Origin of the sequence: Amycolatopsis sp. FBCC-B4732 (assembly GCF_023008405.1) — a bacterium.
Lineage (GTDB): Bacteria > Actinomycetota > Actinomycetes > Mycobacteriales > Pseudonocardiaceae > Amycolatopsis > Amycolatopsis pretoriensis_A.
Genome location: NZ_CP095376.1, coordinates 3,830,003 through 4,053,134 on the forward strand (window position 1 = coordinate 3,830,003; position 223,132 = coordinate 4,053,134).

The 223,132-nt window shown below is 72.3% G+C and carries 224 protein-coding genes, 6 tRNA genes, 10 pseudogenes and 1 riboswitch (1 of these 241 only partly in view); of the genes and pseudogenes, 102 read left to right on the forward strand and 138 right to left on the reverse strand.

The window, feature by feature from the left end; genetic code table 11:
* The first annotated feature begins 153 nt into the window (after positions 1-153).
* Positions 154-2,367, forward strand: coding sequence for a discoidin domain-containing protein (locus tag MUY14_RS16395; protein ID WP_247023877.1), 2,214 nt, complete (start codon positions 154-156; stop codon positions 2,365-2,367).
* Here the strand turns inward: MUY14_RS16395 and MUY14_RS16400 are convergent.
* Complete coding sequence (locus MUY14_RS16400) at positions 2,269-3,804, reverse strand: FAD-dependent monooxygenase (RefSeq protein ID WP_247023878.1); 1,536 nt, start codon at positions 3,802-3,804, stop codon at positions 2,269-2,271. The two genes, MUY14_RS16395 and MUY14_RS16400, sit on opposite strands and share 99 nt — an antisense overlap.
* A complete protein-coding gene (locus MUY14_RS16405) occupies positions 3,801-4,763 on the reverse strand; it encodes an MBL fold metallo-hydrolase (RefSeq protein WP_247023879.1) in 963 nt (320 codons plus the stop codon). Before MUY14_RS16405 ends, MUY14_RS16400 begins: the two co-directional genes overlap by 4 nt.
* A 99-nt stretch (positions 4,764-4,862) precedes the next feature.
* Between MUY14_RS16405 and MUY14_RS16410 the strand changes: the two genes are divergently transcribed.
* Positions 4,863-5,393, forward strand: coding sequence for a MarR family winged helix-turn-helix transcriptional regulator (locus MUY14_RS16410; protein ID WP_247023880.1), 531 nt, complete (start codon positions 4,863-4,865; stop codon positions 5,391-5,393).
* Positions 5,394-5,965: 572 nt separating this feature from the next.
* Here the strand turns inward: MUY14_RS16410 and MUY14_RS16415 are convergent.
* The gene (locus MUY14_RS16415) at positions 5,966-7,189 is read right to left on the reverse strand and encodes an HNH endonuclease signature motif containing protein (protein ID WP_247023881.1); all 1,224 of its coding nucleotides are present in this window, start codon (positions 7,187-7,189) and stop codon (positions 5,966-5,968) included.
* Between the two features lie 165 nt (positions 7,190-7,354).
* Complete coding sequence (ribA, locus tag MUY14_RS16420; protein WP_247025150.1) at positions 7,355-7,966, reverse strand: GTP cyclohydrolase II; 612 nt, start codon at positions 7,964-7,966, stop codon at positions 7,355-7,357.
* 104 nt (positions 7,967-8,070) lie between these two features.
* Between ribA and MUY14_RS16425 the strand changes: the two genes are divergently transcribed.
* Positions 8,071-8,703, forward strand: a complete 633-nt coding sequence (locus tag MUY14_RS16425) for a LysE family translocator (RefSeq protein ID WP_247023882.1) — start codon at positions 8,071-8,073, stop codon at positions 8,701-8,703.
* Between the two features lie 2 nt (positions 8,704-8,705).
* Here the strand turns inward: MUY14_RS16425 and MUY14_RS16430 are convergent, their stop codons facing one another.
* Positions 8,706-9,767, reverse strand: coding sequence for a cobalamin-independent methionine synthase II family protein (locus tag MUY14_RS16430; protein WP_247023883.1), 1,062 nt, complete (start codon positions 9,765-9,767; stop codon positions 8,706-8,708).
* 248 nt (positions 9,768-10,015) lie between these two features.
* Between MUY14_RS16430 and MUY14_RS16435 the strand changes: the two genes are divergently transcribed.
* From MUY14_RS16435 to MUY14_RS16445, 3 genes and pseudogenes are all read left to right on the forward strand, one after another.
* Positions 10,016-10,279, forward strand: a complete 264-nt coding sequence (locus tag MUY14_RS16435; RefSeq protein ID WP_247023884.1) for a DUF3040 domain-containing protein — start codon at positions 10,016-10,018, stop codon at positions 10,277-10,279.
* A gap of 15 nt (positions 10,280-10,294) precedes the next feature.
* A complete protein-coding gene (locus MUY14_RS16440) occupies positions 10,295-11,332 on the forward strand; it encodes a DNA polymerase IV (RefSeq protein WP_247023885.1) in 1,038 nt (345 codons plus the stop codon).
* A 60-nt stretch (positions 11,333-11,392) separates the two neighbouring features.
* Positions 11,393-11,786 (forward strand): annotated as a pseudogene (locus MUY14_RS16445) (helix-turn-helix domain-containing protein); the annotation flags it as partial.
* A gap of 60 nt (positions 11,787-11,846) precedes the next feature.
* Here the strand turns inward: MUY14_RS16445 and MUY14_RS16450 are convergent.
* On the reverse strand, positions 11,847-12,494 hold the full coding sequence (locus MUY14_RS16450) for a TetR/AcrR family transcriptional regulator (protein WP_247023886.1): 648 nt from the start codon (positions 12,492-12,494) through the stop codon (positions 11,847-11,849).
* Between the two features lie 88 nt (positions 12,495-12,582).
* On the opposite strand from MUY14_RS16450, the gene MUY14_RS16455 reads away from it, so the two are divergent.
* From MUY14_RS16455 to MUY14_RS16475, 5 genes are all read left to right on the forward strand, one after another.
* Positions 12,583-13,473: a diiron oxygenase gene (locus tag MUY14_RS16455; RefSeq protein ID WP_247023887.1), complete on the forward strand. Its 891-nt coding sequence runs from the start codon at positions 12,583-12,585 to the stop codon at positions 13,471-13,473.
* 57 nt (positions 13,474-13,530) lie between these two features.
* A complete protein-coding gene (locus MUY14_RS16460; protein ID WP_247023888.1) occupies positions 13,531-14,184 on the forward strand; it encodes a hypothetical protein in 654 nt (217 codons plus the stop codon).
* Positions 14,181-14,666, forward strand: a complete 486-nt coding sequence (locus MUY14_RS16465) for a GNAT family N-acetyltransferase (protein ID WP_247023889.1) — start codon at positions 14,181-14,183, stop codon at positions 14,664-14,666. The genes MUY14_RS16460 and MUY14_RS16465 overlap by 4 nt, the downstream gene beginning before the upstream one ends.
* A gap of 32 nt (positions 14,667-14,698) precedes the next feature.
* Positions 14,699-14,775, forward strand: a riboswitch (S-adenosyl-L-homocysteine riboswitch).
* 94 nt (positions 14,776-14,869) lie between these two features.
* Complete coding sequence (gene ahcY, locus MUY14_RS16470) at positions 14,870-16,330, forward strand: adenosylhomocysteinase (protein ID WP_247023890.1); 1,461 nt, start codon at positions 14,870-14,872, stop codon at positions 16,328-16,330.
* A gap of 120 nt (positions 16,331-16,450) precedes the next feature.
* Positions 16,451-16,606 carry a hypothetical protein gene (locus MUY14_RS16475; protein ID WP_086678182.1) on the forward strand — a complete coding sequence of 52 codons (156 nt, stop codon included), beginning with the start codon at positions 16,451-16,453 and terminating at the stop codon, positions 16,604-16,606.
* A gap of 27 nt (positions 16,607-16,633) precedes the next feature.
* Here MUY14_RS16475 and MUY14_RS16480 read toward each other — a convergent pair.
* The 9 genes and pseudogenes from MUY14_RS16480 to MUY14_RS16520 form a co-directional block, all read right to left on the reverse strand.
* Positions 16,634-17,066 (reverse strand): annotated as a pseudogene (locus MUY14_RS16480) (cation transporter); the annotation flags it as partial.
* Between the two features lie 18 nt (positions 17,067-17,084).
* Positions 17,085-17,340, reverse strand: a pseudogene (locus MUY14_RS16485) (ArsR/SmtB family transcription factor).
* A gap of 221 nt (positions 17,341-17,561) precedes the next feature.
* Positions 17,562-17,768: a hypothetical protein gene (locus MUY14_RS16490; protein ID WP_247023891.1), complete on the reverse strand. Its 207-nt coding sequence runs from the start codon at positions 17,766-17,768 to the stop codon at positions 17,562-17,564.
* 75 nt (positions 17,769-17,843) lie between these two features.
* On the reverse strand, positions 17,844-18,743 hold the full coding sequence (locus MUY14_RS16495; protein WP_247025151.1) for a Ku protein: 900 nt from the start codon (positions 18,741-18,743) through the stop codon (positions 17,844-17,846).
* A gap of 74 nt (positions 18,744-18,817) precedes the next feature.
* Positions 18,818-20,044 carry a styrene monooxygenase/indole monooxygenase family protein gene (locus MUY14_RS16500; RefSeq protein ID WP_247023892.1) on the reverse strand — a complete coding sequence of 409 codons (1,227 nt, stop codon included), beginning with the start codon at positions 20,042-20,044 and terminating at the stop codon, positions 18,818-18,820.
* A 19-nt stretch (positions 20,045-20,063) separates the two neighbouring features.
* The gene (locus MUY14_RS16505; RefSeq protein WP_247023893.1) at positions 20,064-20,684 is read right to left on the reverse strand and encodes an ATP/GTP-binding protein; all 621 of its coding nucleotides are present in this window, start codon (positions 20,682-20,684) and stop codon (positions 20,064-20,066) included.
* Entirely contained in the window at positions 20,659-21,054 is a 396-nt protein-coding gene (locus MUY14_RS16510; protein ID WP_396126812.1) for a DUF742 domain-containing protein, read from the reverse strand. The genes MUY14_RS16505 and MUY14_RS16510 overlap by 26 nt, the downstream gene beginning before the upstream one ends.
* A complete protein-coding gene (locus tag MUY14_RS16515) occupies positions 21,054-21,491 on the reverse strand; it encodes a roadblock/LC7 domain-containing protein (protein ID WP_247023894.1) in 438 nt (145 codons plus the stop codon). Before MUY14_RS16515 ends, MUY14_RS16510 begins: the two co-directional genes overlap by 1 nt.
* Positions 21,488-22,723: a sensor histidine kinase KdpD gene (locus tag MUY14_RS16520; RefSeq protein ID WP_247023895.1), complete on the reverse strand. Its 1,236-nt coding sequence runs from the start codon at positions 22,721-22,723 to the stop codon at positions 21,488-21,490. The genes MUY14_RS16515 and MUY14_RS16520 overlap by 4 nt, the downstream gene beginning before the upstream one ends.
* Positions 22,724-23,073: 350 nt before the next feature.
* Here MUY14_RS16520 and MUY14_RS16525 point away from each other — a divergent pair, with 350 nt between their 5' ends.
* From MUY14_RS16525 to MUY14_RS16540, 4 genes are all read left to right on the forward strand, one after another.
* Positions 23,074-23,739 carry a TetR/AcrR family transcriptional regulator gene (locus MUY14_RS16525; protein WP_247023896.1) on the forward strand — a complete coding sequence of 222 codons (666 nt, stop codon included), beginning with the start codon at positions 23,074-23,076 and terminating at the stop codon, positions 23,737-23,739.
* On the forward strand, positions 23,733-25,466 hold the full coding sequence (locus MUY14_RS16530; protein ID WP_247023897.1) for an ABC transporter ATP-binding protein: 1,734 nt from the start codon (positions 23,733-23,735) through the stop codon (positions 25,464-25,466). Before MUY14_RS16525 ends, MUY14_RS16530 begins: the two co-directional genes overlap by 7 nt.
* The gene (locus tag MUY14_RS16535; RefSeq protein WP_281506303.1) at positions 25,463-27,472 is read left to right on the forward strand and encodes an ABC transporter ATP-binding protein; all 2,010 of its coding nucleotides are present in this window, start codon (positions 25,463-25,465) and stop codon (positions 27,470-27,472) included. Before MUY14_RS16530 ends, MUY14_RS16535 begins: the two co-directional genes overlap by 4 nt.
* A gap of 153 nt (positions 27,473-27,625) precedes the next feature.
* Positions 27,626-28,693: a DNA polymerase ligase N-terminal domain-containing protein gene (locus MUY14_RS16540; RefSeq protein WP_247023898.1), complete on the forward strand. Its 1,068-nt coding sequence runs from the start codon at positions 27,626-27,628 to the stop codon at positions 28,691-28,693.
* Here MUY14_RS16540 and MUY14_RS16545 read toward each other — a convergent pair.
* The 4 genes from MUY14_RS16545 to MUY14_RS16560 all read right to left on the reverse strand — a co-directional run bounded on the left by MUY14_RS16545 (position 28,683) and on the right by MUY14_RS16560 (position 33,531).
* Complete coding sequence (locus MUY14_RS16545) at positions 28,683-29,063, reverse strand: SPW repeat protein (RefSeq protein ID WP_247023899.1); 381 nt, start codon at positions 29,061-29,063, stop codon at positions 28,683-28,685. The two genes, MUY14_RS16540 and MUY14_RS16545, sit on opposite strands and share 11 nt — an antisense overlap.
* A 90-nt stretch (positions 29,064-29,153) precedes the next feature.
* On the reverse strand, positions 29,154-29,663 hold the full coding sequence (locus tag MUY14_RS16550; RefSeq protein WP_247023900.1) for a hypothetical protein: 510 nt from the start codon (positions 29,661-29,663) through the stop codon (positions 29,154-29,156).
* A 99-nt stretch (positions 29,664-29,762) separates the two neighbouring features.
* Positions 29,763-32,723: a BTAD domain-containing putative transcriptional regulator gene (locus tag MUY14_RS16555; protein ID WP_281506304.1), complete on the reverse strand. Its 2,961-nt coding sequence runs from the start codon at positions 32,721-32,723 to the stop codon at positions 29,763-29,765.
* 103 nt (positions 32,724-32,826) lie between these two features.
* Entirely contained in the window at positions 32,827-33,531 is a 705-nt protein-coding gene (locus MUY14_RS16560; protein WP_247023901.1) for a DJ-1/PfpI family protein, read from the reverse strand.
* Between the two features lie 99 nt (positions 33,532-33,630).
* Between MUY14_RS16560 and MUY14_RS16565 the strand changes: the two genes are divergently transcribed.
* The gene (locus MUY14_RS16565) at positions 33,631-34,608 is read left to right on the forward strand and encodes a GlxA family transcriptional regulator (RefSeq protein ID WP_247023902.1); all 978 of its coding nucleotides are present in this window, start codon (positions 33,631-33,633) and stop codon (positions 34,606-34,608) included.
* 71 nt (positions 34,609-34,679) lie between these two features.
* Positions 34,680-36,599 (forward strand): YibE/F family protein, encoded by a 1,920-nt coding sequence (locus tag MUY14_RS16570; RefSeq protein ID WP_247023903.1) that lies wholly within the window; start codon positions 34,680-34,682, stop codon positions 36,597-36,599.
* A gap of 28 nt (positions 36,600-36,627) precedes the next feature.
* On the opposite strand, the gene MUY14_RS16575 is transcribed toward MUY14_RS16570, so the two are convergent.
* Both MUY14_RS16575 and MUY14_RS16580 read right to left on the reverse strand, forming a co-directional pair.
* Entirely contained in the window at positions 36,628-37,269 is a 642-nt protein-coding gene (locus MUY14_RS16575; RefSeq protein WP_247025153.1) for a hypothetical protein, read from the reverse strand.
* 2 nt (positions 37,270-37,271) lie between these two features.
* Positions 37,272-37,838, reverse strand: a complete 567-nt coding sequence (locus MUY14_RS16580) for an MBL fold metallo-hydrolase (RefSeq protein ID WP_247025154.1) — start codon at positions 37,836-37,838, stop codon at positions 37,272-37,274.
* A 147-nt stretch (positions 37,839-37,985) separates the two neighbouring features.
* Here MUY14_RS16580 and MUY14_RS16585 point away from each other — a divergent pair, with 147 nt between their 5' ends.
* The 5 genes from MUY14_RS16585 to MUY14_RS16605 all read left to right on the forward strand — a co-directional run bounded on the left by MUY14_RS16585 (position 37,986) and on the right by MUY14_RS16605 (position 41,119).
* Positions 37,986-38,864 (forward strand): peptidylprolyl isomerase, encoded by an 879-nt coding sequence (locus MUY14_RS16585; RefSeq protein WP_247023904.1) that lies wholly within the window; start codon positions 37,986-37,988, stop codon positions 38,862-38,864.
* Positions 38,864-39,286 (forward strand): aminotransferase class IV, encoded by a 423-nt coding sequence (locus MUY14_RS16590; RefSeq protein WP_247023905.1) that lies wholly within the window; start codon positions 38,864-38,866, stop codon positions 39,284-39,286. Before MUY14_RS16585 ends, MUY14_RS16590 begins: the two co-directional genes overlap by 1 nt.
* A 63-nt stretch (positions 39,287-39,349) precedes the next feature.
* On the forward strand, positions 39,350-39,607 hold the full coding sequence (locus MUY14_RS16595) for an aminotransferase class IV (protein ID WP_247023906.1): 258 nt from the start codon (positions 39,350-39,352) through the stop codon (positions 39,605-39,607).
* A 73-nt stretch (positions 39,608-39,680) separates the two neighbouring features.
* Entirely contained in the window at positions 39,681-40,481 is an 801-nt protein-coding gene (locus MUY14_RS16600) for a LysM peptidoglycan-binding domain-containing protein (protein ID WP_247023907.1), read from the forward strand.
* A gap of 74 nt (positions 40,482-40,555) precedes the next feature.
* Complete coding sequence (locus MUY14_RS16605; protein WP_247023908.1) at positions 40,556-41,119, forward strand: AAA family ATPase; 564 nt, start codon at positions 40,556-40,558, stop codon at positions 41,117-41,119.
* Between the two features lie 22 nt (positions 41,120-41,141).
* Here the strand turns inward: MUY14_RS16605 and MUY14_RS16610 are convergent, their stop codons facing one another.
* Positions 41,142-41,921 (reverse strand): enoyl-CoA hydratase/isomerase family protein, encoded by a 780-nt coding sequence (locus tag MUY14_RS16610; RefSeq protein WP_247023909.1) that lies wholly within the window; start codon positions 41,919-41,921, stop codon positions 41,142-41,144.
* Positions 41,922-41,994: 73 nt separating this feature from the next.
* On the opposite strand from MUY14_RS16610, the gene MUY14_RS16615 reads away from it, so the two are divergent.
* The gene (locus MUY14_RS16615) at positions 41,995-42,846 is read left to right on the forward strand and encodes an alpha/beta fold hydrolase (RefSeq protein ID WP_247023910.1); all 852 of its coding nucleotides are present in this window, start codon (positions 41,995-41,997) and stop codon (positions 42,844-42,846) included.
* Here MUY14_RS16615 and MUY14_RS16620 read toward each other — a convergent pair.
* The 3 genes from MUY14_RS16620 to MUY14_RS16630 all read right to left on the reverse strand — a co-directional run bounded on the left by MUY14_RS16620 (position 42,839) and on the right by MUY14_RS16630 (position 45,433).
* Entirely contained in the window at positions 42,839-43,180 is a 342-nt protein-coding gene (locus MUY14_RS16620) for a hypothetical protein (RefSeq protein ID WP_247023911.1), read from the reverse strand. The two genes, MUY14_RS16615 and MUY14_RS16620, sit on opposite strands and share 8 nt — an antisense overlap.
* Positions 43,180-44,838, reverse strand: a complete 1,659-nt coding sequence (locus tag MUY14_RS16625; protein ID WP_247023912.1) for a hypothetical protein — start codon at positions 44,836-44,838, stop codon at positions 43,180-43,182. The genes MUY14_RS16620 and MUY14_RS16625 overlap by 1 nt, the downstream gene beginning before the upstream one ends.
* 157 nt (positions 44,839-44,995) lie before the next feature.
* Positions 44,996-45,433 carry a MarR family winged helix-turn-helix transcriptional regulator gene (locus tag MUY14_RS16630; protein WP_247023913.1) on the reverse strand — a complete coding sequence of 146 codons (438 nt, stop codon included), beginning with the start codon at positions 45,431-45,433 and terminating at the stop codon, positions 44,996-44,998.
* Between the two features lie 51 nt (positions 45,434-45,484).
* Between MUY14_RS16630 and MUY14_RS16635 the strand changes: the two genes are divergently transcribed.
* Together MUY14_RS16635 and MUY14_RS47295 are read left to right on the forward strand one after the other, a co-directional pair.
* Positions 45,485-46,753 (forward strand): amidohydrolase family protein, encoded by a 1,269-nt coding sequence (locus MUY14_RS16635; RefSeq protein ID WP_247023914.1) that lies wholly within the window; start codon positions 45,485-45,487, stop codon positions 46,751-46,753.
* A 24-nt stretch (positions 46,754-46,777) separates the two neighbouring features.
* Positions 46,778-47,135: pseudogene (locus MUY14_RS47295) on the forward strand (hypothetical protein); the annotation flags it as partial.
* A gap of 40 nt (positions 47,136-47,175) precedes the next feature.
* Here MUY14_RS47295 and MUY14_RS16645 read toward each other — a convergent pair.
* The 8 genes from MUY14_RS16645 to ruvC all read right to left on the reverse strand — a co-directional run bounded on the left by MUY14_RS16645 (position 47,176) and on the right by ruvC (position 56,240).
* Positions 47,176-49,530, reverse strand: coding sequence for a bifunctional (p)ppGpp synthetase/guanosine-3',5'-bis(diphosphate) 3'-pyrophosphohydrolase (locus MUY14_RS16645; RefSeq protein WP_247023915.1), 2,355 nt, complete (start codon positions 49,528-49,530; stop codon positions 47,176-47,178).
* Between the two features lie 174 nt (positions 49,531-49,704).
* Positions 49,705-50,223, reverse strand: coding sequence for an adenine phosphoribosyltransferase (locus MUY14_RS16650; protein WP_247023916.1), 519 nt, complete (start codon positions 50,221-50,223; stop codon positions 49,705-49,707).
* Between the two features lies 1 nt (position 50,224).
* Positions 50,225-51,442 (reverse strand): protein translocase subunit SecF, encoded by a 1,218-nt coding sequence (secF, locus tag MUY14_RS16655; protein WP_247023917.1) that lies wholly within the window; start codon positions 51,440-51,442, stop codon positions 50,225-50,227.
* A 1-nt stretch (position 51,443) separates the two neighbouring features.
* Positions 51,444-53,246, reverse strand: coding sequence for a protein translocase subunit SecD (secD, locus tag MUY14_RS16660; RefSeq protein WP_247023918.1), 1,803 nt, complete (start codon positions 53,244-53,246; stop codon positions 51,444-51,446).
* Between the two features lie 217 nt (positions 53,247-53,463).
* On the reverse strand, positions 53,464-53,868 hold the full coding sequence (gene yajC, locus MUY14_RS16665; RefSeq protein WP_247023919.1) for a preprotein translocase subunit YajC: 405 nt from the start codon (positions 53,866-53,868) through the stop codon (positions 53,464-53,466).
* Positions 53,869-53,989: 121 nt separating this feature from the next.
* A complete protein-coding gene (gene ruvB, locus MUY14_RS16670) occupies positions 53,990-55,057 on the reverse strand; it encodes a Holliday junction branch migration DNA helicase RuvB (protein WP_247023920.1) in 1,068 nt (355 codons plus the stop codon).
* A gap of 8 nt (positions 55,058-55,065) precedes the next feature.
* Positions 55,066-55,659, reverse strand: coding sequence for a Holliday junction branch migration protein RuvA (ruvA, locus tag MUY14_RS16675; protein ID WP_247023921.1), 594 nt, complete (start codon positions 55,657-55,659; stop codon positions 55,066-55,068).
* Positions 55,656-56,240, reverse strand: a complete 585-nt coding sequence (gene ruvC, locus MUY14_RS16680) for a crossover junction endodeoxyribonuclease RuvC (RefSeq protein WP_247023922.1) — start codon at positions 56,238-56,240, stop codon at positions 55,656-55,658. Before ruvC ends, ruvA begins: the two co-directional genes overlap by 4 nt.
* A 75-nt stretch (positions 56,241-56,315) precedes the next feature.
* Between ruvC and MUY14_RS16685 the strand changes: the two genes are divergently transcribed.
* Entirely contained in the window at positions 56,316-56,756 is a 441-nt protein-coding gene (locus MUY14_RS16685) for a cupin domain-containing protein (RefSeq protein WP_247023923.1), read from the forward strand.
* On the opposite strand, the gene MUY14_RS16690 is transcribed toward MUY14_RS16685, so the two are convergent.
* The 5 genes from MUY14_RS16690 to MUY14_RS16710 form a co-directional block, all read right to left on the reverse strand.
* The gene (locus tag MUY14_RS16690) at positions 56,753-57,304 is read right to left on the reverse strand and encodes a DUF4262 domain-containing protein (RefSeq protein ID WP_247023924.1); all 552 of its coding nucleotides are present in this window, start codon (positions 57,302-57,304) and stop codon (positions 56,753-56,755) included. The two genes, MUY14_RS16685 and MUY14_RS16690, sit on opposite strands and share 4 nt — an antisense overlap.
* 86 nt (positions 57,305-57,390) lie before the next feature.
* Positions 57,391-58,146: a YebC/PmpR family DNA-binding transcriptional regulator gene (locus MUY14_RS16695; RefSeq protein WP_155549612.1), complete on the reverse strand. Its 756-nt coding sequence runs from the start codon at positions 58,144-58,146 to the stop codon at positions 57,391-57,393.
* Between the two features lie 41 nt (positions 58,147-58,187).
* Positions 58,188-58,802, reverse strand: a complete 615-nt coding sequence (pdxT, locus tag MUY14_RS16700) for a pyridoxal 5'-phosphate synthase glutaminase subunit PdxT (protein ID WP_281506305.1) — start codon at positions 58,800-58,802, stop codon at positions 58,188-58,190.
* 147 nt (positions 58,803-58,949) lie between these two features.
* Positions 58,950-59,270 (reverse strand): AzlD domain-containing protein, encoded by a 321-nt coding sequence (locus MUY14_RS16705; protein WP_247023925.1) that lies wholly within the window; start codon positions 59,268-59,270, stop codon positions 58,950-58,952.
* Positions 59,270-59,962 (reverse strand): AzlC family ABC transporter permease, encoded by a 693-nt coding sequence (locus MUY14_RS16710; protein WP_247023926.1) that lies wholly within the window; start codon positions 59,960-59,962, stop codon positions 59,270-59,272. The genes MUY14_RS16705 and MUY14_RS16710 overlap by 1 nt, the downstream gene beginning before the upstream one ends.
* Positions 59,963-60,030: 68 nt before the next feature.
* On the opposite strand from MUY14_RS16710, the gene MUY14_RS16715 reads away from it, so the two are divergent.
* The 3 genes and pseudogenes from MUY14_RS16715 (at position 60,031) to MUY14_RS16720 (ending at position 61,459) form a co-directional block, all read left to right on the forward strand.
* Positions 60,031-60,594, forward strand: a complete 564-nt coding sequence (locus tag MUY14_RS16715) for a helix-turn-helix domain-containing protein (RefSeq protein WP_247023927.1) — start codon at positions 60,031-60,033, stop codon at positions 60,592-60,594.
* Positions 60,591-60,824 (forward strand): annotated as a pseudogene (locus MUY14_RS47300) (toll/interleukin-1 receptor domain-containing protein); the annotation flags it as partial. The gene MUY14_RS16715 and the pseudogene MUY14_RS47300, both read left to right, overlap by 4 nt.
* A 77-nt stretch (positions 60,825-60,901) precedes the next feature.
* Positions 60,902-61,459 (forward strand): hypothetical protein, encoded by a 558-nt coding sequence (locus MUY14_RS16720; RefSeq protein ID WP_247023928.1) that lies wholly within the window; start codon positions 60,902-60,904, stop codon positions 61,457-61,459.
* Between the two features lie 63 nt (positions 61,460-61,522).
* Here MUY14_RS16720 and pdxS read toward each other — a convergent pair whose 3' ends face one another.
* The 3 genes from pdxS to MUY14_RS16735 all read right to left on the reverse strand — a co-directional run bounded on the left by pdxS (position 61,523) and on the right by MUY14_RS16735 (position 64,979).
* Positions 61,523-62,431, reverse strand: coding sequence for a pyridoxal 5'-phosphate synthase lyase subunit PdxS (gene pdxS, locus MUY14_RS16725; protein ID WP_281506306.1), 909 nt, complete (start codon positions 62,429-62,431; stop codon positions 61,523-61,525).
* Positions 62,432-62,521: 90 nt separating this feature from the next.
* Positions 62,522-63,505 carry a DUF5937 family protein gene (locus MUY14_RS16730; RefSeq protein ID WP_247023929.1) on the reverse strand — a complete coding sequence of 328 codons (984 nt, stop codon included), beginning with the start codon at positions 63,503-63,505 and terminating at the stop codon, positions 62,522-62,524.
* Positions 63,506-63,536: 31 nt separating this feature from the next.
* On the reverse strand, positions 63,537-64,979 hold the full coding sequence (locus MUY14_RS16735; RefSeq protein ID WP_247023930.1) for an FAD-binding oxidoreductase: 1,443 nt from the start codon (positions 64,977-64,979) through the stop codon (positions 63,537-63,539).
* Between the two features lie 130 nt (positions 64,980-65,109).
* Between MUY14_RS16735 and MUY14_RS16740 the strand changes: the two genes are divergently transcribed.
* Entirely contained in the window at positions 65,110-67,218 is a 2,109-nt protein-coding gene (locus tag MUY14_RS16740; protein ID WP_247023931.1) for an elongation factor G-like protein EF-G2, read from the forward strand.
* Positions 67,219-67,290: 72 nt separating this feature from the next.
* Here MUY14_RS16740 and MUY14_RS16745 read toward each other — a convergent pair whose 3' ends face one another.
* The 14 genes from MUY14_RS16745 to MUY14_RS16810 all read right to left on the reverse strand — a co-directional run bounded on the left by MUY14_RS16745 (position 67,291) and on the right by MUY14_RS16810 (position 78,369).
* On the reverse strand, positions 67,291-67,794 hold the full coding sequence (locus MUY14_RS16745) for an XdhC family protein (protein WP_247023932.1): 504 nt from the start codon (positions 67,792-67,794) through the stop codon (positions 67,291-67,293).
* 12 nt (positions 67,795-67,806) lie between these two features.
* Positions 67,807-68,076: a hypothetical protein gene (locus MUY14_RS16750; protein ID WP_247023933.1), complete on the reverse strand. Its 270-nt coding sequence runs from the start codon at positions 68,074-68,076 to the stop codon at positions 67,807-67,809.
* Between the two features lie 32 nt (positions 68,077-68,108).
* The gene (locus tag MUY14_RS16755; RefSeq protein ID WP_247023934.1) at positions 68,109-68,366 is read right to left on the reverse strand and encodes a hypothetical protein; all 258 of its coding nucleotides are present in this window, start codon (positions 68,364-68,366) and stop codon (positions 68,109-68,111) included.
* The gene (locus MUY14_RS16760; RefSeq protein WP_247023935.1) at positions 68,363-68,623 is read right to left on the reverse strand and encodes a hypothetical protein; all 261 of its coding nucleotides are present in this window, start codon (positions 68,621-68,623) and stop codon (positions 68,363-68,365) included. Before MUY14_RS16760 ends, MUY14_RS16755 begins: the two co-directional genes overlap by 4 nt.
* A gap of 10 nt (positions 68,624-68,633) precedes the next feature.
* Positions 68,634-69,116 carry an NUDIX hydrolase gene (locus tag MUY14_RS16765; RefSeq protein ID WP_247023936.1) on the reverse strand — a complete coding sequence of 161 codons (483 nt, stop codon included), beginning with the start codon at positions 69,114-69,116 and terminating at the stop codon, positions 68,634-68,636.
* Entirely contained in the window at positions 69,113-70,258 is a 1,146-nt protein-coding gene (locus MUY14_RS16770) for a glycosyltransferase family 4 protein (protein ID WP_247025157.1), read from the reverse strand. The genes MUY14_RS16765 and MUY14_RS16770 overlap by 4 nt, the downstream gene beginning before the upstream one ends.
* 17 nt (positions 70,259-70,275) lie before the next feature.
* Entirely contained in the window at positions 70,276-71,193 is a 918-nt protein-coding gene (locus MUY14_RS16775) for a phosphatidylinositol mannoside acyltransferase (RefSeq protein ID WP_247023937.1), read from the reverse strand.
* Positions 71,190-71,816 carry a phosphatidylinositol phosphate synthase gene (gene pgsA, locus MUY14_RS16780; protein ID WP_247023938.1) on the reverse strand — a complete coding sequence of 209 codons (627 nt, stop codon included), beginning with the start codon at positions 71,814-71,816 and terminating at the stop codon, positions 71,190-71,192. Before pgsA ends, MUY14_RS16775 begins: the two co-directional genes overlap by 4 nt.
* Before the next feature lie 89 nt (positions 71,817-71,905).
* Positions 71,906-72,427: a MarR family winged helix-turn-helix transcriptional regulator gene (locus MUY14_RS16785; protein WP_247023939.1), complete on the reverse strand. Its 522-nt coding sequence runs from the start codon at positions 72,425-72,427 to the stop codon at positions 71,906-71,908.
* Positions 72,428-72,501: 74 nt separating this feature from the next.
* Entirely contained in the window at positions 72,502-73,044 is a 543-nt protein-coding gene (locus MUY14_RS16790; RefSeq protein WP_247023940.1) for an HIT domain-containing protein, read from the reverse strand.
* Positions 73,041-75,068: a threonine--tRNA ligase gene (gene thrS / locus MUY14_RS16795; protein ID WP_247023941.1), complete on the reverse strand. Its 2,028-nt coding sequence runs from the start codon at positions 75,066-75,068 to the stop codon at positions 73,041-73,043. Before thrS ends, MUY14_RS16790 begins: the two co-directional genes overlap by 4 nt.
* Positions 75,069-75,200: 132 nt before the next feature.
* Positions 75,201-75,815: a malonic semialdehyde reductase gene (locus MUY14_RS16800; RefSeq protein WP_247023942.1), complete on the reverse strand. Its 615-nt coding sequence runs from the start codon at positions 75,813-75,815 to the stop codon at positions 75,201-75,203.
* 210 nt (positions 75,816-76,025) lie between these two features.
* Positions 76,026-77,543: a sugar transferase gene (locus tag MUY14_RS16805; RefSeq protein WP_247023943.1), complete on the reverse strand. Its 1,518-nt coding sequence runs from the start codon at positions 77,541-77,543 to the stop codon at positions 76,026-76,028.
* 754 nt (positions 77,544-78,297) lie between these two features.
* Positions 78,298-78,369 (reverse strand) — tRNA-Val (locus tag MUY14_RS16810).
* A 392-nt stretch (positions 78,370-78,761) separates the two neighbouring features.
* Here MUY14_RS16810 and MUY14_RS16815 point away from each other — a divergent pair.
* From MUY14_RS16815 to MUY14_RS16835, 5 genes are all read left to right on the forward strand, one after another.
* Complete coding sequence (locus MUY14_RS16815) at positions 78,762-79,187, forward strand: SsgA family sporulation/cell division regulator (protein ID WP_033293569.1); 426 nt, start codon at positions 78,762-78,764, stop codon at positions 79,185-79,187.
* A gap of 112 nt (positions 79,188-79,299) precedes the next feature.
* Positions 79,300-79,372: transfer RNA gene (locus MUY14_RS16820), tRNA-Gly, on the forward strand.
* Positions 79,373-79,395: 23 nt separating this feature from the next.
* A tRNA-Cys gene (locus tag MUY14_RS16825) sits at positions 79,396-79,466 on the forward strand.
* A gap of 1 nt (position 79,467) precedes the next feature.
* Positions 79,468-79,542 (forward strand) — tRNA-Val (locus tag MUY14_RS16830).
* Between the two features lie 888 nt (positions 79,543-80,430).
* A complete protein-coding gene (locus tag MUY14_RS16835; protein WP_247023944.1) occupies positions 80,431-81,465 on the forward strand; it encodes a LuxR family transcriptional regulator in 1,035 nt (344 codons plus the stop codon).
* Here MUY14_RS16835 and MUY14_RS16840 read toward each other — a convergent pair.
* Positions 81,452-85,159 (reverse strand): S8 family serine peptidase, encoded by a 3,708-nt coding sequence (locus MUY14_RS16840; protein ID WP_247023945.1) that lies wholly within the window; start codon positions 85,157-85,159, stop codon positions 81,452-81,454. The two genes, MUY14_RS16835 and MUY14_RS16840, sit on opposite strands and share 14 nt — an antisense overlap.
* 349 nt (positions 85,160-85,508) lie before the next feature.
* On the opposite strand from MUY14_RS16840, the gene MUY14_RS16845 reads away from it, so the two are divergent.
* Positions 85,509-86,339, forward strand: a complete 831-nt coding sequence (locus MUY14_RS16845) for a LuxR C-terminal-related transcriptional regulator (RefSeq protein ID WP_247023946.1) — start codon at positions 85,509-85,511, stop codon at positions 86,337-86,339.
* Between the two features lie 20 nt (positions 86,340-86,359).
* Here the strand turns inward: MUY14_RS16845 and MUY14_RS16850 are convergent, their stop codons facing one another.
* From MUY14_RS16850 to MUY14_RS16860, 3 genes are all read right to left on the reverse strand, one after another.
* Positions 86,360-87,253 carry an IS982 family transposase gene (locus MUY14_RS16850; RefSeq protein ID WP_247023947.1) on the reverse strand — a complete coding sequence of 298 codons (894 nt, stop codon included), beginning with the start codon at positions 87,251-87,253 and terminating at the stop codon, positions 86,360-86,362.
* A gap of 67 nt (positions 87,254-87,320) precedes the next feature.
* On the reverse strand, positions 87,321-89,015 hold the full coding sequence (locus MUY14_RS16855) for an AMP-binding protein (protein WP_247023948.1): 1,695 nt from the start codon (positions 89,013-89,015) through the stop codon (positions 87,321-87,323).
* 73 nt (positions 89,016-89,088) lie between these two features.
* Positions 89,089-89,436, reverse strand: coding sequence for a hypothetical protein (locus MUY14_RS16860; protein WP_247023949.1), 348 nt, complete (start codon positions 89,434-89,436; stop codon positions 89,089-89,091).
* 50 nt (positions 89,437-89,486) lie between these two features.
* Here MUY14_RS16860 and MUY14_RS16865 point away from each other — a divergent pair, with 50 nt between their 5' ends.
* Entirely contained in the window at positions 89,487-89,642 is a 156-nt protein-coding gene (locus MUY14_RS16865) for a hypothetical protein (RefSeq protein ID WP_247023950.1), read from the forward strand.
* Here MUY14_RS16865 and MUY14_RS16870 read toward each other — a convergent pair.
* On the reverse strand, positions 89,614-90,522 hold the full coding sequence (locus MUY14_RS16870; protein WP_247023951.1) for a LysR family transcriptional regulator: 909 nt from the start codon (positions 90,520-90,522) through the stop codon (positions 89,614-89,616). The two genes, MUY14_RS16865 and MUY14_RS16870, sit on opposite strands and share 29 nt — an antisense overlap.
* A gap of 101 nt (positions 90,523-90,623) precedes the next feature.
* Here MUY14_RS16870 and MUY14_RS16875 point away from each other — a divergent pair, with 101 nt between their 5' ends.
* From MUY14_RS16875 to MUY14_RS16895, 5 genes are read left to right on the forward strand one after another with little or no spacing between them, the layout of a single operon-like run.
* Complete coding sequence (locus MUY14_RS16875) at positions 90,624-91,733, forward strand: FAD-dependent monooxygenase (RefSeq protein WP_247023952.1); 1,110 nt, start codon at positions 90,624-90,626, stop codon at positions 91,731-91,733.
* Positions 91,730-93,499 (forward strand): CocE/NonD family hydrolase, encoded by a 1,770-nt coding sequence (locus MUY14_RS16880; RefSeq protein ID WP_247023953.1) that lies wholly within the window; start codon positions 91,730-91,732, stop codon positions 93,497-93,499. Before MUY14_RS16875 ends, MUY14_RS16880 begins: the two co-directional genes overlap by 4 nt.
* Positions 93,496-93,972, forward strand: a complete 477-nt coding sequence (locus MUY14_RS16885; protein ID WP_247023954.1) for a nuclear transport factor 2 family protein — start codon at positions 93,496-93,498, stop codon at positions 93,970-93,972. Before MUY14_RS16880 ends, MUY14_RS16885 begins: the two co-directional genes overlap by 4 nt.
* A gap of 21 nt (positions 93,973-93,993) precedes the next feature.
* On the forward strand, positions 93,994-94,308 hold the full coding sequence (locus tag MUY14_RS16890) for an NIPSNAP family protein (protein WP_247023955.1): 315 nt from the start codon (positions 93,994-93,996) through the stop codon (positions 94,306-94,308).
* 24 nt (positions 94,309-94,332) lie between these two features.
* Positions 94,333-95,238, forward strand: a complete 906-nt coding sequence (locus MUY14_RS16895; protein ID WP_247023956.1) for an acetamidase/formamidase family protein — start codon at positions 94,333-94,335, stop codon at positions 95,236-95,238.
* A 55-nt stretch (positions 95,239-95,293) separates the two neighbouring features.
* Here MUY14_RS16895 and MUY14_RS16900 read toward each other — a convergent pair whose 3' ends face one another.
* Positions 95,294-96,088: a MerR family transcriptional regulator gene (locus tag MUY14_RS16900; RefSeq protein ID WP_247023957.1), complete on the reverse strand. Its 795-nt coding sequence runs from the start codon at positions 96,086-96,088 to the stop codon at positions 95,294-95,296.
* A 78-nt stretch (positions 96,089-96,166) separates the two neighbouring features.
* On the opposite strand from MUY14_RS16900, the gene MUY14_RS16905 reads away from it, so the two are divergent.
* From MUY14_RS16905 to MUY14_RS16915, 3 genes are all read left to right on the forward strand, one after another.
* On the forward strand, positions 96,167-96,529 hold the full coding sequence (locus MUY14_RS16905) for a nuclear transport factor 2 family protein (protein ID WP_247023958.1): 363 nt from the start codon (positions 96,167-96,169) through the stop codon (positions 96,527-96,529).
* 36 nt (positions 96,530-96,565) lie between these two features.
* The gene (locus tag MUY14_RS16910; RefSeq protein WP_247023959.1) at positions 96,566-97,354 is read left to right on the forward strand and encodes an SDR family oxidoreductase; all 789 of its coding nucleotides are present in this window, start codon (positions 96,566-96,568) and stop codon (positions 97,352-97,354) included.
* Positions 97,355-97,448: 94 nt separating this feature from the next.
* Positions 97,449-98,471: an alpha/beta hydrolase gene (locus tag MUY14_RS16915; RefSeq protein ID WP_247023960.1), complete on the forward strand. Its 1,023-nt coding sequence runs from the start codon at positions 97,449-97,451 to the stop codon at positions 98,469-98,471.
* A 549-nt stretch (positions 98,472-99,020) separates the two neighbouring features.
* Here MUY14_RS16915 and MUY14_RS16920 read toward each other — a convergent pair.
* The 4 genes from MUY14_RS16920 to MUY14_RS16930 all read right to left on the reverse strand — a co-directional run bounded on the left by MUY14_RS16920 (position 99,021) and on the right by MUY14_RS16930 (position 101,948).
* Positions 99,021-100,553, reverse strand: a complete 1,533-nt coding sequence (locus tag MUY14_RS16920; RefSeq protein ID WP_247023961.1) for a nucleobase:cation symporter-2 family protein — start codon at positions 100,551-100,553, stop codon at positions 99,021-99,023.
* 115 nt (positions 100,554-100,668) lie between these two features.
* The gene (locus tag MUY14_RS46905; RefSeq protein WP_281506307.1) at positions 100,669-100,800 is read right to left on the reverse strand and encodes a hypothetical protein; all 132 of its coding nucleotides are present in this window, start codon (positions 100,798-100,800) and stop codon (positions 100,669-100,671) included.
* A complete protein-coding gene (locus MUY14_RS16925; RefSeq protein ID WP_247023962.1) occupies positions 100,776-101,354 on the reverse strand; it encodes a hypothetical protein in 579 nt (192 codons plus the stop codon). Before MUY14_RS16925 ends, MUY14_RS46905 begins: the two co-directional genes overlap by 25 nt.
* Before the next feature lie 225 nt (positions 101,355-101,579).
* Entirely contained in the window at positions 101,580-101,948 is a 369-nt protein-coding gene (locus MUY14_RS16930) for a hypothetical protein (protein WP_247023963.1), read from the reverse strand.
* A 422-nt stretch (positions 101,949-102,370) separates the two neighbouring features.
* Here MUY14_RS16930 and MUY14_RS16935 point away from each other — a divergent pair, with 422 nt between their 5' ends.
* Complete coding sequence (locus tag MUY14_RS16935) at positions 102,371-102,763, forward strand: hypothetical protein (protein WP_247023964.1); 393 nt, start codon at positions 102,371-102,373, stop codon at positions 102,761-102,763.
* A gap of 22 nt (positions 102,764-102,785) precedes the next feature.
* On the opposite strand, the gene MUY14_RS16940 is transcribed toward MUY14_RS16935, so the two are convergent.
* The gene (locus tag MUY14_RS16940; RefSeq protein WP_247023965.1) at positions 102,786-103,373 is read right to left on the reverse strand and encodes a TetR/AcrR family transcriptional regulator; all 588 of its coding nucleotides are present in this window, start codon (positions 103,371-103,373) and stop codon (positions 102,786-102,788) included.
* Positions 103,374-103,480: 107 nt separating this feature from the next.
* Here MUY14_RS16940 and MUY14_RS16945 point away from each other — a divergent pair, with 107 nt between their 5' ends.
* Positions 103,481-104,374 carry an SDR family oxidoreductase gene (locus tag MUY14_RS16945; RefSeq protein WP_247023966.1) on the forward strand — a complete coding sequence of 298 codons (894 nt, stop codon included), beginning with the start codon at positions 103,481-103,483 and terminating at the stop codon, positions 104,372-104,374.
* Between the two features lie 159 nt (positions 104,375-104,533).
* Here MUY14_RS16945 and MUY14_RS47305 read toward each other — a convergent pair.
* Positions 104,534-105,040 (reverse strand): annotated as a pseudogene (locus MUY14_RS47305) (alpha/beta hydrolase fold domain-containing protein); the annotation flags it as partial.
* A 128-nt stretch (positions 105,041-105,168) separates the two neighbouring features.
* On the opposite strand from MUY14_RS47305, the pseudogene MUY14_RS16950 reads away from it, so the two are divergent.
* Positions 105,169-105,441 (forward strand): annotated as a pseudogene (locus tag MUY14_RS16950) (glutamate synthase-related protein); the annotation flags it as partial.
* An 83-nt stretch (positions 105,442-105,524) separates the two neighbouring features.
* Positions 105,525-105,761: a hypothetical protein gene (locus MUY14_RS16955; protein ID WP_247025560.1), complete on the forward strand. Its 237-nt coding sequence runs from the start codon at positions 105,525-105,527 to the stop codon at positions 105,759-105,761.
* 65 nt (positions 105,762-105,826) lie between these two features.
* Here the strand turns inward: MUY14_RS16955 and MUY14_RS16960 are convergent, their stop codons facing one another.
* The 7 genes from MUY14_RS16960 to MUY14_RS16990 form a co-directional block, all read right to left on the reverse strand.
* Positions 105,827-107,524, reverse strand: coding sequence for an alpha/beta fold hydrolase (locus MUY14_RS16960; RefSeq protein ID WP_247023967.1), 1,698 nt, complete (start codon positions 107,522-107,524; stop codon positions 105,827-105,829).
* Positions 107,525-107,586: 62 nt separating this feature from the next.
* The gene (locus MUY14_RS16965) at positions 107,587-108,054 is read right to left on the reverse strand and encodes an RDD family protein (protein ID WP_247023968.1); all 468 of its coding nucleotides are present in this window, start codon (positions 108,052-108,054) and stop codon (positions 107,587-107,589) included.
* A gap of 94 nt (positions 108,055-108,148) precedes the next feature.
* Entirely contained in the window at positions 108,149-108,799 is a 651-nt protein-coding gene (locus MUY14_RS16970; RefSeq protein ID WP_247023969.1) for a response regulator transcription factor, read from the reverse strand.
* Positions 108,799-109,989: a sensor histidine kinase gene (locus MUY14_RS16975; RefSeq protein ID WP_247023970.1), complete on the reverse strand. Its 1,191-nt coding sequence runs from the start codon at positions 109,987-109,989 to the stop codon at positions 108,799-108,801. Before MUY14_RS16975 ends, MUY14_RS16970 begins: the two co-directional genes overlap by 1 nt.
* A gap of 25 nt (positions 109,990-110,014) precedes the next feature.
* Complete coding sequence (locus MUY14_RS16980; protein WP_247023971.1) at positions 110,015-110,461, reverse strand: hypothetical protein; 447 nt, start codon at positions 110,459-110,461, stop codon at positions 110,015-110,017.
* A 76-nt stretch (positions 110,462-110,537) separates the two neighbouring features.
* A complete protein-coding gene (locus MUY14_RS16985) occupies positions 110,538-111,413 on the reverse strand; it encodes a LysR family transcriptional regulator (RefSeq protein ID WP_247023972.1) in 876 nt (291 codons plus the stop codon).
* A gap of 231 nt (positions 111,414-111,644) precedes the next feature.
* On the reverse strand, positions 111,645-112,178 hold the full coding sequence (locus tag MUY14_RS16990) for a DinB family protein (protein ID WP_247023973.1): 534 nt from the start codon (positions 112,176-112,178) through the stop codon (positions 111,645-111,647).
* Positions 112,179-112,698: 520 nt separating this feature from the next.
* Here MUY14_RS16990 and MUY14_RS16995 point away from each other — a divergent pair.
* Entirely contained in the window at positions 112,699-113,670 is a 972-nt protein-coding gene (locus MUY14_RS16995; RefSeq protein WP_247023974.1) for an oligogalacturonate lyase family protein, read from the forward strand.
* A gap of 69 nt (positions 113,671-113,739) precedes the next feature.
* Here the strand turns inward: MUY14_RS16995 and MUY14_RS17000 are convergent, their stop codons facing one another.
* Positions 113,740-114,519: a hypothetical protein gene (locus MUY14_RS17000; protein ID WP_247023975.1), complete on the reverse strand. Its 780-nt coding sequence runs from the start codon at positions 114,517-114,519 to the stop codon at positions 113,740-113,742.
* A 93-nt stretch (positions 114,520-114,612) separates the two neighbouring features.
* On the opposite strand from MUY14_RS17000, the gene MUY14_RS17005 reads away from it, so the two are divergent.
* The 3 genes from MUY14_RS17005 (at position 114,613) to MUY14_RS17015 (ending at position 117,052) form a co-directional block, all read left to right on the forward strand.
* Positions 114,613-114,783: a hypothetical protein gene (locus MUY14_RS17005; RefSeq protein WP_247023976.1), complete on the forward strand. Its 171-nt coding sequence runs from the start codon at positions 114,613-114,615 to the stop codon at positions 114,781-114,783.
* A 50-nt stretch (positions 114,784-114,833) separates the two neighbouring features.
* Positions 114,834-116,000 (forward strand): hypothetical protein, encoded by a 1,167-nt coding sequence (locus MUY14_RS17010; protein WP_247023977.1) that lies wholly within the window; start codon positions 114,834-114,836, stop codon positions 115,998-116,000.
* Positions 116,001-116,548: 548 nt separating this feature from the next.
* Complete coding sequence (locus MUY14_RS17015; protein WP_247023978.1) at positions 116,549-117,052, forward strand: hypothetical protein; 504 nt, start codon at positions 116,549-116,551, stop codon at positions 117,050-117,052.
* A gap of 30 nt (positions 117,053-117,082) precedes the next feature.
* Here MUY14_RS17015 and MUY14_RS46910 read toward each other — a convergent pair whose 3' ends face one another.
* Entirely contained in the window at positions 117,083-117,211 is a 129-nt protein-coding gene (locus MUY14_RS46910; protein ID WP_281506308.1) for a hypothetical protein, read from the reverse strand.
* Here MUY14_RS46910 and MUY14_RS47310 point away from each other — a divergent pair.
* The 6 genes from MUY14_RS47310 to MUY14_RS17035 all read left to right on the forward strand — a co-directional run bounded on the left by MUY14_RS47310 (position 117,210) and on the right by MUY14_RS17035 (position 120,349).
* Complete coding sequence (locus tag MUY14_RS47310; protein WP_396126854.1) at positions 117,210-117,428, forward strand: hypothetical protein; 219 nt, start codon at positions 117,210-117,212, stop codon at positions 117,426-117,428. The two genes, MUY14_RS46910 and MUY14_RS47310, sit on opposite strands and share 2 nt — an antisense overlap.
* The gene (locus MUY14_RS17020) at positions 117,367-117,513 is read left to right on the forward strand and encodes a hypothetical protein (protein WP_247023979.1); all 147 of its coding nucleotides are present in this window, start codon (positions 117,367-117,369) and stop codon (positions 117,511-117,513) included. Before MUY14_RS47310 ends, MUY14_RS17020 begins: the two co-directional genes overlap by 62 nt.
* Before the next feature lie 44 nt (positions 117,514-117,557).
* Entirely contained in the window at positions 117,558-117,653 is a 96-nt protein-coding gene (locus MUY14_RS47315; RefSeq protein ID WP_396126855.1) for a hypothetical protein, read from the forward strand.
* A gap of 305 nt (positions 117,654-117,958) precedes the next feature.
* Positions 117,959-118,180, forward strand: coding sequence for a hypothetical protein (locus MUY14_RS17025; RefSeq protein ID WP_247023980.1), 222 nt, complete (start codon positions 117,959-117,961; stop codon positions 118,178-118,180).
* Positions 118,167-119,450, forward strand: a complete 1,284-nt coding sequence (locus MUY14_RS17030) for a cupin domain-containing protein (protein ID WP_247023981.1) — start codon at positions 118,167-118,169, stop codon at positions 119,448-119,450. Before MUY14_RS17025 ends, MUY14_RS17030 begins: the two co-directional genes overlap by 14 nt.
* Positions 119,447-120,349: a sucrase ferredoxin gene (locus MUY14_RS17035; protein WP_247023982.1), complete on the forward strand. Its 903-nt coding sequence runs from the start codon at positions 119,447-119,449 to the stop codon at positions 120,347-120,349. The genes MUY14_RS17030 and MUY14_RS17035 overlap by 4 nt, the downstream gene beginning before the upstream one ends.
* Here the strand turns inward: MUY14_RS17035 and MUY14_RS17040 are convergent.
* Both MUY14_RS17040 and MUY14_RS17045 read right to left on the reverse strand, forming a co-directional pair.
* Complete coding sequence (locus tag MUY14_RS17040) at positions 120,321-121,058, reverse strand: hypothetical protein (RefSeq protein ID WP_247023983.1); 738 nt, start codon at positions 121,056-121,058, stop codon at positions 120,321-120,323. The genes MUY14_RS17035 and MUY14_RS17040 overlap by 29 nt on opposite strands.
* Positions 121,051-124,059 (reverse strand): DEAD/DEAH box helicase, encoded by a 3,009-nt coding sequence (locus MUY14_RS17045; protein WP_247023984.1) that lies wholly within the window; start codon positions 124,057-124,059, stop codon positions 121,051-121,053. Before MUY14_RS17045 ends, MUY14_RS17040 begins: the two co-directional genes overlap by 8 nt.
* Before the next feature lie 115 nt (positions 124,060-124,174).
* Between MUY14_RS17045 and MUY14_RS17050 the strand changes: the two genes are divergently transcribed.
* The 3 genes from MUY14_RS17050 to MUY14_RS17060 are packed head-to-tail and all read left to right on the forward strand — an operon-like array spanning position 124,175 to position 125,435.
* Positions 124,175-124,510, forward strand: a complete 336-nt coding sequence (locus tag MUY14_RS17050) for a helix-turn-helix transcriptional regulator (RefSeq protein WP_247023985.1) — start codon at positions 124,175-124,177, stop codon at positions 124,508-124,510.
* Complete coding sequence (locus tag MUY14_RS17055) at positions 124,507-124,983, forward strand: SRPBCC family protein (protein ID WP_247023986.1); 477 nt, start codon at positions 124,507-124,509, stop codon at positions 124,981-124,983. The genes MUY14_RS17050 and MUY14_RS17055 overlap by 4 nt, the downstream gene beginning before the upstream one ends.
* An 8-nt stretch (positions 124,984-124,991) precedes the next feature.
* On the forward strand, positions 124,992-125,435 hold the full coding sequence (locus tag MUY14_RS17060; protein ID WP_247023987.1) for a VOC family protein: 444 nt from the start codon (positions 124,992-124,994) through the stop codon (positions 125,433-125,435).
* A 7-nt stretch (positions 125,436-125,442) separates the two neighbouring features.
* On the opposite strand, the gene MUY14_RS17065 is transcribed toward MUY14_RS17060, so the two are convergent.
* Positions 125,443-126,291: a helix-turn-helix domain-containing protein gene (locus MUY14_RS17065; RefSeq protein WP_247023988.1), complete on the reverse strand. Its 849-nt coding sequence runs from the start codon at positions 126,289-126,291 to the stop codon at positions 125,443-125,445.
* Positions 126,292-126,424: 133 nt separating this feature from the next.
* Here MUY14_RS17065 and MUY14_RS17070 point away from each other — a divergent pair, with 133 nt between their 5' ends.
* On the forward strand, positions 126,425-126,922 hold the full coding sequence (locus MUY14_RS17070) for an SRPBCC family protein (RefSeq protein ID WP_247023989.1): 498 nt from the start codon (positions 126,425-126,427) through the stop codon (positions 126,920-126,922).
* A 280-nt stretch (positions 126,923-127,202) separates the two neighbouring features.
* On the opposite strand, the gene MUY14_RS17075 is transcribed toward MUY14_RS17070, so the two are convergent.
* From MUY14_RS17075 to MUY14_RS17090, 4 genes are all read right to left on the reverse strand, one after another.
* On the reverse strand, positions 127,203-128,621 hold the full coding sequence (locus MUY14_RS17075) for a carboxylesterase/lipase family protein (RefSeq protein ID WP_247023990.1): 1,419 nt from the start codon (positions 128,619-128,621) through the stop codon (positions 127,203-127,205).
* Positions 128,618-129,526, reverse strand: a complete 909-nt coding sequence (locus MUY14_RS17080) for an MBL fold metallo-hydrolase (protein ID WP_247023991.1) — start codon at positions 129,524-129,526, stop codon at positions 128,618-128,620. Before MUY14_RS17080 ends, MUY14_RS17075 begins: the two co-directional genes overlap by 4 nt.
* 82 nt (positions 129,527-129,608) lie before the next feature.
* The gene (locus tag MUY14_RS17085; RefSeq protein WP_247023992.1) at positions 129,609-130,787 is read right to left on the reverse strand and encodes an MFS transporter; all 1,179 of its coding nucleotides are present in this window, start codon (positions 130,785-130,787) and stop codon (positions 129,609-129,611) included.
* A gap of 263 nt (positions 130,788-131,050) precedes the next feature.
* Positions 131,051-132,520: a helix-turn-helix domain-containing protein gene (locus tag MUY14_RS17090; RefSeq protein WP_247023993.1), complete on the reverse strand. Its 1,470-nt coding sequence runs from the start codon at positions 132,518-132,520 to the stop codon at positions 131,051-131,053.
* An 84-nt stretch (positions 132,521-132,604) separates the two neighbouring features.
* On the opposite strand from MUY14_RS17090, the gene MUY14_RS17095 reads away from it, so the two are divergent.
* The 3 genes from MUY14_RS17095 to MUY14_RS17105 all read left to right on the forward strand — a co-directional run bounded on the left by MUY14_RS17095 (position 132,605) and on the right by MUY14_RS17105 (position 135,035).
* The gene (locus MUY14_RS17095; RefSeq protein WP_247023994.1) at positions 132,605-133,255 is read left to right on the forward strand and encodes an MFS transporter; all 651 of its coding nucleotides are present in this window, start codon (positions 132,605-132,607) and stop codon (positions 133,253-133,255) included.
* A 128-nt stretch (positions 133,256-133,383) separates the two neighbouring features.
* Complete coding sequence (locus MUY14_RS17100) at positions 133,384-134,535, forward strand: glycoside hydrolase family 71/99-like protein (RefSeq protein ID WP_247023995.1); 1,152 nt, start codon at positions 133,384-133,386, stop codon at positions 134,533-134,535.
* Positions 134,463-135,035, forward strand: a complete 573-nt coding sequence (locus MUY14_RS17105; protein ID WP_247023996.1) for a discoidin domain-containing protein — start codon at positions 134,463-134,465, stop codon at positions 135,033-135,035. The genes MUY14_RS17100 and MUY14_RS17105 overlap by 73 nt, the downstream gene beginning before the upstream one ends.
* 3 nt (positions 135,036-135,038) lie before the next feature.
* On the opposite strand, the gene MUY14_RS17110 is transcribed toward MUY14_RS17105, so the two are convergent.
* Both MUY14_RS17110 and MUY14_RS17115 read right to left on the reverse strand, forming a co-directional pair.
* The gene (locus tag MUY14_RS17110; RefSeq protein WP_247023997.1) at positions 135,039-135,479 is read right to left on the reverse strand and encodes a hypothetical protein; all 441 of its coding nucleotides are present in this window, start codon (positions 135,477-135,479) and stop codon (positions 135,039-135,041) included.
* A 53-nt stretch (positions 135,480-135,532) separates the two neighbouring features.
* Positions 135,533-136,084 (reverse strand): hypothetical protein, encoded by a 552-nt coding sequence (locus MUY14_RS17115; RefSeq protein ID WP_247023998.1) that lies wholly within the window; start codon positions 136,082-136,084, stop codon positions 135,533-135,535.
* Positions 136,085-136,212: 128 nt separating this feature from the next.
* Here MUY14_RS17115 and MUY14_RS17120 point away from each other — a divergent pair, with 128 nt between their 5' ends.
* The gene (locus MUY14_RS17120; protein WP_247023999.1) at positions 136,213-136,779 is read left to right on the forward strand and encodes a TetR/AcrR family transcriptional regulator; all 567 of its coding nucleotides are present in this window, start codon (positions 136,213-136,215) and stop codon (positions 136,777-136,779) included.
* A gap of 191 nt (positions 136,780-136,970) precedes the next feature.
* Here the strand turns inward: MUY14_RS17120 and MUY14_RS17125 are convergent, their stop codons facing one another.
* Positions 136,971-137,483 (reverse strand): lytic polysaccharide monooxygenase auxiliary activity family 9 protein, encoded by a 513-nt coding sequence (locus tag MUY14_RS17125; RefSeq protein WP_247024000.1) that lies wholly within the window; start codon positions 137,481-137,483, stop codon positions 136,971-136,973.
* Positions 137,484-137,758: 275 nt separating this feature from the next.
* On the opposite strand from MUY14_RS17125, the gene lexA reads away from it, so the two are divergent.
* Positions 137,759-138,412 (forward strand): transcriptional repressor LexA, encoded by a 654-nt coding sequence (gene lexA, locus MUY14_RS17130; protein ID WP_247024001.1) that lies wholly within the window; start codon positions 137,759-137,761, stop codon positions 138,410-138,412.
* A gap of 6 nt (positions 138,413-138,418) precedes the next feature.
* Here the strand turns inward: lexA and MUY14_RS17135 are convergent, their stop codons facing one another.
* Positions 138,419-139,624, reverse strand: coding sequence for a cytochrome P450 (locus MUY14_RS17135; protein ID WP_247024002.1), 1,206 nt, complete (start codon positions 139,622-139,624; stop codon positions 138,419-138,421).
* 99 nt (positions 139,625-139,723) lie between these two features.
* Here MUY14_RS17135 and MUY14_RS17140 point away from each other — a divergent pair, with 99 nt between their 5' ends.
* Together MUY14_RS17140 and MUY14_RS17145 are read left to right on the forward strand one after the other, a co-directional pair.
* Positions 139,724-141,178, forward strand: a complete 1,455-nt coding sequence (locus MUY14_RS17140; protein WP_281506309.1) for an MFS transporter — start codon at positions 139,724-139,726, stop codon at positions 141,176-141,178.
* 112 nt (positions 141,179-141,290) lie between these two features.
* Complete coding sequence (locus MUY14_RS17145) at positions 141,291-142,037, forward strand: SDR family oxidoreductase (protein WP_247024003.1); 747 nt, start codon at positions 141,291-141,293, stop codon at positions 142,035-142,037.
* Positions 142,038-142,058: 21 nt separating this feature from the next.
* Here the strand turns inward: MUY14_RS17145 and MUY14_RS17150 are convergent, their stop codons facing one another.
* The gene (locus tag MUY14_RS17150; protein ID WP_247024004.1) at positions 142,059-142,310 is read right to left on the reverse strand and encodes a DUF4287 domain-containing protein; all 252 of its coding nucleotides are present in this window, start codon (positions 142,308-142,310) and stop codon (positions 142,059-142,061) included.
* 67 nt (positions 142,311-142,377) lie between these two features.
* Positions 142,378-143,121: a class I SAM-dependent methyltransferase gene (locus MUY14_RS17155; protein ID WP_247025159.1), complete on the reverse strand. Its 744-nt coding sequence runs from the start codon at positions 143,119-143,121 to the stop codon at positions 142,378-142,380.
* A 102-nt stretch (positions 143,122-143,223) separates the two neighbouring features.
* Here MUY14_RS17155 and MUY14_RS17160 point away from each other — a divergent pair, with 102 nt between their 5' ends.
* Positions 143,224-143,820 carry a TetR/AcrR family transcriptional regulator gene (locus MUY14_RS17160; RefSeq protein ID WP_247024005.1) on the forward strand — a complete coding sequence of 199 codons (597 nt, stop codon included), beginning with the start codon at positions 143,224-143,226 and terminating at the stop codon, positions 143,818-143,820.
* A 171-nt stretch (positions 143,821-143,991) separates the two neighbouring features.
* Here MUY14_RS17160 and MUY14_RS17165 read toward each other — a convergent pair.
* Both MUY14_RS17165 and MUY14_RS17170 read right to left on the reverse strand, forming a co-directional pair.
* Positions 143,992-144,063: transfer RNA gene (locus MUY14_RS17165), tRNA-Val, on the reverse strand.
* Between the two features lie 39 nt (positions 144,064-144,102).
* A tRNA-Val gene (locus MUY14_RS17170) sits at positions 144,103-144,177 on the reverse strand.
* A gap of 228 nt (positions 144,178-144,405) precedes the next feature.
* Between MUY14_RS17170 and MUY14_RS17175 the strand changes: the two genes are divergently transcribed.
* Positions 144,406-145,860 (forward strand): DHA2 family efflux MFS transporter permease subunit, encoded by a 1,455-nt coding sequence (locus MUY14_RS17175; RefSeq protein WP_247024006.1) that lies wholly within the window; start codon positions 144,406-144,408, stop codon positions 145,858-145,860.
* 1,009 nt (positions 145,861-146,869) lie between these two features.
* Here the strand turns inward: MUY14_RS17175 and MUY14_RS17180 are convergent.
* The 13 genes from MUY14_RS17180 to MUY14_RS17240 all read right to left on the reverse strand — a co-directional run bounded on the left by MUY14_RS17180 (position 146,870) and on the right by MUY14_RS17240 (position 164,194).
* Entirely contained in the window at positions 146,870-150,205 is a 3,336-nt protein-coding gene (locus tag MUY14_RS17180; protein ID WP_247024007.1) for a serine hydrolase, read from the reverse strand.
* A 26-nt stretch (positions 150,206-150,231) separates the two neighbouring features.
* On the reverse strand, positions 150,232-151,149 hold the full coding sequence (locus MUY14_RS17185) for an ABC transporter ATP-binding protein (protein ID WP_247024008.1): 918 nt from the start codon (positions 151,147-151,149) through the stop codon (positions 150,232-150,234).
* The gene (locus MUY14_RS17190; protein ID WP_247024009.1) at positions 151,146-153,032 is read right to left on the reverse strand and encodes a dipeptide/oligopeptide/nickel ABC transporter permease/ATP-binding protein; all 1,887 of its coding nucleotides are present in this window, start codon (positions 153,030-153,032) and stop codon (positions 151,146-151,148) included. Before MUY14_RS17190 ends, MUY14_RS17185 begins: the two co-directional genes overlap by 4 nt.
* 1 nt (position 153,033) lies before the next feature.
* The gene (locus tag MUY14_RS17195) at positions 153,034-154,014 is read right to left on the reverse strand and encodes an ABC transporter permease (protein ID WP_247024010.1); all 981 of its coding nucleotides are present in this window, start codon (positions 154,012-154,014) and stop codon (positions 153,034-153,036) included.
* The gene (locus MUY14_RS17200; RefSeq protein ID WP_247024011.1) at positions 154,011-155,600 is read right to left on the reverse strand and encodes an ABC transporter substrate-binding protein; all 1,590 of its coding nucleotides are present in this window, start codon (positions 155,598-155,600) and stop codon (positions 154,011-154,013) included. Before MUY14_RS17200 ends, MUY14_RS17195 begins: the two co-directional genes overlap by 4 nt.
* Entirely contained in the window at positions 155,597-156,487 is an 891-nt protein-coding gene (locus MUY14_RS17205) for a serine hydrolase (protein WP_247024012.1), read from the reverse strand. The genes MUY14_RS17200 and MUY14_RS17205 overlap by 4 nt, the downstream gene beginning before the upstream one ends.
* The gene (locus tag MUY14_RS17210; RefSeq protein WP_247024013.1) at positions 156,484-157,869 is read right to left on the reverse strand and encodes a serine hydrolase; all 1,386 of its coding nucleotides are present in this window, start codon (positions 157,867-157,869) and stop codon (positions 156,484-156,486) included. Before MUY14_RS17210 ends, MUY14_RS17205 begins: the two co-directional genes overlap by 4 nt.
* 102 nt (positions 157,870-157,971) lie before the next feature.
* Positions 157,972-158,151, reverse strand: coding sequence for a hypothetical protein (locus MUY14_RS17215; protein WP_247024014.1), 180 nt, complete (start codon positions 158,149-158,151; stop codon positions 157,972-157,974).
* 45 nt (positions 158,152-158,196) lie between these two features.
* Positions 158,197-159,300: an o-succinylbenzoate synthase gene (menC, locus tag MUY14_RS17220; protein WP_247024015.1), complete on the reverse strand. Its 1,104-nt coding sequence runs from the start codon at positions 159,298-159,300 to the stop codon at positions 158,197-158,199.
* A complete protein-coding gene (locus MUY14_RS17225; protein WP_247024016.1) occupies positions 159,297-160,181 on the reverse strand; it encodes a GNAT family N-acetyltransferase in 885 nt (294 codons plus the stop codon). Before MUY14_RS17225 ends, menC begins: the two co-directional genes overlap by 4 nt.
* Before the next feature lie 32 nt (positions 160,182-160,213).
* Positions 160,214-161,341 carry a M20 family metallopeptidase gene (locus MUY14_RS17230; protein WP_247024017.1) on the reverse strand — a complete coding sequence of 376 codons (1,128 nt, stop codon included), beginning with the start codon at positions 161,339-161,341 and terminating at the stop codon, positions 160,214-160,216.
* On the reverse strand, positions 161,338-162,810 hold the full coding sequence (locus MUY14_RS17235; RefSeq protein ID WP_247024018.1) for an amidohydrolase family protein: 1,473 nt from the start codon (positions 162,808-162,810) through the stop codon (positions 161,338-161,340). The genes MUY14_RS17230 and MUY14_RS17235 overlap by 4 nt, the downstream gene beginning before the upstream one ends.
* 124 nt (positions 162,811-162,934) lie before the next feature.
* Positions 162,935-164,194 carry a YncE family protein gene (locus MUY14_RS17240; protein WP_247024019.1) on the reverse strand — a complete coding sequence of 420 codons (1,260 nt, stop codon included), beginning with the start codon at positions 164,192-164,194 and terminating at the stop codon, positions 162,935-162,937.
* Between the two features lie 180 nt (positions 164,195-164,374).
* On the opposite strand from MUY14_RS17240, the gene MUY14_RS17245 reads away from it, so the two are divergent.
* Both MUY14_RS17245 and MUY14_RS17250 read left to right on the forward strand, forming a co-directional pair.
* Complete coding sequence (locus MUY14_RS17245) at positions 164,375-165,490, forward strand: helix-turn-helix domain-containing protein (RefSeq protein ID WP_247024020.1); 1,116 nt, start codon at positions 164,375-164,377, stop codon at positions 165,488-165,490.
* Between the two features lie 10 nt (positions 165,491-165,500).
* Positions 165,501-165,950: an HIT family protein gene (locus tag MUY14_RS17250; RefSeq protein ID WP_247024021.1), complete on the forward strand. Its 450-nt coding sequence runs from the start codon at positions 165,501-165,503 to the stop codon at positions 165,948-165,950.
* Here the strand turns inward: MUY14_RS17250 and MUY14_RS17255 are convergent.
* Positions 165,947-166,156: a DUF2945 domain-containing protein gene (locus tag MUY14_RS17255; RefSeq protein WP_247024022.1), complete on the reverse strand. Its 210-nt coding sequence runs from the start codon at positions 166,154-166,156 to the stop codon at positions 165,947-165,949. The genes MUY14_RS17250 and MUY14_RS17255 overlap by 4 nt on opposite strands.
* Here MUY14_RS17255 and MUY14_RS47130 point away from each other — a divergent pair.
* A pseudogene (locus MUY14_RS47130) lies at positions 166,071-166,268 on the forward strand (hypothetical protein); the annotation flags it as partial. The gene MUY14_RS17255 and the pseudogene MUY14_RS47130 sit on opposite strands and share 86 nt — an antisense overlap.
* Positions 166,269-166,324: 56 nt before the next feature.
* Here the strand turns inward: MUY14_RS47130 and MUY14_RS17265 are convergent.
* Genes MUY14_RS17265 through MUY14_RS17275 form a run of 3 tightly spaced genes read right to left on the reverse strand, consistent with a single transcriptional unit; the run spans position 166,325 to position 171,747 of the window.
* Positions 166,325-167,551, reverse strand: coding sequence for an FAD-dependent monooxygenase (locus tag MUY14_RS17265; protein ID WP_247024023.1), 1,227 nt, complete (start codon positions 167,549-167,551; stop codon positions 166,325-166,327).
* Between the two features lie 31 nt (positions 167,552-167,582).
* Entirely contained in the window at positions 167,583-170,573 is a 2,991-nt protein-coding gene (locus MUY14_RS17270) for a BTAD domain-containing putative transcriptional regulator (protein WP_247024024.1), read from the reverse strand.
* Positions 170,574-170,625: 52 nt separating this feature from the next.
* Positions 170,626-171,747, reverse strand: a complete 1,122-nt coding sequence (locus tag MUY14_RS17275) for an epoxide hydrolase family protein (protein ID WP_247024025.1) — start codon at positions 171,745-171,747, stop codon at positions 170,626-170,628.
* Positions 171,748-171,809: 62 nt separating this feature from the next.
* On the opposite strand from MUY14_RS17275, the gene MUY14_RS17280 reads away from it, so the two are divergent.
* Positions 171,810-172,778 carry a YafY family protein gene (locus MUY14_RS17280; RefSeq protein ID WP_247024026.1) on the forward strand — a complete coding sequence of 323 codons (969 nt, stop codon included), beginning with the start codon at positions 171,810-171,812 and terminating at the stop codon, positions 172,776-172,778.
* Here MUY14_RS17280 and MUY14_RS17285 read toward each other — a convergent pair.
* The 3 genes from MUY14_RS17285 to MUY14_RS17295 form a co-directional block, all read right to left on the reverse strand.
* Positions 172,747-173,226 carry an SRPBCC family protein gene (locus MUY14_RS17285; RefSeq protein WP_247024027.1) on the reverse strand — a complete coding sequence of 160 codons (480 nt, stop codon included), beginning with the start codon at positions 173,224-173,226 and terminating at the stop codon, positions 172,747-172,749. The genes MUY14_RS17280 and MUY14_RS17285 overlap by 32 nt on opposite strands.
* A 1-nt stretch (position 173,227) precedes the next feature.
* Entirely contained in the window at positions 173,228-173,563 is a 336-nt protein-coding gene (locus MUY14_RS17290; protein ID WP_247024028.1) for a helix-turn-helix transcriptional regulator, read from the reverse strand.
* Positions 173,564-173,644: 81 nt separating this feature from the next.
* The gene (locus MUY14_RS17295; protein ID WP_247024029.1) at positions 173,645-174,832 is read right to left on the reverse strand and encodes a M20 family metallopeptidase; all 1,188 of its coding nucleotides are present in this window, start codon (positions 174,830-174,832) and stop codon (positions 173,645-173,647) included.
* Between the two features lie 78 nt (positions 174,833-174,910).
* Between MUY14_RS17295 and MUY14_RS17300 the strand changes: the two genes are divergently transcribed.
* A complete protein-coding gene (locus tag MUY14_RS17300) occupies positions 174,911-175,258 on the forward strand; it encodes a hypothetical protein (RefSeq protein ID WP_396126814.1) in 348 nt (115 codons plus the stop codon).
* Between the two features lie 257 nt (positions 175,259-175,515).
* Here the strand turns inward: MUY14_RS17300 and MUY14_RS17305 are convergent, their stop codons facing one another.
* Positions 175,516-175,995, reverse strand: coding sequence for a hemerythrin domain-containing protein (locus MUY14_RS17305; protein WP_247024030.1), 480 nt, complete (start codon positions 175,993-175,995; stop codon positions 175,516-175,518).
* Between the two features lie 8 nt (positions 175,996-176,003).
* Entirely contained in the window at positions 176,004-176,369 is a 366-nt protein-coding gene (locus MUY14_RS17310; protein WP_247024031.1) for a hypothetical protein, read from the reverse strand.
* A 98-nt stretch (positions 176,370-176,467) separates the two neighbouring features.
* On the opposite strand from MUY14_RS17310, the gene MUY14_RS17315 reads away from it, so the two are divergent.
* Positions 176,468-177,568: a glutamate--cysteine ligase gene (locus MUY14_RS17315; protein ID WP_247024032.1), complete on the forward strand. Its 1,101-nt coding sequence runs from the start codon at positions 176,468-176,470 to the stop codon at positions 177,566-177,568.
* Between the two features lie 358 nt (positions 177,569-177,926).
* Here the strand turns inward: MUY14_RS17315 and MUY14_RS17320 are convergent, their stop codons facing one another.
* Positions 177,927-178,295, reverse strand: a complete 369-nt coding sequence (locus MUY14_RS17320; RefSeq protein ID WP_247024033.1) for an STAS domain-containing protein — start codon at positions 178,293-178,295, stop codon at positions 177,927-177,929.
* 110 nt (positions 178,296-178,405) lie between these two features.
* On the opposite strand from MUY14_RS17320, the gene MUY14_RS17325 reads away from it, so the two are divergent.
* Positions 178,406-179,542, forward strand: a complete 1,137-nt coding sequence (locus tag MUY14_RS17325) for a glutamate--cysteine ligase (protein WP_247024034.1) — start codon at positions 178,406-178,408, stop codon at positions 179,540-179,542.
* A gap of 9 nt (positions 179,543-179,551) precedes the next feature.
* Positions 179,552-180,556: an iron-containing redox enzyme family protein gene (locus MUY14_RS17330; RefSeq protein WP_247024035.1), complete on the forward strand. Its 1,005-nt coding sequence runs from the start codon at positions 179,552-179,554 to the stop codon at positions 180,554-180,556.
* 6 nt (positions 180,557-180,562) lie between these two features.
* On the opposite strand, the gene MUY14_RS17335 is transcribed toward MUY14_RS17330, so the two are convergent.
* Positions 180,563-180,766 (reverse strand): CDGSH iron-sulfur domain-containing protein, encoded by a 204-nt coding sequence (locus tag MUY14_RS17335; protein ID WP_247024036.1) that lies wholly within the window; start codon positions 180,764-180,766, stop codon positions 180,563-180,565.
* Positions 180,753-181,457, reverse strand: coding sequence for a methyltransferase (locus MUY14_RS17340; RefSeq protein WP_247024037.1), 705 nt, complete (start codon positions 181,455-181,457; stop codon positions 180,753-180,755). Before MUY14_RS17340 ends, MUY14_RS17335 begins: the two co-directional genes overlap by 14 nt.
* Before the next feature lie 164 nt (positions 181,458-181,621).
* Here MUY14_RS17340 and MUY14_RS17345 point away from each other — a divergent pair, with 164 nt between their 5' ends.
* Complete coding sequence (locus MUY14_RS17345) at positions 181,622-181,786, forward strand: hypothetical protein (protein ID WP_247024038.1); 165 nt, start codon at positions 181,622-181,624, stop codon at positions 181,784-181,786.
* Between the two features lie 56 nt (positions 181,787-181,842).
* Here MUY14_RS17345 and MUY14_RS17350 read toward each other — a convergent pair whose 3' ends face one another.
* Positions 181,843-183,111, reverse strand: a complete 1,269-nt coding sequence (locus MUY14_RS17350) for an acetyl-CoA carboxylase biotin carboxylase subunit family protein (protein ID WP_247024039.1) — start codon at positions 183,109-183,111, stop codon at positions 181,843-181,845.
* Positions 183,112-183,194: 83 nt separating this feature from the next.
* Between MUY14_RS17350 and MUY14_RS17355 the strand changes: the two genes are divergently transcribed.
* Positions 183,195-184,697, forward strand: a complete 1,503-nt coding sequence (locus tag MUY14_RS17355) for an FAD-dependent oxidoreductase (RefSeq protein ID WP_247024040.1) — start codon at positions 183,195-183,197, stop codon at positions 184,695-184,697.
* Positions 184,698-184,751: 54 nt separating this feature from the next.
* On the opposite strand, the pseudogene MUY14_RS17360 reads toward MUY14_RS17355, so the two are convergent.
* Together MUY14_RS17360 and MUY14_RS17365 are read right to left on the reverse strand one after the other, a co-directional pair.
* Positions 184,752-185,165 (reverse strand): annotated as a pseudogene (locus MUY14_RS17360) (DUF1360 domain-containing protein); the annotation flags it as partial.
* Positions 185,162-185,704, reverse strand: a complete 543-nt coding sequence (locus MUY14_RS17365) for an SDR family NAD(P)-dependent oxidoreductase (RefSeq protein WP_247024041.1) — start codon at positions 185,702-185,704, stop codon at positions 185,162-185,164. The pseudogene MUY14_RS17360 and the gene MUY14_RS17365, both read right to left, overlap by 4 nt.
* 91 nt (positions 185,705-185,795) lie before the next feature.
* Here MUY14_RS17365 and MUY14_RS17370 point away from each other — a divergent pair, with 91 nt between their 5' ends.
* Both MUY14_RS17370 and MUY14_RS17375 read left to right on the forward strand, forming a co-directional pair.
* Positions 185,796-186,809: a DNA topoisomerase IB gene (locus MUY14_RS17370; RefSeq protein ID WP_247024042.1), complete on the forward strand. Its 1,014-nt coding sequence runs from the start codon at positions 185,796-185,798 to the stop codon at positions 186,807-186,809.
* A 136-nt stretch (positions 186,810-186,945) separates the two neighbouring features.
* Positions 186,946-187,284, forward strand: a complete 339-nt coding sequence (locus tag MUY14_RS17375) for a hypothetical protein (protein ID WP_247024043.1) — start codon at positions 186,946-186,948, stop codon at positions 187,282-187,284.
* Positions 187,285-187,556: 272 nt separating this feature from the next.
* On the opposite strand, the gene MUY14_RS17385 is transcribed toward MUY14_RS17375, so the two are convergent.
* Positions 187,557-187,937, reverse strand: coding sequence for a VOC family protein (locus tag MUY14_RS17385; protein WP_247024044.1), 381 nt, complete (start codon positions 187,935-187,937; stop codon positions 187,557-187,559).
* Between the two features lie 4 nt (positions 187,938-187,941).
* The gene (locus MUY14_RS17390; RefSeq protein ID WP_247024045.1) at positions 187,942-188,958 is read right to left on the reverse strand and encodes a YihY/virulence factor BrkB family protein; all 1,017 of its coding nucleotides are present in this window, start codon (positions 188,956-188,958) and stop codon (positions 187,942-187,944) included.
* Positions 188,959-189,010: 52 nt separating this feature from the next.
* On the opposite strand from MUY14_RS17390, the gene MUY14_RS17395 reads away from it, so the two are divergent.
* Entirely contained in the window at positions 189,011-189,478 is a 468-nt protein-coding gene (locus tag MUY14_RS17395; protein WP_247024046.1) for an SRPBCC family protein, read from the forward strand.
* A 9-nt stretch (positions 189,479-189,487) separates the two neighbouring features.
* Here the strand turns inward: MUY14_RS17395 and MUY14_RS17400 are convergent, their stop codons facing one another.
* The 6 genes from MUY14_RS17400 to MUY14_RS17425 form a co-directional block, all read right to left on the reverse strand.
* The gene (locus MUY14_RS17400) at positions 189,488-191,080 is read right to left on the reverse strand and encodes an NAD(P)/FAD-dependent oxidoreductase (RefSeq protein ID WP_247024047.1); all 1,593 of its coding nucleotides are present in this window, start codon (positions 191,078-191,080) and stop codon (positions 189,488-189,490) included.
* Between the two features lie 15 nt (positions 191,081-191,095).
* Complete coding sequence (locus MUY14_RS17405) at positions 191,096-192,169, reverse strand: NAD-dependent epimerase/dehydratase family protein (RefSeq protein ID WP_247024048.1); 1,074 nt, start codon at positions 192,167-192,169, stop codon at positions 191,096-191,098.
* Positions 192,170-192,203: 34 nt separating this feature from the next.
* Positions 192,204-194,195, reverse strand: a complete 1,992-nt coding sequence (locus tag MUY14_RS17410; protein ID WP_247024049.1) for a CocE/NonD family hydrolase — start codon at positions 194,193-194,195, stop codon at positions 192,204-192,206.
* A 20-nt stretch (positions 194,196-194,215) separates the two neighbouring features.
* Complete coding sequence (locus MUY14_RS17415; RefSeq protein ID WP_247024050.1) at positions 194,216-195,406, reverse strand: zinc-dependent alcohol dehydrogenase; 1,191 nt, start codon at positions 195,404-195,406, stop codon at positions 194,216-194,218.
* Positions 195,407-195,473: 67 nt separating this feature from the next.
* On the reverse strand, positions 195,474-196,469 hold the full coding sequence (locus MUY14_RS17420; RefSeq protein WP_247024051.1) for an inorganic phosphate transporter: 996 nt from the start codon (positions 196,467-196,469) through the stop codon (positions 195,474-195,476).
* Positions 196,470-197,084, reverse strand: a complete 615-nt coding sequence (locus MUY14_RS17425) for a DUF47 domain-containing protein (RefSeq protein ID WP_247024052.1) — start codon at positions 197,082-197,084, stop codon at positions 196,470-196,472.
* An 84-nt stretch (positions 197,085-197,168) separates the two neighbouring features.
* On the opposite strand from MUY14_RS17425, the gene MUY14_RS17430 reads away from it, so the two are divergent.
* From MUY14_RS17430 to MUY14_RS17440, 3 genes are read left to right on the forward strand one after another with little or no spacing between them, the layout of a single operon-like run.
* Complete coding sequence (locus tag MUY14_RS17430; protein ID WP_247024053.1) at positions 197,169-198,110, forward strand: glycosyltransferase; 942 nt, start codon at positions 197,169-197,171, stop codon at positions 198,108-198,110.
* Positions 198,111-198,133: 23 nt separating this feature from the next.
* The gene (locus MUY14_RS17435; RefSeq protein WP_247024054.1) at positions 198,134-199,342 is read left to right on the forward strand and encodes a glycosyltransferase family 1 protein; all 1,209 of its coding nucleotides are present in this window, start codon (positions 198,134-198,136) and stop codon (positions 199,340-199,342) included.
* Positions 199,343-199,386: 44 nt separating this feature from the next.
* The gene (locus MUY14_RS17440; protein WP_396126815.1) at positions 199,387-199,803 is read left to right on the forward strand and encodes a glycosyltransferase family 9 protein; all 417 of its coding nucleotides are present in this window, start codon (positions 199,387-199,389) and stop codon (positions 199,801-199,803) included.
* Between the two features lie 54 nt (positions 199,804-199,857).
* Here the strand turns inward: MUY14_RS17440 and MUY14_RS17445 are convergent, their stop codons facing one another.
* Positions 199,858-200,046, reverse strand: a complete 189-nt coding sequence (locus MUY14_RS17445) for a DUF2795 domain-containing protein (protein WP_247024055.1) — start codon at positions 200,044-200,046, stop codon at positions 199,858-199,860.
* Between the two features lie 173 nt (positions 200,047-200,219).
* Here MUY14_RS17445 and MUY14_RS17450 point away from each other — a divergent pair, with 173 nt between their 5' ends.
* From MUY14_RS17450 to MUY14_RS17465, 4 genes are all read left to right on the forward strand, one after another.
* The gene (locus tag MUY14_RS17450; RefSeq protein WP_247024056.1) at positions 200,220-200,924 is read left to right on the forward strand and encodes an SDR family oxidoreductase; all 705 of its coding nucleotides are present in this window, start codon (positions 200,220-200,222) and stop codon (positions 200,922-200,924) included.
* 149 nt (positions 200,925-201,073) lie between these two features.
* Positions 201,074-201,511: a DUF4383 domain-containing protein gene (locus MUY14_RS17455; RefSeq protein WP_247024057.1), complete on the forward strand. Its 438-nt coding sequence runs from the start codon at positions 201,074-201,076 to the stop codon at positions 201,509-201,511.
* A gap of 79 nt (positions 201,512-201,590) precedes the next feature.
* The gene (locus MUY14_RS17460; protein ID WP_247024058.1) at positions 201,591-202,022 is read left to right on the forward strand and encodes a hypothetical protein; all 432 of its coding nucleotides are present in this window, start codon (positions 201,591-201,593) and stop codon (positions 202,020-202,022) included.
* Positions 202,019-202,381: a VOC family protein gene (locus MUY14_RS17465; RefSeq protein WP_247024059.1), complete on the forward strand. Its 363-nt coding sequence runs from the start codon at positions 202,019-202,021 to the stop codon at positions 202,379-202,381. Before MUY14_RS17460 ends, MUY14_RS17465 begins: the two co-directional genes overlap by 4 nt.
* 141 nt (positions 202,382-202,522) lie before the next feature.
* On the opposite strand, the gene MUY14_RS17470 is transcribed toward MUY14_RS17465, so the two are convergent.
* From MUY14_RS17470 to MUY14_RS17480, 3 genes and pseudogenes are all read right to left on the reverse strand, one after another.
* The gene (locus MUY14_RS17470) at positions 202,523-202,945 is read right to left on the reverse strand and encodes a DUF6292 family protein (protein WP_247024060.1); all 423 of its coding nucleotides are present in this window, start codon (positions 202,943-202,945) and stop codon (positions 202,523-202,525) included.
* An 89-nt stretch (positions 202,946-203,034) separates the two neighbouring features.
* Entirely contained in the window at positions 203,035-203,667 is a 633-nt protein-coding gene (locus MUY14_RS17475) for a phosphoribosyltransferase (RefSeq protein ID WP_247024061.1), read from the reverse strand.
* 16 nt (positions 203,668-203,683) lie between these two features.
* A pseudogene (locus tag MUY14_RS17480) lies at positions 203,684-204,454 on the reverse strand (erythromycin esterase family protein).
* Here MUY14_RS17480 and MUY14_RS17485 point away from each other — a divergent pair.
* Together MUY14_RS17485 and MUY14_RS17490 are read left to right on the forward strand one after the other, a co-directional pair.
* Entirely contained in the window at positions 204,422-204,577 is a 156-nt protein-coding gene (locus tag MUY14_RS17485) for a hypothetical protein (protein ID WP_247024062.1), read from the forward strand. The pseudogene MUY14_RS17480 and the gene MUY14_RS17485 overlap by 33 nt on opposite strands.
* A gap of 97 nt (positions 204,578-204,674) precedes the next feature.
* Entirely contained in the window at positions 204,675-206,114 is a 1,440-nt protein-coding gene (locus MUY14_RS17490) for a glycoside hydrolase family 76 protein (protein WP_247024063.1), read from the forward strand.
* Positions 206,115-206,181: 67 nt separating this feature from the next.
* Here MUY14_RS17490 and htpG read toward each other — a convergent pair whose 3' ends face one another.
* A complete protein-coding gene (gene htpG, locus MUY14_RS17495; RefSeq protein WP_247024064.1) occupies positions 206,182-208,086 on the reverse strand; it encodes a molecular chaperone HtpG in 1,905 nt (634 codons plus the stop codon).
* A gap of 153 nt (positions 208,087-208,239) precedes the next feature.
* Between htpG and MUY14_RS17500 the strand changes: the two genes are divergently transcribed.
* From MUY14_RS17500 to MUY14_RS17520, 5 genes are all read left to right on the forward strand, one after another.
* Positions 208,240-209,178, forward strand: a complete 939-nt coding sequence (locus MUY14_RS17500; protein ID WP_247024065.1) for a PHB depolymerase family esterase — start codon at positions 208,240-208,242, stop codon at positions 209,176-209,178.
* 63 nt (positions 209,179-209,241) lie between these two features.
* Positions 209,242-209,700 (forward strand): HNH endonuclease, encoded by a 459-nt coding sequence (locus MUY14_RS17505; RefSeq protein WP_247024066.1) that lies wholly within the window; start codon positions 209,242-209,244, stop codon positions 209,698-209,700.
* A gap of 218 nt (positions 209,701-209,918) precedes the next feature.
* Entirely contained in the window at positions 209,919-211,268 is a 1,350-nt protein-coding gene (locus tag MUY14_RS17510) for a protein kinase domain-containing protein (protein WP_247024067.1), read from the forward strand.
* 138 nt (positions 211,269-211,406) lie between these two features.
* Positions 211,407-213,524: a hypothetical protein gene (locus tag MUY14_RS17515; protein WP_247024068.1), complete on the forward strand. Its 2,118-nt coding sequence runs from the start codon at positions 211,407-211,409 to the stop codon at positions 213,522-213,524.
* Between the two features lie 11 nt (positions 213,525-213,535).
* A complete protein-coding gene (locus tag MUY14_RS17520) occupies positions 213,536-214,678 on the forward strand; it encodes a S8 family serine peptidase (RefSeq protein ID WP_247024069.1) in 1,143 nt (380 codons plus the stop codon).
* Positions 214,679-215,279: 601 nt separating this feature from the next.
* Here MUY14_RS17520 and MUY14_RS17525 read toward each other — a convergent pair.
* The 5 genes from MUY14_RS17525 to MUY14_RS17545 form a co-directional block, all read right to left on the reverse strand.
* Positions 215,280-215,918 carry a response regulator transcription factor gene (locus MUY14_RS17525; RefSeq protein ID WP_247024070.1) on the reverse strand — a complete coding sequence of 213 codons (639 nt, stop codon included), beginning with the start codon at positions 215,916-215,918 and terminating at the stop codon, positions 215,280-215,282.
* Between the two features lie 2 nt (positions 215,919-215,920).
* Positions 215,921-216,310 carry a hypothetical protein gene (locus MUY14_RS17530; RefSeq protein WP_247024071.1) on the reverse strand — a complete coding sequence of 130 codons (390 nt, stop codon included), beginning with the start codon at positions 216,308-216,310 and terminating at the stop codon, positions 215,921-215,923.
* Positions 216,311-216,340: 30 nt separating this feature from the next.
* Positions 216,341-217,549: a cytochrome P450 gene (locus tag MUY14_RS17535; protein ID WP_247024072.1), complete on the reverse strand. Its 1,209-nt coding sequence runs from the start codon at positions 217,547-217,549 to the stop codon at positions 216,341-216,343.
* Positions 217,550-218,531: 982 nt separating this feature from the next.
* The gene (locus MUY14_RS17540) at positions 218,532-219,899 is read right to left on the reverse strand and encodes an aspartate aminotransferase family protein (protein WP_247024073.1); all 1,368 of its coding nucleotides are present in this window, start codon (positions 219,897-219,899) and stop codon (positions 218,532-218,534) included.
* Between the two features lie 110 nt (positions 219,900-220,009).
* Positions 220,010-220,510 carry an Lrp/AsnC family transcriptional regulator gene (locus MUY14_RS17545; RefSeq protein WP_247024074.1) on the reverse strand — a complete coding sequence of 167 codons (501 nt, stop codon included), beginning with the start codon at positions 220,508-220,510 and terminating at the stop codon, positions 220,010-220,012.
* Positions 220,511-220,678: 168 nt separating this feature from the next.
* Here MUY14_RS17545 and MUY14_RS46915 point away from each other — a divergent pair, with 168 nt between their 5' ends.
* Both MUY14_RS46915 and MUY14_RS17550 read left to right on the forward strand, forming a co-directional pair.
* Positions 220,679-221,125: an amino acid permease gene (locus MUY14_RS46915; RefSeq protein ID WP_281506310.1), complete on the forward strand. Its 447-nt coding sequence runs from the start codon at positions 220,679-220,681 to the stop codon at positions 221,123-221,125.
* Entirely contained in the window at positions 221,107-222,045 is a 939-nt protein-coding gene (locus tag MUY14_RS17550) for an APC family permease (protein ID WP_281506311.1), read from the forward strand. The genes MUY14_RS46915 and MUY14_RS17550 overlap by 19 nt, the downstream gene beginning before the upstream one ends.
* Here MUY14_RS17550 and MUY14_RS17555 read toward each other — a convergent pair.
* On the reverse strand, positions 222,042-222,581 hold the full coding sequence (locus MUY14_RS17555) for a copper resistance CopC family protein (protein WP_247024075.1): 540 nt from the start codon (positions 222,579-222,581) through the stop codon (positions 222,042-222,044). The genes MUY14_RS17550 and MUY14_RS17555 overlap by 4 nt on opposite strands.
* 125 nt (positions 222,582-222,706) lie before the next feature.
* Here MUY14_RS17555 and MUY14_RS17560 point away from each other — a divergent pair, with 125 nt between their 5' ends.
* On the forward strand, positions 222,707-223,132 hold the 5' portion of the coding sequence (locus MUY14_RS17560) for a hypothetical protein (RefSeq protein ID WP_247024076.1). Its footprint extends 39 nt past the window's final position; the window shows 426 of its 465 coding nt (coding positions 1-426); it begins with the start codon at positions 222,707-222,709; its stop codon lies off the right edge, out of view.

The window sequence follows — 223,132 nt, forward strand, 5'->3', positions numbered from 1 at the left end:
TCGCGCCGTCGCACCCACCCTGGTACCGCTCCTCCGGCTCACGGTGCCGGCGGGTGCCGGGGCGCGAACCCGCCGCACCACCCGACGCCGGCGCGAGCTGTGGGGCTCGCCCGGTCCCTTTCGCACGTCCTCCCCCGATCAGCAGGCAGGCCGATGAGATCAACGACGTTCTCCCCCGTACACCGCCTCCTCGTCATCGCCACCACCTTCGTCACCGCGGTCACCACCGCGGCGGTGGTCGGCGCCGCGCCGGCCCAGGCCGCCGCGTGCGGGACGACCAACCTCGCCCAAGGCCGCACCACGACCGCGTCGTCCGCCGAAAACGGCGGCACCCCCGCGTCCGCCGCGGTCGACGGCAACGCCGGCACGCGCTGGTCCAGCGCGTTCAGCGACCCGCAGTGGCTCCAGGTCGACCTGGGCTCCGCCCAGCAGCTCTGCGACGTGGCGCTCACCTGGGAAGCCGCGTACGCGAAAGCGTTCAGCGTGCAGCTCTCGAGCAACGGCACGAGCTGGACCGACGCGTACACGACGACCACCGGCACCGGCGGCACGCAGACCGTGCCCGTCACCGGCACCGCCCGCTACCTGCGGGTCTACGGCACCCAGCGGGCGACCGGCTACGGCTACTCCCTGTGGGAAGTGGCCGTGCACGGCACCGGCGGCGGCACCACGATCCCGCCGACCGACCCGCGCAACCCCGACCTCGGGCCGAACGTCTCGGTATTCGACCCGTCGACGCCGGCCGCGACGATCCAGAACCGGCTGACGCAGCTGGCGAACCAGCAGCACACCAACCAGTTCGGCAACGAGCGCTACGCCGTGCTGTTCAAGCCCGGCAGCTACAACGCCGACGTCAACCTCGGCTTCTACGAACAGGTGGCGGGCCTCGGCCTCTCCCCCGACGACGTCAACCTCAACGGCCACGTCCGCGTCGAGGCGGATTGGCTGCAGCAGGGCGACAACCCGAACAACAAGGGCAACGCGACCCAGAACTTCTGGCGCTCCGCCGAGAACCTCTCGGTGACGCTGCCCGCCGGGCAGGTCGAGCGCTGGGCCGTCGCGCAGGCGGCACCGTACCGCCGGATGCACCTCAAGGGCAGCCAGATCCAGCTGTGGAACGGCGGCGACGGCTGGGCCAGCGGCGGCCTGATCGCCGACAGCAAGATCGACGGCGTCGCCGTTTCCGGGTCGCAGCAGCAGTTCCTCACCCGCAACAGCGAGCTCGGCGGCTGGCAGGGTGGCGTCTGGAACATGGTGTTCGTCGGTTCCACCGGCACCCCGCCGGCGTCGTTCCCGAACCCGCCCGAAACGGTCGTCGGCCAGACGCCGGTGATCCGCGAGAAGCCGTTCCTCTACGTCGACGGCTCGGGCAGCTACAACGTGTTCGTCCCGGCGCTGCGGCAGAACTCGCAGGGCACGAGCTGGGGCCACGGCGCGCCGGCCGGGCAGTCGATCTCGCTGAGCGAGTTCTACGTCGCACACCCGTCGGACTCGGCGGCGACCATCAACGCCGCCCTCGCCGCGGGCAAGAACCTGCTCGTGACGCCCGGTGTGTACCACCTCGACCAGGCGCTGAACGTCACCCGCCCGGACACCGTGGTGCTCGGCCTCGGCCTGGCGACGTTGCTGCCCACCAACGGGAACGCGGCCATCACGACGTCCGATGTGGACGGTGTGAAGATCGCGGGCCTGCTCGTCGACGCGGGCGCGGTGAACTCGCCGGTGCTCGTGCAGGTCGGCCAGCCGGGGTCGAACGCCAACCACGCGGCCGACCCGACGTCGCTGCACGACGTGTTCTTCCGGATCGGCGGCGCGGCCGTCGGCAAGGCCACGCAGACGCTGGTGGTGAACTCGAACAACGTCATCGGCGACCACATGTGGCTGTGGCGCGGCGACCACTCGAACGGCGTCGGCTGGAACGTCAACACCGCGGCCAACGGCCTGGTCGTCAACGGCGCGAACGTGACGATGTACGGCCTGTTCGTCGAGCACTACCAGCAGTACGAGGTGCTCTGGAACGGCAACGGCGGGCGGACGTACTTCTTCCAGAACGAAATGCCGTACGACCCGCCGGACCAGGCGTCCTGGACCAGCGGCGGCGGCCGGCAGGGCTGGGCGGCGTACAAGGTGGCCGATTCGGTGACCAGCCACGAAGGCTGGGGCCTGGGCAGCTACTGCTTCTTCAACACCAATCCGTCCATCGTGGCCAGTCACTCCTTCGAGGTGCCGAACACCAGCGGGGTCAGGTTCCACAACCTCGTTTCGGTCTCACTCGGCGGCGTCGGCACGATCGCGCACGTCATCAACGATTCGGGTGACGCCGCGAACACCGGGCACCAGGTGAGCCCGCTGGTCAGCTACCCGTAGGACGGCGGCGACGTACGCGTCCGGGCGGACCAGCCAGGCTTCGCCCGGACGCGCACCCAGCGCCCCGCCCACCGGGATCTCCACCGCCCGCGTCCCTTCGGCTCGCACGCCGGGGGTCGTCAGGACGAGGAAACCCCGGCGGGCCAGGTCACGCAACCGTCCATTCTCGACGGTGACGTCCGGCAGCAGCACCCCCGGCCCCGGCGGCGGCAGCGTCCCCCGCCGGGGCCGTCCGGCGTGCGGGCGCGCCGGATCGGGCGTGGTCAACGGCGAATCCGCGTACCAGAACGGTTCGGCGAGCCGGCCCGAGTCGACTTGCTCGTGCACCGCCGGGTCGGTGGCGGCGCGGGTGAGGACGTCCAGGCGGCGCGCGCGCTGCCCGTCGTCCTGCGGCACCAGGAAGTCCATGGTCGCGGTCGTGACCGCCGCGTTCTCGGCGGCCGCCGCGTGGCGCTCGGTGTGGTAGCTCTCCAGCAGCTCCTCTTCGGCGTGGCCGCGCAGGACCCAGGCGAGCTTCCAGGCCGCGTTCTCCGCGTCGGCGACGCCGGAGTTGAGCCCGCGCGCCCCGAACGGCGCGACCAGGTGCGCGCAGTCGCCGGCCAGCAGCACGCGACCGACGCGCATCCGGTCGACGAGCCGCGTGTGGAAGCGGTACACCGAGCGCCAGACGACCTCGTACGGCCGGTCGCCGATGATCGCCCGGATCCGGTGGTCGAGGGCGCCACCGGTCTCCTCGGCCGCGAGGTCGTAGTCGTCGGGGACCTGCCAGTCGATGCGGAACTGCGAACCCGGGCACGGGTGGATGAGCACCTGGCGGCCCGGGTTCCACGGCGGGTCGAAGTGGAACCGGCGCTCGGCCGCCCAGCCCGGCAGGTCGGCACGGATGTCGCAGATCAGGAACAGGTCGCCGAAGGAGAACCCGGCGAGCTGCTGTCCGAGGGCCCGCCGCACGGTGTCTCCCCGCGAGCCCGCGCACGCGATCGCGTAGTCGGCTTCGATCCGGCGCGGCCCGTCCCGGGTTTCGCACTGGATTTCGACGCACCCGGGCTGCATGACGCCGGTGACGCGGTGCCCGCGCCGGACGTCGATCAGCGGCTGCTCGGCGATCAGCGCGTCGAGGACTTCCTCGACGCGCGCCTGCGAGATGTTGACGAACGGCGGGAGCGCGGACCCGCCGTCGGGCAGCTTCAGCGAGAACAGCTCGGTCTCGCGGTGGAACGTCCGGGCGGTCGTCCAGGTGAGCCCTTCCTCGGCGAGGCACCCCGCGCCGAGCGACGCCCAGACGTCCAACGTGTCCCGTTGCTGGCAAATCGCCTTGGACCCCACGGGGTCGCGCACCTCGTGCTCGTCGACGAGCACCACCGGCACACCCCAGCGCGCGAGCAGCAGCGCGGCCGTCTGACCGACCGGGCCGCCGCCGAGGATCGCGACCGTCATCCTTGGAGCTGGTCCCAGACTTCACGGTCGCGTTCGGCGGTCCACACCACCGGCCGTTCGATGCCGCCGAGCTCGTCCCAGAGCCGCGAGACGTCGAAGGGCAGGCAGTGCTCGAAGATCGGCCAGTGCCCGTACTGGTCGTTCAGGGCCGCGTGGGTGCGCTCGAAGGCGTCCTTGAGCGTGCCGCCGGCGTCGCGGACCGCGCCGACCTCACGGATCATGGTGCGCAGGAAGTGCCGGGTCTGCGCGACGGCGGCATCGACGGCGTCCCGGCCCCGGCTCACCCCACCGCGCCCGCCGATCAGCGTCTCCGCGCCGAACTCGCCGACGCGGTCCAAAGTGGATGAAGCCCAGTCCCGGTGGAAAGCGTCCCCGGTGTACAGCGCGGCTTCGGCCTCGACGAGGTCACCGGCGTAAAGGATCTTCTGCCGCGGCAGCCAGGCGACGATGTCGCCTTCGGTGTGCCCACGCCCGCAGTACTGGAGGACGAGATCGCCGCGCTCGCCACCGAGGTCGATGGTGAGCCGGTCGGAGAAGGTCAGCGTCGGCCAGGTAAGGCCGGGGACGGAGTCCGCGCCTTTGGCCAGCCGCGGCATCCGCCCGAATTCACTGGCCCAGTCCTCCTTCCCGCGCTCGGCGACCAGCGCCCGGGTGTTCTCGTGCGCGACGATGACTTCGGCGTCGAACGCGGAGGCGCCGAGCACGCGCACGGCGTGGTAGTGGCTCAGCACCAGGTAGCGCACGGGTTTGCCGGTGTGCTCCCGCAGCTTGGCGAGCCACTCACGGGCCGCGACGGGAGTGGCCAGCGCCTCGAAGCAGACGAGGAAGTCCTCGCCCTCGATGGCACCGATGTTGGGGTCGCCCTCGGCGGTCAGCGCGTAGACCCCGTCGTCCAGGACTTCCAGGGTCTGCGCCTTCTCCGCCAGGTCGGCCGAAGAGGCGAAAGCTTTCTTCGTCACGGCTCGGGCTCCTTGATCGTCAAAGGATTGACTATCTTTCGGCCAGGCTAGCCCGCCGGCCCGCCGCACGGAACCCCCGCGTCGCCTAACCTTGGCCGCATGACCGACCGACCGGCCGACCTCGACTACCTCTCGTTCGTCGACTACGCGATCGGGAAGACGCAGGCCGAGCTCCCCGCAACCGACCCGGTGGCCATGCGCCTCGGCCTGACCCTCCACCGCCTCGCCGGAGCCCTGGTCTACGACTGGGAGTCGACGGTCCACCGCCCCCGGGGCTGGAGCTGGGGAGGGTTCCGGGTGCTGTTCGTGCTGTGGCTGGCCGGCCCCCTGGAGTCCCGCCACGTGGCGCGCCTGGCGGGCATGAGCCGAGCGGCGGTGTCGGCACTGGTCAAGACCCTGGAGCGCGACGGCTTGGTGACGCGCGCGGCGGTCCCCCGCGACCGCCGCGCGGTCGAGCTGGACCTGACGAAGGAGGGCCGCGCATCGGTGGCGGAGGCGTACCAGGAGCACAACGCCCGCGAGCAGGCGTGGTCGGCTTCGCTCACGCCGGAGGAGCGAACGGTGCTGATCGGCCTGCTCGAGAAGCTGACAACCGGCCCGGCAGCGGCGACAGCCCAGCGACTGACCTAGCCGGCGAGGCCTTTATTCGGACGAGCAGCAGCGGCGGCCCGGACGGCTGAGCCGTGAACGAACGCCTGACTGCCCCTTCGTCCAGCTGACGAGGGCGCGGACCGTGGCGATGATGACCAGCTGCGGCGGGCACCTCACGGCACGGAGCGGTGCACCATGGCACGCAATCACTACGGCGACCCACCGCCCAGCTCACGACCCGACGATGCTTTGGCCCGGATAGCCAATGAAAGACGGCGACAAGCAGCTGCGGAGACGGGCTCAGCACCTGACTTCGTCCGGGCGATTAGTGCGCATGACGAGCGGACACTGCGGCGGATGGGCGCCCGCCTGCAGTCCGAGCGATCAAGCGTGAAGCGGTGAACGAGCTGCGGTCGATGCCTTGGCCTGGATGATCCCGTAGACGAGGACGGGCTGCCACCACAGCAGCCGATCGACCAGACGACGAGCAGACGCTGTGGCACGGTGTCGGTGGATGGATCCGCTGGAGCATCGGCGAATGGGCTTGCCGGCGCGAAGCGGGGCAGCGCATGGGTGTAGGCCCGGAGCCTGGTGGCTACGGGCCGATCCCATCAAGCCGCGAAGGGCAGTGGCTGATGCAGGTTGTTGCGCCGGGGTTTTCGGTGCTTGTCCAGGAACACCGGGGGTAGGAACTCGGGGTGGCCGTCGGGGGCGAGGCGGACCTGCCAACCCGAGCGGTGCATCAGCCGGTGGTGATGCGCGCACAACAAAACCAGGTTCGCGAGATCCGTGGGGCCGCCGTCGGCCCAGTGACGGATGTGGTGACCTTGACAGTGCCGCGGTGGGCGATGGCAGCCCGGGAACGCGCAACCTCGGTCACGCAGGAACAGGGCTCGGCGGAGGCCGGGTGAGATCAGGCGACGGGCTCTACCCAAGTCCAGAGGTTCGCTGCTGGCGCCGAGGACGGTGGGGATCAGCTTGCAGTCGCAGGCGTGGATGCGGGCCTCGACTGCCGAGATCAAGCCGGTGTCGCCCAATGTCGCGTGGCCGAGCCCGGATCTCAGGTCGTCCAGGGACACCGCGACCATCACGTGGGCGCGTTCACCGGCCTGCGCGGGCAGCTCTGGGGAGTTCAAGGCCAGGTCGATGGCGTCGGAGAAGGCGTCGCCGTAGCGTTCCTGCGGGGAACGGAAGTCTCCGCCGTCGTCGGCGGTGCGGCGTTCGGCCAGGGCGTCGAGCAGGGCGCTCGCGCGGGTGCCGGTCTCGTCGTCGAACCGGCCTGTGAGTTCCCAGGTTCCGGTTCTTTTGCGGCGCAGCGACAGTTCGCGGGCCGGGGCGGCGGGTTCGGTGTCCTCGGGCTCGGCGCCGTCGGGGTCGAGGTGGGCCAGGATCCGGGCGCCGAGGGCGGCGACTTGTTTGTGGCCTGCGTCGGCGGCGAAGGCGAGCAGGTCCTGTTCGGCGGAGTCGCGGTGCTCGACGGGGATCCGAGACACAGCCTCGATGATGGTATCGATCATCGGGGTACTCAAGGCACCCGTCAGAGCGGCAGCGCCGGTGGCGGGGGCGACAGCGGCCGGGGAGTCAAGGGTGTGCGCAGAGGTGAGAGCCTGGGCTCGGGCCACGGTGCGCTGGGCGGCCGCGTGGGGAATTTCCGCGAGGTGCTCCAGCAACCGGGCAACCGAGCGATAGCCGAACAGTTCCATAACCCCGCGGGATTCGATTTCCACCAGCAGAGTACCGATTTCCGCCTCGGCAGACCGCACCACGGTGAGCAGCCCACGGAGACGGTCGGCCAAAGCCTCCGCGTCCGCTTGCCACACCGCTTCTCTGTCCACACAACAAGATTACCCGGCCATCGACCACATGTTCATCACTCGATCAGGTGGCGATGATCGTTGCGTGGGGAATCGGCACTGCCGACCACCACAAAAACGCAACCACCACGAGCGCCGATTTCCCACGCCCCGGCGAAGCCGTATCAGTAAAGCCGAAAAAGGCTTTTAACTGGCAATCCCAGGCAAGCGCAGAGTGTGCCCAGTCTGCTCAGCCTTCGCCCGCAGGTACCGAACGTTGTTGTCAGTGGCGAAAACCCCAGTAGGCACCTGATCCCGCACCCCAATCCCAGCAGCCCGCAACTGAGCAGCCTTGTCAGGGTTGTTGGAGAGCAGATCGACCTCCCCGGCCCCCAGCGCCTTGAGCATCTGCGCGGCAACGGCGTAGTCCCGAGCATCCTCAGGCAACCCGAGCGCGGCATTGGCGGCATAGGTGTCAAGACCGTCATCCTGCAGCGCATAGGCGTCGAGCTTGTTGTAGAGCCCGATCCCCCGCCCCTCCTGCCGCAGGTAGAGCAGGTAACCACCCGCAGCGGAAATCCGTTCGACAGCCTCAGCCAACTGCGGCCCGCAGTCACACCGAGCGGACCCGAACACGTCCCCGGTCAGACACTCGGAGTGCGGCCGGACGAGCGGAACCTCCCCCGGCGTACCGAGCACGAAGGCCAAGTGCTCCCCGCCGTCCGAGAGCCCCCGGAAGGTGACGGCTTCGGCGTCGACCTCGACGCCGCCGTGCAGGCGCAGCGGGATCCGCACCCGGGTCCGCACCTCGGCCGTCACGTCGTCGCCCCTGGATTCGCCCACAAGATCGACCCTACACGAAGTTCAAATTCGAACACCGGCATGCGGGAAAACCGGTGGCGGGGCGGTCGTAAGCTCGGGCCATGATCCCCGGCGCCACCGCGGCTTCCTTCCTCCTCGTCGTCATCCTGGGCGCGATGTCCCCCGGTCCGGACTTCATCGTGGTCACCCGGTCGTCCCTCACCGGGGGACGGCGGGCCGGGATCGCCGCCGGGTTCGGGATCGCGCTCGGGGTCTTCGCCTGGGTCGTGGCGATCGCGCTCGGGGTCGCCGCCGTGCTCACCGCCTCCGCGGTCGCCTTCACCGTCGTGAAGCTGGTCGGGGCCGGTTACCTCGTCTTCCTCGGGGTCAAAGCCTGGCTGGCCGTCCGGCGCGGGGAGTACCGGGACCTCGGGGCGGACGCGGACGAAGAGCCGCTCAAGGCGGCCGCCGCCTTCCGGCAGGGGTTGTTCACCAACCTGCTCAACCCCAAGGTCGCCGTCTACTTCCTCGCCCTGCTCCCCCAGTTCCTCCCCGCCGACGGCTCGACCCTGCAGACCCTCGAACTCGCCGCCATCGCGACCGCCGGCACCGTCTTGTGGTTCGTCACGCTCGCCGTGGTCGTCGGGGCGCTCAAGAAGGTCTTCCGCAACGGCCGGGTCCGGCGCGGGCTCGACGCCGTCCTCGGCAGCCTGCTCGTCGGGCTCGGCCTCAAGGTCGCCGCCACGACGGCGTGAGCTCAGCCGAGCTTCTCGGCCGCCAGGCGGGTGCCTTCGACCCGGGCCTTGATCTTCGCGAACGCGAGGTCGCGCGAAGTCGACGTGTCGTCCGCGAACGGCGAGAACCCGCAGTCGTCGCACGTCCCCAGCCGGTCGACCGGTACGTACCGGGCCGCCCGCAGCACCCGGTCGCGGACCTCCTCCGGGGTCTCCACGCGCGGGTCGATCGGGTCGATGACGCCGACGAACACCCGCTGGTCCGCCTTCAGGTTCTCGGCGATGATCCCGAGCGCGCGGTCCGGGTCGGGCTCGCTGGCCAGCTGGACGAAGAAGCGCCCGGCCTTGAGGTCGAACAGCGCCGGCAGCAGGCCCGCGTAGTCGACGTCGAGGCTGTGCACCGAGTCCAGGTCACCGCCCGGGCAGGTGTGGACGCCGATCTTCGCGCGCTCCTCCGCCGTGAAGCGGTCGAGGACCGCGTTGTTCAGGTCGACGAACTGGCGCAGCAGGCCACCGGACGGGTCCAGCTTCAGCGAAAGCCGGCCCTCGGTGAAGTCGATCTGGACGCTGTCCGCGCCCGCGTCGAGGCTGCGCCGGATGTCCGCCTCGGCCTCGTTCACCAGGTCGGCGACGAACTGCTCCTGCGAGTACCCCTCGATGCCGTCGGCCGGGTAGATCAGCGAAAGCGCGGAGGCGGCGATCACCGCCTGCTTGACCGGCTTGGCCGTGACCGCCTTCGCGCGCGTCAGGTACTCGTCCGCGTGGGTCGCGTAGCGGAACGGGCCCGCGGTCAGCCGCGGCAGCCGGCGGGTGTGGCCGTCGGCGAACGGGATGACGACGCCGTCCGGGGCCAGCGCCGTGAGTCCGGCCAGCGGGTACGTCGCGAAGCTCGGCTTCCCCTGCTCGCCGTCGGTCAGCACCGGGGACCCGGTCTCCTCGAACCGGCTGATCGTGTCGGCCAGCGCCCGGCTCTCCAGCTCGGCGAGCGCGGCGGCGTCGATCCGCCCGGCGGCGAACTCCCCGAGGCCTTCGACGAGGTACGCCGGGCGGGGGATGCTGCCGATCGGTTCGGTGGGCAGGGTCATCGAGGTCCTCCAGCTGCTTGAAGGTGCAGGCGCGCGAAGAGGACACAACGGCCCCCATCCGTCACCCGGGCCGTCACCGGCCATGTTCGAAAGGCAACTTAACGTGCTCGCGGGCGGTCACGGAGCGCGGATCACCCGGTCGGAGCAGCAAAAAGCACGAAATCAGAAGACGTTCGGCGGTTCGTTCGGAGGACGATTGGGTATTCGCTCTGGCGACACGGCGGGTTCGGCGCCGAAGGAGTACCCCGATGCTCAGTCACCACGATCGCACCGAGCTCGAGAAGATCGAGCGCAGTCTCGAGCTCAGCGACCCCGATCTGGCCACCGCGCTGCGCGACGGCAAGCGGCCGAAGTCGCGCGCGCTCCGGAGCACCCTCCTGATCTTCCTCGACGTCGTCGCCGTGACGCTGCTGGTCGTGGGACTGGTCCTGCCCGACCCCGGGGTGACGCTGTGCGGGATCATCGCGCTCACCGGCACCGTCTGGACCCACGTGGCGCGGCACCGGGTCTGAGGCGAGACTGGGCCCGTGAAGTGGGTCCTGCACGTCGACCTCGACCAGTTCATCGCCGCGGTCGAGGTCGCCCGCCACCCGGAGCTCGCGGGCAAGCCCGTCGTCGTCGGGGGCAACGGCGACCCCACCGAACGCGCCGTCGTCGCGACCGCTTCGTACGAAGCCCGCGAGTTCGGCATCCAGTCCGGCATGCCGCTGCGGCTCGCGGCGAAGCGCTGCCCGGACGCCGTCTTCCTGCCCAGTGACCCGGACGCCTACCTCGAGGTGTCGGCGCGGGTGATGGCGGTGCTGCGGGAGTTCCCGGTCGTCGTGCAGGTGCTGGGCTGGGACGAGGCGTTCCTCGGCGCGGAAGCCGACGACCCCGAGGCGCTCGCGGCCGAGCTGAAGGCCGCCGTGGCCCGCGAGACCGGCCTGTCGTGCGCGGTCGGGATCGGCGACAACAAGCTGCGGGCCAAGCTCGCCACCGGTTTCGGCAAACCGGGCGGGATCTACCGGCTGACGCAGGAGAACTGGTGGGCCGTGATGGCCGGGCGCCCGACCGACGCGCTGTGGGGCATCGGCGGCAAGACGGCGAAGAAGCTGGCCGAGCTGGGCATCGAGACCGTCCTCGACCTGGCGGGCGCGGACGCGGCGGCGCTGGCCGCGCGGTTCGGCCCGAAGACCGGGCCGTGGCTGCGGCTGCTCGGCGGCGGCATCAGCGACGCGGACGTCAGCGCGACCCCGTACGTCGCGCGCTCCCGCAGCCGCGAGACGACGTTCCAGCGCGACCTCACCGACCCGGCCCAGATGGCGGCGGAGGTCTCGGCGCTGGCGAAGCGGGTCACCCAGGACGTCCTGGAGGAGGGCCGCCCGGCGGCGCGGATCGCGGTCAAGGTGCGGTTCGTGCCGTTCCTGACCCACACGCACAGCATCACGTTGCCGGAGCCGACCTCGGACGCGGCGGAGATCGACCGGGCGGCGCGCGAGGTGCTGGGGATGTTCGAGCTGACCCGCGCGGTACGGCTGCTGGGGGTGCGGGCCGAGTTCGTCCGGGAGGACGAGGACCAGTTGTGAAGGCCTTCGGAGGCGAAGTGGAGCTGTTGAGGAACCGCTTCACCCACCGGAGGCCTTCGTGTCGTCGAGCAGGGCTGGACCTGCACAGCGGCGGCGAAGATGTTCATGGTCACCAACGAAACCGCCCGCAAATGGGCCGACCGCTACCGCACCGAAGGCGTGACCGGGATGACCGACCGCGGCAACCGCCTGTCCCGCATCGACGTCACCAAGTTCGGCACCATCCCCGACGAGAAAGCCGACACCGCCGTCGGTGTCCTCCACCGCGCGCTCACCTGATTCGCCGACCACACCGTCACCGTCGAACGCGTGTCATCGGACAACAGCGCCTGGTCCCCGGCCTGGCGCGAGGCCTGCACCGAGCTGGGCACCACCCCGAAACGAACCCGGCCCCACCAGCCACAGACCAACAGCAAGATCGAGCGCTTCCACCAGACCCTGGCGAGGGCTGGGCCCACGCCCGCTTCCCGCAAGCCACCCATCACCCGGCTGACCAACCTCCCGGACAGAAAACCTAGAACTCCTCCGGCAGCGGCAACGGCCGGTCCGGGTCCACTTCCACCCCGCCGGCCCTCAGCGTGTGGTCCAGCATCGCCCAGATCGTGCCCGTGAGCTGGTCCGTCAGCTGCGCCAAGCTCAACGTGCCCGGGTGGTCGAGCCACCGTGTCGTCGCCGACTCGACGTAGCCGACCAGGCCGAACGCGATCGTGTCCGCCGGGGCCGGGTCGAGGCCGAACGCCGTCAGGTAGCCCGAGAACAGGCCGCTGAGGTGGCGGGCGATCGTGCCGCGGACGTCCGTCGTGCCCGGGCCGGTGCGCAGCAGGTAGCGGTGCAGGTGGACGTGTTCGGTGAGCCAGCGCAGGTGGGTCGAGATGACCGCCGAGATCATCTCGTTCGGCGAGCCCGACGGGTGCCACAGCGGGGCGAGCTCGGCCGTCACCAGCTCGGCCGCGCGCTCGGCGATGGCGCGCTGGAGGTCGGCCGCGTCGGCGAAGTGGCGGTAGAGCCGGGTGCGGGCCACGCCGGCGCGCTCGGCGATCTGCTCCGTCGAGACCTCCGGGCCGTGCTCGGCGATGGCCGCCAGCGCCGCGTCGACGAACTCCGCGCGCCGCCGTTCCTGCTGGCCCGCCCAGCGCGCCGCCCGTCCGTCGACCTTGGTCACCCGGGAAGCCTACTCAAGTCCCGCGCGCCGGTGTACGCTCGCCGAAGTAACTAGTACATCGCGTACCCCCTACTTTCCGGAGGCCGCCATGGGCGTCGAGGCCCAGGACCGGGACGTCACCGCGGCTCGTCTGCTCAAGAGCTCCGCGAAGAACTCCTACGACCCCTACGTCGACATCGACTGGGCCGCGCCGCTCGCCGAGGGCAAGGCCTACATGCCGCTCGAGCGCGTCTCCCTCTACGGCACCGAGCTGTGGGCGAGGCTGACGCCGGAGCAGCGGATCGAGCTGTCCAAGCACGAGATCGCCAGCATCATGAGCGTCGGCCTGTGGTTCGAGATCGTCCTCATGCAGCTGCTCGCCCGGTACGTCTTCGACCTGGACGCGCGCAGCGAGCACGCGCAGTACGCGATGACCGAGATCGGCGACGAGACCCGGCACTCGGTGATGTTCGCCCGCACCGCCGAGCGGCTCGGCGTCCCGCGCTACGGCGTCCCGAAGGTGGTGCACCGCGCCGCCAAGGTGTTCGGCGCGACGGCGGCCGGCCCGTCGATGTTCGCCAGCGTGCTCGTCGCCGAAGAGACCACCGACCGGCTGCAGCGCTCGATGATGGACGACGACGGCATCCAGCCGCTGATCCGCTCGGTCAACCGCATCCACGTCGTCGAGGAGGCGCGGCACGTCCGCTTCGCCAAGGAAGAGGTGCTGCGGGAGACGCCGAAGCTGTCGAAGGCGAGCCTGCGGCGGCACCGGGTGCGGACCGCGCTCGTCGCGTTCGGCGTCATCGACAGCATGGTCGACCCGCGGATCTACCGCAGCGTCGGGATCGACCCGCGCGAGGGCCGGGCCGCGGCGCTCGCGAACCCGCACTTCCACGAAACGCGCCGCTGGATGGCCGAGAAGATCGTGCCGTTCCTGCGCGACGCGGGGCTGATCGGCGGCCGGTCGGAGGGCATCTGGCGGCGCGCCCATCTCGTTTGAGGCACTGACGGCGGAATTCCCTTCGCACCGATTGCCCGGTTCCGCCACGATGCCCGGGTGACCGCTGAGATCCCCGCCGCCCCGGCGCCGCCGCGGCGCTCGCCGTTCGCCCACCCCGTGTTCGCCGGCCTGATCGGGGTCATCGTCGGCGCGGTGCTGGTCGGCGTGCCGTGGCTGGCGCTGACCCTGCTCGGCGGGCCGAGCGGGCGCGCGCTGAGCGTGCCCTCGAGCCTCGGCGGGCTCGGCCGCACCCAGGACACGCTCGCGAAGTTCGACGTGGAGAAGAGCAAGGTCCAGGTCGCCCGCGTCGACAAAGCCGACCGGGAAACGGCCGCCCGGACGTCGGCGGCCTACGGCGGCGCGGGCGCGGTGGTGCAGCAGTACCAGGACGACCGGCTGGAACGCAGCTTCCAGCTGATCGCGGTGCGCGCGGGGTCACCGGAGCTGGTGGCGCCGTACGAGGACGCCGAGGAACTCGGCCTGGCCGCCCCGAGCACCGAACTGGTGCGCGTCGGCGCCGTGCAGTGCCTGGTCCACAACGACGCCGCGGCCGCGGGCTCGACGCCGGACCCCGACCGGTCGTTCGTCACCCACTGCCAGCGCAGCGGCCCGGACCTGACCGTCACGCTGCGCAGCATCTCGGCCGAGGGCAACCGCGACCCCCGCGAGCTGGCCGGGATCGTCGAAGAAGCCTGGAAGGAACTTTCGTGACGACCACCGTCCGGCCGGCCCGAGCCGGCGACGAAGCCGCGCTCGCCAAGATCGACGAGCGCACGTGGGACTCCACGGTGTCCCCCGCTCCCCCGCCGCCGCCCGGCACGCCGTTCTTCGACGAGGGCGCGCGGCCGGAGAACTTCCTCGTCGCCGAGCACGACGACGTCGTCGCCGGGTACGTCCGGCTCGCCGAGGGGTTCGGCATCCCGGCCCACGCGCACGTGCTGGTGGTCGGCGGGCTCGCCGTCGACCCGGACCGCCAGGGCCTCGGCATCGCGGGACGGCTGGTGGACGCGGCCGCGGCGGAGGCGCGCCGGCGCGGGGCCCGCAAGCTGACGCTGCGCGTGCTGGGTCACAACGCCGCCGCCCGCCGGGTCTACGAGCGGTCGGGGTTCGTCGTGGAAGGCGTGCTGCGCGGGGAATTCCGCATCGACGGCACCGATGTCGACGACGTTCTCATGGCCCTTTCGCTCGCTTGACAGCTTCCCGGCGGCTTTGCCATCCTGGGTCCCGGGCCGAGAGGCGCTGCGACGGAACTCTTTCCGCCACGCTCGGCCCGCGACACGCATCCAAGGGCGCCTCCCGCGAGGGAGGTGCCTTTTTTGGTGTCACAGCCGTCCGCCGTCACCCCGGTGAGTCCTCCCGCGCGCTCCGCAACCAGCCTCAGGAAAGAGCTCGAGGAATGAGTGACAAACTCGCACGCCGCAACGGTCTCGACTTCGCCGTCGCCGACCTCTCCCTCGCCGAAGCCGGCCGCACGCAGCTGCGGCTGGCCGAGCACGAGATGCCCGGCTTGACGGCGATCCGCCGCGAGTACGCCGCCAGCCAGCCGCTCAAGGGCGCGCGCGTCGCCGGGTCGCTGCACATGACGGTGCAGACCGCCGTGCTGATCGAGACACTGGTCGCGCTCGGCGCCGAGGTGCGCTGGGTGTCCTGCAACATCTTCTCCACCCAGGACGAGGCCGCCGCGGCCGTCGTCGTCGGTCCCGAGGGCACGGTCGACGCGCCGTCGGGCACCCCGGTGTTCGCGTGGAAGGGCGAGACGCTCGAAGAGTACTGGTGGTGCACCGACCAGCTCTTCGCCTTCGCCGGCGGGAAGGCCCCGAACATGATCCTCGACGACGGCGGCGACGCCACCCTGCTCGTGCACAAGGGCGTCGAGTTCGAAGCCGCGGGCGCCGTCCCGCAACCGTCCGAAGAGGACCCGGAGGAGTACCGGATCGTCCTGGAAACCCTCCGCACGAGCCTGGCCGCCGACGGCGACCGCTTCACCCGGATGGCCAAGGAGATCCGCGGCGTCACCGAGGAGACGACCAACGGCGTCAAGCGGCTCTACAAGCTCGCCAAGGACGGCGAGCTGCTCTTCCCCGCGATGAACGTCAACGACTCCGTGACCAAGTCCAAGTTCGACAACAAGTACGGCATCCGGCACTCCCTTGTGGACGGTCTGAACCGGGCCACCGACGTGATGATCGGCGGCAAGCGCGTCGTCGTCTGCGGCTACGGCGACGTCGGCAAGGGCGCGGTCGAGGCGCTGCGCGGCCAGGGCGCCCGGGTCTCGGTCACCGAGATCGACCCGATCTGCGCGCTCCAGGCGTCGATGGACGGGCTCGACGTCGTCGAGCTCGACGACGTGGTCGCCACCGGGGACATCTTCATCACCACCACCGGCAACTTCGGCATCATCTCCGCGGACCAGATGAGCCGGATGAAGCACAACGCGATCGTCGCCAACGTCGGGCACTTCGACAACGAGATCGACATGGCCGGGCTGGCGAAGCTGCCGGGCATCGTCAAGAACGAGATCAAGCCGCAGGTGCACGAGTGGACCTTCGCGGACGGCCACGCGATCATCGTGCTCTCCGAAGGCCGCCTGATGAACCTCGGCAACGCGACCGGCCACCCGTCGTTCGTGATGTCGAACTCGTTCACCAACCAGGCGATCGCGCAGATCGAGCTGTTCGCCAAGCCCGGCGAGTACACCACCGACGTCCACCGGCTGCCGAAGCACCTCGACGAGAAGGTGGCCCGCCTGCACCTCGACGCACTCGGTGTGAAACTCACCAAGCTCACGAAGGAGCAGGCGGAATACATCGGGGTCGACGTCGAAGGTCCGTACAAGCTCGATCACTACCGGTACTGATCCGAGATTGCTCCGTTTGACGCAGTTTGCCGAAGCGCGAAAGTGGCCATCCTCCCCGTGACAGCGCATCCGCCCGGCCGGCATGCCGGACGGAACCCATGCGAAGGAGTGTGTGTCAAAGTGATCGTTCTCGGTGTAATTCTCCTGATCATCGGGTTCATCGTGGGTATCCCGGTGCTTTACACCATCGGCATCATCCTCGCGGTGGCCGGCGTGGCACTGGCCATCCTGGGCGGCACCGGCCGCCGGATCGGTGGACGTGCGCACTGGTACTGATGAATGAACGGCCCGCGGCCTGGCGCGTCAGCAGCAATGCTGACCGCGCCAGGCCGTTCGGCCTTCTCGCACCACCACGGCGATCGCGAGCGCGACCGCCGGATCGGCCCACCACCAGCCGAACAGGGCGTTGAGCGGTAACCCCGCCAGCAGCACCGCGGAAAGGTAAGCGCAGAGCAAAGTCTGCCGCGAATCCGCGACCGCGCCGGCCGACCCCAGCTCCCGCCCGGCGCTGCGCCGCGGCCAGGATGGGCATCACGGCGAGCGAAACCGCCGCGAGCACGATTCCCGTGCGTGAGGTTTCCGGCGCGGCACCGCCGAAGAATGTGCCTGCGGCCTCGACCGTGACGTAACCCGCGAGCGCGAAAAACGACAGGGCGATCATTTTCAGTGCCCGCCGTTCGCGCTTTTCCGGGTCCTCACCGGAAAACTGCCAGGAGACCGCGGCCACGGAGGCGACTTAGATCAAGGAATCGAGTCATGCCGGCTCGCCTTCGTCCCGCGGTTCGACCGCCGGCACGACGTGGACGAGCTCCCGCAGCGCGCGGGCCAGGCGCGCGTCCGCGATCTCGTACCGCACCTGACGCCCCTCGTAGCCGGCCACGACGAGCCCGCAGCCGCGCAGGCACGACAGGTGGTTCGAGACGTTCGGCCGCCAGCCGGCCCGGGTAGGCAGGACCGTCGAGCGCCCTCAGGATCCGGCAGCGGGTCGGGTCGGACAGCGCGCGCCCGATCCGGGCGAGTGCCGCTTCCCACGTCGCAAAATAAGGGGTCCTCCGGCTCCGAGGGGGAGGGAGAGCCGAAGGACCTCGTTAGTGTTAGCACATCGCCAAGCCCGTGTACACAGCTGCATACACGATCGTGTTACCGCTTTGACTGTCCTAACGCCACGAAGGCCTCCCCGGCCGGCGCGTGGCACCCGGCGGGAAGGCCTTCGCGGATCCTGGCGGGAGGCTCAGGAAGCTCGGCGCAGCAACGATTTCTCCGGTGCGGCGGTGCAGGCGCAGCCGCCGGGGGCCGGGCAGTCGACGATCAGCGCGTGCCGCACCCGATCGGGGTCCGCGCACGCGGTGTCGGTGCACTCGGCGAACCCGCGTTCCGGGTGCACCACCAGCGTGCCGTGGCAGTGGTCGATCCGGGCCTCACACGAAGCACACTCCATGAGTCCTTGGTACCACCGGGAAGCGGGCGGGCCCGGGACCGGGACGGCGTGTCGGCGCGACCACCCGTCCGGGGCTCACGCGGACTTCGGCGCCCGCTTCCGCGCGGCCGGCTTCTTCTTCGCCGCCGGCTTCGCGTCCTCATCGGACCCGTCCTCCTCGGACGCCTCCGAAGTGGACGCGTCCGAAGCGGACTCGCGCGACTTCTTCGCCGCGTCGACGCTGGCCTGCAGTGCCGCCATCAGGTCGACGACGTCCGCCTTCGCGGTGACCGCGGCGGGCTTGGTCGTCTCCTCCCCCGCGACCTTGGCCTCGATCATCTCCTCGAGGGCCTCGCGGTAGTGGTCGTGGTACTTCTCCGGCTCGAACACCGGCTCGGCCAGCGAGTCGATCAGCGAGCCGGCCATGGACAGCTCCTGCGGGCGGATCTGCGGCGGGTCGTCGCGCAGGAACGGGAAGTCGGGTTCGCGGACCTCGTCCGGCCACAGCATCGTCGTCATCACCAGCACGTCGGCGTGCACCCGCAGCACCGCCATGCTCTCCCGCTGCCGGACCGCGACCTTCGCGACGGCCACCTGGCTCGACTTGTGCAGCGCGTCCCGCAGCACGACGTACGGCTTCACCGCGTTCTTCTGCGGCTCCAGGTAGTAGGTCCGGTCGTACTGGATCGGGTCGATCGACTCCAGCGGCACGAACTCCAGGACGTCGATCGTGCGCTGCGAGGACAGCGGCAGCTCGGCCATCTCGGCGTCGGTGATCACGACCATCTCGCCGTCGGGCAGCTCGTAGCCCTTGGCGATCTCCGGGTACGGGACCTCGGCGCCGTCGATCGTGCAGAACCGCTTGTACTGGATGCGGCCGCCGTCGGCCTCGTGCACCTGGCGGAGCGAGACGTTCTTGTTCTCGGTGGCCGCGTACAGCTGGATCGGGATGCTGACCAGCCCGAACGACACCGAGCCCTTCCACATCGCCCGCATGCCACGCACCTCCGAGATCGTCTTCACGCTCGGTAGTTACCGTAGCCCGAATCGTCCCCCGGCGACAGTCCGATCTAGACCTCTGCCAGGTACTTCTCCCACTTGGCGGGGTCGAGGAACCAGTGCTGGAAGTCGGTCGGGTCGGTGAACCCGTTGGCGAACCTGCGGGCCACGGCCGGGTTCTGCCCCGCGACGCCGAGGATCTGGAGCACGTGCGGAGGCGGCGGCAGGAGCAGCGCGTTGGTCCATTCGGTGACGTGCCGGGCGTACTCCCAGTAGCGCTCGAACGTGGCGTCCATCCACTCCGCGTCGAACGGCCGGTCGCCGTGCTCGAGGATCGCGGTCAGGTAGGTCGCCGCGCAGTGGCTCGCGTTGTTCGAGCCCTGCCCGGTGATCGGGTCGTTCGCCACGACGACGTCGGCCATGCCCAGCACCCGCGCCCCGCCCGGCAGGATGCCGACCGGGTTGCGCACGACGGGCGTGTACCCGCCGGCCAGCGCCGCCTTGCCGTCGGTGAGCTCGGCGTCGCGGCAGCGCTCGTACTCCCACGGCACGAACTGCCGCATCAGGTCGAGCAGCCGCGTGAAGTGCTCGGCCGGTGCCGGGTGGTCGCCGAAGCAGTCCAACGGCCCGCCCGGGACGCCCTCGAAGAAGAGGATGTCGCAGTTCCCGCTCAGCGTGTACGCCGGGATCATGAACAGCTCGCCGACGCCGGGCACGATGGTGAACCGCACGGCCTGCTTGTCCGGGTGCTCCGGCCGCGGCCGCACGCCGTGGGCGTAGACCAGCGAGAGCGCGCGCATCGGCTTCGTGTACGGCGACCGCTCGGGCACGCGGTCGAACAGCTGGACCAGCTCGCCCTTGCCGGCCGAGACGATCACCAGGTCGTAGAGCCGGGACAGCGCGTCCAGTTCGGACGTCATCACGCCGTGGATGACGAGCTTGCCGCCGCGGTCCTCGAACAGCTCCAGCCAGCCCGCCATCTTCACGCGCTGGTCGACCGACTGCGCGTAGTGGTCGAGCTCGGCGAACCAGTCGAGCGCGCGGCCGCCGTCCGGCGCCGCCACCGACACGCCGAGGCCCTCGACCCGGACGGTCTCGTCCTCCCACTGGTTCAGCCCGAGGTCCCGCTCGTGCTGCAGCGCGTCGTTGAACATGCACTGCGTCGACATCACCCGCCCGGCCCGGATCTCCTCCGGCGTCCGCGCGGACATCACCGTGACGTCGTAGTCCTTCGCCAGCAGCCCGAGGGCCAGCTGCAGCCCGGACTGGCCGGCGCCCACGATCAGGACTCTGCGCATGAAGCTCTTCTCTCCTCGTTCAGGCCTGCGGGACGCTGCCGGCCAGCTCGCGCGGGCCGGACAGCACGGCGAGGGACAGCGTGTGGCCGACCAGCTCGGTCAGGGTGGCGATGGTCGAAGCCCGGTCGCGGGCGTCGCAGGTGACCAGCGGGACGCTCGGGTCGAGGGCGAGCGCGTCCCGCACCTCGTCGAGGTCGTGCACCGGCATGCCCTCGAACTGGTTGACCGCGACCACGAACGGCAGCTCCGAGTCGTTCTCGAAGTAGTTGATCGCCGCGAACGACTCGTCGATCCGGCTGGTGTCGACGAGCACGACCGCGCCGAGCGCGCCGCGGCTCAGGTCGTCCCAGAGGAACCAGAACCGCGCCTGCCCCGGCGTGCCGAACAGGTACAGCAGCAGGTCCGGGCGCAGCGTGATCCGCCCGAAGTCCATCGCCACGGTCGTGGTCGACTTGCCGCCGGGCGGGATGTCGTCGACGCCTTCGCCGGCCTCGGTCATCCACGCCTCGTTGCTCATCGGCGGCACTTCCGACACCGCGCCGACGAACGTGGTCTTGCCGACACCGAAGCCCCCGGCGACGACGATCTTCGCGGAGATCGTCAGCAGATCGCCCTCAGGCGGGGAGCCGCTTGAGCCCATCAAGGATCCTCTCGAGCACGTTGGTGTCGTGGTGGTAGGCGTGCGCGGTGGGGTGGACGAACACCGCGCCCTGGGAGGCGAGGTCGCCGATCAGCACCCGCACCACGCCCAGCGGCAGGTCCAGCCCGACCGACAGCTCGGCGATCGAGGACCGCACGCGGGCGCGTTCGTAGAGCGAGCGCGACTCGGGCATCAGCGTGTCGCTCAGCGCCGGGTCGTACTGCGGGACCGAAACCAGCGTCTCCACCAGCAATTGGTGGCGGGTGCTGGTGCGGCCGCCGGTGAGCGCGTACGCCCGGATCCGGCGGCTGCGCCGCGGCAAGGCGGTGTCCTTCTCGGACACGGGGATCACCTCCTCGGGCACGCCCATCACACCCGCGGCCGGCGCGCGGTGAGCACCTGGCGCAGTTCGGCGCGCACCTCGGGGGTGAGCGCGTGGCCGGCGTTGGTGATGAACTGGGTCATCTCGTAGGCGACCACCTTCATGTCCGCGTCGCCCGTGGTCAGCACCGCGAGCCCGGCACCGGAGCCGATGCCCATGAAGAGGAAGTAGCCGTGGGTGAGCCGGATGATGATCTGCTCGCAGGCGCCCTTCCCGAACAACGCGGCGCTGTTGCCGGCCAGCGAGAGCAGGCCGCTGGCGATCGCGGCCAGCTGCTCGGCCTCCGCATCGCCGACCGAGTCCGACGCGGTGAGCGGGAAGCCGTCGACGCTCATGATCAGCGCGTGGCTGACGCCGTGCACCTTGCGGACGAAGTCGTCGAGCAGCCAGGCGAAGTTCGCCGGTGCCGGGTGGTGGGCGCTCACGAGCCGGTTCCTCCGGGCGTTTCGTCCTGCTGGTGGTTTTCGGCGCGCGCGGCCCGCTCGCCGTCGGCGAAGGCGCCGAGGTCGGCGAGCAGCTGCTCGTGCCCGTTCGCCGCCGGTTCCGCGGCCGGGGGCGGCGGTGGCGGTTCGGGCGCGGCACCGCGGATGCTGCCGGGCACGCGCCGCGGCAGGCCGTTGGCGGTGGTGCCGCCGGTGGCCCGCTCGACCGGCCGCGGCCGGGGCGTGGGCTTGCGCGGCACCGGCGCGGGCTCCTCCCGCGGGAAGGCACCCGGGCGGCGGCGCGGCAGCCCGCCGGCCGCGACCGGCTCGCCGCCGGTCTTCGCCGGTTCGATCGTGACGGTCCGGGCGCCCGACCAGGCGTTGTCGGCGAGCTCGGTGACCACGCCGGTGGGCAGCAGCACGGTCGCGACCGTGCCGTGCGGGCTGCGCCGGTCCAGGCGCACGCTGACGTCGTGCCGCGCGGCGAGGCGGGCGACGACGGCGAGGCCCATGTGCCGCGCCGAGGCGTCGTCGAGGTCGCCGCCCGCGGCCAGCCGCCGGTTGAGGCCGTCGACGCGGTCGGCGGGGATGCCGATGCCCTCGTCCTCGATCCGGACGAGCACGCTGCCCTGCTCGGTCAAGTGCGCGCTGACGTGCACCGGCGAGCTGGGCGAGGACTGGTTGGCGGCGTTGTCGAGCAGCTCGGCGAGCACCCGGCCCAGGTCTTCGGCGGCGAAGCCGACGACCCCGAGGTTCACCACGCGGCCGATGGTGATCCGGGCGTAGTGGTCGATCGAGGACATCGCGGCGCGCACGAGGTCGAGCACCGAGGTCGCGCGGGCGGCGTCGTCGGCGGTGTCCTGCCCGGCCAGCACGCGCAGGTTCTCGGCGTTGCGCCGCAACCGCGTGGCGAGGTGGTCGAGCTGGTAGAGCTCGGCGAGGCGGTGGTGGTCCTCCTCCCCCGCTTCGAGTTCTTCGAGCCGCGCGAGGAGCTGGTCGAGCAGGTTGAGGTCACGCAGCGCGACACTGGCGCAGATCTCGGCCAGCACGCCCTCGTTCCGCGTGTCCTCGGGGGTGATCACCTCGGGCCGCGACAGCTCCGCGATGGCCGGCCCGGCCGTGGGCTCGTACCCGGGGTGCTTCGGCGGCGCGGTGAGGTACTGCGCGGCAGCGACCCGCGAGCGGTCCAGCAGGACGCGTGATCGATCCAGGAGTTCCCGGGCCCGGCTCGCCATGTGGTCCCACTTCTTCCTTGCTCAGATTCGGCAACGACAGCATCGCGCCGACCCCCGGGCGGCGATGCCGGACATGCAAGCAGAAAGGTTCGTCGGATGTCCACAGCGGGTCCCCGTCCGATCGCGCGGGGTGATCGGTTTTCGGCGCCGTCGCTGCTGGTGAGCGCAGCGGACTAGGCCATTCGGTTCATTTTTGCATCTTGCACCTGGCAACAGAGCGCACACGACGCCCGATACCGCAGGCAACCGGGCCCCGTACCGCGAAATCCCAGGTCGCGCCCGATTCGTCCGAAAATTGCGGGCCACGCACTTTTTTGCGGGCCACGCAACTTTTTCGCTAAACTCCGTTCATGCCGTCGGACCCACCACCCCAGCTGACCCTGCGCGAGCGCAAGAAGCGCGAAGCACGCAAGGCGCTCGCCCAAGCCGCGCTGCGGCTGACGCTGGACCGCGGCTTGGAGAACGTGAAGGTCGAGGACATCGCCACCGAAGTCGGCGTGTCACCCCGCACATTCAACAACTACTTCTCCAGCAAGGAGCAGGCGGTCTGCTCGGTCGTCGTCGACCGGCACGAGGGGATGCGCGAGGCCCTGCTCGCGCGGCCGGACGGCGAGCCGCTCTGGGATTCGGTCAAGTACGCGGTGCTCGAGCAATATTCGCGTGAGGGCGAGCCCGATCGCGCGTATGTTGCGCGTATCCGTGAGCTGATGGGACGGCTCATGCTGCGTGGCGAGTTCCTCAACGCCCACGCGGCCGTCGAGCGCGTCCTGGCCGAAACGATCGCGAAACGGGTGGGCGGTGTGGACCACCTGTTGTGCCGGCTGATGGCGGCCTCGGTGGAAAGCGCTGTCCGCGTCGCCTTCACCAACTGGTTCACCACCGAAGGCGAACCGTTCCTGCCGATCCTGGAACGGCTGCTCGACGAGCTTTCCGCGGGGATGCCCACCCTGACCGCCGGCACCGCTGCTCCGCAACCCGAACCGACCACCACCGCACTGGGGGAATCGTTGTGCTAGTCAAGCTCCTGCGCAGTCACCTGCGCCCGTACCGGAGCACCTTGTGGGTGATCGTCCTGCTGCAGCTCGTGCAGACGATCGCCATGCTCTACCTGCCGACGCTGAACGCCGACATCGTCGACAACGGCCTCATCAAGGGCGACATGGACTACATCCTGCGCGTCGGCGCGATGATGCTCGTCATCACGCTCGCGCAGATCGCCGGCTCGATCGGGGCGGTGTACTTCGGCGCCCGCACCGCGATGGCGGTCGGCCGCGACATCCGCTCCGGCGTCTTCCACCGGGTGCAGGACTTCTCGGCCCGCGAGGTCGGCCAGTTCGGCACGCCGTCGCTGATCACCCGCACCACCAACGACGTCCAGCAGATCCAGATGCTGGTGCTGATGACGCTCACTCTCATGGTGTCGGCGCCGATCATGTGCGTCGGCGGGATCATCCTCGCGCTGAACCTCGACGTCCCGCTCTCGTCGCTGCTGCTGGTCATCGTGCCGGTGCTGGCCGTCGCGGTCGGCACGATCATCGCCAAGATGCGCCCGGCGTTCCGGCTGATGCAGGAGCGCATCGACCGGATCAACCAGATCCTGCGCGAGCAGATCATGGGCATCCGCGTGATCCGCGCGTTCGTCCGGGACAAGCACGAGCGGGAGCGCTTCGACGTCGCCAACGACCAGCTGCTCACCGTGTCGCTGCGGGTCGGCAAGCTGATGGCGCTGATGTTCCCGATCGTCATGCTGGTGATGAACGCCTCCAGCGTCGCCGTGCTGTGGTTCGGCGGGCAGCGGATCGACTCCGGCAGCATGCAGATCGGCGCGATGACCGCGTTCCTCTCCTACCTGCTGCAGATCCTGATGGCCGTCATGATGGCCACGTTCATGTTCATGATGGTGCCGCGCGCCGAGGTCAGCGCCGAGCGGATCAGCGAGGTGCTCGACACCGAGTCGAGCGTCCGCCCGCCGGTGTCGCCGATCCGGCCCGGCGCGGTGCACGGGCACCTCGAGCTCGCGAACGTCGAATTCCGCTACCCCGGCGCGGAAAAGCCGGTGCTGTGCGACATCTCGCTGATCGGGCGGCCGGGTGAGACCACCGCGGTGATCGGCTCGACGGGGACCGGCAAGACCACGCTGCTCAACCTGATCCCGCGCCTGATGGACGCCACCCGCGGCACGGTGAAGGTGGACGGCGTCGACGTCCGCGACCTCGACCCGGCGGTGCTCGCCCGCGCGGTCGGGCTGGTGCCGCAGAAGCCGTACCTGTTCGCCGGCACGGTGGCGAGCAACCTGCGCTACGGCAATCCGGACGCGACCGACGAAGAGCTGTGGCACGCGCTGGAAGTGGCGCAGGGCAAGGACTTCGTCGAAGCGATGGCGGAGGGGCTCGAGGCGCCGATCGCCCAGGGCGGCACGAACGTCTCGGGCGGTCAGCGCCAGCGGCTCGCGATCGCGCGGATGCTGGTGCACAAGCCGGAGATCTACCTGTTCGACGACTCGTTCTCCGCGCTCGACTACGCGACCGACGCGGCCCTGCGCCGCGCGCTGGTGTCGGAAACGGCCGAGGCGACGGTGGTCATCGTGGCGCAGCGGGTCAGCACGATCCGCAACGCCGACCGGATCATCGTCCTCGACGAGGGCCGCGTCGTCGGCACCGGCACCCACCACGAACTCATGGACGGCAACGAAACCTACCGGGAGATCGTGCTGTCCCAGCTCACCGAACAGGAGGCGGCGTGAGTACCACGGAATCGCCCAAAGCCGCCGTCACCGAGGCCGGGGAACGGCCGACCGCCGAGCGGCACAAGAACACCGGTGCCGCGACGGTCGGGCCCGGCCGCTGGATGGCCGGCGGCGCGCCGCCGGAGAAGGCGCTCGACTTCAAGGGTTCGCTGAAGCGGCTGCTGCGGCTGCTGCGCCCGCAGCGGGCCGCGCTCATCGGGGTGCTCGTGCTCGGCGCGGCCAGCGTCACGCTCACCGTGATCGGGCCGAAGATCCTCGGCCAGGCCACCGACGCGATCCTGGCCGGCGTGCTCGGCAAGCAGGTGCCGCCGGGCGTCACCAAGGAGCAGGTCGTCGCCGGGCTGCGCGCCCGCGGCGACGGCACGCTCGCCGACATCTACAGCCGCGTCGACCTGGTGCCCGGCGTCGGCATCGACTTCGACAAGGTCGGGCAGATCCTGCTCACCGTGCTGGCGCTGTTCGTGATCTCGTCGTTCTTCGGGCTGATCCAGGCCCGGCTGACCACGACCCTGGTGCAGCAGGCGGTGTACCGGCTGCGCGAAGAGGTCGAGGCCAAGTTCTCGCGGCTGCCGCTGAAGTACTTCGACCGCCAGCCGCGCGGCGAGGTGCTTTCCCGCGTCACCAACGACATCGACAACCTGGCGATGTCGCTGCAGCAGACGCTGTCGCAGATCGTCTCGTCGCTGCTGACGGTGGTCGGCGTGCTGATCATGATGTTCCTGATCTCGCCGCTGCTGGCGCTGATCGCGTTGCTCACGGTGCCGCTTTCGGCGGTCGTGGCGGCGAAGATCGGGAAGCGGGCGCAGCCGAACTTCATCAAGCAGTGGTCGACGACCGGGAAGCTCAACGCGCACGTCGAGGAGATGTACACCGGGCACTCGCTGGTCAAGGTGTTCGGCCGCCGCGACGAGGCCGCCGCGGTCTTCGACAAGCAGAACGAAACGCTGTACGAGGCGAGCTTCCGGGCGCAGTTCATCTCCGGCATGATCCAGCCGGCGATGATGTTCATCGGCAACCTGAGCTACGTGCTGGTGGCGGTGATCGGCGCGCTGCGCGTCGCGTCGGGCAGCTTGACGCTCGGCGAGGTGCAGGCGTTCATCCAGTACTCGCGCCAGTTCAGCCAGCCGGTGACGCAGATCGCGAGCATGGCGAACCTGCTGCAGTCCGGCGTGGCCTCGGCCGAGCGGGTGTTCGCGCTGCTCGACGCCGAGGAGCAGGCCCCGGAGCCCGCTTCGCCGGAGCGGCCCGCCGAGATCCGCGGGCGCGTCGAGTTCCAGGACGTCTCGTTCCGCTACCTGCCGGAGAAGCCGCTGATCGACGGCCTGTCGCTGACGGTCGAACCCGGCCAGACGGTCGCGATCGTCGGCCCGACCGGCGCAGGCAAGACGACGCTGGTCAACCTGCTCATGCGCTTCTACGAGCTGGACGGCGGGCGGATCACGCTCGACGGCGTCGACATCGCGAAGATGAACCGCGAGGAGCTGCGCGACCAGACCGGCATGGTGCTGCAGGACGCGTGGCTGTTCGGCGGCACGATCGCGGAGAACATCGCCTACGGCGCGGACGACCCAAGCCGGGAGGAGATCGTCGAGGCGGCTCAAGCGACGTACGTGGACCGCTTCGTCCGCACGCTGCCGGACGGCTACGACACGGTGCTCGACGACGAAGGCGGCACGGTCAGCGCGGGCGAGAAGCAGCTGATCACGGTCGCACGGGCATTCCTGGCCAAGCCGGTGATCCTGATCCTCGACGAGGCGACCAGCTCGGTCGACACCCGCACCGAGGTGCTGATCCAGCGGGCGATGAACTCGTTGCGGAGCGGCCGGACGAGTTTCGTGATCGCGCACCGGTTGTCGACGATCCGCGACGCCGACGTGATCCTGGTGATGGAGCACGGCCGGATCGTGGAGCAGGGCGACCACGAGACGCTGCTGCACAGTGGTGGCGCGTACGCGAGGTTGTACGCGGCCCAGTTCGCGGAGGCGATGGCCGAGACGGACTGAGCTCCGGCAGTCGGCGACGCCTGAGCAACGTCATGAACGGGTCTTTCACCTCGCCGGACGCGGTGAAAGACCCGTTCATGACGTCCGGGCCGCGCCACCCGCCCGGCCCGGTACCCTGGAAGCTCTTGCGGCGGAAGGGGTACCGGGGCGGCCATGGCCGACAGACTCGAGGAATACCGCGGCAAACGCGGCAAGGACCGCACCCCCGAACCCTGGCCGGACGGGCCGCCGGAGCCCGGGGGCGACGACCTCTTCGTCATCCAGGAGCACCACGCCACCCGGCTGCACTGGGACTTCCGGCTGGAGCGCGACGGCGTGCTCGTCTCCTGGGCCGTTCCGAAGGGCCTGCCGCTCTCCCCCGGCGTCTCGCGGCTCGCCGTGCACACCGAAGACCACCCCATGGAGTACCTCACCTTCGCGGGCGAGATCCCCGCCGGCGAGTACGGCGGCGGCCGGATGACCGTGTGGGACACCGGGAAGTATGAAACCCTGCACTGGAACGACCACAAGGTCGAGGTCGTCTTCCACGGCGCACGCGCGCGCGGCAAGTACCTGTTCCTCAACCGGCACGACGAGGACGACCGCGACTGGACGCTGCGGCGCCTCGACCCCGCCGAGCCCGGCCACGAAGACGCGCCCGAGTTCCTCGAGCCGATGACGGCGGTCCCCGGCGACCTGCCCGCGGACGACGACGAGTGGGCGTACGAATTCGCCTGGGGCGGCTTGCGGACGATGCTGCTGGTCAGCGGCGGCCGCGTCACCGCGCACGACGAAACCGGCGCCGACGTGACCGGGCGGTACCCCGAGCTGCACAAGCTCGGCGAGGAGTTCGGGTCGACGGAAGTGCTGCTGGACGGCGAAGTCGTCGTGGTCAAGGACGGCAAGCCGCACCCGGACGGGCTCGAAGAACGGCGCAAGGCCGACGGCGCCGCCGCCAAGCGGCTCAAGGCCCACTGCCCCGTCTTCTACTTCGCTGCCGACGTCCTGCACCTCGACGGCAAGCCGACCCTGGACCTGCCCTACACGAAACGCCGGGAACTCCTCGACGGGTTCGCCGTCGAGGACCGGCACTGGCAGGTGCCCCGCTACTTCGCCGGCGGCGGCGAGGCCGTGACCGGCGCGAGCCGGCAGCACGGCCTCCCCGGCGTCGTCGCGAAACGGGCCGACAGCCCCTACCGCCCCGGTGCCGGCTCGGGCGACTGGCTGCTGATCAAGAACTGACGCGGCGGGCCAGCGCCAGTCCCGCGACGACGACCACGGCGCCGGCCACGACGTTGCCCACCAGGGCACCGGTCGACGGCGGGGTTTCGCCGCCGTGGCGGAGCAGCCACGGCGAGACGGCGGCCCACGCGCCGAGGACCGGCACGACCCAGCCGATCAGGGCGAGCCGCCGGGTGGCCGTGCGGGCGATCGCCAGCGCGATCAGGACCAAGCCGACCAGGGTGTCGCTCAGCGCGAGCACGCCCGCGCCGCCGAAGCCGGCGATCCACGGGGCCAGCACCAGGTAGAGCCCGGCCAGCAGGACGAAACCCGCCGCCGCGCCGACCAGCGCCGTGCGCGGGCGGGGAGCCGGGGTGCTGTGCGAAGTCATCTCCTCACCTCCACCCGCTCGGGTACCCGGCCGTCGCAGCCGGTAACCGGGGCCTGCCCGCCGCCCTCGGAACGGACAGGCCCCCGGACGTCAGCAGCCGCAGGTGTAGTACGTGATGTCCCAGTGGTTTCCTTCGTCGCAGTAGAGGTTGCCGGAGCCGGCCTTCCACTGCGGGTAGCCATCGCCGCGCAGCCCGATGTAGCCGAAGCTGTTCTTGATGTAGGCGTCGATGCAGCTGTTGTGCGCGATGTCGACCTTGTAGCCGTTGTAGTGGCTGTAGGTGCCCGACGCGTGGCCGACCTCGGTGCCGCCGGTGATGTTGATCGCGCAGCCGCTCGCCCGCTTCAGCGTGATCACGCCGCTGACCGTGCTCTGGTTGATCTGCTCGTACGACGTGCAGGTCGAGTTCGACCGCGTCGTGCAGCCCCCGCTGGACGAGTGCGTCACCCCGGCCGCGGACAGCTGCGACGCGGCCGCCGACTGGCTGAGCTTGGTCACCTCGACGCTCGCGGACGCGGTGCCGATGGTCGCGAACACGACCGTCGCCGCCGAAGCGACCAGCCCCAGTGCCGCCCGCGCCAGAATCCGTTGTCCCGGCATGCCGTTGCCTCCTCGATCCGACGATCCGTCGGCGGCAGCCAAATCGGGAGGCCCATAACTTCGCCAAACACCCGGCCGCGGGCGAGGCTGGTGCGGGCGTCAGGTCCTGATCTTCGTCAAGAGTTCACGGCTGCGGTCGCGGGCCGGGGATTCACCGCTCACGCTGGTCAGCTCCCCCAGTGCACGCAGCTCCCAGAGCGGGAACCCCAGCTCGCGGAACAGCCCGGCCGAGCCGCGCAGGCACCGCGCCGCCTCGGCCGCGGCGTCTTCGGCCGCGTGCGTCCGGCCCAGGCTGAGCAGGGCGTACCCGGCGCCGCGGCGGTCACGCAGCTCCCGGAAGACGGCCATGGCGGCCAGCAGGTGCCGCCGCGCCCCCACCGGATCCCCCGCCCGGCGGTGGGCCTCGCCCAGGCTGCGGTGGGTGTAGGCGGCGGCGTGCCGGTGCCCGATCTGGTCGAACAGCGCCAGCGACCGCGTGAGGCACCGCTGCCCGTCGGCGAACTCCCCGGCGTCGGTGTGCAGGTCGCCGAGGCTGCGCAGGACGTGCGCCTCCCAGTGCCGCTCCCGCGTCCGGACGGCGCCGCCGAGCGCCCCGGTGAGCAGGTCGGCCGCCTGGTCGTGCCCACCGTGGCGGCGCAGGACGTCGGCGTAGCGCTTCGCGGCCTGGTCGTGCCAGCGGCCGTCGTCGCACTGGCGGGCCAGCAGCATGCTCACTTCGAAGCTCTCGACCGCGCCCCGCACGTCCCCGACGTCTTCGGCGAGCGACCCGAGCTGTGCCGCGGCGGCCGCCTGCCCGCGCCGGTCCCCGCAGTCCCGGAGCAGGTCGAGGGCTTCCCGCAACTCCGCTTCGGCGGCCCGCGGATCACCCCCGTCGAGGTGGACGTCGGCGAGCGCGGCCAGTGCGGTGCCGGTGCCGCGAGGGTCCTCCAGGTCCCGGTAGCGGTGCTCGGCCATGGCGAAGTAGTTCCGCGCCTGGCGGGCGTGGCCGTGCTGCCAGTGCACGGCCCCGAGGTTGTAGAGCTTCTCGGCTTCGGCCCGCGGATCCCGCCGCCGCCGGGCGGCGGCGAGCCCGAGCACGGTGACGGCCCGGGCGGCTCGGCCGAGCCACGGGCTGCCGGCGAGGGCGGTGCAGGCGTCGGCGAGCCGCTCGGTCAGGTCGTGCCAGCCGTGAGCGCCGGCGAGCCGGACGGCGGCCGCGAGGTGACTGGTTTCGGCGGCCGCCCAGGCCGCGGGATCGGCGGCGATCCGGCGCAGGACCGCGGGATCCGGCTTCGCCCCCGCTGCCGATGGCCGACGCGCCGGACGGCCCAGCGCGCGCTCCGCCAGCGCCAGCGCGGCCTCGCACGCGCGACGCAGGGCGGCCGGGTCGACCTCACCCGGCGGGCCCTCCGCCAGCACCAGCCGCACGAACGGCGGGATCGTCCCGGCCGCGTCCAGCAGGTGCGCCGCGGTCAGCTCGTCGAGGCGGTCGCGGGCTTCCGGTGTCGGGCGGTCGAGCAGGGCCGCCGCGGACCAATCCGGGACGGCGCCCTCGAACGCGGCCAGCAGCCTCAGCAAAGCGACGTCAGCGGCGGGCCGCTCGTGCAGCGCCGATGTCACCGCGGCCCGGACGCTCAGGTCGCCCGCGGTCAGCTCGTCGAGGCGGCGCCGGTCGTCGGCGAGGCGGGCCGCGAGTTCGGCGATCGGCAGGTTCGGCCGGGCCGCCAGGCGCACCCCGGCGATCCGGACCGCCAGGGAAAGACCGCCGCACCGGGCGAGAAGTCGTTGCGCCGCTTCTGGTTCCGCCCGCAGCCGGGAATCCCCCGCGACCGCGGCCAGCAGCGCGTGAGCGTCCTCAGTGGACAGATCAGGCACCGGAACCGCGTGCGCGCCGCACAGGCCGGGCAGCTCGCGGCGGGTCGTGACCAGCGTGGCGCAGCCCGGGCCGCTCGGCAGCAGGGCTCGCACCTGGGCCTCGGACGCGGCGTCTTCCAGCAGCACCAGCAGCCGCCGGTCGGCGGTGTAGCCGCGCCAGAGTCCCGGTAATCCCGTGCGGTCGGCCAGTTCCGACGGGGTCGCGCCGAGCAGGCGCAGGAAGCCGGAAAGCACCGCCGCGGGTTCGGCGGGGGTGCCGTCGGACCCGCGCAGCGATGCGGTCAGCTGGCCGTCGGGGAACCGGCGGCGGACCCGCCACGCGGCTTGGACCGCGAGCGCGGACTTGCCGGCCCCGGCGGCGCCGTGCAGCACGACCGGCGCCGGACCCCGCAGCGCGCGCGTGACGTCGGCGAGTTCGGCCGCGAGGCCGGTGAAGTCGGGCACCGCGGGCGGGAGCTGCGCGGGCGGGCCCGGCGTCGTCCACTCGGTGCCGGCGATCCGGCGGTACACCGCGACGAGGTCCGCGCCCGGCCACACGCCCGCCTCTTCCCAGAGCGCCCGGCGCGTGCGGCGGAGCACCTCCAGGGCCGATTCGCGGCGCCCGACCGTGCCGAGCGCGGACGCGAGCCGGGCGGCGAAGCGCTCGTCGGCGGGCCGGGCCGCGACCACCGGGCCGAGCCGCTCGACGACGGACCGGCCGTCGCCGTCGGCGAGTTCCAGCTCGACCAGCTGCAGCAACGCCGCCGAGCGCCGGTCCTCCAGCCACAGCTTGTGCGCCTCCAGCAGCGGTCCGCCGGCGACGTCGGCGAACGCGTCGCCGCGCCAGCAGGCCAGTGCCCGCTCGAGGCCGCGGCGGCGCTGGGCGCGGTCGTCGGCACCCGCCGACAGCCACGTCAGGAACTCGTCCGCGTCCAGCTCCCCCGGCTCGACGCTCAGCGCGTACCCGCGCGGGCCGGACCGCAGCCGCTGCCCGGCCTCGGCGGCGCCGAGGCCGGGTGAGAGCGTCTTGCGCAGCTTGGACACGGTGACCTGCACGATCGCCGCGGCGCTCGACGGCGCGCCGTCCGGCCACAGCTCGTCGACCAGCGTGTCGCGGCCGACGAACTGGCCGGCGCGCGCGAGCAGCACGGCGAGCAGCCGCCGCGGCTGGGCCGCCGAGGGCAGCGGGACGGAGGCCGTCATCGGGCCGAGCACCTGGAACCGCACGGCTACAACACCCCACCCGCGAGATCACCTGATCGAGCGAACTGAATCTAGCCGCCGCGCGCGCGGCGCGTCCCCCGATCACCCGGATGGCCGACGACGTCGGTCAGGTGTGCGCGAGCAGTTTCTCGAGCAGTTCCGGGTGGTCGGCGAGCCCCTCCCGCAGGGTGTGCTCGCGCAGCGGCTTGAGGTCGCCGAAGGGCGGGTTCGCCCAGTCCAGCGCGCCCTGCGGCGGCTCCGGGTCGTACTCGATGCCGAACTGGACGTTCGTCGCCAGCTGCCGCCCGGCCAGCCGTTCCACCAGGTGCAGCGCGAGGTCGATGCCCGCCGACACCCCGGCCGCGGTGATCACGGAGCCGTCCTCGACCCACCGCTGCGCGACCGGCGTGGCGCCGAGCCCGGCGAGGACGTCGCGGAACATCCAGTGCGTGGTCGCCTTCTTCCCCTCCAGCAGGCCCGCCGCGCCGAGGATGAGCGAGCCGGTGCAGACCGACGTCATCAGCTCGGCGCCGGCGGCCGCGGCGCGCAGCCACGCGAGGAGGCGCTCGTCGGCCATCGCGCGCAGCGTCGGCACGGTGCCACCGGGCACGAGCACCGCGTACGGCGCCGGGACTTCGTCGAAGGTGTGGCTCGGGGCGACGCGCAACGGCGTGTCCGTGCCGACGGTGCCGGTGCTCGCGCCGACGACGACGGTCCGGTAGCCGGCGTCCATCCGCGCGAGCGCGCCGAGCACCTGCAGCGGGCCGACCAGGTCGAGCGGCGTGAGGCCGGGGTACACGACGAAGGCGAGGGTCTTCTGCTCATCGGTCATGTCCCGACCATGGCGGGCCGGGACGCCGGGCGGGGCGCCGGTGTCCGGATTCCTGCGAACCGCGTCCGAGCGCCCGGTCCGGCTGCTAGCGTGCCGATCATGTCAGGGTCACCCAGACGGGTCGTGATCGTCGGGTACGCCGACGCCGAGCTGCTGGACATCGCCTGCCCCGCCGATGTGTTCGACGCCGCGAACCGGCTCGGCGCGCGGCCGCCGTACGAGCTCCAGCTCGCTTCGGTCGACGGCCACGGCATCCGCACCTGCGCCGGGCTGGTGCTGCAGCCGCACCTGCGGCTCGACCAGGTCGCCGGCGACCTCGACACGCTGGTCGTCGCGGGCGGCTGGGGCAGCCCCGCCGCGGCGGCCGACGAGCGCGTCCTCGCCCACGTCCGGCGGCTGGCCCGCACCAGCCGCCGGGTCGCGTCGGTCTGCACGGGCGCCGAGGTGCTCGCCGCGGCCGGCCTGCTCAACGGCCGCCGCGCGACCACGCACTGGCGCTACGCGGCGAAGCTCGCGCGGGACTACCCGGCGGTGACGGTGGACCCGGTGCCGCTCTACGTCCGCCACGGCAACGTCTACACGGCGGCGGGCGTGACGAGCGGGCTCGACCTGACGCTGTCGCTGGTGGAGGCCGACCACGGCCCGTCACTGGCCCGCGAGGCGGCCCGCGCGCTGGTCACCTACCTGCAGCGGCCCGGGAACCAGGCCCAGGTGAGCCTGTTCCTGTCCGGGCCGCCGCCGGAGCACCGCGAGGTCCGCGACCTGACCGCGTACATCGCCGAGCACCTCGAGGAAGACCTGGGCACGCCGGCGCTCGCGGCCCGCGCGGGCATCAGCACGCGCCAGCTCACCCGGCTGTTCGACGCGCACCTGGGCACCACGCCCGGCCGGTACGTCCGGACGATCCGCACCGAGCAGGCGGCCCGCCTGCTCTCCGGCACCGACCTCCCGCTGGCCACGATCGCCCGCCGCTGCGGCTTCGGCTCGACGGAAACCCTCCGGCAGGCGTTCCTCGACCACTTCGACACGCCGCCGTCGGCGTACCGGCGGGTGCACGTCCGCCAGGCGTACGGCTGAGGCATCCGGACGAACCGGTCGCCCGGCGGCCCCTGGCGCGGGCGCCGGGATCCCGCTGTCAGGATGTGCGGGTGGACCGCCCCGACCTCGCCGACGACGCCACCGGACCGATTCGCCGGGTCACGGACGAGGTGTCCCCTTCGCCGGGGCCCGGCACGTCCGGAACGCCGGGAACGCCCGGGAAACCGGCCCGCCGCACGCCACCGGAGGCCGGCCGCCGCCGCGCGGACACCGGGGCGCAGCGGGTGCCGCCCGAGACCGGCTCGCACCGCATCCCGGCCGACGTGGCGGCTCCGCGCACCAGCCGCCGAGCCGACACGGGCGCCCAGCGGCTCCCGGCCGGCGACCTGGGCGAGACCGCCCGGACCCGTCGCGGGGACACCGGGCCGCACCGCACCGCGGCCGCCGCCGACCCCGCACCAGCCCGCCGCGGCGCCCCGCGAGCCCCGGCCGTCGACCAAGGCGAGACCGCACGAGCCCCCCGCGGCGCCCAGCAAGCCCCCACGGGCGACCAAACCGGCACTGCCCGGCCCCGCCGCGGAGACACCGGCCCCCCGCGCGCCGCCGACCAAGCTGACAGCGCGCCACCCCACCGCAGCGCCCAGCAAGCCCCGGCCGGCGACCAAGGCGACCCCGCGCGACTCCGCCGCGGAGACACCGGCCCGCACCGCACCGCCCGGCGTGGCGACACCGGGCCCCAGCGCGCCGCCGCGAGTTCCCAGCCGCGCACACCGGCCGAACCCGAAACCGGCCACGGCCACGGGCATGGCCATGGGCACGGCCCCGCCGCCCCCGCGTCGCGCCGGGTCAAGCTGCTCCTGATCTGGCTGCTCGCCCCGCTGGCCCTCGCCACCGTCGTCGGCATGGTCGTCCTCTACCCCTGGGGCAAGGCGTCCCCCACGAGCGTCGTCCCCCAAGGCACGCCCGTCCACGCGAACATCACCGCCACCGCCACCGGCCCCTGCCTCGCGCAAGGCCAGGTGCAGGTCGGCGACCAGACCGACCCGAACGCGAAACCCTGCCTGACCGTCGACCTCACCATGACCGACGGGCCGGCGAACGGGAAGCAGCTCAAGCTGACCGTCCCGATCGAGCCCAGCACCCCGCGGTTCGCCGCCGCGGACGCCGTCGTGCTCGCCTACAACGGCGGGAACGCCAATGACCCGGCCAGTTTCCAGCTGGTCGACTTCCAGCGCGGGACGCCGCTGTTCGTGCTCGCCGCGCTGTTCGCCGTCGCCGTGCTCGTGCTCGGGCGCTGGCAGGGGGTCGCCGCGCTCGTCGCGCTCGGGCTGTCCTTCGTCGTCATCGCGCTGTTCATCCTCCCGGCCATCCTCGCCGGCGAAAACCCGCTGGTGGTGGCGATCGCGGGAGCGGGCGCGATCATGTTCATCGCGCTCTACCTGACCCACGGGCTGTCCGCGAGAACGTCCGCCGCGGTGCTCGGGACGCTCGTCAGCCTCGCGCTCATCGGCGTCCTCGCCGCGATCTTCTCCGCCGCCGCCTCGCTGACCGGCCTCGACGACAGCACCTCGACGCTCATCGGCTCGCTCGGCCACGGCATCGACGCGCGTGGGCTGCTGCTCGCCGGCGTCGTGATCGGGGCGCTCGGCGTGCTCGACGACGTCACCGTCACCCAGACGAGCGCCGTCTGGGAGCTGCGCCGGGCCAACCCGGACCTGACCTGGCAGGAGCTCTACCGCTCCGGGCTGCGGATCGGCCGCGACCACGTCGGCTCCGCGGTCAACACGCTCGTGATGGCCTACGCCGGGGCCGCGCTGCCGGTCCTGCTGTACTCGTCGATCTCCGGGGTCGGGCTGGGCGCGCTGCTCGGCAGCGAGGACATCGCGCAGGAGATCATCCGGACGCTCGCCGGCAGCGTCGGCATCGTCGCGGCCGTCCCGGTGACGACGGTCCTGGCCGCGCTGATCGCCTCCCGCGAGCCGGCGGCCCACCTCAGCAGCACCACGAAGGCCGTTCCGTCCCACCCGTGACACCGGTGCGCCGCCCGCGAGGACGACATCAGTCGAGCGTCGCCACGAACCGGCTGACGGCTTCCATCGTGAAGCGCTGGACGTACTTGCCCGACGGCGCCACCGACGCCAGCCGGTAGAGCGGGCGCTCGGCCACGCCGGAGCCGCGCGCCTCCGCCTTCAGCTCGGCGACCAGCAGCTCGCCGAAGACGAGGCCGTTCGCCTCGGTGTTGTTCATCAGCGCGTTCGCCAGCTTCCGCAGCTGCAGGATGCCCAGCTCGCGCCCGCCGGTCCCGGAGAACACCGCGAGGTCCACCTTCGCGACCTTGCCGCGCTGCCCCGCGTTGACCAGCAGGCTGACCGTGCGGCTGCCGCGGACGTCGCCGACGACGAGGTCGAGCCGGGTCGCGGCGACCAGGTCGACCCGGCGCAGGCCCCAGGTGCGCACGAGCAGCGTCGAGCCCTCCAGCCAGACGCGGCGCCGGATGCTGACCGCCATCACGTACAGCAGCGGCAGGGCGATCACCAGCGCGACGATCAAGCCCGGCACCGTGCCGCCGATCAGCCCGGCGACGCCGCCGAACGCCGCGGCCACGATGACCACGCCGATCAGGCCCGAGATCCCGCGGCGACGGCGTCCGCGCGGGTCCTCCTCGAACAGCGCGATCCGCTCGGTCGTCTCCTCGGCCATGCTCACGCCCCCGTCCCGGCGAGGAACGGGTTGCCCGCGCGTTCCCGGCCGATCGTCGTCGCCGGGCCGTGGCCCGGCAGCACCACCGTGTCGTCCGGCAGGCTCGCCACCAGCTCCCGCACCGCCTCCGCCACGTCGCCGCGGCCCACCGACCCGGCGAACAGCGTGTCGCCGGTCAGGGCGAGCCGCCCGCCTTCCGCCGTCTCCAGGACGAGCACCACCGAACCCGGGGTGTGCCCGGGCGCGGGCCGGACGTCGATCTCCAGCCCGGCGAAGGTCCCGGCTTCGAGCGGGACGCTGGCACCGTCGTGGAGGTCCGCGTCGGCCGGGTGCAGGTGCAGCGGGACGCCGTGCTCGGCCGACAGCGAAGCGGCCGAAGCGACGTGGTCGGGGTGCCCGTGGGTGGCCACGAGGGCCGCCGGGACCAGCCGGTGCTCGGCGAGCGCGGCGGCCAGCGGCGCGGCCACCTCCTGCCCCGGATCCACGACCACGCACGGCCCGCCGGCGGCCTCCGCCAGCAGGTAGCAGTTGGCCTGCAGCGGGCCGCTGCCGAACCCGACGACGAGCACCGAACGCCTCCCGGACATCCGCGCCGGATGGCGCCGATCACGATCGGGTTGAGACTAGCGGGCCCTGTACATGGTCCTCACAGGCTGTGCCCATACACTGCCGCTACCTCAGACGTGTGACACGAGCGGAAACCTGGAGGGTACGGGGTGGCGACCAACCAGCAGCGCCGCGAAGCTGCGAAGCGCAAGCTCGAGAGGCAGCTCGAGCGCCGATTGGAGCAGCAGAAGCGACGCAGGAGGATCGGCGCCGGTGTAGTCGGCGTGGCGGTCCTCGTCGTCGCGGGCGTGGTGGTGTGGATCGTGAGCGCGAACGGCGGTGACAGCACCGACACGGCCGCGTCGTCGTCCTCGGCCACCCCGCCGCCGACCGAAGTCCAGATCCCGACGCAGCGCACCGCGCTGCCGAAGCGGGCCACGGCGCTGCCGAACCCGACGACGTGCGACTTCAAGGCCGACACGACGGGCAGCAAGGCGCCGAAGAAGGTGAACACGCCCGACGGCAAGAACGTCCCGTCGACCGGCACGGTCAACGTGACGCTCAAGAGCACCGCGGGCGACATCCCGCTGACGCTCGACCGGGCGCTCGCGCCCTGCGCCGTGCAGAGCTTCATCAGCCTCGCGAAGCAGAACTTCTACAACGACACCATGTGCCACCGGCTCGGCACCGAGGGCCTGCAGATGCTGCAGTGCGGTGACCCGTCGGCCACCGGCGACCCGACGACCGACGGTCAGGGCGGCCCGGGCTACACGATGCCGGACGAGGCGTTCCCGGAGATCAAGTACGGCCGCGGCATCCTCGCCATGGCGAAGACGTCCGCCCCGAACTCCGGTGGCAGCCAGTTCTTCATGGTCTACGGCAACGCCGAGGGCCTCCCGGCGGACTACTCGGTGTTCGGCAGCATCAGCGACGAGGGCCTGAAGGTGCTCGATGCGGTCGCCAAGGCGGGCATCGCGAACCCGAACCCGCAGGACGGCACCGGAGCGCCGACCAAGCAGGTCAAGTTCACGGGCGTCACCGTCGCGTAGTGCCGCCCCGCTACGAGCTGAACGGGGATCCGCTCGGCCCGGACGCCGCGCTCGCGGGAATGGTCTCCTACGGCCACTTCACCGCGATGCAGGTCCGGGACGGGCGGGTCCGCGGGCTCGCGTTCCACCTCGAACGGCTCGCGACGAGCACCCGGCTGCTGTTCGGCACCGACCTCGACGTCGAATTGGTGCGCTCCTACGTCCGGCAGGCGATCGACGGCGAACCGGCGCTTTCGGTGCGGGTCCCTGGTGCTGACGCGCTCGTTCGACGAGCCGATGCGGCCGGAGATCCTCGTCCGGACACTCCCGCCGCACCCGCCGGGCGCACTGGCCGGGTTCGACGACGCGTTGTTCGTCGACCACGCCGGCCGGATCAGCGAAGCGTCGATCTGGAACACCGGATTGCTCCACGGCGACGCTGAGACGACCGCGGCTTCGCCGCGGGCCGGGGGCTCCGCCACCCGGAACCCCCGAAGGATGGTGTCGTGTGGCCGGAGGCCGCCGTGCTGCCCGGGATCACGATGCCGGTGCAGAAGGAGTCCCTGCGGCGCCTCGGCGTACCGCAGGAAACGCGTGAAGTCCGGCCGGCCGGCCTCCGCGACTTCGACGCGATGTTCGTGACGAACTCCGAAACGCCCGGCCGCCCGGTCGCCGCCGTGGACGACCTCGTCCTGCCGCCGGCGGACCGCGCGGTGGCGTTGCTCGCGCGGGCCTGCGAAACCGTTCCCTGGGACGAGATCTGAACCACGGCCGCACCGGCCCCGTGTAGGGGGCAACACCGGAACCCGCCGGGGTCGCCGGGGAGAGGTGCCGACCATGGCCGAAAACCGGGCTCCCGCGGTGCGCCGAGTCCTCGGGCGGGCCGGGCAAGCCGGTGCCGCCGGTGTCCTCTTCGCGGTGCTCGCCGGGGGTCCGGCCCTCGCGCAGGCCGCACCGGACCCGCCGTCGGTCAAGTACTACATCGTGCCGCACGCCGACAACCCGGACGACATCACGCTGTTCAGGATCGCCGAACGCGCGCTCGGCGACGGGAACCGCTTTCCCGAGATCTTCCGGCTGAACCAGGGCCGGCCGCGGCCGGACGGCTCGCCGTTCACCGACGCCACCCGGATCGAACCGGGCCAGGTGCTCCAGCTGCCCGAGGACGCCCGGGACCCGGCCGTCCGGTTCGGCCCGTTGCCGGCCGCGCCACCCGTGCCCGTTCCCCCGCCGGTGGCGGCCCCGGAGCCGTCCGGGCTCGGGGTCGGGCTGGCGTCGGCCGTCAGCGGTTCCGGCGGCCTGCTGACCGGCCTGATCGCCGGGCTCTGGTGGCGACGGCGCCCGCAGCTCGTGCCGCCCCCGCCGTTCGAACCGCCCGAGCCACCCGATCCGCTCGGACCCGAGACCGGCGACGACTGCAGTGGCTCGCTCAGCGGCACGCTGCCGATCCCGGTCGTGCCGGCGGTGCTGCGGCCGGAGCCGAGCACGGCCGAACACGCGATCATCGTGCTCGACACCGCCGACACGCAGGTGATCGCCGCGGTCCGGCCGGGTTCACGGTTCCACTTCAAGCTGGGCGGGCCGCCCGATTTCGCCGACGGCTCGACGGTGCTCGTCGTCGACGACGACGGGCGGTGACCGGCCCTGCGCTGAACGGCTCAACCGGCCCCGGAACCCTGGCCTCGGCCCGCCGGGGCCGCAATAGTCGAACGATGACCTCGGATCCGTTCGGGACCCTGCGCAAGGCGCTGTGGATCGGTGGCGCCCCGTGGACCGGGAAGTCCACGGTCGCGCGCCTGCTGGCCGACCGCCACGGGCTGACCACCTACCACCACGACCACCGCGCGCGCCCCGCCACCGCGCCGGGGGACGACGTCCCGGCCGGCGAGCAGCTGACTGCCGTGCTGGCGGAGTTCGAGCAGCGGTTCCAGCGGGCGCTGGACGAGCTGCGCGCGTGGGAGTCCCCGCGCCCGATCGTCGCCGAGGGCTGGGGCCTGCACCCGGAACTGGTGGCCCCGCTGGTGGATTCGCCGCGCCGGATGGTGGTGCTGGTGCCGACCGAGCTGTTCCGCCAGCACCAGCTGCGCCACCGGCCGGACGAGCCCACGATCCCGGAGCAGCGCAGCCGCCTGACGCGCGACCGGATGCTGGCCGCGCAGGCGGTCCGCTCGGCGCGGGCGTGGGGCATCCGGGTCATCGAGATCGACGGCAGGCTCGACCCGGCCGGGGTCACCGACGTCGTCGCCGAGCACTTCCGCGAGTACCTGGACGCGTGACTTCCCTTGTGGCGACGGGACGTCAGCGGTAGGTGAAGCGCGGCGGGCGCCGCTCGAGGAACGCGGCGACGCCCTCCGCGTAGTCCTCGCCGTGCAGGGCTTCGGAGCGGATCTCCTCGACCTCCGCGTCCGGGGTCTCCTGGCCGGCGACGATCTTCTCGATGATCCGGTTCATCCCGCGGATCGACGCCTGCGAACGCGAGCACAGCGTCGCGGCGAACTCCGCCGTCGACGCTTCCAGCGATTCGGCCGGGAAGACGTCGTTGAGCAGGCCGATCTCGCGGGCACGGGCGGCGGTGATCAGCTCGCCGGAGAGCAGGAAGTACTTGGCGTTTGCCGGGCCGACCAGCGACACGAGCTGACGCGTGGAATCGAAGTGGTAGACGATGCCGAGCTTCGCCGGGGTGATGCCGAACCGGGAACCTTCGGCGGCGAAGCGGAAATCGCAGGCGACCGAGACCTGGCAGCCGCCGCCGATGCAGTTGCCCTGGACCATCGCCACCGACGGCTTGCGCATCGAGGTCAGCGCCGCCACCGCGCCCTCGACCGCCTTGTCGTAGCTCGCCGCGCCTTCCGCCGTGGTGCGCAGCTCGCCGAACTCGCTGATGTCGGCGCCCGCGGAGAAGTGCTTGCCCGCGCCCGCGATCAGCAGCACCTTCAGCGCCGGGTCGGCCTCGACCTCGGCCACCACGTCCGGGATGGCCGACCACATGCCGTAGGTGATCGCGTTCATCTTCTCCGGCCGGGTCAGCGTGAGCCGGGCGACTTCGCCGTCGCGCGTCAGGTCGAATCCGTCGGTCATGCACCGCACCCTAACCGCTCGCCCTCAGCGAAACCTGCGGTGTGTGACGTGGTCGTGCCGCTAGCTTGGGGCCATGGCGATGATCGAGGTGGGCGGGACGACGTTCGGCTACGACGAAGCCGGTGAGGGGCCCGCGGTCGTGCTGCTGCACGCCGCGATCGGCGACCGCCGGATGTGGAACGCCCAGTTCACCGCGCTCGGCGCCACGCACCGGGTGATCCGCTACGACCGCCGCGGCTTCGGCGAAACCGCCGACGGCCCCGGCGAGTTCGCCCACTTCGAGGACCTGCTGGCCCTGCTCGATGCCCGGGGGATCGAGCAGGCCGCGCTCGTCGGGGCGTCCATGGGCGGGGCGTGCGCGCTGGACGCCGCCCTCGCCGCACCGGAGCGGATCACCCGGGTCGCCCTGCTCGGCTCCGGCCTCACCGGGCACCCGTGGCCGGACCACATGCAGGCGGACATCGCGCGCCTGACCGCCGAGATCCTCCCGGCCGACCGGCTCGCCCGCTACCACGCCCGCGAAGGCGACGTCGACCCGGCGGACGTCCGGGCGATGGCCGACGCCAACATCGACTACCTGGTCGCGGGTCCGGAGCGGGACGTGTCGGTGCTGCCGGCCGAAATGGTGGCGCTGGTGCGGGAAATGTGCGAGCAGGTCTACCGCCACGACTGGACGGCTCCACAGTGGACGGAGCGGATCCCGGACACCCGGCACCGGCTGGCCGAGATCACCACCCCGGCGCTGGTCGTGATCGGGACGTCCGACGCGCCCGGCCTGGTCGAGCTTTCCGCGTACCTGGCGGAGTCGCTGCCGGACGCGAAATTGGTCGAGCTCGCCGACACCGGCCACCTGCCGTCGATGGAACGCCCCGACGAGGTCACCGCGCTGCTGCGGGAATTCCTTGGAGGACAGCCGCTCAGGTGAAGATCTTCTGCACCTGGTCGGAAATCTTGGCCACCAGCTCCGAGAACTGCACGAGCCCGCCCAGCAGGCCCTTGACCTTCTCCCACCGGCTGCGCACCACCGCAGGCTCCGCGGCTTCCCCGGCGCGCAGGTCGCTCGCCAGGTCGGCCAGCGTGTCCTCCACGACCTCCTGCTTGGCCAGCTCCTTGCCGCGCACCTCGGCCGTGAGGCGCTCGACGAGCTCCAGCAGCGACGAGACCGCGGACTCTCCCCCGCCGCCGTCGATTCCGGTCTGGCTGATGTCGCCCGAGTTGTCGCCGCCGATGCTGACCTTGTTCGAAATGCGGTGTCCCATCAGACCTCCGTCCTGGCCGTCCGGCCGGGCTTGCCGGGCAGCAGCCGGCTGCCCGTCCCGGTCTGGGTGATCGGGGCGCGGTTGTCGCCCGCGATGGTGATGTCGTTGTTGATCACGACCGCCGCCTGCTCGTCGAACTTCGCCGTCGAGAACCCGGCGTCCCCGAGGAGCTTGCCGATGGCCGGCAGGAGCCGGCTTTCGATGATCTTTTCGTAGCGTTCGATGTCGACGAGCTGGAAGTAGTCGGTGAACCTGTTCACCGACCCCAGTTCGCGCAGCGTGCTCGCGGTGCCGTAGCGGTCCGGGTCGAGGACGCCGGGCTCGCGGCCGGGCTGCCGGATCCAGGACGCCACGTTCGCGACCCGGCCGGGCAGGGTCGCCGGCATCTCCAGCCACGCCAGCAGTCCCTGGCCGAACGGGCGCAGCGAGTCCGGCCGCATCTTGTCCACCGCCCGGTACTCGGCCTTGACCGGCGGCAGCATGAACGGCGTCCACTCGACGTACAGCGTCGTGTCGGCCACCGCGACGTGCAGGAACGTCGTCAGCACCAGCTCCCGGTCCCAGGTCTCGACCTGAAAGCAGAGGTAGTAGCGCGCCCATTCCTTCGGCTCGGTCCGGAGCTGCTCGACGTGCGCCTCGGGCAGCCGCGTGAGCGGCGGGTGCTCGACGTCCGGCAGGTACGCCGCGGCTTCCGGCTCGTCCAGGTGGTCGACGAGTTCCGCGGCCGGGGTGAACACCGCTTCGGTCACGGTCAGCCCGGCCAGCCGGCGGTCCGGTGACAGCGCGCTCGAGTTGCGGAGGTTCCCGATCGCCGCGCGGATCCCTGCGTACATCGCTTCGGTGGTCAGCTCCGGCCGGTTTTCCGGGGCGTCTTCGCCGTCTTCGACCCGCTCCAGCGGGATCGCCATGGACCAGGCCGCACGCCGGAACCCCGCGCCCACGAAGGGGTTGTAGCCGCGGTACACCACCAGGGGAGCGCCGGGCGTGCCCGCGAGCTCGTCGTCCCGCCGGTAGCGGCCGAGCTGTTCGCGGAAGTCTTCGGTGAACGCCCCGGTGAGGGTGCCGGTGTCGGGCGCCGGTGGGGCGAGGCGCCGGAAGCGGCTCGTCAGCAGGTTCCACAGCGACCACCGCTCGATCGTCACCACCACGAGCACCACCACGGCGAGCACGATGCCGACGACCAGCCGGGCGGTGCTGCCGCCCGAGGTCTCTTCGTAGTAGTCGTCGTACCGCGCGGCGTACCGGCTGCGGTCGTCCTCGAAGAGCGCGCTCCCGTAGGTCACCGCCAGCCACACGACCACGATGGAGAGGCCGATCAAGACGAGCGTCTTCGGGTTGAAGGTGCGCTGCGTGACGTAGGCGGTCTTGCCCGCCCGCGCGGCGACGAGCAGGACCGACAGCACGATCCAGCCGTACAGCACCACGTTGTCCCACGACAGCGCGAGCACGACCGCCATGAGCAGCACCAGGATCAAGTCGTAGTTCTTGCGGCGCACCCGGGCTCGCACGGCTTCGGTGAGCACGCGGCCGGCGTCGATCCCCGGCGTCGCCGGGACCGGCCGGGTGGGCTCGACGAGGAATTCCTTGATCGCCCGCGTGCTGTAGCCGGGGTCGAGGTAGGACGCCGCGCACAGGTACCGCGTGGTGTCGTCGGACATGCTGCCCCTCCCGGCACAACCGCACATTTCGGACCGCCTGCAATTTGCCGACCGTAGCATGCGGGTGTGGTTTCCGGGGAGGGCATTTACACCGTGGTCGCGCGGTTCCGGGAATCGTCGAATGACAATTCCCGGACACGTGCCTGCGGCAATTGCGCTAACCGCGTTCGGCGCGCTCGATCAGCTGCTCGGCCCACTCCCGGATGGCCATTGCCTGCCCGGGGCTGAGCTGGTCGAGGACGAGCCGGCGGACGTTGCCACCGTGCGCACGGGTGGCGCGTTCGGCCGTGCGGCGGCCTTCGGCGGTCAGCTCGACGCCGGTGCGGCGGCCGGTCGCGCCATCCTCGATCCGCGCCACGAGCCCGCGGTTCTCCATGCGTGTCAACAGGTGCGAGACGCGGCTCTTCTCCCAGTCGAGCGCGTCGGCGAGCTCGCCGACGCGCATCGGGCGGCCCAGCGTCATCAGCACGCTGAACTCGGCCTTCGAGATGCCGCAGTCGCGCTGCAGCCCCTGGTCGAGTTCGCGGACGAGCACGCGCTGGGCCCGCATCCAGGTGTCCCAGAACGCCCAGTCCGCCGCACTCATGCCCGCCATGCCGTCAGTCTACGCTAGAGTTGACACGTCAACTCTTGGGGAAGGACACCGATGAAGACTCTGGTTCGGGGCGGCCTGGTGGTCAGCGTGGATCCCGCCGTGGGCACGCTTCCCCGCGGCGACGTGCTCATCGAAGACGGCCGGATCGCCGCCGTCGCCCCGGCGATCGACGCGACCGGCGCCGAGGTCGTCGACGCCACGGGCAAGATCGTGCTGCCCGGCCTCGTGGACACCCACCGCCACACCTGGCAGACGGCGTTCCGCGGCCTCGGCGCCGACTGGACGTTCGACCAGTACCGCGTCGCCGTGCACGGCACGCTCAAGCCCCATTACCGGCCGGAGGACGTCTACCTGGGCAACCTCCTCGGCCGGCTCGAAGCACTCAGCTCCGGCGTGACGACCGTGCTCGACTGGTTCCACTGCGCCTTCCGGCCGGAGAACGCCGACGCCGCGATCCAGGCCCTGCGCGACGCGCCCGGCCATTCGATCTTCTGCTACGGCGCCGACGGGCCGGACATCGAGCCGGAGATCCGGCGCGTCCGCGAGGTGCTGCCGGGCGAGGACATGGCACTGGGCCTGCGCGGGCCGGCGGTGTCCACAATGGACGATACTGCCGCGGATGTCGCGCTGGCGCGGGAACTCGGGCTGCGGGTGAGCCTGCACGTCCACGGCACCGGCGGCTGGCCGCACGGCGACCGGCCGATCGACGGCATGCGCGAGCGGGGCCTGCTCGACGACCGCACGACCGTCGTCCACGGCAACGGGCTTTCCGACGACCAGCTGGCGATGCTGGCCGACGCGGGCTCCTCGGTGTCGATCAGCCCGGACGTCGAGCTGAAGATGGGCTTCGAGCCGCTGATCACCGGCCGGGCGCTGGCCGCCGGGCTCCGGCCGTCGCTGTCGATCGACGACTGCCCGTCCGCGGCCGGCGACCTGTTCGGCGCCATGCGCACGGCGTTGGCGGCCGAACGCGGGCGCATCACGACGAGGGACGTCCTCGGGTTCGCGACGCTCGACGGCGCCCGCGCCTGCGGGCGCGCGGACCGCGCCGGCAGCCTCACCGTCGGCAAGGCCGCCGACCTCGTCCTGCTCGACGCCGAGGACCTGTCGGTCTTCCCCGTCGCCGACCCGGTCGGCACGATCGTCGCCGCCGGGCACCCCGGGCTGGTGGACAGCGTCTTCGTGGCCGGAAAAGCGGTCAAGCGCGACGGGAAACTGCTCGGTGTCGACTTACCGGCTCTGCGCACCCGGCTGCGGGAATCGCGCAACCGGATCGCCGCGGCCGCCGGCATCGCCGTCGACGGGTCGTGGGTGCCCTAGGACTTTTGTGCGGGGAGGCCGTGCCTGGTCCGCTGCATCGTCAAGGACGGGTGACCACTGCGGCGGGCCGCGGAACGGTTCCAGGTGTCGGTCTCCACCGCCGCCCGAGGGGCCGGCCGCTGGGATCGAAGCCCGGGTGCTGCGGCCGGGGACTGGCCCGCATCGGCTACCTGCTCGCCCCTGAACCCCTGACGGTGCACCGGATCCTGCCCCGCTGCCGACGATGCCGCCGGCCGCCGCAACGGTCGCACTCGCGGGCGTGGCTACGCCAGCCTGCACAACGCCGTGGACGACCACTCCCCTGGCCTCCACCGAGATCCTCGCTGGTGAGACCCGGGAGACCGCGGTCGCGTTCTGGGGTCGCCCAGGCGTTTTTCACCAGCTACGGCGTCACGCGCTTCCGACCTCACGGGTCAGGACACCTAGGAAGCCGACGTCACGCGGTAGACGTCGTAGACGCCCTCCACGCCGCGGACCACCTTGAGGACGTGACCGAGGTGCTTCGGGTCGCCCATCTCGAACGAGAAGCGGCTGACCGCGACCCGGTCGCGGGACGTGGTCACCGACGCCGACAGGATGTTGACCTTCTCGTCGGCCAGCACCTTGGTGACGTCCGAGAGGAGCCGGTGGCGGTCGAGCGCCTCGACCTGGATGGCCACCAGGAACACCGACGAAGCCGACGGCGCCCACTCGACCTCGACCAGCCGCTCGGGCTGGGACTGCAGGTCGCCGGCGTTCGTGCAGTCCGTGCGGTGCACCGAGACGCCGCCGCCGCGGGTCACGAAGCCGAGGATCTCGTCGCCCGGCACCGGGGTGCAGCAGCGCGCGAGCTTCGCCCAGACGTCGCTGGCGCCCTTGACCACGACACCGACGTCGTTGGAGCCGCGGCGGCGGGTGACCGTCGACGGCGTCGCGCGCTCGGCGAGTTCCTCCTCCGCCGCGTCGACCCCGCCGATGAGGGCGACCAGCCGCTGCACGACGTGCTTCGCGCTGGTGTGGCCCTCCCCGACCGCCGCGTACAGCGACGAGATGTCGGCGTGGCGCAGTTCGGTGGCGACCGCGCCCATCGACTCCGCGGAGACCAGCCGCTGGATCGGCAGGCCGACCTTGCGGATCTCCTTGGTGATGGCTTCCTTGCCGCCTTCGATCGCCTCGTCGCGGCGTTCCTTGGCGAACCACTGCCGGATCTTCGCGCGGGCCTTCGGCGAGCCGGCGAACTGCAGCCAGTCGCGCGACGGCCCGGCGTTCTCCGCCTTCGACGTGAAGATCTCGACGACTTCGCCGTTTTCCAGCTTGCGTTCCAGCGCCACCAGGCGGCCGTTGACGCGGGCGCCGATGCAGCGGTGCCCGACCTCGGTGTGCACGGCGTAGGCGAAGTCGACCGGCGTCGACTCCACGGGCAGCGTGATGACGTCGCCCTTCGGCGTGAACACGAAGATCTCGCGCGAGGCGAGCTCGTAGCGCAGCGACTCGAGGAAGTCGCCCGGGTCCGCCGCTTCCCGCTGCCAGTCGAGGAGCTGGCGCATCCACGCCATCTCGTCGACGTCCACGGCGTTGCCGTTGTGCGTGCCCTTGGTTTCCTTGTACCGCCAGTGCGCGGCGATGCCGTACTCGGCGGTGCGGTGCATCTCGTAGGTGCGGATCTGCACCTCGAGGGGCTTGCCGTCCGGGCCGATCACCGTCGTGTGCAGCGACTGGTAGACGCCGAAGCGCGGCTGCGCGATGTAGTCCTTGAAGCGGCCGGGCACCGGCTGCCACAGCGCGTGGACGACGCCCATCGCCGCGTAGCAGTCGCGGACGTCCTCGACCAGGATCCGGACGCCGACCAGGTCGTGGATGTCGTCCAGGTCGCGGCCGCGGACGATCATCTTCTGGTGGATCGAGTAGTAGTGCTTCGGCCGGCCCTCGACCTTCGCGGTGATCCGCGACGACACGAGGTTGCTGGTCAGGTCGGTGATGACCGAGCGCAGGTAGATGTCGCGCGAGGGCGCGCGGTCGGCGACCAGGCGCACGATCTCGTCGTACTTCTTCGGCTGCAGGATGGCGAACGCGAGGTCTTCGAGCTCCCACTTGACCGTGGCCATGCCGAGCCGGTGCGCGAGCGGGGCGAGGACCTCGAGCGTCTCGCGGGCCTTGCGGGCCTGCTTCTCCGGCGGCAGGAAGCGCATGGTGCGCATGTTGTGCAGCCGGTCCGCGAGCTTGATGACCAGGACGCGGGGGTCCTTGGCCATCGCGATGACCATCTTGCGGATGGTCTCGGCCTCGGCGGAGGTGCCGAGCTTGACCTTGTCCAGCTTCGTGACGCCGTCGACGAGCTCGGCGACCTTCTCGCCGAAGTCGGCCTTCAGGCTCTCGACGGCGTAGCCGGTGTCCTCGACCGTGTCGTGCAGCAGTGCCGCCACCAGGGTCGTGGTGTCCATGCCCAGCTCGGCGAGGATGGTCGCGACGGCGAGCGGGTGGGTGATGTAGGGGTCGCCGGACTTGCGCCGCTGGTTCCGGTGCAGTTCTTCGGCGACGTCGTAGGCACGCTGCAGCAGCCCGAGGTCGCCGTTGGGGTGCAGCTCGCGGTGGATGACGGCGAGGGGCTCGAGGACCTGCTTGACCGGGGCGGCGCGCTGCGCGGTGATCCGGCGGGCGAGGCGGGCCCGGACGCGGCGGGTCGCGGACGGGTTCGGCGCCGCGCCGTTCGGCTTCGGCGGCGCGGGCTGTGCCGCCGCCTGCCCGTTTTGCTGGGCGTCCTGGTGCGCGGGCACCGCGGCGTCGAGCTCCTGGCTCACCCGCACCTCCTGCTGCTCGTGCGGCCTTCGGACCACCAGGGTAGCCGCTGCGCCTCGCAGCCCTGTCGGGTGCGCCCGTTCAGGGGGATGCCACGGCTCCGATCAGCAGTTTCGTGCTCCACCGGTCGTGAGTGTCGAGGGCGGTTGGTACCGCCCTCAACACTCACGACCGGGTCAGCAGGTCTGCAGCGCGTGGACCTTCCGGCCGCCGAGGACCTCGCGGCCGCCCAGCGCACCCAGCTCCAGGATCACCGAGACGCTGTCGACGACCGCGCCGGCGTCTTCCAGGAGCTTGCCGGTCGCGGCCACCGTGCCGCCGGTGGCCAGGACGTCGTCCAGGACGGCGATCCGCTGCCCCGGCCGGACCACGCCGGCCGGGAGCTCGACCGTCGCCGTGCCGTACTCCAGCGCGTAGTCGACCCGGCCCGCCACCTGCGGGAGCTTGCCGGGCTTGCGGATCAGGACCACGCCGAGGCCGCGGGCGTACCCGACGGCCGCGGCGAGGAGGAACCCGCGGGCTTCCACGCCCGCGAGCGCCTCCACACCCGGTTCGAGCGTGTCCGCCAGCGCGTCGGTGACCGCCTTGAACGCGCCCGCGTCCGCGAAGAGCGGGCTCAGGTCGCGGAACAGCACGCCGGGCTCGGGGAAGTCCGGCACCTCGGCGATCAGGCCGAGTGCCTCGTCGAGCTCCACGTCAGCGCTTCCGCTTGCCCGCCGGGCGCTGCTTCTGGATCCGGGCGGGCACGCTGGCCGCGGCCGCGTACGCCTTCTCCTTGCGCAGTTCCTTCGCGAGGGCGTCGTCGTCGGTGGCGTCGAAGTCCTCGTCGCCCGCCGCCTTGCGCGCCTGGCTGACGCGGCGCTGGCGGACGCGCTCGGCCTGCTGCTGGTACTTCGGGTCGCGCATCTTGAAGTCGACCAGCAGCGGGGTGGCCAGCGCGACCGAGGACAGCACGCCGACCAGGGTGCCGGTCAGCTGCACCAGCGCCAGGTCCTGCAGCGTGCCCGAGCCGAGCAGGATGTACCCGACGATCAGCAGGCCGAGGATCGGCAGCAGCGCGATGAACGCCGTGTTGAACGACCGCATCAGGGTCTGGTTCAGCGCCAGGTTCGCGGCCTCGCCGTACGTCCGGCGGGTCAGCCCGAGCAGGCCGCGCGTGTTCTCGCGGACCTTGTCGAACACCACCACCGTGTCGTAGAGCGAGAACCCGAGGATCGTCAGCAGGCCGATGACCGTCGCCGGGGTGACCTCGAAGCCGACCAGCGAGTACACGCCGGCCGTGACCAGGATGTCGTGCAGCAGCGAGATGAGCGCCGCCGCGGCCATCCGCGGGTCGAAGTAGATCGCCAGGAAGATGACGACCGCGACGAGGAACACGATGAGCGCGATCAGCGCCTTCTGCGAGATCTCGCCGCCCCACGACGCGCTCACCGCGCTGTCGCTGATGGCCTGGACGCTCGGCTGGCCGTTCGTGCCCTTCGGGCCCAGGTCCTGGAACAGGCCCTGCTTGACCTTCGCGACGTCGGCCGCGTCCAGCGCGTCGGTGCGGATCTGGATGGTCGACGCGGCGCCCGAGCCGACCTTCTGCGTCTCCGAGGCCGGACGGCCCAGCGCCTTCTGGAACGAGTCCTTGGCCTGCTCCTCGCTGATCACGCCGTGGATGCCGTTGGCCGGCATCTGGATCTGCGTGCCGCCCTCGAACTCGATGCCGATGTTGAAGCCGCGGAAGACCATCGACGCGAGGCAGATCAGCACCAGCGCGGCGAAGAACATGTACCAGCGCTTGCGCTTGCCGACGACGTCGAACGCGCCGGTGCCGACGTACAGCCGGTGGAAGATGCTTTCCTTCTTGCCGGGCTTGACCGCCGCCTTGGCGTTGCCCTCGGCGTCCGTGCCCACTTCTTCGACCCCCACGTCAGGCCTCCTTCACGTTCGCGCGGCCGACCGAGGTCGACTTCTTCCGCTGCGAACCCAGTTGCTGCACGGCGCCGAGGCCCAGGTGCCTCGGATTGGACAGGAACGCGTTCTTGGACGTGGAGACCATGGCCACCAGTGGGTGCGTCACCAGGTACACGACGACGAGGTCGAGCACCGTGGACATGCCGAGGGTGAACGCGAAGCCCTGCACGTCGCCGACCGCGATGACGTACAGGATGGCCGCGGCCAGGAAGCTCACGCCGTCCGAGGCCAGGATGGTGCGCCGGGCGCGGACCCAGCCGCGCGGCACCGCGGACCGGAACGTCCGGCCCTCCCGGATTTCGTCCTTGAGCCGTTCGAAGTAGATGACGAACGAGTCCGCCGTGATCCCGATGGCGATGATCAGACCGGCGATGCCCGCGAGGTCCAGCGTGTAGCCGATCCAGCGGCCGAGCAGCACCAGCACGGCGAACACCAGCGCGCCGGACAGGGCCAGCGACAGGATGGTGAGCACGCCGAGCAGGCGGTAGTAGAACAGGCAGTAGACGAACACGACCAGCAGGCCGATGCCGCCGGCGATCAGGCCGGCCTGCAGCGAGGCCAGGCCGAGGGTCGCCGACACCGTGGTCGCGTCCGAAGAGGCGAACGACAGCGGCAGCGAGCCGTACTTGAGGATGTCCGAGAGGTCTTTCGCCTCGGTCTGCGTGAACTTGCCGGTGATCTGGGTGTTGCCGTCGAGGATCGCGGCCTGGATGGCCGGTGCCGAGACGACCTGCGTGTCGAGCACGAACGCGGCCTGGGCCTGCTGGCTGACGTTCTTCGACGTGAAGTCCGCCCAGATCTTGGTGCCCTCGGCCTTGAAGCTGAGGTTCACGGCCCACTGGCCGCGCTGCTGGTCGTAGCCCGAGGTCGCGTCGGCGATCTCGGTGCCCGGCAGGAACTCCGGCTCCAGCAGGTACTTGTACGTGTCGTGGTCACCGCACGCGACCAGCGGCAGCTTCGGGTCGTCGTTGCCCTCGAGGGGGTCCTTGGCGTTCGGCGAGCAGGTCAGCGACGCCATCGCCTTCGCGACGAGCTCCTGGTTGGCCTGGCCGTCGGCCCCGATCAGCTTCGGGTCCTGGCGCACCGCCTTCGCGGCCTGGATCTCCTTCGCCGTCTCGGCGTCGATCGAGCCGTCCGAAGGGGCCGGGGCCTGACTCGACGGCGGCGGCGTGGCGCTGCTGCTCGGCGGGGCCGGCGTGGTGCTCTGCTGCTGCGCGGGCGCGGCGGCGGCACCGCCACCACCGGCGGCCGGGCTGGACGGGGGCGCGCTCGACGTCGCGGCCGGCGCGGAGCTGCTCGGCGCGCCGGGCTTCGGGGTGCCCGAGGTCGGCGTGCCGGTGGCCGGCGGCGGGTTCGTGGGCTGCGGCGGCACGACCGGCTGGGTCGCGTTCGCGACGACCTTCCGGAAGCCCAGCTTCGCGGTCTTGCCCAGGTTCTTCGCCTGGTCACCCTGCTCGCCGGGAACGGTGATGACGACGTTGTTGCCGTCGAGGAGGACCTCGGTGCCGCCGACGCCGATCCCGTTGACGCGCCGTTCGATGATCTGGCGCGCCTGGTTCAGGGACTCCCGCGTCGGCTGGCCGCCGTCGGGGGTGCGGGCGGTGAGCGTGACCCGGGTGCCGCCCTGCAGGTCGATGCCCAGCTTCGGGGTCGGCTTGTGGTTGCCGGTGAGGAACACCAGTGCGTACAGCACGATCACGATCAGGGCGAACAGGGCGAGATAGCGTCCCGGGCGGAGATGCCCGGCTGAAGCTGCCACGGTGCTTCGGTCTCCTCGGACGGGGTGGACCCCAACGTTGCGGTGCCCGCCCGGAGGGTTACCGGGAGGGACTGTGTGCGATTCACTCCCGGGCGCGGGTATGACGGCGGACACGCACGCAGCACCGAGACACTACTCGGTGCTGCGTGAGCCCGGCGTTGCAGGCCACACCGACTTTCGTCGGGGTTTTCGCCGCGTGCCCGGAGCGAGCGCGGGGTTACTTCTTGCCGTGCTCCAGCGGCGGCGCCACCTGCGCGGTGGTCTGCGGCTCTTCGGTCTTGACGTCGGCGCCGGACTCGATGATCGACTCCTCGGCGGGGGCCGAGGCCTCGTCGGTGGTGTCCTCGTCGGTCTCGACGACCGGCTCGACCTTCTCGCGGACCGCGAGCCGCAGCCAGGTGGTGACGACGCCGGGCGCGATCTCGATGTCGATCGTGGTGTCACCGGACGTGTCCGCGACGGTGCCGTAGAGACCCGAAGTGGTCATCACGCGGTCACCGGGCGCCAGGCTGTTCTGCAGATCCTGCTGCGCGGCCTGCTGCTTCTTCTGCTTGCGCGTGCTCATGACCAGCGGCACCGCGAGGACGAGCACGAGCAGCAGGGGCAGCAATAGCTGTTGCATGTTTCTCCGTTCGACGGACTCTCGGGCCCAGCCGAAATGTCCGGTTTTTGGGTATGTGCTCCTGTCAAGTGTGCCAGGTACCAGCGCGGACGCCAGCACCCACCCGCCGGTTCCGCACCGCTCAGTCCTGCTCGAACGACGAGAGCCCGCCCGGGTCGGGGCGCCCCGGGTGGTCGGCGGGCGGCACCATGCCGAGGTGCTCCCAGGCAGCCGCCGTGGCGACCCGGCCCCGCGGGGTGCGGGCGAGCATACCGGCGCGCACGAGGTAGGGCTCACACACCTCTTCCACGGTCGTCGCCTCCTCCCCCACGGCCACCGCCAGCGTCGAAATACCCACCGGTCCGCCACCGAACGACCTGGTCAGCGCGGTGAGGACGGCGCGGTCGAGCCGGTCGAGGCCGAGTTCGTCGACGTCGTAGACGGCCAGCGCGGCGCGGGCGATCTCGACGGTCACCTTGCCGTCCGCGCGGACCTCGGCGTAGTCGCGGACGCGCCGCAGCAGCCGGTTCGCGATCCGGGGCGTGCCCCGCGAGCGGCCGGCGATCTCCTGGCAGCCGTCGCGGTCGATCGGGATGTCGAGGATCGTCGCCGCGCGGCGGACGACCAGCTCCAGCTCGGTGTCGGTGTAGAACTCCATCTGGCCGGTGAAGCCGAACCGGTCGCGCAGCGGCCCGGTCAGCGACCCCGACCGCGTGGTCGCCCCGACCAGCGTGAACGGCGCGATCTCCAGCGGGATGCTGGTGGCGCCCGGCCCCTTGCCCACGACGACGTCGACCCGGAAGTCCTCCATCGCCAGGTAGAGCATTTCCTCGGCCGGGCGGGCGATCCGGTGGATCTCGTCGATGAACAGGACGTCCCCGGGCGCGAGGTTCGACAGCATCGCGGCGAGGTCGCCGGCGCGTTCGAGCGCCGGGCCCGAAGTGATCCGGATGGCCGCGCCCAGCTCGGCGGCGACGATCATCGCCATCGACGTCTTGCCCAGCCCGGGCGGGCCGGACAGCAGGACGTGGTCGGGCGGCACGCCGCGGCGGCGCGCGCTCTCCAGCACCAGCTCCAGCTGTTCGCGCACGCGCGGCTGGCCGACGAACTCGTCGAGCTTGCGCGGCCGCAGCGTGCCCTCGACGGTCTCCTCGCCGGTCTGGGCCCACGCCGAGAGGGCTTCGTCTTCCTCCACGGCTTCATACTCCACGGCCGCGCCTACCGCTTCCGGCCGAGGGTGGCCAGCGAAGCGCGCAGCACGCTCGCCGTCGTGTGGCCGTCACCGTCGGCGAGGACCTTGTCGACGGCCTGCTCGGCCTGCTTGGCCGGGAACCCGAGCCCGGCCAGCGCCTCGACGACCTCGACCCGCAGCGCGCCGGGCGCGGTGACCGCGGGCGCGTCGCCGGAGCCGAGCGCGGTGACCTTGTCGCGCAGTTCGAGGGTGAGCCGTTCGGCGCCCTTGCGGCCGATGCCGGGCACCGAGGTGAGCACGGTGATGTTGCCTTCGACCAGCGCGCCGCGCAGCTTGTCCGGGTCGAGCACGGCGAGGGTGGCGAGCGCGAGCCGCGGCCCGATCCCGGACACCGTCTGCAGCAGCCCGAACAGCTCGCGCGCGTCGGCGTCGGCGAACCCGAACAGCGTCAGCGAGTCCTCGCGCACGACCAGCGCGGTGTGCAGCCGGGCTTCTTCGCCGCGGCGCAGGGTCGCCAGCGTCGCCGGGGTGGCCTGCACGGCGAAGCCGACCCCGCCGACCTCGACCACGACGTGGTCGAGGCCGACCGAGAGGACTTCTCCGCGTACCGACGAGATCATCGTGCTGCTCCTGGGTTCTTCGCTTGTTTCGCCGCGGCGGCGAGGCGGGCCTTGTGGGTGCGGGCCATCTCGGCGGCGCGGGCTTCGGCCTCGGCCAGCCGCGCGCGCATCGGCTCCCGCCAGAGGTGGCAGATGGCCAGCGCGAGGGCGTCGGCGGCGTCGGCGGGGTGCGGCGCGACTTCGAGGTTGAGCAGCCGCATCACCATGGCGGTGACCTGCGCCTTGTCCGCGCGGCCCGACCCGCTGACGGCGGCCTTGACCTCGCTGGGCGTGTGGAACACGACGGGCAGGCCCCGGCGCGCGGCCGCGAGCGCGACCACCCCGCCCGCCTGCGCGGTGCCCATCGCCGTCCGCACGTTGTGCTGGGCGAAGACGCGCTCGACCGCGACGGCGGCCGGCTTGTACCTGTCCATCCAGCGTTCGACCTCGTCGGAGATGCCGAGCAGGCGGTGCGCCAGGTCGGCGTCGGGCGGGGTCCGCACGACGTCGACGGCGACGCAGCGGACGGCCCGGCCCTTGCCGCCGTCGACCACCCCCAGGCCGCACCTGGTCAGACCGGGGTCGACCCCGAGCACCCGCACCCGATTTTCCCTCCGCCGCGAACATCCGTTCGAGTTGGCAGGCTACTGGGCGCGGGCTCCGGCAGGATGGGTGACATGCCGGAGCCGTCGGATTTCGTCACCCACCTGGGTCTTCAGCCGCTGCCCGTCGAAGGCGGGCGGTGGGCGCAGAGCTGGCGCTCGGAAACCGGGTCCGCGATCTACTACCTGCTCGTGGCGCCCGAGTTCTCGGCGCCGCACCGGCTGGACCGCGTCGAGGTGTACGCCCACCACGCGGGGGCGCCGGCCGCGATGCTGCTGCTGCACCCGGACGGCTCGGTCGAGCGGCCGGTGCTGGGAACCGACGTCGCCGCCGGCGAACGCCCGCAGGTCGTCGTGCCCGCCGGGACGTGGCAGGCGACCGTGACGCGCGGCGCGTGGAGCCTGCTGGGGACGGTCGTCGTGCCGCCCTACACCGACGACTGCGTGGAGTTCGCGGCCGCCGCGGACCTGGCGCTGCGATACCCGGAAGCCGCCGCCGACCTGCGGAAGTTCTAGGGACCGTCGACGCCGGGGGTCCAGCTTTCGGGGTCGCCGCTCCCGGTCAGCACCGGCTGCCACCGCGCGAAGCCCTCGGGCGCGTCCGGGTGCCAGGGGAACTTGCCCTCCGGCGTCGCGACGATCAGCTGCAGGGCCGGGAAGTCGCCGTCGGGGTAGATGAGGAACGCGGTGCCGAAGTACTCGGGGTAGTGCCCCTTGTCGACCCGCTCGAGCACGACCGGGACGCCGTCGAAGAAGTCGTCGTAGCGCTTGCCGACCTCGAAGATCTCACCGTTGGCCGCGCGGTCGACGTAGGCGTCGAGCAGGACGGCGCCCATGTGGTCGGGCAGCCCGACGACGACGGCCTCGGGCACGTTGTGCAGCGCCCACGCACAGGCGGTGAAGCAGTAGCCGGCCCCCTCGTCGTCCGCGGCGACGGTGACGACGGCGTTCCCGCGTTCCTTGGCCTGCCCCTCGATCCACTCGACGAGCTGCTGTTCGTCGGGGGTGAGTTCGGCGGCGAGGTCGGCGGAGGTGGCGGGGGTCGTCGAGGTCACGGCGCACATTCTGCCTGACGAGACCCCGAGAGCCCAGTGCCCGGGCCGGAAAGTTTCCGGCCCGGGCACGAAGGCATTGCGGCGCTTGGGAAAACTCAGCCGACTTCGGCGAGCACCTCGTCCGACACGTCGAAGTTCGCGTACACGTTCTGGACGTCGTCGCAGTCCTCGAGGGCGTCGATCAGCTTGAAGACCTTCTTCGCGCCGTCGGCGTCCAGGGGGACGCTGACCGACGGGAGGAACGTCAGCTCCGCCGACTCGTATTCGAAGCCCGCCTCCTGCAGCGCCTTGCGCACCGGGACCAGGTCGCCGCCCTCGGAGACGATCTCGAAGCTCTCGTCGAGGTCGTTGACCTCTTCGGCGCCCGCGTCGAGGACCGCCATCAGGACGTCGTCCTCGGACGCGTCGCCCTTGGGCATGATCACGACACCCTTGCGGGTGAACATGTAGGCGACCGAGCCCGGGTCGGCGAGGGAGCCGTTGTTGCGCGTGAGCGCGGTGCGGACCTCCATCGCGGCGCGGTTCTTGTTGTCGGTGAGGCACTCGATCAGCACCGCCACGCCGTTGGGGCCGTAGCCCTCGTACGTGATGTTCTGCCAGTCGGCGCCGCCCGCCTCTTCGCCGGCGCCGCGCTTGCGGGCGCGCTCGATGTTGTCTTGCGGGACCGAGTTCTTCTTCGCCTTCTGGATGGCGTCGTAGAGCGTGGGGTTGCCATCCGGGTCGCCACCACCGGTGCCCGTGCGGGCGGCCACCTCGATGTTCTTGATCAACCGCGCGAAGAGCTTGCCGCGCTTCGCGTCGAGGTTGGCCTTCTTGTGCTTCGTGGTGGCCCACTTGGAGTGGCCGCTCATCTCTCCTCCATCTGTTCCGTACCCCGGCCGGGCACCGCGTCTCAGGCTGCCTTCCGCACGAGGTCGACGAACAGCCGGTGCACCCGCACGTCGGGCGTCAGTTCCGGGTGGAACGCGGTCGCCAGCACCGCCCCTTGCCGGACCGCGACGATCCTAGCGGCTTCCTCCGCCACGCCGGGCACGCCGCTGACCGTGGCCAGCACCTCGACGCCGTCCCCGGCCTTCTCGACCCACGGGGCCCGGATGAAAACGGCGTGCACTCCTTCGTCGATCCCGGCGAAGTCGAGGTCGGCCTCGAAGGAGTCGACCTGCCTGCCGAAAGCGTTGCGCCGGACGACGACGTCGAGCCCGCCGAGCTGCTGCTGGTCGGGCCGCCCGTCGAGGGTCTGGCGCGCCAGCAGGATCATCCCCGCGCACGAGCCGAAGGCGGGCATGCCCTCGGCGATCCGCGCGCGCAGCGGCTCGAGCAGCTCGAACGTCTCGAGCAGCCGCGACATCGTGGTCGACTCGCCACCGGGCAGCACCAGACCGTCCACTTCGGACAGTTCCGCGGCGCGGCGCACGGGCACGGCCCGCGCCCCCGCTTCGGCCAGCATCGCGACGTGCTCGCGCACGGCACCCTGCATGGCGAGCACACCGACGACCGGTTCCGACACCCGACCTCCCGAAAGACCTTCCCACCAGCCTAGACGCACGCGCTCCCCGCCTCCACGGCAGGTCAGCCCCGGTCCGCGAACGTCATGAAAGGGTCGTTCACCGCGTCCGGTGACAGGAAAGAGTCGTTCACGTCATAGGTGCGCGGCTCAGGGGATCCCGGCCAGCCTCAGCAGGGCCGCCGTCGCCGCGGCCGCGACGACCACCAGCGCGAACGGCACCTTCCGCCACGCCAGCACGCCCGCCACCAGCACCCCGGCCGGCCGCGCGAAGCCCGCGAACCCGTGCCCCTCGGTCAGCGCGCTGACCGCGACGAGCGCCGCCAGCAGCACCACCGCGGCCAGCGCCATCAGCCGCTGGGCCTTCGGCGACAGCTTCACCCGGCTGCGCAGCACCGGGCCGGCGAACCGGAAGGCGAACGTCCCCAGCGCCAGCACCACCGTGCCGGCCAGCAGCTCCACGCCGTCCATCAGTGCGCCTCCTGCAGTTCGGGCTCCTTGGCCGCGACGCCCACCAGGACGCCCGCGAGCGCCAGCAGCACCGGCAGCCCGGCGGGCAGGAACGGCGTCGCGGCCAGCGCGACCACCACCCCGGTCAGCACCGGCAGCCGCGCCGCCCGGTCGCGCAACGCCGGGAGCACCAGGGCCAGCAGCACCGCCGGGAACGCCGCGTCGAGGCCGAAGACGTCGGTGTCGCTGATCGCCCGACCCGCGAAGGCCCCCGCGACGACGCCGCCGTTCCAGCAGGCGAACAGGCCGATCCCGCAGGCCCAGTACGCCGCGCGGCGCTGGTGCGCCTCGCGCTGGGCCAGCGCGAACGCGACCGATTCGTCGATCATCAGGTGGCTGCCGACCAGCCGGGAGGGCCACCGCTTGCCCAGGACGTCACCGATCGCGAACCCGAACGGCAGGTGCCGCGCGTTGGCCAGCAGCCCGGCGAGCACGGCGGCGAAGGGGTTGCCGCCGGCCGCCACGATCCCGACGAACATGAATTGGGACGCGCCGGCGAACACCAGCAGCGACATCAGCATGGGCAGCCACAACGGGAAGCCGGAGCTCACCGCGATGGCACCGTAGGACACACCCACGAGACAATCGGCGGCGCAGACCAGGCCGATGTCCCGGGCGAGGCCCCGATCGAGTGTTCGCCAGATCGAACGCATGTGTTCTATAGTGAACACTCGGACCGGCGTTCGTCAAGGCGAACAAAAAGACCGATGGAGCGAACGGAATGGCACCACCCCCCACGGGCGCACCCCTCGACATCATCGCGGCGTCGCTGCGCCGCGAACGCACCCGCGCCGGCCTCTCCCTGACCGAGGTGGCGAAGCGCGCGGGCTTGGCGAAGTCGACGCTGTCGCAACTCGAGTCCGGCACGGGCAACCCGAGCGTCGAGACGCTGTGGGCCCTCGGCGTCGCCCTCGACGTCCCGTTTTCGCGACTGGTCGAGCCGGAGCGGCCGAAGGTCCGGGTGGTCCGCGCGGGCAAGGGCCCGACGGTGTTCGCCGAACACGCCGACTACGCGTGCACCCTGCTGTCGGCGTGCCCGACGGGCGCCCGCCGCGACATCTACATCGTCCGCGGCGAGCCGGGCACCCCGCGCCGCAGCGACCCGCACATGACGGGGGTGGTCGAGCACATCGTCCTCTGCGCGGGCCGGGCGCGGGTGGGCGTTTTGGACGAGCCGGAGGAGCTTTTGCCCGGGGACTACATCTCTTATCCGGGCGATGTGCCGCACATCTTCGAGGCCCTGGAGCCGGGTACTTACGGGGTGGAGATTTCGGAGTACGTGTGAGTCACCAGCCGCACCCGGCGACGCGATTGGGCGCCGATCTGTTCATTTCGTACGCGCGGACCTCGGCCGAGCACCGGGAATGGGTGCGCTTGCTCGCCGCCCACCTGAAGGCGATCGGGTACGACGTCCTCGTCGACGCCAACGTCGACTACGGCGACAGCCTGACCGGTTTCATGCGGCGCGTCACCGAAGCCACGCACGTGCTCCTGGTCGTCGACGAAAACTACGGTGAACGGGCGGATACTTCGCCGGATTCCGGCGTCACGCAGAGAATCGCTGGATCTCCGAGGTCTGCGGCGACCTCTCGGTGCTGTTCAAGGGCAACTCCGGGAAACAGCTTCCCGCCTGGCTCGCAGACAAGGAACCGAAGGGGTTTCCCTTCAACCGCGACGAGCCGGACGTCGATGACTTTCCCGGCTCGGAACAGGTCGAGGACCTCTGGCGCTGGGTCGGTGGACTGCCGGTGAACCGCGACAGCGAGACGCCGATCGCCACCTTGCGCGAGCGTGCGGCGCGCCTCGAGAAACAGGCACTGAAGGGCGAGCCCTCTCAGTACCGGAGCCCAGCACTGAGGGGACAGACCCGCTTCAGGTTCGCAGACGCGCCCGAGCCGGTGTTCCGCTGGGGCCTGGGTATCGCTGAATTCGCCTTTGAAGTCAGCCAGTGCGGGGCCGACTCGGACTTGGAACAGCACCTCACACCCGGACGTACTGTCGTTGCCCGAGTCGGGCAGATCGTGGTCCTCATGAATGAGCACGGCAGGCTCGCAGTGGTCGAGATTCTGGACGTGCAGCACGAGCAGACCCAAGGCCCCTACGTCGCCCCGCACGTCACTTTCAGCTGGCGAGTCGTCGAGACCTCGTAACAGCGAGAAGCCCCGCAGCCGACCGGCCGCGGGGCTTCTCCGACGTCAGCCGACAGCCTCAGCTCACCAGCCGCGCTCAGCCAAGCGGTGCGGCTCCGCCAGTTCCTCCACGTTGATCCCCACCATCGCCTCGCCCAGTCCGCGCGAAACCTTCGCCAGCACGTCCGGGTCGTCGTAGAACGTCGTCGCCTTCACGATCGCCTCCGCGCGCTGGGCCGGGTTGCCGGACTTGAAGATCCCCGAGCCGACGAACACGCCCTCCGCGCCCAGCTGCATCATCATCGCCGCGTCGGCCGGGGTCGCGATCCCGCCCGCCGTGAACAGCACCACCGGGAGCTTGCCCGCCTGCGCCACCTCCCGGACCAGCTCGAACGGGGCCTGCAGCTCCTTGGCCGCGACGAACAGCTCGTCCTCCGGCAGCGACTGGAGACGACGGAGCTCGCCGCGGATCTTGCGCATGTGGGTGGTCGCGTTGGAGACGTCGCCGGTGCCCGCCTCGCCCTTGGAGCGGATCATCGCCGCGCCCTCGGTGATGCGGCGCAGGGCCTCGCCGAGGTTGGTCGCGCCGCAGACGAAGGGGACCGTGAAGGCCCACTTGTCGATGTGGTTCGCGTAGTCGGCCGGGGTGAGGACCTCGGACTCGTCGATGTAGTCGACGCCCAGGGACTGCAGGACCTGCGCCTCGACGAAGTGGCCGATGCGGGCCTTCGCCATGACCGGGATCGAGACGGCCTCGATGATGCCGTCGATCAGGTCGGGGTCGCTCATCCGGGCGACGCCGCCCTGGGCGCGGATGTCGGCGGGCACGCGCTCGAGGGCCATCACCGCGACCGCGCCGGCGTCTTCGGCGATCTTGGCCTGGTCGGCGGTGACCACGTCCATGATCACGCCGCCCTTGAGCATCTCGGCCATGCCGCGCTTCACCTTGGCGGTGCCGGTGACGGACTGGACGGTGGTCTGCTGCTCGGACACGACTGCGCCTTTCCACAAGAAGAACAGAGGGTGACGAATCCGAGGGTAGGTCGGCGGTGGACCCTTCAGGCAGGCCAGTGCGCGGCTATCTCAGCAGTCCACTTCCGGCACGCCGCCGACCAGGACTTCCGCCGCCCGGGTGCGTGCGTAGAGCACGTGACGTCCGGCACGGTGCCCGCTGACCAGGCCCGCGGCCTTCAACGCGCCCAGGTGCTGCGACACCGCGCCGGCGGTCAGCCCGGTCCGGCGGGCCAGTTCCGCGGTGGACGCCGGCGCGGCGAGCTCGGCCAGCAGCATCGCCCGGCCGCGGCCCACTACCCGGGCCAGCGCCGCGGGCGCGGCGGCCGTGCCGGTCTCCCACAGCGTCGCGATCCCCCGCGGCGGGTAGCGCAGCACCGGCTGCCAGCGCGGGTCGGTCTTGGAGAACACCCTCGGCCAGACGAACGCCGACGGCACGAGCACCAGACCGCGCCCGTCCAGCGGCACCGCGGCGTGCAGGTGCCGGTGCGCGACCGTGAGCGTGCCGCCCTCCCAGCGGACCAGCGGGGTGAGGTCGTTGAACAGCTCGGCGGCCCCGCCCTGGGCGAGCAGTCGCGACCGGTGCAGCACGTCGGCCTCGAGCAGCGCCCGGATCCGCGGCCAGTCGGGCGCCAGCACGAGGTCCCAGTACCGCTCCATCACCGTCGCGAGCCGCTCGAGGCCGGCTTCGGGGTCGCGGTGGAAGCGGTTCAGCGCCGTCGACCGCGGCCCGGCCATCGCGTCCAGCTCGCGCCGGACGAGGCGGGCGGGGACGTCGCGCAGGTCGGCGAGCTCGTCGGCCAGCTCCGGCAGGGGCGTCGCCGGCGTGCCGGCCAGGAAGCCGGGCAGGTGCCGCAGCGGGACGAGGTCGCGCAGCAGCCCGATGTCCAGCTCGGCTTCGTCGAGCGCCGCGGTGGCGCGCTTGACCCACGGCAGGTGCAGCGCGTGCGCGCCCGGCTGGTTGAGGACGCGGACGCTCGCGACGATCTCCCACGCCGGGGAGAACGCGAACCGGGTGTGCGCCAGGTCCTCTGTGGAGAATGCCAGATCGAGCACGCGCTGCCTCTCTGCGTGAATTCCGCGAAGTCTAAGTCGCTCCGATGTGGACGGTCGAGCGGGGTTCCGAAAGTCCTTGCGGGAAAGCGAAAATTCCTCGCGGGTCGTACTTCCGGGCGACGGCGCGCAGCCGGGGCAGGTTCACCCCGTAGTACGCCTCGGCCCAGTCAGGCATCTCCGGGTCGAGGTAGTTGACGTACCCGGTGGTGCCGAACTCCGGCCCGAGCCCGTCGCGCACCGCGGCGAGCGCCCGCCTCGCCCCCGCTTCACCGCCGTCCGCGGGCGCCGCGCCGTGCAGGAACTGGAAGCTGGCCAGTGCGCAGCGGTGCGGGAACGCCGTCTCGCGCGCGCCGACGCGGGCGATCGCGCCCCCGGCGGAGTCGATGAGCGTGCCCACCTTCGGGTCGGCGACCAGCAGCTCGACGACCGCGGCCGGATCGGGGGCTGGCCGCAGCAGCATCCGCGACGTCCCGACGTACGCCGCCCGCGCCGCGGCCGCCCCCGGCCGGGCTTCCGGCTCGTCGAACGACCGCATCGCGCTCACGTGGTCGAGCACGCGCGCGCCCCGCTCGGCGGGTGGCGTGCCGACGCGGCGGACCAGGTCGTCGAGCAGCTCCTTCAGCCGGGCTTCGGTGCCGAGGAACGTGCCGCTGGCGTTCGCGGTGACCGCGTCGATGTTGACCCCGCACCACAGCGCGTCCGGCTGCGCGGGCAGCCAGTCCTGCCACGCGGCGAACAGCGCGGTCTGCGTGCCGTCCGGGAAGGTGAGCTTGAAGGTGGCGACGTCGGCGATCGGGACGGTCCGGAAGGTGAACCCGGTGACGATCCCGAAGTTGCCGCCGCCCCCGCCGCGCAGCGCCCAGAACAGATCCGGCTCCGCCGAGCGCGACACCGTGCGCGCCCGGCCGTCGGCGGTGACGATCCGCGCGGCCTCCAGGTGGTCGCACGTCAGCCCGTACGCGCGGTCGAGCAGGCCGACGCCGCCGCCGAGGGCGAGCCCGGCGATGCCCACCGTGTCGCAGCTGCCCGCCGGGAGCACCCGCCCGGCCGCGGCGAGCGTCGTGGCGATCGGGCCCAGCCGGGCGCCGGCGCCGATCACCGCGCGGCCGTCCGGGCGCACCTCGACGCCCGAAAACCGGCTCAGGTCCACGACGATCCCGCCGTCCACTGTGGAATAGCCGGGGTAGCTGTGCCCGCCGCCGCGGGCCGCGACCGGCAGCCCGTGCCGCGCCGCGAAACCGAGGGCCGCCTGGACGTCTTCGACGCGCGCGGCCCCCACCACCGCGGCGGGCATCCGGTCGTCGTACATCGTGAAGAAACCCAGCTTGGCCTCGGTGTACCCCGGGTCGGCCGGCCGGAACAACGGCCCCGAGAGCCGCTTCCGCAGCCGCTCCCAGTCGTCCGGCGGCGGCCATCCGGCCAGTCCCGCCACCGGCACCGCTCCGGAAACCCGCAAGAAAGTCCGCCTGTCCACGTCACTCCCCCTGCCCCGTGTCCCCCCGGGCATTCGGCTGGTCCCAGGAGCCCTGCCTTGCCGTGACCAGGGTAGCGGGTGTGTGATCGAGGACACATCCCGTACACCAGCCGTTCGCCGAGGAGTCGTCATGGCAGACAGACAAGCCAAGAACGCCGACACCGGGGCCGCCGTCGCTGTGGACGACCCCGCGAAGGTCCGCAACGTCGTGCTCGTCGGCCCGTCCGGCTCGGGGAAGACGACCCTCACCGAGGCCCTGCTCGCCGCCTCCGGCACGGTGCCGCGCGCGGGTTCGGTCGTCGACGGGACCACGGTGTGCGACCACGACCCCGCGGCGGTCCGCCAGCAGCGCTCGGTCGGCCTCTCGGTGGCCCCGGTGCTGCACCAGGGCCACAAGATCAACCTGATCGACACGCCGGGGTACGCGGACTTCGTCGGGGAGCTGCGGGCCGGGCTGCGCGCGGCCGACGCGGCGCTGTTCGTCGTCTGCGCCGCCGAAGGGGTGGACGCGGCGACGGTCGCGGTGTGGGAGGAGTGCGCCGCGGTCGGGATGCCGCGCGCGGTCGTCGTCTCCCGGCTCGACCACCACCGGGCCGACGCGATGGCCGAGATCGCCGCCTGCCGGGCCGCGTTCGGCGACGGCGTGCTGCCGCTCTACTTGCCCGCGGGCAACGGCCTGGTCGGGCTGATCACCCAGCGGTACTTCGACTACTCCGGCGGGCCGCCGCCGAAGCCGGGCGAGCCCGACCCGGCCGAGCTCGAGCGGATGGCCGAGGCCCGCAACGAGCTCATCGAAGGGATCATCGCCGAGAGCGAGGACGAGTCCTTGATGGACCGCTACCTCGCCGGGGAGGAGATCTCCGAGGACGTCCTGATCTCCGACCTCGAAACCGCCGTCGCGCGCGGCTCCTTCCACCCCGTCATCCCGGTCTGCTCGACCAGCGGGATCGGCCTGACCGAGGTGCTCGACGGGATCGTCCGCGCGTTCCCCTCGCCGCTGGAGCACAAGCCGCCCGACGTCACCACGCCGGACGGCGGGACGCACGCCGCCCTCTCCGCCGACCCCGCGGGCCCCCTCGCCGCGGAGGTCGTCCGGACGGCGGTCGACTCCTACGTCGGCCGGGTGTCGCTGGTCCGGGTGTTCTCCGGGACGCTGCGCCCCGAGCGCCCGGTGCACGTGTCCGGGCACGGTCTCGCCGAACGCGGCCACGAGGACCACGACGCCGACGAGCGCGTCGCGCACCTCTACTCCCCGCTCGGCGCGAACCTGCGGGAAGTGCCCTTCTGCGTCGCGGGCGACCTGTGCGCGCTGACGAAGGTCGGCTCGGCCGAGACCGGAGACACCGTCTCCTCCCCGGACGACCCGCTGCTGATGGAGCCGTGGGCGATGCCGGAGCCGCTGCTGCCGGTGGCGGTGGTCGCGAAGACCCGCAGCGACGAGGACACCCTCGCCCGCAACCTCTCCCGGCTGGTCGCCGGCGACCCGACGCTGCGGCTGGACCGCAACGCCGAAACCGCCCAGCTGGTGCTGTGGTGCATGGGCGAGGCCCACGCCGACGTCGTGCTCTCCCGGCTGCGCGCGGGCGGCGCGGACGTCGACACCGAACCGGTGAGGGTCAGCCTGCGCGCGACGTTCGCCAAGCCGGCCAAGGGACACGGGCGGCACGTCAAGCAGTCCGGCGGGCACGGCCAGTTCGCCGTCTGCGACATCGAGGTCGAGCCGCTCCCCCGCGGCGGCGGGTTCCAGTTCGTCGACAAGGTCGTGGGCGGTTCGGTGCCCCACCAGTTCATCCCGAGCGTGGAGAAGGGCGTGCGGGCCCAGCTGCAGCGCGGGCTGGCCGACGGGCACCCGGTGGTCGACGTCAAGGTGACGCTGGTCGACGGCAAGGCGCACAGCGTCGACTCCTCGGACGCGGCGTTCCAGACGGCCGGCGCGCTGGCCCTGCGGGAGGCGGCGGCGAACGGGCACATCACCATGCTCGAGCCGCTGGAGGAGGTGGCGATCCGGCTCCCGGACGAGCACCTCGGCACGGTGCTGGGCGACCTGTCGTCCCGGCGCGGCCGGGTGCTGGGCACCGAAGCCGGCGACGGCGGCCGGACGGTGATCCGGGCCGAAGTCCCGGCGACGGAACTGCTGCGGTACCTGATCGACCTGCGCTCGATGACGTCGGGCACGGCGTCGTTCACCCGCCGCCACGCCCGCTTCGAACCGATGCCGGAAGGGATGGCGGTCCACTGAACGCCGCGCCCCGGGTCGTGAGTGTTCAGGGCGGCTCTAACCGCCCTGAACACTCACGATGGCCGGGGCACCTCAGAAGTCGAAGCCGCCCGGGCGGTTGTTGCGGTCGGCCAGCAGGCCGGCGAGCGTGGCGATCGCGATCTCCGGCGGCGTGCGCGAGCCGATGTTCAGCCCGACCGGCCGGTGCACGCGGGCGATGTCGGCCTCGGGTACGCCCAGGCCCTGCAGCGCCGCCACGTGCGGGCCCGGGTGCCGCGGGTTGCCGAGCACGCCGATCCAGCGCGGCTCCCCCGCCAACGCGGCCTGCAGCACCTCGCCGAGCTCGGGCCGGTGGTAGTCGGTGACCACGACGTCCGCGGTGCCGTCCAGCGGCGGCAACGTCGTCTCCGCCTCGACGCCCTCGGGCCCGTCGGTCGCCCGCGCGGGGTCGGGTTCGTACAGCGCGACGTGGTAACCGAGCTCGCGCGCGAACATCAGCAGGTGCCGCGAAACCGGCGACGCGAACACCGCCACCAGGGTCCGCACGGCGGGGTCGGCGGGCGCCGCGCCGTGCGCGACGTCGCAGGTCTCACTCATGCGCCCAGTCTGTCAGCCGCCGGCCTGCTCGCCCACCGTCACGCGGAACTGCCACACGTCGGTCTTGCCCTTGACCAGCACCAGGTACCCGTCGGTCACGCGCAGCACGACCCGCTTCTGCGGTGACGACGGCCGCGGCGGCCGGTGCTGCTCGGCCAGCAGGCGCGCCTCCCCGAACGCGACGTCGCGGTCCGCGTACCCCGCCGCGTCGGCGACGCCCCAGCCCCGGCCGTCGCCCGCGCCGCCCTGCTCTTCGATGACCACCCACCACGTCGAACCCATGCCGGTCCGACGCAGCCGCGCGCGGCCCGGTTTCAGATCTCTTCGAGCACGCTCAGCCGGAAGTGGAACGTCGAGGTCCGGCCGTCGACGATCACCAGGTACCCGCCGGCGCCGCGCAGCACCTTCCGCGACTTCGGCGACCACGGGTAGACCGGCTGGTACTCCCGCGCGAGCCGCTCCGCGTCGGCTTCGGCGCTCGCCTGGTCGGCGTAGGAGAAGGTCTCGGACAACGACCAGCTCCGGCCGTCACCGGCACCGCGCTGCTCCTCGACGACCACCCACCAGCTCACGCCGGTGCCGCCACGGTCTCGCCGAGCGTGACGCGGAAGTGGAACGTCGCCGTGCGGCCGGTAGCGATCACCAGGTAGCCGTCGCCCACGCGCAGCACCTTGCGTTCCTTCACCGACGCCGGGTGGACGGGTTGGTGTTCGAACGCGAGCCGCCGCGCGACCTCGTCGGCGTGCTCCCGGTCCCCGCCCGCTGGCTTCGTCTTGGTGACGTTCCAGTGGCGCCCGTCCCCGCCGCCGCGCTGTTCTTCGACGACCACCCACCACACGTCAGACCTCCGGCTCGGCGAACTCGAAGTACTCCGGCAGCGGCGCCGTGCCCGCCAGCTTGAAGTACCGGACCTTGCGCCGCCGCCGCAGACGCAGGGTGTCGCGGACGGCGTCGTTGTGGACGCGGCGGGCGATCACCACCCGATGCTCGGCGTCGGTGAGCTCCTCGGCCAGCTCGGCGGGCAGGCCCGCCCGGTCGACGCGGCTCAGCTGCAGCGTCAGCTCGTTCTCCTCGGCCTCGCGCTCGGCCCGCGGCGCCGTCTCGGCCCGCTCGGCCAGGGTGCGCAGGCCGGTGTCGTGCAGCAGCACCGCGACCGCGCGCGCCACCACCGCCCGCCGCGCCAGCGCCGCGTCGAGAGCGGCCCAGCCCGCGTCGGTCCGGACGTGCAGCCGGTCGAGCCGGTTCGCCGTCGCCACCAGGAACAGCCCGCCCGCCACGACGACCAGGGCCAGCAGCGGGAGCAGCCACTCGAACACCGTCACCGGGCGAACTCCCGCTCCGGCGCCGCGACCCGCCGGGGGTCGGCGGCGATCGCCGTCTCGTAGACGCGCAGCACCTGGGTGGCCACGACCGACCAGTCGAACACCGTCACGTGCTCCCCCGCCGCCGCGGCCAGCGACGCCCGGCGCGCCGGGTCGCCGAGCAGCTCGCGCAGCCCGTCCGCGAGCGCCTCGGGGTCACCGGTCGCCGTGAGCATCCCGGCGTGGCCGTCGTCGAGCACCCGCCGGAACGAGTCCAGGTCGCTGGCCAGCACCGCCGTGCCCGCCGCCATCGCCTCGGTCAGGATCATCCCGAAGCTCTCGCCGCCGGTGTTGGGCGCGCAGTAGACGTCGACGCTGCGCAGGGCCTGCGCCTTGACGAAGTCGTCGGCCTGGCCGAGCAGTTCGAGGTGCGGCGCCAGCTCCGGACCGGCGTCGCGGCGGAGCTGGTCCTCGTCCCCGCGGCCGACGACGACCAGCCGCAGGTCTTCGAACTCCGGGAGGATCCGCCGCAGCGCCTCCAGCAGCACGCCCATCCCCTTGCGCGGCTCGCCGAAGCGGCCGACGAACCCGACCGTCCCACCGGCCCGCGGGTAGCCCGGCAACGGCGTCGCGGAGGAGAAGAACTCGACGTCGACGCCGTTCGGGATCTCGACGGCGTCGCCGCCCGCGTGCTCGACCTGGACCCGGCGGGCGAGCGCGGACACCGCGATCCGCGCGGTGATCTTCTCCAGCAGCGGCCGCAGCACCGGCTGGAAGGCCGACAGCGTGCGCGAGCGCGTGGTCGCGGTGTGGAACGTCGCCACGATCGGGCCGTCGGCGATGAGCAGCGCGAGCAGCGAAAGGCTGGGCGCGGCCGGCTCGTGCAGGTGCAGGACGTCGAAGTCGCCCTCGCGGATCCAGCGCCGCACGCGGGCGTAGGAAACCGGGCCGAACTGCAGCCGCGCGACCGAGCCGTTGTACCGGATGCCGAGCGCCTTGCCCGCCGGGTGCACGAACTCCGGCAGGTCGGCGTCGTCGTCGGCGGGCGCGAGCACGGAGACCTGGTGCCCGCGGGAGAGCAGCGCCTTCGTCAGGTCGATCACGTGGCCCTGGACCCCGCCGGGCACGTCGAACGAGTAGGGGCAGACGATCCCGACCCGCATCGGGCGCGCGGCCACGCTCAGCTCGCTTCTTCGAGGGGGGTCTGCTCGCCGGCCTCGAGGTCGGCGGGCCAGAACTTCTGCAGCATGTGCCAGTCGGCCGGGTGCGCGGCGATGTCGCCGGCGAAGATGTCGGCCAGCGCCTGCGTGGCGGCCGGGACCTCGGCACGCGCGGTGACGCGGATGCGCGGGTGCAGCCGGATCTGCCAGCCGTCCTCGGTGAACCAGCAGCCGGCCGGGATCAGCGCCGCGCCGGTGGTGGCGGCCAGCCGCGCCGGGCCGCCCGGGAAGCGGGCCTGCTCGCCGAAGAACTTCACCGGGATGCCGCTGGTGGTCAGGTCGCGGTCGCCGACCAGGCAGACCGCCTTGTTCTCGCGCAGCCGCTTCAGCAGCACGCGCATCGCGGAGCTGTCGCCGGTCAGCGGCACGATCTCGAAGCCGAGCGACTCCCGGTACTCGACGAACCGCCGGTAGAGCGACTCGGGCTTGAGGCGTTCGGCGACGGTGGTGAACCCGCCGAGGTAGCCGGCCAGCCAGACGCCGGCGATGTCCCAGTTGCCGCTGTGCGGCAGCGCCATCACCGCGCCGTTGCCCTCGGCGAGCGCCGCGTCGAGGTTCTCGACGCCGGTGATGGAGGCCGCGACCTTGTCGCTGACCTCCTTCTGGTCCATCGACGGCAGCCGGAACGTCTCGTGCCAGTAGCGGGCGTACGAGCGCATCGCGCGCCGGGTCAGCTCGTCCATCTCGACCGGGTCGGCCTGCGGGACGACGCGGGCGAGGTTGGCGCGCAGCTGCCGCACACCGCCGCCGTCTCGCTTGACGGCGAGGTCGGCGCCGAGTGAGAAGACCGTGCCGCCGAACCCGGCGGGCAGCCAGCCGGCCAGCCGCCAGCCCGCCGCGTAGCCGAAAGCGCTCAGCCGCTCGGTCAGGTCGCTCATGCCGGCTGCTCCCCGGCGGCGGCCTCGCGTGCCGCTTTGGCCACGGCGGCGAAGCGCTGCAGCAAGGTGATGACCGACAGCACGGCCAGCAGCCAGAGCGAGACGTCCACGGTGTACGGGACGCCCAAGCCGTGCAAACCGGTGCCGACCAGTGCGATGATCAGCCGCTCGGCGCGCTCGACGAGCCCGCCGTCGACCGGCAGGCCGGACGCGTCGGCGCGGGCCTTGACGTAGGAGATGACCTGGGCGAGCACCAGGCACAGCAGCGCCGCGGCGGCGGCCGGGTGATTGTCGTCGACGACGAAGCACCACCAGGCGATGGCGGCGAACAGCGCGCCGTCGACCAGCCGGTCGCAGGTGGCGTCGAGCACCGCGCCGAACGGGGTGCCGTAGCCGCGGGCGCGGGCCATCGCGCCGTCCAGCAGGTCGAGCATGGCGAAGCCCCACACCGTGAAGGTGCCCCAGAGCAGGTAGCCGTTCGGGAAGAAGGCCAGGGCGCAGACGACGGCGCCGGCGGTGCCGAGCACGGTCATCACGTTCGGGGTCAGCCCGACGCGGACCAGCGCCTGGCCGATCGGATCGGTGACGCGGGAAACGGAGGCACGCGCGAAGATATTGAGCATCGTTTCGTCAGAGGCACCTGGCTACGAGGGTCGGGTGGGCGAATGCAGCCTATCCACCCGGCACGACGGCACCGACGCGCCGCCCCGCGTCAGCCCGATTTCGAGAGCTCGCCCTCGCGCTCCCGCTCCTCTTCCGCGGCCTGCGCGGCGGCGCACTTCGGCGAGAGGCGCTGCCGGATCGCGGCACTGATCTCCCCGAGCGCGGCGACCTGCTCCGGCGTCAGCGGGTCGAAGAGGCTCTCACGGACGGCCTCGACGTGGCCGGGCGCGGCCGCTTCGAGCGCGGCGAAGCCCTCCTTCGTGAGGACGGCCCAGGCCCCGCGCTTGTCGGTCGGGCAGGCCTCCCGGCGCACCCAGCCGTTGGCTTCCAGCCGGGCGACGGCGTGCGAGAGCCGGCTGCGCGACGCCTGGCGGGCGTCGGCGAGCTCGCTCATCCGCAGCCGGCGGCCTTCGGCCTCGGAAAGCGCCACGAGGACTTCGTAGTAGGTGTGCGGCATGCCCGAGTCGTGCTGCAGCTGGCCTTCGAGGTGCGCGCTGAGCATGCGGGTGGCCGCGTTGAACTCACGCCAGACGCGCTGCTCGTCGTCGCTGAGCCATCGGGTTTCGGACATACGTCCATCATACCCTCGGTTGAACACTCAATCACGGTTTGCCGGTTACGGCGTTCGAGCGTTTTCCGAACGGTTCACCACGCGTCGGCGAGCAGGTCCCGCGTTTCGCCCAGCAATTGCGGAAGCACCTTCGTCTGCCCGATCACCGGCATGAAGTTCGCGTCCCCGCCCCACCGCGGCACCAGGTGCTGGTGCAGGTGCGCGGCGATCCCCGCGCCCCCGACCACGCCCTGGTTCAGGCCGATGTTGAAGCCGTGCGCGCCGGAGACCGCGCGGATCACCTTCATCGCGTGCTGCGTGTACTCGGCGACCTCCAGCGTCTCTTCCACCGTCAGCTCGGTGTAGTCCGCGACGTGCCGGTACGGCACCACCATCAGGTGCCCGGGGTTGTACGGATACAGGTTCAGCACCGCGAACACGACGGTGCCGCGGGCGACGATCAACCCCGTTTTGTCGTCCAGGGAAGGGATGCGGCAGAACGGGCAGCCGGTGTCTTCGTCGCCGTCCGGCTTGTCCTGGCCCTTGATGTAGGCCATCCGGTGCGGGGTCCAGAGGCGCTGGAACGCGTCCTGGACCCCGACGCCCTGCTGCTCGACGAGTTCGGGCGGCTCACTCACCGAACGACCGTCTCCAGCGCCTCGGCCGACGGCGACGCGTTTTCGCGGCGCCCGACCCACTCCGCGATCGCCTCGACGGCCTTCTCCACCGGCACGCCGTTGATCTGGCCGCCGTCGCGGAAGCGGAACGACACCGCGCCCGCCTCGACGTCCTTCGCGCCGGCCAGCAGCATGAACGGCACCTTCTGCGTGGTGTGCGTGCGGATCTTCTTCTGCATGCGGTCGTCGCTCGCGTCGACCTCGGCGCGGATGCCCTTGGCGCGCAACGCCTTCTCGATGCCCTGCAGGTGCTCGACCTGGTCGGCGGTGATCGGGATGCCGACCACCTGCACCGGCGCGAGCCACGCCGGGAACGCGCCCGCGTAGTGCTCGGTCAGCACGCCGAAGAAGCGCTCGATCGAACCGAAGAGCGCGCGGTGGATCATCACCGGCGTCTGGCGCGAGCCGTCCGGCGCGGTGTACTCGAGCTCGAACCGCTTGTTCTGGTTGAAGTCCAGCTGGATGGTCGACATCTGCCAGGTGCGGCCGATGGCGTCCTTCGCCTGCACGGAGATCTTGGGGCCGTAGAAGGCCGCGCCGCCCGGGTCCGGGACCAGCTCGAGACCGGAGTCGACGGCGGCCTGCCGCAGCGTCTCGGTGGCCTCCTCCCACTCCCAGTCCTCGCCGATGAACTTGTCGGAGTCGCCGCGGGTGGACAGCTCGAGGTAGAAGTCGGAGAGGCCGTAGTCGGCCAGCAGGTCGAGGACGAACTTCAACAGCGACCGGAGCTCGCCCGGCATCTGCTCCTTGGTGCAGTAGATGTGCGAGTCGTCCATCGTCAGCCCGCGCACGCGGGTGAGGCCGTGCACGACGCCCGACTTCTCGTAGCGGTAGACGGTGCCGAACTCGAACAGCCGCAGCGGCAGCTCGCGGTAGGACCGCCCGCGCGAGCGGAAGATCAGGTTGTGCATCGGGCAGTTCATGGCCTTGAGGTAGTAGTTCTCCTCGTCGAACTGCACCGGCGGGAACATCGTGTCCGCGTAGTACGGCAGGTGGCCGGAGGTGTGGAACAGCTCGCCCTTGCTGATGTGCGGGGTGTTCACGAACTCGTAGCCGGCCTCTTCGTGGCGGCGGCGGGAGTAGTTCTCCAGCTCGCGGCGGATGATGCCGCCCTTGGGGTGGAACACCGGCAGGCCGGAGCCGATCTCCTCGGGGAAGGAGAACAGGTCCAGTTCGGCACCGAGCTTGCGGTGGTCGCGGCGCTCGGCCTCGGCGATGCGCTCCAGGTAGGCGTCCTGCGCTTCGGCCGACTCCCACGCGGTGCCGTAGATCCGCTGCAGCTGCGGGTTCTTCTCGCTCCCCCGCCAGTACGCGGCGGCGACGCGGGTCAGCTTGAACGCCGGGATGAACTTCGTGGTCGGCACGTGCGGACCACGGCAGAGGTCACTCCAGACACGTTCCTTGGTGCGCGGGTCGAGATTGTCGTAGATGGTGAGTTCGCCCTCGCCCACCTCCATCACTTCGGAGGTGTCCACTTCGGACTTGAGGTCGACCAGTTCGAGCTTGAACGGCTCGTCGGCGAGCTCTTTCTTGGCCTCGTCGACGGAGTCGAAAACGCGCCGGGAGAACTGCTGGGCGCCCTTCACGATCTGCTTCATGCGCTTTTCGAGCGCCTGCAGGTCCTCCGGGGTGAACGGAGTGTCGACCGCGAAGTCGTAGTAGAAGCCGTCTTTCACCGGCGGGCCGATGCCGAGCTTGGCGTCCGGGAACTGCTGCTGGACGGCCTGGGCGAGCACGTGGGCCGCCGAATGGCGGATGACGCTGCGCCCGTCCTCGGTGTTCGCGGCGACCGGCTCGACCTCGGCGTCGGCTTCGGGGGCCCAGGCGAGGTCGCGCAGCTTCCCTTCGGCGTCGCGCACGACGACGATCGTGTCCTCGCCCTTGGTCGGCAGGCCGGCTTCGCGGACCGCCGCGCCCGCCGTAGTGCCCGCCGGTACCGCCACACGGGAGGCGGCCACGGGGGAAACGGGGGGCGACTGGGACACGATCGGCTCCTCAAGCTGGAGTGACAAAGACGACCCCGTCGATGCTAGTCGGCGGCTCGCGCGCGCCTCACCCGCGTCCGGGAACGCGGAACGGGCCGCCCCGGGTGCCCGGAGCGGCCCCTCCCGAGAGCGTCAGAGGGTCTCGACGACCTGGTCGAAGTCGAGGCGCGGCAGGCGGTCGAACCACGGGTTCTCGCCCGGCTTGCCGACGTTCACCACGACCAGCGAGCGCCACTTCTTGCCCGCGAAGAACTCGTCGTCGACGCCCTGGGCGTCGAAGCCGGTCATCGGGCCGGCGGCCAGGCCGGCGGCGCGGACGCCGATGATGAAGTAGCCGACCTGCAGCAGCGAGTTGAGCTTGGCGAACTCGAGGCGGCCCTGCTCGTCGGAGAAGTTGTCCTTGACCCCCGGGTTGTGCGGGAAGACCTGCGGGATGTTTTCGTGGAAGTCGACGTCCGCGGCGAGCACGACGGTCAGCGGCGCGGCTTCGGTCTTGTCCCGGTTGCCCGGGGCCAGGTGCGGGAGCAGGCGGGCCTTCGCCTCGGCGGTACGCAGCACCAGCGCGCGCAGCGGCTGGGTGTTCATCGACGTCGGGGCCCACTTGACGAGGTCGTAGATCGCGCGGACCTGCTCCTCGGTCACCGGCTCGGAGCTGAAACTGTTGGCCGTGCGGGCCTCGCGGAAGAGGAGGTTCTGGACGTCCGCGGGGACCTGGAGGCCTTCGGTCTGCTCGGCAAAGGTGGTCATGGGGCTGGGTTCCTTCCGTTGGTCGGTACCCGGTGCAACTAGGTTGAGCATTGAACTATTTCGCGTTCAACCAGTTGCGTGGATCACAGCGGGGAGCGAGCAGCGGGTCACCCGATCGGGTCGCGGGCGCTTCGGCCCCGGAACGAGCACGGCCGCCGACCCCCTCCAGCGGGGTCGGCGGCCGTGGTGCGAAGCGCGCGGTCGGTCGGCTCAGTAGGCGCCCTGGCCGCCCATCACCGCGCGGAAGGTCTTCCAGAGGATCACCAGGTCCAGCGCCAGGGACCAGTCCTCGACGTAGCGCAGGTCGAGCCGGATGCTCTCGGCCCACGTGAGGTCGCTGCGGCCGCTCACCTGCCACAGGCCGGTCAGGCCGGGCTTCACCAGCAGGCGGCGTCGGGCGTCGGGCGCGTACTGCGCCGTTTCCTCCGGCAGCGGCGGGCGCGGACCGACGAGCGACATCTTCCCGGCCACGACGTTGAACAGCTGGGGCACCTCGTCGAGCGAATACCGGCGCAGGAAACCACCCACGCGGGTGATCCGCGGATCGCGCTTCATCTTGAACAGCGGCCCCGCGCCTTCGTTGTCCGCGGCCAGCGTCTGCTTGATCTGGTCGGCGTTGGTGACCATCGTGCGGAACTTGAGCATGGTGAAGACGGCGCCGTCGCGGCCGACGCGGCGCTGGCGGTAGATCACCGGGCCGCGGTCGTTCAGCTTGATCGCGAGCGCGATCACCAGCAGCAGGGGCGAGAGCACGGTCAGCAGCAGCGCCGAGCCGCAGCGGTCGACGATCTCCTTCACCACCCGGCGCCCGCCGGTGAACATCGGCGCCGTGACGCGCAGCAGGGGCATCCCGAGCACGCCGGTGACGTTGAGCCGCGGGCCGGCGACCTCCATCAGCACCGGCGCGACGACCATCTCCGCACCGGTCCCCTCCATGTCCCAGGCCAGTCGCTGCAGGCGCTTCGGCGTCCAGTACTGGTCCGCGGTGATGGCCACGACCCGGTAGCCGCCGCGGCGCACGTGGCGGGACAGCTCCTCGAGCCGTCCCACGACCGGGACGCCGTCGATCTCGCCGCTGTCGCGCTCTTCGCCGTGGCCGCTGAAGGTGCAGACGGCCTCGACGCGCCAGCCGACGTGCACTTCCGAGCGGGTGCGGGCGATCAGGTCGGCGACGGTCTCCGGGCTGCCCGCGGCCATCACCGGCAGCAGGCAGAGCCCCTTGGCGCGCTTGCGGTGCAGGACCTGGCGCAGCAGGTACCGCTGCGGGAACGCGACGAGCGCGATGGCCGGCACGACGACGAACACCCAGACCTGGACCTCGAGCGCGCCGAACAGCAGGCCGCCCAGCGCGACCAGGACGGCGGCGGTGATGAAGCCCCGGCCCAGCGTCCGGTACTCCTCCGCGCCTTCGCCGAGCACGCGCGGGCTCCAGGCCCGGCTGACCGGCAGCGAGACGAAGATCGCCAGCATCGTGCCGAAGGCGTGCATGTCGTGCGGGGCAACGCGATCGATGACGAACGCGCTGATCGCGATCACCAGCAGCGTGATGAACACGTCGCTGCCGATGACCCAGGCTCTGTATCTCGCTTCCCAGGCCGCCGGCAACGCCTTGGGGGACGGTGTCGCCGTGGGGCGCTCGTCCTTCTTGGCGGGACGCGGGATGGCCTGGAGGTCGATGTGCGGCGGTGGCTGGCTCACCGTGTACGAAGGCCGCACCGACTCTTCCATCTGACCTCCCGTGAACAGGGTCCGGTTGATCTCACAGGCACGCTGCGTCACCGACGGTGATTTCGGAGAGTCATCGAGACTCAGCTGTCGCGCAGTGCCCGGAGAGGCTTCACACGGCAAGGTATCGGCGACTCTCTCAGCATCGTTACAAGGATTTCCAGCCACATGCTGCGCGTCTTCCCCGCCAGAAAATCGCCGCAAGATAACAAGATGATGACGATGGGTAATAGGGCGTATCCCCACGAATATTACAATCCGTAGTCGTATCCGGCGTTGCCCGCACCCGGGTGGACCACGCGCTGCCGAACGGCCGAACGGGACCCCGGAAATCTACTGTGGACACTGCGTCCCCGTCGACGTCCACAGTGGACCAGGCCGCGGCGCGGACGGCGACACGAGGACGGCTCGTGCGCGGACGGTGACGTTCGTCGTCACACCGTCACACGCGCCGGTTTTTGTCGCATGTGGCCCGCCGCACCGGCCACCCGCACGTGCCGAGGATCACATGAGCCCTCCCACGGGGTCCGGTTCGACAGAAGTCCGCCGCGGCGGCAAATTCCCGAGGCGGTTCCGGCGGCCCCTCCCGGCGGGGGCGCGAACCGCTCTACCGAACAGATACGGCCGGCCCGAACGGACCGTTCACTCCGGTTCGGCCGGGCCGCGCGCGGCCCGGAAAGCCGAGCCGACCTGGGGACGGGTGAAACGCCGAAAGCCCCGGACGGATTTGTCCGGGGCTTTCGGCGTCGAGCTTCGGTGGGCGATACTGGGATCGAACCAGTGACCTCTTCGGTGTGAACGAAGCGCTCTCCCCCTGAGCTAATCGCCCGCTCGCGGTGGTACCGGAACTTTAGCGTACGACTTCCGGGCGCCTGCAAACGGGTGGTCCTCGCCGACCACACTCCGCTTACCGGCGAGTACGGAACGAACAACCCCGAGCTAGCCGGGGTTGTCGCGGCCGGGGGCCGCCCGACGCCACGTTCGACATCCGTGCGACGGTGCTATCGCCCGGCGACTAAACCGCGCAGTATGGAGGCGTGGGCCCCCGCGGGGTGCGCGGTCACACGCGCGCCGTGGGGTGGTCACGGACGGCAGACGGCGGCTCATGGGCCCGGACGGGTGATCTGCGGCGCACCCGCGACGGAAACGGCCTCCCGAAGCGTCCCACTTGGTGACGCCCTCGGCCGGGCCGGGCCGGGAAGGGAGACGAAGGGTAGGACGATGCGCAACGATCACGTGACGCTCCGCTCGACGGCGGTCTTCGACCTGCTGGCGCCGCGGACCCCCGCGGTTCCGGTGAAGGTGGAGCTGCGCTACGACACACGCGACCCGTACGCGGTCGTCGCCGCCTTCCGCACCGGCCGCGCCGGCTGGGTCGAATGGGTGTACGCACGCGACCTCCTCGCGGACGGCCTCCTGGCCGACGCGGGTGACGGGGACGTCCGCATCCGCCCGTCCGTCGAGGACCCCGAGTCCGTGCTGATCGAGCTGAACTCGCCCTCCGGGCACGCCATGTTCGAGGCGTCCGCCCAGGAGCTGGCCGACTTCCTCGACCGCACGTACGACGTGGTCCTCCCGGGCAACGAGCACCTGTGGGTCGACGTCGACGACGCGCTCACCCACCTCATCCCCCACGATCTGGCCTGATGACGGGCTTGCAACGGCGGAGTGACACCCCGGTGTCGCCGCCGTTTTCGGGGTCCGATATGGTTTTCCCACACCACGGCGACGGGGGCACAGACTTCCGGAGCTGCGGAATGCGGATGTAGCGCAGCTGGTAGCGCATCACCTTGCCAAGGTGAGGGTCGCGGGTTCGAATCCCGTCATCCGCTCGGTAGGCTCTCGAGCCTGTCACGGTGGAGTGGCCGAGAGGCGAGGCAACGGCCTGCAAAGCCGTGTACACGGGTTCGAATCCCGTCTCCACCTCGCGCGATTAGCTCAGCGGGAGAGCGCTTCCCTGACACGGAAGAGGTCACTGGTTCAATCCCAGTATCGCGCACCACCTGATTTCGCAGGACTGAAGCCCTGTTCCTCCTCGGAGGGGCAGGGCTTCAGTCGTCAGATGGCGATGACACCCCCACCGGCACGGCATGCCCAGACCGTAGGTGCGGGAACCACGACACCAGCTTCGTGGAAGGTCAGGATCGGCGGGCGCCGCTTCCCGCCCCGGCGTCGAGCTCGACACCGTCCCACGCCGGCCGCCAGAACCGGATCCGGAAGTTCGACCGGCGCCACGGATGCCCCTCCCGGCGTACACAACACGAACGGCTCCCGGTGGCTGTCCATCAGCTCCTCGTAGAGCACCGCGATCCCCGACGGAAGGGCGACGAACCGAGTCCCTGCAGGGGTTTTCGTCCGCTCCTTCTTCGGCCGGGTGTTGCCGCGCCTCGTCGGCGGTCGCTTTTGGCCGTCCGGGTGGTGATCATCGCACTTCCGGCCTCCTTTGTAGACCTTTCCGCCGATCTCCTTCAGCGGCGTTCGGATCCTTCTCGGAGTCGTACTCGTGCCCCTGCCGCCCGATAAGTTCACCCCATCGGGCGCCGCCCGTTCGGCGAACTCGTCGTGCAGCTCCGAGAGCCACCGCTCGATCTCGACGTAGCCGCTGAAGCGACCTCCTCGCGCCGCACCGCGCGACTGGCCTCCAACGCCTCGAGCGCCCGCAGCAGAGCCGATTCGTGGTATTGATACGGCCCGGCCGGCTCACCGAGGAAGCTCGACGTCGCCCAGTAGAACGCGACCCGCCGGCCGTGCGCCAGCCGCCCATCACCCACCCTGCGCGCCCGGTCGCTCGACCCCATCGGCAGACAGCACCGGTCCGCACCCGTTGTACCTTGTCGACGAGCCGTCAACGCCGATGGAGACCCCTTTGGCCGCGTGGCTAGGAGGCAGTGTGCTGGAAGCGCTGGGCATGACTCCCGACGAAGAACGGGTCTACCGCGTGGTCGTCGGCGGGTACCGGACCGCGCCCGACGAGATCGCCGGCAAGCTCGGCGTGGACCGCGGCGAGGTGGAGCCGATCCTGGAGGTCCTGCTGGCGAAGGGGCTCGTCAACCGGGCCGACGGGTACTACGTGTCCGCCCCGCCGGACGTCTCGCTCGGCCCGCTGCTGGTGCACGGCCAGGAGAAGCTGGAGGCCGCCAGGGCCGCGGTGACCCAGCTCGCCGAGGAGTACCGCGGCAGCGCGCGGCGGCGGGACTCCGCGCAGCTCGTCGAGGTCATCACCGGGGTGGACGCGATCCGGCGGCAGGCGCTGGCCATCCAGCGCGGCGCCCGCGAAGAGTCGCTGTGGTTCTGCCTGGAGGGCAACGTCGCGATGGCGGCGTCGGAGAACGTCGAGGAGGCGCTGGCCCAGGCCCGCGGCGTGCAGTACCGCGTGATCTACGAGACCGGCCTGCTCGAGGAACCCGGCCGGATCGTCAACGTCCTGGAGGGCATCGAGGGCGGCGAGATCGCCCGCTCGATCTCGAAGCTGCCGGTGCGCCTGGCCATCTCCGACCGCCGGGTGGCGCTGTGCCCGCTGGTCAGCCACGACAGCACGGGCGAGCCCACCGCCGCGCTCGTCCGGGAAAGCAGCCTGCTGTCCGCGCTGGTCGCGTTGTTCGAGGTCTACTGGGAACGCGCGTCGCCGCTGCGGATCGGCGACACCGCGCCCACGAGCCACCTCGACCCCGACGAGCGGCGGCTGCTGTCCCTGCTCATCGGCGGCGTCAGCGACAAGTCGATCGCGACCCAGCTCGACGTCAGCTACCGGACCGTCCAGCGGCGCCTGCAGGACCTCATGCGCCGGGTCAACGCCCGCACCCGGATGCAGCTGGCCTGGCAGGCCAGCAAGCTCGGCTGGCTGGACGAGCCGAGCCCCGGGCACCTCCTGCCGCGTGACGGCGGAAGGCACCCGGAGCCCCTGAGCGACGCTATTTCGAGCTGAGCCCGTACGCCCGCAGCACCGTCTGGTCGACGATGTCGCCCGCGCTGTCGGTGGCTTGCACCCGCAACGCGACGTAGGAGTTCGTGGCCCCGAGCGACGGGTGGTCGATCGTGGCCTCGTACGACTTCCCGGTGCGCTTGACGTCGACGGCGCGCCAGGTCTTGCCGTCGTCGTAGGACGCCCAGGCCTTCATCGACCGCACGTCCGGCGCGGCCATCCCGTCCTGGAACCGCGCGGTCAGGCCGACCTTGGCCCGGCGACCGGCCGGGAGCCGGTTGCCGGCGTCGGCGTCCACCGCGTAGTCCAGCTGCAGCAACGGAAGCAGCGCCGGTGCCGCCGACCGGGCCGAGCGGAACGTCCACGACGTCTGCGTGCTGGTGCCGAACAGCCACTCCGGCGAATCACGCCGCACCGACAGGTCGAGCCGGTAGGTCGCCGGGTCGGCGCCGGCGGGGAAGGTGCCGTACGCGTAGGGCTGCTCCGACACGAGCTTGCCGTCCCGGAACAGCTTCGCCGACGTGGTGGCCGGCGCGGCCTGGTCGTCGCCTTCGTTGAAGCCGTAGTGCCCGGCCTGGCTGTCGACGAACTCCGGGATCCGGATCCGGAGGCTGTCACCTTCGCGTGTCGAGTCCATGCCCGGCACGCCCCGCGGGATGGCGGGCCGGACGACCGGCGCGAACCAGTCCTCGGTGAGGTTTTCCTTGCCCGTGTAGGTGCGCGGTGCCGTGGTCATGCCGCCGTCGAGCGGCGACATCTCGTCCCAGACCAGGCCGTGCTTGACCCGGTGCTGCCACCGGATGTCCCCCGAGCTGACGTACTCCTCCCGGGTCGACGGCGTCGACACGTACCGCTGGTACTCGTTGACGGCGAAGTCCTGCCACGGCTTCCACGCGAACCGCTGTTCCTTGGCCTGGCCGCCGCTGCCGGTCTGCCGGTAGTGGGTGGTGACGGTCGCGGTGTTCGCCGCGGTGACCTGGTGGACGATCTTCGCCGGGATCCGGTCGCGCTCGGTCTGCACCACGTCGTAGAGGTACGGGCTGACCGCGATCCCCCGCAGGCTCAGGAAAGCCGGGAACCACTTGAGCTTGGCGAGCAGCGCCACGCCGTCGTCGCGGTCGAGCTGGACGGTCGGGATCGTCAGGTACGGGGCCGCGCTGATCGACGGCACCGACGCGGTCCCCCAGCCGTCCGGCACGGTGATGAAGACCATCGCCGCCCCGGCGTCCGCGGCGGCGCGGGAGACCTCGTCGCGGTTGTAGTCGGCCGGGTCCGGGTCGACGATCGCGACCTTCCCGCGGACGTTCGCCGTCGTGAAGTCCGCCGGTTTGCCCTGCCCCGCGGACACGGCTTGCAGGAGCCGCCAACCGTCCAGTTTGGGCGATCCGGCGACGTAGCGGGTCGTGAGCGGGTCACGGCCGCCCAGGACGTTCGCCGTCAACGGTGGCGCGATCCTCGACCAGCGGGAGCCGAACTCGAAGGCCCCGGTCGTCACCTTCGGCGTCGGCGTGACCCAGAGTTCGCGGGCGTAGTCGAACTGCATGGCGTAGTTCGCGATCTTGCGCGAACCGAGTTCCCGGTAGGTGTAGTAGCTCCAGATCCCGGCCTGTTCCGACGGTTTCGGGGTCTCGATCTGCACCTTCACCGCCTTGCGGGCGTCCAGCACGATGGTCGTGTCGCCGGTGACCCGGATCTCCGGCTGGACGACCTGGTAGACGTAGTCACTGCTCTGGACGCCGTCGACCTGGGCGGTCAGGTAGTACACGCCCGCGCCGAGTTCGACCGTCAGGCTGCCGCCGCCCAGCCAGGTGTTGACGTCGAAGCGGTAGTCCTCGCCGTACATCAGCAGCCACGGCGCGCCCGTCGGCTTGCCCTGCAGGTCGAGGGCGGTGAGGGTGACCTTGTACTTCGGCGCGGTCTTGTCCGCGCCGAGCGAGGTGTGCACGACCACGCCGTCGGCGGTCGCGGTGAGCCGTCCGCTGTAGGTGCCCGCCGCCAGTTTCGCCGGGTCGCCGGTGATCGTCACCGTCGTGCTCCCGCCGGCCGGGACGTCCACAGTGGACTTGCCGAGCCGGATCCCGTCGGCGGCGGGGACGCCGGCCAGGGACTTGGCGTCGAGGGCGAGCTTCAGGGAGACCGGCGTGGTGCCGACGTTGGTGTAGGTGACCTGCTTGGACACCGGCGCCTTGCCGTCCTCGACCGCGCCGAGGTCGAGCGTGCCGGTGGCGAAGACCTTCTGCTTCACCGCGCGCGCCACGTCGACCCGGCCGCCGCCCTGCTCGAACACCGAGAGCCCGGTGGCGGTCAGGGAAGTGCTGGACAGCGCGTCCTTGAGCTGGCTGCCCTTCCAATCGGGGTGCTGCTGGGCGAGGATCGCCGCCGCGCCCGCGACGTGCGGCGTCGCCATCGAGGTGCCCGAAGCGGCGGTGTAGTGGTCGTCGACGACGTCGCCCATGGCGGTACCCGCGGCGCGGGCGGCGACGATGCCGACGCCGGGAGCGGTGATGTCCGGCTTGACGGCGTTGTCGCCCAGGCGCGGGCCGCGGCTGGAGAACGGCGCCAGTTTCTCGTCACGGCCGACGGCGCCGACGGTCAGCGCGGCTTCGGCGGTGCCGGGCGAGCCGATCGTGTACGCGCCCTGTTCGCCGTCGTTGCCGCCGGCCACCACGAAGAGCGTGCCGGTCTGCGCGCTGAGCGCTTCGAGACCGAGGCTGAGCTCGTCGGTGCCGTCGGTCGGGCCGCCGCCGAGGCTCATGTTGACCGCCTTGGCGCCGGAGTGCGCCGCCCACTCCATCCCGGCGAGGACCCAGGACTCGTAGCCGAAGCCGTCGTCGTCGAGCACCTTGCCGACGAGCAGTTTCGCGCCCGGCGCGGCACCCTTGAGCCGGCCGCCCGAGGCCGCGCCGGAGCCCGCGATGGTCGAGGCGACGTGCGTGCCGTGGCCGAAGTGGTCGGTGGTGTCGGGGCTGGTCGTGAAGTTGACCGCCTCCTTCACGCGACCGGCCAGGTCGGGGTGGGTGGGGTCGTAGCCGGTGTCGAGCACCGCGACCGTGGTGCCGGTGCCGTCGTAGCCCGCGGCCCACGCCTCGGGCGCGCCGATCTGCGGGACGCTGCGGTCGAGGGAGGCGCGCACCTTGCGGTCCAGGGAGATCCGCTCGATCGCGCTGCCCGCCGACGAGGTCCAGAACGCGCCGGCGTCGGCTTTGCTGGCCCGCGCGGAGCGGCCGTTGACGCTGGTCAGCGTCGCACCCAGCTCGGCGGCGGCCGGGGCGGCCTCCTTGGCGCGGAGGTCGGCGCCCTTGCGGTAGGTGAGGATCAGCGGGAGGGTCTTCGACTGCTCGTCGGCGTAGCCCTCGGCGATCAGCTCGGTGACGTCGAAGAGGGTCCGGTCGACCTGCTTCGAGCCCAGCCGCGGGGCGACGTCCTCGGGGAAGACGCTGAGGTGGCCGTCGACTTCCTGCTGGTGGAACCGGATCTTCTCCCGGCCGGGCGCGGGCTGGACGGTGGCGGCCTGCTTGCCGCCGGGCTGCCGTTCGACCTGGACGACGTCACCGGTGAGCAGGGTGACCGAGTGACGTCCGGTGGCCGCGGATGGCGGTGCCGCCGTCGGGCCGGGGGCCGCGCCCGCGGCTCCGGCGGTGCCCGCGACGAGGGTGCCGACGCAGGTCAGGACCAGAACAGATGATCTCCAGTGCATCGCACCAGGCTCGCCCCGCCGCGGTCATCCGTCACTAGGGCGGACGCGTCCGAATCACGACACGTCGCATCTTCGTCAGCGGGTCACGGCCGGCATTCCCGAGCCGGTACCGGTCGGCTCGACCGCGCCGTCCTGCGAGATCGCACGCCGGATCCGGACCGTTCCTCCGGGTCAAGATCACCGGCCTGACGGTGCGCGCACCAGAGATGCGGCCGCCTCGGACAAGTACCGCGGCCTCGACGGCCACGGCCTGACCATCGTGATCCGGGTCACCCCGCCGACCGTGGTCAACCGGCACAATGTCCGCTATCCCCGTACCAAGCGCGATCGCCTCGGTCACGCGGTCGGCTTGGACGAGGCAGCGGGGTCCGAACAGGAGAACAAGGTGGACAACGACGTCTCCGCGACCGAAGTGATCGGGAAACTGCTGCCCGAGCGGGTCCGTGGACTGCGGCGGCTGAGCGGCGTGCCCGTCGCTTTCGGCGGTCTCACGCGACACCACGCGGGCCGGCGGGAGCTGGTGCTCGACCGGCTGGACGGCACCCTGGGCACGTCCTTGCGCGGATTGGCCGTGCAGTCCGGCCGTGGCCTGGGCGGCAGCGTGCTGCGCGACGGCGCCGCCCGCCGGGTCGACGACTACGCCAGCACCGTGACGATCACGCACGACTACGACCGGGTCGTGGTGCACGAGGAACGCCTCACGTCGATCTTCGCCGTGCCGGTCACCGTGCACGGATCGGTCCGCTGCGTCCTCTACGGCGCGGTCCGTGACCTCCGCCCGATCGGCGATCGGGCGCTGCACGCGGCCACCGTGCTCGCCGGACAGCTCCAGCGGGACGCCGAAGCGGCGCTCGCACCCGAACCGCCGCCGGACGCGCTCACCGAACTCGCCGCGATCGTCGACGACATCCCCGATCCGGCGCTGCGGGCCCGGCTGGCCCGCGTGCACCGCACACTGCGTGGTGAAGCACCCGAGCCGGCGAACCGGCCGGCCTTGGCGCCGCGGGAACTCGACGCGCTGCGCCTGGTCGAGGTCGGCGCCACCAACGTCGAGATCGCCGCCCGGCTCGGGCTCAGCCCGGAAACGATCAAGGCCTACCTGCGCGCCGCCATGCGCAAGCTCGACGTGCACACCCGCACCGCGGCCGCCCACGCGGCCCGGCGGGCGGGTGTCCTCTAGACGAGCAACGCGTAACTCGGTCAGTGGTCGTAGGCGGTCAGTGATCGGGTGATGGGCTGGCCGGTGGCGCGGTTGTGCCAGATGGCGGCGGTCAACGCGAGGAGGCGTTGGGCGATGCGGACTCCGACACCCTCGATGGTGCGGCCGCCGTGCTGTTCGAGGTTGAGCTGGCCTTTGAGGGTGTCGTTGACCGACTCGATGAGCTGACGGATGGACTTGAGCAGCGGCTCACCGGGATGAGGCTGGCGGTTGCGGTAGGACGGACGGATCAGCCGGACCCCGCGCTCGCTGAGGTAATGGTCCAGTTCGCGGGAGACGTAGCCCTTGTCAGCGATGATCAGCAGACCGGGCCGGTCGGTGAGCAGGTGGGGTTCGTGGTCACAGATCGCCATGAGCACTTGCCGTTCGTCGACCTTGGGATCGGCCGGCGCCCAGGCGATCGGCAGTCCGGCCGGGGTGCAGACCAGGTGCAGCCGCAATCCCCAGAACCAGCGCGAGTGGGAGCGGCAGAAGCCGTATTTGGCCCAGCCGGCCAGCTCCGAACGCTTCACCGTGGGCCGGGACCGGCCGCACTCCACCGGGGTCGAGTCAACGACCCAGGTCGTGTCGGTCCACAGGTCGGTATCGGCCGCCAGCCAGCGCATGACGAGCTTGACCAGCGGCAATGCGGCACGCAGGCGGCGGTTGTAGCCGGACTGGCCGGGCAGGTAGCGGAACGCGCCGGGCATCCGGGTGGGCAGGAACCGTAGCCAGCGGGCCTCGGAGGTGAATCCCAGCAGGGCCTGGGCTACGGCCAGGGTCAACAGCTCCGCGTCGGTCAGCTTCGGCGGTCTATTCGTCCGGCCCCGGCCGGTGAGGTGGTCGTCGATTATGACGTAGAGTGCGGTGAGAAGGGTTTTCAGGTCTGTCGTCACAAACGGATCTTGGACACCCTTCGCCTGTCTCCGGTCACCACCCGGACTTACGCATTACTCGTCGAGCTCATCTCTTCAGCTCGGGGAACTGGTCGTCGCGCCACTCCCCGCCCGGCGGCTCGGTCAGCTGGTTCTCGCGCCCGCGCAGTTCGACCCGGCGGATCTTGCCCGAGAGCGTCTTGGGCAGGTCGAAGAATTCGACCCGCCGGACGCGCTGGTACGGGTTGAGCCGCTCGCGCGCGTGCCGCAGGATCGCCAACGCGGTCTCCTCCGTCGGCTCGTGACCGGGCGCCAGCGCGATGTAGGCCTTCGGCACGGCCAGCCGCACCGGGTCCGGGGCCGGGACGACGGCCGCCTCGGCCACGGCCGGGTGCTCGACGAGCACCGACTCGAGCTCGAACGGGCTGATCTTGTAGTCGCTCGCCTTGAAGACGTCGTCGGTGCGGCCGACGTAGAAGATGTAGCCCTCGTCGTCCACGGTGGCCACGTCGCCCGTGTGGTAGTAGCCGCCGGCCATCGCCTCACCCGTGCGGTCCGGGTCGTTCTGGTAGCCCTTCATCAACGACAGCGGCTGCCGCGCGAGATCCAGGCAGATCTCGCCCTCCCCCGGCCCGGCCAGCGGCTCGCCGGTGGCCGGGTCGACCAGCACCACAGGCACACCGGGCAGCGGGCGCCCCATCGAGCCCGGCTTGACCTCGGCACCCGGGGTGTTGCCGACCTGGGCGGTCGTCTCGGTCTGGCCGAACCCGTCCCGGATGGTCAGCCCCCACGTCCGGCGCACCTGCTCGATCACCTCGGGGTTGAGGGGTTCCCCGGCGCCGATCGCTTCGCGCAGACTGCCGGGCCGCTCCCCCAGCTCGGCCTTGATCAGCATCCGCCACACCGTCGGCGGCGCGCAGAAGCTGCTGACCTGCCGATCACGCAGCTGCCCGAGCAGCGCCGCGGCGTCGAACCGGCCGTAGTTGTGGATGAAGATCGTCGCCTCCGCGATCCACGGCGCGAAGAAGCACGACCACGCGTGCTTCGCCCAGCCCGGCGAGGAGATGTTCAGGTGGACATCCCCCGGTCGGACACCGAGGAAGTACAACGTCGAGAGGTGACCGACCGGGTAGGACACCTGCGTGTGCTCGACCAGCTTGGGCCGCGACGTCGTGCCGGAAGTGAAGTAGAGCAAGGCCGGATCGTCCACGGCCGTCCGAGGGTGCGCGATCGGCTCCCAGTCCAGCGTGGCTGCTTCCCGCAGGTCGGCCCAGCCTTCGGCCGCCCCGACGCTGATCCGCGTGTAGCCGCCGGCGACGTCTTCGAACATGCCGGTGTCGCGGGCGTTGCAGATGACGTGGCGAGTGCCGCTGCGGACGATCCGGTCGGCCAGGTCCTCCGCCGTGACGGCGGTGGTCGTCGGCAGCAAAACGGCGCCCAGCTTGAGGATCGCCAGCATCGACTCCCACAGCTCGACCTGGTTGCCGAGCATGAGCACCACGGGATCGCTCTTCGCGACACCGCGCGCGGCCAGCCACGCCGCCAGCCGATCGGAGGCCCGGGACATCTCGGCGAAGCTCCGCTCGACCGACGTGCCGTCTTCTTCGACGATCACCAGCGCCGGCCGGTTGTTGTCCCGGGCGATTGCGTCGAACCAGTCCACGGCCCAGTTGAACCGCTCCCCCAGCTCCGGCCACTCGAACTCGGCGACCGCCCGTTCGTGCTCGCCGCGCAGCAACAGCAACTGGTCCCGGGCAGCCCGGTACGCCTCGGTTACGTCCATCGTGGACTCCTCCATCCGTGGCCGACGCGAAGTCGTGGCCATGCCGAGGATTCAGCCCCGGCGACGGCCCGCACTACCCGCGAACGGGGGTAGCGCGGGCCCGGACCAGCGGCCCGGCGGCGTGCATTGGCACCATCGAGATCAGGTGGTCGAATGAGCCGATCGTCGCACCGAGCTGCGTGATCGTTTCGGTTCGGCTCAGGTCGGCCGGCATGGCCTCGGCCTTGGTCTGCGCCGGCCTCCCGAGCAGCGTTCCGGCGCCCGCAACGGGAGTCGCAGCGGGTCCGCGAAGATCATCAGGCACGCCCCGCAGCTCAACCACCTCACCCCCGTCGAACTCGGCTTCGACCGCGGCGCGCCTGCGCGACGCCGGCGTCGAAGAGATCCGCGTAATCGACGAGGCGGGGGACTTCGGCAGCACCTGGTACTGGGCGCATCCACTGCGACATAGAGTCCTGCGAGTACCCGCCGTTGCTGGAGGAAATCGGCTACGTGCCGAAGTGGCGCCACGCGCCGGGCGAGGAGGTCCGCCAGCACGCCATCACCATCGCGAAGCACTACGACCGCTACACGGTGCTGCCGCGCCATCCGGGCGAAATCACGGCGGGCCCGCGACGAGGGTCATGATCCGGCGGACGCGCTCGCGCAGGAGTGCGTGCGTCCGGTCGTGGTGGTTGCGGGGGTGCCAGGCCATGGCGAGCACCACTTCCGGCACCGCCACGGGAAGCGGGAACGTCCGCAGTCCCAGCGTTTCCAGCATCGGGCGGCCCAGCCTGGCCGGGGTCACGCAGACGACGTCGGTTCCGCGGGCCACGTGCAGCGCGCCGGCGAAGCTCGGCAGGACGGCGACCACCCGGCGGTTCAGCCCCAGCTCGGCCAGCCGCTCGTCGATCGGGCCGTGCGCGCGGCCCCGGCGGGAGACGACGATGTGGTCGGCCGCGGCGAACCGCTTCGGGGTGACGGTCTTGACCTTCGCCAGTGGGTGATCCGGGCGGATCGCGCCGACGAGCGTTTCGGTGACGAGCGTTTCCGTGTGGACTTCGGGGTCGCCCGGGCGCAGCGTCCCGATCTCCAGGTCCACGAGTCCTTCGCGCAGCGCCGGGGTGTCCTGGAGGTTTTCCGGTCGCAGCCGCAGGGAGATCCCCGGCGCCTGGGTCCGCAGGTCGTCGATGAGGGACGGGATGAACGTCGTGGACAGCATGTCGGTGACCTGCAGGTCGAACACGCGCACCGCGGTCCGCGGGTCGGCGGCCGTCGACGGGCCGAACAGTGCACGGGCCCGGGCGGCGATCGCGTGCACCTCCCCGCGCAGCTCCAGCGCCCGCGGGGTCGGCACGAGATCGCGGCCGGCCCGGACGAGCAGCGGGTCGTCGAACGCGCGCCGCAGCCGGGCCAGCGTGCGGCTCATCGCCGGGGCCGACGTGTGCAGGCGCTCCGCCGCCTTCGTCACGCTGCTTTCGGTGAGCAGCGCGTCCAGCGCCTCGATGAGGTTCAGGTCGTGGTCCACGCGCCGATTATCACAGGTGGAATGAGTAGGTACCAACGTTGCACTGGAGTTAACCGGCGACGGTCCTTAACGTCGGGTTCAGACGACGGAGGAGGACAGCGATGCGAGCTGTGGTGATCGGCGGCGGGATCGTGGGACTGACGAGTGCTCTCGCTTTGCGCCGCAACGGAATCGACGTGGTGGTCCACGAGCACGCGCCGGAGATCCGCGCGGCCGGCGCGGGACTGGGGCTGTGGGCCAACGCACTGGCCGTGTTCGACGAACTCGGCGTCGGCGACCAGGTGCGGGCTGTCGGCAAACCCGGGGAGATGTACTTCCACGACACGGCCGGGCGGCTGCTCGAGACCCCGGAGTTCGGCGTCGAGGACCACCGGTTCCTGCTGGTGCACCGGGCGAAGCTCACCGATCTGCTCGCCGACGCCGTCGGCCGGGACGACATCCGCCTCGCCACCGGGTTCGCCGCGTACGACGAGCACGCCGATCGCGTCACCGTCCGGTTGACCGACGGCAGCGAGGACACCGCCGACGTGCTCGTCGGGGCGGACGGCGCGTACTCGGCGGTGCGCGCGCAGCTGGTGCCGGGGAAGCCGGCGGAGGAACACCCCGGGCACCACGCGTGGCGCGCGGTGCTCCCGGACCCGGGTCTCGCCCTGACCGGGAACCGGGTCGTCCTCGGCGGCGACCGCTGCCGCGGCGGGTACGTGCGCACCCACGACGGCGGCGTCTACTGGCTGGTGAACCAGTTCGACACGCCGGAACCGACCGGCACCCTCAAGGAGCAGGCCCTGGCCCGGGCCGCGCACCTCGACGACGGTGAGCACGGCGGGGTCCTCACCGAACTCATCCACGCCACGCCCGAGGAACTGATCCTGCACCACCAGATCATGCTCGTGCCGCCGTTGCCGCACTGGACGTCCGGGCGCGTCGTGCTCGCCGGCGACGCGGCGCACGCGATGTCGCCGCACATCACCGCCGGGGCGACGCTGGGCGTCGAAGACGCCGCGCTGCTCGGCCGCCTGCTCACCCCGGGCGGGGACGTGCCCGCGGCACTGGCCGCCTACGAGGCGGACCGGATCCCGCGGTACGCCCGCGTCGCGGAACTCTCGGCGGCCGTGGAGCACTCCCCCACCCCGCAGGAGTTCGCGCGGCACTACGCCGCGTTCAGCCACTGGATGCTCACGTCGTCCGCCGGGAACCCGGTGACGGCATGACCTTCACGGTGGAGGTCGACGTGCCGGTGCCGATGCGCGACGGCGTCGCGCTCGCCACCAACGTGTGGCTTGCGGACGGGCCCGGGCCGTTCCCCGCGTTGCTGGTCCGCACGCCCTACGGCAAGGACGACGCCGGGCTGTACGGGAATCCGAAGCTCCCCGACGTGTTCGCTCTCGTCGGAGCGGGATACGCCGTGGTGGCGCAGGACGTCCGGGGTACCTCCCGCTCGCCCGGAACGTTCGTGCCGCACACCCACGAAGGCCCGGACAGCGTCGACACCCTCGCCTGGCTCACCGCGCAGCCGTGGTGCGACGGCGCGGTCGGCATGTGGGGCGGGTCGTACATGGGGTTCAGCCAGTGGCAGGCCGCCGCGCACGGCGTTCCGGCGCTGCGGGCGATCGCGCCGGTGATGACCTCGGCCGACCCGTACGCGGCACCGTGGCGCTCCCCCGGCGGCGCGCTTTCCCAGGACGCGGTCCTGACCTGGGGCACTCTTTCGGCCCTGCGCAACCTGCGTCGTGGCCTCGGCGAGGGGCGCGGTGACCCCGCCGACGCCGGAGCGCTGCTGTCCGGCCTGGCCGAGCCGCGGTCGCTGCACGAGCCGTTGCCGATCGCCGGCCGCGCCGTGGTGACCCGGTCCCTGCCCTGGTTCGCCGACGTGCTCGACCACCCGGAACGCGACGCCTTCTGGCGGGAGGTCGCCGCGACCGACCACGGCGAGCGGATCACCGTCCCGGCGCTCCACATCGGAGGGTGGTACGACGTGTTCGTCGGCGAAACCGTGCGGTCGTACCGGATGCTGCGCCGCCGCGGTGGCACTGCCGCCGCCCGCGACGGCCAGCGGCTGATCATCGGCCCCTGGTCCCACCCCGACGGCACCGACCTCGGCACCTACCCCGACCGGTCGTTCGGGCTCGCCGGCAGCATCAAGACCGCCGGCATCACCGAAGCGCACCTGCGGTTCTTCGACCGCTGGGTCCGCGGCCGCGAGCTCCCCGACGACACCCACCGGGTCCGGATCTTCGTCATGGGGGCCGACGAGTGGCGCGACGAGCCGGACTGGCCGCTGCCGGACACCCGGTACACCGACTTCTTCCTCGACGGCGGCGGCCGCGCGAACACCGCCGGTGGCGACGGTGTCCTGAACCCCGATGTCGCGGCCGAGGAGGCGACGGACTCGTTTCGCTACGACCCCCGCGATCCGGTACCCAGCCTGGGCGGCACCGTGCTCGCCGCCGCGCCGGGAACCCACCCCGGACCGGCCGACCAGGCCGCGGTGGAAGCGCGCGAGGACGTCCTGTGCTTCACCACTCCGGTTCTCGAGCGTCCGGTCGAGGTCACCGGGCACGTCACCCTGGTGCTGCACATCCGATCGTCCACACCGGACACCGACTTCACCGGCAAGCTCGTCGACGTGCACCCCGACGGCCGGGCGATCCTGCTGTGCGAAGGCATCCAGCGCGTCCGCTACCGCGAGTCCCTCACCGAACCCGTGCTCCTCGCGCCGGGCACGGACGCCGAACTCACCCTCGACCTCGGCGTCACCGCGAACGTCTTCCGGCCCGGGCACCGCATCCGGCTCGAGGTGGCCGGCAGCAACTTCCCCCGCTACGACCGCAACACCAACACCGGCGCGACGATCGCCACCGACGGCACCGGCGACGTGGTGGTCGCCCTCAACCACGTACACCACGGACCCGCGCACCCCAGCCGGCTGGTCCTGCCGGTGATCGACCGCCCCGCGTCCGAGGAGCCTCGACCATGAACGCACTGCAGGACCTTCTCGACCGCGCGGCCATCGCCGACGTCGTCGCCGGGCTCGCCCACGCCCAGGACGACCGGGACTGGGCCTCCCTGCGGCGGCTGTTCGCCGACGAGGTGACGCTGGACCTGTCGACGCACTACCACGGCAGGCCGCCGACGACGGTGACCGCCGACGGCCTCGTCGAGCTGGCCCGCGCGACCCTGGAGGGCTTCGACAGCACCCACCACACCGCCACCGACCTCGTCGTGCGGCCCTCCGACGACGATGCCACGTGCCGCGCGCACGTCGTCGCCTACCACCACGTCCCCGCCGATCCCGGCGTCGTCGACCACTGCACGATGCGCGGCCGCTGGGAGGTGAAGCTGCGCAAGCTCGACGGCCGGTGGCTCATCGAACACTGGACCGTGGCGCGCACCGCGCCGTGGGACGGCTCCCCCGACGTCTACGCGCTCGCCGCCGCCCGCCGCTCTTGATCGCCACGGGGAGTACCACCGATGTTCTACGAGATCCGCACCGAGCACGCCCGTCCCGGCCGGGGCGCCGAACTGGCCCGCTACCTGGACGAGACCGTCATCCCGCTGCACCAGGAACTGGAGATGCGCGTGGTGGGCTCGTTCACCGTGGCCGGCGACGAAGACGCCGTAGTCTGGATCAGGCGTTTCGAGAACGACACCGACCGCGAACACATCCTGAACGCCGTCCACCGGGATCCCCGGTGCGCGGCCCTGGCCGAAACCGTTGCCGCGCTGACCGCGGCGCCCCCGTCCACGGTGCGCCTGGCGCCGACCGCCGGGTCCCTGCTCCGCTGAACGTCCGCACCGGAAAGGAAAACCGTGGCCGAGCACCGGCTTCCCGCGACGCGGGAGACCACAGTGGACGTCCTCGACCGGGCCACCCCGCCCGTGCTCACCGTCGATCCGGGCGACTCCGTCCTGGTCGGCTCGCTCGACGCCGCCGGTTACCTGGACCGGCGAGTGGACGGCCCCGCGATGTACCCGGAACGGCGCGGGCACTGCCTGACCGGGCCGATCGCGGTGCGCGGCGCCGAGCCGGGCATGGTCCTGGGCGTGCACTTCACGTCGATCGCGCCCGGCGACTGGGGCTGGACCACGGCCGGGGTGAAGGACACCGCGCTCAACCGCGGGCTCGGCGTCGCCGACGGCCCGGGCACGTGGCTGACGTGGGACATCACCGGCGAAACCGCCACCAGCGACCTCGGCCACACCGTCGGCGTCGCCCCCTTCCTCGGCGTCGTCGGCGTTCCACCGGCCGAGCCGGGACCGCACTCGACCATTCCGCCGCGGGCGCTCGGCGGCGGCAACCTCGACTGCCGGGACCTGGTCGCCGGGTCGACGTTGTTCCTGCCGCTGACCGTTCCCGGCGCGCTGCTGCACCTGGGCGACGGGCACGCGGCCCAGGGCAACGGCGAAGTCGGCGGAACGGCGATCGAGTGCCCGATGACCACGGAGGTCACCCTCACCCTGGCGGCGGACGCGGCGGTGCCGGGTATCCACGCCGAAACCCCCGAAGGCCGGGTCACCTTCGGCTTCGGCGCCGGCCTCGACGAGGCCATGGCCGACGCGCTGGCCGCCATGGTGACCTGGCTGCAGCGGATCCACGACCTGGACCGCCCCACCGCGCTCGCGCTGGCCTCACCGGTCGTCGACCTGCGGATCACCCAGGTCGCCAACGAGACGTGGGGCGTGCACGCCGTCCTCCCGCACGGCGCGATCCGCTGAGGGCACCCGGCGCGGTTCCGGTCCGCCGCCGATCGGGTGCCGCGCTCCGGCCGCTTCAGGTGACGCGGAAGACGGGCCAGCCGATCTCGGTGCGCCACGTGGCGGGATCGCCCGAGTCGCGAGGGCCGGCGACGTAGACCTCCCGCACCGGCCCGGCCACCGACATCGCGTTCTCCACCACCCACGTCCCGAGTTCGCCGTAGGTGACCTCGATGCCGTCGTGCTCGCCGACGTGGGTGGTGACGGCCAGTTCCGCGGCCGGGAGAACCGCGGGGTGCACGCGTCCGGTGCGAGGTGGCGCGGCGGTCGGCAGGTAGACGAGCGCGTGCCCGCGCTCCTGTTCGAAAAGGGCGTTGTCGTAGCAGCCGCCCGGCGGCCCGGTCGCGGCGGCGCCGACGGCCGCCTCCAACTCGGCCATCGCTCCCGCGAACCAGGCCTCGACATCGCCGTGCCCGACCACGGCCTCCACCGCCGCGACCGTCCGGGCGGGCTCCGCACGCAGCTCGACATCGATCGGCGCGGGGTCGGGCCGCAGCAGGCGCCGCAGCGACACGACCGCGGCCCGGGTGCGGTCGAGCACGTCCTCGAGGCGCTGCAGATGGTCCGCGACCAGGGCCGCCCGGACACCGGGGTCGGGAGTCCGCAGGATTCGCTGCACATCGCTCAAGGGGACGTCGAGTTCGCGGAGCCGGTGGATGACCTGCGCGGCCGGGATCTGGTCGAGTCCGTAGTAGCGGTAACCGGTGGTCTCGTCCACCACGACGGGCTCCAGCAGGGCCGCCTCGTGGTACCGGCGCAGGGTCCGCACGCTCAAGTGGGTCAGCCGCGAGAACTCCCCGATGCTCAGCATGGCTCCATTCTGGACTCTCCCCCGGGGAGAGAGTCCACGGCTTGACCCTCCCACGCCGCGAGGTCACACGATGGCCGCATGACACAGCACACCGATCTCCCGTCCGATCTGCTCCCGACCCCCGTGCGCGGGTTCTTCGCCGCCCACGTCGTCCGCGACGCCGGCACCGCCTCGTCGTTCCTCACCGAGGACGCGGTGCTCGTCGACCAGGGCGAGACCTTCCGCGGCCGGGAGACGGCCCACGCGTTCCTGCGGGACGCCGGGTCCGAGTTCGAGTACACGACCGAGCAGCTCGGCGCCCGCCGCGTCGACGACACCCACTGGGTGGTGACCGTGCGGCTCGAGGGCACCTTCCCGGGTGGCGTCGCCGAGCTCGACTACCGGTTCGCGGTGCGGGACGACCTCATCGCCGAACTCGTCATCGCCAACCACCCGGCCTGACCGGATCCGCCACGCCGATCTTCACTGGAGAGAAAGATGTCTAGTTCAGACCGTGATCGTCTCGACGGTCGCCGGGCACTGGTCACGGGCGGCTCGAAGGGCTCGGGCAAGGCCGTCGCGGAGAGGCTGCGAGAGCTGGGTGCCGACGTGTACGTGACGGCGCGAACGATGCCCGCCGGGTACGAGCACCCCGACCGGTTCATCGAAGCGGACGTGACGACGATCGAAGGCACCGACGCGGTGGCCGCCCGGATCGCCGAGGCCGGCGGCGCACCCGACATCCTGGTGCACATCGTCGGCGGTGCGTCGACGCCGGCCGGTGGATTCGCCGTCATCACCGATCACCAGTGGCTCACCGAACTGAACCTCAACTTCCTGGGAGCGGTGCGGCTCGACCGGGCTCTGCTCCCGGCGATGATCGAGGCCGGGGCGGGCGTGGTGCTGCACTTCACCTCGATCCAGCGGGAACTACCCCAGTACGACGCGTCCCTGGCGTACGCGGCCGCGAAGGCCGCTCTGCGCACGTACAGCAAGGGACTCGCCAACGAGCTCGCGCCGCGCGGCGTGCGGGTCAACGCGATCAGCCCCGGCGGGATCGAGACCGAAGCCTACGAAAGGTTCGTGGACCGGATCGCCGAGGGCAACGGGCTCACCCGTGAAGCAGCCAAGCAGACCATCTACGACTCCCTCGGCGGAGTACCGCTGGGACGGTTCGCGAACACCGGGGAAATCGCGGACCTGGTCGGGTTCCTGGTCTCGGACCGCGCCTCGGCGATCGTGGGCGCCGAGTACGTGATCGACGGCGGGACTGTGCCGACCGTCTGAGCGAGGAGGGGTTCCGGCAGTTCGACCCGGCTGCGGAACCCCTCCTGCGCAAGCAGAACTCGAACGCTCGGCTCGGTTGTCCCAAGGAGAACACATGACCACGCAAGTCACGGACCGGTCCGCCACCCGGCCGGTCGGACCGCCACCACCCTTCGATCCGGAGCTCGCTCCCGTCGTCGAGGTGCTGACCGGTCTGCGCCCTCCCGACGCGTACCGTCCGGACACCATCGTCGAGATGCGCAGGCCCGTTCCCGGGGTGGAGACCCCGACCGACGAGATCCTCTCGCGCGGCGGCGCCTACAGCGTGCAGGAGCGGGCGGTGCCGGGGCCGGCCGGGGAACCGGACATCTCGCTGCTGATCTGCCTCCCGAAGCACGCGGCGGCCCCGGCCCCGGCGATCTACCACGTCCACGGCGGCGGCATGATCGTCGGAGACAACCGGTTCGGCCTGGTCGAAATGCTGAACCTGGCCGAACCGATGGGCATGGCCGTGGTCTCGGTCGAGTACCGGCTCGCACCCGAGACACCCCACCCGGGTCCCGTCGAGGACTGCTACGCGGGCCTGGCGTGGGTGTCGGAGCACGCCCCCGAGCTGAACATCGACCCCGAGCGCATCGTCCTCGGCGGCGCGAGCGCCGGCGGCGGCCTCGCAGCGGCTGTCAGCCTGATGGCACGCGACCGCACCGGCCCGGCCATCCTGGCCCAGCTGCTCCTGTCGCCGATGCTGGACGACCGCAACGACTCGCCCTCCGCGCGGCAGATGCGCGGCCTCGGCATCTGGGACAGCTCCTCGAACGAGACCGGCTGGAACGCGCTCCTCGGCGACGGCGTTCGCGGCGGACCGGACGTTTCTGCGTACGCCGCGCCTTCCCGCGCCGCAGACCTCTCCGGACTGCCGTCCACGTTCGTCGACGTCGGGTCGGCCGAAACGTTCCGGGACGAGGACGTCGCCTACGCGAGCCGCATGTGGCAGGCGGGCTGCGACGTCGAGCTGCACGTCTGGCCCGGCGGGTTCCACGGGTTCGACGTCGTGGTTCCCGATGCCGTGCTCTCGCGGGACGCCGTCGCTGCTCGAGCGGCATGGCTGCGCCGTCAACTGGGGCGTACTCCCCGGTGAGGGGCTGAGCTGGAGTGTTCGCGTGGGCCCACCGCGAAGCGCCGGTTCAGCGCATCGGCGTCTGGCGGCTTCGCCCGACGAACACGGGTCAGAAGAGGTGACCCACTTCCCTTACCCGTCAAGGTCAGGACCTTCGGCTACCGCGAGCGTATGCGCGGCCCGAGCCACCGATCCACGCGGGTTGCGCGCGGTCGAGGGTCAGGAGCGGGGCTTGGTGCCACAAGCTGGCACGGCCTCGCAGCCGGGCACCACCGCCGTCGTGGTATTGGACGATGTAGTCGAGCTTTCTCCCGGGATCCGCCCCTGGCGTAGAGCACAGCGACACCGCGATCAGCACGAATGCGCACGGCACCAAGATGTTCGTCGCGGTATTCCGGAGACCGTCGCCGATCCCGTAGGAAACGAGCAAGAACGCGGGAGCCGGGATCCAAACCCCACGCGCTCCGCTTCGCCACCCCATCACCCCAATATACGGACGGGAACGAGCTCTGCCGCGCCACTCAGGACGGCGGTAGCTCCTCGAATACACCCACCCCGGAGCCCGTCGCGTCAGTGTTCCTCCGGCTCGGTGCCGATCCGGTAGGACACCGGCTGCCCGTCGGAGTCCCGTACCGGGACCGGGCGGCCCTGCGCGTCCACGATCTTGCCGTCGACGACCTTGTCGCCGTTCTCCAGCCGGGAAAGGACCTTGAGGTCCGAGTAGTCGATCACGCGGGTCGCCGTCGCGAAGACCGACGGTTCGCTGCCCGCCTTGCCCGGCTTCAGGTGGTTGAACACCAGGTTCAGCACGACGGCCAGGAGCGCGGCGGCGCTGATCCCGGAGTGGAAGATCGTGCCGACCCACGCCGGGAACCGGTCGTAGAAGCCGGGCACCGCGATCGGGACCATGCCCAGGCCCACCGAAGCCGCGACGATCACCAGGTTGAGGTTGCCGTTGTAGTCTACTTTGGACAGTGTCTTGATGCCGGAGGCCGCGACCGTGCCGAACAGCACCAGGCCGGCGCCGCCCAGGACCGGGTACGGGATGGCCGCGACCACCCGGCCCAGCACCGGCAGCAGGCCGAGGACCACCAGGACCCCGCCGCCGGCCGTCACCACGAACCGGCTCCGGACGCCGGTGATCGCGACGAGGCCGACGTTCTGGGCGAAGGCGCTCTGGATGAAGCCGTTGAAGATCGGTGCGATCGCCGAGGAGGCCATGTCGGCGCGCAGGCCGTCGCCGATCCGGCGTTTGCCGACCTTCGTGCCGACGATCTCCCCCACCGCGAGGATGTCGGCCGTGGTCTCGGTCAGGGTCACCAGGATGACGATGAACATCGACACGATCGCGGCGACGTCGAAGGTCGGTGCGCCGAAGCCGAACGGGGCCGGTACCGCGAAGATCGGGCCGTTCCCCACCTGGGAGAAATCGGCCTTGCCGAGCACGGCGGCCAGCGCGGTGCCGACCACGATGGACAGCAGGATCGAGAGCCGGGAAATCGCCGGCACGGCGATCTTGCTCAGCAGCAGCACGATCGCCAGCGTCGCCGCGGCCAGCCCGATGTTGGAGACCGACCCGGAATCCGCGGCCTTGGTGTCGTTGCCCATCGCCCACCGGGCCGCGACCGGCATCAGGCTGAGCCCGATCACCGTGATCACCGTGCCGGTCACGACCGGCGGGAAGTACTTCACCAGCCGGGAGAACACCGGCGTGATGAGCAGGCCGAGCAGCGCGGACACGATCACCGCACCGAACACCGCGGGGAGCCCGCCGTCGGCCACGATCGCGGTCATCGTCGCCACGCCGGCGAAGGAGGTGCCCTGCACCAGCGGCAGCCGGGAGCCGAAGAAGGGCACGCCGTAGGACTGCAGGATCGTCGCCAGCCCGCCGATGAACAGGCACGACGCGACGAGCAGCCCGATCTCGGCGGGCGAGACGCCCGCGGCGCCCCCGATGATCAGCGGGGGCGCGATGATCCCGCCGTACATGGTCAAGACGTGCTGGATGCCGTAGGCGAAGCTCTTGCCGATCCCGAGCCGTTCGTCCTCGGGCCTGCCTGCCGCGGCCGCCACGTCACCCGTCTCCGGCGTGCTCTCCGCCATCGAATCCGCCTCTCGGTAGGAGCGAGCGACGGCCCGCCACCCGGCCTTCCACAGTTTCGTTCTGCGGAGACTAACTTCCGCATGGCAGAACAAGCAACAGCCGGATCGCGCGGTGCTACTTCAGGACGCTGACCGCGCGGGCGATGACCAGCAACGACGTCAGCACCTTCGCCCGCGACGACAGCGGCACGGTGTCGGTGGGGCTGAACGCCGTCGAGTTGGTCACCGACACGTACAGGTAGTCCACCAGCGTCGGTATCCAGTCGGCCTTGACGCTGGACCCTTCGGCGACCTCCTCGACGGTGTCGGCGTTCTCGTCCTGGGAGAACCGGAAATCGGCCAGCGGGAGATCGGCGCGGCCGGACTGGGTCGCTTGACCGGGCCGCCCCGGTCGAGCTCCCAGTAGGCCGGCCCGAACGCGATCAGGTTGGCCAGCCAGACCTGCAGCGCGCCGAGCAGCAGAGCCTGGCCGTCGCCGGCCGCACCGGCGACCAGGTCGTGGATGAGCAGCGCCAGCGCTCCCAGGTTGGTGACGCCGATGACGACGACCAGCGAGAGCGACAGGACGCGGGAGATCCTGGTCTGCCGGGTGACGCGCCGCGGGTTGATCGCGACCAGCGGCACCAGCAGCAGGATTTCCAGCGCGGGCACGACGAACCGGGGCGCGACCAGCAGCTGTTCGGGCAGGGCCAGGTAGAGCGCGATGGCCACGAGGGTCGCGACGGCGGCCGGCAGCCGGGCCTCGCCGCGGCGCTGGTGACGGGGGTGACGGGTCCGAGCCTCGGCCCGATCGGCTGGCATGGTGGCGGCTCCTCGCGCACGGCCGCGGACCGGCCCCTGGTCATGAGACCGCCAGCCCAGTCCCCCGCCACGGCCGCGCATTTCGGCGAACGATCGCACGCTTTGCCGTGCTCGCGCTCACCTCCGCCGAAATGCGACCCGACCGGAATTGCCCGTGCCGCGCACGAATGGCGGAGCGGTTTTCCGGCGGCCTGTTTCAGCAGCAGGCCGCCGGAGCGCCGCCGATCAGTACGGGTGGGGTGCGTAGACCGTTTGGACGGTCGTGGTCGAGTAGGTGACGTTGTTGTAGGTGGCTTGCTGTTCGCAGGTCACGGTCACCGCCGCACCCGGCGGGACGCTGCCGGTGTTGTAGGTGACGGTGGTCTTGGTGGCCTTGTCCTCGTGGTCGGAGCCGGAGCCGCCGTAGGTGTCGTGGCAGGACACGCGGGTGTCGCGCGCGTCGAGGCCGTCGCCGTTGGCGCGTTCGAACCGGATGTAGCTCTGCACCCGGGCGGACTTGACCGGGCTGCCGCCGGAGTAGGAGTCCCAGCGCAGCACGGTGGTGTAGGCGTGGACGCGGTAGCCCGTGCCGCAGTCCGGGGTGTAGGACGTCACCGATCCGCTGTAGACGGGCGTGCCCTGGTTGGCGCAGGTCGTCGGAGCGGGCGTGGTGGGCGGCGGCGTACCGGGGTCCCCCGGGAGACCGGGATCGCCGCCGCACCCCTCTTCGGGACACTGCGGCTCCACCGTGGACGCTTGGGCCGCCGGAAGGGTGACCGCGGTTTCCAGACCGCAACAGATCATCGCCGCGGCGACAACCGCGGCCAATCGCGTAATCGAAGTTTTCACGGTTCTGCATTCGCAGAGGATCATGAACTCGTTACACAACTTCTTGCCGATTTCAGCCGATCTCGTCGCGCATTGGCGGAGTACTCCGAATGGGCGCGGGTAAAAATTGTCGTGGCGGCAAAAGCACCGTGGGCGCAAGCCGCGCGGTCGGGCACGGTCGTGGTTCACGAACCGAGTGGAGGCTCACCGTGCCGCGTCGCCGTCTGCCCGAACGCGCCACGCCGGAGGGGGCGGGCCGGATCTTCCTGCCGGTGATGCTGGTCGTCTTCGGCCTGGGCACGATCGTGCTGCTGATCGCCGGGATCTCGGTGCTGTCCGGCGACCTCGCCCACGGCGGTGAGACCTCACCGTGGTTCCTGCTCGCCCTGTTCGCGACCGCGGTCCAGCTGATCGCGCTGGTGGCCCTGGCTTTCCGCCGCCGGTGGGGCGCCCGGGTGTTCGGCGCGGCGTTCGTGACCGGCACGGCGCTGGACCTCTTGTCCTTCAGCGGGGTGAGCGGTGCGCTGGTCGCCGTCAAGATCCTGGTCGCCGGGGTCCTCGCGGCGGCGATCCTGGTCCGCTGGGACGACCTCGTCGCCTGAGCCACCGGCTCAGGCGCGGCTTTCACCTCGGGGAGCGCAACGCCTGAGCGGCTTCGCCGGCCAGCGTCAGCAGCTCGTCCAGCACTTCGGCCGCGAGGTCGGCCAGCGACCCCTCCTCGCGCAGCCACCGGCCGAACGCGATCCCGAACACCGTGGCCCCCGATTCCGCCGCGAGGGTGGCCGCGGGCTCGCCGACGCCGCGGGCGCGCAGGGCATCGGCGACCGTCGTGGCCAGCGTCGTCAGCTTGTGACGCTCCCGTTCCTGCAGCGCGGGGTGGCGGTCGATCACGGACTGCCGCGTGCGGGAGTGCGGACGGCGCTCGTCCGGGAAGAAGGCCGACGACGACCGCAGCGCCGAGGCGACGACCTCGAGCGGTGACGCCTCCGGCGGGGCCGCGGCGATGCCGTCGAGGAAGGCCTGGACCAGCAGTTCCTGCCCTTGGAAGAGGACTTCGCGCTTGTCGCTGAAGTGCCGGAAGAAGGTGCGCTCGGTCAGGCCGACGGCCTGCGCGATCTCCGCGGCGGTCGTCTGCTCGTAGCCGCGGGTGGCGAACAGTTCGAGCGCGGCCTGCTGCAGCCGCTCCGCGGTCCCGGGTTCCCAGCGCACCATGCCACCGAGTCTAGTGATGACAGCGCCTGACATAAAGGAGTACGGTGGCGATGTCAGCGACTGACGTCGGTCACTGACATCACATCTTCCTCGAAGGAGTTCACGCCATGCGCGTTTTCGTCACCGGAGCCTCCGGCTGGATCGGCACGGCTGTCGCCGGCGAACTGCTCGCCGCCGGCCACGAGGTCACCGGGCTGGCCCGCTCGGCCGCGTCCGCCGCGAAGCTCGAAGCGGCCGGCGTCCAGGTCCGGCGCGGCGACCTCGACGACCTGGCCGGTCTCCGCGCCGGCGCCGAGGCGGCCGACGCGGTCATCCACCTGGCCAACAAGCACGACTTCGCCGACCAGGCCGCCTCCAACGCGGCCGAGCGGGCCGCCGTCGAGACCATCGGCGACGCGCTCGCCGGCACCGGCCGCCCGTTCCTGCTGGCCTCGGGGGTCGCGGGCCTGGTGCAGGGCAAGCCCGCCACCGAAGCCGACGCGTCCCCGTTCCACGGCCCGGACTCCCCGCGCGGCGGCGCCGAGAACCTCGCGCTCGGGTTCACCGACCGCGGCCTGCACCCGGTGAGCCTCCGGTTCTCCCCGACCGTGCACGGCACCGGCGACCACGGGTTCATCGCGCACCTGTCCGCGATCGCCCGCGAGAAGGGCGTGGCCGGCTACCCCGGCGACGGCACCAACCGCTGGGCCGCGGTGCACGTCGGCGACGCCGCGCGCATGGTCGTCCTCGGCTTGGAGAAGGCCCCGGCGGGCAGCCGCCTGCACGCGGTCGCCGAGGAAGGCGTGCCGACGAAGGTGATCGCCGAAGCGATCGGGCGGGCGTTCGACCTGCCGGTCGCTTCGATCGACGCCGACGACGTCCCGGGCCACTTCGGGTGGATCGGCGCGTTCTTCGCGATGGACCTGGCGGCCACGAGCACCGCCACGCGGGAACTGCTGGGCTGGACGCCGACCGGGCGCACGCTGATCGAGGACCTCGACGGCGGCGCCTACTCGGGCTAGCCGTTCGCGCGGGCCGGTCAACCGCCCAGCAGTGCCTTCACCCAGGCGTTGATGCGCTGCTGGGCGGGCAGGCCGGTCGGCGGGGTCATCCCGACGAACCCGTGGGGCGACTCCGGCCACACCGCCGGCTCGCTCTCGCCCCGGCCGCGCCGGCGGCATCCCGTGCAGGTCGGCGTACAGCGGTGAGACGCCGCCGTCGCGCAGCTGCTCGGGGCCGAAGCCGGGGAACGCCAGGCCGGCGCACTGGTCGATCCAGTGCGGCGGCAGCACCGGGGTGCCCGGCCCGGCCGAGCGCCGGCTCGGTGTCTTCGCGAGGTCGTAGACGCCGAACGCCAGGCTCGCGCCCACGACTTTCCGGAACACGTCGGGGTGGCCGTCCCGCAGCCGCAGCAACGTCCGCGCCGCCAGGTTCCCGCCCGCCGAGTAGCCGGACACGACGATCCGGTCGGTACCGAACTCTTGCTCCGCCACTTCGGCCGGCCAGACCGCCGCCGCGAGGCAGCCTTCCAGGTCGGTGGTGGGGAACGCGTGTTCCGGCGCGAGCCGGTACCGGGTGGCACCACCGCGACGCCGGCCGTGCGGGCCGGCCGGTCGTCGACTGCGTCGTCGTCGCGCCCGCGTCCGCGATGTCCCGCAGGGCAAGACGTCCTCTCCCCGCCGTAGCACCGGGTCTTCACCACCCCGCGCGAGCTGGTCCGGTTCGTCGCCGCACGCGGGAGCTCGCCGGCGGGAAACCCACCGGCGGCAAGCTCTGCGCCGGGTCGCGGCGCCGGTTCTTCGCCGTCTGCAAGGCCATGCTCGACAAGGGTGTCACGCCCGACTTCATCATCGTCGACGGCGCCGAAGGCGGGACCGGCGCCGCGCCGCCGGAATTCGCCGGCCACATCGGAACGCCGCTGACCGAAGGTCTGGTCACCGTCCACAACGCACTGGCCGGCACCGGCCTGCGCGACCGGATCGAGCTCGGCGCCGGCGGGAAGGTCGCCGACATCGTCAAACGCCTGGTGCAGAGCGCGGACCACACCAACGCCGCGCAGGCGACGATGTTCGCCGTCGGGTGCATCCAGGCCCAGCGCTGCCACACCCACACCTGCCCGGTCGGTGTCACCACCCAGGACGCGCGCTCGACGTCGCGGACAGATTCCTGCGCGTGGAACGGTTCCAGCGCGCCACCGTCGCGGAGGCCCAGCAGATCATGGCGTCGACGGGCGTCCGGTTCCCCGCCGGGCTGCGACCGCACATGCTGCGCCGCCGCGTCGACCCGCACCGGGTGCGCTCCTATGCCGACCTCTACGACTGGCTCGGCCCCGGGCAGCTGCCGGCCGAACCCCCGCCGGACTGGGCCCAGGACTGGGCCGCGGCCGATCCCGGCCGCTTCACCGTCTGACACCCGGGGGATCGCCGGGCCGGACACGGCCGAGGTCAGCGCTCTCGACCGTGTCCGGCCGGCCGTCAACGCCCGTCGTTGAGCTCGCCGATGCTGCGGCGCACCGCGGCGCGCAACGCCGGATCACCGGCTTCGGCCGCGGCGGTCGTCGCCACGTGCGCGCCGGTGACCGGGCCCGCCACCGGGAAGACGCGATCCTCGCCGGGCAGCGGCACTCCGGGGCAGGTGACCGAACCCGGCCGGGAGTTCGCCGTCAGGAACACGTTGACCATGCCGTCGACGCAGGGGTTGCCGCCCAGCGCGTACTGGCCGTGGAACGCCGCGTCGTCGACCGAAACCAGCGGGACGCCGGCGGTGCGGACCGCCGAACGTGCTTGCTCGTAGCCGGTTTGCGGGTCGAACTCGCCTTGGACCACCAGGACGTTGGCCGCGGCTTCGGCCGGGAGCCCGGCCAGGAGCTGCCGGGGCCGGTCGGACCAGAAGCCGCACGGCTCGGTCAGTCCGTAGGCCCAGCCGAAGATCGGGTAGCGCGGGCCCTGGCGGTCGGACAAGCTCTTGTACCAGCCGGCGGTCCTGGTCGGCTGGTCGCCGCACGCCACCGCGTACCGCGTGCCGGAAACCTTGCGGTAGTCCGGTTCCGCCGCGGCCAGCCCGGCGACGACGTCGGCGCCGCTCAGCTGCGCCAGCGGTTTGCCGAACACGGCGGCGGACCAGGTGTCCAGCTGCTGCGCGAGCGCCGCCGGGGCCTGGGCGGGCTTGCCGTCGAGCTCGCCGGCGCCGGCGATCAGGACGGCGGCGTCGAGGATCCACCGGATCTCGTTGCCGTTGCCCACGAACAGGGCGTCGAACTGGTCCGGCGCCACGCCGAGCCCGGCGTAGAACCCGCGCAGCCGCTCGATCTTCTGCTTCACCTCGGCCGGGGTGGCGCCCAGCTGGGCGGGGAACTGGCGGGCCAGCCACGGCACGAAGACGTCGTCGGTCTGCCGCTGGCCGATCTGCGGGAACGCCTCGAAGTCCGCCTGCAGCCGGCCTTCGAAGTCGACGCTGGAGTCGAGCACGACCTTGCCCGCGCGGGCCGGGAACAACGACGCGTACTTGGCGCCGAGCCAGGTGCCGTAGGAGTACCCGAGGTAGTTGAGCTTCTCGTCGCCGAGCAGGGAGCGGATCAGGTCCATGTCGTGCGCGGTCTGCCAGGTGGTGACGAACGGCGCGATCGCGTCGCTCTGGCACGCTTCCGCGATCGCCCGCGGCGTCTTGCGGTGCTCGGCGATGCTGGTCGCCGAACGGTCACGCGCGTCGAGCGGCCCCTGCGGCAGCCGTCCCGTCGGTACCTCGCAGACGAAGCCGGTGTCCGGGGTGCCTTCGTGCCCGGTGCCGCGGGGATCCATGCCGATGAAGTCGTACCGCTCGTTCACGCTCGGTTCGAGGCCCGCCAGCGCACCCGCGAGGGAACTGCCCTGGCCGCCGGGACCGCCCGGGTTCACCAAGAGCGCGCCGGTCCGCTCCCCCGTCGCCGCGACCCGGCTGATCGACACGCTCAGGTCCACCCCGGAATCCGGGTTCGCCCAGTCCCGCGGCACGGTGATCACCGCGCATTCGGCCGGCTTCGCCCCTTCGGCGACCGGGAACGGGCACGCTCCCCACGTCACCTGCTGGCCGGTGTAGCGGTCCGGGGTGGCCGCGGCGGCGGTGGCCGCGGGGACCGCCGGAACCGCGAGCAGGACGGCGGTGGCCAAGAGCCGGGTCGCTGTTTTCTTTTTCACATGACGCCCCTCGTCCGGGTGAATGATCACCCGGAGTATGGCGCGGGATCCCGGCGCCGGGATCAACCGAAAGTACGAGGAGATCCGGAGCTGTGCTCGACGCCGGCGCGCACCACGACGGTCCGCGCCACCAGGTCGCCGAGCCGCTGCCGCCGCGCGGTCACCACGATGCTGACGACGGCCACCAGCCCGAACAGCAGCCCGTCGACGGTCATCAGGAGCCACCGGAACAGGTAGGCGCGCGCCTTCGGCCGCCCGCCGCGCAGGGTTTCGACCCGCAGCCCCATCACCAGCATGCCGGGGGTGACGCCGCCGCGGCGCAGGGGGACCCAGATGTGGATCGCGGCGTCACACGCGTAATCGACGGCGAAGAACGTGATCGCCGGGGCCCACAGGATCGTTTTCGGCGGTACCAAACCCCACCGCAGCAAGGGAATGACGACGAGGCCGGCCGCGAGCGCGGCGAGCATCCCCAAGCCCATGGCGAGCGCTTGGTCCAGCACCACCTGCACCACCCTGCGGCCCGCCATCCTCAGCCCCTCCGGCACTTCTCGCCGCCCGGCCGGGATGGTCACCGCGCTGACCGCACACTCGGCGAGTTTCGCACACCGGTCAAGTGGTGGATCACCCCAGCAACCCGCGCTGCCACGCCCAGACGGCGATCTCCGTGCGGTTCCGGAGTTCGAGCTTGCGCTGCACGCTCGCCAGGTGCGTCTTGACCGTCGAGAGGGAGACGCGGAGGTCGTCGGCGATCTCCGCGTTGGTCCGGCCGCGGGCGACCGCGAGCACCACATCGGACTCGCGGTCGGTCAGCAGGCCCGGTGTCCCCTGCGCGCGCTGCCGCGCCTGCTCGGTGAACCGGGCGAGCAGGCGCACGGTCACCGAAGGCGACACCATCGCCTCGCCGTGGGCCGCCGCGCGGACCGCGTCCACCAGCAGCCGCGGACCGGCGTCCTTGAGCAGGAACCCGCTGGCCCCGCCGAGCAGTGCGGCGTAGACGTTCTCGTCCGCGTCGTAGGTCGTCACCACCACCACGCGGAGCGGGTGCGCGACGGCCGGCCCGGCCAGCAGCTCGGTGGCCCGCAGACCGTCCACCTTGGGCATCCGGATGTCCATCAGCGTGACGTCCGGCCGCAGTTGCCGCGCCAGCCGGACCGCGCTTTCCCCGTCGGCGGCTTCGGCGATCACTTCGATGTCCGGCGCGGCGTCCAGCACCAGCCGGAAGCCGGTGCGCACCAGCACCTGGTCGTCGGCGACGAGCACGCGGATGGTCATCAGAGGCCCCTCGGCAAGGCGTCGAACGGCGAATCCTCGCCGGCGAGCGGGAACCGCGCCGCGACGCGCCACCGGGCGCCTGCTTGCGGCCCCGCGGTCAGGCTGCCGCCGAGCATGGCCAGCCGCTCGGTCATGCCGGTGATGCCGAACCCGCCGGGCGCGGAGCGGGGCGTCGCGGGGACCCCGTCGTTGACCACCTCGAGCACGAGGTCGTCGGCCTCGACGCGAACGGAGACAACCACCTCGGTCGCGGCCGGCGCGTGCCGGCGGGCGTTGGTCAGCGCTTCGGTCACGACGCGGTGGACGGTCGTGGCCACCTGGGACGGCACCGGCAGCTGGTCCAGTTCCTCGGCGACGGCCACGCGGGCGGTGGAGCCGGCGGCCGCGCGCACCACGTCACCGAGCACGGCCCCGGAAAGCGGTGTCACGTCCCGGGTGTCCCGCAACATCCCGACCAGCCGGCGCGCGGCGGCCAGCGCCGCACCGCCGGCCTCCTCGATCTCGCGGTAGACCGCCGCGTGCCCGCCGACGTCCGCGTTCGCTTCGGCGATCGCACGGGCGGCCTGCGTGCGGACGACGATCCCGCTGACGTGGTGGGACACCAGGTCGTGCAGTTCCCTGGCCAGCTGCAGGCGTTCCTGGCCGCGCACCCGGTCCAGCGCGTCCCGCTGCCTGGCGTCCGCCGCCCGCAGGATCAGCCCGACGCCGACGCACGCTCCCCAGTACGCGGCGGCGGCCACCGCCAGCAGCGTCTCCGGTTCGCCGGCACCGTAGCGCAGCAGCGGCGCGGCGATCATCACCGCACCGAGTGCCGGCGCCAGCGCGGCCGCGTGCCTCGGCTCGAGTGTGCGGCCGGCCGACGCAGTGAGCAGCCCGGCGGCGACGATCTCCGCGATCGGCGGCTGGCTCCGGGTGTGCGCGGTGAGCGACACGACCGTGCTGATCGCCGACAGCGCGGCGACGATGCTCCCCAGCACGCCGACGTGGCGGGGGAAGCGCCGCCGCAGCACGGCCAGCACCGGGATCGCCGTCCCGGTGGAAGCCAGGACCCCGGTCAGCGGCGCGGCCCAGCCACTGCTTCCGCCGGGCACGCGCAGCACCAGCACGACGTCGGCGACGAGCGCCGCGGCCAGCGCCGCGAGCTCGGTGCCGAGCATGCCGCGCCGGGCCCGGACCCCCGCTCTGCGCATGGCCGTCATGATCCCGCGATCCGGTTCAGCCCGCGCGCCGGATCCCGGCGATGTAGCGGTTGGACGGCGCCAGGTAGCTGAGCACGGTCGCGACCACGGCCACCCCGCAGCTCAGGTAGCCCGCCCACGACGGTTCGGTGGTGAGCAGCGAAGCGGCCTGCAGCAAGGTGAAGACGGTCAGCGTGACGCGGGCCCAGTTGCGGCCGGCCTTGAGCTTGAACGACAGCCACAGGTAGACCAGCGCGATGACCACGGCGATCGCGACCGGGATGGCCTGCCCGACCAGAGTGAGCCGGTCGAGCTGGTCTTGCGGCATCGCCGGGTTCGCCCGGCGCAAGGCCGCCGCGATTTCGTCGCGCGCGCTCAGGACGAGCAGCCCACCGGCGATCGCGGACACCGTGGACACCAGGAAGCCGAAGAAGGCGGCGATGATCGTGCTCGGCGGGTTCTCCCGCACCGTTTCGGTAGTCATACCGGGAAGTTAGGACTCGCCGCGCCCCGGCACCGGTTGAGCCGAGACCGCCTCGTACTTTCGGCCGAGGCAGGCCTCAGGCGACGGACAGCCGTTCCGCGAGCAGCTCGAGGTCCGCGCCCATCGACGTCCCGGCGCTCCAGACGGCTTCGTAGGAGATCCGGACCGCACGGCCGGCCGCGAGCAACGGACGGTGCCGGACCCCGGCCGAGGTGAGTTTCGATCGCGGCAGCATCGCCGCTCCCAGGCCGAGTCCGGCCCATTCCTCCAGCACCCGGTAACTCGCGGCTTCGTCCGGGTAGGCCCGCAACGGCAGTTCGTGCTCCTGGAACAGCTGCGTGGTGAACGTGGTCAGGCCGCACGAATCCGGGACCAGGATGAACTCTTCGCCGCCCGCCTCCCCCAGTTCCAGCGGCCGGTCGTCGACGTCGGAGCCGACCACCACGATCGGCTCGGCCTCGACGACGCGGTGCTCGAACCGGGGCAGCGGCGCGACGGCCGGGACCAGGATGATGTCGAGGTCACCGGCGAGCAGCCCGGTGCGCAGGTTCTCCATGCCGGCCTCGCGCAGCACGAGATCCCGGGGCGTGGGGAGCGCGCGCACGGCGCTGAAGGCACGGGCGACCAGGTGCCCGCCGATGAGCGGCGAGACGCCCATGCGGATCTTCCCGGCGGCCGGCTCGGTCAGCCGCCGCGCTTCGGCGGCCACCGCGTCCAGGCCGGCCAGCGCCTGGTCGATGAGCGGCAGCAGCCGCGCCCCGAACTCCGTGCGCGTCACCCCGCGCGGGGACCGGTCGAACAGCTTGCCGCCCAGCCGCTCCTCGAGCTTGGCGATCCCGTTCGACAACGCCGGCTGGCTGACACCGTAGGCACGCGCCGCGGCGCTGAACGACTGGGTTTCGGCGACCGCCCGCGCGTACCGCAGCGCCTCGACGCTCAACCGCTCAGCCACGATCGGGCCTTGTCACCGGCGCCTCCATTGCCTTGTTGACCTGCGCGGACTCTTGTGACGTGCCCGGTACGCCGGGCCGCGACTCGGCCGTGTCGCTTCGGCGAGCCGCGGCCACCGCCGTGCGCACGGCGGGCCGGCCGGAACGCGCCGGTCAGGTGCACCGCCGAGGCGACCGCGGCCCGCGCCGCCGGGTCAGCGGGACTCCGCGGTGGTGCGGTCATGCCGGCTCGGTCAGCCGAGGGGTGCGAGCACCAGGTAGCCGTCCAGGCGGCACACCTGGCCGGTGTCGGGGTCGGGTGGCAGCGCGTGCCCGAGGGCCTGCGCGCGGACTTCGCCGATCCACTGGTCGTGCTGGTACTCGTGGTTGACCAAGGCGGTCAGCAGGTGCGTCGCGACGATCGCCAGCTGGCCCGGGGCGGCGACCCGGCCGCCGGCGATGGCGGACATGCGGGCGTGCACCCGCTCGGCGACGGTTTCGCGGAACGCAGTGAGCCGCTCGACCGTCGGCAGGGCACCACGGAACTCCTCCGGGTTCGCCGAGTCCATGAGGCCGTCCAGCTCGGGGTCGGGGCTGGGTTCGGCCGCGGTGAGGTTGCGGACCATGAAGTGCGCGACGTGCGCCTGGTGCCCGAGGTGCCAGCCGATCGCGCTGGAGTTCTCGTGCGGGCGCCACGTGATCTCGTCCGGACTGAGGTCCTTCCACAGCTGGTCGGTGTAGGCGCGGGCGCGGTCGTATTCGCGCAGCAGCGCGTCGACGTCATGCATGGCTGACCTCCCGGTGGCGGGTGATGGCTTCGAACGGCGCGGTGCTGCTCCCCGTGCTCACTCCGGACAGTGCCGGAACCCGGTTTCCCCGGCCCCGCGCAAAACCGAACACGCCGGCAGGAGACCACCGTGAATGCCCGGATAACCGGACGTTATAGCCATCAAAGGTGTGCGGCAAGAGGCCATCGGAATCCGTTATGACCCCATCACGTTTAATTTTCTACCAAGAGCTCCGTTAGTCCAGCCGTGTTCGCCGGCCTTCCGCTCCACCCGAAAGGATGAGGTTGGATCCATTGTGAAGCGGGACGACGATTTCTATAGTCGATAACGGTGCTCCTCTCGCACCCGGCCCAGGAAGGGTTTATTCCCAATGAAAAAGTCTTTGGCGTTTGTCGTGTCGGTGATCATGGTCGGATTTCCCTGCGTCGCTCTCGGAGACGAACGCGCGCCCGATGCCGGAAAGGGGACGCGGTTCGAAGCCGAATGGAAGACCCTTTCGGCCCTTGACAGCGATTACGAGGTGATCCAGCTCACCACTTCCAGATCGCTCGACAACAAGATGTACCTCGACGTGAACCCGTACGTACCCTCGCTCAATTCCGTCATGTTCATGTCGGAGCGGGACGGCGGGCACGAGAACCTTTACCTCATGTCGCTCGACAACGGCAAGTTCGTGCAGCTGACCGATTCCGATCACATCGACGGCGACCACGCGAACGTCTCACCCGCGACCGAGCAGGCGTTCTTCGTCGAAGACCGGACGTTCACCAGCGTCGGCCTGCGCGCCCCGTACCAGGAGAAGAAGATCCGCACCGTGCCGGACAAGTACGACGTCAAGGGGATCGTCGCACTGACGTCGGACGGGAAGACGATCGTGTCGTCCCTGTACGACGAGGACGAAAAACGCTCCTCGCTCGTCACCATCGACGTGAAAACGGGGCAACTCGAAACGATCAAGAAGATCGACGGGACCGTCGACCACGTGCTGATCAACCCGGTGTACGGGGACACCCTCCTCTACCACGTGCTCGACAAGAACGAGATCGGGCTCGTCGACATCGGAACGAAGAAGCGGACCCTCCTGACCGGGCCGGAAGACCACGGCGTGCACCCGTTCTGGGAGTCCACCGGCAAGGACGCCGCTTTCGCGCAGCGGAAGCAGGGCGACACACCGGAGCAGGTGGTGACCTACAACATCCGCAAGGAGCGATTCTTCAGCTACGACATCCGGGACTACAGCAACCACTTCGCCATGAACCCGTCCCAGACGATCATCGAAGGGGACGGCGGGACCGACGATTCGCGGTACATCTACTACTATTACATCAAACCGGGCACCGACAAGGTCGACACCGTGAAGATGTTCAAGCACCGAAGCTCATCGTCCTCGGAATCGGTGCACCCGCACGGCGCCTTCATCAACGACACGGACCTGATCTTCAACAGCGACGCGGACGGCGACGGCAACGTCTACCTGCTGCGGGAGAAATAGCCATCCACCACCGTGCCGCCGCGGCCGGGTCCGCAGGAGCGACCCGGCCGCGGCCGGCGCGAGCCGTCCTCAGGGCAGCCGGACCGCCTCGATCTCGCCGTCGCTCAGCAGTGCTTCGGCCAGGCGCGAGGGGCCGGCGACCTTGGTGGCCCAGAGGTCGTAGTCGGTGCACAGGCACCACGAGCGGTCCTCGGCCCAGAGGTTCGACGGGCTGAAGTCGATCTCGGGGTCGTCGTACAAGATCCCGGCGTCACCGAGCTTCCCCGCCCGCACGTGGAGGTTCTCGAAATCGGCGGCCTCGAGAACCAGCGGGCTGTAGTAGGCCAGGCACGGAGTGTCCGGGCCCGCGGGGCTGTGTTCGACGAGGACGTCGATCAGCCGCGTCCAGGTCTCGCGGTCCAGGCTTCCTTCGGTGGGCGGGACGATGCCGAGCGGCCAGCTGCCTTCCTTCTTGACCGAGGGGAAGCAGCGGTACGACGGAAGCAGACCGTCGGGGACGACGGGGTCGCCGGTGCGCCGGGCGAGTTCGGCCCAGCGCAGCCGCCGCCAGCCGGGGCCGGGGTGTCCGGCGCGGCCCAGGCCGCCTCCCGTGGCCACGGTCCCGGCGTCGAGGTCGACGCCACCGACGACATGGGGCCGGACGCGCCCCTCGGCGATGCCCGCCTGGCGGTACTCGTGGTATGACGTTTCGCCCGGACCCTGCTCGTGTTCGTACAGGGCGTTGAGCACCCAGGCCGCGTCCGGCATCGCGGGCGGCATGAACCCGGTCAGGCCGTCGCCGCACGTATCCCGCAGCCAATCCGCGGCGCCGGCGGGGGCGGACGGCCATGGGTTCGGCTGCTCTGGCACACGATCACCCTACGGCCGGCCCGTCGGCCGCATGACGAGCCCGCCACGGCGAGAAAATGCCGTGGTCGGCCCGCCCGGCTAGGGTCGCCTGTTGTGGATAACTTCAAGATCGGCGAGACGGTCCGCATCACCGGCCGCACCATGACCGGCAGTGTCGGCACCGTTGTTCACCTGGATGAAAAGCGCGGGAAGTACCTCGTGCGGGTCAGCGACGTCCTTCAAAACTACTTCACGGCGGAAGAGCTGGAAGTGTTCTCGAGCTAGCGGGCCGGGGCACCGGGGCGACGGGCGGGGCCACCGGGGATCATCTGTCCATGCCGACGTCATCGCCCCAGGCACGGGTCCAGCGGACCGAACGCTGGTTCCTCCGGCGCGGAACCCCGACGATGATCGCCGGGTACGGCTTCACCGAGCACGTGCTGCCCCGGATGCTGCCCGCGCTCGTCTTCGTCACCCTCGCGAGCCTCGCCTGGCTCGTCCCGCTCAAGACCGCGGGCTCCGGCCGGTGGGTTCTGCTCGGTGTCGTCGTCGCGGTGACCGTCGCGGCCTGGGTGACGATCTCCCTGTTCGTCCGGCGCCTCCCCCGCTTCTCCCGCGCCACGACCATCGCCATCCTGATCGGCTACGCCGCGATGCCGATCGCCGTCCCGCTGCTGCAGCTCGCCTTCGACGGCGCCATCACCCTCCCCGGCGCCCGCGCGCTCGGCGTGCTCGCGTTCCTCGTGTTCTTCGCCGCCGTCTTCGCGGCCACCTACGTCGCCACCACCTACGGCTTCGGCACCCTCCTGCGCCAGGGCATCAAGCAGGCGGTCACCGACCTCCGCAACAGCGTCCAGGTCCTCGGCCGGGCCCTGCCGGTGCTGCTGTTCGTCACCCTGTTCCTCTTCTTCACCGGCGAGCTCTGGCAGCTGATGAACCAGCTCGCCTGGTGGCGCCTCGCCCTGGTCGTCGCCCTCTTCGGCGCGGTCACCGTCCTCGCCGCGGCCGCCCGTCTCCGCGAGGAAATCGGCCGCGTCGAACAGGACTTCAGCCCGCCCATGCTCACCGCCGCCTGCGCCGGGACCCCGCTCGCCGCCGTCACCCTCGACGCCCCCGTCCGCGCGGTCAGCCTCAACGGGCGCCAGAAGCGCAACCTGCTGCTGATGCTCGCCACCCGCCAGCTCGTCCAGGCCGCGGTCATCGGCCTCGCCCTGTTCGCCTTCTTCGTGCTCCTCGGCGTGATCATCGTGACCCCCGCCGCGGCCGAGCAGTGGATCGGCACCACACCGGCGATCTCACCGCTGCTGCCCGGCGTCCCGGTCGCCCTGCTGCGCAACGCGACCCTGCTCGCCGGGTTCGGCAGCATGTACTTCGCCGTCACGTCGATGAGCGACACCGAGCACCGCAAGCAGTTCTTCGCCCCGATCATCGACGAAATCGAGCGCACCCTCGCCGTGCGCGCCGTCTACCTCACCCTGCACACGGACACGGTCAAGGCGTGACCGCACCGGGCCTCAAGCCCTTGTCCGGGTCAGAAGGGCCCGGCGGGAGCGGGTGCCGGGCGGGCGGCTGTCCGAAGGCATGGCGCTGGCGGTGACTCCCGGGGTGTACTTCCGCGCGGGAGACGGCCCGGTGCATCGGAGCTGCGCAGGCTCGGCAATCGCGTCGATCGTCGCGGTCGCCGGTGGGGCTGCAACGGAAACATCGACCAGTACTGGCTGGAAGTCGACTACTCCGGGGCCGAGATCTACTCCGAATTCCGGAGCGCCGAAGATCCCCGCTTCTGTCTCGCGGTCCCCCACGACACCACGCAACGCGGTGTTCAGCTGATCATCTGGCCGTGCGGCGGTCAGCTGGGGCAGTTCTGGGACCCGGTGCCGTCCAGCTGGGTTCCGGCGTGCGGTGGTTGCTGCACAACTTCGGCACCGACGAGTACGCGGCCGTCTCGGGCGGGCTGCCCGGCTGGACGACCGGAGCACCCATGGTTGGGGGCAGCGGGTACGGGGTACCAGCGCAGTCCGCTCACCGACCAGCACTACCGAGGACGAGCATGCCTGAGCCGATCACGCCCGAGCCCCTGCCGGCCGAGCTGCGGGCGCTGGCCGCCGACGCGGAAGCGCTCGCGGCCCGGACCGCGGAAGTGGCCGCCCGGCTGGAGACCGCGCCCGACGGCAGCCTGCAACGGCTCGCCCGGCCCATCGCGAAGGCGACCCACGACCTGAGCGACTACACCGACGAAGTCGTCCGGACGGCCGAAAACCTGGCCCGGGTCCGGGTGTCGCGCGACCCCGGCCTGTGTGACGTCCCGTGGGGCGTCTGCCCGGCCCACGGCGTCACGCTGCGCGCGAGCGGGGACCGCGCCTGGTGCACCCACCCCGGCTGCGCCGGCGAATGGGACTACGACCGGCTCCGCACCCCCTGCACGGAGCCGGCCACCGCGGTCGTCACCGACGAAGACGGCGTCACCGGCCGGCTGTGCGCGGCGCACGCCCGGGACGCCGGCGACCGGCTGGCCGGCTGCACCGTCTCCGACCTGGACCACCCGGGCGCATGACGCTCGGCGTGCGGCCGGTTTTCCCGGCGCCTAGGTCGAGATCGTCTTCGCCGCGGCGGCCGACGTCGCCCGCCCCTTCGATCGGAGGTGCGCCATGTCCGCCGTCCCGCCGCACGTCCTGGTGGTCTTCGGGGCCACCGGGGACCTGGCCCGGCGCATGCTGTTCCCCGGCCTCGGCCGGCTGCACCGGGAAGGCCTGCTGCCCGACGGCTTCCGCGTGCTCGGGTCCGGGCGGCACTCCCCCCGGCAGCGACGACGAGTTCCGCGAGAGCCTCGGCGACGCCATCAGCGGGTTCGAAGACCGCGTTTCGTTCGTGGTCTCCGACAGCGACGACGGCGCCGAGCTCGCGGCCGCCGTCCGGGAAGCCCGCGATGAGCTCGGCGACGGCAGCCGGACGCTGCTCTACCTCTCGGTCCCGCCCGCCGCGGCGACACCGGCCTGGCCGAGGACGCGCGGCTGATCCTGGAGAAGCCGTTCGGCCACGACCTCGCGTCGGCGGAGGAGCTGAACGAGACCGTGCGCGGGGTGTTCCCCGAGGACCGCGTGTTCCGGATCGACCACTTCCTGGGCGAGACGGCCGTGAGCTGTTCCAGCGTGTAGGTCAGCTCGGTGCTGATCCCCGCGATCTTCGAGGTGTTGTGCCACGAGGAACCCACCCCGACCGGGCCGGTGTCCTCGCGGGTGCAGCGTCCCGTACCTGGCCGAAGTCGGCCAGGTACGGGACGACGACGTCCGGAGCGGGGTCGACGGTGAAGGTGCGCGAAACGGAAGTCATCCCCCGCGGGTCCGCGGCTCACGCCCGCGGCACCCGCGACGTCCACATCGGACGTCGCGTGCATGATCGGCGGCCCGCCGGGGTAACCGGTCACCCCGGCGTCCGGCCGGGACGAGCGAGAGGAACCGACGTGAGCTTGAACGACGACGACATCTCCACGACTTCCGGTGGCGGGCCGGAGGGCCCGGCCGACTCCGGTGCCGGTGAAGGCACCCCTGGCCAGCACGACGGCGGGGCCGACGGCGGCGCGGACAGCGGCGCCGAGGGCCCGGCCGACTCCGGCGCCGGCGAAGGCACGCCCGGCCAGCACGACGGCGGAGCCGACGGCGGCGCGGACAGTGGCGCACGCTGATCTCGGCGAGCCCGTCGCCGGCACCGGGGACCCCGCGTTCTCGGTGCCGGCGGGTGCTCGCCCCACGCTGCGGCGGCTGATCGGGCCGGACGTCGAGGGCTTCGCGGCGCGGCACTGGGGCCGCGAGCCGCTCGTGCGGGCCGGCGCCGGGGCGACCGGTTTCCCCGACCTGCTCGACCTCGACGGCGTCGACGAACTGCTCTCGCGCCGCGGCCTGCGCACGCCGTTCCTGCGCCTCGCCCGCGACGGCGCGGTGCTCGACTCCGGGTCGTTCACCGGCGGTGGCGGCGTCGGCGCGGAGATCGGTGACCAGGTCCGCGACGACCAGGTCGCCGCCCTCTTCGGCGACGGCAGCACGATCGTGCTGCAGGGCCTGCACCGCACCTGGCCGGCCATCGCGGACCTCGCGATCTCCCTGACCGGCGAACTCGGCCACCCGGTCCAGGCCAACGCCTACATCACTCCCCCGTCCTCGCAGGGCTTTTCCGCGCACTACGACGTGCACGACGTGTTCGTCCTGCAGCTGGCCGGCCGCAAGCACTGGCGGGTGCACGCCCCCGTCCACGAAGCCCCGCTGCGCAGCCAGCCGTGGGCGGAGCGGGCGGAAGCCGTCGCCGCCCGCGCGCGCGACGACGCCCCGGCGATCGACCGGGTGCTCGAGCCCGGCGACGTCCTGTACCTCCCGCGCGGCTGGCTGCACTCGGCCACCGCCCTCGGCGACGTCTCCGCCCACCTGACCATCGGGATCCACGTCGTCACCCGGTACGCCCTGGTCGAGGCGCTCGCCGCCCTCGTCGCCTCCGACGAGCGGCTGCGCACCTCCCTGCCGCTGGGGGTCGACGTCGCCGAGCCCGCCGATCTCACCGCCGACCTCGACGCGGTCCGGACGGCGCTGGCCGAGGCGCTGACCCGCGTCACGCCCGACGACGTCGCCCGCCACGTCCGCGCCCGCGTGTGGCCGGGCGGGCGGCCGGAGCCCGTCGGCCCGATCGCCGCCGCGCGGTTCGCCCACGAGCTCACCCCCGGCGACACCGTGCGCCGCCGGCACGGCCTGCGCCACCGCGTGCAGGACACCGAGGACGGGCGGGTCGCGCTGGAGCTGGCCGACCGCCGGATCACGCTCCCGGCGTCCACCGCCGCCGCCCTGCGCGCGGTCCTCGACGGGCAGCCCCGGCGCGTCGGCTCGCTCCCGGAGCTGTCCGAAGCGGACCAGCTCGTGCTCGTCCGGCGGCTGCTGCGGGAAGGCGTGCTCGTAGCCTGCACGCCATGACCCGCGCCCCGCTCACCGGACCGCCGCGCTGCGCGGACCTCGCCGACGCCGACGGCGACGCCCGCGAAGGCACGGCGCCCCCGGCGGACCGGTGGCTGCTGATCGAGCACGCGGGCCCGTGGGAACGCAACGCCCTCGCCGTGTTCGACGCGGACGTGCTCGCGGCGCTCACCCGCTGGGCGGGCAGGACCCGCGGCCGGATCGTGCTGATCCGGCGGCCGGGACGCCGCACCCCGCGTGGGGACGCCCCGCGCCGGTGGTTCCGCGTCGACGCCCGCCCCGGCCACGAGGAGATCCGGACCGGCGAATACCGCGGTGACGCCGAGCTCGCCGCCGTGGGAGACCTGGCCGGGCACCGGTCCGACCGGCCGCTGACGCTGGTCTGCGCGCACGGCAAGCACGACACCTGCTGCGCGATCCGCGGCCGCCCGCTCGCGGCGGCGCTAGCCGCGGCCGATCCCGAAGGCACCTGGGAGTGCAGCCACATCGGCGGGTGCCGGTTCGCCCCGGCCGTCGTGCTGCTGCCCCACGGGTTCACGTTCGGGGGCGTCGGACCGGCCGAAGCGGTTTCCCTCGTGCGCGGCTACGCGCGGGGAACGCTCGCCCCGGACACCCTGCGCGGGCGGTCGTCGGTGCCCCCGGTCGTCCAAGCGGCCCAGCACCACGCACGCGCCGCCACCGGCGCGACGGGCGTGGACGACCTGAACCCGGTGGCGTATGCCAGTGAGGACGACGGCGTCTGGCGCGTGACGCTGACCCGGCCCGAGTGCACGGTCCTGCTCCGCGAACGGCACGTGACCGTCGACCGGCCGTTGACCTGCGCCGCCCGGCCGCCGGGGCACATCCGCGTTTTCGACCCGGTGGAAGTGCTCACAGCGGAGGGCCGGGCTCTCCGGTGAGGGCCCGGTACACCGGCCGGAGCAGCTCGGCCACGTCTCGGCCGCCCGCGGTGATCGTGAAGGGCGGGGCCTGGTTCAGCAGCGCGTCGGACGACGTTTGCGAGCCCTGCAACGGAGTCGTGCCGGCCAGGCCCGGGGCCTGACCGCTGTCGAAGAAAGTGTCCATCACTTCGGTCAGCGGCGGAGAACCGTCGTCGGGGTCGAGCGGCTCGGCGGAGATGAGCCGGTTCTTCAGCTCCTCCACCAGGATCTCGCGATTCCGGCCACGCAAAGCCAGCACGGTGAACGGGTCCTCGGCGACCCGTGCCACCAGCGCCGAGAACACGGCGTTCAGGTGGCCGCACGGCACTTCGGCGGCCGGGCACGTGCAGTCCAGGGACACCTCCCGCGCCGAGGACGGGAACAGCGGCAGCCGGAGCGCCTTGCAGATCTGCTCGACGTCGCGGGGCAGCTCGCCGCTGAGGAGCTGGACCGTGGTCGACGCCTTCGCCGCCAGGGCGTGCGTGATCGCCGCCCAGTCCGATTTTCCGAACGCCGTCAGGCTGATCCGCACCTGGTGAGCACCGCTGTCTTCGACCTCGGCGTCGACTCGCCCGGCGCCGACCGACAAGGACACGACGTGGCCCTGGCCGGGTGCGGGCATCAGGACGCCGATCGCTGTCAGCGCCCGGATGAAGCGGGTCGGCCACCACGGGAGCGGGTCAGTCATCGATCGCCTCCTCCCCCAGCGTGAGCACGCCGCGCAGCGCGTCCGTGGACAGCTCGGTGAGCCAGCTTTCGCCTTCGCCCACCACCATTCCCGCGAGCGCGCGCTTCCTCGCGATCAGGGTGTCGATGCGGTCCTCGATGGTGCCCGGGCAGACGAACTTCCGGACCTGGACGTTGCGTCCCTGCCCGATCCGGAACGCCCGGTCGGTGGCCTGGTTTTCCACCGCCGGGTTCCACCAGCGGTCCAGGTGCAGGACCTGGCTCGCGGCGGTCAGCGTGAGCCCCGAACCACCCGCTTTGAGCGACAGCAGCAGAATCCGCGGGCCGTCGTCGGACTGGAAGCGGTCGACGATCGCGTCTCGCGCCCCCTTGGCCAGGCCACCGTGCAGGAACCCGACTTCGGTGCCGAGCCGGGCCGACAGGTGGGGCACGAGCAGGTGGCCGAATTCGGTGTACTGCGTGAAGCACAGCGCCCGGTCGCCCGACGCCAGGATTTCGGCCAGGATCTCTTCGAGGCGGCTGACCTTGCCGGAGCGGTGGCCGATCGGGGAACCGTCGTGCAGCAGGTGCGCGGGGTGGTTGCAGACCTGCTTGAGCTTCGTGATCGCGGCGAGGATGTTGCCGCGGCGCTTGATGCCCTGGCTGTTCGCGATCTTCGTCATCATCTCGTCGACGATCGCGCGGTACAGCGTGCCCTGTTCGCGGGTGAGCCGGTATTCCTGCCGGATTTCGAGCTTTTCCGGGAGCTCGGGGACGATCGCGGGGTCCGTCTTCACCCGGCGCAGCAGGTACGGCTGCGTGAGCCGGCGCAGTTCGGCGGCCACGGCGGTGTCCCCGCCGCGCTCGATCGGGGCCGCGAACCGGCGGCGGAACTCGAACCTGGTGCCGAGCAGCCCGGGGTTGAGCAGGTCCAGCACCGACCACAGGTCCGCCAGCCGGTTCTCGACCGGGGTGCCGGTCAGCGCGAGCCGGTGCTCCGCGGTGAACCGCCGCACCGCCTTGGCCGTCGCGGTGTCGGCGTTCTTGATGGCGTGCGCTTCGTCGAGCACCAGCCGTCGCCAGGCGAACTGCTCGAGCTCGCCGGCGTCACGGGCGGCCGTTGCGTAGGTCGTGACGACGAGGTCGGCCGCGGCGACCCGCCCGGCGAGGTCGTCCCCGTGCGCGCGGGCGCTGCCGTGGTGGGCGAGGACGCGCAGGCCGGGGGCGAAGTTCTCCGCCTCCCGCTGCCACATGCCGACCAGCGACATCGGGCACAGCACCAGCGTCGGCCGGCGCTCGCCGTCCGCCCGCTCGACGGCTTCCAGTGCCAGCGTCTGGACGGTCTTGCCCAGGCCCATGTCGTCGGCCAGGCACGCACCGAGCCCCAGCGCCGCCATGAACGCCAGCCAGGCGACGCCCCGCTGCTGGTAGGGGCGCAGGCTGGCGCGGAACGACGGCGGCAGCCCGACCGGCCGCAGGCGCTGGTCGACCCGCTCGGCCAGGACGTCCCCGACCCAGCCGTCGGCGCTGACGCCGGTGACCGGGAGCGGCGTCTCGGTCCCGAGGTGGACGAGTTCGAGCAGCTCGGCCGCGGTGGGGCGCGCGGTGCGGCGGTGCGGGTCGCGGCGCAGGAACTCGAGCCCGGCGCGGAGCCGGTCGGCGTCGACGCTGATCCACCGGCCCCGCAGCCGCACCAGTTGCGTCTTCGCCGCGACCAGCCGGGCCAGCTCTTCCTCGCCGATTTCGTCGTCGCCCACCGCGATCGTCCAGCGGAACGCGGCCAGCTCGTCGCGGCCCACCCGGCTGCGCGTGACGACCTGCTCGGACGGCGTGCTGCGGACCGACAGCCGCAGCCCGAGCCGGCGCCGTCCGCCCCAGGTGGCCGGGAGCTGCACTTCGAAGCCGGCCTCGATCAGCCGGTTCGCGCCCGAGGTGAGGAACCGCTCGGCTTCCTCGACGGTCAGGTCGTATTCGGCCGGGCGGGTCCGGCGCAGGGCAGGCGCCAGCATCGGTTCCACCAGCGCGGCCCGGCCCAGTTCGGCGGTGAACAGCCCCTTCGGGTCCCGGACCAGCCCGTGCGCCTCACCCGACCAGATCTGCCCCGCCGACAGCAGCAGGCTCGGATCGGCCGTCGCCCGCAGGAGGAACTGCAGCTGCCACTTGGTGCTGTCGCCGGTCTGGTCGTCGGGATCGTCCTCGGCCGGCCGCCGCAGGGTGCCGACTTCGGCCAGCCGGAAGCACGCGCGGCCGTCGACGACGTCGGTGTCGGCGACTTGGTCCCACTTCGCGACGGCGTCGGCCAGGACCCCCAGTTCGCCCAGCGGCAGCTCGACGCGGGCGGCGCCGCCTTGCAGAGCGGCCAGCCACACCCCGGCCGCGTCCCGGCCCCCGCGCAGGTCGACGGGCGGCTCCGCCCGCGCGAGCCGGTCCCGGACCGCCGAGTCGACCAGGGTGTGGAGGGCGTCGGTGACGAGCGCGCGGGGCGAGGCCCCGGTGAGCGGCGCGATCTCCTCGGCACGCCCGACCGGCGGCATGGCCGCGACGAGCGCGTCGAACGCGACGGAGTCCACGCCCTGGAGCACCGGGCGCCACCGGGCCTCCGCCGCGTCGCCCTGGCGGACCAGCGTCGGCAGCACGCGCCCGCGCCCCACCAGGTCCGCGGCCAGGCGAGCGACCGCCCGCAGGTAGGTGACCGAAGCGCCGTACGAGGCCGCGTCGTCGAGGTCGTCCAGCTCGGCGGGGTCTACGACCAGTGCGGGCACCGACCAGGGCCGCAACGAGGGTGCCCGCCGGGGAACCGCTTCGGAGGAGGCCAGGGGCCGGTTCGCCCGCGACGGCAGCAGCAGCGTCACCGAGGTGGGCTTGCCGGGGTGCAGCGCGGTGAGGTTCGCGCTGGAGACCGCGAACGGGTGGGCCAGGGCGATCCGCGCCGACCGGCTCGACGTGCCGGCGGGGACCCGGTCCCGTTCCGCCCAGAGCAGCAGGCCGCGGCCCGGCGACCACAGGGCGTGCACCGAGGGCAAGGTCGGGGGCTCCTTCGTCCGGTCCGGGTTCCCCACAGATCCTCGCACGGCGGGCTTGACAACCCTCCCACCAGCCTATAAAAACCATCTGGTTACAAAACCGAAAGGTTATGGAATGACCTCCAGCGACACGCTCGACCGGACGTTCGCGGCCCTCGCGGACCCGACCCGGCGGGCCATCCTCGCCCGGCTCGCGGCCGGGGACGCCACCGTCACCGAGCTGGCCGTGCCCTTCGCGATGTCGCAGCCCGCCGTGTCGAAACACCTGCGGGTGCTCGAGCGGGCCGGGCTGGTCACGCGGGGCCGCGACGCGCAGCGCCGGCCGTGCCACCTGCTGGCCGCCCCCCTCAAGACGGCCACGGACTGGCTCGCCGCCTACCGGGACCACTGGGAAGCGAGCTACCGGCAGCTCGACGACCTGCTGACCGACCTGCAGCAGCGGGAACCGTGACGTCCCCCGGCTTGGCGGTCGCCCGGTCCGGTGCCACCGGCCTCGTCCTGACCCGGACCTTCGCCGCTCCCCCGGCCCTGGTCTTCGCCGCCCTCACCCAGCCCGACCTGCTGCGCCGCTGGCACGGCGCCCACGGCTGGCGGCTGACCGAGTGCGAAGTGGACCTGCGGGCCGGCGGAGCGTGGCGGTTCGTCTCCCTCGGCCCGGACGGCGCGGAGATGGCGATGTCCGGCGTGTTCCGCGAAGTCGTGCCGCCCGTGCGCATCGTGCAGACCGAAGTCCACCGCGGCTGGACCGACGGTGCCGCGCTCGTCACCACCGAACTGGCGGAGACCGGCGGCCGCACCGCCATGACCGTCACCGTGGAGTACTCCTCACCGGAAGTCCGCGAGCAGGCCCTGCGCAGCCCGATGCGGCGCGGCGCCGGTGAAGCGTACGACCGCCTCGAAACCCTGCTCGCCCAAGAGAAATGAGAACACCGATGAACGACCCGGTCACCGAAGTCCCCGCCGCGCTCACCCCGGCCGCGTCGAACCCGCCCGTGCCGCCCGGTGCGTTCCTGCTCGAACTCGTCCCGGTACCGGTCCGCGACACCGACCGCGCCATCGCCTTCTACCGCGACCAGCTCGGCTTCACCCTCGACGTCGACGTCCGCCCGGCCGACGGCGTCCGCATCGTCCAGCTCACCCCGCCCGGCTCGGCGTGCTCGATCTCCCTCACCGAAGGCGTGGCGGCCCTCGCCATGGACCCCGGCGCACTGCGCGGGCTGCACCTCGTGGTCGCCGACATCGAGCAGGCCCGTTCCGAGCTTCTCGGGCGGGGGGTCGAGATCGGCCCGGTCGAGGACATGGGCGGCGTTTTCTACGCCTACTTCGCCGACCCGGACGGCAACAGCTGGTGCCTGCAGCACATGCCCTGGCGCTGAGCGAGGCTCAACTGGTCGCCGCCGTCAGCAGGGTCAGGGCGGCCTGGGAGGGCGAGCCCGGCTCGGCGGTGACCACGACGAGGGTCTGTTCGGGTGAGTGGGCGAGCGCGAGGGTCTGCTGGTGTACCGTCAGGTCGCCGACGAGGGGGTGGCGCATCGCGTACTTCGTCGCGGCGCAGGAAACGACCCGGTGGTCGGCCCACATCGAGGCGAAGCCGGCGCTGCCCGTGACCAGCTCGCCGATCAGGGTGCTCAGCAGGCGGTCGCCGGGGTGCCGGCCCGCGGTCAGGCGGAGGTTGCCGACCACCGCGCGGGCCTTCTCCGTCCACTGTGGATAGAGGTCGCGGGTGTGCGCGTCGAGGAAGACCAGGCGGGCCATGTTCGGGCGGTCGGCGGGGCGCCCGGGGGCCGTGAAGTCGAGGTGGCCGGCGAAGAAGGCGTGCCCGAGCCGGTTCCAGGCCAGCACGTCGGTGCGGCGGCCCAGCAGGATCGCCGGCACGTCGCCCAGCCCGGCCAGCAGCTGCGTGGTCACCTCGTCGACGCGCTCGACCGGCGGCCGCTTCGCCGCGCGGCGCCTCGGCGGCCGGGCCAGGACGCGCAGGTGCTCGTGCTCGTCGGTGTCCAGCCGCAGCGCCCGGGCGATCGCGTCGACCACCTCGTCGGACGCGTTCACCGACTGGCCCTGCTCGAGCCGCACGTAGTACGACGCGCTCACCCCGGCGAGGCTCGCGACCTCTTCGCGGCGCAGGCCGGGCACCCGGCGCCGCTCGCCGTAGGTGCGCAGGCCGACGTCCGCCGGGTGCAGCCGCGCCCGGCACGCCTGCAGGTATTCGGCGAGCTGCCCCTGATCGACCATGACCCCGAGTATGCCCGGGGCGGCCGCGGCCCAGCCTGACCCTGCCGGGGGTAGGAAACGGCCGGGCTGGCCGCCGTGGCGGGGCGCGGGACAACCTGGCGCCAAGCTCACCGAGTCCAGGAGGACCCCGCCCATGACCACCGACACCGTTCCCGCCCTCGACCCGGCGACGTTCGCCTTCACCCGGCGGGCCTGGGTCCCCGCCCCGCCGCCGGTCGTCTACGACCTGGTCAGCGACGTCGCCAAGATCGAGCTGTGGAGCCCGACCGCGTCCCGGGTCCGCTACGACGACGGCGCCGGCCCGGTCCCGGGCGCGTGGTTCGGCGGCCACAACCGCCGCGGCGAGCGAGAATGGGACACCCGCTCCCAGGTCCGCGCGGCCGACGCACCGGCCGAGTTCGCGTTCGTCGTGGGCGGCCTCGACGACGGCATCGTCCGCTGGCGCTGGCTCATCGCCGCCGACGGCCCTGGTTCGATCGTGACCCAGGAGTGGCAGCTGCTGCGCCTGGACCCCGTGCTCGGCTCGACCGCGGGCGAGCTGGCCGCACTCCGGGACGACATGGCGGTCAGCGCGGAAACCACCCTGATCGCACTCGGCCGCTGGCTGCACGAGCGCGCCGCGAAACCCTGACCACGACGCTCAGCTCCCGGGGGCGGGGCGCCCGGGCTGCACCGGGGGCGGGGCACCCAGGCTGCGAGATGACGTGGTGACGAGCGCAAAAGCCACCATGATCGCACTCACCCGCTGGCTGCACGAGCGCGTCACGAAACCCTGACCACGACACTTAGCCCCCGAAGCCGCCACACCCGGCCGGCACCGAGGGCGGAGCACCCGGGCTGCGAGACGACACGGCGGCCAGCGCACAAGCCACCCTGATCGCGCCCATCCGCTGCCCCGACACCCCCCACCCTCAGCCCCCGAAAACCTCCACCACCGGCCGCTCCGGGGTGCGGGGCGCCCAGCCCGGGTCTCCGCCGGTGGCGAAGCCGACCCATGCGGCGTGCATGCGCGTCGCGAGGGCCGGCGGGGCCGGGTCCGGGCCCAGCAGGCCGGTTTCCCCGTGCAGCCACGGTTCGCCGGCCAGGTCGAACACGAACGGCAGCTCCACCGTGTGCGCCGCGCCGAGCCGCCCGTCCAGCGCCGTCGAGCGGTGGGCGAACGAGTACACGTGGGTCCGGCCGGTGCGTGCCGCGATCAGCCGGGCCGAACCCGCGCCGAACAGCGCGTCGCCGAGCAGTGCCGAGCGCAGCTCGCCCGGGCTCGCGTCCGGCCGGGACGCCCGGAGCGCGGCGACCGCCGCTCCGGGATCGGCCCGGGTCGCCGCCGCGACGGCGAGTACGTCGGCGTCCGTGGAGTTCTCGAACTTCCCTTGCGGCACCAGGTAAAGGTTCCCTTCCTCGGTGGTGGTGCCGATGAGCAGATCGACGTCCCCGCCGAGCGGCGCGTCAGCCGGTTGCACCGGCAGCACCAGGCTGAACGGGCTCAGCCCGGCGAGCGGGTCGGTCGCGGTGGCGGTCCGGAGGTCCACACCGGACAGTGCGGGCATCGACGCCACCAAGCGGGCGTCCGGGATTTCCGCGAACGCCGCCGCCGTCGGCTCGGTTCCGAGCGCGGCCGCCGCGGCCGACGTGACTCGCCGCGCCTGCTCCGGGGTGAACGCGCCCGTCCCGCTGCCGCTCTGCATGATCGCCCGCCGGAACAGCCCCTTCGCGGCCGGTGCCGCCAGCAGTCCCGCGGTGAGCGTCGCCCCCGCGGACTGCCCGAACACCGTGACGTTGCCGGGATCGCCCCCGAACGACCCGATGGCGTCGCGCACCCACCGCAGCGCGGCGAGGACGTCCAGCAGGCCGCGGTTGTCCGGGGCGCCGTCCAGGACGAGGAAGCCGGGGATCCCGAGACGGTAGTTGACCGTCACCAGGACGACGCCGTCCCGCGCGAACGCCCGGCCGTCGTAGAGCGCCGCCGCCGTGGAGCCGGTGACGAACCCGCCGCCGTGCACGAAGACCATCACCGGCCGCTTGCCGTCGTCGGCGGCCGGGGTGCGGACGTCCACGGTGAGGTACTCGTCGCCGCGCACCCAGCCGGGGCCGAAGTACGGGCTCAGGTCGAGGCGGCCGAAGTCCCGCACCGGCTGGGGCGCGGTCGGCGACGGCCGCGTGCCGTCCCGGACGCCGGACCAGCCCGGGTGCGGCACGGGTTCGGCGAAGCGGAGCCCGCCGGCGGGAGCGGCCGCGTACGGAATGGCCCGGTAGCGCTCGCCGAACCGGTCACGGGTCCCCCGCACCGCGCCCGCAGGCGGGTGCGCGATCGGGTGCCGGGTGCCGCTCACGCGAAGCCGGCCCAGTCCGTGATGGCGAACCGGGAGCCGTCCCGGCGGACCTGCACGCCGCCGGGCCCGGGCAGGTGCGCCGGGAACACGAGCGCGCCGGTCTCGGCCGCCGAGCCGAGCAGCTGGTGCCGAGTGGCGCGCGCCTGGACCTCGTCCTCGCAGAAGCACGAGTTGACGTCGGGCGCCACGATCTGCTGCGGGGTGTGCACCAGATCGCCGACGAACAACGCCCGGTCGCTCCCGGATTCCAGGCACAGCACCGACGATCCCGGCGTGTGGCCGGGCGCCAGCTCGAGCCGGAGGTTGCCGTCGATCCGGTACGAGCCGTCCCACAAATCCACGAGCCCGGCCTCGTGCACCGGCGCGACGCTGTCCTCGAAGACGTTCTGGTTCCCCCGCCCGAACACGGACTCGTTCCCGTTGAGCGGGTTCCAGAACTCGAAGTCGCGCCGGGGCAGGAGGTAGCGGGCGCGGGGGAACGTCGGCACCCAGGCACGGTCCTCGAGCCGGGTGTTCCAGCCGACGTGGTCGGTGTGCAGGTGGGTGTTGACCACGAGGTCGACGTCCTCCGGGCGCACCCCGGCGGCCGCGAGCGTGTCGAGGAAGGGGGTGTCGCGGTGTCCCCAGAACGCGGCGTAGGGCCGCTCCTTGTGGTTGCCGACGCCGGTGTCGACGAGGATGGTGCGGCCTTCGCTGCGCAGCAGCCACGTCTGGACCGCCGCGACGACCTGGCCGGTCCCGGGGTCCCAGAAACCGGGGGCCAGCCAGGACCGGTTCTCGTCCCAGTCCGTTTCGTTGCTGTGCGGGAAGAACTCCGCCGGCGTCAGGCCGACCGGGCCGGAGAACTCGACGACGCGGGTGACGGTGACGTCCCCCAGCGTGATCTCTTCGGGAATCGCGTTCATGACCCCAGGCTGGCGCCCGGCCGCACCGGCGAACCAGCCCCGGCGGTGCCTACCCTTCGCCGGGGGTGGCCGGGCTCCGGCGTCACGACCGTCTCGGGATCCACCGCCACAACGCCGCGGCCGCCGCGAAGCCGACCAGGCCGCTGGTCGCGATACCCGCGCCGAGGCCGGCCAGTGCGGTGGCCGCCGACAGGACCAGGGGGCCGACGCCGGTGCCGATGTCGGCCAGTTCGTTCCAGATGCCCAGGTGCGTCGGGCGGCCCACCGGCGGGGAGACGTCGGCGCCGAGGGTCATCACGATGCCCGAGCCGATCCCGTTGCCGAAGCCCATCACCATCGCCGCCACCGTCAGCAGGGCCGCGCCGTCGGTCAGGGGCACCAGGAGGAAGGACGTGCCGAGCACGAGGGTCGCCGGCACCGCCACCCAGCGGCGGCCGCGGCGGTCCATCACCTTGCCCGCCGGGTAGAACGTCAGCGCGTCGACCGCGCCGGCGATACCGTAGATGATCGAACCGGTCGTCGGCGACAGGCCGATGTGGGCCGCCCACAGCGGGACGACCGTCTGGCGGGTCTGGCGGATCGCCGACAGCAGCAGGATTCCCGTGCCCAGGGTCGCGTACACCCGCCACCGCTGTTTCAGCATCCCGCGCGTGGTGACCTCGGCCGCCTGGTCGCGGCCGGTGACCGGCAGGTCGGGCACCCGCAGCACCAGCGCGGCCGCCGCGGCGATCGCGGCCAGGCTCACGTAGTACGCGCCCGGCAGGCCGGCGAACCGCATCGCCGCGGCCCCGGCGAACGGCCCGAGGAACACGCCGATCCGCATGCTCCCGCCCAGCGTCGACAACGCCCTGGCCCGCAGGTGCGGCGGCACCACCTCGGTCAGGTACGACTGCCGGGCCAGGCCGTAGACCGCGGCGGCCGCCCCGATCAGCACGACGCCGGCGCCGTAGAGCAGCAGCGACCACGGCCCGCGGCCCAGGTCGATTAGGCAGATCAGGACCCCGGCGACCAGCACGGCCGCGGCCAGGAGCATCGACCGGCGCTCACCGACCCGCGTCGCCAGCACCCCGGCGGGGATGTTCGCGACCAGCGACCCGACGCCGAGCATCGCGGCGATCAACGCGGCCGTCGGGGTGCTGGCACCGCGCTCGATGGCGCTCAGCGCGATGACCGGCAGCAACGCGCCTTCGGACAGCCCGAACAGGGCCGCGGGCCCGTACGCCGCCGCGGCGACCGAGCGCAGGCGGAAGTTCTCGACCATGTCCGGTCATCATGCGCGACCGGCGACCGCCGCGGGATCCGGAGTGATCATCGTCGCGCCCGGTTTCGTCCTCAATGGACAGATCCGGCCGGTTCCCGCCGAGCGGTGCCGATCGACGCGCAGGCGTTCCGGTTCCGCATGGTCTCCCCCGTCGGTCGTCCGGTCAGGCTGCTCCGAAAGTAGTCAGCCTCCACCCGCCGGGGCGAGGCACGGACTGCACAGTGAACGGTCTCAACGGTTTCGCGGTGACCAGTGACTACCGCTCACAGTGAGCCGAGGGCGCGCAGCGCCAGCCACAGCTCGTGCTTCGCGCTGGGTGCGTGCAGCAGGGAACGGCCGAGGGCCCGTTCGATCCTCGCCAGCCGCTTGCGCGTGGCCGGTGCCGAAATGCCGAGGGCCGACGCGGTCGCGGGCAGCCGGGCATCGGCGCGCAGCCACGCGCGCAGCGTCTCGAGGCCCGCCGGGGGTCCGGCGTCGAGGGGCAGCAGCCGGGAGCGGGCCCAGACGACGGCGGCCGGGGTCGCCAGCAGGCTGTCGAGCGGGCCGTCCGGCGAGTCCGGCGACGCCCCGGCGTGCAGGCGCAGGGCGAGCCACGCGGCCGACTGGTCGGCGAGCCGGGTGAGGTCCAGGCCGAGCAGATCGCCGAGCAGGCGCAGGCGCGCGGCCAGCGTGTTGCGGTGGATCTTGAGGTGGCGGCCGGCGCCGCCGTCGAAGGTGAGCCAGGAGTTCAACGTGGCCAGCAGTTCCTCGGCGCCGGGGTCGGCCCGCCGCGCCGGGACGTAGGTCAGGCACGGCCGCAGGAACCCCGCCGCCCACGCGGGTCCGCGGCCGTCGAGGAACGGCGTCAGGTCGGTGTGCCGGTCGAACCGGGCGTACCGGCCGGGTACGCCGCGGGCCACCGCCAGCGCGTGGAACGCCTGTTCGTAGCCGAGCGCGGTCTCGCGCAGCGGCACCTCCTGGCTCGCGCCGACCCGCGCTTCCGGGACGCCCTCGGCGATCAGCAGGTCCAGGCGGTGCTCCCGCTCCGGCGGCACGAGTGCGATCAGGTGGTGGGGCCGGACGGGACAGGGCACGATCCACGCCCGTCCCCGCGCGAAGCGTTCGATCTGGTCGCCGATCTGGTGGCGCCGCCCGGCCGGGCATTCGACGACGAACACGCGCGCCACGCCCGGCAGCCGGGGGCCCAGGGTCGCGGCGATCCGCTGCGCGGCGGCCAGGCTGCCGATCATCAGCAGGTGCAGCACGGCTTCGCGGCTCTGCGACATCGCCGACGCCACGCGGTCGCTGGTCCGTTCGGCTTCCGCCACCCGCCAGCACAGGCCGAGGATGCGGGCGGCGTCGGCGAGCACCACGCCGGGCCGGCGCTCCGGCCGGTTCGCGACGACCAGGTACGGCACGCGCGCGGCGGCGTCGCCGGCGCGGACGACGTCGATCGTGTCCGGTTCGCCGTCGAGGACCGCCGACGACGTGCCGCGGCGGTGCAGGCGGGCCACCTCGGTGGCGGCCGCGGCCAAGACCGTCGGCGCGGGAGCGGAGTGCTTCGACGGCGCCGCAAGGGTTTTGCCGTCGACGTCGACCAGGGCCGCCGTTCCGCCCGTGCGCGTCGCCAGCCAGTCGAGGATCGCGCCGACCGCGCCGGGACCGGTGGACAGCCGGTTCAACGCGACGAGGTCGCCGGCCCGGCCGGCGGGGCCGAGAGCCGCGCTCGCCCGGCTCGTTCCGACGTCGACCACCCCCGCACCGGCGCGATCCACTTTAGCGCGTCCGGCTTCGGACATCGCCGCACGCGCGGGACTTCGGCGTTATACGGTCCCCGCATGTACGTGACGCCGCCGCCTGTCACCCGCCCGGTCGCCGAGCCCGCCCGGTGGCAGGTGTGCGGCCCCGCGCTGATCGGGTTGTTCATGCTGACCGCGATCTACCGGTTCGACGGCGGGTCGGAGGTCCAGGTCGCCCTCGGCCTGTCCGACTCGAGCCTGCTCCTGATCGGGCTGGTCGCCTACCTGGCCGGGGCGGCGCTCGCGGCGGTCGCCGGCCTCCTGCTCGGCGCCCGCTTCCCCATCGCCGTCGCCGTTCCCGCGACCTGCTTCCTGCTCCTCGGCGTCCTGTGCGCCGCCTTCGCCAACGGCTCCGGGCTCCTGGCGGCCGGCCGCGCTCTTTCGGGACTCGGCACCGGCGCGGCCGTCGGCGCGACGGTCGCGCTGATCCGGAAGCTGCGCGAACGGCGCGGGGTTCTCGCCGGGGTGACCGGCGCGCTCGCCGTGCTCGCCCTGGTGCTCGGGCCGGTCATCGGCCGGCTGCTCACCGAATCGCTGGGGTTCCGCGTGGTCCAGCTGACCGCCGTCCCGTTCCTGCTCCTGGCGCTCGTCGTCAACGCGGTTCTCGGCATCGTCCGGCTCACCGCCGCCCAGCGCGCGGCCGCGCCCGCCTCGTACGGCACGCCGTGGCAGCCGACCAGCAGTCAGTGAAAGTGTCTTCTTGCACAGTTTGGTGCGAAACTTTCTGAAATCAGTTCCAGTCTTGCCACTTACCGTCCGCGCGCCTACAGTCCGGGCACCGGCAGGCGTACTCGAGCAGCGTGGCGAGAGGAACTGGCATGGCGATCTCGCGCAGGACTTTCCTCGGTTCGGCCGCGGCCGCTTGGGGTGCGCTGTCCCTCGCCGGCGCACCCGGGGCCGCCGCGGCCAGTGCGCCCGGTGACGTCGTCGGCAAGATCACCGTCGGGTACCAGGGCTGGTTCGCCTGCGCCGGCGACGGCGCCCCGATCGGCGCCTGGTGGCACTGGAGCCAGAACTGGGGACAGCCGCCGTCGCCGGGCAACAACGTCATCAAGGCCTGGCCGGACGTGCGCGAGTACACGCGCACGTACCCGACCGCGTACGGCAACCTCGGCAACGGCGCGCCGGCCACGCTCTTCTCGTCCTACGACCAGCAGACCGTCGACACGCACTTCCTCTGGATGCAGCAGAACGGCTGCGACACCGCCGCGTTGCAGCGCTTCAACCCCAACAGCAGCGAAGGCGCGACACGCGATGCGATGGCCGCGAAAGTCCGCGCCGCCGCCGAGGCGCACGGCCGGAAGTTCTACGTCATGTACGACGCCACCGGCTGGGCGAACATGCAGTCGGAGCTGAAAACCGACTGGACCGCCAAGATGTCCGCGCACACGGCGTCACCCGCCTACGCGCGCCAGAACGGGAAGCCGGTCGTCTGCGTCTGGGGTTTCGGCTACGACGACGCCAACCACCCGTGGGACGCGAGCACGTGCCTCGACGTCGTGCGCTGGTTCAAGGCGCAGGGGTGTTACGTCATCGGCGGCGTGCCGCGGGAGTGGCGGACGAGCGACGGCGGGTCGCGGCCCGGCTTCGGCGACGTCTACCGCGCGTTCGACATGCTCTCGCCGTGGATGGTCGGCGCGATCGGCGACGCGGCGGGCTCGGACTGGGCGTACGAGAACCTGACCGTGCCCGACCTGGCCGACTGCGCCGCCCACGGCATGACTACCAGCCGTGCGTGCTGCCCGGCGACGTTTCGGGGCGGCAGCGCGCCCACGGCGACTTCATGTGGCGCCAGTTCTACAACGTGGTGCGCGCCGGCGCGCAAGGCGTCTACATCTCGATGTTCGACGAGTACGGCGAAGGCAACCAGATCGCGAAGACCGCCGAAAACGCGTCGATGTCTCCCGCCGGCCTGCTCGCCCTGGACGAAGACGGGACGGCGTGCTCGTCGGACTACTACCTGCGGCTGACCGCCGACGGCGGCCGCATGCTCAAGGGCAGGCTCCCGCTCAGCGCCGTCCGCCCGACCCGGCCCACGCTCACCACCGGCGGCCCGGGCGACCTCGCCCGCGGCCGCGCCACGAGCGAAAGCAGCCACACCCAGAGCTACGGCCCGGGCAACGCCGTCGACGGGAACCCGGACAGCTACTGGGAAAGCGCGAACAACGCGTTCCCCCAGTGGCTCCAGGCCGACCTCGGCGCGGCGGTGGCGGTCACGCGGATCGTGCTGGCGGTCCCGCCGTCGAGCGCGTGGGGCACGCGGACGCAGACGCTGACCGTGTCCGGCTCCGGCGACGGCACCGCGTTCGAGACGCTCGTCCCCGCGACGGCGTACGTGTTCGACCCGGCGCGGGGCAACAGCGTCACGATCACCGTTCCCGGCGGCGCCCGCCGCTTCCTGCGCGTGACCTGCACCGGCAACACGGGGTGGCCGGCCGCCCAGCTCGCCCGCTTCGAGGCCTACGGCTGAGGATCAGCGGCGGCCGGCGACCAGGATGACGAGGTACTGGCCGCCGCCCGGCTGGACGTCGGCGGTCACCGGCAGCCCGGGCACCAGGCGGGAGAACCGGTCCACCAGCCAGCCGGCCGCCTCCCGGGCGTCCTGCTCGGTCGGGCACCGGGCCACCATCTCGCGGCCCCCCTTGCGTTCCAGCCGCCCGGCCACGGTGATCAGCGGCGCGGGTTCGGCCACGTGCAGGCGATCCGGCCAGGCGATGACCACCTTGACCGCACCCTTGCGCGTGTTGCACCCCCGGTGCGCGAGCCGCTCGGGCACCTTGGCCTTCCGGTCGGCGGTCCGGCTGTCGACGCTGGGCCCCCGCGGATCGTTCACCGACATGCCGGGATCGACCGGCTCGTCGCACACCCAGCAGCGCCAGCCGTCGCGCTCGGCGACGTCATCGAGGAGACTCACCCGAGCAAACTAGCCTGCCGGGCCCCGCCGGGTTCAGGCAGTGCCGCGCGGCGCTAGTTCTTCGGCGCGCGACCCAGCCGCAGCGCGGAGACGAGGAAGAAGACGCCGCCCAGCGTCGCGTAGCCGGCCAGCGTCGTCAGCGAGGCACCGTCCTTTGTGGCCTGCAGGATGAACGAAGTCCCGGCCAGGACGGAGATCCCGCCGCTGAGGATCATCGGCCACTGCCCGCCCAGCGCACGACGGGCGATGCCGACGGCGAGCTGGACGGCGCCGGCCACGATCGCCCAGCTGCCCCACACGCGCAGGACGCCCGGGATGCCGGACGAGACGGCGAACGCCAGCCCGGCGGCGGCGAGCAGGCTGATCGCGACGTTGACGTACAGCGCCGGCACCGGCTGGCCCGCCCCCGACGTGCGGGCGTCGACCACGGCGGCGACGACGTCGAACAGCGGGTACAGCACCAGCAGCGCGACGCTGACCGGGCCGAGGCTCGACGCCGTCGCGAACAGCAGGCCGGCCCAGACGAGGGCGAACGCGAACCGGGCGAAGTAGAGCCGTCGCAGGGACGGCGCGATGCCGGCGGCCGGAACGGTGCGAGTGGTCATGCGGAGCTCCCGAAGTCAGGTAGACAGATCGTTCTATCTCATGACTATGGCAGCAGCTCGCCGCCTCCGTCAAGACCGACCGTTCTATCTGCTAATCTGAGTGCAGCACCGCGAGGCAGGAGGTCCCGTTGTCCGAAGCCCGAGCCAGGCTGCTTTCCTCGGCGAGCCGGCTGTTCTACACCGAGGGCCTCCACTCGGTCGGCATCGACCGGGTGATCGCCGACGCGGGCGTCACGCGCGCCACGCTGTACCGGCACTTCCCCAGCAAGGACGACCTGCTGGTCGCCTACCTGACCGAGGCCGACCAGGCCATCCGCGCCCAGGTGGCGGCCGCCCGTGAAGCGGGCGGCCCCCCGGCGGCCATCGTCCGCGCGGTGGCGACGTCGATCGCGGACGGCATCCGCTCCCCCGGCTTCCGCGGCTGCGCGTTCCTCAACGCGGCGGCGGAGTACCCCGACCCGGCCCACCCGGTCCACCAGGCGGTCCTGACCCACCGCACGTGGTTCCTGGAGACGGTGACCGAGTTGCTGGCGGCCACGGGCGAGACGGCCCCGGAGCCGGCGGCCCGCCATTTCGTGCTGCTCCGCGACGGCGCGATGGCGGCCGGCTGCCTGACCGACCCGGCCCCGATCTGCGAGACCTTCCTGCGCGGGGTCGACGGGATCCTGGAGTACCGGACCGCGGGAAAGAACTGACGCTCAGGAACCGGCGATCGAAGTCCACGTCGGCCGCGATGACGACGGCCCGCGGGTGGTCGCTCACGAGCAGTGCGGCGTCAAGGACGTCTACCGGCGCCCAGTCCCGCCGAACGACCGCCTGAGCGCGCGAGCGGCCGCCTGTGGAAAACCACCCGCCCGGGAGCCGCGCGCTCCCGGACGGGTGGTGGTCAGCCCACCTGCAGGTCGATGCAGGAGTAGAACGCGTTCGACGTGTCCGCGATGTTCCACACCGCCAGCACCGTCTGGCGTCCGGTGTGGCCGGACAGGTTCACCTGGTGCGAAAGGGTTGCCGGCGGCTGCTGGTTGTTGCCGCTGATGTCCGCGACCTTCTGGCCGCCGATGTAGTACTCGTAGTTCGTCGTGCGGTGGCGGGCGGTGAACGTCCACGTGAACGTCGCCGTCGTGCCGACCGGGGACGCGCGCCAGCCCTTGCTGTTGTCGTTGAGCTCGGCGAACTGCGCGTTGCCGCCGTTGCAGGACCGCAGGCCCTTCGGGCCCTCCACGCTCTGGGGCTCGTACTTGATTTCGCCGCACGACACCGTGCCCTGGGCGCACTGCGCCTGCCGGCTGGCCGGGGAGTTCACGTAGCCGTGCGCGCTCGCGATGCCGGCGGGGCTCACCACCACCAGGACCGGCGCCAGGAGTGCTCCCGCCGCAGCCGCGGTCAGTTTGCGGTTCATACCAGCTCCCTCGGGGACAGGCTCGCCTCCCGGCCGCCGGGTACGGCGAAGTCGCGGTCCGGGTCCCGTGGGGAACCCGCCCGCGCCGGGAAGGGTTACGAGCGAAGGAAAATTGTGGTCTAGACCATACGTCGATTCGACGTGTGGGTCAACAGATGACAAAGTCCCGGTTAATGTTGGTAAGGCGCCAACTGTCACCCGTTGTTCCGGTCAGCGGGACTCGCCGGGGCGGACCGGTCGGTGACGGAGGGACGCGAACCTCTAGGATCACGCCCGTGACCACCTACGACGACACCTTCGAGCACCTCGACGCCTCGGCCCTGCCGGAACGGCAGCAGAAGATCCTCGTGGCGATCCGGGACTGGGTGGTCCGGTACGGCTACTCCCCCAGCACCCGCGAAATCGGCGAGGCCGTCGGCCTGCTCTCGACGTCGTCGGTGTCGAAGCACCTGGCGAGCCTGGAGGACAAGGGTTTCCTGCGCCGCGGCGCCGGCGTGTCACGCCCGATGGACGTGCGCGCGTTCCTGCAGGGCGGCGAAGCGCGCGAGGACAGCGACTCGGTCCCCGTGCCCGTCGTCGGCGACATCGCCGCCGGTACGCCGATCTCCGCGGTCGAGCACGTCGACGACGTCCTCAAGCTGCCGCGCGACCTCACCGGGCGGGGCACCGTCTTCGGCCTGCGCGTCCGGGGCGACTCGATGATCGACGCCGCCATCTGCGACGGCGACATCGTCGTGGTCAAGCAGCAGAACGAGGCCCACTCGGGGCAGATCGTCGCCGCGATGATCGACGAGGAGGCGACGGTCAAGGTCTACCGCCGCCGCAACGGGCACGTCTTCCTCGAGCCCCGCAACCCCGCCTACGACGTCATCGACGGCGACCGGGCGGCGATCCTGGGCGTGGTCGTGTCGGTGCTGCGGAGCGTCTGACGCGCTTCACCAGGTGACCGGCAGCTCGTACACGCCGTACACGGATCCGTCGTGCTTGAACGGGATCCGCTCGACGCCGGTCGCCAGCGCGAGCGTCGGGATCCGCCGGTAGAGCGTGCGGTAGACGACCTGGAGCTCGAGCCGGGCCAGCGGCTGGCCGAGGCACTGGTGCACGCCGAAGCCGAACGCGACGTGCCGGTGCGAGTCGCGGCTCAGGTCGAGGCGATCGCCGTCCGGGAACACCGCCGGGTCGCGGTTGGCGATGTCGTTGGCCATGATCAGGCCCTCGCCCGCGCGGACGGTCACCCCGGCGATCTCGATGTCCTCGAGCGCGACGCGGCGGCGGCCGTTGTGCGTGATGTTCAGGTACCGCAACAGTTCTTCGACCGCCGACGCCACCAGCGCCGGGTCCTCGCTCTCGCGCAGCAGCGCCAGCTGGTCCGGGTGCTCCAGCAGAGCGAGCGTGCCGAGCGCGATCATGTTCGCCGTCGTCTCGTGGCCGGCGATCAGCAGCAGCACGCCCATCTGCGCCGCTTCGACGCGGGACAGCTCGCCGGCGTGCACGCGGCCCGCGAGCCCGGAGAGCAGGTCGTCGGCGGGCCGTTCGAGCTTCTCCCCCATCAGCCGGTCGAGGTAGCCCACCAGCGCCTGGTGCCCGGCCGCGCGCTCCTCCGGCTCGGCGTCGCGCCGGATGATGACCTTGCTGTTGTCCTGGAAGAAGTCGTGGTCGGCGTAGGGGACGCCGAGCAGCTCGCAGATCACCAGTGACGGCACCGGCAGCGCGAACGCCTCGACGAGGTCGACCGGCTTCGGCCCGGCCAGCAGGGCGTCGATCCGGTCGTCGACGATCTTCTGCACCGCCGGGCGCATGGCGGCGGTGCGGCGGATCGTGAACGGCGCGGTCACCATCTTGCGCAGCCGCGCGTGCTCGGGGTTGTCCATCAGGATGAAGCTGATGCCGGTGCCGCCCTTCGGCAGCGGCGCCGGGCTCGGGTAGCCGGGCCGCGTGACGTCGGCGCTGACGCGGGGATCCGCCAGCAGCGCGCGCTGGTCGGCGTAACGGGTCACCAGCCACGGCGTGCTGCCGTCCCACAGCCGGACGCGCGCGAGCGGCGCTTCCGCCTGCAGCTCCCGGGCCGCCGGCGGCGGGTCGAAGGGGCAGCCCGGGGCGCGGGTCATCGGGAACCCGGGGATTTCGGCGGTGCTCGTCATCGTTCCTCCGCGGTCGCCGTCAGTTCGTGATCAGTCAACCGAAGACTGCTACGCTAAGTCAAGCGACTGATTTAATTCGGACATCCCGACGGAGGACCCGTGCCCGACCCATCCACCCCTGTCGCCGAGGCGCCGTCACGCGCGAACCTCGTCGTCGGGATCCTCGCCTTCGCGGGCATCGTCGTCTCGCTGATGCAGACGCTGGTCATCCCGCTGATCCCGGCGCTGCCCGGGCTGCTGCACGCGTCCGCCGCCGACGCCACCTGGGCGATCACCGCCACGCTGCTCGCGGGCGCGGTGGCCACGCCGACGGTCGGCAGGCTCGGCGACATGTACGGCAAGCGGCGGATGCTGCTGCTCAGCCTCGGCGCGCTCGTGGCCGGCTCCACGATCGGCGCGCTGTCCGACAGCCTCGCGCCGATGGTCGCCGGGCGGGCGCTGCAGGGCCTCGCGGCCGGCGTGGTCCCGCTCGGGATCAGCATCATGCGCGACGAACTGCCCGCCGAGCGGCTCGGCTCCGCCACGGCGCTGATGAGCGCGTCGCTCGGCGTCGGCGGCGCGCTCGGCCTGCCCGCCGCGGCACTGCTGGCCGAAAACGCCGACTGGCACGTGCTGTTCTGGACGTCGGCCGGACTCGGTCTCGTGGTGGTCGGCCTGGTCGTCGCGCTGGTGCCGGAGTCCCCGGTCCGCACCGGCGGCCGCTTCGACGTGCCGGGCGCGGCCGGGCTCTCGATCGCGCTCATCTCCCTGCTGCTGGCGATTTCGAAGGGCGCCGACTGGGGCTGGGGCAGCCCGGCGACGCTGGGCCTGCTCGCGGTCGCGGTCGTCGTCCTGCTGCTGTGGGGCCGCTGGGAGCTGCGGACCGCGCAGCCGCTGGTCGATCTGCGCACGACCGCGCGGCGCCAGGTGCTGCTGACCAACATCGCCTCGGCGGTGTTCGGCTTCGCGATGTTCGCGATGTCCCTGGTCCTGCCCCAGCTGCTGCAGCTGCCCGCGGCGACCGGGTACGGGCTCGGCAAGTCGATGCTGGTGGTGGGCCTGGTGATGGCGCCGTCGGGGCTGGTGATGATGGCGCTGGCTCCGGTGTCGGCGCGCATTTCCCGCACGCGCGGCCCGAAGACGACGCTGATGCTCGGCGCCGTGGTCGTCGCGGCCGGGTACGCGCTGGGCATCGGGCTGATGAGCGCGACCTGGCAGCTCGTGGTCGTGTCGAGCACCATCGGCGCGGGCATCGGGCTGGCCTACGGCGCCATGCCGGCGCTGGTGATGGGCGCGGTGCCGGTTTCGGAGACCGCGGCGGCGAACAGCCTCAACACGCTGATGCGCTCGATCGGGACGTCGGTGTCGAGCGCGACGGCCGGGCTGGTGCTCGCGCGGCTGACGATCGATTTCGGGCCGGTGAGCCTGCCGTCGCAGAACGGGTTCCGGCTGGTGCTGGCGATGGGCTCGGCCGCGGCGCTGATCGCGCTGGCCGTCGCCGCGTTCCTGCCCAAGCGCTCCCCCGCCGCCACGGCCCCGGCGAGCCCCGAACCCGCCGCCGCGGTGAGCCGCTGACCGGCCGCCCGCCGTCCGGTTCGCGCGTGGTGCGCGTCCGGTCAGCGGCGGGCGCGAACCTTCCGGTCAGCACCGGGTCACCCACGGCCCGGACCGACCGGAGGAGCCGGACATGACGAAGAACGCTTTGGTGACCGGGGCTTCGCGCGGGATCGGCCGCGCGATCGCCCGGCGGCTGGCCGCGGACGGGGCCGTCGTCGCCGTGCACCACGGCGGCAACGAGGCCGCGGCCGAGGAGACCGTCGCGCTGATCGAGGAGGCCGGCGGCCGCGCCTTCCCCGTGTTCGCCCGGTTCGGCGAGGACGGCGCCGTGGACCGGCTGGCGGACGCGGTCGCCGAGGCGTTCGGCGGGCTGGACATCCTGGTGAACAACGCCGGCATCGGCTCGCACAGCACGCTCGGGGAGCTGACCGAGGCGGAGCTGGACCGGCTCCTCGCGGTCAACGTCAAGACGCCGATGCTGCTGATCCGGCGGCTGCTGCCGCTGCTCAACGACGGCGGGCGGGTCGTCACCGTCGGCTCGATGGCGTCGCGGATCGCGGTGCGGAGCCAGATCGCCTACACCGTCACGAAAGCCGCCGTCGAGGCGCTCGCCCCGACGCTGGCGAACGAGCTCGGCCGCCGCGGGATCACGGTCAACACGGTCGCGCCCGGGCCGATCCGGACCGACCTGACCGAGCCGCTGCTGGCGATCCCGGAGGCGGCGGCCGGTCTCACCGCGATGACCGCGCTCGGCCGGATCGGCGAGCCCGAAGACGTCGCCGGCGTGGTCGGGTTCCTGACCGGGCCGGACGGCCGCTGGGTCACCGGCCGCACCCTCGACGTCTCCGGCGGCACCTACCTCGGCCCGATCGGGTGAACGGCGGCGGCCGCCCGGGGATCACGCCCGGGCGGCCAAGCCGTCGAGGTGGAGCACGCCGTCGGTGTGGTGCGCGGCCACGAACTCCGGCCCCTTGGTGACGAGCCGGGCGATCGCCGTCGCGTGGCCGTGGCCCAGGCCGTGGTCCGCCTTCAGCCAGGCGACGACTTCGGCGTGCTTCGTGAGGTTCTTGCCCGCCGCCAGGCCGAGGAAGGCGCGCGGGGTGATGCCGGTCTGCTTCTCGGCGTTGTCGAGGTAGGCCTGGAAGGACATGGGGACTCCGTGGGTCGGTGGCGGGTCGTCGTGCTCTCGACCAAGTTCTCACCGACAACTTTTTTTGTCAAGGCTTCGCCGCGAAGACCGCCAGCGTCGTGTACGGCAGCACGAAGGGGCGGTCGATGGCCGCGCCGACGATGCCCAGCACCTCCGCGAGCGCGACCGGCTCCAGCCGCGTCAGGCCACCGGTCGTCGGCAGGAAGTCGAGCCATTCCTCGCGCGTGTAGCGCTTTTCCCAGGTGAACCGCCGAAGCTCGGGAGCAACGAACGCACCCGAGGCGCGGATGCCGTCGGCGAACCCGGTGAACATGACTTCGTACAGCTGCGCGGCGCTGCGCGACTCCCCCGCGAACGGCGCGTCGGGCAGCACCCGCCGGTACGCCTCGGCAAGCGCGTCCGCGACCGCGGCGGGCGGCTGGAAGACGTGGGCGAACGCGGCGAGCAGCCCGCCGGGGCGCAGCACGCGCGCCGCCTTGGCCGGGCCGGCGACCGGGTCGACCCAGTGCCAGGCCTGTCCCGCGACGACGGCGTCGAAGGTGCGGCCGGCCGGGTCCCAGTCCTCGAAGGTCGCGACTTCGACGTCGGTCCCCTTGTCGCTGGCGAAGGCGGCCATCCGGGCGTCGGGGTCGACGCCGAGCACCCGGCACCCGGCGGCGGTGAACTGCCGGGCCTCGATGCCGGTGCCGCAGCCGACGTCGAGGAGGTCCGGCCCCGGACCGGCGGCACGGACCGCCGTCACGAGTTCTTCGGGGTAGGGCGGGCGGGCGCGGTCGTAGCGTTCGGCGTCGGTCCCGAAGGACTCGGCCATCCGGCGTTCGCGATGGGGTTGAGTGGGCATGCGCCCACTCTAATGGGCGACCGCCCACTCGCGCCACGAGCGTTCGCCGGCGGCGTACCGGAGAATGGGGTCATGCCGACCGGGGTCCACCTGCGCGACGTCCGACAGCAGCTGTTCGCCGCCGCCGAACGGGTGCTGCTGCGCGCCGGCGCGAACGCGCTGACCAGCCGCGCGGTGACGGCCGAGGCCGATGTCGCCAAAGGGGTGCTGCACCGCTACTTCGCCGATTTCGACGACTTCCTGGCGGAGCTGGTGCGCGAACGCATCGCCCGGCTCCGGGACCAGGCGGTGCTGCTGCGCGCCGCCGCGGGGACGCGGACGGTCGCGGAAAACGTCACGGCCGCGCTGACGGAACTGTTCGACCCGGTTTCGGTGGCGCTCGTCAGCCTGGTCTTCTTCCGCGACGAGCTGCGGGCGCGGTTACGCCGTCCGGGTCACGGCCTGCCGATCCTGGCGGAGGCGCGCACGATGCTCGCGGACTACCTGACCGGCGAGCGCGAACTGGGCCGCGTCGCGGCGGACGCCGACGTGGATTCGCTGTCGCTGTCGTTGATCGGCGGCGGTCACCTGCTGTCCGCGGGCCGCCGGGAAGTACTGTCCGACGAGCGCGAACTGGTGCAGGTGGTCGAGACGGTGCTCGCGGACGTGCTGCAGCGCAAGCTGTTGTGACCGTCCGAAGTGGACACCCGCACCAACCTCGCCGGTGACCTCGCCAACTCGACCACACGGGGGTCCGGGGGGCTCGCCCCCGGCGGGGGCGTGGGGGCCCGGCCCCCACAGGACACAGAACGAGAAAGCCCCCGTTCGCGCATTCCGCGAACAGGGGCTCCCGCTTTCGAGTGGGCGATACTGGGATCGAACCAGTGACCTCTTCGGTGTGAACGAAGCGCTCTCCCCCTGAGCTAATCGCCCGGTGGTACCAACTTCCACGAGTTCCGGGGGACGGACTCGTGGTGCGCGATACTGGGATTGAACCAGTGACCTCTTCCGTGTCAGGGAAGCGCTCTCCCGCTGAGCTAATCGCGCGCTGGCGGAACTTGGTACTGACGGAAGCATATCGGATGCCCTCGAGTGCCTTCGCGGGGGCCTCCTCCATCGTGCGGTGTGACCCGCTGCACTGCGCAAATCGCCGTGACACGGGGGTGCCGAAACGGGCAGACTGCACTGGACAGCCCGCCTTCGCACCCGACCGTCGCCGGCCTCGAAGGCAAGACGTTCCGCCGGCCCGGCCGACCCAGGAGAGCACCCACCCCGATGACCGACACCGATTCCCGTCCACCCGCCGACCTGAACCGCGCTCCGGCGCGGGCGGGGCTCCTCATCGGGGTCCTCGTGCTGTCCGCGTTCGTGATGATCCTCAACGAGACGATCCTGAGTGTCGCCCTGCGCGACCTGACCGTCGACCTCCGTGTCCCGACGACGACGGTGCAGTGGCTGACCAGCGGGTTCCTGCTGACGATGGCCGTCGTCATCCCCACGACCGGGTTCCTGCTGGAGCGCTTTTCGCCGCGGCAGGTCTTCCTCTTCTCGCTTTCCGCGTTCAGCCTCGGCACGCTGCTGTGCGCGCTCGCGTCCGGCTTCGCGATGCTGATGGCCGGGCGCGTGGTGCAGGCGTGCGGCACGGCGGTGATGCTGCCGCTGCTGATGACGTCGGTGATGCGGCTCGTGCCGCCGGAGCGCCGCGGCGCGACGATGGGCACCATCACGATCGTCATCGCGGTCGCGCCCGCGATCGGCCCGACCATCGGTGGCGCGGTGCTGTCGTCGCTGGGCTGGCGCTGGATGTTCTGGATCGTGCTGCCGCTGTCGATCGCCGCGCTGGTGGCGGGGGCGCTGCAGCTGAAGCTGGACAGCGAACGCCGCCGCGTGCCGCTGGACGTGCCGTCGGTGCTGCTGTCGGCGATCGGCTTCGGCGGCGTGCTGTACGGGCTGTCCGCCGGTGGCGAACAGGCCGGGGTCGAGCCGCTGGTGCCGGCCTGGGTGCCGATCGTCGTCGGCGTCGTCTCGCTGGTCGTGTTCACCTGGCGCCAGCTGCGGCTGCAACGCCGCGACCGGGCGCTGCTCGACCTGCGGCCGTTCACGCACCGCAGCTTCGTCGTCTCGCTGGTGCTGACCGCGCTGCTGTTCGTCTGCCTGATCGGTGCGGCGGCGATCATGCTGCCGCTCTACCTGCAGACGGTGCTGCACACGACGACGTTCGTCAGCGGCCTGGCGGTCCTGCCCGGCGGCCTGGTGCTGGGCCTGCTCGGCCGCCCGGTCGGCGCGCTGTACGACAAGGTCGGCCCGCGCCCGCTGGTCATCCCGGGCGCCGGGGCGATGGCGGTGTCGCTGTGGCTGTTCACGATCCTGGGCCCGACCTCGCCGCTGATCGCGGTGATCGGCATCCACGTGCTGCTGATGGCCGGGCTCGGCCTGATGATGACGCCGCTGTTCACCGAATCGCTCGGCGTACTACCCGAAAACCTGTATTCCCACGGCAGCGCGATCCTTTCGACGCTGCAGCAGGTGGCGGGCGCGCTGGGCACCGCGGTGTTCGTCAGCGTGGCGACGCTGGGCAGCGACGACAAGACGGCGGGCAGCCCGGACGCATCCGGTTTGCACGCGGCGTTCGTGGTGGCGGGGTGCGTCGGGCTGGTCGCCTTCGCGGGAACCTGGCTGATCCGCCGTTCGACGCCGGGTGCGACTCCGGCGGCGAGCGCGCACCACTGAGGTTTCGTGGGCCGGCTCCGGACGCCGGCTGACGTCATGAACGACCCTTTCACCACGCCAGGCGTGGTGAAAGGGTCGTTCACGGCATTCGGCGGCGGACGCGAACCGGCTCCGGCGGTGCCCCGCGGTCTGGAATGAGTCATTCGAGACCTCCGCAGACACCTGCCTGATTCGCCGCTCGAACCGAAGCCCACCCCGGCCGCCAGCGCGCACCACTGAGGACGGCCTACTCCCGGACGCCAACCGACGTCATGAACGACCCTTTCACCACGCCGGACGCGGTGAAAGGGTCGTTCATGACATCCGGCGGCGGACGCGGACTGGCTTCGGCGGGTGCCGCGCCGTCTGGAATGAGTCATTCGAGACCTCCGCAAGCACCTGCCTGATTCGCCGCTCGAACCGAAGCCCACCCCGGCCGCCAGCGCGCACCACTGAGGACGGCCTACTCCCGGACGCCAACCGACATCATGAACGACCCTTTCACCGCGCCGGACGTAGTGAAAGGGTCGTTCATGACATTCGGCGGCGGACGCGAACCGGCTCCGGCGGTGCCCCGCGGTCTGGAATGAGTCATTCGAGACCTCCGCAGGCACCTGCCTGATTCGCCGCTCGAACCGAAGCCCACCCCGGCGACGAGCGCGCACCACTGAGGACGGCCTACTCCCGGACGCCAACCGACGTCATAAACGACCCTTTCACCACGCCGGACGTAGTGAAAGGGTCGTTCATGACATCCGGCCGCGGGCGCGGACCGGCGGGGGCGGGGGCGGGGGCGAGTCCACTTAGGACAAAAGAAAGTCCCGCTTCCGCTCGGCGAAGGCTGGGGGGAACCTGCGAGCGGAAGCGGGAGTTCGAGGCCGGTACGGGGGTCGCCTCGCGGCGAAAGGCACGACACGGCTCCAGCCGGACTGGTGTTCCGTGAAGGCAAGGGGTGAGGCCCGGGGACCCCTCCGTACCGACACCCGTTACAACGCCTCGCGCGCCGGGGTGTTCCCCGACGTGACCTGGCTCATTCCTTCACCTTCGGGGTCGCCCGGACGCCGCTGTGCAGGTACCGCTCGCCCGTCGGCAGCGTGTAGAACGTCACCGAAACCCAGCCCCTCATGCCCGCCGGGCTGTGGGCGAAGTGGCCCGGGCCGATCGGGACCAGGTCGTCCTCCGTCGTCGGGTCCGGTACCAGTGAGGCCAGCGAGCCCGTCACCGTCTGGCGGATCCGGAGCCGGCCCTCCTCGGTGAGGATCTCGATGCGCATCGACTCGCGCTCGTACACGCCCAGGAACTCCGAGACGTCCACCGCGGGCGGCTCGGCGGCCGGCTCGAGCGGGCGCGGCATCGAGACGCCCGCCAGCTCCGCGAAGATCTCCGCGTACAGCTCCTCGTACAGGTCGTGGGCGCTTCCGCCGTTCGTCAGCAGCGTGACCGCCAGGTCGTGGTCCGGCAGCACCCGCAGGAACGCCGACTGGCCGATCGTGTTGCCGTCGTGGCCGATCAGGCGGTGGCCGTCCCAGCCGAAGCGGATCCAGCCGAGGCCCCACGAGTCGCCGAGGGTGTGCTTGTCCGGCATCTCGAACTGCGCTTCGGTCATCGCCGCGGCCGACTCCGCCGACAGCACCCGGGAGCCGTCCGGGGCGAGGCCGCCCGCCAGGTGCATGCGGGCGAACGCCAGGACGTCCGACGCCGATGCCGTGATCAGGCCGGCCGGGCCCGCCGAGCGCGGGAGGCCCCACACCGGGGCCGGCTGCGGGTCGCCGTCGCCGCTGGCCACGTGGCCCGTCGCCGCGCGGAACAGCAGTGCTTCCTCCGGCAGGGTGCCCGTGCGGGTCAGGCCCAGCGGCGTGAACAGCCGCTCGCGCAGAGCCGCGTCCCACGTCTTGCCGGTGAGCTTCTCGATCACGCGCCCGATGAGGATGAACCCCGAGTTGCAGTAGGACAGCGTCGCCCCGAGCGGGTGGGTCTGCGCGGCCTGGTCCAGCACCTCGACGTACTTCTCGACGCAGTCGTCGCCGCGGCCGGTGTCGGTGAAGACGTCGCCGTCGATGCCGCTGGTGTGCGTCAGCAGGTGCCGCAGCGTCACCTTCTTGGTGACGTCGGGGTCGGCCAGCCGCAGCTCCGGCAGCACGTCAGCGATCGGGGCGTCGAGGCTCAGCAGGCCCTCGTCGACCAGCTGCATGGCCACGGTGGCCGTCCACACCTTGCTGATCGAGCCGATCTGGAACACCGAGTCGTCGGTGACCTCGACCCCGGTGGTCTTGTTGAGCACCCCGAAGCTCGCGACGACCTCGTCGTCGCCGCGCAGGATGCCGAGCGTCGCCCCGGGCACGCGGTGCTTGCGGGCGAGCTCGGCCAGGCGCCGCCGCCAGTGGGCGGTGTCGAGCGGGACGCGCGCAGGCTTGCCCGGCTCCCCCGCGTGCTGCTCCACCCAGTCCACGATCCGCCGGTTGAAGTCCACGCGGTGCGACGGCCGGCCGTCGAGGATGAACAGGTGGGAGGAGCCCGGGTAGAGCACCAGCCGGGCCGGCACGCCCTGCTCGCGCAGCGCGGTGAACCACTGCTCGGCCTGCCCGGCCGGGCACCGGTCGTCGTCCGCGCCGTGCACGACCAGCGTCGGCGTGCGCACCTTTTCCACCTGCGCCAGCGGGGAAAGCGCCGCGTAGTGCGCCCGGTTTTCCGAGGGGAGCGCGCCGAGTTCGGCGACGCCGAGGAAGTGCCCGGCGTCGGACGTGCCCGCCATGCTCACCGGGTCGCTGACGACGCCGCCCGCGACCGCCGCGGCGAACCGGTCGTCGCGGCTGGTCAGGTAGCAGGTCATGTAGCCGCCGTAGCTGTAGCCGGACACGGCGAGCCGCCGCCCGTCCGCCACCCCCTCGGCGACCAGGTCGTCCAGCGGCTCGAGGAAGTCCTTGGCGTCGGCCAGGCCCCACGCGCCGACCGCGCCGGTGAAGAACGCTTCGCCGTAACCGTCGCTGCCGCGCGGGTTCAGCAGCAGCACCGCCCAGCCACGGGCGGCGAGCTGCTGGTGGTAGACGTGCACGGCGTCGGCGGTGCCGTTCCACGCGTTGTGCGGGCCGCCGTGGATGTCCAGCAGCAGCGGCAGCGGGCCGGTGCGGGCCGGGTCGCGCAGCAGCCAGCCGTGCACGACCGTGCCGTCGGAGACGGTGAACTCCCGCTCCTCGTGGGTGAACAGCTCGAGTTCGCCGTCACCGTGCGAAGTGCGGACCGCCACCGCTCCCCCGCCGACGCCGACGGTCGCGATCTCGCCGTACGACGTCGTCGTGGTCAGCACGACCGCCGCGGTGTCCCCGGCGACGCTGAGGCCGGCCACGGCGTTCCCGGCTTCGCCCAGGACCAGCCGCGGCTCGCCGCCGGTGACGTCGACGGCGTAGAGGTGCGTGTACCCGCGGTCGCGGACGCAGAACAGGACCTCGGAACCGGCGAGCTGCGGCAGCGCGCCCGGGTAGCCGGCGCCGCCCGGCATGACGTTGCGGTCGAGCGACGCGGCGAGGTCGACGGTTTCGCCGCCGTCGAGGGGAACCCGCAGCAGCCCGGCGTGGCCCGTCGCGGTGTCGCGGCGGCCGACGACGAGCAGCGCGCCGCCGTCGGCGGTCCAGGTGACCGTCCCGCACATGCCCTCGCCCGAGCCCACCAGCTCCGGTTCGGCCGAGCGGTCGCCGGCGTCGAGGACGTAGGCGCCCGACCGGAAGGTCAGGTCGCCGTCGGCGTCCCGGCCCGCGGGGAAGGCCAGCTTCGCGCCGTCCGGCGACCAGGCCGGGTCGCCCGCGTGCCAGTCACCCGACGTCACCCGGCGGACCTCGCCGGTGGCGACGTCGAGGACGTGGACGTGCTTGCGCAGGGTGCGCAGGAACCCGGCGCCGTCGGCCTTGAAGTCGATGCGGTCGGCGACCACCGGCGCGTGCGCGCGCCGGCCTTGGGCGCCCGGGTCCTCACCCTCTTCGGCGTGGAGGTCGATCGGGGCGCTGAAGGCGATCTCGGCGCCGTCGGGGCGCCACACCGGCGTGCCCGCGCCGAGCGGGAGCGTGGTGACCTGCTCGGGTTCGCCGCCGCCGGCGGGCAGCAGCCACAGCTGCGCCGGGCCGTCCTGGGCGCGCAGGAACGCGAGCCGAGTGCCGTCCGGGGAGAACGCCGGGGCGACGTCGGCCTTGCCTCGGGTGAGCCGCCGGGCCGGGCCGCCGCCGGTGGCGACCTGCCACAGCGAGCGGGTGTCTTCGTCGGAGTCGCGGTCGGCGGTGCGCACCACGTACGCGATCCGGTCGCCGTCGGGCGAAATCGCCGGCTGCTCGGGGAACTCGAGGGCGTACAGGTCGTCGGTGCCCAGACGTCGGGTCATGCGGGATCTCCTTGGGGGAAACGGGTTCACGCGGCGAAGTGGCAGGCCGCCCGGTGCGGGCGGTCCTCGGTGCCCGCGGCCGGGTCGGTGCGGACGCAGACGGTGCGGTCGGTGTGCACGAGCGGGCCGACCGGGCACCGCGGGTGGTAGCGGCAGCCGGGCGGCGGGTGGTGCGGGTCGGCGGGTTCGGTGTCGGCGAGGGCGTCGTCGCCGTCGAGCAGGTTCCGGTGCGCGGACGGCGCCGCGGCCAGCAGCTCCTTCGTGTACGGGTGCCGCGGGTCGGTGAGCACCTGCTCGGCCGGCCCGGCTTCGACGATCCGGCCGAGGTACATCACGGCGACGACGTCGCTGACGTACCGCACCACGGCGAGGTTGTGGGAGATGAACAGCATCGACAGGGAAAGCCGCCGCTGCACGTCCCGGACGAGGTTGAGCACCGCGCCCTGCACCGAGACGTCGAGCGCGGAGGTGATCTCGTCGGCGATCAGGACTTCCGGCTGCCCGGCCAGCGCCCGGGCGAGCGCGACACGTTGCCGCTGCCCGCCGGACAGCTGACCGGGCAGCACCCCCGCCCGATCGGGGTCCAGGTGCACCAGTTCGAGCAGCCGGGCCACTTCGGCCTTCCGCCCGGGGCCGCGGGGCATCGCCTCGGCGATCGACTCGCCGATCGCCATCCGCGGGTCCAGCGACGAATACGGGTCCTGGAACACCATCTGCAGCGGGCGCCGCCGGGGCAGCCGCCGCACGTCGGTGCCGTCGAGCCGGACCCGGCCCGCGCTGACCGGGGCGAGCCCGGCCGCCGCCCTGGCGAGGGTCGACTTGCCCGAGCCGGACTCGCCGACCAGGCCGACGACCTGTCCGGACGGGACGGTCAGGGTGACGCCGTCGACCGCGGTCAGCTTGCCGTAGCGGACGCTCACCGCGTCGAACTCCAATGCGCTCACGCGGCACCCTCCTCATGGGACTGTCCGGAAAGGACACCGGCCGGGGCGTGCCAGCAGGCCACCCGGTGCCCGGCTCCGGCCGGTTCGAGCACGGGGTCCTCGGTCCGGCAGCGCTCCGAAGCCAGCGGGCACCGGTCGGCGAACGCGCAGCCGGCCGGCACCTGGTCCGGGGCCGGCGGGCGGCCGGGGATCACGGCCAGCGGCTCGTCGCGGTCGGTGTCGAGGTCCACCGTCGTGGCCAGCAGCGCCCGCGTGTACGGGTGCCGGGCCTCGCCGCCGGCCGGCAGGTCCTCGACCACGCGCCCGGCGTACATCACCAGCATCCGTTCGCACGTCTGGGAAACGACGGCGATGTCGTGGCTGATGAGCAGGATCGCCGCGCCCTCGGCTTCGCGCGTGCGGGCGAGCAGGCGCAGCACCTGCCGCTGCACGGTGACGTCGAGCGCGGTCGTCGGCTCGTCGGCGATGATCAGCCGGGGCTCGCCCATCAGGCCCATGCCGATCATCGCCCGCTGCCGCATGCCGCCGGAGAACTCGTGCGGGTACTGCCGCGCCCGCCGGGCCGCGGCCGGGACGCGCACCGCGGTCAGCTTCCCGACCGCGCGGGCGAACGCCTCGCGCCGCGACAGGCCGTGGTGCTGCTCGGACACCTCGGCGAGCTGGCCGCCGACCCGGCGGGCCGGGTTGAACGACGTCATGGGGTCCTGGAACACCATGGCCAGCGACGTGCCGAGCTCCCGGTCCGAAGCCGACGCCAGGGGCTTCCCGGCGAACTCGAGCCGGTCGGCGGTGACCACACCGGGTGCTTCGATCAGCCGGGACACGGCCAGCGCGGTCAGGCTCTTGCCCGAACCGGACTCGCCGACGACGCCGATCGCTTCGCCCGCGCGGACGGTGAAGCTGACCCCGCGCACCGGCACGGTCCAGCCGTCCGGTCCGGGGAACGCCACCTGGAGGTTCTCCACGACGAGCACCGCGTCGCCGCCCGCTTCGGCGGCGGGCGCGGGCCGGGCCCCCGGCAGCGGGCCCGCCGCGCGCCGGGCCGGGCGCGTCCGGACCCCGACCACCGCGGCGACCGTCTCCCCGACCAGGTTGAACGCCAGCCCGGCGAGCACCACCGCCGCGGCGGGCGCGAGTGCGGCCACCGGGCTGACGTAGATGCCGTCCAGGCCCTCGCGCAGCAGCCGGCCCCAGTCGTAGTCCGGCGCCTGCACGCCGATCCCGAGGAACGACAGCCCCGCGAAGGCGAGCAGCGACGAACCGGCCCCGATGGTCGCGTTGACGACGAGGGGTTCCCCGATGTTGGGCAGCACGTGCCGGGCCAGCAGCCGGATCCGGCCGACGCCGGCGAGCCGGGCCGCGTCGATGAAGTCGCGCCCGCTCACCGACGCCGAGAGCGTCTGCACGAGCCGGGCGAACGCCGGCGCCATCGCGAACGCGATCGCCAGCACCGCGCCCTGCGTGCCGACGCCGAAGATCACCGCGAAGAACAGCGCCAGCAGCAAGCCGGGGAACGCCACCGCGATGTCGACGGCCGCGACGAGCAGCCGCCCCGCCCACCGCGGCAGCACCGACGGCAGCGTCCCGAGCACGACCCCGGTGCCGACGCCGATCGCGGTCGCGAGGACCGCGAGCCCGATCGAAAGCCGGGTCGCCACCAGGGTGCGGAGCAGCAGGTCCCGGCCGAGGGAGTCGGTGCCGAACGGGTGCGCACCCGAGGGGCCCTGGCCGATCGCGTCGGTGTCGATCGCCGCGGCGCCGTCGCCCCACACGAGCGGGGCCACCAGCGCCAGCACGATCACCACCGCCAGCAGCACCGCCGAACACGCGCCCACCGGGGTGCGCACGGCCGCGACCCACACCGAACCACGTCGTCGCACCATCTCAGGCCTCCCGAATCGCCGAGCGGGGGTCGAGCACCCCGAGCACGACGTCGACCAGCAGGTTGACCAGCAGCACGCCGACGCCGTAGACCAGCACGATCCCCTGCACCAGCGGGTAGTCCTTCGTCACGATCGACTGCACGATCGTCGAGCCGAGGCCGGGCCAGGCGAACACGTTCTCCACCAGGACCGTGCCCGCCACCATCGAGGTCAGCATCAGCCCGCCGAGGGTGAGCGTCGCGGTCAGCGCGTTCGGCAGCGCGTGCCGGACGTAGACCAGCCGCGCGGGCAACCGCTTCGCCCGCGCGGTGCGGACGAAGTCGGCGCCCAGCACGGAAAGCAGCTCGACCCGGATGATCCGGGCCAGCACCGCCGCCGGCCCGATCGCCAGTGCCGCCACCGGCAGCACGTACCCGCTCACGTCGTCGGCGCCCGCGACGGGGAACCAGCCGAGGCCGACGGCGAGCAGCGCCACCAGCCCGACCCCGATCAGGAATTCGGGGATGGCGGCGACGAGCACGCTCACCGAGGTGAAGCCCAGCTCCGCGCCCCGGCGGCGGCCGCCGCGCGTGAGCACCGCGAAGCCGACGCCCACCGGGACGGCGACGGCGACCACGACCGCGAAGGCGAGCACCGCCAGCTGCAGTGTCGACGGCAGCCGGTCGCCGATCACCTGCGCCACCGGCTGCCCGCTCGCCATCGACGTCCCGAAGTCCCCGGTCAGCAGGTTGCGCACGTAGTGCCCGTACTGCACCCACAGCGGGTCGTCCAGGCCCAGCTCCGCCCGTTTCGCCGCCACCAGCGCGGCGGGCGCGGTCATCCCGAGCGACGCGCGCACCGGGTCGCCGGGGACCAGGTGGATCATCAGGAACGCCGCGGTGAGCAGCGCCCACAGCGAGACGGCGAACCGGGCCAGCCGCCGCGCGGCGAAGGCCGGCCACGGGCCGCCGCGCAGCCGGGGTGCTGCCGCCGCCGTGGTCACTTCGCCAGCATCCGGATCGACGACGGCGTCAAGCTTCCCTGGCTGAGGGCGAACTTCGCGCCGCTGGCGTAGGTCGGCACCACCGAGTCGAAGTAGGGCACCGCGTCGACCCGCTTGATCAGCGCGGTCTCCGCCGCGTTCCAGTCCGCGCAGCTCGCGTCGCCGGGCTTGCTCGCCGCCTGCTGCGCACCCTGGTCGTACCCGGGGTTGGCGATGTGGGCGAAGTTCGTCCCGTCGGGCGCGGCCGGGCCGGAGACGAACGGCACCAGCTGGCTCGGCAATGAGAACCCGACCGGGCCGAGGGAGACCTCCCACTCGCCGGTGCCGAACAGCACCTGGCTGAGCCCGGGGCTGTCGACCGCCTTGAGCGCGACGTCGGCACCGAGCGACTTCCACGTCTGCTGGACCAGCTCCGCGGTCGGCGCCATCGTCGGGCCGAGCTGGGTGCCGTAGAGGACGGTGAGCGAAAGCTTCTTGCCGTCCTTCGCGCGCACGCCGTCCGCGCCCTTCTTCCAGCCCGCGGCGTCCAGCGCGGACGCCGCCGCGGCCGGGTCGTGGGCCGGCAGGTTGCCGGTGACGGTGTCGCCCGGGCACACCTCCGGCTCGTTCGTGATCATGCCCTGCGACGGCCGGCCGGCGCCGCTGGTCAGCACCTTGCCGAGCTGGGGCAGGTCGAGCGCCTGGGTCAGCGCCCGGCGGACGGCTTCGTCCTGCCCGGGCCGCCCGGCCGCCTGGTTGTAGAACACCTCGCCCATCGGGGCCGTGAAGTCGACGTGGAAGAGCTTGCGCCCGTCCAGCCGCTGCCGGTCCGGTCCGTTGATCTGGGCCGCGTTCAGCTCGCCGGACAGCAGCAGGTTGGTGGCGGTCGTGGTGTTCTGGATGACCCGCACGACGACCTTGTCCGGCAGGCCCGGCTCCGCCTTCCAGTCGCCGGGGCCCCACGCGTAGTCCTTGCGGCGGGTGAACGTGTAGTGGTCGTTGGGCACGGACTCGGCGACGGTGAACATCCCCGTGCCGGCCTCGCCCTTGGCGAGCAGCTTCCGGTCCGCGAGCCCCTTGGCGCAGGCGATCGGCACCCCGCCGACGTTGCGGGCCAGGAAGGCGTCCGGCTTGCCGCTGGTGACGGAGATCGTGCGGGTCGCCTCGTCCGCGGTCGCCTTGGTCCCCGGCGCGATGTAGAGGCCGGCGATGGGCGACTTGTTCGCCGGGTCGCCGATGAAGTTGATGTTGGCCGCGACGTCGGCGGCGGTCAGCGGGCTGCCGTCGGCGCACGTGAGGCCCTGGCGGAGGGTGAAGGACGCGGTCGTCGTCGACGCTTCCCACTTCGCGGCCAGCCCGGCGACCGGCTTGCCGGCGTCGTCGAGGTTCAGGAGCGTGTCGTAGAGGAACCGGTCGACCTGGAGGGCCACCGAGAGCACGGTCATGTGCGGGTCGAGGCTGCCGGGGTCGGAGCCGACGCCGAGGCTGAACGTCTTGCCGTCGACCGGCGTCCCGTCCCCGCTCCCGGCGCTTCCCGATCCCCCGCAGGCGGTCGCGGTGAGCGCGAGCACCCCGAGCACGACCCCCGCCGTCCGAGTCCTGGTCATGGCGTTTCCTTCCGGAGGTGGTCCACGGCGAGGCGGGCGGCCTTGCCGATGGCGGCGTCGACGGCGGGCTGCCGCTCGGCCAGGGAGTCCGCGCGGGTGAAGACCGCGACGGCGAACCGGCGGCCGTCCGGGAAGGACACGACGCCGGCTTCGTTGCGGACGGCGGGCAGGGTGCCGGTCTTGGCCGCGACCGCGACGTCCGAGCCGAACCCGGAGGAGATCCGGTGCGGCCAGATCTGCTGCGCCATGATCGTGCGCACCCGCTCGCACGCGGCCGGTTCGGCGGCCCGGCCGGTCCAGATCGCTTCGAGCAGCGTCGTGGTCTCCCGGGGCGTGGACGACGACGTCCGCTCGGGGTCGAGCGCCGCGAGCTTCCAGATCTGTTCGGGGCTCGCGCCGGCGAACACCGCTTCGAGGTCGGAGTCGTCGGACGCGCCCAGGTCCGCGAGCACCGAGGCGAAAAGGTCTTCGCAGCAGCCGATCAGGCGGGTGCGCTCCAGGCCGAGGTCGGCGAGGACGCGGTCGACGGCGGCCTGGCCGACGCGGTGGAAGATGACGTCGGTGGCCGCGTTGTCGCTCATGGTCAGCATGAACAGCGCGAGGTCGCGCCAGCTCAGCTCGACGTCGTCGGCGCAGCCGGCGGTGCCGATCCCGCCGATACGGTAGCGCTTCCCGACGCGGGTCCGCGCGGTTTCGTCCAGCAGCCCGGCCACGACCTCCCGCGCGTAGGCGACGGCGACCGGGATCTTGAACACCGACGCGAGCACCACCGGGTCGTCCGCGCCGACGGCCACCTCGGCCTCGCCGCCGAGCTCCCGCGCGTGCACGAACCCGCGGGCGCCGGCCGCGGTGAAGACGTCCGCGATCCTCGCTTCGACCGGGCTCACGCGCGCACCCGCCGATCGGCGCGGCCGGTGTGCAGGTACAGCGCGCGCCCGGTGCCGTCGTCGCCGACGAACGCGTGCGGCAGGTACATGCCCTGCATCGGCTCGGCCAGGATCAGCGTGTCGCCGTTCATCGCGACCAGCTCGGTCTTCTCCGGCTTGGCCAGCTCCGCGAAGATCCCCTTCGGGACGCGCTCGACCCAGACGCGGCCGTCGTCGTCCTGGCTGACCACGATGTCCGCGACCGAGGACGAGTACTCGCCGACGTATCGCGCGGCGTCGATGCGCGGCGCCTCCGGGTTCGGCACCGGCGGCACCGCGAGCTCGATGCCGGTCAGTTCCCTGAGCAGGTGGCCGACGATCTCGGTGTAGAGGGCGATCGGGTTGCCGCCGTTGGTCAGCAGCGCCACCGCGACGCCGTGCTCCGGAGCCAGGCGCAGGAAGGACGACTGGCCGATCGTGCCGCCGTCGTGGCCGACGACCGCGCCGCCGTCCCAGTCGAACAGCGACCAGCCGAGGCCCCACGCGTCGCCCATCAGGCCGAGGTCGGGCAGTTCGACGGTGCGTTCCCGCATCGCGCGGGCGCTTTCCGCGCTGAGCACCCGGGTGCCGTCGGCGCCTTCGCCGTCACGCAGGTGCATCGCGGCGAACGTCACCAGGTCCCGCGGGCGCATGGCGAGCATCGCGCCGGCCGGGGCGTTGGACGGTGCCAGCGCCCAGACGCCGGCGGGTTCGGGGTCGGCGCCGGGCTCCGGCGTCAGGTGCCCGAGCGCGGCCCGGAACCGGATGGCCTCGTACGGGCTCGCGGCGGCGTGCGTCAGTCCCAAGGGGACGAACAGGTACTCGGCCAGGCAGTCGTTGTAGGACCTGCCCCGCAGCACTTCCACGACCCGGCCGAGGACGCAGAACGCGGCGTTGTTGTAGGAGAACATCTCGCCGGGCGCGAACAGCTGCGGGACGTCGTGCAGGGTGGCCAGGTACTTCTCGACGCAGTCGTCGCCGCGGCCGGTGTCGGTGAAGATGTCGCCTTCGAAGCCGGAGGTGTGGCACATGAGCTGCCGGACGGTGATCCGCGCGGCTGCGTCTTCGTCGGCGATCTTGAACTCGGGCAGGTACGTCCGGACCGGCTGGTCGAGGTCGAGACGGCCTTCGTCGACCAGCTGCAGGGCCAGGGTGGTCGTCCAGATCTTGGTGATGGACCCGATCTGGAACAGCGAATCGACGTCGGCCTCGACGCCGGTGCCCTTGTTGAGCACCCCGGCCGCGTGGTCGATGATCTCACCACCGGCGTACACGGCGACGGATGCGCCGGGCACTCCGTGTTCGGCCAGCAGGGCGGGGAGCCGGCTGTCCAGCCAGGCGGAGAGTTCGGTGAGCTTCGACATGGTTGCCTCTCGTGGCGACGGTGGGGAACCGGCGATTCGGGGATGCTAGGACGGGTCCCGGGGCGGCCGGTTCGTCGAAACCGACGAGACCCGGGGAAACTTTCATCGCGGGCGACGAACCGCCCGCAGCCGGTGGCCCACCTCGGCCCGCACCGCCGCGTACCGCACCACGACCAGGACCTTGACCCGGGACGCGGTGACGGCGGCCCCGGTCGCGAGCGAGCGGGCTCGTACCCCGGCCTCGGCCGCCCAGCGGCCGAGCACCTGTTCGGCTGACTCCATGGAACCCTCCGTCCGTTGTGGACTGTCCGGTCGTGCGGCCCGCGGTCAGGCCGCGAGCCACGCCTTCGCGGTCGTCACCTCGGCCAGCCGCTCCGGGATCGGCGTCACGCCGAGGCCGGGACCGGACGGCACGGGCAGCCGGCCCGCTTCGAGGACGAACGGCTCGGTGATGTCGGTGCGGTAGAAGCGGTCCGACGCCGAGGTGTCGCCCGGCAGGGTGAACCCGGGCAGCGACGCGAGCGCGACGTTGGCGGCCCGGCCGAGCCCGGTCTCGATCATGCCGCCGCACCAGACGGGGATGCCGTGCGCGGCACAGACGTCGTGCACCCGCCGCGCTTCGAGGTAGCCCCCGACCCGGCTCGGCTTGATGTTGACGATCCGGCAGGCACCGAGCTTGATCGCGTCGGCGGCCGAGCGCGCCGAGACGACGGACTCGTCCAGGCAGATCGGTGTCCGGATGTGCTTGGCCAGTTCGGCGTGGCCGAGCACGTCTTCCTCTTCCAGGGGCTGTTCGATCAGCAGCAGCTCGAACGGGTCCAGCCGCTGCAGCTGCGGCACGTCCGAGAGCGTGTACGCGGTGTTCGCGTCGACCTGCAGCAGGATGTCCCCGAAGCGTTCGCGGACCGCGCGGACCGGCTCGACGTCCCAGCCGGGTTCGATCTTCAGCTTGATCCGGACGTACCCGTCGTCGAGGTACCCGGCGACGACGTCGAGCAGCTTCGGGATCGTGTCCATGATGCCGACGGACACCCCGCACGGCACCGAGTCCTTCGTGGACCCGAGCGCGGTGCCGAAGGAGACGCCGTGGGCGCGCAGTTCGGCGTCGAGGACCGCCATCTCCAGTGCGCCCTTGGCCATCCGGTGGCCCTTGAACTTCGCCAGCAGCGGCGCGACCTTGTTCGCGGTCAGGTCGCCGGCGGCCAGCAGCGCGGGCACGAGGAAGGTGCGCAGCACGTGCTCGACGCCGTCGACGTACTCCGAGGAGTAGAGCGGGTCGACCATCGCGCCGCACTCGCCCCAGCCCTCGCCTTCGGACGTCACCGCCCGCAGGAGCAGGAGTTCGCGCTCGGCCTGCGTGCCGAACGACGTCCGGAACGGTGCCACCAGCGGCATCCGGACGCGCAGCAGTTCCACCCCGGTCAGTTTCACGACGCGTGCTCCTTCGCGACCACGTACCAGCCGGCACGATCGAATCCGGTGACCGACGCCCCGCCGGTCATCAAGCCGCCCAGGACGTCCCGCAGCGCGACCCGCCACGCGCGGCCCAGGCCCGGGTCGGTGCGCCGGAGCGCCTCGATGTCCGCCGGGACGGCGACCAGCACGACGGGGGCGTCCGCGGGGCCGGTGACCGGTCCGCCGCCGGCGTCCGCCGCCAGTGCGACCGCGGCCCCCTGCTTGCGCAGCGCGGTGGCGTCCGCGCCGGCCGGGACACCGCCCGCGGCCGCCCGCACCGGCGGGCTCGCCAGGTCCCAGACGGCCATCAGCCGGTCGGTGTCGCCGGCGCCGTTGATGCCGTCGCGCATCGGGCCGTAGAAGTCGGGCAGGTAGTGCGCCGGGCGGGCGGCGAGCTTGGTCAGGTTGAAGTGGGCGTTGCGGCGCACCAGCGGGTCGAACGTCCAGGAGATCTCGTCGACGCCCTGGCGCAGCGCCCACGCGCGCTGGTGCAGCTTGAGCGCGAAGCCGATGCCGCGGCCGTGCCCGCTCGTGGCGACGCCGGCGATGTGGCTGTGCAGTCCTCCCTTCGCCGGGCCGCCGAAGAACCCGAAGCAGGCGCCGAGCAGCTCGGGCCCGTCGAAGGCGCCCCCGACGTAGTTGCCCGCCGAGACCATGGCGCGCAGCAGTTCGGCGGTCACCGGCTGGTTTCCCGGTTCGGGGCGCCAGATCGACTCGAAGAGCCGGGTCACGGCGGCCAGGTCGGCGACCTCGGCCAGGGTCCGGACGGCGACCCCCGAGGCCGTGGCGGCGGTGGCCGCGGCGGCGGCCGCCTCGTCCCGCAGCGGCGGGGCTGTGTTCGTCACGACTTCAGTCACGCTGACGATCCTCTCCGGACCCGGCCCGCCGGTCACCGTTGTGCCGCACCGGATTCGCCCCGCGCGTTCGTCGGCGCGGACGAACTTCCCCGCGCCAGCACGGTTTCGGCGAGCCTGCGGACCAGTTCGGTGCGGCGGGGCAGTTCCGCGACGAGGACGTGCTCGTCGTCGGCGTGGGCTCCCCCGCCGACGGCGCCGAGGCCGTCGAGCGTCGGAATGCCCAGCCCCGCGGTGAAATTGCCGTCGGACGCCCCGCCGACGGCCGCTTCGGTGAGCGGCCCGAGACCGAGGCCGGCGGCGAGTTCGGTGGCCAGCGCGAAGAGCTGCTCCGACGCGGGTCCGTCGAGCGGGGCCCGGTTGATGCCGCCGCCGATGCGGATCCGCGTGCCGTCGACGACCGGCGTCAGGCTCCGCACGGCCCGGTCGACGCGGGCCTGCTCCCCGGTGTCCCACACGCGGGCGTCGACCGCGACGCTCGCCGCGGCGGGCACGGTGTTCGTGGTCGTCCCGGCGGTGAGCGCGGTCGGGACGACGGTGGTGCCCCGCGCCGGGTCGGCGAGCGCGGCCACCGCGAGGATCTGGTGGGCCACCTCGATCCCGGCGTTGACGCCCTTTTCCGGTTCGAGCCCGGCGTGCGCGGCACGGCCTTCGACCTCGATCCAGTACCGGGAAACGCCTTTGCGGCGGGTCTTCAGCGCCCCGCCGTCGGCCGACGCTTCGAGCACGAACACCGCGTCGCAGCTCTTGGCCTCGTCCTCGATCAGCGGCCGGGACCGCGGCGAGCCGATCTCTTCGTCGCCGGTGATGAGGATCGAGAGGCCGTCCCGGTCGGGCAGCGCGGCGGCGGCGTGCAGGGCCATCACGACGCCGGCCTTCATGTCGAAGCAGCCGGGCCCGCGCAGGACGCCGGCACGGACCTCGAACGGGTGGGTGCGCAGGGAACCCAGTGGCCACACGGTGTCGTGGTGGCCGAGCAGCAGGACCCTCGGCTCGCCGAAGCGCCACCGCAAGTGCGTGCAGCCGTCGGTGACGATCCGTTCCGGCTCGGTCCCGAGCAGCCGCCGCCCGATCGCGGCGACGACCTCGGCGCTGCGCGCGACGGCTTCGTGGTCCTCCGACGGGGATTCGCAGCGGACGAGCGCCTCGATGTCGTCGATCACTTCGGCTCACCCCGCAGCGGCTTGCCGGGCAGCGCTGCCACGTCGAGTTCTCCTTCGCTGACCACGGGAACGCCGGCGACGTAGAGGTGCTGCACGCCCTGCGAGGGCCGGGTCGGGTCGGTGTAGGTCGCGGTGTCGGTGATCCGGGCCGGGTCGAGGACGACGAGGTCGGCGTCCGCGCCCGGTGCGAGGTGGCCCTTGCCGCGGGCGGCGGGCGCGACGTCGTCGAGGAGCCGCGAAGGCAGGTAGGCGCAGCGGCGGAACGCTTCGAGCCAGCTCCAGGTGCCGGTTTCGCGGACCATCAGCCGCAGGGTCTTGGCGAAGGTCCCGGCGGTTCGCGGGTGCGTCGTCCCGCCCGGCGGCAGCGGCCAGCCGGTGCTTTCGGTACGGCCGTCCGGCCAGTACACCGGCATCGCGTCGCTGGCGACGATCGCGTCGGGGAAGGCGAGGGCCTGGTGCAGCAGGCCGCGGTCGCGGGGATCGGTCTCGTCGAGGAACTCCAGCAGGCAGGGCGCACCCGGGTCGGTTTCCCGGATCTGCCGGAGACGGGCTTCGTCGCGGACGCGCTCCCCCGTTTCCAGGATCACCACGCTCGACGGGCGGAGTCCCTTCATCCGCAGGCGGTCCGGCTCGATGAACGCGGCCCCGACGGCGGTGCTGCCGGCGCCGTAGGGGTAGGCCTCGACGGTGACGCGGGACCCCTCGCGGCGGGCGTTGTCCAGGGTGGCGAGGACGCGGTCGACGTGGTGGCCGGAGGTGCTGTTGACGTGGCAGTGGTGCATCGCGGCCCCGGTTTCCCCGGCGGCGACGGCGATTTCCACCGAGCCGTCGACCGGGATCGCGGGGTCGACCTCGACCAGCTCGCGGACGTGCGTGTAGGTCGGCACGCCGGCCTTCGCGGCGAGGTGCGCGACGGCGAGGAACTCCCCGGGCTCGGTGGCGGGCGCGTACCCCATCAGGACACCGATGCCCAGCGCGCCCTTCGCCAGTTCACCATCCAAAAGGGACAGCCAGGTCCGGAGTTCCACCGCGGAGGAACTCCGCTGCCACCGCGGGTTCCCGAGCACGGCCAGGCCGCTGCCGATGCTCGCGTCGGGCGCGATCCCGGCGAGCACCTGCGCGCGGGCCGCGCCCCAGGAGGCGGAGAACCCGTAGTGCAGCGGCCGCCCGGCCGCGGCGGCCTCGGCGTACGCCCGCTCGACGGGCATCAGGCCGGCTTCGAGGTCGAGCGCGGTGGTGACGCCGTCCATGGCCTGCAGCCGCTGCCCGGCGACCGAGTGCACGTGGCTGTGCAGGTCGACGAACCCGGGCCCGACGACGAGCCCGGTCACGTCGACCTCGGTGGCGTCCGGCGCGCTCAGGTTCGCGCCCACGGCTTCGATCGCGCCGTCGCCGACGAGCACGTCGGCGACGCCGTCGAACCCGCTACCCGGGTCGACGACCCGGCCGCCCCGCAAGAGTGTCCGCACCCGCTGCCTCCTCGTCGTCGCCGATCTCGGTGACGTTAGGAGGATTCCGGGCCCGGGCGTTGGTGCGGGACGACGAAGCCGGGCGGCGTGGTCCGTCCGGGCGGACGAACCACGCCGCGCGCGGTCAGGCGTTCGGGCCGGTCCAGCCTTCGGGCACGTGGCCGATGCGCACCCGCTGCGGGTGGTCGCCGACCGGGACCGAGACGCGCTTCTGGCCCGTCGCGAAGTCGATCGCGGTGACCTGGTCGGCGCCGGCCTCCGAGATCACGCAGGCGGTGCCGTCGCCGCTGACCGTGGCCCAGTACGGCTTGACCGCCGGGACCAGCGTGCCCTGCTGCAGCGTCGCGCGGTCGACGACGGTGGCGTAGTCGTCCATGGTGCCCGCGATGCAGAGCTTGTCGCCCGCCGGGCTCATCGACATGCCGTGGTGGCGGGAGTCGTTGACGAAGGTCTTGCGGTCGTCGCTGGTCGCCGGGTTCTTCGGCAGTTCCTTGAGCCGCGTGATCTTGTCGGTCGCGACGTCGTACTCCAGGAAGCCGTTGAAGAACGAGACCTGGAAGTACAGCTTCGACCCGTCCGGGGTGAACGCCACCGGCCGCACGGCGTCGGACAGGTCCCGCCGCCCGAAGGCGTCGAGGCGCTGGCGCATGTCGATCACCTTGACCTGGGCGAAGGTGGCGGCGTCGACGACGGTGATGCGCCGGTCCCCCTTGGTGAAGTCCCAGGCCGGGTCGTCGAGGTCGGTGTTGACCTCGCCGATCGACATGTTCCAGAGGGAGCGGCCGCCGTCGGTGAAGACGTTCTCGTGCGGCTTGTCGCCGGTGGCGAAGGAGCCGACCTGCTGCCCGGTGACGATGTCCAGCACGTGCACGGTGTTGGACGTCGAGGCGGACACGGCGACGCGGCGCCCGTCCGGCGACACCGCCATGTGGTCGGAGCGGAAGCCCGAGACCGGGAAGCGCCAGTTGACCCGGCCGGTGGTGAGGCTGATCGACACGACGTCGGCGAAGCTGGGCCGCGACGCCACCACCGAACCGCCGTCCGGGGTGGTGTACATGTCGTCGACGAACTGGTCGTGGCCTTCGCCGGGCCCGTTGCGGATGCCGAGGAAGAACGCCAGCTTGATCGGGTTGAGGTAGATCTCCCGCAGCCGGTCGTCCTTGTCCGGGATGATGTTCACGCGCCCGATGCGGGCGAAGGAGCCCCGCGACTGGATGACGTCGGCCGTCCCTTCCCAGTTGTTGCCGACGAACATCACCTCCCGCAGGGCCGCGGGGGCGCCGGTCGCGGGTACCGCGGCGCCGGTCGCCAGCAGGGCGGCGGCGGAGAGCGCGTACGCCACGCGCGAGAGGTACGACCGCCGTCGGATCGGGGAAGTGCGCACGGGGAACACCTTTCGACGCTGAAGAGGTGCGGCGGGGACTTCGATGGCTTTGGCGCGGTTGAGGGGTTACTGTCCGGTATCGCCACGATAACCGGCCCCCGGAGCCACTCCGGTAGGGCCGCTCGGCCAACATCGCGGGCGCGGTGTTGTGGCCGTGCCACAACGGGCCCGGGAGGTGCCGTGCCGGCGTTGCCGCTGCTCCGGCAGGTGCTCGACGCGATGGCCGCGGACGAGACCGTGCTGGACGAGCTGGTGCGGGCCGCGCGCACCGAGTCGCCCGGGGTCGCGCGGCTGCCGGAAGCCGAGAACCGCCGCCACGTCCGGTTCCTGCTTTCGGCGGCGCTGCGGGCCACGACCAACCCCGCCACCGCCGACTACACGACGGCGGAGAAGCTGGGCGCCGACCGCGCCGAGCAGGGTGTCCCGCTCACCGACCTGCTGCGCGGGGTCCAGGCGGGCCGGACGCTCGCGGCGCGCGTCGCCGTCGAACGCTGCCGCGCGGCGGGCCTGCCCGACGACGTCATCCTCGAGACGGTCCTGGCCGCCGAGCGCTACACCGGCGCGCTGGAACGCCACATCGTCAAGGGCTACCACGCGGCCGAGCTCCAGCTGTCGCGCACCGTCCGCGACGCGCGCACCCAGCTGCTGCGCACCCTGCTGCTCGCCGGGCACCCGCCGACGCCGGAGGAGCTCCGGCAGGCGGGACTGCTTCCCGAAGGCCGGTACCACTGCGTGGTTTCCGACGTCAGCGATCCGGCGCGGGCCCGCACGCTGGAGCAGGCGCTGCTGGAGTTCGGCGGCGTCTACGGCTTGGTGGAAGGCAGGCTCACCGGGCTGGCGGCCCGGGCGCCCGTCGTCGAGCCGGCCGCCGGCGTCGTGCTGGTCGTCGCGCCCGCGGTGGCGCTGCCCGCCCTGCGCCCGGTCCACGACCTCTGCACGGCGGCGGCGCGGCTGGCGGGCCCCGGCCACCACGACCTGACGACGTTGGCGGGCGGCCTCGCACTGGCCGCGCAGCCACTGCTCGCCGACCTGCTCACGACGTCGGTGCTCGGGGCTTTGGACCCGGCGAACCCGTTCCACCGCGAACTGGCGGCGACGGCACTGGCGTACCTCGACCACGGCCAGCGCCTGCGCACGACGGCGGAGGCGCTGCACCTGCACCCGAACACGGTCCGCTACCGCTTGGACCGGCTGGCGGAGCTGACACCGCTGGCGCTGGCGGAGAACAGCGGCGGCGGAGTCCTGGACGCGGTGCGGTCGTGGTGGGCGCTGCACCACTGGCTGGGCGAGGCCTAGGCTCACCCCCATGGGTGAACTCAAGCGGATGCCGGCGACCACCGACAGCGGCAAGTGCATCTTCTGCGCCATCGCCACCCGCGCCGCCCCGGCGGCGTTCGTGCACGAGGACGACGACTTCGTCGCCATCGTCGACCTGCGGCCGGTCACCACCGGGCACCTGCTCGTCCTGCCCCGCGCGCACCACGCGGACCTGGCCTCGCTGCCCGCCGAGACGGGCGGCCGCCTGTTCACCGTCGCGCACACGCTGGCCGCGGCGCTGCGCCGGACCGATCTGCCGTGCGAGGGCATCAACCTGTTCCTGGCCGACGGCAAGGCCGCGGGCCAGGAGATCCCCCACGTCCACCTGCACGTGATCCCCCGCCACGCCGGCGACGGGTTCGTCATGGACGCCGACTGGCGGGTGCGGACCCGCGAGGAGCTGACCGAGGTCGCGGCCAAGGTCAAGGCCGCGCTTTAGGCCTTGTGCAGCTTGTCCGGGTGGTGCACGGCGGTCTTCCCGGTCTTTTCGCTCTTCACCAGGTACTGCGGCTCGTCCGGCGACGCCTTCACGTCCCGCTTGCCGGCGTGCGTGTCCTCGGTGATCTTCTCCTCGACCGTCCCGACCGAACTCTGGTTGCCCGCGTCCCACCGCACGCGGTCGCCCTTCTTGAAGTCCTCGCTCATCGGACACCTCCTGCCCGGGCGAGTACCCGCGATCTTGCCGGGTACCCGTCCGGAAGGGCGGAAGATCATCGCGATCCTCGAAACCAGGGAAGGCGACCTCGACGGGGATGACCTCACCGAGACGCGCAAGGTCGTCGGCTGCGTGCACCGGCACCTGGCGGCATTCGCTCATGAACTGGGGGCACGATCCGCTGAAGCGCTGAACTCCTTCAGCACCAAGGCGTTCGCCGCCTCGCGGATCGGGCGGGCCATCTGCTCCAGCACCCGGTTGCGGCCCGGCAGATACGGCATCAGCTTGATCATCCGGGTGTTGATCCACGCGAACGCCCGCGACTGCGGGATGATCCCCCGCAGCGCCGCCTTCGCCAGTGCCTGGTTCTTCTCGATGAACGGCCGCATTTCCGCGTCGTAGCGGGACAACGCCGAGGCGAAGTCGTCCGAGGCGGCCAGCTCGCCCGCCAAGACGTACGCGCCGGCCAGCGCCAAGCTCGTGCCCTGGCCCGAAGCCGGGGACGCGCAGTAGCCCGCGTCGCCGAGCAGTGTCACCCGGCCGGTGGACAGGCGGTCCATGACGATCTGGCACACCGGGTCGAAGTAGAAGTCGCCCGCCTCGCGCATCGCTTCGAGCAGCGACGAAACCTCCCAGCCCAGACCCTCGAACTGGCCGGCCACCAGGTCCTTCTGGGCCTCGACGTCGCGCCGGTCGTAGGTCAGCGGCGGGGCGCTGAACCAGAACGCCGCCTTGGCGTCGTCGGCGCGGGCCGTGCTGTAGACGTTGACCATCTTGCCCGGGGCCGCCGAGTGCAGCAGCTCCCAGCGGTCCAGCTCGAACGTGTTGGGCACCGTCGAGATCGAGATGTAGGCGTCGAACCGGCGCAGGAAGTCCTCCTCCGGGCCGAACGCGAGCGCGCGGACGCCGGAGTGCAGGCCGTCGGCGCCGACCACCAGGTCGAACTTCCGCGGGGCGCCGTGGGCGAAGGTCACCTCGACGCCGTCGGGGCGCTGGTCGAGCCCGGTGATCCAGTCGCCGAAGACGTACTCGGTGTGCTCGCGGGTCGCGTCGTAGAGGATCTTCGCCAGGTCGCCGCGGAGGATCTCCGTGTCGTCGCCGTGGCGGAAGCCGAACGTGCCGGCGTCGAGGGTGGCGATCTGCTTGCCGCGCTTGTCCACGAACGCCGCGCCCCGCATGTCGGTGCTCGCCGAGTGCACCTCGTCCAGCAGCCCCATCCGGCGGACGACGTCGACGGCGACGCCGCGGATGTCGACCTTGTAGCCACCTTCGCGCAGGCTCGGGGCCCGCTCGACGACCGTGGCGCGGAAGCCGTGGCGGTGCAGCCAGAAGGCGAGGGCGGGGCCGGCGACGCTGGCGCCGGAGATCAGGATGTTCTTCGTCATGCCACGCAGCTTGGGCGCGGCCGCTCACCGTTCACGAACCGAGCGCGAACCGCCGCTGACCGAGCTCGTGGATGGCCTGGTCAGGGGGCATTTCCCGGCCGCGGCCGAACGCATTGGCGTAGGCATCGGCGCCGATCCGCGCCCGGACGCGGGCCACGACGCCCTCGACGTCGGCGTCCCCGGCGACCGGCGCGCCGCGCAGCCCGACCGCCACGCCGAGCAGGAACGCCGCCCGCTCGTCCTGTTCGCGCTCGGCGAGCACCCCGGCCAGCCCCTCGATCGCCTGGGCCGCGCCGGGCAGGTTCGCGTGCTCGAGCGCGGTCGCGAGCGCCTCCTGGTGCAGTTCGGTCGCCAGGTCGAGGTCGCCGTCGGCCGCCGCCGTCCAGCCGAAGCCGGTGTGGAGCCGGATGCGTGTCTCGCCGCCGGTCACCGGGCCGGTCGTCAGGCCGAGCGCCGTGGTGTACCAGCGGCGGGCCGCGGCCAGGTCACCCGCGCGGCGCGCGACTTCGCCCAGCCCGCCGCGCGCCCGGGCGAGGGTCAGGGGTGTGCCGCGCGCCTGTTCGGCGGCGGCTTCGTAGTCGGCCTTGGCGGCTTCGGCGTCGCCCGCGCGCAGCACGCCGTCCGCGCGGCGGCAGAGCAGGTCGGCCGCGTCTTCGAAGGCACCGAGCTCGCCGGCCAGCCGGACGGACTCGTCCATCAGCTCGCGAAAGCGGGTGCGGTCGCCGCGCCAGTCCGCGAACTCGGCGAGCTTCTCCAGCGCGCTCGCCGCGCCCCAGCGGTCGCCGAGGGCCCGGAACCCGGTCAGCGACGCGGAAAAGTGCGCTTCGGCGTCGGCGATCCGGCCGCCGTACTGCGCGCCGAGGCCGTCGCCGATCCGCGCGAACGCCCGCGACCAGGGGTCCGGGCCGATCAGCGCGGCGAGCCGTTCGCCCTCCTTCGCCTTGGGGCGCGCGGAAAAGGCCCACAGCAGGAAGAGGTACGGGTGCCGCAGCGGCCCGTCCAGCTGTTGCACGATCGGCTCGATCCCGGTGTCGGTGCCGGTGGCGTGGATGAGGCAGAGGACGTACTCCTCGGCGAGCCCCGGCGGCGGTTCGGGGCCGACGGCGGCGAGCACGGCGTCCGCGAACGGCGCCGCCTCGCTGCGCAGGCCGCGCAGCCACCAGTACCAGGACAGCGCCGCGATCAGCCGCAGGGCGAGTTCCGGGGCCGCGGCCGCGCTCCAGCGCAGGGCCGCGTGCAGCTCGGCGTGCTCGGCGGTCAGCCGCTCCAACGCGGCCAGCTGGTCCGCGCCGCGCAGCTGCGGTTCGGCCGCGCGGGCGAGGTCGAGGAAGTACGCGGCGTGCGCGGCCCGCACGTCTTCCCCCTGCTCGGCGCAGAAGGCGCGGATGGTCTCCAGCATCCGGTAGCGGCCGCCGCCGAACTCGACGAAGGACTTCTCGACGAGGCCGGCGAGCACGTCGTCGGCGTCCGGGACGGCGCAGACCCGTTCCACGGCGTCCCGCCGCGCACCACCGGCGAACACCGAGAACCGGCCGGCGAGCCGCTGTTCGCCCGGGTCGAGCAGGTCCCAGCTCCACTCGACGACACCGCGCAGGGTCCGGTGCCGCGGCTCGGCGGTCCGTTCGCCGCGCGAGAGCAGGCCGAACCGGTCACCGAGCCGGGCGGCGACGTCGGCGGCGGTCAACGTCCGAAGCCGGGCGGCGGCGAGTTCGATCGCCAGCGGCAGGCCGTCGAGGGCGGCGCAGATCCGCGTCACGGCCTCGCTGTCGGGGGCTTCGCCGGGAGCGACGGCCGCGGCCCGCTCGGTGAACAGCCGCGCGGCGGCGACGGCGGGCAGGGCGCCGACCGGGACCAGCGTCTCGCCGGTCAGACCCAGCGCTTCGCGGCTGGTGGCCAGCACGCGCACGCCGGGAGCGGCCCCGAGCAGCCGCCGGACCAGCCGCGCGGCATCGGCGACGACGTGTTCGCAGTTGTCGAGGACGAGCAGCAGCGACCGGTCGGCGAGCCCGGCGGTCAGGCGGTCGGCGGGATCCGCGGGCGCACCCGGCGCCAGGACACCCTGTTCACGCAGCCCCAGCGCGACGAGGACGGCCGGCGCCACCTCGGTCGTCGTGGCCAGTTCGACGAAGCAGACGTCGCCGGCTTCGCGGGTCGCGGCTTCGACGGCGAGCCGCGTCTTGCCCGCCCCGCCGGGCCCGGTGAGCGTGACGAGCCGCGCCGAACCGAGCGCCGCGCGGAGCCGGTCGAGCTCGCCGCGGCCGACGAACCCGGTGAGCGGCACCGGAACCCGGCGCGCGGGCGTCCCGCGCAGGACGGCGGTGTGCGCGTCGGCGAGCTCGGGTGACGGGTCGGCGCCCAGTTCGTCGGCGAGGCGCTCGCGGACTTCGGCGAACGCGGAGAGCGCTTCAGCGGAGCGGCCGCTGCCGTGCAGGGCGCGCACGAGCTGGGCGGCGAGCCGTTCTCGCAGTGGGTGTTCGCGGGCGAGTTCCCGGAGTTCGGCGACGAGCCCGTCGTGTTGCCCGAGCGCGAGCGCCGCGTCGACGCGGTCCTCGGTCGCGGCCAGCCGCAGCTCGGCGAGCCGGGCCGCGCGCGGCGCGTCGGCGAGCCCGTCGAGCGCGGGACCCCGCCAGAGCGCCAGCGCCTCGGTGAAGAGCGCGAGTTTCGCTTCCGTCCCTGCGGTTTCCCGCGCCTGCGCGGTGAGCCGCTCGAAGCGGTGCAGGTCGACGTCCTGCGGATCGACGGCGAGCCGGTACCCGGCGGGGGTGAACTCGACGAGCCCGTCCGGCGCGCCGCCGTCCTTGAGGCGCTTGCGCAGCCGCGAGACCTGGGACTGCAGCGCCTCGGCGGCCCCCTCGGGCGGGTGGTCGCCGTGCAGGCCGTCGATCAGCCGTTCGGCACCGACGATCCGCCCGGCCTCGAGCGCGAGCAGGGCGAGCAGGCCGCGCAACTGCGGCCCGCCGAGCGCGACGGGTGTCTCATCGGGACGGCGGGCTTCGACCGGCCCGAGGATGGCGAACTGCACACCGCCGATTCTGGCCCACGCCCGACCCGCGCGGCGAGGGGCGCGCGGACGTTCACCGCAGGCCGCGGAAGAACGCGCGGATGTCGGCCACCAGCAGCTCCGGCTCCTCCAGCGCGGCGAAGTGGCCACCCGTGGCGAACTCCGACCAGTGCGCGATCTTCTCCTCCGGGTCCATGATCCGCCGGACCACCGGCGAGGCGTCGAACACCGCCCAGCCCGCCGGGACGGCCGACGGCGTCAGCCAGCCGTGCCCGGAATGCGCGGCCTCGTAGAGGAACCGGGCCGCGGTCGCGCCGCTGCGGGTGAACCAGTAGAGGCTCACGTTCGTCAGGAGCCGGTCGCGGTCGACGCCGTCGCCGGTCCACGCCTGGAACTTCTCCGCGATCCAGGCCAGCTGCCCGACCGGGGAATCGGTGAGCGCGGCGGCGATCGTCTCCGGTTTGTGCGACTGCAGGTCCAGGTAACCGCGGCCGGCTTTCCACGCCTCGCGGGCGGTGTCCAATTCGGACTGTTCGGCCGCGGACAGGTTTTCCGGCACCGGAAGCTGCTCCCCCGCCAGCGCGATCGTCCCGCGGTCGCTGTTGACGTGGGTGCCGATGACGCGCTCCGGGTACAGCGAGGCGAGCCGCCCGGTGACGCCCGCGCCGATGTCGCCGCCCTGCGCGGCGAAGCGGTCGTAGCCGAGCCGCGTCATCAGTTCCGCGAACGCGTCCGTCGTGCGGGCCAGCTCCCAGCCGGGTCCGCTCAGCGGCGTCGAAAACCCGAACCCGGGCAACGACGGGACGACGACGTGGAAGGCGTCCGGGCCCGCCTCGGCCAGCGGGCCGACGACGTCGAGGAACTCGGCGACCGAGCTGGGGTAGCCGTGGGTGAGCAGCAGCGGGACGGCGTCGGCGCGCGGCGACCGGACGTGCAGGAAGTGGATGGTCTGCCCGTCGATCTCGGTCGTGAACTGCGGGAACGCGTTCAGCGCCGCCTCCTGCGCGCGCCAGTCGAAGCCGTCCCGCCAGTACTCGGCCAGCTCCCGGACGACCGCGGTGGGGATGCCGCGGGACCAGTCCGGCTCGTCGCCGGGCACCGGGTCGGCGAACCGCGCGTCGGTGAGGCGCCGGTGCAGGCCGGCCAGCTCGGCCTGCGGGATCTCGATGCGGAAGGGGCGGATTTCGTTCGTCATGCCCAGGACGCTACGAACCATTGCGGAAGACTTCCTTCCGCGATTCGTGGGAGGCTCGGGACATGTTGCAGACCTCCGCCCGCCTGCTCCGGCTGCTTTCGCTGCTCGAAACGCGGCGCGACTGGACCGGCGCGGATCTCGCCGAGCGGCTCGGCGTCACCGCGCGCACCGTCCGCACCGACGTCGGCAAGCTGCGCGAACTCGGCTACCCGGTCGAGGCCGCTCCCGGCGTCCAGGGCGGGTACCGGCTCGGCGCCGGCGCGCAACTGCCGCCGCTGCTGCTGGACGACGACGAAGCGGTCGCCGTCGCGGTCGGCCTCCGCACCGCGACCGGTGTGGCCGGCATCGCCGAGACGTCAGTGCGCGCCCTCGCCAAGCTGGAGCAGGTCCTGCCCTCCCGGCTGCGGCACCGCGTCCAGGCCTTGCAGGCGGCGACGGTCTCGGTGCCCGGCGTGGGCCCGGCCGTCGACGCCGACGTGCTGACCGCGATCTCGGCGGCCATCCGGGCGAGCGAGCGGCTGCGCTTCGACTACACGAGCCACCTGCGCGAGCCGAGCCGCCGCGACGTCGAGCCGCACCGGCTGGTCAGCTGGGGACGGCGCTGGTACCTGGTCGCCTGGGACACCACCCGCGACGACTGGCGCACGTTCCGCGTCGACCGCATGACGCCGAAGGTGCCGAACGGGCCGCGCTTCACCCCGCGCGAGCCGCCCGAGGGCGACGTGGCGCGGTTCGTCCGGCACAGCGTGGGCGCGGCGACGTGGCGCTTCCACGCCCGGGTCCGGCTGCACGCGCCGGCCGGCCACGTGCGCGCCCGGCTGCCGATCGCGGTCGACGTGACGCCGGAGGGCCCGGACCGCTGCGTCGCCGAGGTCGGCTCCGACAACGCGCAGATGCTCGGGCTGTACCTGGGCCTGCTCGAAGTGGACTTCGAGGTGCTGGACACCCCGGAGCTCGCCGCGGAACTGGCGAAGACGGGCGAGCGGTTCCTGCGTGCCGCTAACGCAGGGAGTCCGCCAGCTCCTGGATGAGCACGAACTGCTCCCGGACGCCGACCTCCATGCCCGACTGGTGGATCAAGTCCCGCAGTTCCTTGCTGCCGGTCACGGTCAGCAGGCTCAGCAGCGTGCGGTCGCCCTCGAGCGCGGTGAAGGTGACGGTGTTGAGCGGCCCGTCCACCGCGTCGAGGGGCACGCCCGGCTGCTCGAACACCTCGGTGTAGACGAGCCGCTCGTCGGGCACGATCTCGCGGTATTCGCCGTGGAAGCCGACTTCAGTGCCCTCGTCGGTCTTCAGGACGTACCGCCAGCGGCCGCCGGGGCGCAGGTCCAGCTCGACTTCGGCGGTGGTCCCCCGCTGCCCGCTCCACCACCGCCGCACCAGCTCGGGCGTGGTCCACACGCGGTAGACGAGGTGCTTGGGCGCGTCGAACTCGCGCGTGATGAGGATCTGGTCGTCGGCCGGGAGGGTGATCTCCACGTCAGTGCTCCTGTTCCTTGAGTTCTTCGAGGACGTCGTCGATCAGGTCGAACCGCTCGGACCAGGTTCGCTCGTACTGCCGGACCCAGTCGTGGATCGGCTTGAGCGCGGGCCCGTTGAGCCGGTAGAGCCGCTGGCGGCCGTCGCCGCGCACGTCCACCGCGCCCACCTCCCGCAGCACCCGGAGGTGCTTCGACACCTGCGGCTGGGCCAGGCCCAGCAGGTCCACGAGGTCGCCGACCGACCGCTCACCGCCCCGCAGGACGTCGAGGATCTGCCGCCGCCGGGGTTCGGCGACCGCGTTGAAGGTGTCGGTCGTCGTCGCTGCTCGGGCCACGCGAGTCATCATATGCCGATATGGGTATGCGTCAAGCCCGCCGGAACGGGGCTCCACAGAGGACGGAGCCGGCCGGCGCGCTCAGCGTCCGTTGCGCGCCAGGTCCCGGAAGCAGTCCCACGCCCGGCTGACCAAGGCCGGGTGGGTACGCAGGTCGATCGCCGTGCGGGCCAGCGCCGCCGCCGAGGCGAGCATCGCCGCCCGGCCGCGGGGACTCGCCGCCGCGGCCGCGAACTCCGCGGTGTGGTCCGAGTTCTCCTCCGCCGTGATCGCGACGAACGGGTGGATCGCCGGGACGCGCACGCTCACGTTGCCGACGTCCGACGAGCCCAGGTACACGCCAGGGGCCGGCGGGGTCGCGTGGATCCCGCACGCCGCCAGGTGCTCGGTGAACCGCTCCGACAGCACCGGGTTGTCGCGGAAGTGCGCGTAGCCGCGGCCGGCGCGTTCGACGTCCACCTTCGCGCCCGTCGCCAGCGCCGCGCCCTGCGCACCCGCCGTCACGTCGTCGACCAGGCGGTCCAGCGCGTCGGTCGTCAGCGCGCGGAGGCCGAAGCGCCCCTCGGCCCGGTCCGGGACGATGTTCGTCGCCTCGCCGCCGTGCGTGATGATGCCCTGGATGTGCGAGCCCGCGGGCAGGCGCTGGCGCAACGCGGACATCGCGCCGAACGCCTGGATCAGCGCGGCCAGGGCATCGACGCCCGCCTCCGGGTCGCCGGTCGGGTGCGCGGCGCGGCCGTGGAAGGTCACCTTCAGCTCCACCTGCGCGGTCAGCGGGGCCCACGACCACGAGTGGACGCCGGGGTGGACCATCAGCGCCGCGTCGACGTCGTCGAAGACACCGGCTTCGGCCAGCGCGACCTTGCCACCGCCGCGTTCTTCGGCGGGGCAGCCCACCACGAGCAGCGAACCCGGGCTGTCCGCGAGGACGTCCTTCGCCGCCAGCGCGGCGCCGAGCCCGGCCGCGGCGATGAGGTTGTGCCCGCAGGCGTGCCCCAGGCCGGGCAGCGCGTCGTACTCGAGCAGCAGCGCGACGCACGGCCGCCCGCTGCCGGCCCGCGCGGTGAACGCCGTCGGCAGCCCCGCGGTCCCCGTCTCCACCGCGAAGCCGTCGTCGGCCAGCTCCCGCGTCAGGCGTTCGGCGGCGGCGTGCTCCTCATAGGACAGTTCGGGGTGCTCGTGCAGCGCGGTGGCGACCGCCCACAGCCGTTCCCCCAGCCCCTCGACCCGCTCGTCCGCCCGCTCGTGCAGCTCCTCGTGCCACTCCATGCCCACCGGAATACCCTTACCACGCCCGGTCGACACCAGAGGGTGTTTCGCCCGGCGGATCGCGGCTACCCGTCCGCGATGGACCACAGCCAAGCTCCGGTGCTCGACGCGCTGCGCGCCTACCACCACGCGGGGTACGTCCCGTTCAACGCCCCCGGCCACGAGCAGGGACGGGGCATCGACCCGCGGGTGCTGGACGTCGTCGGCGCCGACGTGTTCAAGTCCGACGGCATCGCCCTCAACGGCCTCGACGACCGGCTGATGCGCCAGGGTGTCCTGGCCGACGCGGTCGGCACCGAGCACACGTTCTTCTCAACGTGCGGACGACGAGGAGGCGGCCAGCACGCTCATCGAGGCGATCGGGGCTCCGCTCGAGTCTGCGCCCTCGTTCGGGAAGCCACCGAAGGTGGACATCCCGTCGCCTGAGGAGCTGGACCTGAAGACGGCGATGCTGCCGCGCGACGCGTCTTCGGCCCGCGTCGCGGCGGAGACGATCACGCCGTACCCGCCCGGGGGTCCGCCGGGCGAGGTGCTCACCAAGCCGTCCTGGAGTTCGTCCGGGCCGTGGCCCGGCGCTAGCGTCGGAGGCTCGTCGATCGCGGTCCGGCAGTGCGCCCCAATGTGGCGTTCGGTGCGTTGGACGCAACCAACGCCACATCGGGGCGCACTCCGGCCGACCGGCGTTAGGCCTTCGCGCTCTTCAGCTCCAACGGGTTCTTGGGCGCGGCGGACCGGGCGTCGATCATCCGCTGCCCCAGTTCCTGCAACCGCTTGCGCCCCATGGCCGAGCGGACCTGCGGGAACCACTCGTCCTCTTCCTCTTCGACGTGGTGGCGGACGTTTTCGGTCAGCACCGTGACCTTCGCGTCGAACGTCTCGTCCTTCGGGTCCATGCCGCGCAGCTCCGACAGCATCCACACCACGACGTGGTGCTCCTCCACGCTTTCCAGGACGTGATCCTTCGTCTCCGGCACGGCTTCGCGCGCGGCCGGGTAGAAGATCTCCTCCTCGATGTACGCGTGGACCGTCAGCTCCTCGATGATCGAGTCGGCGATGCGGCGCTTCTCGCGGTACGCGTCCTCCCCCGCTTTTTCGAACTCCTTGAACAGCTTCTCCACGGTCTTGTGGTCGTTCTTGAGCAGCACGATCGCGTCGGTCGACATCGGTGTCCTCACGGTGTGGCCAGGTCGCGCAGGGCGACCTGGGAGTTTTCCAGTTCCTTCGTCATGAGCAGCGCGACGGTCCCGGCGTGCGCCAGTGCCCGCCCGACCTCGCCCACCGAGTCCCACGCCGCTTCGGTGTCGCCGCCGCCGTGGCGGACCACCTGGCCGGAGAGCAGACCGTCCTCCAGCCGTCCTTGCAGGGCGGGCAGGAGGTGGGTGAGGTCGTCGGCCAGCAGCCGCAGGGCGCCGAGGACGCGGTACAGCTCGACCGGGGGGACGAGGTGGCCGTCGCCGATGCGGTGGGACAGCCGGCGCACGGTCGCGCCGGCGTCGGCGGCCAGCAGCGACGGCGGCACAGCGGCGCTGGAGTTCATGACCACCCGGATACCCTCCGTGCCGCCCGGAAAACGCCGTTTGCGCGATCGGCGCCACGGGTACTCGCCGGAACTCCCGACCCCCCAGGAGAACACCGGTGAACGAACCGACCGGCGAGGTGCTGACGTTCGGCGTCGAAGAGGAGTTCTTCGTCGTCGATCGCCGCGGTCAGCTGTCCCAGGCCGGCGACGACGTCGTCGACGCCGCCGAAGCGACCGCCGACGACCAAGGCGACCTGCAGCACGAATTGACGCGGTCGCAGGCCGAGGCCGCGACCGGCGTCTGCCGCACTCACGCCGAAGCTTTGCGCCAGCTGCGCGGCCTGCGCGCCGAACTCTCCGGCACCGCACGACGGCGCGGCGTCCGGCTGCTGCCCGCCGGAGCGCCCCCACTGTCCGAAGCGGACTTGCCGACCATCACGCCGAACGCGCGCTACGAGCGGATGGCCGAGCACTTCGGTGCCACCGCACGGACTTCGCTCACGTGCGGCTGCCACGTGCACGTCGCCATCCCGGACAAGGAGACCGGCGTCCAGGTGCTGAACGGCGTGCGCCCGTGGCTGCCGGCGCTGCTCACCATCACCGCGAACTCGGCGATCGCCGACGGCTACGACACCGGCTACAGCAGCTGGCGCTACCAGCAGTGGAGCCGCTGGCCCTCGGCCGGGCCGCCACCGCGGTTCGCCTCGCTCGACGAGTACGAAAGCATCGTGGACGCGTGGCTGCGCGCGGGTTCGATCCTCGACCGCGCGATGATCTACTGGGACGTCCGGCTGTCGGAAAAGCAGCCGACGCTCGAATTCCGCATCGCCGACGTCGCCGCGACGCCCGAAGAAGCGGTGCTGCTGGCGGTGCTGGCCCGCGGCCTGGTCGCGACCGCGCTGGACGGCGGCGTTCCCCCGGCGCCGTTGCCGAACGAGGTGCTGCGCGCCCAGCTCTGGCGGGCGTCGCGGGAGGGCGTCACCGGCTGCTGCCCGCACCCGGACAACGGAGATCTGGCTCCGGCGAAGAGCGTGCTCGACGACTTGGTGGCGCGAACGGCACCTGCCTTGGAAGCCGCGGGCGACCTCGACTTCGCACGGGACGGCATCGCGCGCCTGGTCGCGGAGGGCGGTGGCGCCGATCGGCAGCGGCGCCGCTTCGCGGACCGGGAACGCGGAGAAGACGTGGTGGACCTGCTGACCGAGGGCGGCCGCTAGACACTCGGCCGTACCCGGGTCGGCGATGCCGGACCGGGTCGGCGACCGCTCACTCAAATCGGCTTCACCAGGCTGGCGGCGGCCGACGTGCGGCCGTCCACTCGGGTCGGCTGCACCAGGTTGGCGGCGCCTGACGTGCGGCCGCTGATTCAGGTCGGCTGCACCGGGCGGCGACACCCGCTCCCGCAGCCGCTCACCCGGTTCGGCGAGGCCGGACCGGGTCGGGGGCCGCTAGCTCAAGATCGGCGGCACCGGGTCGGCCAGACCCGCGGCCGCTCACTCCGGTCGGCTGCACCAAGTCGGCGGCGCCCGGACCCGCAGCCACCCACTCAGGGCGAGCCGCCGGAACCGGCCGTGGCTAACCCTGCAGGCGGTCGAGCAGTTCGAGCGCGCGGATCGCCGCGTGGGAGCGGCCGGGGTCGAAGACGAGGTGCACGCCGGCTTCGGCGGCTTGCTCCGCCGCCCTCTCCAACGCGCGAAGCCCGGCGGCGCCGAGGAAGTGCACCTCACCCAGGTCGACGCGCAGCACCCCGGGGCACGCGCGGAGGTGCTCCTCGAGCGTGGCTTCCAGGCGGGGCACCGTGCAGAGGTCGATGTCGCCCGTCACCTCCACGACGATCGCGTCGGGGGTGCGGCCGGTGAGTCCGTCGGCGGGAGCGCGCGGCGATGGCAGCCGGTGCGCCGGCAGTTCGGTTCCCGCCGCGCGGTGGTGCTCGTCAATGGTCATTGTCCTGGATTACCCGTCGCCGGTTCGCGGCGAAACAAACCCCGGGTCCGGAGGCGTTTCCGCGCCCGGATCGGGTATCCGGGCCGGGCGCCGCCCGGAAGGAGCCCGCCATGGCCGACGGCCCGCCCACGATGGGCGTCGAAGAAGAGTTCCTGCTCGTCAACCCGCGCACCGGACACGCGTCGCCGTGCGCGGAACAGGTGCTGGCCCGCCACCGCCACCACGGCCCGCTGCCCGACGGGGCCCGGGTGCACCGCGAGCTGCGGCTCACCCAGATCGAGGCCGCCACCGGCGTCTGCACCACCGCGGACGAGCTGCGGTACCAGCTGACGGGCGCCCGGCGGGTGCTGGCCGGGGCCGCCGCGGCCGAAGACTGCGCGCTCCTGGCCACCGGGACCCCGATCGGGCCCGGCCCCGCCACGCCGCCGCCCGCGAGCGAGGGCCGCTACGCCGACATCGATGACGCCTACGGTGCGGTGGTCGCCGACTACGAAGCCTGCGGGTGCCACGTCCACGTCGGGGTGCCCGATCCCGACACCGCGGTCGCGGTCGTCAACCACGTCGGCCGGTGGCTGCCCACGCTGCTCGCGCTCTCCGCCAACTCGCCGTTCGACCACGGGCGCGACACGGGTTACCACAGCTGGCGGGTGGTCCTGCAGTCCCGCTTCCCCGGCTTCGGCGTCGCGCCGCACGCGCGTGACCACGCCGAGTACCGCCGGACCGTCGGCACGCTCGTCGAATGCGGGGCGCTCGTCGACCCGGACCAGACGTTCTGGCTGGCCCGCCCGTCCGGCCGGTTCCCGACCGTGGAGTTCCGGGTCGCCGACACCGCGCTGACCGTCGATCACGCCGTGCTGCAGGCCCTGCTGAGCCGCGCGCTGGTGCAGCGCGCGCTGGCCGACCTCGGCCGCGGGCGCGAAGCGGAACCGCTGTCGCCGCAGGTGGCCGCGGCCGCGGTGTGGGCCGCGGCGCGCCACGGTCTCACCGGGCAGCTCGTCGACGTCGCCGGGCGGACGCGCCGGCCCGCGTGGGCGCTGGTCGAGCAGCTGCTGGCGCACGTCCGGGAGCCCCTGGCCGACAGCGGCGACCTGGCCGAGGTCCAGGCGCTCGTCGCGGTGCTGCGCGCCGACGGCACCGGGTCGGTGCGGCAACGCGCGGTGGCCGGACGCGGCGGCCCGGAGGTCGCGGTCGGGTGGCTCACCGCGCTGACCGTCCCGCCCGCGCTTGGAACGCTGCGCACGGGGTAGCCGGAAGCCATGACGACCACCACCACCACCACGGCGGCCACCCTGCCCTCCGCCCGCGGCCCGCTCTCGGAATCGGTGCTGGGGACCCTGCTGCGCGAACAGCCGCGCGCGGACCTCGGCTTCGACGCGCTCGTGGCCGCCGACCCGCTCGGCGACGACGTCCAGCTGGCCCTGCACCTGTGCTACGAACTGCACTACCAGGGCCTGCCCGGGGTGTCGGCCGACTGGGAATGGGACCCCGAGCTGCTGCGCCTGCGCGGCGCGCTGGAGGCCCGCTTCCTCGCCGCCCTGCGCGAAAACGTGCCGGGCGGCGAGGACGTCGCCGCCGAACTCGACGCCCTGCTGGTCGAGCCGGTCGACGCGGAAGGCGTTTCGCACTTCCTCCGCGACCACGGTGACTGGACGCAGGTGAAGGAGTACTTCCTCCACCGTTCGGTCTACCACCACAAGGAAGCCGACCCGCACGCATGGGTGATCCCGCGCCTGCGCGGCCGGGCCAAGGCCGCCCTGGTGGCGGTGGAGTTCGACGAGTTCGGCGGCGGCCGCGCGGAACTGATGCACGCGCGGCTGTACACGGACCTGCTGCGCGCGGCCGGTCTCCCGGACGGCTACCTGGAGCTCATCGACCACGCCCCCGCCGCGATGCTGGCCGTGGTCAACATGATGTCGCTGTTCGGCTTGCACCGCTCGTTGCGCGGCGCGCTGTGCGGGCACTTCGCCGCGGCCGAGATCACCACCGGGCCGTCCGCGCACCGGATGGACCAGGCCCTGCGCCGCCTCGGCGCCCCGGAAGCATGCCGCTTCTTCTACACCGAGCACATCGAAGCCGACGCGGTCCACGAACAGGTGATGCGCCACGACGTCCTCGGCGACCTGCTCACCCAGGAACCCGAACTGGCCGCCGACGTCGTGTTCGGCATCCAGGCCACGGAGTTCCTCGAGGGCCGGTTCGGGGCGCACCTCCTGGAGTCCTGGCGGGCGGGGAAGTCTTCCCTGCGGGTCCCGCTGGCCTGACCGGCTTCAGTCCTTGCCGCGCACCCGTTTGCGGTGGCTGGTGTCGCAGAACGGGAACCGCTTGCTCCGGCGGCACGCGCACACCGCCACCACGAACCGGTCGGAGCGCACGGCTTCGCCGTCCGGGGTGGTCAGTTCGACCGGGCCCTCCACGAGCACCGGGCCGCCGGGGATCACCGTCACCCGGCGCGGGCGGTCAGCGGACGGCACGCAGCACCACCAGTTCCTCCGTCCGCTGGCCGGGTGCGATCAGGCCGGCCGCTTCGAGGAACTCCGTCCGTCCGGAAAGGACCGGTCCGAACGGGATCCACGCACGCCGGTCCACCGACGTCCGCAAACCCTGCGCCGCCAGCATTTCCCGCGACTTGTCCACATCGGACAGTGCGGATTGGACGAGGAGCAACGTGCCACCGGGACGCAGGAGCGAGCCCGCTACCGCGCACAGCGGGTCCAGGACCGCGCGCCCGTCCGGCCCGGCGTCCCAGCCGCGGGTGGCGCGGACCGTCGCGGCCGGGGCCGGGACGTACGGCGGGTTCGCGACCACGACGTCGAACGGGCCCCGGCTCAGCGCCGTCGCCAGGTCTCCCCGGCACGGGCGCACCGCGGCTTGGCGGACCAGCGCGTTGAGCCGGGCCGAAGCCAGCGCGCGGCGCGAAAGGTCCACGGCCAGCACGGTTCTCGCGCCGCGACGGGCCAGCGCGATCGCCTGCGCGCCGGTGCCGGTGCACAGGTCGAGGGCCCGTGCGCCGGGCGTGATGGCCAGGTCGGCGATCGCGGCGGCGAGCAGGGCGGTGTCCTCCTGCGGGCGGTAGACGCCGGGCAGGCGCAGCAATCGCGGCGCGGTGAGGACGGTCCGGGCGGCCAAGGGGCCCGGGCGGACGGGTTCCGCCGACGTGGTCATCTCGGTCTCCTTCACTCGCCGCGGGCCCGGCGCGCTCGCCGGCGGACAACCGCGTCGGCCCCCGGCTACCCGGCGAAGATCGCCGCAAACCGATCGGCCCCAGGCGGTTGGGGCGGTCCCGCGGGGGTATCCGATCCGCAAAGGACCACGAAGGAGGACCCACGATGACGTCCGAGAACCGTACTCAGCACCCCACCGAGCCCGCCGGCGGACCCCGCGGCGACGACCCGCACGGGGACACACCGGAAGCGCAGCGCGAAACCCTCCGAGGTGAGCAGGGAACTTCGGGCGGTGACGAGCACGACGACACCGACCCCCAGTCGGGCTGACCCGTGAACCGAAGGGGACTTCCCGCGCGCTGTGCGGGAAGTCCCCTTCTTCGCGCTTACTCGAACTCGAACGGCAGCGCGTCCACGCAGGCCTGGTACTTCTCGGCCATCTCGTGCTCGGTGTGCGCCGCGATGAACAGCTGCGCCAGTTCGAAGCTGTAGCTGTCCTGCTCCGGCAGGTCCGAAAGCCGCTGCCCCGCTTCGGGCACGATCGTGATCTGCGTGCCGTCGACGCGCTCCTCGACCGCCGCGACCTCCGCCGGCGTCGGCACGCGCGTCACGACGCCGTCGGAGAACCGGCGCAGGTACCACTTCCCGGCGATCTGGTACCTGCCCTTGGTGGCCCGGCGGCCCGGGTCCTGGCCGAGGCCGAGCCGCACCATGATCTCGTGGTTGGCGACCCCGTCGACGAACTCGAACAGCTCGGCGTGCGACTGGGAGTGCCGCGGGTTGATCTCGAGCAGGGCCACCTGGCCCGACTCGGGGTCGCAGAAGAATTCGATGCTGAAGGTGCCGTTGTCGAAGCCGAGCTGTCTCATCACGCGCTCGGCGACGTCCCACATCCGCCGCACCGGCTCCTCGCCCAGCTGGGACGGGTACTGGTGGCGCAGGAACGACGAGCTGTCCGGGTAGTTGACCGAGTCGAGGGCGCCGTAGACGATGACCTCGCCGCGGTACACGTAGCCTTCGACGGCCGCCCGGACGCCGTGCAGCGCCTCTTCGGCCAGGCACGCCGCGCCGCCGACGTCGGCGATCTCCGGCGGCAGCTGCACCTGGTCGAGCACGTAGCCGAACGGCTCCCCCACCCGCCCGACGCCGTCCCGGATCTCGGCGACCGCGTCGGCGAATTCGGCTTCGTTCTCCGCCTTGAAGACCAGCTCCGAGGAGAACGACTTGGCCGGCTTGAGCCACATCGGGAACCCGACGCCCGCCGGCGGCGACGGGCGTTCGCCGTCGAGGTCGACGATGCCGAAGCCGGGCAGCTCGTCGATCACCTTCCGCTGTTCCAGGCGGCTCCAGTACTTGTGCTCGCACTTGAGCACCGCCTCCAGCGACACGCTGGGCAGGTCGTACCGGGCGCACAGGATCGGCACGAGGGTCGCCGCCGGGAAGTCCCAGTAGCTGGCGATGGCGCCGACGTCGCCGTCGAAGGCGTCCAGTTCGTGTTGCGCGGTCTTCAGCAGCGCTTCGAAGTCGATGTCCCCGTGCTGCAGTTCCTCGGGGGTCAGCAGGCCGTGGAACTCGTAGCTCCCCGCCCACGGCAGGCGCTCCAGCACCCGCTGGTTCTCCTCGTCCAGGCCGATCACGAAGATGTTGATACCCATGCCTTTTGAGCTACCCGGCCCCGATTCCCCGAAACGGGGCCGGATGGCCGGTTTGACCACCGCGCCAGCGGGCACCCGCACGCATGGTTGCCCTGCCCGAACCGCTTTCGCTGTGGGTCGAGACCGCGCCCGCCCCCGACCGCACCGGCGTCCCGGTGCCGGAATCCGCCGACGTGGCGGTGCTCGGCGCGGGCATCGCCGGCCTCACGACGGCGCTGCTGCTCTCGCGGGCGGGCCGCTCGGTCGTCGTGCTGGAAGCCGACCGCGTCGCCGCCGGGGTTTCCGGCCACACCACCGCGAAAGTGAGCGCGCAGCACGGCGCGAAGTACGCGGACCTCAAATCCCGTCACGGCGCCGGAGCCGCGCGGACCTACGCCGCGGCCCAGACGGCGGCCACCGAGTGGATCGCCGCCACGTCGGCCGAGCTCGGGATCGACTGCGGGTTCACCCGCGCCGACAGCTACGTCTACACCACGCGCGGGAAGACCGTGGACTCGCTCAGGCGGGAAGCCCACGCGGCCGCCGCGGCCGGGCTGCCGGCGTCGTTCACCGAGGACGTCGCGCTCGACGTGCCCGCGCTCGGCGCCGTCCGCACCACCGGGCAGGCGCACTTCCACCCGCGCCGCTGGCTGCTCGGGCTGGCCGCCGAGGTCGAGCGGGCCGGCGGCACCGTCGTCGAGAACGCCCGAGCGACCGCGGTGCACGGGCAGACCGTCCGGACCTCGCGCGGCGACGTCGCGGCGGGCGAAGTCGTCGTCGCCACCCACTACCCCGTGCTCGACCGCGGCCTCTACTTCGCCCGGCTCGAACCGGTGCGCGACCTCGTCGTCGCGGGCCCGGCGGCCGGGAACGCCCCGCCGTCGGGCATGTTCCTCGACGCCGACACGCACCACTCCGTGCGCGGCCACACCGAGCAGGGCACGCCGATGGTGATCGCGGGCGGCGAGCACTACCGCGTGGGCGCGCACGTCCACGTCGAACGCCGGTACCAGCGGCTGGCGGCCTGGGCGGACGAGCACGCCGGCCTGCACCGTGTGACCCACCGGTGGTCCGCGCACGATCTGTCCACTGTGGACCTGCTGCCGTACGTCGGGCGCTACCTGCCGGGGACGAAGAACCTGTGGGTGGCCACCGGGTTCGGCCAGTGGGGCATGACCGGCGGCACGGCGGCCGGGCACGTGCTGGCCGCGCGGATCCTCGGCGAGGAGCACCCGGCCGCGGACCTGTTCGACCCCAACCGCTTCGACCCGCGTTCGGCGCTCAGCCTCGCCCAGGACAACCTCACGGTGGCGAAGTACCTGGTCGGCGACCACGTGGCGGCGCTGTGGCGGTCGGAGAAGCTCGACGACCTCCGGCCCGGCGAGGCCGAAGTCGTGCGCGTGGGCGGCGAGCTCGTCGCCGCCCACCGCGACGAAGCCGGCCGGCTGCACACCGTCGGCGCGCACTGCACCCACCTCGGCTGCCTGGTTTCCTTCAACGACGCGGAACGGACGTGGGACTGCCCCTGCCACGGCTCCCGCTTCGGCGTCGACGGCGAAGTCGTGCAAGGCCCCGCGGTCCGTCCGCTGCGGCGCGGGCCCGACTGAGCGGGACCCCGGCCAACCGGAGGCGAGCTTCTTGCCCGCGTCGTAGAGCAGGTGCAGGGCATCGGCGACGCCGACGGCGGTCAGCACCGTCGCCACCAGCCGGGTCGGCCGCGGCGCCACGACCAGGCAGAACGGACACGAGACGAGCTCGCCCACGGCGTGTCCGGCGTGGCCCTTCGCCGGTACGGACTCGTTCAGCTCGTCTTCGCCCGCCGGCTCTTCGTACTTCGTGAACGGCGGGCTGGTGATCGCCGCCTTGGCGAGCATGCGGCTGGCCTTGAACGTCGCCGTGCCCAGCAGGACCGTGTCACCAGCGGCAGGGCAGGCGCGCACCGGTGACGCGGCCAGGATGCCGGCGAAGACACCCATCGCACCGAGGTAGCCGGCCAGCGGCCGGTCGGCTTCCCCGGCGTAATCGCGCTGAACCTGCTTCGCCTTCGCTACCGCGGCGTCTTTGACGACACTCATTCCTCCGCCGATCCGGGCCGGATCATCTTGCCCTGCTGCTTGGCTTCGACTTCGTCCGGCAGCACCCGGGAGGCCGCGGACTGAAGCTTGTTCTTCGCCGCACCGGGCACGACCTTGCCCTCGCCTGCCCTCAGGGCTTCGAACCCCGCTTCGGCGATCTCGTTGCTGCGGCCGATCATCGCCGGCACTGTCCGCTTGGTCAGGTGCACGGCCGAGCGGACGTCGAGGTCGACGACGGTGAGCTGGTCTTCCCGCAGCGCGTCCTCGGCGAATTCGCCGTTGCTGCCGACGCCCGCGTTGACGGCCGGTGCCTCGACCCGGCGGCCGGCCACGTGCCGGACGAGTTCTCCGACCCCGGCCGCGTCGGCGAGGTCGGTCCGGACCGCCTCGACCCGGGTGCCGCAGGCGCGGACCTCGTCGGCGGCCGCGGCGGCGAGCAGGAGGTCGGAATCGTGCCGGGCGAACTGCTTCGCCGGCTCGAGCCCGATCCCGCCGGACGCGCCGGTGACGACGGCCCATGGCTTGGTTGCGGTGGTCATCCCCGCTCCTTCCGGTGCTCTCGCCGTGCGTACCCACGCCGCCGGCCGGCAATCGTGGTTTCGCGGTACGCCGGGCGGGTACTTCGCGGCGATGGGACGCACCCGACTCCGGCGCAGCGATCTGCGCGGCCCCGGCATCCGGCGGATCCGCCGCGGCCGGGGGTTCTCCTACGCACACCCCGACGGTTCACCGGTCACCGACGAGGAGCTGCTGGCGCGGATCAAGGACCTCGTCATCCCGCCGGCCTGGCGGGACGTGTGGATCTGCCCGCACCCGAACGGGCACGTCCAGGCGGTCGGCACCGACGACGCCGGGCGGCGCCAGTACCTCTACCACGAGCAGTGGCGACGTGACCGGGACGAGGAGAAGCACGACCGCGTCCTGGCGATGGCCCGGCGGCTGCCCGGGTGGCGGGAGTCGGTGGAGGCCGACCTGGCCGGGCGCGGCCTCACCAGGAAGCGGGTGCTGGCGGCGGCGCTGCGCATGCTCGACCGGGGGATCTTCCGCACCGGCGGCGAGGAGTACGCGGAGGAGAACGGTACCCACGGCGTCGCGACGCTGCTGCGTGCGCACGCGGCCGTCCGCGGCGACGAATGCCGCTTCTGCTACGTCGCCAAGGGCGGCCTCGACCGCGAGGTGGCGATCCGCGACGCGGCGCTGGCCTCGGTGGTGAAGTCCCTCCTGCGCAGCCGGTCCGGGAGCGACCGGCTGCTCGCCTACCGCGAGGGCGGCACCTGGCACGAGGTGCACGCGGCCGACATCAACGAGCGGTTCAAGGAGCTGGCCGGCAACGACTGCTCGGCCAAGGACCTGCGCACGTGGACGGCGACGGTCCTGGCGGCGGCCGCGTTCGCCGCGGCCGACCCGCCGACGTCCGAGACCGCCCGCAAACGCGCGGAAGCCGGGGTGATGCGGGAGGTCTCCCGGGCGCTCGGCAACACGCCCGCGGTCTGCCGGGCGTCCTATGTGGACCCCCGGCTGGTGGCGGCGTACCGCGACGAGCGCACCATCGCACCGGCGTTGAAGCGGGCGGCCCGGCTGGAGGGTGACGACGCGCGCGCGGTGCTGGAGAAGGCGTGCGCGCGGTTGCTCAAAGCATCGTGAGATTGGAAGTCACTCTTACGGGGAAAACGATCAGGGTGCGGACGTCCGGTGAGCGCCAGGAGGCACGGTGAGTGAACGGCAATCCATCCGAACGTGTACTGGCCCGCGGACACGCCCGTCCGGGACCCTGAGGACGATGACTTCCGACTCCTCACCTGTGCGCTGGCGCGCCTCGATCGGCCTCGCCGTCGGCGGCGACGGCCCGGTGTCGAGCATCGTCGAATCCGAGCACGGCAGCGAGGGTTCGGCGCGGGAGTGGATCGAACGCAAGCTTCCCGGCACCCGCTTCCCGGCGTGGATCCCGGCGGCCCGCCGGGCGGACGGCGTGGAGCTGTTCGGCCGGGTGGCCCGAGGACACGTCGTGACCGGGCGGCTGGTGCCGACCTGGGAATCCGACTCGGGTGCGGCGGTGTGGCACGCGGACCGCGCGGGCGACCACGTGCAGTGGCGCCGCTGCGCGGCCGAGGACCGCTGACCGGGCGGCCAGAAGCGCCGCGGCCGCAGCCGCATCGAGCACTGGATCGACGAGGTCGTGCCGCGCGCGATCGGCAAGGTGAGCGCGGGCGGCAGGACGTGCACCTCTGGTGTCGTGATCGCCCGGCGCAGCTTCCCGCTGCTGGTGCACGCGGACCAGCCGGACCCCCCGATCGCGTCGATCACCGCGATCGGTTCGGCCGCGGCCGCCGACGTCATGAACGAGTCGTTCACCTCGCCGGACGTCATGAACGAGTCGTTCATGACGTCCGCTCAAGCCGTACCCAGCTCCTTGCGCAGCAAGCAGAACTCGTTGCCCTCCGGGTCCTGCAGCACCACCCACGACTCCGTGCCGTCCTGCCCGACGTCCGCCGGGCGCGCGCCCAGCGCGAGCAGCCGCTCCAGCTCCGCCTCCTGGTCGCCGCCCACCGGGTTCACGTCCACGTGCAGCGGCAGCTTGCCGCGGCGGGGGTCGTCCGTGCGGGCCAGCACCAGCGTCGGGGGTCCGTCGCCCAGTGCGGCACCGGGCAGGCCCAGCTCGAGGCCGTCCGGCTCGTGCCCGATCACCTCGTAACTGAGCACCGCGCACCAGAACTCCGCCAGCCGGTCGGGGTCGTGGCAGTCGAGCACCAGTCCGGTGATCCGGGCGGCCATCCGGTCAGCTCCGTTCCGTCTCGCGCGCGACGTCCGCGGCCTCGTCCTCGTCCATCGCCTTGGTGTCCCGCGGCGGCAGGAAGGGCTCCTCCTGGTCTTCCTCGCGCCCCGCTTCGATGCTGCGGCCGCGGGCCAGTTCGGCGTCGAGCTCGGCGCCCAGCAGCACGGCCAGGTTCGAGATCCACAACCATACAAGGAACACGATCACGCCCGCCAGCGAACCGTAAGTCTTGTTGTACGAACCGAAGTTGGCGACGTACAGCGCGAACCCGGCCGACGCCGGCACCCACAGCAGCACCGCCAGCAGGCCGCCCGGGGTCAGCCACTTGAAGCCCGGCTGCCGCACGTTCGGGCCCACCCAGTACAGCAGCGCGAACGCCACGCTGACCAGCAGCGCGATCACCGGCCACTTCGCGATCTCCCACACCAGCACCCCGGTCGAGCCGAGCCCGACCAGGTCGCCCAGCCGGCGCGCCACCGACCCCGTGGCCACCACGCCCAGCGCGCACAGCGCCAGCAGCACGACGATCCCGATCGTCAGCAGCACCCGGATCGGGACGACCTTCCACACCGGCCGGCCTTCCGGCATGCCGTAGATCGCGTTCGACGCCCGCATGAACGCGCCCACGTACCCGGACGCCGACCACAGCGCGCCGAGCAGGCCGATGATCGCCAGCGGCCCGGCCAGGCCGCGCGAGCCCGCCAGCTCCTTGATCGCGCCGATCAGGACGTCTTTGCCCTGACCCGGGACGACCTGGCCGACGTTGTCGATCACGGCCTGGATCTTGTCCGGGCCGAGCAGGCCGAGCAGCGCCGTGAGCACGATGACGCCGGGGAACAGCGACAGCACGCCGTAGTAGGTCAGCGCGGCGGCCCAGTCGGTCAGGTTGTCGCGCCCGAACTGCTTGACCGTGCGCTTGAGGACCGCGCCCCACGAGCGCTTGGACAGCTCCCCCGGTCCTTCGGGTTCTCTCTCACGCCTGGCCACCATCGCCACCTCCTGCTCGGTCGGCGGTGGCATACCCCGTCCGGCACTGGGTATTCCCCTTTCGTCCCGACGACCAGGAGGAACCGTGACCGAGGTCAGCCGCGTGATCGACGTACCGCCCGATGCCGTGTTCGACGTCCTCGCCGACGGCTGGCTCTACGCCGGCTGGGTGGTCGGCAGCTCGCACATCCGCGACGTCGACCCCGGGTGGCCCGCGGTGGGCTCCCGGATCCACCACAGCGTGGGCCCGTGGCCGGTGCACATCCAGGACGTCACGGTGGTGCGGGCGGTCGAGCCGGGCCTGTCGCTGTCGCTGGAGGCGCACGGCTGGCCGCTCGGCGCGGCGGCGGTCGGGCTGACGCTCGTCCCGCACGGCGAGGGAGCGACGCTGGTCCGGATGACCGAGCACATCGTCCGCGGTATCGGGAAGGTGCTGCCGGCGGCGGTGCAGGCGCTCGTCGTCAAGCCGCGCAACACCGAGTCCCTGGCCCGTCTCGCGGACCTGGCCACCGGCAAGCACGCCCGCGCGCGGGACGGCCACCCGCGCCCGTAGTGCGCGGGTTCAGCTGTAGATGGCTCGGTGGGCGGCCCGGATCACCGCCGCGTAGCCGCCGCCGAGGCGGCCGGCGCGGGCCAGCGCCGCGCGGGCCGCGTTGGCGCCCGGGCCGCCGTGGACCGCGCCGCCCGGGTGGGCCGACGCGCCCGCCAGGAACAGCCGGTCCACGGGGGTGTCCGCCCGGCCCGTGCCCGGCACCGGCCGAAAGAACAGCTGCTGGTGGATCGCCGTCGTACCGGCGTTGATCGCGCCGCCGACCAGCCCCGGGTTGCGCCCCGCCAGCTCGACCGGACCCTGCAGGTACCGCGCCTTGATCAGCCCGGTGAACCCCGGGGCGTTGGCTTCGATCGTCTCTTCGATCCGCTTCGCCCGCCGCTCCAGCGCCGAGCGGTTCTCCATCGTGCCGCGCGGCACGTGCGTGTACGCCCACGCCGACTCGGTGCCCGCCGGCGAGCGCGTCGGGTCGGTCGTGGTCATCTGGCCCAGCAGCAGGAACGGGCGGCGCGGGGTCCGGCCGCGGGCCAGCTCGCCGCCGAACGCCGCGAGCCCGTCGAGGTCCGTGCCGAGGTGGATCGTGCCCGCGCCGCGCGCGGCTTCGTTCGTCCACGGGATCGGGCCCGACAGCGCCCAGTCCACTTTGACCGTCCCGCTGTCCCATTCGAACTTGCCGAGGTCCTCGACCAGCCGCGGGGGCAGCCACCGCTCGCCCACCAGCTCGCGGTAGAGCACCGGCGCCGGTATGTCGGCGAGCACGGCCTTACGCGCCCGGACCGGGTCGCCGGCGGCGTCGCGCACGCCCAGCGCGCGCCCGTCACCGACGATGACCTCCCGCACCGGACGTCCACAGTGGACTTGTCCGCCACGGGACTCCAGCCGCCGGACCAGCGCCGCGACCAGTTCGCCCGCACCGCCTTCGGGGACCGGGTAGCCCTCGTCCTGCCCGATCATCGCGAGCAGCCAGCCGAACACCGCGCTGCCCGCGTTGTCGACGGAAAGGTCGCTGTGCGCGGAGTTCCCCGCCACGAGCAGCTTCGCGCCCTCACCGGTGAACAGCTCGTCGCCGAACCGGCGGGCCGGCAGCGTCAGCATGCGCGCCAGGCGCAGCGCGTCCCCGGTCCCGGTGCGGCGCAGCAGCTTCAGCGCCGGGCGCACCGGCGGGAACGGCGTGAACAGCGCGTTCAGCAGCGGCTCGCGGATCTCCCGCCACTGCTCGAACAGGCCCCGCCACGCGTCGCCGTCGCCCGGGGCGAACTCGTCGACCGAGGCGGCCGTGCGGTCGAGGTCGCGCGAAAGCACGACGCACCGGTCGTCGGGCAGCACGTGCGCCAGGACGTCGGGGGCGTGCCGCCAGCGCAGGCCGTGCTCGGCCAGCCGCAGGCCCTTGATCACCGGTGACACCGCCGAGAGCGGGTAGAACGCGCTGAAGAGGTCGTTGCGGAAGCCCGGCTCGGTGACCTCGGCGGTGCGGACCGAGCCGCCCGGGTGGTCGGTCGCCTCCAGCACCAGGACCGACCAGCCGGCGTCGGCCAGGACGTTCGCCGCCACCAGCCCGTTGTGCCCGGCGCCGAGCACCACCGCGTCGAAGGCTTCCGTACTCACTGGCCCTCCTGGAATTCAGGCTTGCGACTGGTGGCTCGGCCCGACCCGGGTGAGCGAGCGGAGCCGGGCCAGTACCCCGGAGCCGCGCGGCGGGGGCAGGGGCGGGCTCGCCGCCCCCGCACCCGAGCGCAGCCCGGCGACCAGTTCGGCGATCGCGGACGCGGCATCGTACCGAGGTTGCCAGCCCAGGACGGTCTCCGCCACCGTGGTACCGGCTAGCGCGGCGCGGTCGGCGAGCTCCAGCCAGCCGGGGTGCACCGGGAGCACGCCGCCGGCCCAGGCCGCGAGGACGGCGGCGCTGGCGAGTGGCTTCGGCACCGGGAGGCGGCGACCACCGAGGACGGCGGCCAGCTCATCGGCGTCGAGCACCCCGGGCGCGGCCAGGTTGACCGGGCCGGTGAACCCCTGGCCGAGGATCAGCCGGATCGCCTCGGCGACGTCGTCGGTGTGCACGGCCTGGGCGCGCAGGTCGTGCCACAGCGGAACCGGCAGCCGCCGTCCGCCGACGAGCCGCGCGGGCACCACCGGGTCGAGCAGCCAGCGGGCGAAATCGCCGGCCGCGCGCCGCTGCAGGATCGCGCACGGCCGGAGCCGGGCCACGCCGACCTCCGGGTGCTGCGCCTCGAACCGGTCCAGCCGCGACTCGAGCGCGGCCTTGCCGCGGCTGTAGGCGCTGCGGGCGATCCCCGTGCACGGGTGGTCCTCGCCGACCTTCTCCCAGCGCGGCGCGGGCCCGTAGGCGGCCACCGAGGACGCGACGACCAGGTGCGGCACCCCGGCGGCCGCCACCGCGGCGAGCACGTGCCGGGTGCCGTCGTCGTTGGTGCGCCACATCGGCGGCTCGCCGCGCCGCGGCGAGATGGCCCACGCCAGGTGCACGACGGCGTCCGCGCCCTCGAACAGCGTGGTCAGCTCCTCCTCGGCACCGGGGCCCCCGATGTCGAGCGCGTGCCAGCTCGCCGAGCGGTACGGCTCGGCCGCCGGGTCGGGCAGGCGCCGCGCGAGCCCGGCCACGTCGTGGCCGGGCTCGAGGGCGGCCAGCAAGGCCGTTCCGACGTTCCCGGTGGCTCCGGTGATCACGATCCGCACGCAGGTGGCGTACCCCGTGTGGCCCCCGCGAAACTCAGACCAGGGCGCGGGGGATCCGCCGGTGCCAGTTGCGCGAGACGACCCGGCGGGCCCCTTCGTAGCCGTCGAGCCGCGCGTCGATGACGAATTCGGTGTCCGTGCAGGACACGCGGGTGTGCGTCTCGCTGCGCGCCGCCCACTCGCCGCGGGCGAAGGTCACGTCCCACGCGGTCTCCGCCACCGGCGAGCAGAAGTCGTCGGCGACCCACGTGTAGCGCTCCCGGACGTCCCGGGTGACTTCCAGGTCGAGGTCGTCGAAGCCGACGGTCCCGGCGTCCTTCACGATGTCGAGCGCGGAGTGGTAGTCCACCAAGTCGCGCGAGACGGTCCAGCGCTGCTCCCCCGGCGTCAGCGCGGTCACCGGCATCGGCGGCGCGCCCTCCGGCGGCCCGACCGGCCGGACCGGCAGCTCCAGCGCGCTGTGTCCGGTGTGGACGGACAGCAGCACGGGGGTCGGCGGCGGCCACGCCAGCGGCCAGTACGAAGTGGACAGTGAGAGCCGGATCCGGTGCCCGGCCGGGAAAGCCTGCGCGACGGCGTTCAGCTCGATCTCGACCGCGCGCCGCTGCCCCGGCTCCAGCGGCGCCGGCTCGTCGTGGCCGTCGCGGTGGGTCAGGTTGAGCAGCCCGTAGGTGACGCGGGTGGCGCGCCCGTCCGGTGCGACGTCGGACAGCCGCGCCGCGACCATCGCGACCGGCTGATCGGCCGACACCTCCAGCCGCACGACCGGCGAGCCGAGGATTTCGCACCGCTCGGTGAGCACGTCGGTGTCGAAGACGAGCGACCCGCCGTCCTCTTCGCGCTGGTCGTAGGGCAGGTCCGGCGGGGCGCTGTAGGACGCCCACTTCCCGGAGAACTGCCCGACCGACAGCGGCGAAGACACCGTCAGGGGTTCGTCCTCGACGCTCTCCCCCGGCCGCGCGATGCGGTGCGGGGCGAGCGGCAGCCGCTGGGGCTGGACGTGCGGCGACGGCCAGGTGGCCTCGCCGACCCAGCGGCCGGGCCGGTCCTCGTAGGACGTCGAGGGCGGGACGCTCTCCTGCAACCACGTCCGCAGCATCGGCCCGTCCATGGCATCGTTCTCCTCGCCGCGGAGCCAGTGGTCCCACCATTTCACGACTTCCTGGAGGTACCCGATCGCCGGCCCGGGCTCGCCGAGGTGCGGGTACTTGTGCGACCACGGCCCGATCAGCCCCCGCCGCGGGACGTCGAGGTGCGCCAGCAACCGGATGACGGCGTTGGAATAGCCGTCGGCCCAGCCGCTCGAGGCCAGCACCAGCACCTGGACGTCGGCGTGGTTCTCCGACACCGACGCGTGCCGCCAGTAGTCGTCGCGGCGCTGGTGGCCGAGCCAGTTCTCGATCCACAGGCTGCAGTTTTCCAGGCGCTCCAACCACATTTCACGCCACCGGTCACCGACGACGGCCGGATCGGGCGGCAGCGTGGCGTAGGCGAACATCGTGCCCGACTCGGCGACGTTGTCCGAAAGCAGGCAGCCGCCCATGTAGTGCATGTCGTCGGCGAACCGGTCGTCGGTGAACGACGAAATCACGATGGCGCGCAGGCTCGGCGGCTTCCGCGCGGCGACCTGGAGCGCGGCGAACGCGCCCCAGGAAATCCCCATCATCCCCGTGTCACCGGTGCACCACGGCTGCGCGGCGATCCACGCCAGGACGTCTTCGGCGTCGAGCTGCTCGCGTTCGAGGTACTCGTCGGCCAGGATCCCCTCGGACTCACCGGTGCCGCGGATGTCCACCCGCACGCACGCGTACCCGTGCCCGGCGAGGTAGGGGTGGTGGATCGAATCCCGCGGCGCGGTGAGGTCCCGCTTGCGGTAGGGGATGTACTCGAGGATCGCCGGCACCGGTTCGGCGTCCGACGAGACCGGCCGCCAGATGCGGGCGGACAGGACGGTCCCGTCGGACGCGGGGATCCGGACGTGGTCCGCCACGGTGATTTCGTGCGGCAGCGAGGTGACGGCTCGCAAGGGTCGATTCCCTCCCGGGGTTACGCGTTGGGCTGCAACAGGATCTTCTGGGCGCCGTCGAGCTTCTTCTGGAAGATGTCGTACGCGCGCGGGGCTTCGGCCAGCGGCAGCTTGTGGGTGGCGAAGCCTTCGACGCCGAGCGGGTCGCCGTCGCCGGTGAGCACCGGCATGATGTCGTCGAGCCAGTGCCGGACGTTGGCCTGCCCCATCCGAAGCTGGACCTGCTTGTCGAACAGCTCCATCATCGGCATCGGGTCGACCATCCCGCCGTAGACACCCGAGAGCGAAATCGTGCCGCCGCGCCGGACGCTGTCGATGGCGGCGTAGAGCACGCTCAGCCGGTCGATGCCGGCCTTCTCGGTGACCTTGGCGCCGATCGCCTGCGGGAGCAGGTTGACCAGGTTGTGCGCGAGCTTCCCGACCGGGGCGCCGTGCGCTTCCATGCCGACGGCGTCGATCACGGAGTCGGCCCCGCGGCCGTTCGTCAGCTGGCGGATGCTGTCGCCGATGTCCTTGTGGTCACGGGTGTCGAGCGCGGTGGCCCCGTGTTCGCGAGCACGCGCGAGCCGCTCCGGCACGAGGTCGACGCCGATCACCTGGGCCGCCCCGCGGTGCCGGGCGATCCGGGCGCACATCTGCCCGATCGGCCCGAGCCCGAAGACGACCACGGTCCCGTCGGCGGGGACGTTCGCGTACTCGACGGCCTGCCAGGCGGTCGGGACGACGTCGGAGAGGTAGACGAACCGCTCGTCCGGCGGGCCGTCCGGCACCTTGATCGGGCCGTACTGGGCCTGCGGCACGCGCAGGTACTCGGCCTGGCCACCGGGGACCTGCCCGTAGAGCCGGGTGTAGCCGAGCAGCGCGGCACCCTTGCCCTGCTCCTTGACCTGCGTGGTTTCGCACTGCGACTGCAGGCCGCGGTCGCACATCCAGCAGTGCCCGCAGGAGATGTTGAACGGGATCACCACGCGGTCGCCGGGCTTGATGTGCTTGACGTCGGCCCCGACCTCCTCGACGACGCCCATGGGCTCGTGACCGAGGATGTCGCCTTCGGTCATGTACGCGCCCAGGACTTCGTAGAGGTGCAGGTCGGAACCGCAGATGCCGGTCGACGTCACCCGGATGACGGCGTCGGTCGACTCCTCGATCTTCGGGTCCGGCACCTCTTCGACGCGGACGTCGCGTTTGCCGTGCCAGGTCACTGCCTTCATGGCTCTCCCTTTCCGCGTGCGGGTGTCGGCCCCCGGTTTCCCGCACGCGGAGCGGGCAAACGCCCGCTCAGGTGAGCGCGTCCGCCACCAGGTACACCGCGGCCGCCACCGCCGCCGCGGCCGGGAACGTCAGGACCCAGCCCAGGACGATGTCCCGCGCGATCCCCCACCGCACCGCCGAGAGCCGCCGGGTCGCGCCGACCCCCATGATCGCCGCCGTGATCACGTGCGTCGTCGAGATCGGGGCCTTCACCGCGAACGCCGTCACGTACAGCACCGACGACGCCACCGACTCCGCCACGAAGCCGTGTGGCGGGTCCAGCGGGAAGACCCGGCGGCCCAGCGTCCGCATGATCCGCAGGCCACCCGAATAGGTGCCCAGCGACAAGGCCGCGGCGCACACCAGGGTCACCCACAGCGGGACCGCGAACGTCGTCTGCTGCCCGGCCGCCACCAGGGCCAGCACGATCACGCCCATACCCTTCTGGGCGTCCTGCAGGCCGTGGCCGAGTGCGAGCGCCGAGGCCGAGACGATCTGGAAGCGGCGGAACACCCGGCCGCTGCGGTGCGGGTTCGCCCGGCGCAGCAGCCACAGCGCCGCGACCATCGCCGCGTACCCCAGGATCAGCCCGAGCAGCGGCGAAGCCACCATCGGGATCAGCACCTTCTCCGCGATCCCCGCCCAGTGCACGGTGCTCGCCGCCGCCAGCGCCGCGCCGACCATGCCGCCGATCAGCGAGTGCGAGGACGACGACGGGAGGCCGAAGTACCAGGTGACCAGGTTCCAGGTGATCGCGCCGAGCAGCGCGGCGAAGACCACGGTGAGCGCGTCCGGGCCGGCCGGGACGTCGATGATGCCCTTGGCGACCGTCGCGGCGATCCCGGTCGACAGCAGCGCGCCGGCCAGGTTCATCACCGCCGCCAGCACCAGCGCGGCCCGCAGGGTCAGCGCCCGGGTCGACACCGCGCTGGCGATCGCGTTCGCGGCGTCGTGGAAGCCGTTGGTGTAGTCGAAGACGAGCGTCAGCACGATCACCGTGACCAGGGCGGCGGTCCCCGTCACTCAGGACTCCTTGACCGCGATGGTCTGCACCACGTCGGCCACGTGCTCGAAGGCGTCGGCGGCCAGCTCGAACTGCTCGACGACCTCCTTGGTCTTCAGCACCTCGAGGGCGTCCCCGCCCGGCTCGAACAGGTGGGCCAGGATCCGCCGGTAGATGCGGTCGGCCTCGTTCTCGAGCTCGTTGACCTCGATCCAGTACGGCTCGAGGTCGCCGACCTTCGCCAGCCCCGGCATCGACGACGCGGTCAGCTCCGCGCACCGGCACAGCACGCGGACCAGCACGTCCGTGCCCGGCGGGAACGCGTCCACCCGGTACAGCACCGCCAGGTCGGCCGCGGTGTCCAGGAAGTCGAGGACGTCGTCGAGCTTGCCGGCGAGCGCCTGGATGTCCTCGCGGTCGAACGGCGTCACGAACGAGCTGTTCAGCTCCACCATGATCGTGTGCGTCAGCTCGTCACCCTGGTGCTCGACCTCGTGCAGGCGCTTGGCGAGCGCTTCGCGGTCCTCGGGACGGGCCGCCACCAGGTCCCGCAGCAACGCACTCCCGGTCACCAGATTTCTCGCGGCCTCGGTGAGCAGGTCGAAGAACCGGGTGCCCCGTGGGGTGAACCGCATGGGTGGAGATCCCTTCGTCGGCGTCCGGCCGGGTACCGCGGTGGCCTGACGTTTAACCGGTCGTGTCCGGGAAACCAGGAGGACATGACCGATCCCGGCTCCCGGCGCCTGAGGGTACTGCTCTGGCACGTCCACGGCTCGTGGACCGACGCTTTCGTCCGCGGCCGCCACGAGTACCTCCTGCCGGTGGCCCCCGGCGGTGCGCCGTGGGGCCTGGGCAAGGCGGGCCGGGACTGGCCGTCGGTGACCGAGGTCCCGCTGGACCGGCTGGCCGGGGCCGAGCCCGACGTCGTCGTGCTGCAGCGCCCGGAGGAGCTGGACTTCGCCGCCCGGCTGGGCGTGCCGTCCGTCTACGTGGAACACAACGCGCCCCGGCCGTACGCCGCGTCCAGCGAGCACTCCCTGGCCGGGCGCTCGGACATCACGGTCGCGCACGTGACCCACTTCAACGCGGCGATGTGGGACTGCGGCCGCGCGCCGGTCACCGTCGTGCCGCACGGCATCCCCGACCCCGGCGCGCGCTACACCGGCGAGCTCGCCGCGGGCGTGTCGATGATCAACGAGCCGGTGCGCCGCCGTCGCGTCACGGGCGCGGACCTGCTCGGCACGCTCGCCGAAGCCGGCCCGGTCGACGTGTTCGGCATGGGCACCGAGGAGCTCGCCCCGCCCCTGCACGGGCGGGGCGACGTCCCGCCCCCCGCGCTGCACGACGAGATCGCGCGCCGCCGCGTCTTCCTGCACACCGCCCGCTGGACGTCGCTGGGACTGTCCCTTCTGGAGGCGATGCACCTGGCGATGCCGGTCGTCGTCTTCGCCGCCACGGAGGCACCGGCCGCGGTGCCCGCCGACGCGGGGGTGCTCTCCACCGACGTCTCGGTGCTGGCCCGGGGTTTCCGCGAGCTGCTGCACGAACCCGACTTCGCCGCACTGGCCGGCAAGAACGCTCGCGAGCACGCGCTGAAGCACCACGGGCTCGGCGCCTTCCTCACCACTTGGGACCACCTCCTCGCCGAGACGGCCCGCTGAACCCCGAAGGGAACGCCGCACCGATGAAGATCGCGATGGTGTCCGAACACGCCAATCCCCTGGCCGCGCTGGGGGAAGCCGACGCCGGTGGCCAGAACGTGCACGTGGCGGAGCTGTCGGCAGCGCTGACCCGCGCTGGCCACGACGTCACCGTCTACACGCGCCGGGAGAGCCTCGACGAGCCGCCCGAAGTCGGGACCGCGCAGGGCTTCCGGGTCGTGCACGTGCCCGCCGGGCCGCCGCGCAAGGAGCCGAAGGACCGGCTGCTGCCCTACATGGGCGAATTCGGCAGTTTCCTGCGTGACCGGTGGTCGGCCGACCGGCCGGACCTGGCGCACGCGCACTTCTGGATGTCGGGCGTCGCCACCGCACTCGCGGCGAGCGCGACCGGCACCCCGGTCGCGCAGACGTTCCACGCGCTGGGCGTGGTCAAGAAGCGCTACCAGGGCGACCGGGACACCAGCCCCGCGGACCGGATCCGGCTGGAGCGGATCATCGGCCGCCAGGCCGGGCGCGTGGTCGCGACCTGCTCGGACGAGGTGTTCGAGCTGTCCCGGATCGGCGTGCCGCGGGCCCGGATCTCGATCGTCCCCTGCGGCGTCGACCTCGACCGGTTCACCGTGGACGGCCCGATCGCGCGCCGCCGCGAGCAGCACCGGCTGGTCACCGTCGGGCGGCTGGTCCCGCGCAAGGGGTTCGACACGGCGATCACCGCGCTCGCGCAGCTGCCGGACACCGAGCTCGTCATCGCCGGCGGCCCCGAGCGCGGCCGGCTGTCCCAGGACCCGGAGGCGCGGCGGCTGCGCGAGCTCGCCGACCGGCTCGGTGTCGGCGAGCGCGTCCGCTGGGCGGGCCAGGTGTCCCGGGAGAACATGCCCGCGCTGCTGCGCTCAGCCGACGCCGTCGTCTGCGCGCCGTGGTACGAGCCGTTCGGGATCGTCCCGCTGGAAGCGATGGCGTGCGGCATCCCGGTGGTGGCGACCGCGGTCGGCGGGCTGACCGACACCGTGGTCGACGGCGTCACGGGGTTGCTGGTCCGCCCGCACTCGCCGAAGGAGCTCGCATCCCGCATCCGCCGGCTGCTCGACGACCCGGCGCTGTGCCACGCGTACGGGACCGCGGGCCACGACCGCGCGGTGGCCCGTTATTCGTGGAACCGCGTCGCCGCCGACACACTGCGGGCCTACCACAAGCTCGTCCCCCGAACCGCTGTCACCGCCGGGGCCCGCTGACCCCGAGCCGTTCAGCCCACGTAGCGGCGGGCCTTCGAGGTGCTTTGGCCGCCGACGGGCACCGCGTACTGGTGACGGGCGCGCCCGCGGAACGCCACCTGACGCGCGCCGTGGCCGGCACGGCGGCGGTCGACCTCGGCGGCCGGACGTCGCTGCCGGAGCTGGCCGCGGTGCTGTCCGGAGCGCGGGCCGTGGTGGCACCCGACACGGGCCCCGCCCACCTCGCCGCCGCGGCGGGCACACCGGTGGTGTCGTTGTTCGCACCGGTGGTGCCGTCGGCCCGCTGGGCCCCCTACGGCGTCCCGGCGGTGGTGCTCGGCGACCAGCACGCGCCGTGCCGCGACAGCCGCGCCCGCGTCTGCCCGGTCCCGGGCCACCCGTGCCTCGAGGAGATCGACCCGGCCGACGTCTGCCGCGCGGTGACCACCCTCATCCAGCCGGCGGCGATTTCTCAGCGGTAGCGGGGAAAGCGGTGACCGCCGGCGGCATCCGGCGGTCACCTGTCCGGGGGTGCGTCAGCCGCCGATCTCCTCGCTGACGCCGCTCGGCCCCTCGTACGTGCGGTCCGGCAGCCCGCGCACGACGCCCAACGTGTCCTCGTCCGCACCGTTCCGCTCGGCCGCACGCACCAGGTCGTCGCGCTGCGCGGGGTAGTCGACGCCGGCCAGGTACTTCTGGAGCTCGATCGGGTTCGGCTTGCCCATGGGTTCTCCTCACGTCCGGGAACCGCGCGATTACCCGGCCCGGCCCCGGACACACGCGCCGGACGGCACGATGATTTTTCGTCTCGGACACCGCGGCCGGTGGTCATGACGACGCGGGTTTAGGGCCCCGGCGACGTGGTAGCCGCCCGGCAACGCGTCGAAAGGAGAAACCCGTGCCCACTCCGGCGCCCTTGCCCGCCGAAGGCGCCGAAAAGACCGCCGCCGAGGTCCGGTCGCACGGCGTCGCCGCCCACGTCCGGCACCTCGACCTCACCCGGCTCCCCGAAGCCGCCGACGTCATCGACGCCATGGCAGCCGACCTCGGCGGGATCGACGTCCTCGTCAACTGCGCCGGCACCGGGAGCAGTCAGCGCGCACTGGAGCTGGACTACCGGAAATGGCGCGAGGTCCTGGACGTCGACCTGGACGGGGTCTTCCTCCTCTCCCAGCGCGCGGCGCGCCACATGGCCGACGCCGGCCGCGGGGGCCGGATCATCACCATCACCAGCGTCCACGAACACGTGCCCCGAGTCGGTGCCGCGCCCTACTGCGCCGCCAAGGCCGGGGCCGGGGCGCTCACCCAGGTGCTCGCGCTGGAGCTGGCCGAGCACGGCATCACCGTCAATTCCGTGGCGCCCGGTGAGATCTCCACGCCGATGACCGGGCAGACCGACGCCGACCCGCGCGAGCAGGAGCGGCCCGGTATCCCGCTCGGTCGCACCGGGCACGCCCGCGAAGTCGCCGCCGCGGTCGCGTTCCTGGCCAGTCCCGCCGCCGGGTACGTCACCGGGACCTCGCTGATCGTCGACGGCGGGCTGCTGCTGATGGGTGCGCAACACGGCACCGCGTACCGCGAGCACGACTGGCGTTCCCCCTAGACCAGGGGCCCGCGTCCGGGCTGCAGGGACCGGCGCGGGTTCCGGCCGCGGGCCGGACGGCGGCTTCCGGGCCTGCCGTCCGGCCCGTTCCGCTGCCCCGTTTCCCGTCCCTTTCGCCGGGTATCCGCCCGCCGAGGGAAGGAGAGCCCATGTCGTCCACCGAAATCCGCTCCCGGACGGGAGCGTCCTGGCTCCGTCCGGTCGTGGCCGTGGTCGGGCTGCTCTACCTGGCACTGGGCGTGGCCGGGTTCCTGACGCCGGAGACGGCGGCCGTCGGGCACGAGACGAGCCGGGCCTTCTGGATCTTCAGCCTGACGCCGCTGCTCAACCTGGTCCACAGCGCGGTCGGCGTGCTCGGCCTGCTCTCCGCCACCCGGCGCACCGGGGCGATCATCTACTGCTGGGTCCTGTTCGTCGGCTTCGCGGGCATCACCGCATACGGCGTCCTGGCGACCTCGTTCAGCACGCCCGAGGACCCGATCAACCTCAACTGGCCGGACAACGGGCTGCACGGCCTGACCGCGCTCGCCGCGCTCGTGCTCGGCATCTTCGCCGCCCGCGCCGCCAACCGGAAGCACCCCGCGTGAAGGAGGGCTCCATGCACCGCGAAAGCGACCGGCACCCGCCGGGCGAGAGCGAGTTCCCGCCGGGCATCGGCGGCGGCGCATGACGTCCGGCAGCGCGGCACCGGGGGATGAGCCCGCCGTCGTCGTGCGGCACCGGCTGCACGCCGACTTCGCCGTCCCGCTCCCCTGGCTGCACCGCCTGCTCGGCCCGCACAGCGGCCTGGACCTGGACACCGGCGGCCTGCGCGTCCGGTTCGGGCCGTGGCTGGTCGAGACACCGCTGGACAACCTCGCCGGCGCCGAAGCGACCGGCCCGTTCAGCCCGCTGCGCGCGCTCGGCGTCCGGCTGTCCCTGGCCGACCGCGGCCTGACGTTCGGCACCACCACCCGCGGCGGCGTGTGCCTCCGCTTCCGGGAACCGGTGCCCGGCATCGAGCCGTGGGGCCTGCTGCGCCACCCGGGCCTGACGGTGACGGTCGCCGAACCGGAGCTGGTCGCCGCGGCCGTCAACCGGATCGTGGGGGCGGCGTGACGACCGCCCGCATCCTCGCCGTCGCGGTCGACTGCCGCCGGCCCGACCTGCTCGCCGCGTTCTGGGCGGAGGCGCTCGGCCACGGCGAGACCCGGACGTGGACCGACTCGCACGGCCTGACCTACCGGCAGCTGGACCTCGGCGACGGTCCCGCGCTGCTCTTCCAGCCGGTTCCGGAAGGCAAGACCGGGAAGAACCGGCTGCACCTCGATCTCGCACCGGAGGGCCGGGACCAGCGGGCGGAGGTGGAACGGCTGGTGCTGCTCGGGGCGAAGGTCCTCGACGACCCGCCCGACGACCCGTGGATCGTGCTCGCCGACCCGGAGGGCAATGAGTTCTGCGTGCTGCCGCCGCGCTGATCCAGGGCGCGAAATCCCCGCTGCTTCCGCCTGCAGCTCCTCCGCCGCCACGGCCCCGGGTGGTCACCCGTCCTCCGGAAAGGTGTCACGCCTCAGCACTTGCGGAGGGCAACGAATTCTGCGTGCTCCCGTCGCGCTGACTCAGGCCTGGCCGACGGGGTCCGCGGCGTAGGCGGCCAGCCGCTCGTCGAAACCGTCCGGGGCGCCCGGGGTCCGGGAGCCCGGTGGGTCGGGGCGGCCGGGGTAGCTCTCGCCGTACAGGTCCCGCACGAACGCCACGACCTCGTCCGGGGCCGGCAGGACGTCCGCGCCCAGGTACGCGAGTGCGATGACTTCGTCGCCCGTCGCGGATTCGACCACCGCCGACCAGCCGTCGCGCTCGTCCCACAGCAGCGCCGTCTCGTGGTCCGGGAAGCGGTCGAGGCGCCGGTCGAGGGCCAGGTACCCGCCGGCGGGCACGGTGACCTCGCAGAACCACGCGGGTACGTCCAGCTTGCCCGCGACGGCCAGCAGGTACTGCCGCAGCCCGCGGGCCGCCGCGCCGAGCGCGTCCCGTTCGATCACCACACGCCTGCCCATCCGGTCGGTGCCCCGCCGGGTGATACCCCGTCACCCACTCGGTCAACCCGGCCTGCCCCGGGTGGAGCAGTGCGTCACCGGTCGAGCAGGTCCAGCACTTCGTCGTCCCCGAGCTGCGGGAAATCCGCGTACCACTGGCCGACCGCGCGGAAGTCCGGCGGTTCGGTGACGCGGACGACGTCGTCGGCTTCGGCCAGCAACCGCGAGGCCGCGCCGGGAGCGGCCACCGGCGTGGCGAACACGACCGTCCGCGGGTGCCCCGCGCGCAGTGCCGCCGTCGCGGTGACACCGGTCGCGAGCCCGTCGTCGACGAGGATGACGTCGCGGCCGGCCACGCGCACCGGGGCCCGGCCGGCGCGGTAACGCTCGAGCCGGCGCCGCGCTTCCCGCCGTTCCCGGTGTTCCACCCGCGCCAGCCGGGCGGGAGTCAGCTCGAGCGAGCGCAAGATCGCGTCGTCGTAGCGCGCGGGACTGTCCGGGGTCACCGCGCCGACACCGTGTTCACGCCGCCCCGGCGCGCCGATCTTGCGCGCCACCGAGACGTCCGGCTCGGCGCCGAGCCGGCGGGCGACCACCGCGGCCACCGGGACCCCGCCGCGGGCGAGGCCCAGCACAAGCGGGTCCAGCCAGCTCCGGCGGCGCAGTTCGACGGCGAGCCACCGCCCGCCGTCGCCGCGGTCGGCGAACACCCGCGCTGCCTCGGCCATCGGCGCTCCCTCCGCGTCACTCCCCGCCGGGATGGGTCCGCACCTCCGGCTCCCACTGGTGCAGCGGCGTGCTCGCGGTCGTCTCGTCGCAGTGCACGAACGCGTCGTACCGGGCCGACGGCACGGTCGGCACGTACCCGCCGCCGTGGTGGACGACGCCGATCGCGCGGTGCTCGCGCAGTTCGTCCGCCCACGCCGTGCCTTCGCCGAAGACGTGCAGGCTGGTCTCCCCCGGCACGGCGTCGTGCAGGAGGCCTTCGAGGCTGTCCGGGCGGGCCGGCTCGACGCGCATCCGGCGGACGGACCCGCCCCAGTGGTCGGCGGCGAGCACGGACCCGTGGAAGGTGCCGAAGCCGACGGCGACCACACCCTCGGCCGCGTGCCGTTCCCGGACCAGCTAGCCGAGGTTGACCATCCCGGCCGCGGCCATGTCGGTGGCGCGCGCGTCGCCGACGTGCGCGTTGTGCGCCCACACCACGGCTTTCGAGCGCGGGCCGTAGGCGTGCAGCAGCCGGTCGAGGGTGTCGCTCAGGTGCGTGTCGCGCGTGTTCCAGGACCGCGAGCCGCCGTGGAGCATTTCCCGGTAGTGGCGTTCCGCGCCGGCTTCGGCGTGCGGGCCGGTCAGCAGCCGCACCACGTCCTCGCGGCACTCCGCCGGCACCAGTCCGGCGGAAACCCCGTCGTCGCCTTGATCTTCACCGTACGGCTCGAAGCAGCCGAAGGCCCGTAGCGCCGTCTCGACGTGGTCGGGCGCGTGCGCGCGGACGTAGTCGAGGACACCGCGCAACGACTCCCCCAGGCGGTAGACGTCGAGGCCCCGCCGACCCTGGACCCGATGCTGCTCGTGGCCGGGCTCGTCACTGGGATCGCCGTGCTGTGCCTGCTCCTGCTGAGCTCCCGGCGGGCGTGAATTCCTGTCCGGAAGCCTGTCCGGCAAAGGACTGGACCACCGATATTTCCCTGGCTACAAAGGAAAGGCATCGCCCCTTCAGCGCGGAAGGTGACCGATGAACTTCCTGGTTCCCCTGCTCTCCCTCGTCATGGCCGCCACCCCGGCACCCACCCCGTCCCCGGCGCCGGCCACCACGCTGGCGGCGATCTGCGACAAGTACTGCGACGCCCGGGATCCCGCCCTCTCCTCCGGTGACCGCGAAGGCGCTTCGGCGAGCATCGCCGGACGCCGGCTCTCGCTGCACCTCGACGACGCCGACGACATGGGCTGGGCGGCGATCACCGGCGGTGCGGCCGGCGACCACGTCTGGCTGGACCGCTCGTTCGACGCCGGGCGCACGTGGGCGGCCGGCAGCAAGCTCGGCGACACCGCGACGCCGTCGGGCTCGACCGGCTGGCGGACCCTGATGTACAACGCCGACGACTGGGCGAACAAGGGCGTCGGCCTGCTGCGTGCCTGCGGGCAGCCCGCCGGTTCGGGCAGCATCGCCTGCACCGGCTGGGCCCGCCCGACCTGGAACGCCTGGGACCGCCGCACCGCGGCCGCCACCGCGTTGATGGAGCGGTACAACCTCGGCACCGGCCTGTTCGACACGACCGGCTGGTGGAACTCGGCCAACGCGTTGACCGCGATCATCGACAACGCCCGGATCAGCGGCATGGGCAGCTACCGGTACGCGATCGACACGACGTACACGAAGAACCTCGCGGCGCAGGGCGGCCAGTTCCGCAACGACTACCTCGACGACACCGGGTGGTGGGGCCTCGCGTGGGTCGACGCCTACGACCTGACCGGCGACAGCAAGTACCTGAACACCGCCCGCGCCGACGCGGACCACATGTACGCCTACTGGGACGGCGTCTGCGGGGGCGGGGTCTGGTGGAGCACGAGCCGCACCTACAAGAACGCGATCCCGAACTCGCTGTACATCCAGCTCAACGCGGCCCTGCACAACCGGATCCCGGGCGACACGGTGTACCTGGCGCGCGCCCGCGCGGGGTGGACATGGTTCTCGGGCAGCGGGATGATCAACGGCTCGAACCTGGTCAACGACGGCCTGACGTCGGCCTGCGCGAACAACGGGCAGGCGGTCTGGTCGTACAACCAGGGCGTGCCGCTGGCGGCGTTGCGGGAGCTGAACCGGGCGACCGGCGACGCGGCACTGCTCACGAAGGCCCGCGCGATGGCGAACGCGTCGACGACGAACGGGTCGCTGAACCCCGGCGGCATCCTCCGCGACCCCGGCGAGAGCGCGGGTGGCGGCGGCGGGGACGGCCCGACGTTCAAGGGCGTCTACGTCCGCGATCTGGCGGTGCTGAACGCGGCCCTGTCCGACCACCCGTACACGGGTTACCTGCAGCGCCAGGCGAACTCGGCGTACGCGAACGACCGGACCAGCGCGGAGGCGTACGGCCTGCTGTGGGCGGGGCCGTTCGACCAGGCCGACGCGGCCCGGCAGCAGAGCGCCCTGGACCTGATGAACGCGGCCCCCTGACGGTCGTGTGTGTTCAGGGCGGTTCCAACCGCCCTGAACACACACGACCCCCGCACGGGCCGGGGTGTCAGAGCGTCTTCTCCAGGCGGCCGGCCAGCAGCTTGATGAACCGCGACGGGTCGGCCAGCTCACCGCCCTCGGCGAGCAGCGCCATCCCGTAGAGCAGCTCCGCCGTCTCGGCCAGCCCCTCGTCCTCCGGGCGCGCCGCGTGCGCCTCCCGCAGGCCGGTGACCAGGCCGTGCTCCGGGTTCAGCTCGAGGATGCGCTTGATCGGCGGCAGCTCCTGGCCCATCGCGCGGTACATCTTCTCCAGCGTCGGCGTCAGGTCGTGGGTGTCCCCGACGATGCACGCCGGCGACGTCGTCAGCCGCGAGGAGAGCCGGACCTCCTTAACGTCCTCGCCCAGCGCCGTGCCCATCCACGACAGCAGGCCCTCGAAGTCTTTGCTCTGCTGCTCGCGGGCGACCTCGGTGGCCTTCTTGTCCTCCTCCGACTCCAGGTCGACCTGGCCCTTGGCGATGGACTGGAACTGCTTGCCGTCGAAGCCCGGCACGGAGTCGACCCACATCTCGTCGATCGGGTCGGTCAGCACCAGCACCTCGAAGCCCTTGGCCCGGAACGCCTCCATGTGCGGGGAGTTCTCGATGGCCGAGCGGGACTCGCCGGTCATGAAGTAGATGTGCTCCTGGCCGTCCTTCATCCGCTCCACGTACTCGCGCAGCGACGTCGGCTTCTCCGCGTCGTGCGTCGAGGCGAACGACGAGATCTCGAGGATGGCTTCGCGGTTCTCGAAGTCGTCGAGCAGGCCTTCCTTGACCGCCCGGCCGAACTCGCGCCAGAACGTCGCGTACTTCTCGGCGTCGGCGGTCATCATCGTCTTGACCGTCGAGAGGACCTTCTTCACCAGCCGGCGGCGGATCAGCTGGATCTGCCGGTCCTGCTGCAGGATCTCCCGCGAGACGTTGAGCGAGAGGTCCTGGGCGTCGACGACGCCCTTGACGAACCGCAGGTACTCGGGGACGAGGGACTCGCAGTCGTCCATGATGAAGACGCGCTTCACGTACAGCTGGACGCCGCGCTTGCGTTCGCGCAGGAACAGGTCCATCGGCGCGTGCGAGGGCAGGAACAGCAGCGCCTGGTACTCGAAGGTGCCCTCGGCCTGCAGCCGGATCGTCTCCAGGGGGTCCTGCCAGTCGTGGCTGACGTGCTTGTAGAACTCGTGGTACTCGTCCTCGGTGACCTCGCTCGAGGAGCGCGCCCACAGCGCCTTCATCGAGTTGACGGTCTCGGCCTTCGGCTCTTCGCCTTCGGCGGCCTCGCCGGTCATCCGGATCGGCCAGGTGATGAAGTCCGAGTACTTCTTCACGATCTCCCGGATCTTCGCCGGGGACGCGTAGTCGTAGAGGTGGTCCTCGGCGTCCTCGGGCTTGAGGTGCAGCGTGACCGCCGTGCCCTGGGGCGCGTCCTCGACCGGGCCGATCGTGTAGGTGCCCTCGCCGGCCGACTCCCAGCGGACGCCCTCGGCCTCGCCGGCCTTGCGCGTCACGAGGGTGACCTTGTCCGCGACCATGAAGCTGGAGTAGAAGCCGACGCCGAACTGGCCGATGAGGTCTTGGGACGCCGCGGCGTCCTTGGCCTCCTTCAGCTTGGTCAGGAAGTCGGCGGTGCCCGACTTGGCGATGGTGCCGATGAGGGCGACCACGTCGTCGCGGCTCATGCCGATGCCGTTGTCGCGCACCGTGAGCGTCCGCGCGGCCGGGTCCGTCTCGAGCGCGATGTGGAGGTCGGTGGTGTCGGCCTCCAGGTCCTTGTCGCGGTAGGACTCCAGCCGCAGCTTGTCGAGCGCGTCGGAGGCGTTGGAGACGAGTTCGCGGAGGAAGGTGTCCTTGTTCGAGTAGATCGAATGGATCATCAGCTGGAGCAGCTGACGCGCTTCCGACTGGAACTCGAGCGTCTCGATCGGGGTGGTCACTTCCGGTCCTTTCCGGTTTCTCGGCCGCAGGGTGGGTCGATCCTACCGAGGGGGTCCGACGATCCCCGCCGCGCACTTTATGAACGCAATGTAGGAGGGCCCGCGACCCGGTGTGATGCTGGCCACGCCCCGCTGCCGATCAAGGAGGATCGAGTGCCCGGACGCCTTCCCCGGTGGGCCGCCGCGTTCGCCGCGGCCTGTGCCCTGACCACCGCCTTCGCCGCCCCCGCCGCCGCGGCGGGCGTCGCCGACCACCCCGTCCGCACCACCGGCTGCGGCCGCGCCCTCGGCATCCCGGCCGGGGTGACGACGACCCGGCACGTCGTCTCGGGCGGCCTGGACCGCGAGTACACCGTCCACCTGCCCGCTCACTACAACCCGCACCGGCCGTACCCGCTCGTGCTGTCGTTCCACGGGCACAAGCGGACGTCGCAGTACCAGGAGGAGCTGTCCGGTTTCTCGGCGCTGGACGCGATCTCGGTCTACCCCCAGGGCCTGATCGGCACGGACGGCGAGTCGGCCTGGACCGGCGCGCCCTACTCGGCCGCCGCCGACGACGTCCTCTTCACCAGCGACCTGCTGAACTCGCTGCAGCGCACGCTGTGCGTCGACCCGGGCCGCATCTACGCGGCGGGCAAGTCCAACGGCGGCGGCTTCGTCGGGGTCCTGGCGTGCCGCCTGGCGGGCCGGATCGCGGCGTTCGCGCCGGTCTCGGGGGCGTTCTACCCGCAGGGCGGTGCCTGCGACCCGAGCCGCCCGGTGCCGGTGCTGGACTTCCACGGCACCGCCGACACGACCATCCCGTACACCGGCAACGCGGCCAAGGGCCTGCCCGCCATCCCGGACTGGCTGACCGCGTGGTCCACAAGGGACGGTTGCCGGCCGGCGCCGGTGTCGTGGACGCCGGTTCCCGGGGTCGTGGCGCAGAAGTGGCTCGGCTGCGACCGCCGCGGCGCGCTCGAGCACTACCGCGTCGAAGGCGCCGGGCACGTCTGGCCGAGCACGCAGCCGAACAACGATTCGGCGACGCCGTCGGTCATCGACGCGACCCCGGTCATCTGGCGCTTCTTCCGCGCGCATCCCCTGTGGTGAAACGCGATTGACGCACCTCTTTCCCCTCGGCGACGATTTCCGCCGAGAGGAAAGAGGTGCGTTGTGAAGGTTCTCGTCCTGAACGCCGGTTACGAGCCGCTGCAGACGGTTTCGGTGCCGCACGCGATCCGCATGCTGGTGCGGCACGTCGCCGAGATCCACGAGGCCGAAGACGGTCTCGCGTACGGGTTGTTCCCGCGCCCGAAGACCGTGCGGTTGCTGAGGTACGTGGTCATGAAGTGGCGATATACGCAGCCACCGAGGTGGTCCCGCCGCGGCGTCCTGACCCGCGACGGCCACCGCTGCGCGTACTGCGGCGCCCGCGCGACGACGATCGACCACGTGCTGCCGCTGAGCCGCGGCGGTGCGCGGACGTCCTGGCTGAACACGGTGGCCGCGTGCGGTGGCTCGGCCCGCAGCTGCAACGCGCGGAAGGCCGACAAGCTGCCGGCGGAGGCGGGGATGAAACTGAGGTTCACGCCGTACGTGCCGGCGTGGGACCAGCTGCACCGGGTCGCCTGACCCCGCGGCCCGCTCACCGCTCCGGTGGTGGGCGGGCCGCGGGGCCGGTTCGACGGGATCGCGGCAGCCAGGTCGCCGCCGGCGCCGGCGGCGGTTCCGAGCGCCCGGTCCCGATCCCGGCGAGCCACCTGCTCATCGGCAGCCCGGCGCACGGATCGTTAAGCTCGAACCGATCGTCCCCCGGATCCGTGTGTTCCGGGGAAGGCCGGGAGGTCGTCGTGACCGACGCAGGAGAGCTGATCGCCGGGCGCTACCGGCTGGCCGAACGGGTCGGCCAGGGCGCGATGGGCGTCGTCTGGCGTGCGCGTGACGAGCGGCTCGACCGGGTCGTCGCGGTCAAGCAGCTGGACTACGACGCCGCCATCGGGCGGGCCGCCGGCGAGGAGGCGGCCCAGCGCGCGCTGCGCGAAGCCCGGCTCACGGCCCGGCTGCGGCACCCGCACGCCATCACCGTGCACGACGTCGTCGAGCAGGACGGCGAGCCGTACCTGGTCATGGAGTACCTGCCCTCGCGGAGCCTCGCCGAAATCCTGGCCGACCGCGAGTGCCTGCCCGCCGAGGAGGTCGCGCGCATCGGGCTGCAGGCCGCGTCCGCGCTCGCCGCGGCGCACGCCGAGGGGATCGTGCACCGCGACGTCACGCCCGGCAACGTGCTCATGGGCGAGGACGGCGTCGCCAAGATCGCCGACTTCGGCATCTCCCGGGCGACCGGCGAAGGCACCGTGACCGGCGGCGGTTTCATCGCCGGCACCCCCGCCTACCTCTCCCCCGAAGTCGCCAACGGCCGCGAAGCGGGCTTCCCGGCCGACGTCTTCTCGCTCGGCTCGACGCTCTACCGCGCACTGGAAGGCGTTCCCCCGTTCGGCACCGACGACAACCCGATCGCGCTGCTCCTGCGCGTCGCCCGCGAGGACGTCACGCCGCCGAAGCACGACGGCCCGCTCGCCGAGGTCCTGACCCGCCTCCTCCAGCGCGACCCGGACGCGCGCCCGTCGATGGCCGAGGTCCGGCAGCTGTTCGAGGCGGTCACGCAGGGCCGCCCGCTGCCGCCGCCGCGCCCCCGGCCCCGCACGGGCACGCGCCTGCTGCGCGTCCGCCGCCCCCGGCGCCGCCTGGTCCTGGCCGGGGCGGCCGGCGCCGTCCTGCTGGCCGCCGGGGTGCTGCTCGGGACGGCGCTCGTCCCGGAGAGCACGCCGATCGCCGTCCCGGTCACGGCCACACCGCCGCCGTCGACCCCGCCCACCCCGACGACCGCCGACCTGGGCTGCGCGGCCAGCTACGAGGTGACGAACTCCTGGCCCGGCGGCTACCAGGTGCTGGTGACGGTCCGCAACGACCACGACGAGGACCTTTCCGGCTGGAGCGTCCGCTGGACCCTCCCGGACGGCCACCGCATCACGGGCCTGTGGAACGGCACCTACACGGTGGACGGCTCCACGGTGACGGTCGACAACGCGGCGTGGAACGCGAAGCTGAACGCCAACGCGACGACGACGTTCGGCTTGATCGCGTTGACGGGCAGCGGAACCGGTGGTGACCGCCCGGCCGTAACCTGCCGGACGCTGTGAAAGCCGGTGCCCCTGAGCCGGTCCTGACCATCCGTCGTTGATCCGATCGGGGTAATTCCAAGAGATCGAGACCCCGGCTCAACTCCCCCGGCGTCCGGCCCGTCGGTAGTGGTGATCATCCACCACAGGGAGGTGCCAGTGCGAAGAAATCTCACGGTGCTCGCGGTTCTGCTCGCGGGGCTGGTGGGGCTCGCCCCGCCGGCCGCCGTCGCGGGGACGCCGTCCGACGTCGTCACCCTGATCACCGGTGACCGGGTCGCGGTCCGGAGCGCGCCGGACGGCCGGTCGCTGTTCGACGTGCGCCCGGCCGCGGCGAAGGGCATGGCGCGGGCGCTCGTGCACCTGCGCCTCGGCGACCGGGACTACGAGGTCCCCGGCACCGCGCTCCCCTACCTCGGGCGCGGCCTCGACCTGAGCCTGTTCGACCTCCAGGCGCTCCGGGCCGGGGCGGCGCTGCCGGCCGACCCGTCGACGTTCGGCGCGGCGCTGGCCCGGCAGTTCAAGGAGGACAACGCGCGCGGGCACTTCGGCGGCACCGGGCTCTTCGCCGCGGGCAAGCGCTTCGCCCTCGCCGGGACGCGGCCGGCCGCCCAGCCGCGGTCGGTCATGCGCACGGTTTCGGTGGACGCGAACGACATCGGCGGCAAGCCCGCCGACACCGGCGTCGCGTTCCTGTACAACACCGACGACGGGAACCTCCTCGACCCGAACGAAAACCTCAACTACTTCTCCGGGGGAACGGCGAAGTTCAGCGCGCCGGACGGGAACTACAGCGCGCTCGGCCTGTTCTGGACGGCCGACGCCGACGGCAACCCGACCGAGGTGCGCTTCAGCGCGCAGCCGGAGTTCGCGGTGAAGGCGGACACGACCGTGCGCGTCGACGCGGCCCGCGCGTCCAGCAAGCTGACGTGGGTGACCCCGCGGCCCGCGCTGCTCGACGACACCGGGTTCCTGTTCCGCCGGGCGGCGAAGACCGGGCCCGCGCTGGTCGTCGACTTCGACGCCGGGCCGGGCGTGCCGATCGCGGTGTCGCCGACCGCGGTCCCGGTGCGCACGGGGGCCCTGCAGACGTACCCGTACAGCAGGCTGGTGTCCCCGCCCGGGCCGGGCACGCCGTACGAATACGTGCTGCAGAAGGCCGCGGTGGGCCGGATTCCCCCGCAGCGGTACGTGATCACGGCGCAGGACGTCGCCGCCGTCGACTCGACCTACTTCAGCGAGTTCTCCTCGCTGGGGTTGCGGCAGCGCAGCGGCATGTTCTCCTTCGAGGACAGCGGCGGGCGGGTGTCGCACCCGATCCCGCTGCCGCGCAGGCAGACGGAGTACGTCTCGGCGGCGCCGGACCTGCGCTGGTTCGGCGGGTTCTCGAAGTACGTCCTGCCCGGGCCGTTCGCCGGGTGGGCCGGGGGTCAGTACGAGTCGTTCCACGCCTACCGGGGCGGCACTTCCGTGACCGAGGACTGGAACCGCTTCCCGCTGCACCCGGCGGGCGGCGTCGCCCTGCTGCCGCTCGACGACGGAACCGCACCGGTCCGGCCGGCCGCGACGCGCGCCGGCGACCTGCTGCGGCTGTCGATCACGCCGTTCAGCGACAACCAGCCGGGCCACACCGGGTTCGGCTTGTACGGCGAGGTGCGGGACACCGTCACCGGGTCTTACACGCTGACCCAGGACGGCGCGACGATCGACGCGGGCAGCCCGGTGGGCGCGACCGAGGTGTCGGTCGAGCAGGCCGTGGCGGCCGGGCCGTCGACGCTGGGGCTCACGATCGACGCGGGCCGCACCGGGCCGATGTACCGCCAGAGCACCGCGTCCCACACGGAATGGACGTGGCGGTCGCGGCACGTCGAGGGCGCGACGCTCCCGGCGGCGCTCTACTGCGCCCGCGGCGGATCGGGTCCCGACCGCGCGTGCGGCGTCGAACCGCTGCTGACGCTGGGGTACGCGGTCGGCGGGCTGCGTCCGGACGGGTCGGCGCTGGTGGGTCCGCAGAGCCTGGACCTGACGGTCGGGCACCTGCAGCGGAGCACCGCGTCGCCGGTGGCGGGCGCGACGGTGCAGTACTCGACCGACGGGGTGACCTGGCAGGACGCGACGGTCACCGCCCGCGGCGACGGCGTCTTCCACGCAGACTTCACCGCGGCCACGGACTCGTTCCGCGGCGCGGACGTCTCCTTGCGCGTCACGGCGTCCGACGCCGCGGGGGCGAGGATCGCCGAGACGGTCACCGCCGCTTACCACGTCTACCAGTCCTGAGGGAGTCCACTGTGCACAGAAGAGCGATCGCCGTGCTGGCCGCGGTGGTGTCGGTGGCGTTGTCCGCCCCGCCCGCGAATGCGGCTCCGGCCGCCCGCGCGGCGTGCCCGGATCCGGGCCCGGGCCTGCTGCGCTGCCTGACGACGTACGCCCCGGCCCGCGCCTTGACCGACGGCCCGGCCGGCTGGGGCGCGGACGACCTGGCGTCGGCCTACCGCCTGCCGTCGACGGCGGGTCCGGAGACGGTCGTGGGCATCTCGATCGCCTACGACGCCCCGGACCTGGAGGCGGACCTGGCTGCTTACCGGGCGCAGTACGGCCTCCCGCCGTGCACGACGGCGAACGGCTGCTTCCGCAAGGTGAACCAGCAGGGCGCACCGGCCCCACTGCCCGCCGCGAGCTTCGGCTGGGCCCTGGAGTCCACTTTGGACGTCTCGATGGTCTCGGCGGCGTGCCCGTCGTGCCGCATCCTGGTGGTGGAGGGAAATTCACCGGGCTTCGCGGACCTGGCCGAGACGGAGGACACGGCGGTCCGCCTGGGCGCGAAGGTGGTGTCGAACAGCTACGGCGCCCGTGAAGGCGGCGCGCCCCTGGCGTACGCGAGCCACTACCAGCACCCGGGCGTGACGGTGGTGGCCTCCTCGGGCGACGCGGGCTTCACGGCGGCGAGCTACCCGGCGGTCCTGCCCTCGACGGTCGCGGTCGGCGGCACGACGCTGGCCCGCGACCCGGACTCCGCGCGGGGCTGGGCGGAGTCGGCGTGGGAGTACGGCGGCAGCGGTTGTTCGGCGTACATCGCGAAACCCGCGTGGCAAAAGGACTCCCACTGCGGCAAGCGAACGGTGGCGGACCTCGCGGCGGCGGCAGACAGCCTGGCGGTGTACAACACCGACGCGGGCGGCTGGCTCCCGGTGAACGGAACCAGCGCTTCGGCCCCGTTCGTGGCGGGCTTGTACGGCCGTTCGGGCCACGCCGGCGCGGCACAGCCGGCGGACCTGTACGCCCACGCGGGGCAGTTCGTGGACATCACAACGGGCACCAACGACCCGACCGGGGCGGGAAAGAAGTGCGGCGGCGACTACTTGTGCGTCGCGGGCCCGGGCTACGACGCCCCGACGGGAGCGGGAACCCCGAACGGCCTGGCCGGCTTCTGAGGGAATGTCCGGGGGAAGACGTGAGCTGCCCCGCCCCGGCGGGGCAGCTCACCCTGGGCGCACTGACGCCTCGACCCGGCACGCCCGCAGGCCGCGCCCAGGCCCGGCCGCCACTCTCGCCGAATCCCCACCGCGCCCGCACCGCAGCAAGCGCAGGCACGCCACCCAGCCCAGGACCGCCGCGAGCAGCCGGCCCGGTTCCGCCCCGCCTACCCCGGCCGCCCCGCCACGCGACCCAAAGCCGCCGCGCGCAACCAGCCCGATTCCATCCGCGCACCCCGCAGCGGCGCAGGTCCGCCGCCGCACCCCGCTCCGCCCAGAAGGCACGCCCCCATTCGCGCCGGATACCCGCCACCCACCGCGCCCGCACCGCAGCAAGCGCAGGCACGCCGCCCAGCCCAGGACCGCCGCGAGCAGCCGGCCCGGTTCCGCCCACCCTGTCCGCACCGCGGCTCCGCCACGCAACCCGGGCCCACCTCGAGCGACCCGCGCGGTTCCGCCCGGTTCCGCCCCGCCCGCATCGCGGCCCCCGCCACGCAACCCGGAGCCGCCGCGAGCAGCCGGCCCGGTTCCGCCCGCCCGCCCCGTAGCAAGCGCCAGCTCAGCCCGGCCGGCACAACCCTCGCTCGTACGCCACCAGCCCGGCCTCCGTGCGGTGTGCGCATCCCAGCTTGCGCACCACCTGCGCCACGCAATCGCGCACCAGCGGTTCCGGTATCCCCAGCTTCTCCGCTATCTCCGCGTTCGTCAGCGCCGAGCCCACTCCGATCAGAACCTCGCGCTCCCGCGACGACAGGCGGTCCACCTGGGCGAGGCGCTCGTCCCGGGGTCCGGACAGCCGGGTGGCCGACGAAACCCACCGGCGGGAGGCGTCCGGGGAGAGCACCACGTGCCCGTCCGCGGCCAGGCGGACCACCTTCAGCAGCTCGTTGCGCCGCGCCGAGCGCAGCACGAAACCCGCCGCCCCATCACGCAGGGCGCGGAGGATGCCCGCATCCGAATCGAACGTCGCCAGCACCAGCACCGCCGGGCGGCGGAACACCGGGCCGAGGGGGCCCAGGCGCAGGTCGAGCAGCACCACGTCCGGGAGACGACGGCGGAGGGTCGTCCGCGCGGCCGTCGCGTCGCCGACCGCCGCGATCAGCTCGATGCCGTCCGCCTGCGTGAGGATGGCGGCCAGGCGGGCGCGGACCGTCTCGTCACGTTCGGCCACCAGGACCCGGACCGGTGGCGCGACCACGCTCAGTCCTTCGGGCGCAGGCGGATCAGCGGCAGGTCCGTCTTCGACGCGCCGACGAGGTCACGGCCGCCCGGGCCGCGCAGCCGCAGCTCACGGAAACGGACCGCCGACAGCTGGGCGGCTTCGATCGGGTAGACGTCGCCGTAGCGCTTGATCTTCTCCACCAGCTCCTTGCCGAGCAGCTCGACCAGCCCCGCGTGCCGGGTCGCGCCGCCGCCCAGCGGGACGTCCAGTTGCCTGCGCACCTCGGGAAACCGCTGGTCCAGCTCGACGGCGAGCTGGTGGATGGTGACGTAAGCCGGGCCGAAGTCCCCCGCGTCCGGGCCCGCCGGGATTTCCTTCAGCACCTTGACGAGCTTGTCGTCCATCCCGAGCTTGTCCCACAGGGTCACGCTTTTCCTCCCGGTCCCGGCCGCCGTTGTCTACCAGAGGACCGGCACGCGGTCCACTCCCCCGGTGACACGGTTCGTCCGGACCTGGAGTTCATCGACGTCGACGGCCAGCCGCAGCCCCGGGAAGCGGCGGAACAGCGAGCCGAAGACCACGCGAAGTTCGGTGCGGGCGAGGCTCGCGCCGATGCAGAACCAGCCGCCGTAGGCGAACGCGACGTGCGCGTTCGGCTTGCGGCCGGGGTCGAACGCCTCGGGGTCCGGGAACGCCGTCTCGTCCCGGTTGGCCGCCGCGAGCGACAGCACCACCGCGTCGCCCCGCGCGATCTTGACGCCGCCGAGCTCGACGTCGTCGTGCGCGTACCGCAGGATGCCGAGCCCGCCCGGCGCGGACAGCCGCAGGATCTCTTCGACGACGCCGTGCACGCGCCCCTCGGGGTCGGCGGCCAGCGCGTCGCGGCGGGTGAGGTCGGTGAGCAGGTAGAGCGCGCCGAGGTCGATCCGGTTGGACGTCGTCTCGTGGCCGGCGAACAGCAGGCCGGCGGCGAGCCGGGCGAGGTCGTCGTCGCCGAACGCGGGGTCGTCGGCCTGCGCGCGCACCAGGTCCGAGACGACGTCCTGGCCGGGATCGCGCCGCTTGGCCGCCGCGAGCCGCCCCATGTAACCGGCGAACTCGTCGAGCGCTTCGTCCGCGCCGGTGCCGATGTCCATCCGGCCCATCCGCTCCGACAGCACGCGGAACGTGTCGCGGTCTTCGTACGGGACGCCGAGCAGCTCGCAGATCACCAGCACCGGCAGCGGGAACGACAGGTGCTCGTGCAGGTCGACGGGCCCGCCACCGGCGCCGGCCCGCTCCATCGCGTCGAAGCAGCCGTCGGCCAGCTCCTGGACGTGCCCGGCGAGCCGCCGGATCCGGTTGGCCGAGAAGGCGGGCACGAGCATCCGCCGCATCCGCGCGTGCTCGACGTGCTCGGTCTCGTGATCACCCTGCGGCCGGCTGAGAACGGCGGCATCCGACAACGCCGACGCCTCCTCGGGCACCGGGTGCGACCGCCCGAACCGCGGATCGGTGAACACCCCGCGCACCTGCTCGAACCCGGTGACCAGCCAGGCCGGATCCCCCGCCGGCGTGGTCACGGCCACCACGGGCCCCTCCCGCCGCAACACCGCGAACAGCGGCGCGATCTCCAGGGCATTGGGCCGATCGAACGGCAGTCGCGGACTACCGGTGGCGGCGGTCATCGGTTCTCCTCCCGAATGCGCGGCCGGCCCCCACGTCCACGGGCGGCTCGGTCACCGGCCACTCCCCCGGCCCCCGCGATCCACGGTACTCAGAAAGCTGGCGCCCGTGCGGAAAGCGCGAGTACCCCGCCCGATCGGGCCACCGCCGCTGCCCGGAGGACCGAAACTGTCGGTCCTGCCCGGTATCGTGGATTGCGGGGGCCGGAGGCCAAGCCGCCCGATTTGCCCGCATCGCGCGAACGACGAGCAGGGCGACGACTTCCAAGGCCGACAGCGCCCGGCTAAGCCGACGACAGCGCCCACCGCCGATGGCGGCGACAGCGATGGTTGCGGATGAGGCGATGGCTACCGCGGCGCCCGCCGACGGCTGCAGCGATGGTTGCGGCTGCGGCAATGGCCACCGCTGCGCCCACCGCCGACGACAGCGACAGCAATGGTTACGGCTGCGCCAATGGCCACCGCTGCGCCCACCGCCGACGACAGCGACAGCAATGGTTACGGCTGCGCCAATGGCCACCGCTGCGCCCACCGCCGACGACAGCGACAGCAATGGTTACGGCTGCGCCAATGGCCACCGCTGCGCCCACCGCCGACGACAGCGACAGCAATGGTTACGGCTGCGCCAATGGCCACCGCTGCGCCCACCGCCGACGACAGCGACAGCAATGGTTACGGCTGCGCCAATGGCCACCGCTGCGCCCACCGCCGACGACAGCGACAGCAATGGTTACGGCTGCGCCAATGGCCACCGCTGCGCCCACCGCCGATGACAGCGACGGCGACGGCGATGGCGATGGCGATGGCGCCTGAAACACCGTGACCGCAGCCGATCCACGCCCCGCGCCGACCCTCCGCGCCCGCCACCTCGCCTCCGCAGCGGCGCTAAGCCGGGAGCGCACCAGCACACCGAGCCGAGCACCATCGACGCCCCGCATCATCGCCCCAGCGGAAAACCCAGCCACCGAGCACGCAATCGACCGGCCTACAACAACTCCCAGGCACGAGTAAGCGTGTCCCGCAGGATCTGCTCCATCTCGTCGAACTGCGCCTGATCACAAACCAACGGCGGCGAAAGCTGCACCACCGGCTCAGCCCGATCATCAGCCCGGCAGTACAACCCGGCCTCGAACAACGCCTCCGACAGGAACCCCCTCAACACCCGCTCCGACTCGGCGGCACTGAAAGTCTCCTTGGTCGCCTTGTCCTTGACCAGCTCGATACCGTAAAAGAACCCCGCCCCACGAACATCCCCGACGATCGGCAGCTCGGTCAGCTTGTCCAAAGTGGACCGGAAAGCCGCCTCCCGCGAAAGCACGTGCCCGTAGAGGTCCTCCCGCTCCATCAGGTCGAGGTTCGCCAGCGCGACCGCGCACGAAACCGGGTGCCCCCCATACGTGGACCCGTGCATGAACGTGGTCTCCCCACGGGTGAACGGCTCCATCAACCGCTCGGAAGCCAGCACCGCCCCCAGCGGTGCGTACCCGGACGTCAGCCCCTTCGCCGTCGTGATGATGTCCGGCTGGTACCCGTACCGCTTCGCCGCGAAGTCGTAGCCGACGCGCCCGAACGCGCAGATCACCTCGTCCGACACCAGCAGCACGTCGTGCTTGTCGCAGATCTCCCGCACCCGCGCGAAGTACCCCGGCGGCGGCACGAAACACCCGCCCGTGTTCTGCACCGGCTCGAGGAACACCGCCGCGACGGTGTCCGCACCCTCGAATTCGATCGCCTCCTCGATCCGGTCCGCCGCCCAGCGCCCGTAAGCCTCGTAGTCGTCCGCGTGCTCGGGGGCGCGGTAGAAGTTCGTGTTCGGCACGCGCAGGCTGCTCGGCACCAGCGGCTCGAAGTCCGCCTTCGCGCCGGGAATACCCGTGATCGACAGCGCGCCCTGCGACGTCCCGTGGTAGGCCAGCGCGCGGCTGATCACCTTGTGCTTGCCCGGTTTCCCGACGAGCTTGAAGTACTGCTTCGCCAGTTTCCACGCCGTCTCGACCGATTCCCCGCCGCTCACGGTGAAGAACACGCGGTCGAGGTCACCCGGAGCAGCGGAAGCCAGCCGCGATGCCAGCTCGATCGCCGTCGGGTGCGCGTGGCCCCACAGCGGGAAGTACGCGAGCTGCTTCGTCTGCCGCGCGGCCGCTTCGGCGAGTTCCTCGCGGCCGTGGCCGACCTGGACCGCGAACAGGCCGGCCAGCCCGTCGAGGTAGCGCTTGCCGCGGGCGTCCCAGATGTACGGGCCTTCGCCGCGCACGATCACCGGGACGTCGGTCTCGTCGTAGGCCGAGTGGCGGGTGAAGTGCATCCAGAGGTTCTCGCGGGCGGCCTTGGCGAGGCTCGAAGCGTCGGTCATGCCTCGGTTATCGCACGCCCCAGCGCCCATCGCAAGCGATTCAGTCGTCCAGCCGAACTTCGGCGACTAATCCGTGGTTGCCACTGTGGACAGACCTTCGGATTTCGTCGTCACGCTCCGCGAGTTCCCCACTGGTAGGTCTGCTTCCGCAGCTTGAGGTAGACCATCGCCTCCGCGTGCCGGACGCCGGGCAGCGCGCGGATTCGTGTCGAGATCAGCTGCAGCAGCGCCTCGTCGTCCGCGCAGACGGCCTCGCACAGCAGGTCGTAGCGCCCGGCGCAGAGGATCACGTACGCGATTTCGTCCATTTCGGCCAGTGCGTCGCCGACCGGCTCGAGCGGGCCGTCCACGGTGATCGCGATCATCGCCTGCCGGAACAGCCCGACCTGCAAGGGATCCGAGACGGCGACGATCTGGATGACGCCGGAGTCCGACAGCCGCTGGACCCGCTGCCGGACCGCCGCTTCGGACAGGCCGACCGCCTTGCCGATCGTCGCGTACGCCCGCCGGCCGTCCTCCTGCAGTTGCGCGATGATCTGCCGCGAGATGTCGTCGAGCACCGGCGGCGCGGGCCGGCTGGGGGTGTCCTGGCTGCTCACGCCCCGGATCATCCCCGAAGCGCCCGACGCCGGGCAACCGCGGCACGCGCTACGGCCCGTCACTGAATGCGAAGTCACCGACCCGGCCAGACGACGGATTTAGTCGTCGAAGTGGCGTTGACAACACCGAATCGGTGCTGTTCCATCCGTCGCACCTTGCCCCGGCCGGAGGGAACGCCCATGCCCCGCACTCCCGCCCCGCCCGACACCGCAGCCACCGCCAAGGCGAAGAAAACCCTCACCCGGTCCATCGGCGTCGGCGGCGGCACCCTGCTGACGCTCAGCTGCGTGACGCCGGCGTCGTCGCTCTTCGTCCTCGTGCCCCCGCTGTTCGCCGACCTCGGCACCGGCACCGCGCTCGCCATCGCCCTCGCGGTGCTGCTCTGCGTCGGGATCGCCTTCTGCTACTCCGAACTCGGCACGCTGGTGCCGAGCGCCGGCGGCGAGTACGCGATGGTGACGACCGTGGCGAACCGCTTCGCCGGCTGGCTGACCTTCATGCTCTCGTTCATCGTGATCCTCGTCGTGCCGCCGATCATCGCGATCGGCGTCGCCGACTACCTCGCCGCCGTGTCGACATCGGCCCCTCGGTCGCGGGCGCGCTCGTCATGCTGGCCTCGACCGTGATGGGCCTGCTCAACCTGCGGTCCAACGCCTGGCTCACCGGCGTCTTCCTGGTCATCGAGATCGTCGCGATCTTCGCCGTCTCCCTGCTCGGCTTCGCGCACACCACGCAGAGCCCGGCCGTGCTCGTGAAGCCGAGCCTCGGCACGAGCGGGATCGGGCTGATCGCCGTCGTCGCCGGGCTCGCCGTCGCGTTGTTCGTCGTGCAGGGCTTCAGCACCGCCGTCTACCTCGCCGAAGAGATGCGTGAACCGCGCCGCACGGTGGCCAGGACGGTGTTCTGGACGCTCGGGATCAGCGCCGTCGTCATCCTCGTACCGGTCGTGGCGATCACCCTCGCCGTGCCGGACGCCGCCGCGCTCGCCGGTGTCGACGTCACCGCGCTGGTCACCGGCTGGAGCAGTTCCACCGTCGGCGCCGCGATCAGCCTGTGCATCGCGGCGGCGATCGTCAACGCGGTGATCGTGATGGTCATCCAGAATTCGCGGGTGCTCTACGCCTCCGCGCGCGACCAGGCGTGGCCCGCGCCGGTGAACGGCGCGATGAGCGTCGTGAGCGAGCGCTTCGGCGCGCCGTGGGTCGCGACCCTCGTGGTCGGGCTGTCCGAAGCGGTGCTCTGCTTCGTGCCGGTGGAGACGCTCAGCGGCGTCACCGGGGTCGCGGTCGTCGCGCTCTACCTCAGCGTCGCGGCCGCCGCCCTCGCCGCGCGCCGGGCGGCGCACCGGAAGCCGCACGTCTGGCGGATGCCGGCCTGGCCGGTCGTGCCGGTGCTCGCCGTGGCCGCGCTGGCCTACGTCCTGGTCGAGCAGAGCGCGCTCGACCTCGGCATCACCGCGGGCGTGCTGGCCGTGTCGGCGCTGTACTGGTGCGGCTACCTGCGCCGCCGTCCCGGGCGGTGGGTCGTGACGGTCCCGCGGGACTAGTCCTTCGGCCGGGCCCGGAGCCGGCGGATGCCGACGACGATCACCGCGAGCAGCCCGGCCACGGCGACCAGCACCCACACCCACTTCGGGATGCCCGCGGACTCGAGGGTGACGGGCGCCGGGGAACCGGTCGCCGCGGCCTTCGTCACCGGCGCCGTGAGGGTGAAGCGCACGGTGCCGCTGACGTTGTCGCCGTCTTTCGCGACCACCTTCCAGGCCAGCGAGTAGGCCTGCGCGGAACCGGCGGGCGTCACGGGCACCGTCACGACCCCGCCCTCGACCACGGGGGTGCCGATCTTCCACTTGACGCCGTCGCGGCCGTCGATCGCGATGGGGTCCGGCGGCAGCGTCACCGGCTCGCCGAACTTCAGCTCGACCTGCGTGGGAGCGGTGTCGAGCGCGGCACCTTCGGCCGGGGAGCTGGACTCGAGCTCGGTGTGGGCCGACGCGGGTCCGGCGAGCACGACCAGCCCGGTGAGAGCGGCGAGAACGGCGAGAACGGCTCCGGAGACACGACGGGCACGACGCGGGATCATCCGGACATCCTGCCCTATCCGCCCGTGCAGTCTTCGTGTCCACCCGTGCAGCCGCGGCGGGCCTACTTCTCTTCGCGGCGCGGATTGGCCAGGATGGACGCCTGGGTGGCGAAGGAAGGACGTCCATGGCGACGGTGCGGGACGAGGCCGATGCGCGCAAGCAGCTGCGCGAGGAAGACCGGCTGGCAGCGAACAAGCCGCAGGAGAACGCGGCCGACGTCGCGAAGCCGGAGGGCGGCGGCTCGGCCGGGCTGGTCGCCGACGCCGGCGTCATCGCGCTGGACTACGACCAGGTCGAGAAGGCGAAGGCGGACATCGACGCGCGCTACCAGGCCCTGTCCGAGCACCTCGCGGCGGCGGCCGAGCTGAGCGTCCCGCTGGCCGACGGACACGGCCCGGTGGCGCACTGGATGCGCGGCTCGTTCCGGCTGCGGGGCGGGGCCGACGCCGGCGGCGTGCAGGTCACGCTGCGGTCGTACCTGGCCGAGCTGGCCTCGCTGCGGGAGGCGCTCGGGAACGTGGCCACGACGCACCGGCTCAACGACGAGGAC

Bases quoted from the DNA above. Each gene is read 5' to 3' on its own strand.
- MUY14_RS16395 (WP_247023877.1), top strand. From the start codon at position 154: ATGAGATCAACGACGTTCTCCCCCGTACACCGCCTCCTCGTCATCGCC.
- MUY14_RS16400 (WP_247023878.1), bottom strand. From the start codon at position 3,804: ATGACGGTCGCGATCCTCGGCGGCGGCCCGGTCGGTCAGACGGCCGCG.
- MUY14_RS16410 (WP_247023880.1), top strand. From the start codon at position 4,863: ATGACCGACCGACCGGCCGACCTCGACTACCTCTCGTTCGTCGACTAC.
- MUY14_RS16425 (WP_247023882.1), top strand. From the start codon at position 8,071: ATGATCCCCGGCGCCACCGCGGCTTCCTTCCTCCTCGTCGTCATCCTG.
- MUY14_RS16430 (WP_247023883.1), bottom strand. From the start codon at position 9,767: ATGACCCTGCCCACCGAACCGATCGGCAGCATCCCCCGCCCGGCGTAC.
- MUY14_RS16435 (WP_247023884.1), top strand. From the start codon at position 10,016: ATGCTCAGTCACCACGATCGCACCGAGCTCGAGAAGATCGAGCGCAGT.
- MUY14_RS16455 (WP_247023887.1), top strand. From the start codon at position 12,583: ATGGGCGTCGAGGCCCAGGACCGGGACGTCACCGCGGCTCGTCTGCTC.
- ahcY (WP_247023890.1), top strand. From the start codon at position 14,870: ATGAGTGACAAACTCGCACGCCGCAACGGTCTCGACTTCGCCGTCGCC.
- MUY14_RS16490 (WP_247023891.1), bottom strand. From the start codon at position 17,768: ATGGAGTGTGCTTCGTGTGAGGCCCGGATCGACCACTGCCACGGCACG.
- MUY14_RS16495 (WP_247025151.1), bottom strand. From the start codon at position 18,743: ATGCGGGCGATGTGGAAGGGCTCGGTGTCGTTCGGGCTGGTCAGCATC.
- MUY14_RS16500 (WP_247023892.1), bottom strand. From the start codon at position 20,044: ATGCGCAGAGTCCTGATCGTGGGCGCCGGCCAGTCCGGGCTGCAGCTG.
- MUY14_RS16505 (WP_247023893.1), bottom strand. From the start codon at position 20,684: ATGGGCTCAAGCGGCTCCCCGCCTGAGGGCGATCTGCTGACGATCTCC.
- MUY14_RS16510 (WP_396126812.1), bottom strand. From the start codon at position 21,054: ATGGGCGTGCCCGAGGAGGTGATCCCCGTGTCCGAGAAGGACACCGCC.
- MUY14_RS16520 (WP_247023895.1), bottom strand. From the start codon at position 22,723: ATGGCGAGCCGGGCCCGGGAACTCCTGGATCGATCACGCGTCCTGCTG.
- MUY14_RS16525 (WP_247023896.1), top strand. From the start codon at position 23,074: ATGCCGTCGGACCCACCACCCCAGCTGACCCTGCGCGAGCGCAAGAAG.
- MUY14_RS16540 (WP_247023898.1), top strand. From the start codon at position 27,626: ATGGCCGACAGACTCGAGGAATACCGCGGCAAACGCGGCAAGGACCGC.
- MUY14_RS16545 (WP_247023899.1), bottom strand. From the start codon at position 29,063: ATGACTTCGCACAGCACCCCGGCTCCCCGCCCGCGCACGGCGCTGGTC.
- MUY14_RS16550 (WP_247023900.1), bottom strand. From the start codon at position 29,663: ATGCCGGGACAACGGATTCTGGCGCGGGCGGCACTGGGGCTGGTCGCT.
- MUY14_RS16560 (WP_247023901.1), bottom strand. From the start codon at position 33,531: ATGACCGATGAGCAGAAGACCCTCGCCTTCGTCGTGTACCCCGGCCTC.
- MUY14_RS16565 (WP_247023902.1), top strand. From the start codon at position 33,631: ATGTCAGGGTCACCCAGACGGGTCGTGATCGTCGGGTACGCCGACGCC.
- MUY14_RS16575 (WP_247025153.1), bottom strand. From the start codon at position 37,269: ATGGCCGAGGAGACGACCGAGCGGATCGCGCTGTTCGAGGAGGACCCG.
- MUY14_RS16600 (WP_247023907.1), top strand. From the start codon at position 39,681: ATGGCCGAAAACCGGGCTCCCGCGGTGCGCCGAGTCCTCGGGCGGGCC.
- MUY14_RS16605 (WP_247023908.1), top strand. From the start codon at position 40,556: ATGACCTCGGATCCGTTCGGGACCCTGCGCAAGGCGCTGTGGATCGGT.
- MUY14_RS16610 (WP_247023909.1), bottom strand. From the start codon at position 41,921: ATGACCGACGGATTCGACCTGACGCGCGACGGCGAAGTCGCCCGGCTC.
- MUY14_RS16615 (WP_247023910.1), top strand. From the start codon at position 41,995: ATGGCGATGATCGAGGTGGGCGGGACGACGTTCGGCTACGACGAAGCC.
- MUY14_RS16620 (WP_247023911.1), bottom strand. From the start codon at position 43,180: ATGGGACACCGCATTTCGAACAAGGTCAGCATCGGCGGCGACAACTCG.
- MUY14_RS16625 (WP_247023912.1), bottom strand. From the start codon at position 44,838: ATGTCCGACGACACCACGCGGTACCTGTGCGCGGCGTCCTACCTCGAC.
- MUY14_RS16630 (WP_247023913.1), bottom strand. From the start codon at position 45,433: ATGGCGGGCATGAGTGCGGCGGACTGGGCGTTCTGGGACACCTGGATG.
- MUY14_RS16635 (WP_247023914.1), top strand. From the start codon at position 45,485: ATGAAGACTCTGGTTCGGGGCGGCCTGGTGGTCAGCGTGGATCCCGCC.
- yajC (WP_247023919.1), bottom strand. From the start codon at position 53,868: ATGCAACAGCTATTGCTGCCCCTGCTGCTCGTGCTCGTCCTCGCGGTG.
- ruvA (WP_247023921.1), bottom strand. From the start codon at position 55,659: ATGATCTCGTCGGTACGCGGAGAAGTCCTCTCGGTCGGCCTCGACCAC.
- MUY14_RS16685 (WP_247023923.1), top strand. From the start codon at position 56,316: ATGCCGGAGCCGTCGGATTTCGTCACCCACCTGGGTCTTCAGCCGCTG.
- MUY14_RS16690 (WP_247023924.1), bottom strand. From the start codon at position 57,304: ATGTGCGCCGTGACCTCGACGACCCCCGCCACCTCCGCCGACCTCGCC.
- MUY14_RS16695 (WP_155549612.1), bottom strand. From the start codon at position 58,146: ATGAGCGGCCACTCCAAGTGGGCCACCACGAAGCACAAGAAGGCCAAC.
- MUY14_RS16705 (WP_247023925.1), bottom strand. From the start codon at position 59,270: ATGGACGGCGTGGAGCTGCTGGCCGGCACGGTGGTGCTGGCGCTGGGG.
- MUY14_RS16710 (WP_247023926.1), bottom strand. From the start codon at position 59,962: ATGCGTTCGATCTGGCGAACACTCGATCGGGGCCTCGCCCGGGACATC.
- MUY14_RS16715 (WP_247023927.1), top strand. From the start codon at position 60,031: ATGGCACCACCCCCCACGGGCGCACCCCTCGACATCATCGCGGCGTCG.
- MUY14_RS16740 (WP_247023931.1), top strand. From the start codon at position 65,110: ATGGCAGACAGACAAGCCAAGAACGCCGACACCGGGGCCGCCGTCGCT.
- MUY14_RS16745 (WP_247023932.1), bottom strand. From the start codon at position 67,794: ATGAGTGAGACCTGCGACGTCGCGCACGGCGCGGCGCCCGCCGACCCC.
- MUY14_RS16750 (WP_247023933.1), bottom strand. From the start codon at position 68,076: ATGGGTTCGACGTGGTGGGTGGTCATCGAAGAGCAGGGCGGCGCGGGC.
- MUY14_RS16770 (WP_247025157.1), bottom strand. From the start codon at position 70,258: ATGCGGGTCGGGATCGTCTGCCCCTACTCGTTCGACGTGCCCGGCGGG.
- MUY14_RS16775 (WP_247023937.1), bottom strand. From the start codon at position 71,193: ATGAGCGACCTGACCGAGCGGCTGAGCGCTTTCGGCTACGCGGCGGGC.
- pgsA (WP_247023938.1), bottom strand. From the start codon at position 71,816: ATGCTCAATATCTTCGCGCGTGCCTCCGTTTCCCGCGTCACCGATCCG.
- MUY14_RS16785 (WP_247023939.1), bottom strand. From the start codon at position 72,427: ATGTCCGAAACCCGATGGCTCAGCGACGACGAGCAGCGCGTCTGGCGT.
- MUY14_RS16800 (WP_247023942.1), bottom strand. From the start codon at position 75,815: ATGACCACCTTTGCCGAGCAGACCGAAGGCCTCCAGGTCCCCGCGGAC.
- MUY14_RS16805 (WP_247023943.1), bottom strand. From the start codon at position 77,543: ATGGAAGAGTCGGTGCGGCCTTCGTACACGGTGAGCCAGCCACCGCCG.
- MUY14_RS16815 (WP_033293569.1), top strand. From the start codon at position 78,762: ATGCGCAACGATCACGTGACGCTCCGCTCGACGGCGGTCTTCGACCTG.
- MUY14_RS16840 (WP_247023945.1), bottom strand. From the start codon at position 85,159: ATGCACTGGAGATCATCTGTTCTGGTCCTGACCTGCGTCGGCACCCTC.
- MUY14_RS16855 (WP_247023948.1), bottom strand. From the start codon at position 89,015: ATGGACGTAACCGAGGCGTACCGGGCTGCCCGGGACCAGTTGCTGTTG.
- MUY14_RS16875 (WP_247023952.1), top strand. From the start codon at position 90,624: ATGCGAGCTGTGGTGATCGGCGGCGGGATCGTGGGACTGACGAGTGCT.
- MUY14_RS16880 (WP_247023953.1), top strand. From the start codon at position 91,730: ATGACCTTCACGGTGGAGGTCGACGTGCCGGTGCCGATGCGCGACGGC.
- MUY14_RS16885 (WP_247023954.1), top strand. From the start codon at position 93,496: ATGAACGCACTGCAGGACCTTCTCGACCGCGCGGCCATCGCCGACGTC.
- MUY14_RS16890 (WP_247023955.1), top strand. From the start codon at position 93,994: ATGTTCTACGAGATCCGCACCGAGCACGCCCGTCCCGGCCGGGGCGCC.
- MUY14_RS16900 (WP_247023957.1), bottom strand. From the start codon at position 96,088: ATGCTGAGCATCGGGGAGTTCTCGCGGCTGACCCACTTGAGCGTGCGG.
- MUY14_RS16905 (WP_247023958.1), top strand. From the start codon at position 96,167: ATGACACAGCACACCGATCTCCCGTCCGATCTGCTCCCGACCCCCGTG.
- MUY14_RS16910 (WP_247023959.1), top strand. From the start codon at position 96,566: ATGTCTAGTTCAGACCGTGATCGTCTCGACGGTCGCCGGGCACTGGTC.
- MUY14_RS16915 (WP_247023960.1), top strand. From the start codon at position 97,449: ATGACCACGCAAGTCACGGACCGGTCCGCCACCCGGCCGGTCGGACCG.
- MUY14_RS16920 (WP_247023961.1), bottom strand. From the start codon at position 100,553: ATGGCGGAGAGCACGCCGGAGACGGGTGACGTGGCGGCCGCGGCAGGC.
- MUY14_RS16925 (WP_247023962.1), bottom strand. From the start codon at position 101,354: ATGCCAGCCGATCGGGCCGAGGCTCGGACCCGTCACCCCCGTCACCAG.
- MUY14_RS16940 (WP_247023965.1), bottom strand. From the start codon at position 103,373: ATGGTGCGCTGGGAACCCGGGACCGCGGAGCGGCTGCAGCAGGCCGCG.
- MUY14_RS16945 (WP_247023966.1), top strand. From the start codon at position 103,481: ATGCGCGTTTTCGTCACCGGAGCCTCCGGCTGGATCGGCACGGCTGTC.
- MUY14_RS16965 (WP_247023968.1), bottom strand. From the start codon at position 108,054: ATGGCGGGCCGCAGGGTGGTGCAGGTGGTGCTGGACCAAGCGCTCGCC.
- MUY14_RS16970 (WP_247023969.1), bottom strand. From the start codon at position 108,799: ATGACCATCCGCGTGCTCGTCGCCGACGACCAGGTGCTGGTGCGCACC.
- MUY14_RS16975 (WP_247023970.1), bottom strand. From the start codon at position 109,989: ATGCGCAGAGCGGGGGTCCGGGCCCGGCGCGGCATGCTCGGCACCGAG.
- MUY14_RS16980 (WP_247023971.1), bottom strand. From the start codon at position 110,461: ATGACTACCGAAACGGTGCGGGAGAACCCGCCGAGCACGATCATCGCC.
- MUY14_RS16990 (WP_247023973.1), bottom strand. From the start codon at position 112,178: ATGCATGACGTCGACGCGCTGCTGCGCGAATACGACCGCGCCCGCGCC.
- MUY14_RS17010 (WP_247023977.1), top strand. From the start codon at position 114,834: ATGCCGACGTCATCGCCCCAGGCACGGGTCCAGCGGACCGAACGCTGG.
- MUY14_RS17015 (WP_247023978.1), top strand. From the start codon at position 116,549: ATGCCTGAGCCGATCACGCCCGAGCCCCTGCCGGCCGAGCTGCGGGCG.
- MUY14_RS47310 (WP_396126854.1), top strand. From the start codon at position 117,210: ATGCTGTTCCCCGGCCTCGGCCGGCTGCACCGGGAAGGCCTGCTGCCC.
- MUY14_RS46910 (WP_281506308.1), bottom strand. From the start codon at position 117,211: ATGCGCCGGGCCAGGTCCCCGGTGGCCCCGAAGACCACCAGGACGTGC.
- MUY14_RS17035 (WP_247023982.1), top strand. From the start codon at position 119,447: ATGACCCGCGCCCCGCTCACCGGACCGCCGCGCTGCGCGGACCTCGCC.
- MUY14_RS17040 (WP_247023983.1), bottom strand. From the start codon at position 121,058: ATGACTGACCCGCTCCCGTGGTGGCCGACCCGCTTCATCCGGGCGCTG.
- MUY14_RS17050 (WP_247023985.1), top strand. From the start codon at position 124,175: ATGACCTCCAGCGACACGCTCGACCGGACGTTCGCGGCCCTCGCGGAC.
- MUY14_RS17060 (WP_247023987.1), top strand. From the start codon at position 124,992: ATGAACGACCCGGTCACCGAAGTCCCCGCCGCGCTCACCCCGGCCGCG.
- MUY14_RS17065 (WP_247023988.1), bottom strand. From the start codon at position 126,291: ATGGTCGATCAGGGGCAGCTCGCCGAATACCTGCAGGCGTGCCGGGCG.
- MUY14_RS17070 (WP_247023989.1), top strand. From the start codon at position 126,425: ATGACCACCGACACCGTTCCCGCCCTCGACCCGGCGACGTTCGCCTTC.
- MUY14_RS17080 (WP_247023991.1), bottom strand. From the start codon at position 129,526: ATGAACGCGATTCCCGAAGAGATCACGCTGGGGGACGTCACCGTCACC.
- MUY14_RS17085 (WP_247023992.1), bottom strand. From the start codon at position 130,787: ATGGTCGAGAACTTCCGCCTGCGCTCGGTCGCCGCGGCGGCGTACGGG.
- MUY14_RS17095 (WP_247023994.1), top strand. From the start codon at position 132,605: ATGTACGTGACGCCGCCGCCTGTCACCCGCCCGGTCGCCGAGCCCGCC.
- MUY14_RS17100 (WP_247023995.1), top strand. From the start codon at position 133,384: ATGGCGATCTCGCGCAGGACTTTCCTCGGTTCGGCCGCGGCCGCTTGG.
- MUY14_RS17105 (WP_247023996.1), top strand. From the start codon at position 134,463: ATGTCTCCCGCCGGCCTGCTCGCCCTGGACGAAGACGGGACGGCGTGC.
- MUY14_RS17115 (WP_247023998.1), bottom strand. From the start codon at position 136,084: ATGACCACTCGCACCGTTCCGGCCGCCGGCATCGCGCCGTCCCTGCGA.
- MUY14_RS17125 (WP_247024000.1), bottom strand. From the start codon at position 137,483: ATGAACCGCAAACTGACCGCGGCTGCGGCGGGAGCACTCCTGGCGCCG.
- MUY14_RS17135 (WP_247024002.1), bottom strand. From the start codon at position 139,624: ATGACGAGCACCGCCGAAATCCCCGGGTTCCCGATGACCCGCGCCCCG.
- MUY14_RS17145 (WP_247024003.1), top strand. From the start codon at position 141,291: ATGACGAAGAACGCTTTGGTGACCGGGGCTTCGCGCGGGATCGGCCGC.
- MUY14_RS17150 (WP_247024004.1), bottom strand. From the start codon at position 142,310: ATGTCCTTCCAGGCCTACCTCGACAACGCCGAGAAGCAGACCGGCATC.
- MUY14_RS17155 (WP_247025159.1), bottom strand. From the start codon at position 143,121: ATGGCCGAGTCCTTCGGGACCGACGCCGAACGCTACGACCGCGCCCGC.
- MUY14_RS17160 (WP_247024005.1), top strand. From the start codon at position 143,224: ATGCCGACCGGGGTCCACCTGCGCGACGTCCGACAGCAGCTGTTCGCC.
- MUY14_RS17175 (WP_247024006.1), top strand. From the start codon at position 144,406: ATGACCGACACCGATTCCCGTCCACCCGCCGACCTGAACCGCGCTCCG.
- MUY14_RS17180 (WP_247024007.1), bottom strand. From the start codon at position 150,205: ATGACCCGACGTCTGGGCACCGACGACCTGTACGCCCTCGAGTTCCCC.
- MUY14_RS17190 (WP_247024009.1), bottom strand. From the start codon at position 153,032: ATGGTGCGACGACGTGGTTCGGTGTGGGTCGCGGCCGTGCGCACCCCG.
- MUY14_RS17200 (WP_247024011.1), bottom strand. From the start codon at position 155,600: ATGACCAGGACTCGGACGGCGGGGGTCGTGCTCGGGGTGCTCGCGCTC.
- MUY14_RS17210 (WP_247024013.1), bottom strand. From the start codon at position 157,869: ATGTCGAAGCTCACCGAACTCTCCGCCTGGCTGGACAGCCGGCTCCCC.
- MUY14_RS17215 (WP_247024014.1), bottom strand. From the start codon at position 158,151: ATGGAGTCAGCCGAACAGGTGCTCGGCCGCTGGGCGGCCGAGGCCGGG.
- MUY14_RS17250 (WP_247024021.1), top strand. From the start codon at position 165,501: ATGGGTGAACTCAAGCGGATGCCGGCGACCACCGACAGCGGCAAGTGC.
- MUY14_RS17255 (WP_247024022.1), bottom strand. From the start codon at position 166,156: ATGAGCGAGGACTTCAAGAAGGGCGACCGCGTGCGGTGGGACGCGGGC.
- MUY14_RS17265 (WP_247024023.1), bottom strand. From the start codon at position 167,551: ATGACGAAGAACATCCTGATCTCCGGCGCCAGCGTCGCCGGCCCCGCC.
- MUY14_RS17275 (WP_247024025.1), bottom strand. From the start codon at position 171,747: ATGACGAACGAAATCCGCCCCTTCCGCATCGAGATCCCGCAGGCCGAG.
- MUY14_RS17280 (WP_247024026.1), top strand. From the start codon at position 171,810: ATGTTGCAGACCTCCGCCCGCCTGCTCCGGCTGCTTTCGCTGCTCGAA.
- MUY14_RS17295 (WP_247024029.1), bottom strand. From the start codon at position 174,832: ATGGAGTGGCACGAGGAGCTGCACGAGCGGGCGGACGAGCGGGTCGAG.
- MUY14_RS17300 (WP_396126814.1), top strand. From the start codon at position 174,911: ATGGACCACAGCCAAGCTCCGGTGCTCGACGCGCTGCGCGCCTACCAC.
- MUY14_RS17305 (WP_247024030.1), bottom strand. From the start codon at position 175,995: ATGTCGACCGACGCGATCGTGCTGCTCAAGAACGACCACAAGACCGTG.
- MUY14_RS17310 (WP_247024031.1), bottom strand. From the start codon at position 176,369: ATGAACTCCAGCGCCGCTGTGCCGCCGTCGCTGCTGGCCGCCGACGCC.
- MUY14_RS17320 (WP_247024033.1), bottom strand. From the start codon at position 178,295: ATGACCATTGACGAGCACCACCGCGCGGCGGGAACCGAACTGCCGGCG.
- MUY14_RS17325 (WP_247024034.1), top strand. From the start codon at position 178,406: ATGGCCGACGGCCCGCCCACGATGGGCGTCGAAGAAGAGTTCCTGCTC.
- MUY14_RS17330 (WP_247024035.1), top strand. From the start codon at position 179,552: ATGACGACCACCACCACCACCACGGCGGCCACCCTGCCCTCCGCCCGC.
- MUY14_RS17340 (WP_247024037.1), bottom strand. From the start codon at position 181,457: ATGACCACGTCGGCGGAACCCGTCCGCCCGGGCCCCTTGGCCGCCCGG.
- MUY14_RS17345 (WP_247024038.1), top strand. From the start codon at position 181,622: ATGACGTCCGAGAACCGTACTCAGCACCCCACCGAGCCCGCCGGCGGA.
- MUY14_RS17350 (WP_247024039.1), bottom strand. From the start codon at position 183,111: ATGGGTATCAACATCTTCGTGATCGGCCTGGACGAGGAGAACCAGCGG.
- MUY14_RS17355 (WP_247024040.1), top strand. From the start codon at position 183,195: ATGGTTGCCCTGCCCGAACCGCTTTCGCTGTGGGTCGAGACCGCGCCC.
- MUY14_RS17365 (WP_247024041.1), bottom strand. From the start codon at position 185,704: ATGACCACCGCAACCAAGCCATGGGCCGTCGTCACCGGCGCGTCCGGC.
- MUY14_RS17370 (WP_247024042.1), top strand. From the start codon at position 185,796: ATGGGACGCACCCGACTCCGGCGCAGCGATCTGCGCGGCCCCGGCATC.
- MUY14_RS17375 (WP_247024043.1), top strand. From the start codon at position 186,946: ATGACTTCCGACTCCTCACCTGTGCGCTGGCGCGCCTCGATCGGCCTC.
- MUY14_RS17385 (WP_247024044.1), bottom strand. From the start codon at position 187,937: ATGGCCGCCCGGATCACCGGACTGGTGCTCGACTGCCACGACCCCGAC.
- MUY14_RS17390 (WP_247024045.1), bottom strand. From the start codon at position 188,958: ATGCCACCGCCGACCGAGCAGGAGGTGGCGATGGTGGCCAGGCGTGAG.
- MUY14_RS17415 (WP_247024050.1), bottom strand. From the start codon at position 195,406: ATGAAGGCAGTGACCTGGCACGGCAAACGCGACGTCCGCGTCGAAGAG.
- MUY14_RS17425 (WP_247024052.1), bottom strand. From the start codon at position 197,084: ATGCGGTTCACCCCACGGGGCACCCGGTTCTTCGACCTGCTCACCGAG.
- MUY14_RS17430 (WP_247024053.1), top strand. From the start codon at position 197,169: ATGACCGATCCCGGCTCCCGGCGCCTGAGGGTACTGCTCTGGCACGTC.
- MUY14_RS17435 (WP_247024054.1), top strand. From the start codon at position 198,134: ATGAAGATCGCGATGGTGTCCGAACACGCCAATCCCCTGGCCGCGCTG.
- MUY14_RS17445 (WP_247024055.1), bottom strand. From the start codon at position 200,046: ATGGGCAAGCCGAACCCGATCGAGCTCCAGAAGTACCTGGCCGGCGTC.
- MUY14_RS17455 (WP_247024057.1), top strand. From the start codon at position 201,074: ATGTCGTCCACCGAAATCCGCTCCCGGACGGGAGCGTCCTGGCTCCGT.
- MUY14_RS17460 (WP_247024058.1), top strand. From the start codon at position 201,591: ATGACGTCCGGCAGCGCGGCACCGGGGGATGAGCCCGCCGTCGTCGTG.
- MUY14_RS17475 (WP_247024061.1), bottom strand. From the start codon at position 203,667: ATGGCCGAGGCAGCGCGGGTGTTCGCCGACCGCGGCGACGGCGGGCGG.
- MUY14_RS17490 (WP_247024063.1), top strand. From the start codon at position 204,675: ATGAACTTCCTGGTTCCCCTGCTCTCCCTCGTCATGGCCGCCACCCCG.
- MUY14_RS17535 (WP_247024072.1), bottom strand. From the start codon at position 217,549: ATGACCGCCGCCACCGGTAGTCCGCGACTGCCGTTCGATCGGCCCAAT.
- MUY14_RS17540 (WP_247024073.1), bottom strand. From the start codon at position 219,899: ATGACCGACGCTTCGAGCCTCGCCAAGGCCGCCCGCGAGAACCTCTGG.
- MUY14_RS17545 (WP_247024074.1), bottom strand. From the start codon at position 220,510: ATGATCCGGGGCGTGAGCAGCCAGGACACCCCCAGCCGGCCCGCGCCG.
- MUY14_RS46915 (WP_281506310.1), top strand. From the start codon at position 220,679: ATGCCCCGCACTCCCGCCCCGCCCGACACCGCAGCCACCGCCAAGGCG.
- MUY14_RS17550 (WP_281506311.1), top strand. From the start codon at position 221,107: ATGCTGGCCTCGACCGTGATGGGCCTGCTCAACCTGCGGTCCAACGCC.
- MUY14_RS17555 (WP_247024075.1), bottom strand. From the start codon at position 222,581: ATGATCCCGCGTCGTGCCCGTCGTGTCTCCGGAGCCGTTCTCGCCGTT.